Here is a 230686-nt window from a genome sequence, read left to right on the forward strand (position 1 = left end):
TTGCTTTAAAACAATTAATAGTTGCTTGATCAAACGTCTGCAAGATGGACAATCATCCTTCCTGCAGGCGCCTTCACAAGATACCTGCGCATACTTTCAAAGATCTTGGGAAGTGGCCTCAGCGCCATTCCCGTGTGCTGCGAAGTTTCCTTCGTAGCGAGCCGCCCATTATAGCCGGCTTTTCCGCTTCGTCAACACCTTTTTTCAAGGCCGTCTCACCGGAGTGGACGTTGTTGCCGATGCCGCTTCGTCGTTGGACCCGAGAGTCTTTCGTCGTTGCGAGCCGCCTATTATGCCGGACTTTTCGAGTCCGTCAACACCTTCGTTCGATCATCTCGTTCGTCGGTGATGGCGTCGCTGTTTGCGTGCCGTTTCCGAAGAAGCGATGCGCTGCAGCAAGGGAGCGAATTCTAGAGATCCCGCAGATTTCGTCAAGCTCTTTTTTGCATGTTGATGACAGAAGCACCCCGACATCACGCATGACGTACGCTCGACGATCACTGCGGCGTTGCCCGCGCGTTGCGCGGTCAACGCCGCAACCACTATCAATGTAGGGATGCACAGTGGAGAGCGAGCAATGAACATGCAGGTGCGACATGGCTGGTGGCGCGATCTTTCGGTACCGGCAATCGTCGCCGGCTTCATCACCGTGCTGGTTGGTTTCGCCAGTTCTGCGGTGATCGTGTTCCAGGCCGCACAGGCCGTGGGTGCCGACCAGGCGCAGATCGCCTCGTGGATGTGGGCGCTGGGGCTGGGCATGGGCGTAACCTGCATCGGGCTGTCGCTGCGCTATCGGGTGCCGGTGGTGACCGCATGGTCGACCCCGGGCGCGGCCATGCTGGTGGTCGGTGCCGGCGGCGCGTCGCTTGCCGAAGCCACCGGTGCCTTCCTGCTTGCCGCCGTGCTGGGCATGCTGGCCGGGTTCTCCGGCATCTTCGCGCGGCTGATGCAGCGGGTGCCGATGGCGCTGGCGGCCGGGATGCTGGCCGGGGTGCTGCTGCGCTTCGGCCTGGAGGTGTTCGTGGCAATGAACACCCAGCTGTTGCTGGCGCTGGCGATGTTCGCCACCTGGCTGGCCGGACGTCGCCTGTTCCCGCGCTATGCGGTCATCGCCACCCTGCTGGTCGGCATTGCGGTTGCGGCCAGTCGTGGCCTGCTGCACGCACAGCAGGTGCAGCTGCAGCTGGCGGTACCGCAATGGGTGACCCCGTCATTGTCATGGACGGCGGTGGCCGGCATCGCCCTGCCCCTGTTCGTGGTCACCATGGCTTCGCAGAACATACCGGGCGTGGCGGTGATGCGCGCGTCCGGCTACGACGCCCCGGTGTCGCCGCTGATCGGGTGGATCGGTGTGGTCAATACACTGCTGGCGCCCTTCGGTGCCTATGCACTCAACCTGGCGGCGATCACGGCGGCGATCTGCATGGGTCGCGATGCGCATGAGGATCCGGCGCGCCGCTATATCGCCGCGATGGCCGCTGGCGCGTTCTACATCGCCATCGGTCTGTTCGGTGCCACCGTGGCCGCACTGTTCGCTGCCTTTCCGAAGGAACTGGTGGCCTGCGTGGCCGGTATCGCGCTGTTTGGCACCATCGCCAACAGCCTGGCCAGTGCGCTGGCGGTGGAGCGCGACCGCGAGGCCGCACTGGTCACCTTCCTGGTCACCGCCTCCGGCGTCTCCCTGGCCGGCATCGGCTCGGCGTTCTGGGGCCTGGTAGCCGGTGCGCTGTGCCTGCTGGTGCTGCGGGCCAGGACGACGCCCTGAACGATCAGGTCAAACCACGACGACGCCGGCGCAGGTGATCACCACGCCGGCCTCAGCCGGCAAGCCCCTGCGCCACCAGCATCACCGCGACGACGACGATGGCCACCATGGCCGCGGCCGGCGCATGGGTGTCGCCGCGCGCGGCCAGCACACTGTGCAGGCGTGCCTCATCGCCTCCGGCCTGCGCCCTGGCGCGGGCGATCTCGCGCTGACAGTGGGCCAGGTACCAGCGGTTGGCATACAGCGCAGCGGTGGTGTTCAGCCCCAGGGTGATGATCACCGACAGGCCTTCAGGCACCCCCAGCAGCATTTCGGCAATGCTGAAGAACACCAGTGTGCCGGCCCAGATGGCGGCGAGCCGGTACATCCTGCGGTACGCCATCCAGATCACGCCGATCAGGAACGCCGGCCAGTGCCAGGTGCCGCGGCCATCGGCAACCCCCTGGTCCAGCCGCCAGCGCTGACGGTAGATCGGGAAGTTGCCCCCGACCACGGCGGCATACAGCGCCATGTCACCGTCCAGCCCTGCCGCCGGCGTGGCGATGGGCGCCGCCACAGGTGCGCGATAGGGGTCGGCGCGATCTGCGACGGCGACCGCAATGGCGGCAGTGGCAGCAGCAGGCGAAGGCGCGACCGGATCGGCAGCAGCCACCGATGGATCCAGTTCGGCCAGCGGTCGCCACGACGGCATTCCCTCCCGCCACACCAGCGTACGCGCGGTCACGGTTCCGTCCTGCTGCAGGCGGCGCAGCCCGGCCAGGTCCACCGGTCCCTCGCTCTGCCTACTGTTGGCATACCACCACTGCGCATCCTGCATACGGCCCATCCCTGTTGAATCCATCGTCACTGTGAGGCACTGCCCACGGTCTGCGCCATCTGGTGGCGCGCGCCCGGCGCAAGGGTAATCCGCTCCGGTCCGGCATTGGCCACTTCCAGGCACACATAGTCGCGCCAGCCATCGCCGACATCGGCCATTTTCGCTGCGGCATCGGCGCCGGGATTCCAGACCACCAGGGTCTGGCTGCCTTCGCTGCGGATCTCGATCTGCCGCTGCAGCACCGGATCGCGCAGCAGGTAGTGGCCAGCAGCGCCGGTATAGATGCGGTCGCTACGGCCCGGGTCACGCCGGTCACGCAGCGACCATGGTCCCTGCTGCTGCCGCGGCGGTGCGTCCTCCTCGTATTTGTCCAGGTACTGCAGGCCGTCAAGGCCATCGACCTCGACCCGGCTGGCGTCGCCCACCCTGAAATAGCTGTGCAGGGCCTGGGTGAAGGTCAGCGGCGAGGACCCGATGTTGTCGATGGTCAGCTGCTGGCGCAGCTGGTGGCCGATGCGCAACTGCATCTGCAGGCGCAGGCCGGACGCATTGACATCCACAGGCGCCAGCTGCAGTTCCACCGCACCGTCCTCGTCGTGCCGGGCCTGCAGCAGCTGCCAGCGCGCGGTTCGCACCAGGCCGTGTGCCGGCACATCATCGCCCTGGTCCTGGCGGCCGAACCAGGGCCAGCACACCGGCACGCCCCCGCGGATCGGCGTCGGCAGCGCGGCGCGCGCGGGTGACAACCACAGCAGGTCGGGCTGTCCTTCCGGAATGAATGACAGCAGCTGTCCACCGAACACGCTGATGGCGGCAGTGGCGGCGGGAGTCCTTACCAACCACGCCTCAAGCCCGTGGAACAGGCCGGTGCTGATGTCCGGAGTCGATTGCATGCGCTGACGCTCTTTGGTGGCCGCGGCGATGATGTCGCGGCCAGTGTGCGAACGGCAAGACCTAACGTGCGGCGGGGGCGGTGCCGGCCGCCGCTTCCTGTTGCAGCGTGCGCAGGATGCGCTGCCCGGCACGACCGTCCGCCGTGGCCCAGCCGAGGCGCTGCTGTTCGGCCTGGATCGCACGGCGGGTGGCGGCACCGATCATGCCGTCGGCGGCACCGATATCGTGGCCACGCGCCAGCAGCAGGGTCTGCAGCTGGCGGCGCTCGTCGCGGCCAATGCCGGGATCGTCGGTCGGCCAGGCGGTGGCCAGCCCACCGCCGCCGCGCAGCTGGTCGGCCAGCGTGGCGATCGCCAGCGCATAGCTTTCGGCGGCGTTGTAGCTGTAGATGGCGTCGTAGTTGCGGAACACCAGCAATGCCGGGCCGTTGCTGCCGGCGGGCAGCAGCAGGGCCGCGCGCGCGTCGGCCGGCAGATTGGGCGGCACCACTGCGCTTCCATCCAGCGCGGTCACGCCCAGTGTGCGCCAGTCCGCCAGTGCGCGACGCTGGGTGCGACCGGCCTGGCTGGCATTGAAGCCGGCCGGCACGCGTACTTCCATGCCCCACGGCTCGCCAGTGCGCCAGCCCGCACGCTTGAGATAGTTGGCGGTGGACGCCAGCGCATCGGGGATGCTGCCGACCAGGTCGCGGCGGCCATCCCCATCGCCATCGACAGCGATACGCGCATAGGTACTGGGCATGAACTGGGTGTGGCCGAAGGCGCCGGCCCAGGAGCCGGTCAAGCCCTGTGCCTGCAGGTCGCCACGGTCGATCAGCGTGAGCAGGGCCAGCAGTTCACCGCGGAAGAACGGCTGGCGGCGGCCGGCGCAGGACAGCGTGGCCAGCGACTGCAGCAGTGGGCGCTTGCCGAATACGCGCCCGTAGTCGCTTTCCACACCCCAGACCGCAACGATGGTGGCCGGGTCGACACCGTACTGGGCCGACACGCGTTGCAGCAGATCGCGATGCTGTTGCAGCAGGGCGCGCCCGTCGTCCACGCGCTGGCGGTCAACCAGTGCTGCCAGGTAATCCCAGATCGGCGTGGTGAATTCCGGCTGCGCGTCGAGCAGGCCGAGCACGCTGGGGTCCGGGGTGAGGCCGGCGGTGATCTCAGCGAAGCGCCCGGCGCTGATGCCGCGGCTGCCGGCGGTGGCCTGCAGGCCAGCCATGCAGCGGGCAAACGCCGGATCGCCGGCGGTGGCCATTGCTGGCGGCGCTTGTGGTGCCGTTGCCAGAGCGGCCGCCAGGCCGAGCGTGGTCAGGATGGGCATGGCGTCCTCCGTGTTGCCGTTGCAGGGCCATCTTAGGCCGAGCGCCGCGCCTGAACCTGAAGCGGCGCCGGCTGCCGGCCGCTAGGTGACGCGCAGCAGCCGCAGGCCGTAGGCCGGGCTGTCGGCATCCCAACGCTGCATGACCTGCAGGCCGGCCTGCAGCAGCAGCGCATCGAAGCTGTCATCGGTGTACTTGTGGCTGTACTCCACGCGGATCGGTTCGTCGGCGGCGAAATGGAAAGTTCGGCCACCGAGATGGACATCCTGCGCCCAGCGGCTCACCAGGTCGGTCTCGATGCGCAGCCGTGCGGTGCTGTAACGGGCGCGATGGCGGAAGCCGTCGAGGTCGAAATCGCTGCCGATCTCGCGGTTGAGCCGGGCCAGCAGGTTGAGGGTGAACGCGGCGGTGACGCCCTGCGCATCGTTGTAGGCCGCTTCGATCAGCGCCGGGTCCTTGTGCAGATCGATGCCGACCAAGGCCAGGCCATCAGCGCCCATGGTGTGGCGCATCGCGCGCAGCAGGGCAACCGCATCCTCTTCGGCGAAGTTGCCCAGTGTGGAACCGGGGAAGAACAGCAGCCGGCGTGCAGGCCGGCGCTCGGGTGTGGGCACTGCGACAGGCCGGGTGAAGTCGGCGCAGACCGGCAGCATCTCGACCTCGGGCAGCGCCGGCGCCAGATGGTCGATGCTGGACAACAGCGCCGCCCGCGAGATCTCGATGGGGGTGTAGGCCACCGGGTCCTGCAACGCGGCCAGCAGCAGCGCGGTCTTGCGGCCACTGCCGCTGCCCAGTTCCACCACGTGCAGGTGCTGGCCCACGGCGCGTGCGATGTCCGGCAGGACACGATCAAGCAAGGCCAGTTCGGTGCGTGTGGGGTAGTACTCGCGGGTCTGGGTGATCTGCTCGAACAGGCGCGAGCCGCGCGCATCGTAGAAGTACTTGGAGGGCAGCTGGCGCGAGGCCCGCGACAGGCCTGCCACCGCATCGGCCAGGATCTGCTGGCGGCCCGGGGTCAGGTCGGTGAGCGCCTGCAGGGCGTCGTGCACTGTACTCATGTCGGATCCCGGGCCAGGCGCAGGCCGGAGAACTGCCAACGCGCCGGCGGCATGAAGAAGTTGCGGTAGCTGGCACGTACATGGCCGCCGGGGGTGGCGCAGCTGCCGCCGCGCAGTACCCACTGCCCGCACATGAACTTGCCGTTGTATTCACCGAGATTGCCGGCGAACGGACGGAAACCCGGGTAGGCGCCGTAGGCACTGTGGGTCCACTCCCAGACATCGCCGAACAGCTGGCGCAGCCCGTGGCCCTGCGCGGCCTGCGGATGCAGGTGATCGTCATCGGCGAAATGACCACTCACCGGCCGCGATGCAGCGGCCGCCTCCCATTCGAACTCGCTGGGCAGGCGCGCACCGGCCCAGCGGGCACAGGCATCGGCCTCGTAGTAGCTGAGGTGGCAGACCGGCGCATGCGGATCCAGTTCGCGCCAGCCGCCCAAGGTGTACTCGCGCTGCAGGGTGTCGTCCCAGTACAGCGGATGCTGCCAGTCTTCTGTTTCGCGCAGTGCCCAGCCCTCGCTGAGCCACCAGCGCGGTTCGCGGTAGCCACCGGCCTCGATGAAGTCGAGGTACTCGGCATTGCTGAGCGGGCGCTCGGCCAGCGCGTGGGCGGGCAGCAGCACGCGATGCTGCGGTGACTCGTTGTCGTAGGCGAAGGCGACGTGGCGAGGCCAGGCGGCAGCGCCGACGGTGACGATGCGCTCGGGCGATTCGACCCAGCCCTGTGCGCTGGCGATGCTGCTGGCCGGTAGCAGATCCTCGCGATACGGCGGCTGCAACGGATTGCACCAGAAGGCGTGCTTGATGTCGGTCAGCAGCAGTTCCTGGTGCTGTTGTTCATGCTGCAGGCCCAACTGCAGGTGCTGCAGTGCCTGCGGGTCAAGATCGCCGTTGGCCAGCCGTGCCTGCACCTGCGCATCGACCTGCTGGCGATAGTCGTAGACCTGCTGCAGCGAGGGGCGCGACAACAGGCCCCGCTGCGGCCGTGCGTGTGCCGGACCGATGCTCTTGTAGTAGCTGTTGAAGAGGTAATCCCAGGCAGGGTCATGCGCAGCTGCCGCCGGGAGGCCTGCCAGCACGAAGCGTTCGAAGAACCAGGTGGTGTGGGCCAGGTGCCATTTGCCGGGGCTGGCGTCGGCCATGCTCTGCAGCATGGCGTCCTCGGCGCTGAGGGGCGCCGCCAGCTGCACGCTGCGGTTGCGCACACGGGCGAACTGACGGGCGAGATCGCGCTGCGGGGCAGCGACGGCGACGGGTACGCTGTCCATGGCCGCAGGATCGGCGCCCGCGGGTGAGTGCGATGTCATGGTTCGGCGTCACCGCGTTCACATGGATGACCGGCTCGCATTCAAGAAGCGTGCGTCAACGCCGCTAACGGCAGTGCTGCGGCCGCGTTGTCACCGCACTGGACTTCCTGCGTGCCCCTGCATCCGCTCCGCCAGCCTGCGCATTACCTGTTCGTGCTGCCCGCCGTGCTGGTCGTGCTGGTGCTGTGGATGGCGCTGGGCAACGAGGACGTGGCCAGCCCGGCGCAGTGCATCCTGCCCTGGCTGCTGGCCTGTCTCGGTGCGGGCCTGGCCCTGCTCTACCACCAGATGCGCACGCTGTGCCTGCTGCTGGTGGTGGCGCTGGTGTTCGCCCTGCTGCACCAGGATGTCGGCGGCTACCTGCGCCGCGGTCATGTCGACCCGTTGACCCCTCTGCGCTTCCACGCCGTCTCGGCATGGGTGCCGCTGCTGTTCGGCGGGCTGGCGCTATGGCCCGAACGCGGACGCCGTCGTCACGACCTGCTGCTGCGCGGCGTGGTGTGGGGTGTGGCGCTGATGATCTTCCTGCTGCTGGCGGTGCAGCAGCCACGCGGGATGCACGATCTTCTGTCTGATCGTCACTGGGCCTGGATCCCGGCCAGCTGGAACGCGCTGGCGCAGCTGCCGGCCCTGCTGTTCCTGCTGGCCACCGCCGCGCTGGGCTGGCACGCATGGCGATACCCGCGACCATTGCACACGGCCATGCTGCTGGCCCTGCTGTGCCTGTGGTGGATGCTGCCGCGGGTGTTCCTGCAGCCGGTCCTGCTGCCCGCGCTGAGCAGTGCCGCGTTGCTGTTGATGCTGGGCGCGATGCTGCAGGAATTCTTCCACATGGCTTTCCGCGACGAGCTGACCGGCCTGCCTGGACGGCGCGCGTTCAACCAGACCCTGCAGCGGGCACGCGGCACCTTCAGCATCGCGATGGTGGACGTGGACCATTTCAAATCGTTCAACGATACCCATGGCCACGATACCGGTGACGATGTACTGCGCCTGGTGGCCTCGCGGTTGGCGCGGGTGGGCGACGGCGGCCAGGCGTTCCGGTACGGGGGCGAAGAGTTCGCGGTGGTGTTCCTGGACCGCCCGGCGGCGGACTGCGTGGATGCAGTGGAGGCCTTGCGGCAGCGTATTGAGGACACCCGCATGCAGCTGCGTGACCGCAGTACGCGCAGCCGTGACGACGAGGCCGGGCGCCAGCAGCGCGGACGCGGTGGCAGCGGCCAGGTGGTGCAGGTAACGGTGAGCATCGGGCTGGCCGACAGCCGCACCGACCCGCGTCCGTTGGCGGTGGTCAAAGCCGCCGACCAGGCGCTGTATGCGGCCAAGGGCGCCGGCCGCAACCGGGTGCACGCGCCGGCGGACGCTCAGACTGCGTCGAGGTAGTACCAGCGGCCGTCGATCTGCCGGAAGCGGCTGTGCTCGGTCATCTTCACCGCGCTGCCGCCGCCGACCCGATAGCGGGCGGTGAAGCGCACCTCGGCACTGTCGGCACCGGTAACCGTGTGTTCGTGCACGGTCAGGCCCAGCCACTGCGTGCGCTGGCCGGGCGCATCCTGCAGCGACAACTCGGCGGGCCGGGTGTCCGGGTGCCAGGTCTGGCGCAGGTAGTCGGCCAGGCCGCGCACGTAGGCGCTGTAGCGCGAGCGCATCAGCCGCTCGGCATCGGGTGCGGCCGCGCCGGCATGGAAGCGGCCGCAGCAGGCGGCATAGTCGGCGGACAGGCCACAGGGGCAGGGATCGGCAGGCGTTGGGCTCATGTGCGTATTGTCGCGCGGGATGCCGCCGGCATCCATCGGCGATAGGCGTATGCTGTCGCGCCCCCACCTTGATTGATCGCCGTGCTGGAACTGGTTCCCCCTGAGTTGTGGTGGCTGGTGGTGATCGCCTTCATCGCCGGCCTGGTCGATGCCGCCGTCGGCGGCGGCGGGCTGGTGCAGTTGCCGGGGCTGTTCACGGTGCTGCCGCAGCAGACGCCGGCGATGCTGTTCGGTACCAACAAGTTCAGTTCGATGTTCGGCACCGGTGCGGCGGCCTGGCGCTATGCGCGCAACGTGCGCTTCCCGTGGAAGCCGGTGCTGTTCGCCGCAGCTACCGCCTTCGTGTTTTCCTTCGCCGGGGCCACTGCGGTGAGCCTGCTGCCCAAGGACGCGGTGCGGCCGCTGGTGCTGGTGCTGCTGATCGCAATGCTGGCCTACACGCTGTGGAAGAAGGACTTCGGCGCGCTGCACCGGCCGCAGCAGATCGGCCGCCGCGAGCTGGCCATCGCGCTGGCCATCGGTGCGGCGATCGGCTTCTACGACGGCTTCTTCGGGCCGGGTACGGGCAGTTTCCTGATCTTCCTGTTCGTGCGCTTCTTCGGGCTGGATTTCCTGCGCGCCTCGGCAGCGTCGAAGGTGGTGAACCTGGCCACCAACATGGCAGCAATCTCGTTCTTCGTGCCGACCGGCAACATCCTGTGGCTGTTCGCGCTGCCGATGGCGGCGGCCAACATCATCGGTTCGGTGGTGGGCACGCGGTTGGCGCTGAAGGGCGGCACGCCCTTCATCCGCAAGCTGTTCGTGGGCCTGGTGGTGGTGCTGATCGCGCGGATGGCGTGGGATACGTTGCGCGGTTCGTAAGGGGTTGCCGGCCAGCGGCCGGCACTACCGTCATGAACCCACCCAGCGGTAGTGCCGGCCGCTGGCCGGCATTCCCGTTCAACCGGCCGGGTCAGGCCTCGGCTTCTTCCGGTTCGCTGGCCTGCTGGCGGCTGCGCTCGGGCAGCTTCAGGCGCTTGCCTTCTTCGTCGTACTCGATCAGCAACACGCCGGAGTCGTGGCGGCCGCTGATCTCGACGAAGCAGGCGCCGCCGATGAACGGTTCCAGCGTCATCACCGACTTCAGCGGGGTGGCGACCACCATCTGGAAGCCGAAGTTGTCGAAGATGTTCATCGCCAGTGCGGTGAACTCATTGTCGGCCTTGTCGAAGGCTTCATCGAGCACGACCGCGGCATAGCTGGGCAGCTGGCTGTCGGCACCGCCGAGCTGGTAGCGCAGCGCGGCGGCCAGGCAGGTGGTGGCCAGCTTCTGGCGCTGGCCACCGGACTTGCCGGCGCCACTGCGGTAGATCTCGACCTGCTGCCGCGTTTCCGCGTCGAGCTCGACGCCGATGAACTCCACGTGCATGCGCACGTCCAGCACCAGTTCACGCCAGCGCTTGTCCTCGCCCTCCTGCGAACCGAGGCGGTTGACCAGCTGGCGCAGCACGGTGAACTGCGATTCGGCCAGCTCACGCTGTTCGGTCTGCTGCTGCGACAGCACCTCGCGCAGCTGCTGCTGGAACTCGCCGACTTCCGGCAGGCGACGGTCGCTCAGCTCGATGGTCAGCAGCGTGCCACGGTTGAACGGCACCTGTTCCAGGCTGGCGTTCACTTCGTCCAGGCGCTGGCCGATCGACTTGCGGGCCTCGGCACTGTGGCGCTGCAGCGCCAGCAGATTGTTCTTGCTCTGGTTCTGCAGCAGGTCGAAGAAGCGCTCTTCATGCTGCGGCAGGCCGTCGCGTTCCAGGCGCTCGAGGCGGGCCAGGAAGTCCTCGGCCGAGGCCACCGACACGGTGAAGTCGCCCGATTCCTCCGGCCATTGCTGGATGAAGCGACGGAAGCAACCGACCAGCTGGTTCTCGATGCGGTTCAGGTCCTGCTGTGAGGACGACAGCTGCTCGTTCAGCGCATTGCTGACCTGGCGCATGTGCGCCTCCAGCGTTTCCAGGCTGAGCGGGCCCTGCTCCTGCAGGCGCTCGGCCAGGCCGGCTTCCTGCTCCTGGGCCAGGGTCGGCAGCACCAGTGCACGGCTCTGCTGGCGCGCGCGGTCGAGCCGATCGCGTTCCTTGACCAGCTGGCCACGCTCGACGCGGACGTCTTCATAGGTGCGGCGCGACTGTTCGATATCGGCGCGCACCGCGTCGATCTGCTTGGCCAGCTTGGCCAGATCGGCGTTGCCTTCGCGCAGGTCGCGCAGTGTCGCTTCGATATCGCTCAGGCGCTGCTGCGGGGCAGCGATGTCGATCTCGTTCCAGTTGATGCTGACCAGCTCGTGGCAGGCCAGGCGGCGTTCGTTGTCGCGGTCACGCTGGCCACGCAGGCGCGCGATGTCGGTCTCGCAGCCGGCGATGCGCTTGGCCAGTTCCTGCGCTTCGCGCTCGAAGGCGCCGACCTTGTCGTGGTTGTTGAAGCCGAGGATCCAGCGGCGGCGGTCACCCACGGCACTGCGGTCATCCTTCTCGAAGCGGTCACCGGGATGCTTGACCTGGCCTTCGCGGGTGATGCCGCGGTCGACGTTGCGCAGCTGCTTGGCATCCACGCATTCGTAGTCGAAGCGTTTGCCGAGTTCACGGCGCAGCCAGCCTTCGAACACGTGGTCGCGCAGCTCCAGCTTGTGCAGCAGCGACTTGGCCGACGGCTCGCGGGCGAATGCTTCATCGTTGCGGCGTACGCGGTAGTAGGTGAAGCGCATGCCCAGGTGGGTACGGTTCACCCACTCGGCCACCTCGTTGTAGTGCTTGTCATCGACCAGCAGCGACAGCGCGAAGCCACCCAGCACGCGTTCGATGGCGCCCTGCCAGCTCTGTTCTTCCGAGCGGACCTGGATCAGCTCGCCGACGAACGGCAGCGCCGCTTCGGCGATGCCGGTTTCCTCGGCCAGGCGCGCGCGCAGCTTCTGCATCGGCGCAGGAATGTTGGACGGCGTGCGCTGCATCGCCTCCAGCTCAAGGCGCACTTCACCGAAGCGGCGCTCGTCATCGCGCTTGCCGCCCAGCCGGTCGCTGATCGCATCGTCCAGTGCCGCCGAGGCGCGCTGGCGGTCCTGCAGTTCGTTCTGTGCGCGCTCAACCAGTTCGGCGAAGCCATGGGCATCGTCGGGCAGCTCGGCCTGCAGCTGCTGTGCGGCCTCGCGAGCCTGTTCGCGCTTGGCTTGGCGGCGGTCACGCTCGGCCTCGGCACGGCCCTGCTCGCGCTCCAGTTCCTCGATGCGCTCTCCGCCCTGCTGGCGACGCTGCAGTTCCAGTTCGGCCAGGCGTTCGGTGTGATTGTCGAGTGCGGCACGGCGCTGGGCTTCTTCGCCGAGCAGGCCACGGTCGCGCACGTCCATCTCGCGCAGGCGCGCTTCGATCAGCGCCTGGCGACGGCTCTCGCGGAAACTGTCGACGCCGAGCTTCAACGCTTCGTCGTCGCCGCGCTGGCGATGCATGCTCTTCAGGTCGTTGTAGTAGGCGCGTGCCGGCAGCAGGGTCTCCACCTGGCGGCGCGCGGTGACCACGGCCTGGTGCGCGCCATCGAGCTCGGCGAAGTCGCTGACCAGACGCTCGGCGGCGTCAAAGGTCTTCGGCGTGTCGAGCATGAAGTCGCGCAGGAAGACGTTGAGGTCGCCCAGATTCTTGGCCGACTGCGTTTTGTGCAGCAGGCGCAGCGCCATCTCGTTGTCGATGCCGAGCAGGTCGCGGAAGCGCTCGGCGTAACCGGAGAAGGTGTCGAAGTGGTGCAGGTCGGCCAGCTTCTGCTTGAGCTTGCGCAGGTCCAGGTCGAAGCCGCCGAGGTCCTTGGCGATATCGAACGGACGCTCGGCGATCATGTAGTGCTTGCGCACGTCACCGGCCGAGGTGCCGTTGCCGGAGATCCACAGCAGGCGCACCAGGCTGACCACGCGGCCATCGCCCGCACGGTACTCCAGCACCAGTGCGGTCCAGGTGGCGCCCTTGCGCAGGTACTGGGTGGCGATCTCGCCGGTGCCGCTGTCCTGCTGGTCGGCCCAGGCGCCACGCACGTAGGAGACCAGGTTGCGGTCGCGGCCACTGCGCTCGGCTTCACGCGCGGCGGCGTTGAAGTCGACGATGGCCGGCGGCGTCAGCAGCGCGGACATGGCATCGAGCAGGGTCGACTTGCCCGAGCCGGACCGGCCGACAAACAGGAAGCCGCGCTCGGCGATCGGCACTTCGGTCAGGCCGTTGAAGGTGCCCCAGTTGTGCACCTGCAGGCGGCGCATGCGGAACTGCTGCAGGCGCGGGTCCGGCAGGCCTTCGTTGAACAGGGCGGGAGTGTGCTTGGAGATAGCCATGCGATGGTCGGGTCTCTCAGGCCTCGGCGGCCGGGGTTTCGCGCAGCTGGCGGTAGACCGCCGAAAGCTGGGACACGTCTTCAGCGGAGAACAGCAGCTTCAGCGCCGGCGAGACTTCGTGGCGGTCTTCCTGGCCGCTGAGGCGGGTCAGGATGTGGTTGTCCTTCATCTTCTGCACGGCCGAGGCGACGCGGCGGTTGAAGCCGGCGCGGTCGGTGGACAGGTTCTTCTCGTAGATGGCCAGCGCTTCGGCCATCTCGGCGTCGGCGACCACCGCGCGGTTGCCGCGCGCATCGGCCTCGGCCAGCTGCTGGCGCAGGAACAGCAGCAGCACCGAGTCGATGAAGGTCAACGGCGAGGTGCGCAGCAGCACCGGCGCATCGACGTCTTCGGTATCGGCCTGGCGGGTGAAGGCCACGCCACTGTCACGGTCGAGCACCAGTTCCAGGAACAGGTCGGCCAGTGCCGAGCGGATCGCCGCTTCACTGCGGATCAGCGCCGGCCACAGCTTGGCGTGGCGCAGCTGGTCGATGCTGGGGCCGATCAGCAGCTGGCACAGCGCGCGGCGTGCATCCAGCGGCAGGCGCCCGGTATCGCCGAGGTAGTACACGTCGTTGCCACGGCGGGGCTGCGCCACGGTCGCCACCGGCTCGGCCTCGTAGGCGTCTTCCGCCACGTCGGCCTGCGGTGCGTCGATGGGATCTTCATGCCAGCTCATGGCGTCTCTCCTGGGTGAACCAAACCAGCGGGATGCGGGCGCGACGGACCTGTCCGTCGCCACCACGCCATTGCGCAAGCTCCTGCTCGCCGGCGACCACGTTGCCGAAGCGCGTGCCCAGCGACAGGTAGCCGATGACACTGCCGAGCCCCTGCGGCGCTTCGCGCTGCGACAGGGCCTGGGCAATGCTGAGCCGTGGCTGTGCATCGAGCAGGTCGTGCAGGTCGCGGCGCAGAGTGCGGAAGTCGATTTCGGACGAGGCCACCAGATCGCCCACGCTTTCCAGGCTGATCGCGGCCGCGTCGTTGTACTCGACGTTGCCATCGACCTGGGCACTGCGCGGATCGTGCAGCTTCCACTGCGACCACGAACGCAGGCGGCTGGTGGTCAGCTGCAGGTCACGACCAATGCCACGCTGTGCCGGGAACTCATCACGCAGCGCCAGCGCTTCGGACTGCGCCTGCTTCAGCAGCTGGTTGAGGCGGCGCTGTTCCAGGTAGCCACGGCTCTGCACGAAGCCGCGCAGGCTGCGCGCGAAGTTCTGCAGCACATCGTGCACCTGGCCACCGCGCTCGAGCATGGTGCTGGTGAAGCCACGCAGGAAGTTGCGCTCGTTGCGGTCCAGGCGGCGGGCAAAGCCACGCGCCAGCACCGCTTCCAGTGCGGCATCCAGCTGCGCGCTCTGCTCGGCGTCGTTGAGCAGCCGCCAGAACGCCTGGAAGCTGCGGCCAGCGTCGCTTTCACCGATCACGTCCACGCCTTCGAACAGCTGCGACAGCACGTCGCCGCGTTCGCCTTCATCGTCGATGATGCGTTCGCGGAAATCGCGGTTGAGCTGCTCGAAGTCATCGCGCACGCGGCGGAAGTCCTCGGTCAGTTCGTCGGCCAGGCCGATGATCTGGCGTGCACGTTCCAGCGCGCGCTTGCCATCCAGCGCGATCACGCGGCCGGCGCCGACGCGGGCAATCTCGGCGTCGATGCGGTCACGCTCATCGCGCAGCGCCGACAGGCGTGCATCCGGATCAGATTCGGTCTGCGCGGCCAGCTGCGAAAGCTGTTCGATGACCAGCGCCAGGCGGCTCTCGGTGGCGGCCACGCGGGCCTGCTCGAGGCCATCGGCGAAGCGGATCGCCTGCAGTGCGGCGGTGGACAGCTCGTACTGCTCCTGATCGGCACCTTCGGGCAGGCGTCGTTCCAGCCAGCCCTGGGCCAACCAGTGTGCGATATAGGCCTGCGCGGTACGCGGCAGCTCGCGCGACAGTTCGTCGCCGTTGAGCTGGTCCAGCGCGCGCTGCAGGCGCTCGTTGAGCACCGACGACGGCAGCGTGCGCTCGCCGTCCATCAGCAGGCCCTGCAGCAGGCCGATGATTTCCGGGGCGTGGTCGGCGGCGAGCAGCTTCCACTGGGGCTGTTCGCGCAGATGGCGGTAACGGGAGATGCGTTCGCGATGCTTCATGCAGCGAAAGAGGTCTGTAGGGCTGACAGGGACGCGTCGTCACGCACGGCTGCCGTGCGGGCAGCCGTGGGCATGCCGGCCACACCGGGCCGGCGGGGTGCGGGCACGCGGCTCAGCGCTTGCCGCCCACTTCGATGAAGCGCAGGAACTCGGCGCGGGTGCGCGCGTCGTCGCGGAAGCTGCCCAGCATCTTGGAGGTGACCATGCTGACATCGCGCTTGTGGATGCCGCGGGTGGTCATGCATTCGTGGGCGCCTTCGACGACCACGCCGACGCCGATCGGCTGCAGCACATCCTGGATGCACTGGGCGATCTGCGCGGTCATCTTCTCCTGCACCTGGAAACGGCGGGCGTAGGCTTCGACGACGCGGGCCAGCTTGCTGATGCCCACCACCTTGCCGGCCGGCAGGTAGCCGACGTGCACGCGGCCGATGATCGGCGCCATGTGGTGTTCGCAGTGGCTTTCGTACTCGATGTCACGCAGGACGATCAGTTCGTCGTAGCCGGCCACTTCCTCGAAGGTCCGCTCCATGTAGGCGCGCGGGTCGTCGCGGTAACCGCTGAACCAGTCGCCATAGGCTTCGGCGACACGGCGGGGGGTATCCAGCAGGCCTTCGCGGGACGGGTCCTCACCGGCCCAGCGCAGCAGGGTGCGCACGGCATCCTCGGCCTGGTCCTGGGTCACGTCGCCCTGCGGGGCGGCCTTTTCGTTGTTCTTGCTCATTGCGTACAGCGTCCCGAACGGGGGGCGAGCATCGTACCCGACCGGGGGGTGGGTCGTCCTGTTGGGACGGTTCATCGGGGGTCGTTGCTGGCGCGTCGTTGCTATCGGTTTGGAGGAGGAGAGGGGGCTGCGCAGGACACGCCGTGAACCCGTCCCTGGGGGCTCGATGGCGCCATCCATGGCGCCAACGGTCCTGCGCAGCCCCCTCTCCCCCTCCCTGACGGATTCCTGCGGGCGCGGCCGGACCGCCCGAAGGCGAGGTCAAAAGCGGGGGTTCATGGCTTCGGAAGCACCGCGCCGCTGCTGTGGTGTCTTCTGCTTTGGTGGGTGCGGACCGTTGGTCCGCACTGCTTCTGCTCTTGCTTCTAAGAGCCAACCCACCGCGCTCGCGGGGTGATGGGAGGGCAGCGGGGGCCGGGCGGGGCAGGACCGTCCGCGGCATGGATGCCGCGGCCGAGCCTACAGGGACGTACTTGCGGCGTGTCCTGCCCCGTCCGGCCCCCGCCGCCCCACCCGACACCAGGCAGGCGCAACGCTTTCCTCAATACCCCAACACCCATTCAGCAAAAACTATTGATAGGAATGAAATTAGTAGTATCCTATCTATATCTTATGGACCGACCCCTCGACGAGCGCACCGTGCTGCAGATGCAGCTCAGCTCTGGCCTGCTGTACGCAGGGCGGCAGTGGCAGCGCCTGGCCGACAGCCGGCTCGGCAGCTACGGCATCTCCACCGCCTGCACCATGCCGCTGCTGATGATCGGCCGCTCCGGCGGTGGCATCCGCCAGGTGGCGCTGGCCCAGCAGCTGGGCATGGAAGGTCCCTCCTTGGTGCGCCTGCTGGACAAGCTGTGCGCCAGCGACCTGGTCCGCCGCGAGAGCGATGCCAGCGACCGCCGCGCCAACCTGTTGTGGCTGACCGACGCCGGCCAGGCGCTGGTCAGCGAGCTGGAAGACCAGTTGATCGGCCTGCGCCAGGACGTCTTCGGCGAACTGTCCATGGATGAACTGCACGCCGTGCTGAAGGCATGGCGCCTGCTGGCCGAGGCCGCCGACCGCATCACGTAAGCGCACTGCCCCCCAACACCGCCGCTGCCGTGCACACGCCAGCGGCTTTTGCCCGTTGCTGTTGTTTCGTTGTCCCTCCCCTCCCCCACCTCGTCCCCGCCCCTACCGATGCCCGGTGAATTCAGTCTCCACGGAGTGTTCGTCCCGACCCTGCTCGGGTTGATGCTGCTGGCCTACCTGGTCAACAGCGGTCTGCACGCGCTGCTGCAACGTGCCGGTGCCTACCGCCATATATGGCACCCGCCACTGTTCAACCTGGCGCTGTACGGGATCGTGCTTGGCCTGCTGTTCCACCTCCTGCGTTGGATGCAATCGTGAACAAGATCGTGAAGAAAGCCCTTCCCGTACTGCTGACCAGCGCAGCGGTGATCGTCGCCCTGCTGGTGCTGCGCCAGCTGTGGGTCTATTACATGGATGAGCCGTGGACCCGCGACGCGCACGTGGGCGCCGACGTGGTGCAGGTCGCCCCTGACGTGTCCGGGCTGGTGGAAACGGTGGACGTGGCCGACAACCAGGCGGTGAAGAAGGGCGACCTGCTGTTCGTGGTCGACCGCGCGCGCTACCGCATCGCGCTGGAGCAGGCGCGCGCCAGCCTGGCCGAGCGCCAGGCCTCGGTGGCGCAGCTGCGCCGCGAGATCGGCCGCGATCGCAGCCTGCAGGATCTGGTCGCCGCCGAGGACGCCGAAGTGCGCCGCGCCAAGCTGCAGGCCGCACAGGCGGCGCTGGCCACCGCACAGGCCGCGGTCGACCTGGCCGAGCTCAACCTCGGCCGCACCGAAGTGCGCGCGCCGGCCGATGGCCGGGTCAGCGACCGCACGATGCGCGTGGGCGACTACGTGGTGGCCGGCAAGCCGGTGCTGGCACTGCTGGATACCGGTTCGTTCCGCATCGATGGCTACTTCGAGGAAACCCGCCTGCGCGGCGTGGCGCCGGGGCAGCGCGTGGACATCCGCCTGATGGGTGAATCGGCGCCGCTGCGCGGCCACGTGGAAAGCATCGCCGCCGGCATCGAGGACCGCTATCGCAGCAACGGCAGCACCCTGCTGCCGAACGTGACCCCGGCCTTCGACTGGGTGCGGCTGGCGCAGCGCATCCCGGTGCGCATTGCCATCGACGAAGTGCCCAAGGGCGTGGAGCTGATCGCCGGCCGTACCGCCACCGTGACCGTCGAAACCAACAGCACCAAGCACGCAGACAAGGCCGGCACCACGCCGACACAGGCGGGCCTGTGAACGCCGCCCTGCCCCGCCTGGGCCTGATCGTTGCGCTGGCCAGCCTGGCCGCATGCAGGACCGTCGGCCCGGACTATGCCTTGCCGGAACGCTCGGCATTCAAGCGCCCCGAAGCCAATGCCGCCTTCATCGATACGCAGAACCCGCAGGTCGCCGCCAACCAGGCGCTGCCCGACCGCTGGTGGTCGCTGTACAACGACCCGGTGCTGGACGGGCTGATCACCCAGGCGCTGCGTGACAACGTGGAACTGAAGGCCGCCGATGCGCACCTGCGCCGCGCCGCGGCCGTGTACGAGCAGGCGCTGGACGCCGGTGGCTTCGAGTACGAGGCCGAGGCCGGCGTCAGCCGTGCACAGCTGTCGGCCGAGTCGTTCCTGCAGGAGCACGAGCTGCCAGTGATCAACCTGGCCGACGGCAAGTTCGCGGTCAGCTACCAGTTCGACCTGTTCGGCAAGCTCAAGCGCGGCGCCGAAGCGGCGCGTGCCGACGAGCAGTCGGTGGCGGCGGCACGCGATCTGGCCCAGGTCAGCGTTGTCGCCCAGGTGGCCGACAGCTACCTGGAAATCTGCCACGCCAACCACGAACTGCACGTGGCCGAACATTCGCTGCAACTGCAACAGCGCAGCCGCACGGTTACCGAACGCCTGATCGCGGCCGGCCGCGGCACGCCGCCGGAACTGGCCCGCGCCAATGCGCAGGTGGCGCTGCTGGAGGCCGCACTGCCGCCGCTGCGCGCGCAGCGTTCGGCGGCCGCCTATTCGCTGGCCGCGCTGCTGGGCCAGACCCCGGGCCAGCTGCCGGCCGGCGTGATCGACTGCGCGCACGCGCCCGGCCTCGCGCAACCGCTGCCGGTCGGTGATGGCCGCGCCCTGCTGCAGCGCCGCCCGGACGTGCGCCAGGCCGAACGCAAGCTGGCCTCGGCCACCGCGCGGATTGGCGTGGCCACCGCCGAGCTGTACCCGGATATCCGCCTGGGTGCCTCGGTCGGCGCCGCCGGCCTGCTGGAAGACTTCGGCACGCCAATGACCCAGCAGTGGTCGATCGGCCCGCTGATCTCGTGGACGCTGCCGTCGTCGGGCACGCACGCGCGCATCCACGCTGCCGAAGCCGGCGCCGACGCCGCGCTGGCCGAGTTCGACCACACCGTGCTGCAGGCGCTGCGCGAGACCCAGACTGCGCTGGACCGCTATGCGCAGGACCTGCGCCGCCTGCAGTCGCTGCGCATCGCGCAGGAGCAGGCCGCGCTGGCCGCCGAGCAGAACCGCCGGCTGTACCAGGGTGGCCGCACGCCCTACCTGTCCAGCCTGGATGCCGACCGCAGCCTGGCCACCAGTGATGCCACCCTGGCCGCCGCCGAGGCGCAGGTCTCACGCGACCAGATCCACCTGTTCCTGGTGCTGGGTGGCGGCTGGCAGGCAACGGTCGCCCCGGCGGCGCCGGCCACCGCACAGGCCTCGGCGAAGTAAGCCATGAACGCGCTGACCGACCGCCAGGCCTGGCTGTTCTCGATCAAGACCTATCTGGCCGCGGTGGCTGCGCTGTACATCGCCATGGCCGGCAACCTGTCGCGCCCGTACTGGGCGATGGGCACGGTGTACATCGTCAGCCAGCCGCTGCTGGGCCCAACCCGCGCCAAGGGCGTGTACCGCATCGTTGGCACCCTGGTGGCCGGGCTGGCCACCCTGCTGGTGCTGCCGGCGTTGGTGGAAACGCCGCTGGTGCTGAGCGCGGCGATGTCGATCTGGCTGGCCGGCTGCCTGTTCATGGCGCTGCTCAACCGCGGCCCGCGCGGCTACGCATTCCTGCTGGCCGGCTACACCACCGCCTTCATCGGCTTCCCGGCGGTGACCTCGCCGGAAACCATTTTCGACACCGTGGTGGCGCGCAGCGAGGAGATCATCCTCGGCACGGTGGTGGCGGTACTGTTCGCTTCGCTGCTGTTCCCGGCCTCGGTACGACCGATGCTGCGTGCACGCATCGGCAACTGGATGGAGGACGCCGCGCAGTGGTGCCGGCAGATTCTGGAGCGCGGCCGTGCGCATGCGCCGCGCAACCGGCTGGCCGCCGACCTGGTGCAGTTCGAGGCGCTGATCGAGTTCCTGCGCCGTGATGACCCACGCCACGCCGGTTCGGCGGTGTCGATGGAACGGCTGCGCGAGCGCATGCTGCTGCTGTTGCCGGTGCTGTCCTCGATCGCCGACCGCCTGAGTGCGCTGCGCAGCGATGGCCAGGCCCTGCCGGAGGGCTTGCCGGCGCTGATCGATGACATCCACGACTGGCTGGATGGGCCGACCAACGCCAGCGAGTACGCGCGGCTGCGCGCGCGCATCAGTGCGTTGAAGCCGCAGGTGGACCGCGATCTTCAGCACTTGCAGCTGGCCAGCCTGCTGCTGCGCCTGGAGGAACTGGTGGACCTGTGGCAGGACTGCCGCACCCTGCAGCACGCGATCGACCATGGCACCGCGCCGCTGGACCGCGCGCACTACCGCATCCGCACCGAACGGGTGGCCGCCGACAAGCACGTCGACTACGGCATGGCGCTGTTCTCCGCGCTCAGTGCTGGCGTGGCGCTGATGAGCTACTGCGTGCTGTGGATCGCACTCGGTTGGGAAGGTGGTGGCAACGGCGCGATGATGGCCGCGGTGACCGCCGCGTTCTTCGCCGCACAGGACGACCCGGCACCGAGCATGGTGTCGTTCCTGGTGTGGGCGATGGTCGCCTCGGTGGTGGCCGGTGTCTATCTGTTCGGCGTGTTCCCTGCGGTGCATGACTTCGGTCTGCTGGCACTGGTGCTGGCGGTGGTGTTCCTGCCGCTGGGGTTGATGCTGCACCACCCCAAGAGCGCGCTGTTCGCACTGCCGCTGACGGTGAACCTGGCCGCGCTGCTGAGCCTGCAGAACACCTACAGCGCCAACATCCAGACCTTCCTCAACTCGTCCATCGCGATGTTCATTGGCATTGGCTTTGCGGTGGTGATGACCCGCCTGTTCCGTTCGGTGGGTGCCGAATGGACCGCGCGCCGGCTGGTGCGGCAAGGCTGGACCACGCTGGCCGAGGCCGCCGAGGGCCGTGGCCAGCAGGACCGGCAGCGCTTCGCCGCACGCATGCTCGACCTGCTGGGCCTGCTCGCACCGCGCCTGGCGGCGACGCCGGAAGGCAGCGACATCGCCTCGGTGGACATGCTCAACGAGGCACGCATCGGCCTGAACATCCTGCAGTTGCGCCGCGCCCGGCTGGAACTGCCCGAGCGCAGCCGCGAGGCGGTCGAGCACATCCTGGAGGACATCGCCGCGCACTACCGGCGGCAGATTGCCGCGCGCAAGCCGATGGTGGCGGCCGAGGCGCTGCGCGAGCGGCTGGATACCTCGCTGGGCCGGGTTGGCAGCGTGGGCGCCTGCAAGGCCCGCGACGAGGCGCTGATGGGCCTGATCGGCCTGCGCTTTGCGCTGTTCCCGGAGGCGAAGGCGTTGGCGCCGGGTTGGGTGGGCGCCGCACAGGTCTAGCGCGCTACCCTGTGCAGCCGCAGACCCTGCGATGGGGTCAGCGCCCTCTCCTGCGGAGAGGGATCCGGCCCCGGCGCTGCAACAGGACGGTTCAATGAGTTACGACATGATGGTGTTCGAGGCCAGCGTGGCCCCGCGCGAAGCGGCGGCCTTCATCGCCTGGTTCGAGAAGCAGACGCAGTGGAACGAGCGCCACGACTATGACGACCCGGCCGTCAGCAGCCCGGCACTGCAGGCGTGGTTCGCCGAGATGGCGCAGGAATTCCCGCCCATGAACGGGCCGCTGAGCAACGACGAGGACGATCGCGCCGAGGTGACCGAGTACAGCATCGGCCGCGAGGTGATCTACGGCGCGTTCGCCTTCTCCGTCGCCGAGCGCGCGCATGGCCGCGTGCAGGACCTGGCCGAGAAGCACGGCGTGGGCTTCTTCGATGTCGGTGCCGATGAAGCGGCCATCGTCTTCCCCGATGGGCTGGTGCTGATCGCGGAATGATGCCGGGTCGGATCCCTCCCGAAGGGAGGGCTCCGACCCCGGTTCAGAACAACTGGCCCTGCACCGTGGGCTGTTCGATGGGCGTCGGTGCTTCGGCCACATTGTCCGCACCCAGCCGCCAGGCCAGACCACCGAGGCGGCTGGCGTGGCGCTTCAATGCGGCCTGCAGCACCTCGGCGCTGCCGGCCACATGCAGCACCTGGCGGGCGCGGGTCAGGCCGGTGTAGACCAGCTCGCGCGACAGCACACGACTGTCCTGGCGCGGCAGCTGCAGCCACACTTCGTCGAACTCCGAACCCTGCGCCTTGTGCACGGTCATCGCGAACGCGCTTTCGTGCGCAGGCAACGCGGCCGGGTGGAAGGCACGCGGCTGCTCGACGGTCTCGCCGGGGAACCAGGCCACCATCGCGCCGCTGCCATCGCGCAGACAAATGCCGATATCGCCATTGAAAAGGCGATGTCGGTAGCTGTTCTCGGTGACCAGCAGCAGGCGGCCCTGGAAGTAGCCCGGGGTATTGCCGGCCAGCAGCTGTTCGATACGGCTGTTGAGGCCACGTGCCCCCTGCGGGCCTTCGCGCAGTGCGGTCAGCACGCGCAGGCGCCCGGCCTGCTGCAGCGCAAGCACCGGATCGGGCGCCTCGGCCAGCGCGCGCCAATGGCCGAGCAGATGCTCACGCTGGCCGCGCAATGGATCGGCCTCACCTTCGTGGAAGTGCACGCCCGCCAGCGACCCACCACGCAGCAGCTGCAAGGCGGTGCTGCTGTCGCCCTCGCGCACGGCATGCGCCAGCGGCGCCAGGTCCAGCGCATCGCTTTGCCGGTAGCCGCGTTGCAGCTGCACGCGGCGGCCGGCGAAGGCGCGTGGTGCGGCCTGGGGTTGCAGCGTGGCCGGTGCCAGCAGGCCATGCAGCGCCTGCGCGTCGTCGGCGCGGGTGCCGATGCCATCGCCGCTGGCGCGCAGGATCGCGCTGAGCACATCACCGGCCTCGACCGACGGCAGCTGGTCGGGATCGCCGAGCAGGATCAGGCGGGTACCGCTGGCGATCGCATCGACCAGCTTGGCCATCATCGGCAGATCGATCATCGACGCTTCGTCGACCACCACCACATCCACCGGCAGCGGATTGTCGGCGTGGTGGCGGAAGCGTGGCGAATCCGGGATCACGCCGAGCAGGCGATGCAGGGTGGTGCCGGTACTGGGCAGTGCCGCGCACAGCGCCGGATCCACACCGTCTTCCTGCAGGCGCTGCACAGCCAGCCGCAGGCTTTCGGCCATGCGTTCGGCGGCGCGTCCGGTGGGTGCGGCCAAGGCCACCTCGGGCAATGGCTGGCCGGCCTGCCGGGCCTGCGCGGCCAACAGCAGCAGCAGGCGCGCGATGGTGGTGGTCTTGCCGGTGCCGGGACCGCCGGTCACCAGCGCCAGCGGATGACGCAGGGTCACGCCGGCGGCACGCGCCTGGTGATCCTCATGGCCCGCGGCCTGCGGGAACAACCGCGCAAACAGCGGTGCCAATGCGCTCATGTCCGGCGCCGGCAGCGGATGGCGGCCGATGCGCTGCAGGCCGGAGGCCAGCTGGCGTTCGTACTCGCGGTAGCGGCGCAGGTACAGCAGGCCGTTCTCCAGCACCAGCGGTACGTCCTCGGCGATGGCCTCGGCCTGCTCCGGTGTGGCCACCCACGGCGATGCGCGCAACTGTGCCAGCCAGGCCTGCGCATCCGGCCATTCCGGCACGCCTTCCAGCAGACGCTGCGGCTGCGCCGGATCGAAACCGGCGTGGCCCTGCGACACCGCCAGTGAGGCCAACGCAGCGGCAACCGCCACGGCATCGGGGGTATCCTCGCGCAGCCGTTGCAGGCTGGTCGCCAGTGCATGGTCGAGGGTGCGCAGCAGGCCCATCTGGAACAGTTCCTTCAACAGGCTCATGCGCTGGCTCCCCGCGCACGCGCGGCCAGTTCGGCCTGGGCCTGCTCACCACCGGCGAACAGCGCATCCAGCGCATCCACCAGTGCCAGCGGGAAGCGATCCACATGCACGCCGTTGCCCGTGCCATCCAGGCCACGGCAGAACAGGTAGCGGATGCCGCCCATGTCGCGCTCGTAATCGTAGGCCGCGCCGAGGCGGAAACGCAGCCAGCGATGCAGGGCCACGGTGTAGATCAGCGCCTGCAGGTCGTATTCGCTGTGGCGCATGGCGATGGCCAGCAGGTCCGGGCTGTAGCCGGGCAGGCGGTTGGACTTGTAGTCGAGCACGTACCAGCGCCCATCGCGCACGTAGGTCAGGTCGATCATGCCGGTCATCAGCCCTTCCAGCCGACGGCGCTGGCCGAAGCCGCGGCGCGCGCTGGAAACACCATGTGCGTGCAGCACCTGCAGCAGCGCCGGCACGGTGGTGGCCTCGATGGCGAAGTGGAAGTCGATTTCGGCGCGGCGCTCGCCTTCGCCGAGGCTGTGCAGCGCACCGCCCTCGGGCAGCGGCACGGTCAGCGTGTGGCCCACCAGCGGCACCAGCACTGCCACGCCATCGTCCAGATCGGCGTCGGCATAGCCTTCGTCGTGCAGCGCCCTGCGCAGCACCTCGGCCTGCCCCTCGGGCGCTTCCATTCCCGGTTGCCAATCCGCCCAGGCAGTGAAGTCGACGTTCTCCATCGCCTCATGCAGCACGTTGCCGAAACGGCTGCCCATGAAACGCGGGTCGAGCGGCGCGCTGTCTTCGGCGGCTGCGGCCGGCTCCGGCAATGCCGGTTCCAGCGGCAGTTCCGGGCCGGCCGGTTCGTCGGCCGCTGGTGCTGGCAGTTCGGTGGCGGCCGCTTCGATATCGTCGCCGGCGCCAGCATCGGCATGCGCCAGCTGGGTGAAGCTGTACACCCACCAGTCGTGCGGCACGCGCCGGCTCAGCGCGCGCACGGCCGGAAGGTCACCTTCCACCTCGGCGGCCAGCGGCGGCAGGACGGCGGGCACGTCGCTGTCATCGACACTTACATCGGCCTGCGCACGCAGCATCTGCAGGTCGCCCAGCAGGGGGGCCAGGCGCGTCTTTCCCAGCCCGGCCAGGTCGCCCACGGCGATCCACAGCGCATGCTCGGCACGGGTCAGGCCGACATACAGCAGGCGCGCATCCTCGGCGCGTTGTTCGCGTTCGCGCTGCGCGGCGGCGGCCTCCCAGGCCTCGTCCCTGTCCAGCTTCCAGTGCAGCTGGCGCTGGCCATCCACATGTATCGTGCAGTGCGCCGCCGTGTTGGGGGCGCCGCCGTCGATGCCGACGAACGGCAGGAACACCAGCGGGTATTCCAGGCCCTTGCTCTTGTGCAGGGTGATGATCTGCACGCGGCGCGCGTCCGACTCCAGGCGCAGCAGCTGCTGCTCGTCATCCTGGTCGGCGCTGGCCATCTGGCCCTGCAGCCAATCCAGCAGGCCGTGCATGCCCAGCGCCTGCGCCGAGGCCTCCTGCAGCAGTTCACCCAGCTGCAGGTAGTTGGTCAGGCGACGTTCGCCGTCGATCAGCGTCAGCAGGCGTTCGCCCTGTTCGGAACACACATCGGCGATCACCGCGAACGGTCCGCCGCGCTGCCAGCGCTCGCGCCACTGCAGCAATTGCGCCTGGAATTCGCGTTGCAGATCGCCTTCACGCTCCATCGCGGCGATCGCACTGGCGCGTTGGCCGAGCAGTACGGTGGCCAGCGCTGCGCGCAGGCGGCCTTCGTCAGCCGGTTGCAGCAGTGCCAGCAGCAACGCACGAAGATCACGCGCTTCGGGGGTGGCGAACAGGCTCTGCTTGCCGGCCGCCACTGCCGGAATGCCGGCCGCGGCCAGCGCGCGCTGCACCAGGGTGGCCTCGCGGTGCGAACGCACCAGCACGGCGATGTCACCCGGCTGCACCGGTCGCCCTCGCAGCACGGCCCTGCCGGCGCGCGCGTCGACCAGGGTCTGGTGGATGGCGGCGACGCAGGCCCGGGTGGCCGCCTCGCGCGAGGCGTCGGCGCTCATTGCCTTGTCGCCGCCGCTGCGCAGCACACGCAGGGTCAAACCGGGGGCGCAGAGGCCGTCGCGCAGGTAATCATCATCGCCGCGCACGCCGCCAGGGCGTACCGGTTCGAACTGAATGTCGCGTTCGAGGAAGGCGTCCTCGCCGCCGTTGTCATACAGCGCCTGCAGCGCGCGCAGCACGGCCGGGCGCGAACGGAAGTTCTGGTCCAGCACCGGCGCCTGCTGCGCTGCCTGCTTGGCCTTCAGGTAGGTGTGGATGTCACCGCCGCGGAAGCCATAGATGGCCTGCTTCGGGTCACCGATCAGGAACAGCGCCGGCGCCAGGCCCAGCTCGCGCACCTCCGGCGAATCGCCGAACACGGTGTGGAAGATGCCCCACTGGCGGTCGTCGGTGTCCTGGAACTCATCAACCAGCGCGATGCGGTACTGCGCGCGCAGCTGCCGGACCAGTGCCAGCCGCTGCGGGCCCTCCAGGGCCAACGCCACGCCATCGATCAGGTCATCGTAGGTCTGCACCCGGCGCGTGCGCTTCAGTGCCTGCAGGCGTTGCGTGGCTTCGTCGCGCAGCATGTGCAGGAAATTCAGCGCGGTGGCGCGCAGCCAGGTATCACGCTCGGCCAGCAGCGCGACGTAGCGGGCCAGCGCGGCCTGCAGCGGCGACGACGGCGTGCGCTCGGCGAATTTCTTGTTGGTCTTGGCCGTCAGCGCCTCCGGCAGCAGCGCCGGCAGGCGTTCGTTGGTCAGCAGCTCGCGCGGATCGGCGCGCTCGGCCCAGGCCAGCAGCTGCCGGCCCAGGGGATGCAGCCAGCCCAGCTTGTAGGACACGCCGTTGATCCACTTGTTGTCGACTGCATCGCAGAGATCGATGAAGAACTGCTCGCCATGCTCGCGCACGCGTACGGACAGCTCTTTTGCAGCACCCTGCAGGGCGGCATGCGGATCGGCCAGCGCCACCGGCTGCGGCAACGGGTGCAGGGGCGGCGCAGCCAGCAGCGCGCGCAGATCGGCGGCCAGTGCGTCCGGGGTGGACCACAGCCAGGTCAGCGGCTCCAGCGTGGCCGGGTCATTGGCATGCACGCGCCACAGATCCGCTGCCAGTTCCTCCAGCAACTCGCGGTCACTGGCCAGCAGTTCCGGCGGGTCGAAGGTGTGGCCGCTCTCCAGCGCATGCTCGCGCAGCACGCGGGTGCAGAAGCCGTGGATGGTGAAGATCGAAGCGAGGTCGATCTCATCGGCGGCCACCTGCAGGCGGCGCTTCAATGCCGGCGCGCTTTCGCTGCTCCCCTGCAGATGACGCTGCAGCACCTCGCGGGTGAGGCGCACGTCCGGCGCTTCGCCCTCGGCCGGCTCCAGATCGACCAGCCGCGCCGCCAGCGCCAGGCGCTCGCGGATGCGCTTGCGCAGTTCCTGGGTGGCGGCATCGGTGAAGGTCACCGCCAGGATCTGGCCGATGCGCAGGCCCTGCTCCACCACCAGGCGGGTGAACAGCGTGGCCAGGGTGAAGGTCTTGCCGGTACCGGCGCTGGCCTCGATCAGGCGGATGCCATCCAGCGGCAGCGCCAGGTAGGGATCACTGCCGGAGCGGTCGATGCCGTCGTCCACGATGACGTTGTTCATTCGCTGCCCTCCTGGCGTGCATCCGTGCCAAGGGTGCGGCCTTCGCGTACCGCACTGAAGACCACCTGGCTGTTGCGCAGCAGATCGGCATAGCTGGCATCGGTGGCGAACGGATCGGCACCGCGCAGCAGCAGCTGCCAGGCGTCGCTGCTGGATTCACCCCAGCTGCGATCGCTGCCATGCCACTGCTTCCAGCCTTCGCTGCGTTGTTTGTCGCCCGCGGTGCTGTACAGCACCCAGCCGGTATAGGGCGCAAAGCGCAGCGGTTCGCGCAGGCCGCGCTGGCGCAGCTGCAGCAACGCACGCAACGCCGCGCGTGCTGCCGACACGCTCAACGCCGGCTGCACATGCGGGCCCGGCCCGGCATCGCCGCCATCGTGGAACTGCACCAGTGGCAAGGCGTCACCGGCGGCATTGGCCAACAGCCAATCCAGTCCCTGGCGGATCACCGCATTGCCGTTGAGGGTGCCGGCACGCAGTCGCACCAGGCCCTCGGGATGGCGGTCGGCGATCCGGCCGTGCAGGCGCACACCATCGATGTTCACCTCATAGCGGCGGCTTTCCAGTGGTTGGCCCTGCATCCAGCCCAGCAGAGCGCTGGCATACGGACGGGTCTTCAGCTGCTCCACCTCGAACTGGCGCTCGCCCAACGCACCGGAGGGCAGCAGGCCGCGCGCGCGCAGCCGCGGATACAACGGCTCGGTGTCACCATTGAGCGTGGCCCGCACCACCGCGGCCTGCACGCTGCGCTTTTCCGGGCCGCGCGAAGACAGCACCAGCGGCTCCAGGTCATCCACCTCTTCAACCTCATCGGCCAGGCGCAGGCCGAGCGACTGCGCCAGGAACTGCCCGGCCGGGTCGCACAGGAAACGGCGCAGACTATCGAGCGCAACCTCGTCTTCCACCGCGTCCTCCGGCGGTGGCGGCAACGCCGCATCGAACCACGGCGGCAGGCCACCGCGCTGGCCGCTCAACCGGCCCGCCGCCGGATGCCATTGGCGGCGATAGCTGAAGCGACGCGGATCGCCATCACCGAACGCTGCCGGCGAGAACGGCTGCAGCGCGTGGCGCACGGTGAAATCACCCACCGCCGCCGCCGGATCCAGGTGATAGGCGGCGGCGGCATCGATCAGTTCGCTGACCAGCACCGACGGTTCGCGCACGCTGCCATCGCGCGGATCGGCGCCGAGATAGCTGAGATAGAACACCTCCTGCGCGGCGGCGAACAATTGCAGGAACAGGAAGCGATCATCCTCGCGGGTGGAGCGGTCGCCCGGACGGCGGCGCGGTGTATCCAGCTCGGCGGTGAGCTGGTTGAGGCCCGCGGCCGGATCGCGGCGCGGGAAATCACCATCGTTGAGGCCCAGCACGCAGATCACCCGGAACGGCAGCAGGCGCATCGGCACCATGCGGCCAAAGCTGATGCCACCGGTCAACAACGGCGCACGTGTATCGGCCTCGCCCAGTGCACCGGCAAAGTGTGCACGCACCACCTCCGGTGGTACGCCCTCGTCGAAGCCGGCCTTGGCAGCGTCTTCGGCAAACTGGTTGAGCAGCCTGCGCAGGCGCTCCAGCGCACGCTGGCTGTTGGGCGAGCTGGGCGCGACCGGCAGCAGCGCGTCGAGCAGCGACAGCAGCCGCTGCCGCCACTGCGCCGGGGTCAGCAGCTCGCCGAGGCGACGCTGATAGATCGCCAGCACGCGCAGCAGCCGCAGCAGCCGGTCCAGCGCCTCCAGCGCGCCACCTTCCAGCTCGATCCACGGTGCCACCCCGGCCAGGTCGGCCTCGCTGCCGGTGGCATGGCCCAGCAGCAAGCGGTCCAGTGCGAACTGCCAAGTGTAGGCATCATCGGCCGGCGCCTGGTGCTGGTGGCGGTGCCTGGCATCCAGGCCCCAGCGTGCGCCGGCCTGCTGCAGCCAGCCATGCAGACGATCGAAGTCCACCGCTTCCAGCCCGGCCGCTTCGGCCAATGGCGCGCTGGCCAGCAGGTCCAGCACCTCGTTCAGGCCGAAGCGCGAGACCGGCAGGCCCAGCAGGTGCACGAACACGTCGGCCAGCGGCTCGCCGGCCAGCGGGCTGCTGTCGGCCAGCGCATAGGGAATGTGCTCGTCCTCGCCGGCGCGACCACCGAACACCGCTTCCAGGTAGGGCACGTACGGGTCGATATCCGGCGCCAGCACCGCGATCTCACGCGCCTGCAGCGGCGGGTCGAAGCGCGGGTCCTGCAGCAGGCTGCGCAGCTGGTCATGCAGCACCTGCAGCTCGCGCAGGCGGGTGTGGCAGGCGTGTACCTGCAGGCTGGGGTCGTCGCTGCGCAGCCCGTCGCGCAGTGCGCCCGAGGGCAGCGCGCGGCGGTGGAACAGGTCGCGCTGCAGCCGGTGCAACAGGCTGTCGGACAGGCCGCCGTCGTCCAGGCTCGGCCGGGTGTCCTCTTCCGGATCGGAATAGGCGGCGATCTCGCCGGCCGGGTGCACCACCTCGTAGCTGCCCAGCACCGCCATGAAGTCGCGCCCTGCCGCGCTCCAGGCTTCCAGCAGGCGGTTCTCGCCGGCGGCCTCGCCGAAGGGGTCGGGCGCGCCGCTGCGCAGGCGCTCGGCCAGCGTCTGCAGGTCGCCCCAGTACGACTGCACCGGGGTGGGCATGTAGAAATGGAGTTCGCCCACCCGCGCCTGGGTCGCCATCACCCGCAGCACGTCGGGTGAGATGTTGAGCGTTGCGAACGCGGACATGCGCAGCGGCAGGCCCTGCGGCAGGGGTTGCCCGGGCCCTTCAGAGCGGTCCAGGTAGGCCTGGATGCGGCGCGCGCGGTAGTCGCGCCCTTCGGCAATGGTGCGCCAGAGGATCGCCTGCGGATCGGCCGGATCGGCGCCGGCCTCCCAGCGCAGCAGCCAGTCGCGGCGCCAGGCCTGGTACTTCTCGAACACCGAGGCCAGCTCCCCGGCCAGCGCCCAGGGCTTGAGTGCATCGTCGCCGGCAAGGTAGCTCTGCAGCGCGCGCATCGGCGGTTGCGCCAACAGGGACGGATCACGCAGCGCCTGGTACAGCTTCCAGTGCAGGCCGGCGGCATCCAGGTCGTCGTGTTCGCCCGGGACATTGGCGTTGAGCGCACGCGCCACGAACTCACCGGGCGTGAGGAACTCAAGATTGGCGGCCACGCCATACTCGGCGGCCAGTGTCGCCTGCAGCCAGCGCCGCATCGCCACCTGCGGGATCAGCACCACTTCCGGGGCGAGCAGCGGCTGGCCCGGAACCGGCGCGCGCACGTTGCGCGCCAGCAGCGCGGCCAGCACGTCCAGGGAGTTGGAATGGTAGAGGCGGAAGTCGCTGCCCGGGTCACTCATCGTGCACAGTGTGCAGCACCGCAGGCCGTATTCAATGGCCGATACCGTCACCGGTACGGATTGTTCCGGCGCCCCCGCCGATTGTCCCGGGCCGGGCGAGCCCTTGTCGTGCAACAATACTGGACCGTCCAGTCTGCTTTTGTTCAGCCGACTGACCCGATCCTTCGATGTCTAAAAAACGTTAATGGTGCCCATGTCGGCTTCCGCCTCCAGTCTGGTGCAGTTATCCAACGTCCGCATCGACCGGAGCGGGCGCACGATCCTGCGCGATGTCTCGCTGCAGGTGCCCACGGGCAGCATCACCGCCGTGCTCGGTCCGTCCGGCAGCGGCAAGTCGACCCTGCTGGCGGCACTGACCGGCGAGCTGCGCCCGGTCGCCGGCGAGGTCACGCTGTTCGGCAAGCCCATCCCGCACGACAGCGGTGCACTGCTGGAGATGCGCAAGAGCGTGGGCGTGCTGCTGCAGGGCAACGGCCTGCTGACCGACCTTACCGTGGCTGAGAACGTCGAGCTGCCGCTGCGCACGCATACGCGCCTGCCCAGGGCCGTGCTGCGCCGGCTGGTGGAGATGAAGCTGCATGCGGTGGGCCTGCTGGCGGCCGCCGATGCGTGGCCACGCGAGCTGTCCGGCGGCATGGCGCGCCGCGTGGCGCTGGCCCGTGCGCTGGCGCTGGACCCGCCGCTGATGATCTATGACGAGCCGCTGACCGGGCTGGACCCGATCGCCTCCGGGGTGATCATGAGCCTGATCCAGCGCCTCAACCACAGCCTGGGCCTGACCAGCATCATCGTCAGCCACCACGTGCACGAGACCCTGCCGATCTGCGACCAGGTGATCGCGATCGCCAATGGCGGCATCGTGTTCCAGGGCACGCCCGAAGCGCTGCAGTCCAGCCAGGACCCGCTGCTGCGGCAGTTTCTGCATGGCCAGCCCGATGGCCCCATCCCGTTCGATGCCGCGCCGCGCGCGAGGGTTGCCTGATGCCGTTCGTGCAAGCCACCCGTTCGCTGGGCCGCGCCGGCCTGTTCTCGCTGACCGTGCTGCGCGGTTCATTGCCCACGCGCGACTTCCTGGCCGAGCTGACCCGCGAGATCTACAAGATCGGCGCGCGCTCGCTGCCGATCATCGCCGTCGGCGGTGCCTTCGTCGGCCTGGTCCTGACCCTGCAGGGCTACCGCACGCTGACCACCTTCGGGGCGGCCGACGCGCTGTCGACGCTGCTCGGGCTGTCGCTGTACCGCGAGCTGGCGCCGGTGCTGACCGCGCTGTTGTTCATCGGCCGCGCCGGCAGCTCGATCGCCGCCGAACTGGGCCTGATGCGCGCCACCGACCAGATCAAGGCGCTGGAGCTGATGGCGATCGACCCGGTGGCCAAGGCCGTGGCGCCGCGCTTCTGGGCGGCGGTGCTGACCGTGCCACTGCTGACCGGCGTCTTCTGTTCGCTGGCGATCAGTGCCAGCTACTTCGAAGCGGTGCACGTGCTGGGCCTGGACAATGGCGTGTTCTGGTCGGCGCTGCGCAACAGCGTGGACTTCTGGGATGACTTCGGCGTGGCGATGCTGAAATCGGCGATCTTCGGCGGCACCGCCGCGCTGGTTGCCGCCTACGTTGGTTTCCACGCCGAGCCGACCATCGAGGGCACCTCGGTGGCGACCACCCGGGCGGTGGTCAACGCCTCGCTGCTGGTGCTGATGTTCAACTTCGTGCTGTCGGCAATGTTGTTCACCTAACCCCTCCACCGGCGGTGCGCAGGCGCGCGCGGCCACCACGACTCGATCAGGTAATCCACATGGCCATCCGCGGTCCCAGACTCGAATTCTCCGTCGGCGCTTTCCTGCTGCTGGCCCTGGCCTCGCTGATGGTGCTGGCCGTGGCCTCGACCAACCAGCGCTGGAGCTGGGGCAGCGACGGCTATGAGCTGAAGGCACGCTTTTCCCAGGTCGGCCAGCTGCGCAAGCAGGCGCCGGTCAAGATCGGTGGTGTCACCGTCGGCCAGGTCGCGGCGATCGACCTGGACCCGGTGAAGTTCGAATCCATCGTGACCCTGCGCATGGACAGCAAGGTCAAGGACCTGCCGGCGGACACCTCGGCCGGCATCTTCACCAGTGGTTTGCTCGGCGAGAGCTATATCGGTCTGCAGCCGGGCGGTGATCCGGAGGTACTCAAGGCCGGCGACGAGATCGTCTTCACCCAGCCGGCGGTGGACCTGATCCAGCTGGTCGGCAAGTACATGTTCAGTGGCGGCGCCGGTGGCGGCGCTGCTCAGAAGCCCAACGATGGCGCGCAGGCGCCTGCAACGGAACCGCAACCATGAAGATGAAACTGATCCCGGCCCTGCTCGCCTCGGCGCTGCTGGTGGCCACCCCGTTCCTGGCCCAGGCCCAGGCCGCCGCCCCCGCCGCAGCCGCGACCCAGGGCCAGGCCGGCAAGGTGGTGATCGACGCCAGCAGCCGCATCCTGGCCACCCTGCAGCAGCGCAAGAGCGAGTTCACCAGCAACCCGGCCAGCCTGCGCAGCTACATCGACAGCGAACTGACCCGCACCTTCGACCGCGACTACGCTGCGCGCCTGGTGCTGGGCCCGCACGCCCGCGGCGCGTCGGACGCGGACATCAAGCTGTTTGCCGATGCGATGGCCGACAGCCTGATGCAGCGCTACGGCTCGACCCTGCTCAACATCCAGGGCAAGCCCAGCTTCCGCCTGAAGGGTGAGAGCCCGCTGCCGGGCAACCGCGGCGTGCGCGTGAGCACCGAGCTGGTGCGCGCCGGCAACGAGCCGACCCCGGTCGAGTACTGGATGCGCAACGTGAATGGCCAGTGGAAGATCTTCGACGTCAACATCGAAGGCATTTCCTACGTGCAGACCTTCCGCAACCAGTTCGACACCCCGCTGCGCCAGAAGGGCATCAAGCAGGTGGCCAGCGACCTGCGCAGCGGCAGCATGCAGGCCGGGCCCGCGGGCAATGGCAAGTAACGCACTGGCGCTGCTGGAGGGCGATACCCTGCGCCTGCGCGGTCTGCTTGACCGTGCCGCGGTGATCGCGCTGTGGCCACAGCTGCAGGCGCTGCCGGCCAAGCTGGCACGGCTGGAGCTGGGCGAGGTCGAGCGCGTGGACAGCGCCGGCCTGGCCCTGCTCGCCGAGCTTTCGGCGCGCGCACGCAAGGCCGGTCACCCGCTGGCGATTTCCGGCGTTCCGGCAGGCTTCAACGAGCTGAGCGCGGCCTACCGGCTGTCGCCCGACCTGGATTTCACTGCAACTTCTGCTGCGAGCTGACATGAACGTCGTACGCGCTTTTCCCCTGATCGTCCTGGCCACCGCGCTGACCGCCTGTGCCGGCAAGCCCGCACGCAGCGATGCACCGGCCGCCAGCACCGTCGTTCCGGCCAGCTCGACCGTCGAGGCCCCTGCCACCGCCGATACCGGCCTGGCCGAGGCGGCACCGGTGACGCCGGTGGCCGCTCCGCCGGCCGCCGCTGCGGCCTCGCCGGCGCCACCTGTTGCCGGCGCCGATACCGATGCGGCCAGGACCGCAGCGGCCACCGCACCGGGCGGTGATGACGATTTCGATGCCCTGTACGGCGGCGCCAGCAACACCGGCAGTGCGGCCGCCTACGATCCGTGGGAACCGTTCAACCGCAAGGTGCACAGGTTCAACAACGCGGTCGACCGTGGCATCGCCCGTCCGCTGGCCACGGCCTACACCCACGTGGTGCCACGCTTCGCGCGTACCGGCGTGAGCAACTTCTTCAGCAACCTGCGCGCACCGGTGACCATCACCAACCAGCTGCTGCAGGGCCGTGGCGCCGATGCGTGGGACAGCCTCGGCCGCTTCCTGATGAACAGCACGCTGGGCATCGGTGGCCTGTTCGATCCGGCCAGCAAGGCGATGGTGCCGCGTCGCAACGAAGACTTCGGCCAGACCCTGGGCGCCTGGGGCTGGCGTCGTTCGCGGTACGTGGAACTGCCGTTCTTCGGCCCGCGGACCGTGCGCGATGTGTTCGGCCTGGCCGGTGACATCCCGTTGTCGCCGATGCGCCGCATCGAAGAAGACAAGCTGCGCATCGGCCTGCAGGGCCTGCAGCTGGTCGATACGCGCGCACAGCTGCTGGCGATCGACGATCTGCGCGACACTGCCGTGGACGAATACTCGCTGGTCCGCGATGCATGGATGCAGCGCCGCAACTATCAGATCGAGAACGATCTGCGCAGCAAGCGCGACCGCGGCCACGACGATGCCAACTCGCCGATCCCGGTCGATGCGATGCCGATGCCGCAGTGGACCCACTGAGGTCGTTGATCGGTGCATGAAAAACCCCGCCTCGGCGGGGTTTTTCTTTGGCGCTGCGGGTGGGGTCGGAGCCCTTTCCCGTGGAAAGCGATCCGACCCCGGCCCGGTAGGTGCCAACCTTGGTTGGCACGCTTTGCTCAGGCAGCCAGCGCGGCCTCGATGGCTTCGCGCAGGCGCGCGTCATCGGCGGCCACGTCCGGGGCGAAGCGGGCAATGACCTTGCCATCGCGACCGACCAGGAACTTCTCGAAGTTCCACAGCACCGCCGGCGCGGCGTGGATCGGAATCTCCTTGCTGGCCAGGCGCTCGCGCAGCGGGCCTTCACCGATCGACTGCGGCTGCGCGGCGGTCAGCTGCTGGTACAGCGGGTGGGTGTCTTCGCCGGCCACGCTGATCTTGGAGAACATCGGGAAGGTGACATCGTAGGTGAGCTGGCAGAACTGCTGGATCTCCGCCTCGCTGCCCGGTTCCTGGCCCAGGAAGTTGTTGGCGGGGAAGCCCAGCACTTCCAGGCCCTGCGCGTGCTTTTCCGCATACAGCGCCTGCAGGCCTTCGTACTGCGGGGTCAGGCCGCACTTGGAGGCGACGTTGACCAGTAGCAGGACCTTGCCCTGGTAATCGGCAAGCGTGGACGGCTGGCCGTCGATGGTGGTGAGGGAAATGTCCTGGATCGGGGTGCTCACGCGGGGGCTCCGGCTACGGCGGGGAATGGCCCACCAGCATAGCGCTGCGCGCGCTGTTGTAGAGCCGAGCCTACGCTCGGCTCATTGCAGGGCAGCCGAGCATGGGCTCGGCTCTACAGGACATCTTCAATCCACGCAGATCGTGCCCTGCGCTTTGCCTTCATCAATGCGCTGACGGCAGCCGAAGTTCTGGCTGGCATCGCGCTGGCAGGTGCCGGTGGCGGCGGTACCGGCGGCCACTTCGCCGGTGGCCAGGCACTGGCCCGTGCAATCGCTCTTGCGGCTGCAGGCGTTGCCGGCGTCGGCATAGGGAATCACGCACTGCAGCCGCTGCAGGCGGCCGAGCCGTTGCAGCGTGCCGCCGGCGGCCTGGCAGTCGACATCGCGTGCCTCCTGGTAGGCCTCGGCGGCCTGCGGGCTGTCGGCTGCGTCCGCAGCGGGCGGAGCCGGTGGCGCACTGCTGCAGGCGGCGAGCACGGCGGACAGGAGCAGGCTGATACAGAGGCGAGAACGCATGGCGGCACCCGAACGCGGCGGACAGGCCGCCAGCATACGCATGGACGATGCAGGCGGCGTGTCAGCGTGGCTCAGGCTTCTTCACCGTCGCCACTGTCGTCGGCCGGCAGCGCATCGGGCAGCAGCTGCCGGCTCTGCTCGACCGGCAGCGATTCGACATCGCGCAGCTTGCGGGCGATCGCGCGGGTGCGCACGCCGGTCTGGTCGATCTGCTTGCTGGCCTGATCGAGCTTGGCCTTCACATTGTCGAGCACATCGCCGAACTTGCCGAACTCGGTCTTCACCGCGCCCAGCAGGCTCCACACCTCGCTGGACCGCTTCTCGATGGCCAGGGTGCGGAAACCCATCTGCAGGCTGTTGAGCAGTGCGGTGATGGTGGTCGGCCCGGCGACCACCACGCGGTGGTCGCGCTGCAGCAGGTCCACCAGGCCGGGGCGGCGGATCACCTCGGCATACAGCCCTTCGGTCGGCAGGAACATCACCGCGAAATCGGTGGTGTGCGGCGGCACGATGTACTTCTCGCAGATGGACTTGGCCTGCACCTTCACCGCACGCTCCAGCTGCGCGCCCTGCACGCGCACCAGTTCTGCGTCGCCCTGCTCCTGCGCGTCCAGAAGCCGCTCATAGTCTTCGCGCGGGAACTTGGAGTCGATCGGCAGCCACACCGGCGTGTCGTCGCTGCTGCGCCCCGGCAGGCGCACGGCGATGTCGACCATTTCCCCGCTGTCCGGGCGTACCTTCACCGCGCGCGCGTACTGCTCCTGGATCAGGGTCTGCTCGAGGATGTTCTCCAGCTGCACTTCACCCCAGCTGCCGCGCGTCTTGACGTTGGTCAGCACGCGCTTGAGGTCGCCCACGCCGGTGGCCAGCTGCTGCATCTCACCGAGGCCGCGCTGGACCTGTTCCAGGCGCTCGGAGACCAGCTTGAAGGACTGGCCAAGGCGGGTTTCCAGGGTGGACTGCAGCTTCTCGTCCACGGTCACGCGCATCTGTTCCAGCTTCTGTGCGTTGTCGCTCTGCAGTGCGCGCAGCTGTTCTTCCAGCGTCGTGCGCATCTCGGCGATACGCTGTTCGTTGCGCTGGGTCAGCTCCTGCAGCCGCTGGCCCAGGTTCTCGGTCAGGCGCTGCTGCGACTGCGCGCCCTCCTCGCGGCCCTTGCGTGCATCGTCCACCTGGGTCTGGCGCAGGGTACCGAGCTGGCTGTCGGTGCGCGTGGTCAGTTCCTGCAGCTGCTGGCCGAAGGCATGGATGCGCGCCTCCTGCTGCTGGCCAAAGGTATCCAGCTGGCCGCGCAGTTCCTGCAGGCGCTGGCCCATCAATGCAGCGCCGCGCTGCTGGCTTTCGGCGGACTCGGCGCGCGCCTTGCGGGCGTCCTCGCCCAGCGCCTCGCGCAGCAGGTCCAGCCGCTGGTCGGTACGCGTGGACAGATCGGTCAGCGCGCGGGCGAAGGTGTCCAGCTGTTCGCGCAGTTCGCTGCGTCCGGCCCGCGCCTCCTCTCGCACCGCCTGTTCCAGGCGGTCATGGGGCGGGCGCCGCAACAGGGCGACCAGCTGCAGGATGAGCACGGCCAATAGAAGGCCGCCGATGAGCAGGGATTCGGTTTGCATGGGGCAAGTGTAGGCTGGCACCGTCTCAAACGCTGCGCCGGGCCATGCTGGAACTGTACGGAAAGCCGACCTCGATCAACGTGCGCAAGGTGCTGTGGCTATGCGCCGGGCTGGATCAACCGGTGCAGCACGAACCGGCACCGCCAGCGGACCTGCTGGCCGCGCTCAACCCGAACCGGCAGGTGCCGGTGCTGCGCGACGGAGACTTCGTGCTGTGGGAGTCCAACAGCATCTGCCGCTACCTGGCCGCCCGCGCCGGCCGCGACGACCTGCTGCCGGTTGCGCCGCAGGCGCGCGCGCAGGTGGAGCAGTGGATGGATTGGCAGGCCAGCGACCTCAACAGCGCCTGGCGCCAGGTGTTCATGGCCCGGGTACGGCAACACCCGGACTACCCGGATGACGCCCGCGCCGAGGCCAGCTGGGTGCAGTGGAACCGGCTGATGGGCGTGCTCGACGCGCAGTTGGCCGATGGCCGGGCCCATGTCGCCGGCAGTGCGTTCACCCTGGCCGACATCGTGCTGGGCCTGTCGACCCAGCGCTGGCGCAGCACGCCAGGCAGCAAGCCCGCGCTGCCGAACGTGCAGGCCTGGTTCGAGCGCCTGCGCCAGCAGCCCGGCTTCGCCGAATACGTCGACAACGGGGTGGCCTGAGGCAGGGGTCAGATCCCTTTCCCTTTGGGAAAGGGATCTGACCCCAACGACGCAAGAAAAGAACCTGGCCTTACCAGCCTTCCAGCACGATCTTGCCCTTGGCGCGATGGCTCTCCAGCAGCGCATGGGCGCGCCGCAGGTTGGTCGCGTCGATGCGGCCGAAGTGCTCGCCGAGGGTGGTCTGCAGCACACCGGCATCAATCAGCTCGGCCACCCGGTTCAGCAGGTCGTGCTGGCGCTGCATGTCCGCCGTCCTGTACAGCGGGCGGGTGAACATCGACTCCCAGTGCAGCGACAGCGCCTTGCGCTTGAGCGCCATCACATCCACCTGGCCCGGATCATCGATCAGGCCGAACTGGCCCTGCGGTGCCAGCAGCTCGACGATCTGCGCGTAGTGCTGGTCCGAATGGGTCAGGCTGGCCACGTGCTGCACCTCGCTGATGCCCAGCCGTGCCAGGCCCTCGGCCAGTGGCTGGCTGTGGTCGATGACGTGGTGGGCGCCCATCGCGTACACCCAGTCCTGGGTATCCGGACGCGAGGCGGTGCCGATCACGGTCAACTTCGTCAGCTTCCGCGCCAGCTGCACCAGGATCGAACCGACACCACCGGCTGCACCGATCACCAGCAGGGTCTGGCCCTCGCCACCGCCTTCGGGAATGCGCAGGCGGTCGAACAGCAGCTCCCAGGCGGTGATCGCGGTCAGCGGCAAGGCGGCGGCGGCGGCATCGTCGAGGCTGGCCGGCTTGCGGCCGACGCTGCGCTCGTCCACCAGCTGGTACTCGGCGTTGCTGCCCGGGCGGTCGATCACACCGGCGTAGTAGACCGCGTCGCCGGGCTGGAACAGGGTCACCTCGCTGCCGACCGCGTCGACGATGCCGACCGCATCCCAGCCCAGCACGCGCGGGCCATCGGTAGCCACGCCCCGGCGCACCTTGGTGTCGACCGGATTGACCGCCACCGCGCGCACCGCCACGCGCAGGTCGCGCGGGCCAGGCTCGGGCAGTTCCAGTTCGATGTCGATCAGGGCCTGGGCATCTTCGATCGGCAGGCCGGCGTGGGTATAGGCAATGGCGCGCATGGTGGCGGTCCAGTGGGGAAGGAGGCGACAGGTTGCGCCGCGCACGGCCCTTCAGAAAGGCGCAGAATCGGGCATCACTTTCACTCCGGCAATGAAGATGATCCGCTTCGACGACCTGCACCTGTTCGTCCGCACCGCTGCGCTGGGCAGCTTCTCGCAGGCCGCGCGCGAAGCCGATCTGCTGCCCGGGCAGGTCGCGGCGGCGGTGGCGCGGCTGGAGCGCGAGCTGGACCTGCGCCTGTTCGTGCGCACCACCCGCAGCCTGCGCCTGACCGGCGAAGGCGCGCTGTACCTGCCGTATGCGCAGGAGGTGCTGGCCACCCTGCGCGAAGGCCAGGCCCGGGTGCAGGGCGAGGACGCCGAACTGCATGGCACCCTGCAGCTGTCGGCACCCTCGGACTTCGGCCGCAACCTGCTGTTGCCGTGGCTGACCGCGTTCCGTGCCGCGCACCCGCGGTTGCGCCTGCACCTGCGCCTGTCCGATGAAGTGGCCGACGTGTTCCGCGACCCGGTGGACGTGGCGATCCGCATCGGCCACTTCGATGACGCCAGCTATGTCGCCCTGCCGCTGCTGGAGGGCAACCGCCGCGTGCTGGCCGCCTCACCCGAATACCTGCAGCGGCGCGGCATGCCTGCGCGGCTGGATGACCTGCGCGAGCATGATTGCCTGGTCTACCAGCTCAGCGGCCGCGCCTACGATCGCTGGTCGTTCGAGGTCGACGGGCGCCGCGTGGTGGTGCCGGTGCGTGGCCCGCTGGTCTGCGATGACGCCGATGTGGTGCGACGCTGGGCGGTGGCCGGCGAAGGCATCACCTACAAATCCTGGCTGGACCTGCGCGAGGACGTGCTGGCCGGGCGCCTGCAGCTGCTGCTCGATGGCGTTGGCAGCCACATTCCGCTGCAGCTGGTATGCCCGCACCGCAAGCAGTTCTCGCCGGCGGTGCGGCAACTGCACGCACAGCTGCGCCAGCACCTGCAACCGCTGCTGTCTGGCATGCCCGATGGACTCGGCGGCCCCCTGTCGCCCGTCCCGGTGCTGGCCGACAATGGCGGCCCCCCGTAAGAGAGAACACCGCCATGCCGTGGATGGGCATCCAGGACCTGTGGACGTTTCTGGTCGCCGTGCTGGTGTTTCTCGCCCTGCCCGGCCCCGGCACCTTCACCCTGCTGACGGCCACCGGCCGTGGCGGCGTGCGTGGCGGCTACACCGCGCTGGCCGGCCTGCTGGTCGGCGACCAGATCCTGATGTGGCTGGCCCTGGCCGGTGTGGCCGCACTGCTGAAGGCCAATCCGCTGGTGTTCCACGCGGTGCAGTACCTGGGTGCGGCCTACCTGGTGTGGGTCGGCATCAGCCTGCTGCGCACCCCGAAGCACGAAGGCGGTGACGCCGGTCCCATCCGCATGCAGCCCGGCCGCTATTTCCAGCAGGCGATCCTGGTCAGCCTGCTCAACCCGAAGGCGATCCTGTTCTACATGGCGTTCCTGCCGTTGTTCATTGATCCCAAGGCACACCAGGGCATCGCCACCTTTGGCGCGCTGGCCGGCATCATCCTGGTGGTCAGCATTGCGTACTGCTCGATGCTGATCGGGGTCGGCAACCTGGCCCGCCGCCGGTTGATCCAGCATCCACGCATCAGCGATGCGCTGCGCCGCGTGGCCGGCCTGTTCCTGGTCGGCTTCGGCATCCGCCTGGGGTTGAACGGGTGAAGGCCCGGCGGGCCGTGGTCGGCGCGCTGCTGTTGACGGCCGGTGCTGCCTCGGCCGCCACCGTGCAGGACCATCGCTGCCTGAGCGGTGGTCGCGATGACCGCATCCATCTGGAATGGCGCTGGCTGGATGACGGTGGCGCCGATGTGCGCTACGCCGGCCAGGGTGAGCGCCTGACGCTGCGCCGGGTTTCGATGGAGACCACGGTGCTGGCCGAAGATCGCCCCTACCAGTTCGACAGCGTGTGGGAAGAGCGCATCGACGGGCGCCTCAACGGCCGCTATCGGTTGAGCACCCAGGGCGCGCTGGTGCTGGAGTTGAGCTACGAACGCGCCCGCGACGGTCGCACCACCGCCTTCCACGATGCCCCCGAGGCCTGGCAGGAACACGGCTGCCACTGGCCCAGCCCTCCCTGAGCCGGCACCGGGCCTCCGGCCCTTTATGCCGATTCCGGCAGACTGCTCGCGGTACAGCGCGCGACGGGTCGGGCATGACCCCCGTCAGTGGCAATGCTGCGCTGCGTTCGGTCACACTCGGGGACTTGTCGTTCTCAGTCACCCCTTCCGAGGCCTGCATGTCCCTGCTCCGGCGCAAGTCCCTAGATTCCGTCACCGTCCATGAAGCCGGCAGGCGCCTGGTTCCCACGCTCAGCTGGCCGCACCTGATCGCACTGGGCATCGGTGCCATCGTCGGTACCGGCATCTACACGCTGATCGGCGTCGGTGCCAACCTGGCCGGCCCGGCGGTGCTGATCTCCTTTGCCATCGCCGGCGCGGTCTGCGCCTGCGCGGCGCTGTCCTACGCCGAGCTGTCGACGATGATGCCGGCCGCCGGCAGTGCCTATACCTACAGCTACAGCGCACTGGGCGAGGTGTTCGCCTGGGTGGTGGGCTGGAGCCTGATCCTGGAGTACTCGCTGGTGGTGAGTACGGTGGCCGTGGGCTGGTCGGGCTACTTCGTCGGCTTCCTCGAATGGGTGCACACCCAGTTCGGCTGGAACGTGCACCTGCCGGCCTGGCTTGCGGCCGGCCCGCACGTGGAAGGCGGCATGATCAACCTGCCTGCGATCGTCATCACCTGGCTGGTGGCCGGCATGCTGATGGCCGGCACCAAGGAAAGCGCCACCCTCAACGCCATCCTGGTGGTGTTCAAGCTGATCGCGCTGGCGATCTTCGTGGCGGTGGCACTGCCGGCGTTCGACAGCGCCAACCTGCAGCCGTTCATGCCCTATGGCTTCGCCAAGTCGATCGGCCCTGATGGCGTCGAGCACGGCGTGATGGCGGCGGCGGCGATCATCTTCTTCGCCTTCTACGGCTTCGATGCGATTTCGACCGCCGCCGAGGAAACCAAGAACCCGGGCCGCGACCTGTCGATCGGCATCATCGGTTCGATGATCGGCTGCACCATCGTCTACGTGCTGGTGGCGCTGGCCGCCGTGGGTGCGATGAGCTACGCCGTGTTCGGCCACAGCGCAGAGCCGCTGGCGCTGATCATGCGCCAGCTGGGCCATCCGACCGCCGCGATGGTGATCGGCGTGATCGCGATCATCGCGCTGCCCACGGTGCTGCTGGCCTTCCTGTACGGCCAGAGCCGCATCTTCTTCGTGATGAGCCGCGACGGCCTGCTGCCGCGTGGCCTGTCCAAGGTCAACGCACGCACCGGCACGCCGGTGGCGACCACGCTGTTCACCGCAGTGGTGGTGTCGGCGCTGGCCGGTGTGGCGCGCCTGGACGAGATCGCTGCGCTGGCCAACGCCGGCACCCTGGCCGCGTTCACCGCGGTGGGCATCTGCCTGGTGGTCCTGCGCCTGCGCGAGCCCAACCGTGAGCGTACCTTCCGCACGCCGCTGGCCTTCGTGGTCGGCCCGCTGGCCGCGCTGGGCTGCATCTACCTGTTCATCAGCCTGCCGCACAGCACCCAGCTGTACTTCCTGCTGTGGAATCTGGTCGGCCTGGTGCTGTACTTCCTGTACAGCCGCCGCCATGCGCTGATCGCGAAGTAACCGGATCACGGGTAGTGCCGGCCGCTGGCCGGCAATCCGGATCCTGTTGATATGCAAAATGCCGGCCAGCGGCCGGCACTACCGCAGGGCGTTTCACCCGCCCCGTTTTGCCGCGTAGTCCTGCGCCTGGCGCATCACCCGCAGCAGGTTGCCGCCCCAGATGCCGGCAATCTGCTGCTCGGTATAGCCCTTGCGCAGCAGCCAGGCGGTGATCTTCGGCAGCTGGCTGACGTCGGGCAGGTCGCTCAGGCCACCGCCACCATCCCAGTCCAGGCCGATGCCCACGTGTTCGGGGCCGACCACCTTGAGGATGTGCTCGAAGTGGGCGAAGAAGTCGTCCAGGCTGGCGTGGCGCACCGGGTGCTCGTGGTCCAGCGCCTGCTCGGCCTTGAGCAGCGCGACACCCTGCTCGATGCCCATACCTTCCCAGCCGCCCAACTGCTTGCTCAGCGCTTCCTCGGCCTGCTTGCGCTCGGGCGTCTTGGCGGTATCGATCAGGTAACCGCCATAGGCATTGACCTGGATCACGCCACCGGCCTTGGCCAGCTTGCGCAGTCGCGTGTCATCGAGGTTGCGCGGGTGGTCGTAGACCGCCTTGGCCGAGCTGTGCGAGAGCACGAACGGCACCGGCATCATCGCCAGCAGGTCATCGAACACCGCGTCCGAGGCATGCGACTGGTCGATGACGATGCCCAGCTTCACCGCCTGCTGCACCAGCTCCTTGCCGGCCGGGCTCAGGCCTTTCCACTCGGCTCCCTTCGGGTCGGTGGCCGAATCGGCGAACTCGTTGTTGGCGAAGTGCACGGTGCTGAGCAGGCGCAGGCCGGCGCGGTGGTAGAAGGAGAGCAGGCTCGGGTCGGCCACCAGCGGGCTGGCGTTTTCCATGCTGATGTAGACCACGCGCTTGCCGGCCGCCTTGATCCGCGCCGCGTCATCGGCGGTCAGCGCGAGCGCGAATCGCTCGGGATTGGCCGCCAGCATTTCGCGGATCTGCATCAACCGCTGCAGGCCGTGGTCACGTTCGGCCAGATGTGCAGCGGCGCTGCGGTCGCCCTGGTCGGTGTAGATCGCCCAGAAGCCGCCGTCCAGCGCGCCTTCGACCATGCGCGGGTAGTCCACCTGCGAGAGCGCGTTGCGGTCGTGGCGCTGTTCGATGTCAAAGCCGCTGCGGCCGAAGTTGGCCGGCGTATCCAGATGGCTGTCGAGGGTGACCAGGCGCTGCTGCAGGGTCTTGGCACGCGCCAGTTCCTGCGCGCTGAACTCGATGGCCTGGGCCGACAGCGGCGCGCACAGCGCCAGGGCAAGCACGACGGACAGACGACGCAACGAAGGCATGGGCTCTTACCGGCTTTGGGAAGAGCCCGACCATAACGCTGCGGCCCGCTGTTTTGTAGAGCCGAGCCGCGCCCCCTCATCAATGGGGCGCCACTTTCACGAACGTATCGCAATGCGCGGAAAGCTGGCCGCCGGGCAGTGGACATGATTCATGCCCGGCGAACGCAGAAGCCGACGGTCAATCCACCACGCGGCAGAACACGGCCTTCAGGTAGCGCGATTCCTGCACGTGCGCCATGAACGGGTGGTCCGGGCCGGCGCCGGCCACCTTCAGGATCTGGATCGTGCGGCCGGAGAAGTACGCCGCGCGGCGCAGCATGTCCAGGAACTGGTCCTCGGCCACCAGGCCGGTGCAGGAGAACGTGGCGAACAGGCCACCGGGCTTGACCACGCCCAGCGCCAGCTTGTTCATGTCCAGGTATTTCTTCAGCGCGGTGATCACCTGGTCGCGGTCACGGGTCATCTTCGCCGGGTCCAGGATCACCACGTCGTACTGCTCACCGCGGTTGGCGGCGTCGCGCAGCCACGGGAAGATGTCGGACTGGACGAACTTCGGGCGCACGTTGTTGAGGCGCGAATTGCCCTTGGCGATCTGGATGACGTCTTCATCGATATCGATGCCGACCACCTCCGAAGCACCGCGCGCGGCCGCATACACCGCAAAACCGCCGGTGTTGCAGCACAGGTCCAGCACGCTCTTGCCTTCCACCTGCTGGCTCAGCCACTGCCGGTTCTCGCGCTGGTCGGCGAAGAAGCCAGTCTTGTGCGCACCGGCCGGGTCGGCGCGGAACTTGATGCCGTACTCGGTGATCACCGCCGCTTCGGTGGTGGTGTTGCCGTGGAAGTCGAAGCTTTCCTGCTTCTGCACATGTTCGTCGGCGAAGCTGTGGAAACGGCAGCCCGGGAACTGTTCGCGCAGGGCGTCGTAGATCCACTCGCGGTGGCGGAACATGCCGGCGGCGAAGAATTCGACCACCACCAGGTCGCCGTAACGGTCAACCACCAGGCCGGACAGGCCGTCGCCTTCGCTGTGCACCACGCGCCAGGCGTCGGACACCGCGTCGAGCTTGAGCACCTCACGGCGCAGCGACACCGCCTGGGCGATCTTGCGCGAGAACCAGCCGGCATCGACCGGCACGTTCTGGTCGGTTTCAAGGATGCGCACGGCAATGCGCGAATGCCCGTTGTAGAACCCGCGGCCGATGAACTCGCCCTCGATGCCGACCACGTCGACGATGGAACCGGGCTTGGGCCGGACGGTCGGCTTCTCGACCAGTTTCTGGAAGATCCACGGGTGGCTGGAACGCCACGCGTTCTTGAGGCGGACAATCGGAAGGGGGGTATTCATCCGCCTATTGTAGCCGGGGGGCGCTTTCGTAGAGTCGAGCTTGCTCGACTGGCGTTGCTGAACAGTCCCGTTCAGTCGAGCAGGCGCGACTCTACGAGGGCCAGGGCAGCCGGGGTCAGATCCCCGCAGGGGCTCTGACCCGGGCCGGCATGCCAACCAAGGTTGGCATCTACCAGGGCGGGGCATTTGACGGCGGCCCAGGCAGGCGGCAGAATCGGCGCCAGAAGGGGAGTAGCTCCCAGACGTTGTCGCCGTCAATTCGAGCCCGCAGGCTCCGGTGCAACGGCAGTTCCAGCCATTGGAACTGCGAGCGAGACCTTCGCCGTACTGGCGAAGCTCTGTCCCTGGATCCCCTCCCGATCCTCCGTTGCAGATCCTCGCCGTCCGGCCTGGCATTCATCTTTCCAACGGATATTCCCAATGCAGACGATCGGTAACGTGTGGTTGTGGGGCGGCTTCGCAGCGGTGGTGGTCATCGCCCTGCTGGTCGACCTCGTGTTGATGCGCCATGGTGGACCGCACAAGGTCACCTTCAAGGAAGCCCTGTGGTGGTCCATCGGCTGGGTCGCGCTGGCCCTGCTGTTCAACGCCGGCCTCTGGTACTACCTCAATGAGACCGCCGGCCAGGTGGTGGCCAACAAGGTCGGCCTGGAGTTCCTGACCGGCTACCTGGTCGAGAAGGCGCTGGCGGTGGACAACATCTTTGTCTTCCTGATGATCATGAGCTACTTCGCGGTGCCGGAGGAGCAGCGCCAGAAGGTGCTGATCATCGGCATCCTGGGTGCGATCGTGCTGCGTACGATCATGATCTTCGCCGGTAGCGTGCTGATCAGCCAGTTCCATTGGCTGCTCTACGTGTTCGGTGCCTTCCTGCTGTTCACCGGCTGGAAGATGTGGTTCGCCGCCGGCCAGGAGCCGGATCTTGAGAGCAACCCGGCCCTGCGCTGGATGCGCAAGCACCTGCGCCTGCTGCCGAACTATGAAGGCAACGCACTGAGTGTGATGCGCGATGGCGTGCGCTGGTTCACCCCGCTGTTCGCGGTGCTGATCCTGATCGCGGTCACCGACGTGATCTTCGCGGTGGACAGCATCCCGGCGATCTTCGCGATCACCACCGACCCGTTCATCGTGCTCACCTCCAACGTGTTCGCGGTGCTGGGCCTGCGCGCGATGTTCTTCCTGCTGGCCGGCATGGCCGACCGCTTCCACCTGCTGCCGTACGGTCTGGCGCTGGTGCTGGGCTTCATCGGCATCAAGATGATGATCATCGACCTGTTCAAGATCCCGACCCCGGTGTCGCTGGGCGTGGTCGCGGTGATCATCGCCGCCACCGTGGTGCTGAGCCTGAAGTACCCGCCGAAGGAAGGCTCGGGCCACGCCTGAGCCTGACCGGCGGGAAGACGCGGCCGGCGGGATTGTCCCGTCGGCCGCACCCACTCTCCCGCAGCGGTGGCCTTGGTTTCGCGCCGGCCACCGCCATTGCTTGAGGTATGGACAACAACGCGCCCCTGCCCGCCGGCGATGCGCCGGCCGCCCGCAATGACCGCTCGCGCATCCTGCGGGCGTTCAACGTCAGCCTGGCCGCCGTGCTGGTGCTGGTGGTCGTGTTCGCCCTGCAGGGCACGTTCGACTGGCGCCCCTGGGCGGTAGCGCCGCTGGAAGCCAAGGGCCTGCTCGGCCTGATCGGCGGCCCGCTGCTGCATGCCTCGGTCGAGCACATCGCGGCCAACAGCATCGCGATCCTGATCCTGGGCACCCTGGCCGGCAGCGTCTACCCCAAGGCGACCGTGCGCGCCCTGCCCCTGCTGTGGCTGGGTTCGGGCCTCGGCGCTTGGATGCTGGGCGACCCCGGCAGCGTGCACCTGGGCGCCAGTGGCGTGACCCACGGCCTGATGTTCCTGCTGGCCAGCCTGGGCCTGCTGCGCCGCGACCGCGCGGCCATCGCCACCGGCCTGATCGGCATGCTGTTCTACGGCGGCATGTTGATGACCATCCTGCCGCACGCCGATGGCGTGTCCTGGCAGTCGCATATGGGCGGCGCCTTCGCTGGCATCATCGCCGCGCTGCTGTTCCGCAACGCCGACCCGCTGCCGCCGCGCCAGCGCTACAGCTGGGAAGATGAGGAAGAATCAATCGAGCCACTGGCCGACGACGAGCTGGAGCCGCCGTCACCGCAGCGTGTACCGGTGCTGTGGCAGCCGCGCGAGGGCCAGGACTACGTGGTGATTCCGTTCCGCCGCCCGGACGAGCCGCGCGGTTGATCGACGCCGGGGTCAGATCCCCGAAGGGGCTCTGACCCCACCCGCCCGCGTCGTTGCCCGGTAGCGGCCGACCTTGGTCGGCGCGCTTGCCGTGTGCCAACCAAGGTTGGCACCTACCGGAGCACGCGAACCAGCGCGCATCAGTTCCCCGCATTCCCTGCCGCGCCCATCCCATCCACCGCCTGCCGGCCCAGCGCCGGGTCATCGGTGAAGAACGCATCGATGCCCGTGGCCAGATAGGCGCGCATCTCGGCGATCGACCCCTCGGCATTGCGAGCGCTGTCGGCGCCCTTGCGCAGGTTGCTGGCCTGGAAGTGGTTCTCCGGGCGGAACGTGTACGGAATCACCATCAGGCCGGCGGCGTGCGCATCACCCACCAGCGAGGTCGGCGCCCCCAGCGCCCCCTGGGCATCAAGCGGAATGATCGAACGCAGCTCCGGGCCGATGCCATCGGCATAGGTGGCGATGTCCTTCAGGCCAGCCGGGGTCATCATCTGCGCGTAGGTCAGCGTGCCGCCAGCCTTGGCGATGTCGGCGGGCTGGGTATCGCCCTTCCACAGCAGCTGCAGCAGACGGATGTTGCTGCCGCGCCCGATCTTGCCGCGCAGGTAGCGCAGGTTGGCGGTCTCGAACGACTGGATGGTGACTGGGCCGACGTTGGTATAGGCGTTGCCCCTCAGCGCAGCGAGCAGCTTGTCTTCCATCGGCAGGCCGATGGACTGGAAGTAGGTCGGGTGCTTGATCTCCGGCACCAGGCCGATGCCGCGGTTGGCGCGGCCGGCCTGCTGTACCAGGAAGGCCAGGATCTCATCCAGGCTGGCGATGCGGAACTGGCCGTCGTAGGCGGTGCTGCGCAGCTCCGGCAGGCGTTCGCGCGCGTACAGGGTCTTCAGCTCGGCCAGGGTGAAGTCTTCGGTGAACCAGCCGGTTACGCTCTGGCCGTCGATCACCTTGGTGGTCTTCCGCTTGGCGAATTCCTTGTGCTCGGCCACATCGGTGGTGCCGCCGATCTCGTTCTCGTGGCGGGCCACCATCACCCCGTCCTTGGTCATCACCAGGTCCGGTTCGATGTAGTCGGCGCCATCGGCAATCGCCTGCGCGTACGAGGCCAGGGTGTGCTCGGGCAGCAGCGCACTGGCACCGCGGTGCCCATAGACCGACGCCTTGGAGGACGGGGTGGAGGATTCAGCACTCATGGCCACCGATGGTGCCACGGCCAGCGACAACAGCAACGCACAACCCCACGACTTCACTGCGACTTCCCCAAGCGGTATGTGATGGGCGTCAGTATGCGGCGGCAATGTGACAGGTGGGGGAAGCACGGGGTCGGATCCCCGCAGGGGCTCCGACCCCAACCTCCGGCACCCTCGGCCGGGGCCGCATGCCAACCAAGGTTGGCATCTACCAGAGCCAGGGGTTACTTGCCGATGCAGAAACTGGAGAAGATCCGCCCCAGCAGGTCATCGGCACTCATCTGCCCGGTGATCCCGCCCAGCGCGTCGTGCGCCAGCCGCAGCTCTTCGGCGGCCAGTTCCAGATGCTCATGGGCCAGCTCGCCATCGGCGCGCCGCGCATGTTCCTGCGCGCGTTCGATCGCATCGACATGGCGGGTGCGCGCGGAGAACTCGCCATCCACCTGCTCGCCGGCCCCGGCCGAGGCGATGCTGCGCAGGCGCGCGTGCAGGTTCTCCAGGCCGGCGCCGGTGGCGGCCGAGACGAATACGCGGTCCGGGTCGTCCAGCGTCGGCAACGCGTCCAGCAGATCCGACTTGTTATGGATGTAGACCTTGTGCGGTACCGCTGCCACCGCTTCGCCCAGCGCCGCTTCACCAGCAGACGGATCGCGCGCGTCCAGCACGATCAGCGCCAGGTCGGTGCGCTCGATTTCCACATGCGCGCGGCGCATGCCTTCGCGTTCGATGGCATCGCCGCCGTCGCGCAGGCCAGCAGTGTCGACCAGGGTCAGCTCCAACCCGTCCAGGCGGATGGTCTCGCGCAGGGTGTCGCGGGTGGTGCCGGCGATGTCGGTAACGATGGCGCGCTCGCTGCCGGCCAGTGCGTTCAGCAGTGAACTCTTGCCGGCATTGGGCGGGCCGATCAGCACTGCATGCAGGCCATCGCGCAGGCGGCGGCCGCGCTCGGCGTCGCGACGCAGCAGGGCCAGGTCGCCACGCGCCTGCTCCAGCCCGCGCCGCACCTGCGCACCACCGAGGGTATCCAGTGGTTCGTCGGCGAAGTCGATGGCCGCTTCCACGTGGATGCGCAGCAGCACCAGCTGTTCGACCACCGCCTCGATACGGCGCGAGAACACGCCATCCAGCGAACGCCGTGCAGCGCGCGCGGCGCGGTTGTCGCCCGCTGCGATCAGATCGGCGATGGCCTCGGCCTGGGCCAGATCGAGCTTGCCGTTGAGGAAGGCCCGCTCGCTGAACTCACCCGGCCGCGCCTGGCGCGCGCCCAGCGCGATGCAGCGCGCGACCAGCTGCTGCAGCAGCACCGGGCTGCCGTGGCCCTGCAGTTCCACCACTTCCTCGCCGGTGAAGCTGTTCGGTGCCGGGAACCAGAGCACGATGCCGTCGTCGATCACCTCGCCATCGGCATCGCGCAGGCGCGCATAGTGCGCGTGGCGCGGGCGCAGTGCAGGTGCCCCCAGCGCGTTGGCGATGGCGGCAGCGCGCGGGCCGGACAGGCGCAGCAGGCCGACGCCGCCGGCGCCGGGGGCGCTGGCAATGGCGACGATGGTCTCGGTACGGGTCAGATCATTCATGGCTCAGAGCTTCTCCAGCTGTGCGCGCGCCTGCGCGGCACCACTGCCCTGCGGCTGCAGCGCCAGATAGGTGGTGTAGGCCTGCTTCGCCTTGGCCTTGTCGCCGGCATTGAAGTAGGCATCGCCCAGGTTGAGATGGGCCACCGCGCGCGAGGGATCGATCTTCAACGTGTTCTCCAGCCAGCGCGCGGCTTCGGCGTAGCGCTGCTGGCGGTAGTAGACGAAGCCGAGATTGTTCGCCGCCTGGGCGAAGTCCGGGCGCAGCTTCAGCGCTTCGGTGAACTGCGCCGCCGCTTCGTCGTACTGCTTTTCGCGGTACAGCTGCAGGCCACGGTCATTGGCCTGCTGCGCGCGCTGGCGGTCCGACGCCGGGCCGGCGCTGGGCACCACCAGCTTGGCCTTGCCACCCTGCAGGTCGGCCACGGTGACCGGTGCCTGGCTGCCCTTGGCTTCGCTGGCAGCCTCGACCTTGTTGTTCAGCGCGATCGCATCGGCGGTCAGCTGGCGCGTATCGGCGTTGAGGAACTCCTGGCTGTCCGGCACCTGGAACACGAACTCGCCGCCCTGCGAGCCGGGCAGGCTGCCGAACGCCGGGGTCTGGTGCGAAACCGCCGACACCGCCGGCGCCACATAGGCGGCCAGCTCGGTACCGGTGATCAGGCCGTCGCCATTGAGGTCACCCTTGCCGGCCAGCGCCTGCAGCAGCACCCAGGTGAACACCGAATGGCCATTGGGCCCGGCGTCGGCCACCTGCTGGTCGGCACCGCCGGCAGTCAGCATCTGCCGCGCGCTGCGGCGTGCGTTCTCGCGCAGGAACGACGACGACGACGGCCCGCCACGGGTCAGGCCCAGGCCGCTGTAGCAGGCATCCATCACGAACATCACGTGCTTGGCCTGCAGGCTTTCGGCGATGTTCTGGATGTCGGTCATCGCGATGGCGTCGGTGGCGAATTCCTTCGGGTCCGAATCCACCGGGATGATGTAGCCGAGGTCGCGGCCGGAGGCGAGCTGGCGGGTGGCGCCGTGACCGGCGAAGAACACGAACACGCGGTCGTTCTTGCCGGTGCGGTCATCGGCCAGGCGGTCGTGGAAGGCGGCCAGGATGTTGTTGCGGGTGGCCTGCTCGTTCTTCAGCACGATCACCTGCGAAGACGGGAAACCGAACTGCCCGGTGAGCGTATCGGCCACCGCCTGCGCATCGTGGCTGGCGTATTCCAGCTTCGGCCACTTGGAGTAGCTGTCGATGCCGACCACGATCGCCCATGATTTCTCGTAGCCGGTGGTGACGGTGGCGGCACCGGCATCACCCTTGCGCGCGCGGGCCACGGTGAAGTCGCGACCGTTCCAGCCGGCAAACTGGTAACCGTCGGCAATCAGCCGGTCGAGGATCTGCGGCAGCGCCTTCACTGCACGGTCGTGGATGTCGTGGAACAGGATGATGCCGCGCTGTTCCTTGTTCACCTGGTCGAGCACGCGCTGCACGATCGATTCCGGCACCGGGTCGGCCCAGTCCATCGAGTCGATGTTCCACATGATCGACTTCAGCCCGGCCTCGTTGAGCAGCTGCAGGCCTTCGGCGTTGCGCGCGCCGTACGGGAAGCGGAACAGCGGTGCGCGCTTGCTGTCCACGTCCTTCAACAGGGTGTCGGTGCCCAGCACCTGCTGGCGCAGCGCATCGCCGGTGGTACGCGACAACTGCGCATGGGTCAGGCTGTGGTTGCCCACGGCATAGCCGTCTTCCATCAGCTGGCGGCTGATCTTGGCCATCGGGCCGAGGCTGACCTTGCCGTCAGCCTCGACCGTGCCCAGGTTGCGGCCGACCTCGAAGAACACCCCCGGCACGTCGTAGCGCTTGAGGATGGCCACCACTTCATCGGTATAGGCCTTGTGCGGGCCATCGTCGAAGGTCAGCACCACGGTCTTGGGCGGCAGGTCGCGGCCGAAGATCTCGCGGTCGCTGTCCTTCATCGACATCGGGTACGGCTCGATCACCCCGTAGTCGCGCAGGATCGCTTCGCGGCTGTAGTCCTTGTGCAGGTGGGCGATGTAGTCCTCCCACTTCTCGCGCTTCAGGTCGATGGCGCGGGTGCGCTCGAAGCGGCTGAAGATGCGGGTCAGCTCCTGGTTGTAGTTGCGTTCGATCTCGTCCAGTGCGTCCAGATCCTCTCCGATGCGCTGGTGCAGCTTCACCGCCGGCAGCGACGAGTCGGCGCCGACACGCTCATGCAGGTCGCGCAGCACTTCGCGGAACGCCAGGCGGTCGGCATCGAACAGCTCGGGCGCCGATTCGATGTAGTCCAGCACCGTGCCAAGCGTCGCGAAGCGCTGCGGGCTGGTGCCGCGCAGCAGCGTGTCGAACTGCGCGGCGATGGCGGTGCGCTGTTCCAGGCCGTCGTGGAACAGCTGCTGGCCGATGCGCGTGGAGGTGCCACGGTCGGCGGCGCTCTGCTGTGCTTCGTCAGCCAGCAGCACGATGATCCGGCGGTAGCCGTCAAGCTGCTTCTGCAGCGCGGCCAGCAACGGCGCGGCGGCCGGATCGGCAGCGGCGGCGGCCTGCGCGCTGGACTGGGTGACGGTGCTCGCCGGCGCCTTCGCGTCCTTGTCGCCACAGCCGGCAACGGCCAGGGTGAGCAACAGTGAGGGCAGGAACAGGCGGAACGACGACGTGCGCGGCATGGCGGAACCGGAGGTGGGGGAACGGTGTGCGGGGAATTCTAACGCCGCATGCGAAAAGCCCGCCTTGCGGCGGGCTTCTCATCGACCGGGGCGGTAGAGTCGACCTTGGTCGACTCTACGGGTCGGGTTACTTCTTCTTGACCGGGGCTGGGGCGGTGGTGGCCGGCACCGGCTCGCCGCCGTGGCGCTTGGTCATCCACCACTGCTGCAGCAGGCCCAGGCCGCCGTTGACCACCCAGTACAGCACCAGGCCGGACGGCATGAGGGCCATCATGACGCCGAACACCAGCGGCATGAACTGCATCATCTTCTGCTGCATCGGGTCCATGCCCGGTGCCGGGGTCAGCTTCTGGGTGAACCACATCACCGCCATGTTGATCACCGGCAGGATGAAGTACGGGTCGCGTGCGGTCAGATCCTGGATCCAGCCCAGCCACGGCGCCTGGCGCAGCTCGACCGATTCCACCAGCACCCAGTACAGGGCGAAGAAGATCGGCATCTGGATGAGGATCGGCAGGCAGCCGCCCATCGGATTGATCTTTTCCTTCTTGTACAGCTCCATCATTGCGGTCTGGAACTTCTGGCGGTCATCGCCATAGCGTTCCTTCAGCTGCGCGATGCGCGGCTGGAAGCGACGCATCTTGGCGCCACTCTTGTACTGCACGGCCGACAGCGGGTAAAGCAACAGCTTCAGCAGCACCACCAGGCCGACAATCGCCCAGCCCCAGTTGCCGACCAGCTTGTGCACCTGGTTGAGCACCCAGAACAGGCCCTGGCCGATCACCGCCATCATCGAGAAGCGGCTGTAGTCGACCACGCGGTCCAGGCCCGGCACGTCTTCCTTGGCAATCAGGTTCACCAGCTTCGGGCCCACCCACAGACGCGCTTCGGTACTGGTGGACTGACCCGGGGCCACGGTGAAGGCCGGGCCGTTGGCGGTGATCTGATCGCGGCCATCATGCTGGGAGAGCACGTAGTGCGCGGCTTGGTCCTTCTGCGGGATCCAGGCGGTGAAGAAGTGGTGCTGCAGCATCGCCAGCCAGCCGCCGGTGATGTTCTGGTTAAGTGTGCCGTCTTCCAGGTAATCCTTGAACGCACGGCGCTGGTACTTCTTGTCGTTGTCGTACCAGGTGGCGCCGTTGAAGCTGAGCGAATCCGGGTTCATCATGCTCCGCGACAGGATGGTCGGGGTGCGGTCCAGGGTGCGGTAGACGTAGCCGTTCCACGGCGCGGCGCCGGCGTTGCTGACTTCATCCTTGAAGCGCACGGCGTACTCGTTGCGCGAGACGGTCAGGGTGCGCTTGATGGTCACGCCGTTGTCGGCGGTCCACACGAACGGGATCTGCAGTTCGTTCTGGCCCTTGGCCAGCACGAAGTCGCGGGTGTCACCGACCAGCTTGAAGCCGTCAGCACCCGGCACCGGGGTGTTCTTGTCCTCGCTGGCCCAGCCGCTGATCGCGCTGTAGGGGTGCGCGGGGTCTTCGGTCAGCAGGCGCACCGGCGGGCTGCCGTCGTCCTTGGTCTGCGGGAACTGCAGCAGCTCGGCATCGAGCACGCGGCCGCCGTCCAGCACCAGGCGCAGCACGTCGGTGGTGACGGTCACGCGCTGGGCAGCGGGGGTGGCGCTAGCCTGGGCCTGGGCGGCGGCCTGGCCCGGAGCACCCGGCACCTGGGCGTTGGGGATCGCGCCCGGGGCGGCGCCCGGAACACTCTGTGCGGCGGCCGGGGCCGACGTGGTCGTCGGTGCCGGGGTCGGAGCAGCCTTTTCACGGCTCCACTCCATCCACAGCAGCACGGCCACCATCAGCCAGGCAAAAATGAGGAATACGCGGGTCTGGTTCATCAGCGGACAGGCTCGGCGGGGCCGGGACGCGATGCCGGCTCGGTCAAAGAAGGAGTTGCGATGCCATCAGGCGGCGGCATTGTGCCGTCCACGCCCGGCGTGGGCAATGCACGCAGGCGCCGCAGCAGGCGCAGGAAGGCCTGGCGGATCTCGTCGTTGCTGGCAGAACGCGCAGCACTACGGGCCACGACGACGAAGTCGCCTGGCTGGATATCGGTACGTGTCTGACGCAGGATGTCGCGCAGGACGCGCTTGATCCGGTTACGCCCGACGGCGTTCGGATCGACCTTGCGGGAAACCGCCAGACCCAGCCTGGCCGGCCGGTCAGCCGGCAGCCAGTGCAGGGTCATCAGCGGATCGGACACACGGCGGGCGCCGTTGAAGACCGTTGAGTATTCGGCACGCGTGCGAACCCGCGCAGAGCGAGGGAATCGCTTGCGCGGGTCTGCAGTATTCACTGTCGAAGGGATTGCGTCTGCCGCAAGGTGCGGCATGGCAATCAGGCGCTCAGGACTTTGCGGCCCTTGGCGCGGCGACGCGACAGGATCTTGCGGCCGTCAGCGGTCTTCATACGGGCACGGAAGCCGTGGTCGCGCTTACGCTTGAGGTTGCTGGGCTGGTAGGTGCGCTTCGTGGCCATTGGGGGCCTCTCGTATGAATGGGACGGAAAGAACCGGAAATTCTAGAGAGGTACCCTACCCCGCGTCAAGCCCTGGCAGCTACGCGAATTCACTGGGCTGTGCAATAGCTGTGGATGTTTTTGTGAATAAGTAGGGGACAAGCATTCCGAAGGCGGGCGCTCGGTGGTAGTCTGAGCCATCCATTTCCCCCCTTTCCGGCCTGTGTTTGGGCGCCTTGTCGCGTCCATGCCCCGGCCACCGGACGATTATTGCTGATGGATGCCTGGTCCCGTAGTCTCGAGCGCCTCGAAGCGGAGTTCCCGCCGGAAGACGTTCACACCTGGTTGAAGCCGCTGCAGGCCGATCTGCGCGTGGACAGCCTGGTGCTGTATGCACCGAATGCCTTCATCGTCGATCAGGTCCGCGAGCTGTACCTGGCGCGGATCCGCGAGCTGCTGGCCCATTTCGCCGGTTTCAGCGACGTTTTTCTTGAAATCGGCTCGCGCCCGCGGCCCGTGGAGGCGCAGAACGCGCCGGTTTCCACGCCTTCGGCGCAGGTGTCCAGCGAGCCGCAGGTACCGTTTGCCGGCAACCTGGACAACCACTACACCTTCGCCAACTTCGTTGAGGGCCGCAGCAACCAGCTGGGCCTGGCCGCGGCGTTCCAGGCGGCGCAGAAGCCGGGCGACCGCGCGCACAACCCGTTGCTGCTGTACGGCGGCACCGGCCTGGGCAAGACCCACCTGATGTTCGCCGCCGGCAATGCGATGCGCCAGGCCAATCCGGGGGCGAAGGTGCTGTACCTGCGTTCGGAACAGTTCTTCAGCGCGATGATCCGGGCCCTGCAGGAAAAGACCATGGATCAGTTCAAGCGCCAGTTCCAGCAGGTGGACGCGCTGCTGATCGACGACATCCAGTTCTTCGCCGGCAAGGACCGCACCCAGGAAGAGTTCTTCCACACCTTCAACGCGTTGTTCGATGGCAAGCAGCAGATCATCCTGACCTGTGACCGCTATCCGCGCGAAGTCGAGGGCCTGGAAGCGCGCCTGAAGTCGCGGCTTGCCTGGGGCCTGTCGGTCGCGATCGAACCGCCGGACTTTGAAACCCGCGCCGCCATCGTACTGGCCAAGGCACGCGAACGCGGCGCCGAGATTCCCGATGATGTTGCGTTCCTGATCGCCAAGAAGATGCGCTCCAACGTGCGCGACCTCGAGGGCGCGCTCAATACCCTGACCGCCCGCGCCAATTTCACCGGCCGCGCGATCACCACCGAATTCGCCCAGGAAACCCTGCGCGACCTGCTGCGCGCCCAGCAGCAGGCGATCAGCATTCCCAACATCCAGAAAACCGTGGCCGACTACTACGGGCTGCAGATCAAGGATCTGCTGTCCAAGCGCCGGACCCGCTCGCTGGCCCGCCCGCGCCAGGTCGCCATGGCCCTGACCAAGGAACTGACCGAGCACAGCCTGCCCGAGATCGGCGACGCGTTTGCCGGTCGCGATCACACCACGGTGCTGCATGCCTGCCGTCAGATCCGCACCCTGATGGAAACCGACGGCAAGCTCCGCGAGGACTGGGACAAGCTGATCCGGAAGCTGAGCGAATGATGCACGGATGCCGATGAGGCGTCATCGCACAAAACGGTGCAGAATCCGGTAGCAAGCGCGGGACACGTTGTGGATAAAAATGGCGTTTGAAATCGCGCTGATTTTATCCACAGCTTTCCCCACCCCCTGGGGGTCGGTAATACAGAGGGTTTCGAGATCTGAAATTCTTTTATTTACAAAGACTTAGCGTTGTTTTCCAGCGATTCTGTCTCTACCAGCACCACCAAGCTTTTGATTTATTCCACATTTTTTAAAGCATAGGGGCACGGAACCACATGCGTTTCACACTGCAGCGCGAAGCCTTTCTCAAGCCGTTGGCACAGGTCGTCAACGTGGTCGAACGCCGCCAGACCCTTCCGGTTCTGGCCAATTTCCTGGTCCAGGTGCAGAACGGCCAGCTGTCGCTGACCGGTACCGACCTGGAAGTGGAGATGGTGTCGCGGATCGCGGTTGAAGACGCCCAGGACGGCGAAACCACCATTCCCGCCCGCAAGCTGTTCGAGATCATCCGAGCCCTGCCCGACGGCAGCCGGATCACCGTCTCGCAGACCGGTGACAAGATCACCGTGCAGGCCGGTCGCAGCCGCTTCACCCTGGCCACCCTGCCCTCCAACGACTTCCCGTCGGTGGACGAAGTGGAAGCCACCGAGCGCGTGGCCATTGGCGAAGCGACCCTGAAGGAACTGATCGAACGCACCGCGTTCGCGATGGCCCAGCAGGACGTGCGCTACTACCTCAACGGCCTGCTGTTCGATCTGCGCGGCGATGCCCTGCGTACCGTCGCCACCGACGGCCACCGCCTGGCCCTGTGTGAAACCGATCTGGCCAAGCCCAGCGGTTCCAAGCGCCAGATCATCGTGCCGCGCAAGGGCGTGACCGAGCTGCAGCGCCTGCTGGAAAGCGGCGATCGCGAGATCGAGCTGGAAGTCGGTCGCAGCCACGTCCGCGTCAAGCGCGACGATGTCACCTTCACCTCGAAGCTGATCGATGGTCGCTTCCCGGATTACGAAGCGGTGATCCCGATTGGCGCCGACCGCGAAGTGAAGGTGGACCGCGAAGCCCTGCGCGCCTCGCTGCAGCGCGCCGCGATCCTGTCCAACGAGAAGTATCGCGGCATCCGCGTGGAAGTCTCGCCGGGCAACCTGAAGATCAGCGCGCACAACCCGGAGCAGGAAGAAGCCCAGGAAGAAATCGAAGCCGACACCACGGTCAGCGATCTGGCCATCGGCTTCAACGTGAACTACCTGCTGGATGCCCTGTCCGCGCTGCGCGATGAAGAAGTCATCATCCAGCTGCGCGACTCCAACTCCTCGGCGCTGGTGCGTGAATCCAGCAGCGAGAAGTCGCGTCACGTGGTGATGCCGCTGCGCCTCTGACGCCAGCGCTGTTCCACGTGGAACCGAACGACGCCCGGGATCTTCCCGGGCGTTTTTTTTTTGTGTGGTTCCACGTGGAGCATCCATCAGCGCTCTTGGGCTGATCTGATTGTTTGCGGCCGTGTCATCGCGGGTATCGGCTGGGTGTAGGCCAGTGGTGTGGGTGCGGACTTCCTCGCATCTCGTCGGGATCGCGGTTGCGATGTACGGAATGCGCGGTCGGGCTCCACACAGGTCGGTCAGATCGGGCTATCCCGTCAGGGGATCCTCATCTGCAAGCGCGTCTGTCCACAGATCGGTTTCTGGCCGAATCGGGCCGTGCCTAGCTTCTAAATCTGGGTATAAATCTAAAGCATGGTGGTGATGGTAGGGCCAGATCTCGTGGAAAAACGTATTATCTGTTTGATTTAAAATAGATTTCTACAGCTGAAACCCCCTGTATAGAGGCCCCTCAGGCTGGGGGGGAACCTGTGGATAGTTTCACCGGCCACGCAAAAGGGCTTTTTTATCCACAGATTGCCCATACCTTGTGTATAAGTCATACAGCGCCGCTGTGGACAGCGTGGAACGAACGGCCTGAATTCTTTGAAATCTGTGGAACCCTGCAGGAGCTTGGATCGCAGAACTGAAGGAATTCATGGGCTCCTTGGCCGCCACCTGCGCCGGACCGGTTGATGAAGCCACCCAAAGGCCCGTGAAATCGGCGAAATCTGAGGGCCTGGACCCTGATCCCCCGTGCAGATTTGAAGGAATTTCGGGCCCATCCCGGTCCCGCGCGTTCCTCGGCGATCGCTGCATGCCACGTGGAACCTGCGAATGCGCGCCAGCAGGCGGAAGGTCTCCACCTCGACGACGACAGCACCGCGCCCGGCTTGACCGATGCAGTAAGCTGATGGATTCCCTGCCCTTCTACCGCTCCGAGCGGATGGTCCCTCGCGCCCCATGCAGATCCGCCGCCTTGCCTTGCATCACCTGCGTCGTTTCAGTGCGGTGGACCTGTCGCCCCAGCCGGGTTTGAACCTGCTGACCGGCGACAACGGCGCCGGAAAGACCAGCGTGCTCGAGGCCCTGCATCTGATGGCCTATGGCCGCAGCTTCCGCGGACGGGTGCGCGATGGCCTGGTCCGTCAGGGCCAGGAGGCGTTGGAAGTCTTCGTGGAATGGGACGAGCAACGCGCCCATCATCCGCCGCATCGCCGAAAGGCCGGCCTGCGCCACAGCGGCCAGGACTGGAAGGGACGTCTGGATGGCGAAGACGTGGCTCAGCTTGGCAATCTCTGCGCCGCACTGGCCGTGGTGACCTTCGAGCCCGGCAGCCATGCGCTGGTCAGCGGTGGCGGCGAACCCCGTCGCCGCTTCCTCGATTGGGGCTTGTTCCACGTGGAACCTGATTTTCTGTCCCTGTGGCGCCGCTACTCGCGGGCCCTGAAGCAGCGTAACGCCCTGCTCAAGCAAGGCGGGCCCTCGCGGATGCTGGACACGTGGGATCACGAGCTGGCTGAAGCCGGAGAGCCGCTGACCAGTCGACGCCAGCACTATCTGGAACGCCTGCAGCAGCGCACGATCGCGCTGGCCGCCAGCCTGGCGCCGCAACTCGGCATCCAGGGCATGCAACTGAGCCCGGGGTGGCGCCGGCATGAACTGCCGTTGGCCGATGCCCTGCTGCTGGCGCGGGAACGCGACCGTCAGGCCGGCTATACCTCGGTGGGCCCGCACCGGGCGGACTGGAGCGTCGACTTCCACAGCATCCCCGGCCGCGATGCGCTGTCTCGTGGCCAGGCCAAACTGACGGCCCTGGCCTGCCTGCTGGCCCAGGCCGAAGACTATGCAGAGCAACGGGGCGAATGGCCGGTGATCGCGCTGGACGATCTGGCCTCCGAGCTGGATCGCACCCACCAGGGCCGGGTACTGGAGCGCCTGCTCGCTGGCCCGGCGCAGATCTTCATCACTGCCACCGAAACGCCGGCAGCGCTGCAGGAACTGACGCATATCGCCCGGTTCCACGTGGAACATGCACAGATCGTGGCTGTGCCATAGTGGGCACATCAGGGCCGTTCGACCCCGGCTGGTATAATTCGGGTTGGAATCCTTTCATTCTCGGCGCATCGCTCCACGCGGTGGCCGACCTGCGGAGCCTACGGCAAGCGCAATGAGCGACGAACAGAACACCCCGGCAAACAACGGCAATTACGACGCCAACAGCATTACCGCCCTGGAAGGCCTGGAGGCTGTCCGCAAGCGTCCCGGCATGTACATCGGTGACGTGCATGACGGTACCGGTCTGCACCACATGGTGTTCGAGGTCGTCGACAACTCGATCGACGAAGCGCTGGCTGGTCATGCCGATCATGTGGCGGTGACGATCCACGCCGACGGCTCGGTTTCGGTGTCCGACAACGGCCGCGGTATCCCAACCGGCAAGCACGAGCAGATGAGCGCCAAGCTCGGCCGCGAAGTGTCCGCTGCCGAAGTGGTGATGACCGTCCTGCACGCAGGCGGCAAGTTCGACGACAACAGCTACAAGGTTTCCGGCGGCCTGCACGGCGTTGGCGTCAGCGTGGTCAACGCACTGTCGCAGAAGCTGCTGGTGGACGTGTTCCAGAACGGGTTCCACTACCAGCAGGAATTCAGCAACGGCGCCGCAGTGACCGCGCTGGCCAAGCTGGAAACCACCACCAAGCGCGGCACCACCGTGCGCTTCTGGCCGTCCACCGTCGCCTTCCACGACAACGTGGAGTTCCACTACGACATCCTGGCCCGCCGCCTGCGCGAACTGTCGTTCCTGAACTCCGGGGTCAAGATCGTCCTGGCCGACGAGCGCGGCGATGGCCGTCGCGATGACTTCCATTACGAGGGCGGCATCCGCAGCTTCGTGGAGCATCTGGCGCAGCTGAAGACCCCGCTGCACCCGAACGTCATCTCGGTCACCGGCGAGCACAACGGCATCGTGGTCGACGTGGCGCTGCAGTGGACCGACTCCTACCAGGAGACGATGTACTGCTTCACCAACAACATTCCGCAGAAGGACGGCGGCACCCACCTGGCCGGTTTCCGCGGCGCGCTGACCCGCGTGCTCAACAACTACATCGAACAGAACGGCATCGCCAAGCAGGCCAAGATCAACCTGACCGGCGACGACATGCGCGAAGGCATGATCGCGGTGCTGTCGGTGAAGGTGCCGGACCCAAGCTTCTCCAGCCAGACCAAGGAAAAGCTGGTCAGCTCCGACGTGCGCCCGGCCGTGGAAAACGCCTTCGGTGCGCGCCTGGAAGAGTTCCTGCAGGAGAACCCGAACGAAGCCAAGGCCATCGCCGGCAAGATCGTCGATGCCGCGCGTGCGCGTGAAGCGGCGCGCAAGGCCCGCGATCTGACCCGCCGCAAGGGCGCGCTGGATATCGCCGGCCTGCCGGGCAAGCTGGCCGACTGCCAGGAAAAGGATCCGGCGCTGTCCGAACTGTTCATCGTCGAGGGTGACTCGGCAGGTGGCTCGGCCAAGCAGGGCCGCAACCGCAAGAACCAGGCGGTGCTGCCGCTGCGCGGCAAGATCCTCAACGTGGAACGCGCGCGCTTTGACCGCATGCTGTCCTCCGACCAGGTCGGTACGCTGATCACCGCACTGGGTACCGGCATCGGCCGCGACGAGTACAACCCGGACAAGCTGCGCTACCACAAGATCATCATCATGACCGACGCCGACGTCGACGGCGCGCACATCCGCACCCTGCTGCTGACGTTCTTCTACCGTCAGATGCCGGAGCTGATCGAGCGCGGTTACGTCTACATCGGCCTGCCGCCGCTGTACAAGATCAAGCAGGGCAAGCAGGAGCTGTACCTGAAGGACGACCCGGCGCTGGACAGCTACCTGGCCAGCAGCGCAGTGGAAAACGCTGCGCTGGTGCCGGCCACCGGCGAGCCGGGCATCGAAGGCCTGGCCCTGGAGAAGTTGCTGCTGGCCTACGCCGCTGCGCTGGATTCGATCGAACGCAACGCGCACCGCTACGACCGCAACCTGCTCGAAGCGCTGGTCGATTTCGTGCCGATGGACCTGGACAGCCTGCGCACTGCCGGCGAAGGCGAAGGCCTGGATGCGCTGGCCAAGCGTCTGAACCAGGGCAGCCTGGGCAGCCCGCGCTTCAGCCTGGAACTGCAGGAACCCAACGACGAACGCCCGGCCGCTGTGCTGGTGACCCGTCGCCACATGGGCGAACAGCACATCCAGGTGCTGCCGATGTCGGCGTTCGAAAGCGGTGAACTGCGTGCGATCCACCAGGCCTCCAAACTGCTGCACGGCCTGGTGCGCGAAGGCGCCACCATCTCCCGTGGCGCCAAGTCGATCGAAGTCGATACCTTCGCCAAGGCGCAGAACTGGTTGCTGGAAGAAGCCAAGCGTGGACGCCAGATCCAGCGCTTCAAGGGCCTGGGTGAAATGAACCCCGAGCAGCTGTGGGACACCACGGTCAATCCGGAGACCCGCCGCCTGCTGCAGGTGCGCATCGAAGATGCGGTGGCCGCTGATCAGATCTTCAGCACCCTGATGGGCGATGTCGTCGAACCGCGTCGTGATTTCATCGAAGACAATGCGCTGAAGGTTGCCAACCTGGATATCTGACACAATCGGGCATGGCCGGTGCACGGGGAGGTGCGCCGGTCTTCATCCTTGAACACAGGTACCTGATGTCCGCTTCCGCCCCGGTCTCTGCCCCGCCGCCGGTTCCCCCGGCCTCTGCCGCCCCGCGCGCCGTGCCACCGCTGGCAGGCTTCTTCATCGATCTCGGCATCGCCGCCGTGGCGCTGATCGGCCTGAGCATGGTGACCGGCCTGTTCTGGGGCTTCTACCGGGCCATCGTGGTCGGCTATGCCAATGCCGAGGCCAACGGCAGTGCGATGACCGCGGCAGCAGCCACCACGGCCGTCGGCCAGCCCGGCGCGCTGGCGCAGATCCTGATGGCATTGATCGCCACCGGTGGCGCGGCGCTGCTGCTGTACTTCTGGCGCCGTCCGGCCAACGCAGCTGAACGCCTGGCATCGCGACAGGCACTGCGACGGCCGTCGACCTGGGGCTGGACCCTGCTGGTGGCCACCCTGATCGTGCTGGGCAGCAACGGCATCGCCTTCCTGGCCCGGCAGTTCGGCATCGAACCGGTGCCGACCAACGTGGAACTGATGCAGAGCGCGATCGCGCGTTTCCCGCTGTTCCTGGTGCTGTTTGCCGTGGTGCTGGCGCCGGCCTACGAGGAACTGCTGTTCCGCCGCGTCCTGTTCGGGCGCCTGTGGCAGGCCGGCCGGCCGTGGCTGGGGCTCATCCTCAGCAGCCTGGCCTTCGCCCTGGTCCACGAAGTGCCGGGCGTGAGCAAGAATTCCTGGATGGGAATGGCGCAGCTGTGGCTGGTCTACGGCGGCATGGGTGCGGCCTTCTGCTGGCTGTATCGCCGCACCGGTACGCTGTGGGCGGCCATCGTGGCGCATGCACTGAACAATGCCGTCGCGCTTGCCGCGATGGTGTTCCTGGGGTCAACGTAACGCCGTGTCCGCTTGACGAAAGATTAAGCCGCTACGTTGGACACTGCGCACATGAACACGGGGGATCTTTCCATGAAGCAACTGCTGTTGGCCCTTGTCATCACCACGCTGGTCAGCGCCTGCGCAACGACCACGTCCCCCACCGGACGCCGGCAGATGGTGGGCGGCGTATCGCAGGCGCAGCTGGACCAGCTGGGCGCGCAGGCGTTCGCTGAAACCAAGCAGAAGGAAAAGATCAGCACCGATGGCCGCCAGAACGGCTACGTACAGTGCGTGGTCAATGCCCTGGTCGCTCAGTTGCCGCCTCAATACCGGGGCGTACGGTGGGAGACGGCGGTGTTCGTGGACAAGGAACCCAATGCCTTCGCCCTGCCCGGCGGCAAGGTCGGTGTGAACACCGGCATCTTCACTGTGGCGAAGAACCAGGACCAGCTGGCCGCCGTGATCGGCCATGAGATCGGTCACGTCATCGCCCGTCACCACGAAGAGCGCATCACCCGTCAGATGGGCGCACAGACCGGCCTGGCCGTGCTCGGCGCGCTGGCCGGTGCCGCCTACGGCGAGGGTGCCGCCAGCACCGTCAACCAGCTTGGTGGGATGGGCGCGCAGACCGCCTTCCTGCTGCCTGGCTCGCGGACCCAGGAAAGCGAGGCCGACGTGATCGGCCAGCGATTGATGGCCCAGGCCGGCTTCAACCCCGCCCAGGCCGTGGATCTGTGGCAGAACATGATGGCCGCCAGCGGTGGCCGCAGCCCACAATGGCTGTCCACCCACCCCGATCCGGCCAACCGGATCCAGGAACTGCGCCGTGATGCGCCGGGCCTGACCCCGGTCTACCAGCAGGCGCAGGCGGCCGGACTGCGGCCAAAGTGCGGATGAGTGCGCAGTTTCATGCTGTAGTGCAGCACATAAAACGATTTCTCACGCCATCTGTTTCTGATACGTTTGGCGGCTCAGATTTTTCTGACAGTCCGACTTTGCCGCTATCCGGCGGTTCGATCGAGGTGAACGATGATTTTCCGTAACCACAAAGCTGTGCTTTCCGTCCTCGTCGCGACCGCCCTGACCGGCGCCGTGGTCACCGATGCCTTCGCGCAGTCCTCGCGCTCCTCCGACCGCAGCAACCGCGGCGGCAGCAGCAAGCAGGCCAAGGCCGAAGCGCTCTACCCGAACGCGACCCGCCAGGAGCCGACCGTCAAGGCCTCGGCCAAGATGGGCAGCAAGCTGCAGAAAATGATCGACAGCTACAACAACGAAAAGTTCCCGGAGACGCGTACGCAGGCTGACGCGATCCTGGCTGACAGCGCCGCGAACGAGTACGACAAGTCGCTGGCCGCGCAGCTGGCCTCGCAGGCCGCCTACCAGACCGACGACACCCCGGGTGCGGTTGCCTACCTGAAGCAGGTCCTGCAGTTCAACGGCCTGGACAACAATGGCCACTTCCAGTCGATGCTGATGCTGGGCCAGCTGCAGCTGCAGGAAGACCAGACCGCCGAAGGCCTGACCACCCTGGACAAGTACTTCGCCGAGAGCAAGTCGACCAAGCCGGAAGAACTGGTTGCCAAGGGCCAGGCCCTGTACCAGCTGGAGCGCTACCAGGAAGCGGTGCCGGTGCTGCAGCAGGCCATTGCCGGCGCCACCGAGCCGAAGGACAGCTGGAACCAGCTGCTGATGGCGGCGCTGTCCGAATCCGGCCAGACCGGTGAGGCGCTGAAGACCGCCGAAGCACTGGCGGCGAAGAACCCGAACGACAAGAAGGCGCAGCTGAACCTGGCCAACATGTACATGCAGGCCGACCAGATGCCCAAGGCTGCCGCGGTGATGGACAAGCTGCGCAGCAGCGGCCAGCTCACCGAAGAGCGCGAGTACAAGCAGCTGTACTCGATCTATGCCAACACCGAGAACAAGGAAAAGGACGTCATCGCGGTCATCAACGAAGGGTTGCAGAAGGGCATCCTGAAGCCGGATTACCAGGTCTACCTGGCGCTGGCCCAGTCCTACTACTACTCCGACCAGGTGCCGCAGGCGATCGAGGCGTGGCAGAAGGCTGCCCCGCTGTCCAAGGACGGTGAGACCTACCTGAACCTGGCACGCGTCCTGCATGCCGAAGGTCGCGTCCCCGAGGCCAAGCAGGCCGCCCAGCAGGCGCTGGCGAAGGGCGTGAAGAACCAGGCTGATGCCAAAAAAATCATCAACCTGAAGTAAGTAGGAATAACGCCTGAACGCCTGCTCAGTTGATGCGCAGGCGCTCAGGATTGGTATAAGCTTGGAGGTTCCTGCGGTGTCATGCACCGCTGATCAGGGATTCCGCCCCCGGCATCCCGGCCCCACTATTGAGCTCTTGGCGCATGACGGAACAACTAGTCGTTCACCGGTACGAACAACCCGATGACAAGGGGCTGAGCTGGCCTCGCATCGTCGGCATCGCGTTTGTAATTGCCCTGCATCTGGCCGCCTTCATGATGCTCCTCATCCCCGCCGTGGCTCCCAAGGCCGTCGCGGAGAAGGAGCGCAACGTCATGGTGACCATCGTCGATGCACCGCCGCCGCCGCCCCCGCCGCCGCCGCCGCCGCCGCCGACCGATACTCCGCCGCCGCCGGTGAAGAATCTGTCGCCGCCGAAGCCGTCGCCGGTCCCGCCGCCGCCGCAGGCGCCGGTCGTGGACGTGCCGGAACCGCGCCCGAACGATATCGTCACCCCGCCGTCGCCTCCTGCGCCGCCGGCACCGGCGACCTCGATCGAGGCCAGCGTGGACATCTCGTCGAAGGCCATGAATCCGCCGCGCTACCCGCCGGCAGCCTTCCGCGCCGGTATCCAGGGCGAAGTGATCCTGATCATTGATGTCGATGCCAACGGCAACGTCACCAATGTCACGGTGGAAAAGTCCAGCCGTAACCGCGACCTGGACCGTGCTGCCATGGAAGCAGCTCGCAAGTGGCGCTTCAACGCCGCTGAATCTGGCGGTAAGAAGGCGGCAGGTCGCGTTCGCGTCCCGGTCAACTTTGCGCTGAACTGATGCGTCCGGGTGGCCGCCCGGCCACCCCCGCTCCGGTTCGATTGTTTAGCTTAGCTACACCCTTTATCACCACACACAACAAAGGTAAGCGTCATGCTGCAGGAAATTTTCATCGCCGCTGCTGCCGGGGGCAATCCGTCCAACGCCCTGTCGCAGATGGGCTTCGAGCACCTGATCCACGAAATGACCACCAAGCCGGGTGATTTCGCGGTTTCCTGGGTCGTGCTGCTGACCCTGATCGCGATGTCGGCCATGTCCTGGTACTGGACCGTCATCAACATCTTCCGCGCCACCCGCCTGAAGAGTGCCGCTGATCGCGTCGTCAGCCTGTTCTGGGACACCCCGAACGCGCAGGACGCCATCCGTGCGATGGAAGAGCAGCCGGCTTCGGAGCCGTTCTCGAAGATCGCCCTGGACGCTGCGCAGGCTGCCGCCCACCACCAGCGCGCTGAAGGCGGTGCCACCGGCGGTGTCGGTGAAAACCTGAGCCGTTCGGAGTTCGTCGACCGCGCTCTGCGCCAGGCCGTCACCCGCGAAAGCAACAAGCTGCAGTCGGGCATGACCCTGCTGGCCACCGTCGGCGCGACCGCTCCGTTCGTCGGTCTGCTGGGTACCGTGTGGGGCATCTACGGCGCGCTGATCAAGATCGGTGCCACCGGCTCCGCTTCGATCGACGCCGTTGCCGGCCCGGTGGGTGAAGCGCTGATCATGACCGCGATCGGTCTGTTCGTCGCGATCCCGGCCGTGTTCGCCTTCAACTTCTTCAGCAAGATCAACAGCGCGACCATCAGCAAGTTCGATACCTTCGCGCACGACCTGCACGACTTCTTCGCCACCGGCTCGCGCGTCCGCTAATTGCGGCGCGCGTTACCCAGCGACGAACGTAAGTAGTCACCAAGATCTAGACGGAGCCCGTTATGGCTTTCAGTAGTGGTAACAGCGGCGGCCCCATGGCCGACATCAACGTTACGCCCCTCGTGGACGTGATGCTGGTGCTGCTGATCATCTTCATCATCACGGCGCCCCTGATGTCCCACAAGGTCAAGGTGGATCTGCCCGAAGCCAACCTGATCCAGAAGCCGGAAGACGCTGAAAAGCGTTCCGGACCGATCACCCTGGCAGTCAAGGAAGACGGCTCGATCTACTGGAACGACGAAGAAATCAACAAGCAGACTCTCGAGTCGCGCTTGGCGACCGCCGCCCAGCAGACCCCGCAGCCGCCGCTGAACCTGCGTGGTGACCGCACCACCAAGATGCGCGTCATCAACGACCTGACCAAGGTTGCGCAGGAACAGGGCATGTTGGACGTCGGCTTCGTCGCGACCAAAGAAAAGGGGCAATAAGCCATGGCATTCAGTAGTGGTGGTGGCAAGGGCCCCATGGCAGACATCAACGTCACGCCCCTCGTGGACGTGATGCTGGTTCTGCTGATCATCTTCATCGTGACCGCGCCGATCATGACGTACCCGATCGCCGTGGACCTGCCGCAGCGCGTGCTCAACCCACCGCCGCAGCTGGTCGAACCGCCGCCGCCGATCGAACTGAAGATCGACGCCAGCAACCAGGTCTCGTGGAACAACAGCCCGATCAATACCAGCGAGCTGCAGCAGCGGATGGAGCAGGAGGTCCAGCGTGACCCGACCAACCAGCCGGAACTGCGTATCGACGCCAGCCCGGATTCGGAGTACGACGTGATGGCCAAGGTTCTGGCCGCCGCGAAGAACGCTCAGATGAAGAAGATCGGTTTTGTGCAGCAGTAATCGCTACACCGCAACACAACAGTCATGACGCGACTGCAGACGCCCCTGGAAACAGGGGCGTCTTTTTTTGTACCTGGGGTCAGAGCCCTTCCCTGCGCGAAGGGATCTGACCCCACTTCTGCTGTCGGGGTCGGATCCCTTTCCACGGGAAAGGGCTCTGACCCCATCAGCACCCGCCCGCCCGCTATGATCGGCGGATGCTCGCCCTCTTCGATTCCCTGCGGCACTGGCTCGACGGCGTCGCCCATCTGGGCACGATCCTGGCAGTGGCCTATCTGCTGTACCTGCTCGCGCTGACCGGCTGGATCATGCTGCAGAAGCGCGAGCCGGTGGCAACGCTGAGCTGGATCCTGTCGCTGGCACTGCTGCCCTATCTAGGATTGTTCATCTACTACCTGCTGGGCCCGCAGAAGGTGAAGCGGCAGCGCCTGCGCCGCGGACGCGCGCGCTCGGGCATGGAGCACTACAGCGACGTCTGCCCGCCGGATGCGGACTGCACCGAGCTGGCCAAGATCGCCCAGGCCACCACCGGGCTGGCGCCCAGCAGCGCCACCGAAGTGACCTGGCTGGTGGATGGTGCCGCGACCTACGCGGCCCTGCTCGAGGCGATCGCGCAGGCACGCGACCACGTGCATCTGGAGTACTACATCTTCAACCCGGACCACGCCGGCACCGCGTTGCGCGACGCACTGGTCGAGCGCGCCCGTGCCGGCGTGCAGGTGCGCCTGCTGCTGGACGCGGTGGGTTCCTCCGCCCTGCCCCGGCGTTTCCTGCAACCTTTGCTGGACGCCGGCGGCGAGGCCATCTGGTTCCATCCGCGGCAACTGCTCAAGCCTTTCAAGCGGCCCTGGCTGAACCTGCGCACCCATCGCAAGCTGGTGATCGTCGACGGCCGCCTGGCCTTCACCGGTGGCATCAACATCACCGACGACGAAGACGAGAGCCGCAAGCCGGACGCCTACCGGGACCTGCACATGCGCATCCGCGGCCATGTGGTGCGCAGCCTGCAGCTGGTGTTCGCCGAGGATTGGCTGTACGCCAGCGGCCAGGATCATTCGCGCTTCGACATTGCCCGCCTGTGGCCGGCCGAGATGCCGCTGCGCGCCGATGGCCCGATCAACGCACAGGTGCTGGTCTCCGGCCCGGACTCGGGCTGGGAAACCATCCACCGCCTGCACGTGGCGGCCATCCAGGAAGCCCACGAACGGGTCTGGCTGGTCACGCCCTACTTCGTACCGGGCGAGGCGGCGCGGATGGCGCTCACCTCCGCAGCGCTGGGGGGCCTGGACGTGCGCCTGCTGGTGCCGAAGATGAGCGACTCCTGGTTCGTCACCCAGGCCGCCCGCTCCTACTTCGACGAGCTGCTGCATGCCGGAGTGAAGATCTACGAGTACGGCCCGCGCATGCTGCACACCAAGGCCTTCATCGCCGATGACGACGTCTGCATCGTCGGCAGCGCCAACTTCGACCACCGCAGCTTCCGCCTGAACTTCGAACTTTCGATGATGATCAGCGACCGTGACCGGGTGGCCGCCCTGGCCGAGCTGCTGCAGAGCGAATTCGACCGCGCCACGCGTGTGCATGACCAGGCCGGGCGCTCGCTGTGGCTGCACCGCCTGCCCGAGGCATTTGCCCGCCTGGCCTCGCCGCTGCTGTGAGGCAGCGCTACACTTCGCCGATCATCCGGGGAGCCCAACTATGTACTGGTTATACCTGCTGCTGGCGCTGGGCTGCTTCGCCTTTGCGCTGAAAACCCCGAGCGTCGGGCTGATGACCGTGTGCCTGCTGGCCGCCCTGGCCTTCCTGCTGGCCTGGGTGCGTGGCCGCTACGTGGCCCGGTTCGGCGACCTGCAGCGCGACCCGGCCACCCTGATCGATGCCGACGAGCTGCGCCGCCTGCGCGAACAGGCCGAGGCCCGCCGCACCGGCGACAGCACCGACCACGATCACGATCCATCCCCTCTTTCCAAGTAGTTCCGTTCCATGACCCAGCTCAGCGTCAACGTCAACAAGATCGCCGTCCTGCGCAATTCGCGCGGCGGTGCCGAACCGGACGTGGTGCGCGCCGCCCAGGCCTGCCTGGATGCCGGCGCGCACGGCATCACCGTGCACCCGCGGCCGGACCGCCGCCACATCACCGCCGAGGACGTGCTGGCCCTGTCCACGCTGACCCGCGCGCGGGGCGTGGAATTCAACATTGAAGGCAACCCGTTCGCGCCGCCGCGCGAGGGATACCCCGGCCTGCTGCCGTTGTGCGCGCAGACCCGCCCGGCGCAGGCCACCCTGGTGCCCGACGGCGATGGCCAGATCACCTCCGACCACGGTTTCGACTTCGAGCGCGATGGCGAGCGCCTGCGCCCGCTGGTGGCCGAGCTGAAGGCGATGGGCTGCCGGGTCAGCCTGTTCGTCGATGCCGGCAACCCGCTGCTGGAACAGGCGGCCGCCGTGGGTGCCGACCGCGTCGAGCTGTACACCGGCCCGTACGCCGAGGCGCATGCGGCCGGCGATGCCACTGCGATGCTGGCGTTGTTCGCCACCGCAGCGCGGCGCGCGCAGGCGGTGGGGCTGGGAGTGAATGCCGGCCATGACCTGTCGCAGGACAACCTGCGCGAGTTCCTGGCCCACGTACCGGACGTGCTGGAAGTGTCGATCGGCCACGCACTGATCGGCGAGGCGCTGTATGACGGGCTGGACGCTACGGTGCGGGGCTATCTGGCCCTGCTGTGACCGATGGGTGCAGCCGAGCATGGGCTCGGCGCTACAAGGCACCCGCATCCACTGTAGAGCCGAGCCCACGCTCGGCTCAGGCTTGCCCTGAACCCTTCAGGCGGCCGTCGCAGCCATTGAGACAGCCCCGGCGTACGCTGCCGCAATGGGTATTGCGATCAAGGGCCGAGGTTCCACGTCCCACCTTGCCGGGCGCTTTGAAAGCACCGTCAGCGAGGCGGTGGACGACGGCTGGGCGGTCGACGAGAGCGAGGAGTTCCTCGCCCCGCGCCTGCGCACCGAAGTACGCGCCGAGACCGCACGCAGCATCATCAGCCGCAACAACTCGCCGGACGTCGGCTTCAGCCAGTCGGTGAATCCGTACCGCGGCTGCGAGCATGGCTGCTCCTACTGCTTCGCGCGCCCCTCGCACGCCTATCTGAACCTGTCGCCGGGCCTGGACTTCGAGACCAAGCTGTTCGCCAAGACGAACGCGCCGCAGCTGCTGCGCAAGGAACTGTCGAAGCCGGGCTACGTACCGCAGCCGATCGCATTGGGCATCAACACCGATGCGTACCAACCGATCGAACGCAAGTTCAAGCTGACCCGGCAGCTGATCGAAGTGATGCTGGAAACCAAGCATCCGTTTTCGCTGATCACCAAGAACGCACTGGTAGAACGCGATATCGATCTGCTGGCACCGCTGGCGGCGGAGAACCTGGTCAGCGTGCATTTTTCGGTGACCTCGCTGGACCCGCATCTTTCCGCGAAGCTGGAACCGCGCGCCTCGGCACCGCATGCGCGGCTGCGCGCGATGAAGCGTCTGCATGAGGCGGGCATCCCGGTGGGCGTGATGGTGGCGCCGGTGATTCCGTGGATCAACGACAGCGAACTGGAAGCCGTGCTGGAGGCCGCACATGACGCCGGTGCCAGCACCGCCGGCTACGTGCTGCTGCGCCTGCCGCTGGAAGTGGCGCCGCTGTTCCGCGACTGGCTGGATACCCATCATCCCGATCGCGCCGCGCACGTGATGAGCACCATCCAGCAGCTGCGCGGCGGCAAGGATTACGACAGCCAGTTCGGCACACGCATGCGAGGCCAGGGCGTGTATGCGGAGCTGTTGAGCAACCGCTTCAAGCTGGCGCGCAAGCGGTTGGGATTCAATGCGCAGAACAGCCATTGGCCGAAGCTGGATTGCAGCCGGTTCGTGAAGCCGTTGCCGCCGAAGAAGGATTCGCCGCAGGGGTCGTTGTTCTGAGGTCATCTCCGGCAGGAGTGATTTCCGTCGGTGGCGCAGCAGCGTCCACAGCATCTCGCGGGGCCAGTGCGCCCACTTGTCGTTGCCGGCATCTCAGCCATGTCGTTGATGACATCTCCTTCGCGGTATCGGCGATCAACAGCGGCTCGCGCGCATCGCCGCTCTATTCAATGACCTGAACATCAGATTACTATTCACGCCCCTGAGTCGCATGCTCAGGCGCGAGTGGGAACCGATCCAGCAATTCAAGGAATACCAAGAGCATGAAGCTCCGTTCGACAAGCACGTCCGCCGCCGCCCTTCTGCTGATCCCACTGACGATCACCACGGCCTGCTGGGTTCCTGACGCCTCTGCGAGGAAGGCGCCTTGGGTGTACTACCGGAACAAGGATGGCAACTCCGATATCCAGGATATGGACAGAGTCCACGCCATCCGTCCGCCCAGCGTTGCCGCAATCGGATCAGGGGGTGTGATCTCAATCGGCAAGGGCGTCTCCTACCATTCCGACATTTCCAGGCCTGCCAAAACGGCGCTGGAGCAGGAAACGGACGATCGCCGTGGCGACTGCAACGAGCGCAAGGGTAACCCTGTGGTGCTCTACACCGGCAACAAGGTGGAGATCGAACGCGACTTCACTGTCAACGGGGAAATGGGCCTGTACCTCGAACGGACCTACAACCACCACTGGAGCGCCGCAGGCCTGTTCGGCAATCACTGGATCAGCAACTTCGACTACAGCCTGGCGTTCTCCAACGCGCAGAAGACGGCGTGGGCACAACGCCCGGATGGCCGACGCATCAAACTGATCTGGAATGAGGCGCAGGCGCGATGGAACGAAGACCGCGCCAAGCCGGTTGCGTACCTGGTAAAGAACAGCGATGGAAGCTTCACGCTGAACAATGAAGAGCTTGGAAGCGAGCGCTACAACGCAGACGGCTACATAACCGAACTCCGCAACGAGCAAGGGGTCTACTGGAGCTTCGCGTACACCAACAAGTACCTGCAGTCGGTCACTCACTCCTCGGGCCGCAGCATCCAGTTCACGTGGAGCAATGGTCTGCTGACCCAGGTCAAGGACCCGGCCGGCAATGTCTATCAATACGGCTATACCGCCGATGTCTTCGGGGCGGGCCGTGCCCGTCTTGCCAGTGCGACGCTGCCGGGCGCGCCACAGACGACCATTACCTATCACTATGAAGATGCCCGCTATCCGGGGGGATTCACCGGGAAGTCTTACAACGGCGTGCGGTATTCCACCTTTGCCTACGATGCCTACAAGCGGGCGACCCTGTCCGAGCATGCCGGTGGAATCGAGCGACACACCTTCAGCTATGCCGTCGAGAGCAGCGCCCCCGTGGCTGCGCCTCCCGCACCTGTCCGGCCGGGCGGTGTGCGTGGCAGTGAAGAGACCGGATGGTGTGAGTACAACCCACGCCAGGGCCAGATCTGCATCCAGCCCCGTTCGCTGCCGGGTGGTTCGATTCAGCTCGCCGCACGCGACGGGGCGCAGGACACCTTCGAGCTTGCAGCGGCAGACGACCGGACGCGACCTGTCAAGTTGAAAGTCAGCGAGACCAATCCGCTGGGGCGCACCACCACGTATGCCTACGAGGACGGGCGCCAGGTCTCGGTGACCGGAACCCGATCATCAACCTGCCCTGCAAGCTACAAGGAGCAAACGTACGATGCCAACGGAAACCCGGACATCGTTCACGACTTCGTCGACAACATCACTGACTTCGATTACAGCCCGGAAGGCAATCTGCTGAAGAAGGTGGAAGCTGCTGGAAGTTCCGCCGAACAGGCCACGCTCTATCAATGGGACGCGGCAGGACGTCACCTGCTGAAGGAAACACGCGTCGGCGACAGCGAAACCACGTTCACCTATGACGGCAGGGGCAACGTCAGTTCGGCGACCAAGCGCAACCTCACATCGGTGGGTGTCAACGGACAGGCCAGAACTACCCAGTTCACCTACACCTACCATGCCAACGGACTGACGGCTTCTGTGAAGGAAGATGGGCCGTTGGCACAGGACGACGTCACCTCCACCTTCGATGCGAAGGGTGACCTCACAAGCATCACCAACGCGTTGGGACACAAAGTCACGTACTCGGCCTACAACGAGCTGGGGTTGCCGGGCCGCATTACCGGTGCCAACGGTGATGTCCGCGAAACCACCTACGACGCCCGCGGCCGCGTGCTGACGGATCGCATCAATACGGGTTCAGGGTGGGCCACGACCACGACCACCTACACTGCGGCCGGCGACGTTGCCAGCGTCACCACGCCTGTGGGAATCCGGACCCAGTACAGCTACGACGCGGGGCGTCGGTTGCTGAGCGAGGTGTACCCACTCGGAAACGGCAACTGGTCATGGACGCGCTACAGCTATGACGTGGCGTCAAACCGCACCCGCAGCGAAACGGCCGTTGCCGACTACTCCGTTGACAGCGTGGTCAAAGGCGTCGTTGACGAGATCAATCATGACGCACAGTGGAACTGGTTCGTCAGAGGCTGGGCGTGCGCGACAGGCTCGCGCAGCTCGATTCCTGTGGATGCATACGTGCACGGCGGCGCCTTCATCGCGGGCGCTCAGGCAAACCTGGCGAGCGAGCCGGGTGTAGCCACGGAATGCGGTACGAACGGGGCAAGCTATCGGTTCCAGATCCCCTTGACCGTGGCCAACCGGCAGCAGCTCGGCGGACGCACGGTTGCGGTCTACGGCATCTCACCGCTGGGAAGTGCCCACAACCGCCTGCTGTCCAATTCCGGTGTGCACGCAATACCGAGTGCCAACGTCATAGGGGATATCGCCGGCGTCATGCAGGACGCCGGATGGAACTACACGGTCGAAGGTTGGGCCTGCTCGGTCGGCGTGGACGCATCGATCGACGTGCATCTCTACGCGGGTGGAGCGGCGGGTGGTGGCGGTACCTTTGTGGCGGCGGCTCGCGCGAATCGCGCTTCTGATGCGAACGTGGCCAACGCCTGCCAGGCGAAAGGCCGCGCGTACTATTTCAGTATCCCCCTGGATGCGGGCATGCGCGCTGCCCACGGAGGAAAAAGTATCCACATCCATGGCATCTCGCCTGCGGGTGGTCCCAATCTGACCATCAACCGCTCCGGTGCCTTCTCCATTCCAGCCATTGCAAGGACCGCAGATCTCGTCAATGCATCTGCGTCGCCCTCCCACATCTTCAATGGTCAGTCATCGACTGTGACGTTCCAGTTCCGCAACACCGGCAATGTCATCTGGATGCCAGGCGAGACCCACATGGTGCTCAGGACGGTGAGGACCAGCGAAGCGATCGGTCTTTCCACCGCGGTCGCGCCGGGTTCGGTGGCTACGTTCACCGTGAACGTAGCACCGGTCAACAGCGGCAGCGGCGTGGCTGGGTTCGAGTACTTGGGGCAGATGGCCTCCGGCCCGAATGCCTGGGGGCCCCAGGGCCAGGTCATCGTGAGGGCAGAGAACGACAAGGGCAGTTGCAACCCGAAATTCTGTGAAGAACCGCGCTAAGGAAAGCCCAGGAACATGTCGAGCATCGCTTTGGCCCTGATCGGGCTCAATACAGTCGTTTCCGCAGTGAACTACGAGTACGACGAGCTGGGACGGCTCGTCGCAGAACGTACTGATCAAGGGCGGAACATCCGTTACGCCTACGATCTGGAAGACCGTCTGATTCAAAAAACTGATTCACAGAATCGTGTGACGAAGTTCTCCTATGATCCTCTTGGACGCCTTCTTGTCCAGGCCGACGCCACTGGAGGGACGACGCGCCTTACCTATGACAAGGGAGATCGCCTTGCCTCCGTCACCGATCCACGTGGTCTGACGACAACCTATCAGACGGATGGTTTCGGGCAGCTGTGGGCACAGAACGGCCCTGATACTGGGCGAACCGACCATGAGTACAACGCGGCTGGACAGCGCATTGCGACGGTGCGCAGCGATGGCAGCTCAATTGGCTACGGCTACGATGGTCTCGGCCGTTTGATCTCGCAGAATGCGGACGGCCAGCAGCAGACCTATGCCTATGACAACTGCGTCAATGGCAAAGGACGGCTGTGCTCGCACGCAGCGCCAGGTACCAGTGCTCGATTCACCTACACCCCCCAGGGACAACTGGTTACGCGTACGGATCAGACCACGCTGGCAGGCAAGTCCAGCGAGGGTACGGTCAGCTACACGTACGACGGTATCGGAAGGAACAACGCCATCACCTACCCTGATGGCGCTGTTGCCAGGTACGCCTACAGCAGCCTTGGCTACCCGTACTCACTCACGCTGACCAAGGGGGCGGTGACCCAGGAGATCATCGGTGCGAGCGAATACACCGCACTCGGCACGCTTCAACGCATGCCCTACGGCAACGGTCTGGCGCAGAGCCATGCGCTGGATGCATCCGGCAGGCTGGAAGCCAAAGCGGTACGCAATCAGCAGTCCACCGCGCTGAGCCGCACCTCATATCGCTACAACGGTGACAATGAGATCCTCAGCATCAACGATGACGTGACTGCGAATCTCAGCCAGGCATTGGGCTATGACGGCCTGGGGCGGTTGAGCACGCTGGCGCGATCCGGTGTGACCTACACGCTGAGCCACGATGCGGGCGGAAACTACACGGCGCTCGATGCCACGACCGAGGCGACCCGCTACGCCATCGATGCGAAGAGCAACCGCATGCTGTCGTTCAGCAATCAGGATGGAACCCGCACCTATCAATACGATGCGCTTGGCAACCGCATCAGCGAAACGTCCGGTAGCCGTATTTCCACCTTCACCTACGGCCCATTCAATCGCATGGTGCAGAGCAATGTTGGCGGACTTCGCACCGACTACCTGCTCAATGCGCAGGGCCAGCGCGTGGGCAAGAGTGGCGCAAGCTCAGCCAGTCGCTATTTCTATGCTGGACAGAACCAGCTGCTGTCCGAGCAGACCGGAACAACCTGGACGAACTATCTGTGGTTCGGGGGCGAGCTGGTCGGTATCGATCGCAATGGCGCGGTCAGTTTCGTGCACAACGACCACCTTGGTCGGCCTGAGTATGCGACCAACAAAGCGCAGCAGGTTGTGTGGAAGGCCTACAACTATGCGTATGGGCGCAGCGTTCTGAAGGACGACATCGGTGGGCTGAACATCGGTTTCCCGGGGCAGTACTACGATGGCGAGAGCGGGCTCTGGTATAACGGCTTCCGCGACTACGACGCGAGTGCGGGGCGGTATGTGCAGAGTGATCCGATTGGGTTGGCGGGGGGAGTGAATACCTACGCATACGTAGGTGGGAACCCAGTTTCCTTCACGGATCCCTATGGACTCTGTGGAATCAACTACCTTGACCTAGCCATTGGAATCGCTGACGTCAATATCGGAAGAGTTGAAATCGCCAGTGGTGCCGTCACCGCAATCATTGGCGCCGGAATGGGATCAGAAGGAATGATGGCTGCGGGCGCGGCGGCCGGAGGTCTTGGACTGGCGACTATGCATGATGGTGCAGCTGGTATCTGGGGTGCCTTTGACGGAAAGAAGCGTGACCCCGCGTTGCAAGAGGTTGGTGGAGCTCTTTTGGGATACCACGGAGCCAAGGCGGGGAGAGCCATCTCCGACTGGACGACCATGCGCGGTGGGTTCAAAGGCCTTAGGAACATCATGCGAGGCAAAGCGACTCTGCAAGGGGCTTATGACGCCGCAAAGGCCGGGAAAGAGGTAATAGATAGCCAGTCGTCCAGCACTGATCCGTGTGATTGCAACTGAGAGAATGATGAAGATTATACTTTGGACACCTATAGTTATATTTTCCTTACTGTCATTGAGAGCAATTGCTTTTTTAGTCTATCAAAGGCTAAACGGGTATCCCCTTGAGGAGGAGGAGATCGTTGTCGCTGGGGTCGGGTTGGTCTGCGGCTGGATCGCCTGGGTTATGTACAAGGCCCTGGTCAGACTATGGAGGAAGCCGAAATCCTAGTTTTGAGCCGAAGATTGTGAGTCACCCTATCGCCGGATGAACTCTGCGCAGATCCCGTTGCATTGGGCACTGGTACGCGCCAAGGACGCATACGCGACCGATAGCGCGCATCGTAAACAAGAGATCATTGGCCCAATTCTTCCTGTACCTTGTCGTGGCTATTCTGATCGGCGGGACCTACTTTTCAATGCCCGCCTCCATTGGAGGGGCGATTGGACGAGGAAGCCAGCAGAAGCAGAGTTGCGCGCTCTCACTCATGCCTTTGTACCCCTTCAGGTGGGTCATGCAGAAAGCGCGGAGCTCTTACCGGAGGTCATTTTTCTGGAAGACAATTCTTACGGTCGGATGAGCCATCAGTGTAGGAGCGATGACCTACTTCTCCAGCACGGCATCTTCTCTCTACCGCTTAGTCAGATAGTGTCTGGATCATGTGGAAGACGCTTCTTCGTTTGAATATTGCAAGGGTTATCCGGATTCTATCCAGTTCCAGCTCATCGGTATGATTGTCTCGTTCTTCATAATCTTTTTATAAATCAGAATATTGGAGATACAACCACGAACAGGCCCGGGCAACGGCCTGGCGACAGATAGTTTGGGTCCATGAAAAGCCGTCTATCCATACCGCGGGAAGAAGGGTTTGCCGGTCAGTGAACTTCTCGCTGATCGGCATCGGTACTGACGATGGCGATTCACGGGTCAAAGTCCCCATTAGCGATGACGTGACTGCGAATCTCAGCCAGACATTGGGCTATGACGGCCTAGGGAGATTGAGCACGCTGGCACGATCCGGTGTGACCTACACGCTGAGCCATGATGCGGGCGGAAACTACACGGCACTCAATGCCACGACCGAAGCGACCCGCTACGCCATCGATGCGAAGAGCAACCGCATGCTGTCGTTCAGCAATCAGGATGGAACCCGCACCTATCAATACGATGCGCTTGGCAACCGCATCAGCGAAACCTCGGGTAGTCGCATTTCCACATTCACTTACGGCCCCTTCAATCGCATGGTGCAGAGCAATGTTGGCGGACTTCGCACCGACTACCTGCTCAATGCGCAGGGCCAGCGCGTGGGAAAGAGTGGCGCAAGCTCAGCCAGTCGCTATTTCTATGCTGGACAGAACCGGCTGCTGTCCGAGCAGACCGGAGCAACCTGGACGAACTATCTGTGGTTCGGGGGCGAGCTGGTCGGTATCGACCGCAATGGCGCGGTCAGCTTTGTGCACAACGACCACCTTGGTCGGCCTGAGTATGCGACCAACAAAGCGCAGCAGGTTGTGTGGAAGGCCTACAACTACGCGTACGGCCGCAGCGTTCTGAAGGACGACATCGGTGGGCTGAACATCGGTTTCCCGGGGCAGTACTACGATGGCGAGAGCGGGCTCTGGTATAACGGCTTCCGCGACTACGACGCGAGTGCGGGGCGCTATGTGCAGAGTGATCCGATTGGGTTGGGGGGAGGGATGAACACCTATGCCTACGTCGGGGGGAATCCGATCATGGCGGTGGATTCTCTTGGACTTAAAACTTGCTTGTTGACGACAGTTGGCTCGGCTGGTGTTCGAGACCATGCAGCGGTATACACCTCACGCGGAGACGGCTCTGGAGGGCCGGCTCTTTACGATCCCGCCGGTTCGTACGGTGCTGCAAATGGTGGCGGTAGTGGCGGCATAGTGACAGGCGATGCTGCAAGCATTGCGAAGTTCAAAGACTTCCATAAGGGCCAAACGACGGAGTCCACGTGTAAGGAAACCTCTCAGAAGGAAGAAGAGAGGATCATCAACAAGGCTATGGATCTTCCCTCGGCAGCGCCATTCGAGTGCGCAGCAATGTCTTCGACAGCGTTAAGTGGGCAGCTTTCATTCCCTTACGTGGAGGCGGGCACGTTCTGGCCTGGTAATTTGCTGCGCCAAGTGCAGAGGAAAGGCCCGTGAAAGCCATTCTCCTCAGTGCGTTGATTTATTCGCTTGGCTTCATTGGGCTCGCATCCATCGGCTTGCTCCCCCTTCGATCTTGGCAAGTGCTGAGAGGCGTTTTCAAGGGGGGCTGTTCCCAAATGCCGCGGAAACTGCTGGCTGTCTTAGCGGTGCTAGTGACAGCGGCGGCCCTATGGAGCGGTGTGGAAATCACAGCTCGTATTTTTAGGTGCCTTACAGAGACCTACTGCGGCCCCGGCATTGCAAGCGGATGGACTTATCTTGCAATGCTTGGTGCTGTGTACTTAGCTTTTGAGGTCGCTATTTTTGTGATGGAGAAGATTGGTCGGGGTAAGGCCATCAACGTTTTATAGGTCAAAGTACTGGAGATGCAACCATGAGCAGGCCCGCGCAACGACCTGGCGATAGATGGTTGAGGTCCATGAAAAGCCGTCTATCCATATCGAGGGAAGAAAGGCTTGCCGGTCAGTGAACTTTTCCGCTGATCGGCAAAGGTACTGACGATGGCGATTCGCGGGGCAAAGTTCCCGTTAGCGATGACGTGACTGCGGATCTCCGCCAGACATTGGGCTATGACGGCCTTGGGCGATTGAGCACCTTGGCGCGATCCGGTATGACCTACACGCTGAGCCATGATGCGGGCGGAAACTACGCGGCGCTCGATGCCACGACGGAAGCGACCCGCTACGCCGCTGATGCGAAGAGCAACCGCATGCTGTCGTTCAGCAATCAGGATGGAACCCGCACCTATCAATACGATGCGCTTGGGAAGCGCATCAGTGAAACGTCCGGTAGCCGCATTTCCACCTTTACCTACAGCCAATTCAATCGCATCGTGCAGAGCAATGTTGGCGGACTTCGCACCGCCTACCTGCTCAGTTTCGTCGGAGGCAACCAAGCGAGCACGAGAGCAGATCAACAACTATGACAAGGCCCGTAGGGCGGCTTGTGAGTGCGCACAATGAAACTGTCTATCCATGTGGCTTGTTCCTGTCTCCTTCTCGCGCTCGGAGCGCAGCGGGTCCACGCTCGTCAATTGCACGAATGCATCGTCGTTCCGCAAGCCACGGTCGTCACGGACATGCCGGCTGGCCTGGACGAGTTCGAACAGCGCTTGTGGGAGGCAAATACAGGTCAGAGGGTGCGCAAGGGCAGGGATACCCTCCTTCTACTGCGCCTCTTCTCGGAGTCGCCGGGCGTGATCGATTCCCAGCAGTACATCAAGATCACAGGCAGCCTGAAGCGATACACGCCTTCGGCGGAGGGGACGCCGGAGGTAGTTAGTGCAAGCTTGACCAGTGGCAGCGCGGGCTTCGCCTACAAGGGAGACTACTGGTTGTCCGATTCAGCGGAGGTCGAACTACATCGGCCACCCGAGCGCGATGGTCGGATCGAAGTCAAAGTGACGGCTGTCGGATGGAACGGCTATCGAAAAGAGGACCGTTCCTTCTATCTCCAGTTCACCTGTGAACTCAAGGAAATCCCTGTCGAGAAGCTCACTGCCTGGCAAGGAGGCAACGACAATCTCTGGGGATCCTTTGGACCTGCCAGATAACTGAGCGACATCAATCCTTACCCAGCAACCACTGCATGCTGCGGGATGTACATGCGCCAGCTGCGGGAACTGGAGACGGAGGCGTTCAGCTCATGGATGCGGAACAGTCGAGCAAGCTCGACTCTACCTGGCAAGCGATATCGGCCGGGGCCCGACCTCACCCTCCCCCAAACAACTTCTGCGCACTCTGGAACAGGATCCAGCTGGTGGCGATGAACTTGTCACCGCCCTGTGGCCGGTTGCCACGATGGGTATGAGTGAACGCGGTCGGCGCAATCAGCAGGCTGCCGGTGCGCGGTGCGATCTTCCGGCCCTGGAACAGGAACTCGGTTTCGCCCTCCTTGAACCCGTCGTTGAGGTACAGCGTCCACAGCACATGCCGGTGCAGGGTCTCGGCCTGCGCGTCCTTCGGGTACAGCTCGCAGTGCCAGTACGGATAACCGCCCTCGCCCGCCGCATACCACTGCAGGTTGATCGCACCCGGGCGCAGGCAGGTGCGGGCCAGATCGGCCAGCTGCTGCTGCGGCATGTCGGGGAAGTCCTCGGCAGACAGGCGTCGCGGTTGGCCGTCGCTGTCCTGGATCTGCAACATCAACGGCGCGATCAATGCCTGTGGATAACGGCGTAGATAAGTCAGCAGCCCGTTGAACACCGCGATCTGCAGCTGCTGGTCGACATCCTGCCAGCCGTCCAGGCCGCTGATGCGCAGATCCTTGCTGTGCTTGAGTTCCGGGAACACGCCACTGCCTACCGCACCGGGCAGCAGGCCGCGCGTGGCGCGCAGACGCTCGACGATCGCCGCGCAGACTTCGCTGGGGACGGCGTTGTGGATGACTTCGATGAAATCGACCGGGCCCTGCTCGTGCATGCGTGCATTCCTTAGGCGGCAACGGCTTGATGGTGCCGCTTGCCGCCTTCGGTGTCACCCCATGGTCATGTCATCGAAGTGCCATGACCGCGGTCGGGCAACCGTGGATCAGCCCTGCGCCTGGTCGTGCGCGTGGTGGTAACGCACCGCTTCGGCCACTTCCTCACGTGAGCCGAGGAACACCGGCACGCGCTGGTGCAGCTGGTCGGGCTGGATGTCGAGAATGCGCTCGCGGCCGGTCCAGGCGGCGCCGCCGGCCTGCTCAACCAGCAGGCCCATCGGGTTGGCTTCGTACATCAGGCGCAGCTTGCCGGCCTTGGACGGATCCTTCTTGTCCCACGGGTAGATGAAGATGCCGCCGCGGGTCAGGATGCGGTGCACGTCGGCTACCATGCTGGCGATCCAGCGCATGTTGAAGTTCTTGCCGCGCGCGCCTTCCTTGCCGGCCAGCAGGTCGCCCACATAGGCCTGCATCGGCGCTTCCCAGTGGCGCTGGTTGGACATGTTGATGGCAAATTCCTGGGTGGCCGCCGGAATCTGCATGTTCTCGGTGGTCAACACGAACTCGCCCTTCTCGCGGTCCAGGGTGAAGGCGTGAGTGCCGTGGCCGACGGTCAGCACCAGCTGGGTGCTGGGCCCGTAGATGCAGTAGCCGGCGGCAATCTGCTTGCTGCCCGGCTGCAGGAACGCGTCATCGCCCGGCAGCTCGACGTTGGTCGGGCAGCGCAGCACCGAGAAGATGGTGCCCACCGAGACGTTGACGTCGATGTTGGAGCTGCCATCGAGGGGATCGAACAGCAGCAGGAAGTCGCCGCGCGGGTAGATGTCCGGCACCGGCTGGCTGTGGTCCATTTCCTCCGAGGCGCAGGCGGCGAGGTGGCCGCCCCAGGCATTGGCTTCGAGCAGGATCTCGTTGCTGATCACGTCCAGCTTCTTCTGCGCTTCGCCCTGCACGTTGCCGGTACCGGCTTCGCCGAGCACGCCACCGAGGGCGCCCTTGCTGACGGCGATGGAGATGCTGGTGCAGGCGCGGGCGACCACGGCGATCAGCTGGCGCAGGTCGGCGTTGATGCGGCCGGCGTGCTGTTCCTGGATCAGGAAGCGGGTCAACGAAGTACGGGACATGGTCGGGCAGGTCTCGGCAGCGGGAAAACGCCTATTGTCGCCCGTCCGGCGAGCGCGTGCGTGAGCGCGGGGAGTCGTAATCGTTTCCAGATGCGTTGCGCCGTGCGGCCGCCGCAGGGCTTGTGTAGAGCCGAGCCCGCGCTCGGCTGCGCTTCGTCCGTGATGGCGCGCAAGCCAAGCGTGGGCTCGGCTCTACAATTCAGCAACAACCAAGACCCACAAACAAAGGCGCCTTTCGGCGCCTTTGTCTTCAAACCACTGGAGCGTTGCTTCAGCCCTTGGCGACGGTGGCCACGGCCTTGGCGACGTATTCCAGGTTGTTCTGGTTCAGCGCGGCCACGCAGATGCGGCCGGTGCCGACGGCGTAGATGCCGAACTCGTCGCGCAGGCGTTCGACCTGCTCACGGCTCAGGCCGGAGTAGGAGAACATGCCGGCCTGCTCGTTGATGAAACCGAACTGCGGCGCACCGGCCGCGGCCAGCTTCTCGACCAGGCCCTGGCGCAGGGCGTGGATGCGCTCGCGCATCTCGGTCAGCTCCTGCTCCCACATCGCGCGCAGTTCCGGGTTGGTCAGCACGCCGGCCACCAGCGCGGCACCGTGGGTGGACGGGCTGGAGTAGATGGTGCGGATCACGCGCTTGACCTGCGACTGCACGGCCTTGGCGTCTGCGGCGGTCGGCGCCACCATCGACAGCGCACCCACGCGCTCGCCGTAGAGCGAGAACGACTTGGAGTACGAGTTGGCGACGATGAAGCTGTCGATGCCGGCCTCGGCGATGATGCGCACGGCGGCGCCATCCTGCTCGATGCCCTTGTCGAAGCCCTGGTAGGCCATGTCGATGAAGGGGAACAGCTGGCGGTCCTTCAGCAGCTGCGCGACCTGCTTCCACTGGGTGACCGTGAGATCGGCACCGGTGGGGTTGTGGCAGCAGGCGTGCAGCAGCACCACGGTGCCCGCTTCCAGCTTGCCCAGGTCGGCCAGCAGGGCATCGAAGTTGACGCCATGGGTGGTCGGGTCGAAGTAGGTGTACTCCACCACCTCGAAGCCGGCCGCGCTGAACACCGCGCGGTGGTTTTCCCAGCTCGGGTTGCTCAGCGCGACGGTGGCGTGCGGCAGCAGCTTCTTCAGCACGTCGGCGCCGACGCGCAGCGCACCGCTGCCACCGACGGTCTGTGCGGTGGTGACGCGGCCGGCAGCCAGCAGCGGCGAATCCTTGCCGAACACCAGCTCACGCGTGGCCTGCGTGTACGCCGGCAGGCCATCGATCGGCAGGTAGCCGCGCGGTTTGGCTTCAGCGGCGAGCTGCTGCTCGATCTGCTTGACGGCGCGCAGCAGCGGAATGCGGCCGCTCTCGTCGTAGTAGATGCCCACACCCAGGTTGACCTTGGTCGGGCGGCTGTCGGCGTTGTACGCCTCGGTCAGGCCCAGGATCGGGTCGCCTGGGACCAGTTCCACGTTTGCAAAGAAGGACACGGCGGTACTCGTTCGGTAGACGGAAAGGGGGAGGAAGTGCGCTACGCGGTCTGCGGCTTTTCGGCCGGAAACAGCCCATCGTAACAAAGCCTGCCGGGGCTGGCCGCCGCCATCGTCATCGGCGGCCCCGTACCATGGCGTGCGTTGCCGCCCGATCCATCAACCTGAATCATGAATCCTGCCGCGCGCCGTCCCTCCCTGCCGCTGATCGCCGTGCTGCTGTCGCCCTGGCCGGCGCTGGCCGAACCGTCTGCCACGGCGCTGCCCGCCGTGCAGGTGCAGGCGGCGCGGGTACCGGGCATCGACCCGTTCGCGCTGCCGGCCAGCCAGGACACGGTCTGGATCGATGCCGGCCGCGCTGGCGCGGGTGCGCAGTTGTCCGAGGCACTGACCGGGGTGCCGGGGCTGCTGGCGCGCGACCGGCAGAACTTCGCCCAGGACACCCAGCTGTCGATCCGCGGCTTCGGCGCACGCTCCACCTTCGGCGTGCGCGGGGTACGCGTGCTGATCGACGGCGTGCCGGCCACCATGCCTGACGGCCAGGGCCAGCTGTCGCACGCCAGCCTGCTGGGCGCCGAGCGCATCGAGGTGCTGCGCGGGCCGTTCTCCGCGCTGTATGGCAACTCCTCCGGCGGCGTGCTGCAGGTGTGGAGCGCACAGGGCCAGGCCGATGATCCCTGGCGGCTGCGCCTCAACGCCGGTGCCGACAACACGCTCAGTGTGGGCGCGCAGCTGAAGGGCGCCGGCCGTGGACTGGACTACAACATCGCTGCCAGCCATTTCCGCACCGACGGCTGGCGTGATCACAGCCGTGCGCGCCGCGAATCGCTCAATGCGCGCATCGGCGGCGATCTGGGCGGTGGACGGCTGGAGCTGCTGCTCAATGCGCTGGACGCACCCGATGCGCAGGACCCGTTGGGGCTGACCCGCGCGCAGGTGGCGGCCGACCCGCGCCAGGCTACGTCGGTCGCGGACCAGTACAACACCCGCAAATCGGTGCGCCAGCAGCAGGCTGGCCTGCGCTGGACCCGCGAGGCCGGGGCGCAGCGCTGGCAGCTGATGGGCTACGCCGGCCAGCGCGCGGTGAACCAGTATCTGCCGATCCCGCCGACCGCGCAGGCCAACCCGCTGCATGCCGGCGGCGTGATCGATCTGGACGCCGGCTACGGCGGGCTGGACGCGCGCTGGGGCTGGCACGGGGACGTGGGCGGGCGGCCGCTGGACCTGGTGGCCGGGCTCAGCGCCGACCGCCAGCGCCAGCATCGCACCGGCTACGAGAACTTCGTGGGCAGCACGCTGGGCGTGCGTGGACGCCTGCGTCGCGACCAGATCGATACCGTGCAGAACCTGGATCAGTTCGCGCAGGCCTGGTGGCAGTGGCGCCCGCGCTGGTCGCTGCTGGCGGGCGTACGCCACAGCAGCGTGCGATTCGAATCGGATGACCGCTACATCACCGGCCGCAACCCCGACGACAGTGGCCGCCGCCGCTACCAGGCCACCACGCCGGTGGCGGGCATCAGCTTCGAGGCCAGCCCGCAATGGCGGTTGCATGCCGCAGTCGGTCGCGGCTTCGAGACCCCCACCTTCAACGAGCTGGGCTATCGCGCCGACGGGCAAGCCGGGCTGGCACTGGACCTGGCCGCCGCCCGCAGCCGCTCGCTGGAGGTGGGCAGCAAGTGGCACGCGCAGGGCGGAATCCAGCTCGATATCAGCGTGTTCCGTGCAGATACCGACGACGAGCTGGCCGTTGCCAGCAACATCGGCGGTCGCAGCACCTATCGCAACATTGGTCGCACCCGCCGCCAGGGCGTGGAACTGCAGTACCGGCAGCCGCTGGCCGAGCAGCTGGAACTGCAGCTGGCCTGGACCTGGCTGCAGGCGCAGGTGCGCTCGCCCTATCTGACCGCGAACAACACGGTGGCTGCGGGCAGCCGCCTGCCGGGCGTGCCCCGCCAGCAGGCCTTTGCCCGCCTGCAATGGACGCCGGCCGACTGGCAGTGGGCGCTGGAGGCCACCGCCAGCAGCGATACCGTGGTCAACGATGGGGCCAGCGAGCGCGCGCCGGGCTTCGCCCTGCTGCACCTGGAAGGTGGGCGCCGCTGGACGCTGCCGGGCGGAGAACTGCGCGCCTTCGCGCGGCTGGAGAACGTGCTGGACCAGGCCTACATCGGCTCGGTGATCGTCAACGATGGCAATGGCCGCTACTACGAGCCGGGGCCGGGGCGGCGCGCCAGCGTGGGCCTGCAGTGGTCGTGGCGCTGAAGCGGTAGCGCCGGCTGTTGGCCGGGAAGGTTTCCGGTAGTGCCGGCCGCTGGCCGGCATCGCACCGTTTGGGATTTCAGGAGGTTGCCGGCCAGCGGCCGGCACTACCCATCAATCGGGGAGCTGGCCGGCACCACCCGTCAATCGGGGGCCTTGGCCGGCACGAACGGTGAGGTGGGGTCGCTGGCCGGGAAGGTCTCCTCCAGCGCCTCGTCCTGGTTGTCGCTGGCGTGCTGCTTGCGCTCGCGGCGCCTGAGCGGGCTTTCCTGGCCGCCGCGATGGCGGTCACCGCCGTCCTTGCGGTCCTGGGCCGCCTGTTCAGCCTCATGCTTCACCGGCAGGTGCTCGCCGCCTGCGGCGGCCTCGAAGAACGGCGCGCCGGTGCCGCGGTAATCGGCGTTGTCGGCATCGCGCTTGCCACGCTGCTCGCCGGGAATCGGCGGATGGTTCTCGCGCAGCGGGTCGCGGGAGGTCTCTCGGCTCATGGTCTGGCTACCTGCGCTGGGGGCTCCCACTACAGCGCCGGGCAGGTAAAGCGGCTGCGAACCTGGCGTCATGAACATCTCGCTCACCCCCCGGTAACGGCACCGCGCGTATTCCTGCCCACCCGCCCCCACTGCAGGAGCCGGCCATGCCCCGTCTTGAACGACCCGCACCGTCCGTGTTCAACGCCCTGCTCGACCCGCTTGGCCAGCGCACCGCGCAGCGCCGGGCACGTCGCCAGGAAGACCCGCAGGCGGTGGCGCAGGACTACCTGCAGTACATGCTCAGCGATTACGAGGAGCGCCGCGGCCAGAGCCATCGCAACTGGCGCGACCTGTGCCCGGTCTATGCCTTCGCGCTGACCACCCACGCCGCCGACTGGCCACGCGGTGATGCCGCCGATACCTGCGAGGAGCTGGCCGAACACTGGGAACAGATGCGCGGGCAGTCACGGCTGAGCTGGTCGCAGGCGCGACCGGTGGTGGAAGACGCCTGGCGCGCGCTGGACCATATTCCGGCGGCGGCGGTGAGGCCGCTGCTGCAATAACGCCGGGCGCTGGCCGGCAACCCCGGGAAACTTCAGGCCGCGAGCCTCAGCCGGCCAGCGGCCGGCACTACCGGTTCGATACAGACCCGATCAGAAGTCCGCGCGAATGCCGAAGGTGACGCGGCGCCCGGAGAACTCGTACTGGGTCGGGAAGGCCTTGTCGATCGTGTAGCCGCGCGTGGCTTCATCCAGCAGGTTGATCGCTTCCAGGTTCAACTTCCAGGTGTCGTTGAGGCGGAAGCCGATCGAGGCATCCAGCTGCCCATACGCATCGCGGTAGACCGGGTACATGTTGAGGTGGATGTACTCGACGTACTTGTCCTTGTAGTTGTACGAGGCGCGCGCGCTGAAGCGGTCGTTCTCGTAGTACAGGGTGAAGTTGTAGGCCTTCTCGGCCAGGCCTTCCGGCGGGGTCGGGATCGAGAGATCCGAGGCGCCGGTCAGCGAATTGTCCAGCTGCGTGTAGTTGGCATTGATGCCCCACCCTTCCAGCGCCGGATGCAGCATCGACAGCGGCAGCTGCGCGACCAGCTCCACGCCACTGACCTTGTACGAACCGTCGGCATTGACCGGCTGGTACACCTCGAAGTCGTAGTAGCCATCCAGCGAGCCGTTGGCGTTGAGCTTCTCGACATTGCGCTCGATGCCGGTCAGCGACTGCCGCACCACGCCGTCGATCTCTTTGGAGAAGTACGAGGCAGCCAGCAGGCCACCGTTGTGCAGGTACTTTTCCACGCCGATTTCCCACTGCTTTGCCGTGGTCGGCTTCAGCGCCGGATTGCCGTCCATGAAGCGGAAGCTGCTCCAGCTGACGGTGCGACGGTAGGCGATGTCGGTCAGCGACGGACGCATCAGCGTCTCCGAGGCGGAACCGCGCAGCACCAGGCCCTCGGCAATCTCGGCGGTGATGTTGAAGCTGGGCAGGATCTTGCTGTAGTCGCCGCTGCTGGAAATCGGCGTGGCGGTGAAGCCGCTGCTGCCATCGGGCTTCTGCACCGGATGGAAGCCGGAGGAGTCCACGTCGGTATCGATCGAGCGCACGCCGAGATTGGCGTACACCGGCACGTGGCCGATATCGAAGTAGAAGTCGGCCATGGCATACAGCGCCAGGGTCTTCTCCTTCACTTCATAGAACTGACCGGGATCGAGCGACGTGGCATAGCCGGGATAGCGGAAGGTGGCACGCGCGTAGGCGTTGGAGATCTGCTGCCAGTCCAGTTCGCTCGGGCGATAGGCACCGCCCGGCGCCAGCTGGCTGATCCACATCGGGTGGCTGTCGGCCAGCGTGCGCGTGTTCACCCACGCGGTGCTGCCGGCCGAGGGGCCCTGGATCTTGCCGCTGCCGAACTCGCGCTGCTTGGTCTTGTCGGTGTAGCGCGCACCGAACTGCACCGCGCTCAGCGCCGGGAAGAAGGCCAGGTTCATCTGCCGGCGCAGGTCCAGCTGCGCGGCGTACTTGTCATCGCTCACCTTCTCCAGTTCGGTTTCGTACGCTTCGAACAGGTACTTGCTGGCGGCGTTGTACATGTCGAAACCACCGGCGCTGCTCGGCACGGTTTCGCCACCCTTGCCGGTCCAGCGCGTGCGCGACGGCGCGTAGGCGACGTGCTTGAGGTTGGCGTAATCCGAATCCCTGCGCGCACCGGAATAGCCGACCAGCGCATCGATGTCCCAGCCCGCCAGCGTCCAGTCCAGCTTGCTGCTGAACTGGCGATAGTCGGTGTTGGCGTTGCGGTCCTTGCTGAGGATCTCGTGCTGGGTCGCGGTGTAGGCCACATCCTTGAGCACGGTGATGCCATAGGCACCCAGCGTGGTCCTGTCGTAGTCGTAGATGCGGTCCAGCGTGCTGCGGCTGGAGGCCGAGTAGGCCGCCGCATCGTACTCGTCTTCGTGCGTGTCGTAGCCGCCGAGCATCGCGTCGAAGCTCAGCGAGAACGTCGCGCTGGGCTTGAACTGCAGCGAGGCGGTAGCGCCCCACTGGTCCTGCTCGTTGAGGTAGACGCGGTCACCGACCTTGTCCTGGAAGATGATGCGGCTGGTCTCGTCCTTGTCCATGCGGTTCTTCACCGCGATTCCCACATCGCGCGCCAGCACCGCAGCGGCCTGCGACGAGCGCGTACCGGAGGCTTCCAGGAAGCGCCCCATCGGACGGAAGTTGATGCCGGAATTGGAGTCGGTGCGGTTGCTGCGCTTGGCCTTGGAGAACGACACCAGACCGCCCCAGTCGCCCCAGGTGTCGCTGGCCAGGAACGAGATCTTCGGGTCGATCCTGTCGTTGATGGAGTTGTGCGAGGCCTCGGCCGAGGCGCTGAACTTCGGTTCGGCGTAGTCGAACGGCTTGGCGGTTTCGATGTAGACCGAACCGGCGATGCCACCCTCCTCATCCGCAGCGGTCGGCGACTTCTGCACGGTGACGGTCTGCACCACGTCGGCGGTGAAGATGTCGAACTGCACGTCGCGGCCACCGCTGCCCGAGGCGGTGGCCAGGTTGTTGATCGAGACCAGGGTGAACTCGCTGGGCAGGCCGCGCACGCTGACCTTGCTGCCCAGGCCCTTGTTGCGCTCGATGGTGACGCCGGGCATGCGCTGCAGGGCCTCGGCCAGGTTCTGCTCGGGGAAGTCGGCGACGTCGGTGGCCACGATCGAATCGGAGAAGCCGATGTTGGCGCGCTTGAGATCGACCGCGCGCTCCAGGCTCCTGGCGTAGCTGCCGGTGACAGTGACCGTGTCCAGCTGCTGCAGCTGTTGGCGGGTGTCGCCGTCGCTCTCTTCCGCCTCGGCCATGGCATCGACGGGCAGTACGGCCAGGCCGCCGATCAGTACGGCGTGGACGGCACGGGACAAACGCTTCGCAAGAGGAGCTGCGGCGGCAGCCTCCCGGATTGGGTGACGCATCGGATGGATTCCCCGGTTCCCTGTGGTGATCCGCGCCGCGCCTGCCCGATATCCATGGAACAGACCCCTGCGCCGCGTTGCCGACGTTCGGCGGGCACCGAGCCTAGGGAGGAATTATTAAGCCTGTGTTGCGCTGCGCGAAGCGCGGCGGCCGAACCACCAGCCGACCAGCAGCTGCACCGGCAGCGACACCAGCAGCGAAATGACGAACCACAGCGGGAAATCGGCGCCTGCGCTCCACACGGCGTAGGCGCAGCCCAGCGCGATCAGCGACCAGATCGAGAAGCCGTGCGAACGCGGCCAGCATGGCGCGTAGTAGGTGGCGAAGGAAATACCGGCGATGCCACCGAGTACGCTGAAGGCCAGGTCCCAGCCCAGTTGCACGCTGTTGTTGTGAGGCGACATTCCCAGCAGCGGCGGCAGCCAGCTGGCGACGCTGCTGACCAGCGCGAGCGACAGCACGCCGCCGATCAGGGCGACGATGGACAGGAACAGGGTCTTGAGCAGGCCGGGCATGCGCACATTGTACGGCGGTGCGATGCGGTCGTGCCGTCCGGTTGCAACGGGTCAGAGCCCATCGGTCAGGGACCGATGGGATCCGACCCGGTGGATCGGCATGGCCGCCGTGCCCGTGGGAGAGGGGTACGGAACAACGGCGGCCATGCACAGGCGGTCAGGCGGCGAAGTCGAGCACCACGCGGCCTTCAATGGTGCCGGCGTGCATGCGCGCGAACACGTCGTTGATGTTCTCCAGGCGGTCGGTGCTGACCGTGGCGGCAACCTTGCCTTCGGCGGCGAACTGCAGCGATTCCTGCAGGTCCAGCCGGGTGCCGACGATCGAGCCGCGCACGGTGATGCCGTTGAGCACCATGCCGAAGATGTCCAGCGGGAAATTGCCCGGCGGCAGGCCGTTGAGCGACACGGTGCCGCCACGGCGGACCATGCTCAGCGCCTGTTCGAACGCTTTCGGCGATACCGCGGTGACCAGCGCGCCGTGTGCGCCGCCGATTTCCTTCTTCAGGAACGCGGCCGGATCGGTGGTGCGCGCGTTGACGGTGACCTGTGCACCGAGCTGCCGCGCCAGCGCCAGCTTGCTGTCGTCCACGTCCACCGCGGCCACGTTCAGGCCCATCGCGCGGGCGTACTGCACCGCCATGTGGCCCAGGCCGCCGATACCGGAGATCGCCACCCAGTCACCCGGCTTGGTGTCGGTGACCTTCAGCCCCTTGTAGACGGTCACGCCGGCACACAGCACCGGTGCGATCTCAACGAAGCCCACGTCCTTCGGAAGCAGGCCGACATAGTTGGCATCGGCCAGTGCGTACTCGGCGAAGCCGCCGTTGACCGAGTAGCCGGTGTTGCGCTGTGTCTCGCACAGCGTTTCCCAGCCGCCCAGGCAATGTTCGCAATGGCCACAGGCCGAGTACAACCAGGGGATGCCGACCCTGTCGCCTTCCTTGACGTGCCCTACCCCGCCTCCCACGGCCACGACGTGCCCCACGCCCTCGTGGCCGGGGATGAATGGCGGGTTCGGTTTCACCGGCCAGTCGCCCTCGGCGGCGTGCAGGTCGGTGTGGCAGACGCCACAGGCCTCGATCTTGACCAGCACCTCGCCCGCCCCCGGGCGCGGTACCGCGACTTCCTCGATGACCAGTGGCTTGCCGAACTCGCGTACGACGGCGGCCTTCATGGTGGAATGCATGTTCGGATCTCCGTAGTGCGCTTGCCCACAGAATGACGCCGGCTCGAGGCCGGCGCTTTGATCACGATCAAACTATCGACGATCGATGCCGGGATTCAGCTGGCCAGCACCGACGCTTCACGGGCCAGGCGTTCGATGGCGTCCCAGTCGCGGGTCTGCAGCAGCGCCGGCGTGGTCAGCCACGAACCGCCCACGCACAGCACGTTGGGCAGGTGCAGGAACTGCGGTGCGGTCTGTGCGCTGATGCCACCGGTCGGGCAGAAGCGCACGTCGGCGAACGGGCCGTGCCAGGCGGCCAGCAGCGCGGCACCGCCGGCCTGCACCGCCGGGAAGAACTTGAACGTGTCCGTGCCGTGTTCCAGGCCCAGGATCAGGTCCGAAGCGGTAGCGGCACCGGGCAGGTACGGCAGGTCGGCATCGCGCGCGGCGGCATACAGCGTCGGCGTTGCACCGGGCGATACCGCGAAACGCGCGCCGGCCTGCTTCGCTGCCTGCATCTGCGCGGATGTGAGCACGGTGCCGGCGCCGATCACCGCATCGGGCACGGCCTCGACCATGGCCTTGATCGCATCCAGCGCCTGCGGCGTGCGCAGGGTCACTTCGATCACCGGCAGGCCACCGCGGAACAGCGCCTGGGCCACTTCGACCGCTTCATTCACATCTTCGGGGGTGTACACCGGGATCACCGGTGCCAGCTTCAACAGCGCGCGCAGGCGCGGATCAGCGCTGGACATCGTCTTGCTCCTTGCCCGCCAGGGCATCGCGGATGGCTGCCGGGCCCGGCAGCGCAGCGGCGCATGATGCCACGCGCGCTGCGAAGACGCTGCGCGCGCCCTGCCTGGTGCCTGGATCAGGCCGGGTCGGCCTGCAACGATTGGATGCGGCGTTGGTACCAGTCGCCACCGAGCGGGTCGAACACGGCAGAACGCTCCATCGGCGCTTCGTACACGTGCACCGAAATGGCCAGCGCCTGATCGCTGGCATTGCGCAGGGTGTGGTACTCGTGCGGTGGAATCAGGCTGCCGGCGCTGCCACAGCCTCCGCGCAGCGCCGCGTGGCGGCGGAATCGCCAGCGCTCGCCGGCACATTCCAGCAGTTCATAGCGGGTGATCTCCAGCTCGCCCAACCACACGCCCTCCACACACCACATGGCATCGTGGTCGTGCAGCGGCGTGCCCTGCCCCGGGCCCCAGCTCATGGCAATCACGCTGTAGCCGTGTTCGCGGCTGTGGTACAGCGGGCGTCGCGCGTAATGATCACTGACCGGACGGTGCACGCATTCGGGCAACTCGATGCGACTGTCGGTTATGGCTTCCTGCAGCGCCAGCTGCAGGTCGGCGGTGATGCGCTCGGCATCACCGGAGGTCATCGCCGCGTCGACTGCGGCGATCAACCGGTCGCGGCCACGGAACGCCGGAAACGGAGAAGTCTGCAGGTCCATGCCCCGACTGTAGCGGAGCCTGGTTAAGGGAATGTTGGTGTGGATGCGTGTGTCGTGCTGGCCTGCATGACAAGCCCGCGTGAAAAACGGTTCAGATGCGAAGACAGTCGAGCGTCACAATGGAACTCCTTGCAGTAGAAGCGGGTCGAACGGAACGCGATCCCCCTCCACTGCGACATTCCGCAACGTCGCGCCCGCGGGCGCAAGGCTAGAATTTTCCGACTTACCTGGTTCTATACATGTCAGTGCGAATTATTAGCGATGCCGCGTTGCCGGCATCGAAGGGCAAGGCTGCCACGATCAACGACATCGCACGACTGTCGGGAGTGTCCAAGAAAACGGTTTCAAGGATCATCAACAACTCGCCGCTGGTGCGCAAGGACACCCGCGACAAGGTCGAGGCGTTGATGCGCGAGGTCGGTTACGTGCCCGACCCGCTGGCGCGCGGACTCGCCTTCCGCCGCTCCTTCCTGATCGGCCTGGTGTATGACGACCCCGGCGCGCAATGCATCGTCGACCTGCAGCACGGCGCGCTGGAAGCGCTGCGCGGCACCGGCTATGAGCTGGTGGTGCATCCCTGCGACAGCCAGGATCCGGAATGCCCGCAGGGCGTGCGCCGTTTCGTGCAGCAGCAGAAGCTGCACGGCGTGATCCTGGGGCCGCGTGCGTCCGAATCGGCCGCGCTGGCGCAGATGCTCGATGACATCGATTGCCGCTACGTGCGCATCAACGCGCATGCCTCGGAGGATGAAGTGCAGGCGGTGGTCACCCACGACCGCGACGGTGCGGCGGCGGCGGCCGGTTACCTGCTCTCGCTGGGCCACCGCGACATCGCGGTGATTGCCGGGCCGGGCGACCGGCGCGCGGCGCGTGAGCGCACCGATGGTTTCCTCGACCGCCTGGCGCAGACCGGCCTCACCCTGCCTGGCGAGCGCGTGCTCGAGGCCGGTGACACCTTCGAATCGGGCGTGCATGCGGCCGAACGCCTGCTGCTCGGCGAAGGCCGGCCCAGCGCGATCTTCGCCGGCAACGACGAGATGGCCGCCGGCGTGTACCAGGTGGCGCTGCGTGCGGGCATCGCGGTGCCGCAGCAGCTGTCGATCGTCAGCTATGACGACAGCCCGCTGGCCTCGCGGCTGTGGCCACCGCTGACCTCGGTGCGCCGCCACGTGTCCGACATCGGCCGCATGGCCGCGGCGATGCTGGTGCAGACCGATCTGCCGGATGCGCCGACCGCAGCCAGCGTGCATCCGCAGTTGATGGTGCGCGGTTCCTGCCGGGCGGTGGATGCCTGAGTGCCCTGCCCGCGCCTGCGCCACAGGCGCGGTGCACAGACGGCATCAACGAAAACGGCGCACCCGGGTGCGCCGTTTTCCGTGCGAAGCGGTAGTGCTGCGCGCTTACACGTCGCCGCCGTCGGCCCAGCCTTCGCCGGTGCCCTTCTGGAACACGCGGTCGTCGGCCTGCACGTCACCGGCCGGCAGGTGCGCCTGGTCGGCCAGTGCGGCGTAGATCGGGGTGAAGTCCGGCGAGGTCGCCTGCATCAGCTGTTCGAAGCTGTCGATGACGAAGTAGGTCTTCTGGAAGGTGTCGATGCGGTACCGGGTGCGCATGATCCGCTGCAGGTCGAAGCCGATGCGGTTGGGCGCGGCCGATTCCAGCGAGTACAGCGATTCGCCCTTCGACGACACGATGCCGGCACCGTAGATGCGCAGGCCGTCGGGCGTATCGATCAGGCCGAATTCCACGGTGTACCAGTACAGGCGGGTCAGGTTCTGCAGTGCATCCGGACCGATGGCGTGGGCTTTGACGCCGCCACGGCCGTACGCCTCCATGTAGTCGGCGAACACCGGGTTCATCAGCAGCGGCACATGGCCGAACAGGTCGTGGAACAGGTCCGGTTCGGCGATGTAGTCGATCTGGTCCGGGCGACGGATCCACCAGGTCACCGGGAAACGGCGGTTGGCCAGGTGGTCGAAGAAATCCAGTTCCGGCAGCAGGCCTTCGACGCCGACCAGGGTCCAGCCGGTGGCGGCACCGAGCACTTCGTTGAGCTGGTCGAAGCGCGGAATCATGTGCGCGCTCATGCCCATCTCGTCCTGCGCGTCCAGGAACTCCTGGCAGGCGCGGCCGACCAGCAGCTCGCGCTGGCGCTGGTACAGCGTGCTCCAGGTGGCGTGGTCGTCGGCGCTGTAGGTCTCCCACGGCTGCTCGACGAGCGCGGTGGTGTACACCGGCACGTAGCCCTTGTCGGTCTGCTGGTGTTCGACGCGGCGGGGCTGGGCGAGGTCCATGGGAAGCTCCTTGACGGGATACCCACGATGCTAGGGCAGGCGGCGCGCAACAGGGTTGCAAAAGTTGCGTCGATTGGCCTTGTTGGCGCAATATCCTTGCGTACTCACCATGTTGCGGGGCAACAATGGCCGGAGAAGTCCAGTTCGATCGCACGGATATACGCCTGCTGGCCGAAATCCAGCGGGATGGGCGCGCCACCAACGCCGAACTGGCGGCGCGGGTGAATCTTTCGCCCTCGGCCTGCCTGCGCCGCCTGCAACGCCTGGAAAGCGAAGGCGTGATTGTCGGCTACGGCGCGCGGCTGGAGCCACGGCAGCTGCGCCTGGGCCTGCAGGCCTTCGTGCGCGTGCAGCTGGAAAAGCACGACCAGGCCGCCATCGGCCATTTCGTGGACAGCGTGCAGGGCTGGGACGAGGTGGTGGCCTGCCACGCCCTGACCGGCGACATGGACTATCTGCTGCACGTCTACGTGCGCGACCTGGAGCACTTCTCGCACTTCCTGCTGGACCGCCTGCTCAACGCCGGTGGCGTGGCCGATGCCAATTCCAGCTTCGTGCTGCGCACGGTGAAAGGCTTCCAGGCGCTGCCACTGTCGCAGCTGGAGCCCTGAGCGGCCCCCGGCGCTGCCGGGGGCCAGGCATCAACGGTTCAGCACTTGTCCTTGCGGCCCATCAGCTTGCCCAGGCGCGAGGCTTCCTCGCACTTCGGTGCGACCTCCGGAGCCGGAGCGGCGGCGGCGGCGCGTGCCTTCTGCAGCTGCTGGATCTTGGCGCGGATCTGCGGCATCGCCGCCATCGCGGCTTTCTCGCCTTCCAGGATCGCGGTGCCACGCTGGCTGAAATCGGCGGCACCGATGTCCAGCACCTTCGGCCGGATCACGATGTCGGCGCGCGCCAGTTCCTGTTCGCCCAGGCGCTGGCCCATGATCGAGATCGACTGGTTGACGATGCCGAGCATGCCGGTCGGTGCCTTGCCGCTGGCCTTGCTGGAGATGTCCACGGCGATCACGAAGTCGGCGCCGAGCTGGCGCGCGGCATCCACCGGCACCGGGCTGACCACGCCGCCATCGATGTAGTTGCGGCCGCCGATCTTCACCGGTTCGAACACGCCGGGAATGCTGCTCGATGCGCGCACGGCCTGGCCGACGTTGCCACGCACGAAGATCGCGCGCTCGCCGGTTTCCAGCTGGGTGGCGACGGCGGCGAACGGCTTCTTCAGGCGCTCGGCCGGGCGGTTGGCGACCTGCTCGTTGACGTAATCCTGCAGCTTCTGGCCCTGCACCAGGCCGCCGGAGAACAGGCGCACGTCGCGGATGCTGGCTTCATCCAGCGACACTGCTCTGCTCTGCATCTGGAACGCGTCCATGCCGCTGGCATACAGGGCGCCGACCACGCTGCCGGCACTGGTGCCCGATACCACCACCGGTTCAAAGCCGTTGGCCTCGAGCATCTTGATCACGCCGATGTGGGCAAAGCCCTTGGCTGCGCCGCCACCGAGGGCGATGCCGATCTTCACCGGCTTGGCCTGCGGCACGACCGTCGGCGCCGGCGGTGGCGTGGGACGCACCGGATCGCCACCGCACCCGGCCAGCAGGCCGATCAGGGCGACGGACAGCAGCATGCGGGGGCGGAACAGGCTCATCGGCAGTGCGCTCACGGCGCCGGAATCGGGAAAGGGCGCCAGCATACCGAAGCCACGGCGGGCCGGGCAGGGTGGGGGAATTCCCTATTCATAAAGGGAATGCCGGCCGCTGGCCGGCAACCCTTGGGAAACGGGCAACGGTCCATGGGGTTGCCGGCCAGCGGCCGGCACTACCGGGATGCGGTCAGAACCGGTTGTCACCGTCCAGGATGCGGCCGATTCCGCCCAGCACCGAGCCTTCGCCACGGCTCTGGCCGCCGCCCTGCGGTGCGGCCATCCACATGCGGCCGGCCAGGCGCGAGAACGGCAGCGATTGCAGCCAGACCTTGCCGGGCCCGGTCAGTGTGGCCAGGAACACGCCTTCGCCGCCGAACAGCATGCTCTTGATGCCGGCCACCCGGCGCACGTCCATGTCCACGGTCGGGTGGTAGGCCACCACGCAGCCGGTATCCACGTCCAGGCGCTCGCCGGCGGCCAATTCGCGCTCGACCACGCAGCCACCGGCGTGGATGAACACCCAGCCGTCGCCCTCCAGCTTCTGCATGATGAAGCCCTCGCCGCCGAACAGGCCGGTCATGATCTTGCGCTGGAACTGCACGCCGATCTGCACGCCGCGAGCGCCCGCCAGGAAGCTGTCTTTCTGGCAGACCAGGCGGCCGCCATGCTGGTCCAGCTTCATGGCCAGCACGGTGCCGGGGTAGGGCGCGGCGAAGGCGACCTTGGCCTTGCCCTGGCCGGTATGGGTGTACAGCGTGGCAAACAGGCTCTCGCCGGTCAGCACGCGCTTGCCGGCGGCCATCACCTTGCCCATGAAGCCGCCGCCCTGGCCGCTGTGCGAGCCGTCGCCGAACACGGTGTCCATCTGTACCGAAGCGTCCTTGAACATCAGGGCGCCGGCCTCGGCCACCGCACTTTCGCCCGGGTCCAGCTCGATTTCCACGAACTGCATCTCATGGCCGACGATGCGGAATTCGATGTCGTCGGCCCGTCCGCTGCTCGCTGCCGGGACCGGGGGCGGGGTGTTGGGCATGCCCGGGGCGGGCGACTGCAGCTCGGCCACCTCGGCGATCGGTGCCCACCCGCTCATGCCCTGGCACCAGGCCAGGGCGCGCGGATTGGCCTGCGCGTAGCGGCGCGCAGCCTCGTCATCAAGCGGGCCGATGCGTTCGGCCTGGGCGGAGGCATGGAAGTACCACTGGGTCATGGCGGCGGGTCCGTCGCGGTGGAAACCCCGAGTCTAGCGAGCCGCCGGGGGCGCGGGCGACGGCGCCATGAACGGCCGGCATTTGCGGCGCAGGTGCTGTATTGCAACAATTATCTGGTAGCGCCGTTTTACCACCCCTCCAAACACAGCCTACCGCCATGTCTCCGACCCGCACTTCCCGTGGCCGATTTCCGGTCGCGCGCCCTCTCGTTGCCGCTCTTTCCGCCCTGCTGCCGCTGGTAGCAGCCGCCCAGGAAACCCCCGCTGCCAAGGATCCGGTTGCCCTCGATGCCCTGCAGGTGACCGCGCAGCGCCGCGTCGAGAACGCCAAGGACGTACCGGTCGCACTGAGCGCGATCCAGGGCGAGAAGCTGGATGTGCTCGGCTCGGCCGGCGATGACATCCGCTTCCTGGCCGCGCGCGTGCCCAGCCTCAACATCGAGTCGTCCTACGGCCGTGCCTTCCCGCGCTTCTACATCCGCGGCCTGGGCAACACCGATTTCGACCTCAATGCATCGCAGCCGGTGTCGCTGGTGTATGACGACGTGGTGCAGGAAAGCCCGCTGCTGAAGGGCTTCCCGCTGTTCGACCTGGCCAACGTGGAAGTGCTGCGCGGCCCGCAGGGCACGCTGTTCGGCCGCAACACCCCGGCCGGCGTGGTCAAGTTCGATTCGGCGCGCCCGTCGCAGGACGCCGATGGCTACGTGCGCGTGGGCTACGGCAGCTACAACAGCTGGAACGTGCAGGGCGCCTACGGCGGCCCGCTGACCGATCGCTGGTCGGCGCGTGTCTCGGCGATCTACCAGCGCCGCGACGACTGGGTCGACAACACCCGCGTCGGCGCGCCCAACAGTGGCTTCGAAGGCTATGACGAAGCCGCCGGCCGCGTGCAGTTCCTGTACGAAGGCGACGATTTCGAAGCGCTGTTCAACCTGCACAAGCGCAAGCTCAACGGCACCGCGCGCCTGTTCCGCGCCAACATCATCGAGAAGGGTGGCAATTCGCTGGTCGAGAACTTCGACCGCGACAAGGTCGCCAACGACGGCGTCAACTTCTCCGACCTGGAAACCTGGGGCGGCAGCGCGCGCCTGCAGTGGAACCTCGGCTCGGTGACCCTGCACTCGATCACCGGCTATGAGACCGCCGAATCGCTCAACCGTGGTGACATCGACGGTGGCTACGGTGCGGCCTTCCTCGGTGCCGGCAACTACGGCCCGGGCCTGATTCCGTTCTCGTCCGAGTCGGCCGACGGCCTGCCGCACCACCGCCAGTGGACGCAGGAAGTGCGCATCGAGTCCAACGAATGGGGCCGCTTCGATTGGCAGGCCGGCGTCTTCTACTTCGATGAAGACGTGACCATCAACAACTTCAACTACGACTCGCTGACCCCGGGCAACCCGCAGACCGGCCACGTGGTGCAGAACCAGCGCAACAAGGCGTGGGCGGTGTTCGCTTCGGGCGACTTCGATGTCACCGACCGCTTCAAGCTGCGCGCCGGCGTGCGCTACACCCAGGACAAGAAGGACTTCAGCGCCAGCGTGCTGCAGGCTGTTCCGTTCGGCACTCCGGTCAGCGGCCCGTACCTGGCCAACACCGACGTCAACGACGTCAGCTGGGATCTCAGCGGCGTGTACAAGTTGACCGACGACATCAACGCCTACGCCCGTGTTGCCAAGGGCTTCCGCGCGCCGTCGATCCAGGGCCGCCTGGCCTTCGCGCCGGGCCTGTCGCAGGCCGATTCGGAGAAGGTGATCTCGTATGAAGCCGGCATCAAGGCCGACCTGTTCGAGCGTCGCGCACGCCTGGGCCTGAGCGTGTTCCGCTATGACGTCGATGGCCAGCAGCTGATCGCCGTGGGCGGCACCAACAACACCGCCACCCTGCTCAATGCCGACAAGACCATCGGCCAGGGCGTGGAGCTGGACCTGGAAGCCTACCTGGCCGACAACGTGCTGCTGACCTTCGGCAGCAGCTACAACGACACCGAGATCAAGGACAAGAACCTGGCGGTGGCGATCTGCGGCGGTGGCTGCACCATCACCGACCCGACCACGGTGATCAACGGCCAGACCTACGCGCTGGTCAACGGCAACCCGTTGCCGCAGGCACCGAAGTGGATCCACAACGCGACCCTGCGCGTGGGCTTCCCGCTCAGCGATGGCAGCGAGCTGTACGCCTACACCGACTGGGCCTACCGCAGTGCGGTGAACTTCTTCATCTACGAGTCGCCGGAATTCCGCGGCCGTAGTTCGCTGGAAGGCGGCCTGCGCCTGGGCTACAACTGGGATTACGGCCAGTACGACGTGGCCGTGTTCGGCCGCAACCTGACCAACCAGACCCGCGTGGTGGGTGCGATCGACTTCAACAACCTGACCGGCTTCCTCAACGAGCCGCGTACCTGGGGCGTGGAGTTCACCGCGAAGTTCTGATGCGGTTGCTACATTGATGCAATGAAGAAGGGCCGGCGCACTGCCGGCCCTTCTGCTTTATGGGGTCAGAGCCCTTTCCTGCGGAAAGGGATCCGACCCCGATGGCACCGGCATTCCGCGCTGGGGTCAGATCCCTTTCCGAAGGGAAGGGCTCTGACCCCGGACCATCGCTTACAACGCGCTCTGCGGGCGCACCTTCAGCACCGCATTCTCGGTGGTGCAATCGCGGCTGGAATGCAGGCCGGCCTTGCGCGCGGCGGCGATCTCCTTGCGCGCGGCCAGCAGATCCTTGTTGAACGCGGCGTTGTCGTGCAGGCGGGCCACGGCGGCGGCGCCCATGAAGCGGCCTTCCAGGATGTCGCTCTGCCAGTGCACGTTGCACACCAGGCGGCTTTCGCCATAGTTGCGGCCGCGCGCCTGGATCGCATCGGCACGGTCCGGTGCGATCTCCGACAGGATCAGCGCCCAGGCCCAGCCGATCGAGGTGTGGCCGGACGGGTAGGAGCCGTTCTTGCGCAGGCCATCCTCGTCCTTCGGCGAGCAGGTCGGCTCACCGTTGACCATGAACGGGCGCGGCCGCTGGTAGCGGTTCTTGGCGGCCTTGGTGGCGGCACTGGCGTCGATCCGGCTGCGCTCCAGCAGACGGTACAGTGCCGGCGTCTTCACTGCGTCGACGTCGATGTCGGCGGCGCAGGAGAAGTGGTTGGCGCCTTCCGGGAAGCCGAGCTCGGCATCGACGCCGGCCTGAGCGAAGCGCGGGCTGCCGCGCAGCGCGCGGGCTTCACGGCTGACCTGTTCGTCCAGCGCGAGGGCGGCTGAGCCGGCCACCGGCGGCGCCGGCACCAGATCGAGGCTGGCCGGAACCGCGTCCTTGTCCAGGTAGCCGACCGCCTTGGTGGTGATGTTGGCTTCGACGGCGGTCGGCTTGGCGGCGGTGGCCGCACAGCCGGCCAGGGCCACGGCAACGGCCAGGCCGAGCAGCGGACGGGCAGGGGGGAAAATCAGCGACATGGACGGGCTCCAAAGAAAAACATCGCGCCATGATCGCAGCCCGGATACGACACCGCAGTGGCCATCGGTCATACGGCCAGACCCGGCATGGTCCGTGCCGCGATGCAAAAACCGTCATCGAATGGCGTCAATCTCCTGAATCCGGGCGCAGCGCACGGACTTTCACGCGCCTGCGCCGCGAGCATCGGCGCAACGGCGAGCGCCAGCGCCGTCCAGTTCCAGCCGGGTCGGGGGGATCCGCTGACAGAGGGAGAGAAGCGATGCGCAGCACCGCAACAGGAAGTACCGTCCTGGCCCTGCTCCTGGGCCTGGCCGCCGCACCGGCGCAGGCCGCCGATGTGGTCGGCGTGGCCTTCGTGCATGGCACCGGCGCGCAGACCAATGCCACCCAGGACTACTGGCAGCCGACCATCATCGACACCGTGCGCCAGGGCCTGCCGAACAGCAGCAACTACGTGGTCATCAACTGCGACTTCACCCAGTACATGTGGAAGCCGGAGGCCGCCGGCTGCCTGGCCAACCAGCTGACCAGCTTCATCGACAGCCGCGGCATCACCCAGCTGGTGGTGATCACCCATTCCAACGGCGGCAACGTGGTGCGCTGGATCCTGTCCAACCCGACCTACGACAGCCGCTACCCGAAGATCATCCGCACGGTGCGCAAGGTCACCGCGCTGGCACCGTCCTCGGCCGGTACGCCGCTGGCCGATGCGGTGCTCAACGGCAATACCTTTGAAACCTCGCTGGGCTGGCTGCTGGGCTACAAGAACGACGCCGTGCGCCAGCAGCAGGTGGCCAGCATGGCCACCTACAACGCGCAGAACCTGTATGGCACCGCTGGCCGCCCGGCGCTGCCCAAACCGTTCCGCGCGGTGGTCGGCAGCGATGTCGAATCGGCGGTGTGGGACAGCAACAGTTACTGCGGGGGTTATGCCGCCAATGTCGGCCTGGAGTTCACCCAGAACTGGCTGTCGTCCTGCTCCGACGGCTTCCTGGAGTGCAGCAGCCAGAAGGCCGCCGGCACCACCTGGTTCACCGACACGCAGCGCACCCAGGGCGCAGAGCCGCTCAGCCACAACCAGAGCCGTCGCGAGTGCTTCGGCCTCGGCACGATCCTGCGCAACGACCTGACCCAGTGAGGGAGACGACCATGACGATCCATTCCACCTTGCTGGCCAGCGCGGTGCTGGCGGTGCTGTCCCTCTCCACAGCGCAGGCTGCGCAGCCGTTGAATGCCGCACGTGCCGGCGATCAGGTGCCCGCTGCGCTGGTGGCCGCGCCGTTGCCGGCCGATGCAAGCGAACACGCGCCGCTGTCCTTCGCCTGGGCGCTGGACCCGGCTCAGCCATTGCAGACCGCAACACCGTATGCCTCGGTCAGCCGCAGTTATTGGCAGCAGGTTGATGGGGCGCAGCTGCAACGCGGCGTCGATCTGCCGCTGACCGCCGCAGACGCGGTGATCCAGCTGAGCCCGGCCGAAGGCGCGCGTGCATTGCCCGCCAGCGCGCTGCAGGTACGTGATCCGGCCGGGCGCAGCAGCGTGGCGCGCAGTGTCGATGCACGCGCGCTGCAGGACGCCGGCATGCCGGTGAACGATGGCAGCAGCATGCTGCGCACCGGCGCAACCAGCGCGGTCGGTGCGTACACGCTGCAGAGTGCACAGGCGCAGGGCCGCTACGTGGTACAGGTGCTGGAGCCGAACAGCCCGCTGCGGCTGGAGGTGCAGGCCAACCAGGCGCAGGTGCTGGCCGGTGGCAACGTACAGCTGCAGGCGCGCCTGCTGGAAGACGGCGCCAGCGCCGCGCAGCTTGCGTCACGGCGCGGTGGCCTGGGCGGTGAAGCGCTGCTGGTCGCGCCGGATGGCCGCAGTTGGCCGCAGCGCCTGCTGCGCACCACCGATGGCGCCCTGCGCGCGCAGGTGCGGATCCCGGCTGATGCCGGCACCGTGCAGGGCCTGTGGGAACTGCAGGTGTTCGCCCAGGCCGATGGTGTGCTGCGCGATGGCAAGGTGGCCTTCGCGGTGGCACGGCCGACCGCGCGCTTCAGTGGCCAGGCGGCACCGGACCCGGCCAGCCGCCAGGTGGCGCTGCCGGTGCAGGTGGCCGCCGCCGGCCGCTATGAGGCACGCGGCACGCTGTATGCCACGGGCCGCGATGGCCAGCTGAAGCCGGTCGCCCAGGCCCATGCGGCGGCCTGGTTCGATGGTCCGGGCGCGGGCCAGCTGGTGCTGCCGTTCGATCAGGCCACACTGCCGGCCGGCTTCGGTGCGCCGTATGAGCTGCGCGACCTGCAGCTTCAGGACCAGAGCCGGATGGCACCGATCGAATCGCGCGCGCTGGCGTTGCGATTCTGAGGCCGGGTGCAGCGGGCCGGAACATCCGGCCCTCTGCATCGACAACATGACGGGACGGCCTGACGAGGGGGTAGAGTCGACTGTTAGTCGACTGCCTTTCGCCCAGGTCGCAAAAATCCCGCGTTGCGCGCGATAGTCGACTAACAGTCGACTCTACCGCCGCCGGTTTCCCGGCCCATCGGTTTCCCAAGACCGTGGAGTTTCCCGAGGGCGTCGCCTTACCCCGCGTACGCGGTCAGCCGGCCTTCCTGCTCGCAGACGGTGATGGCCCCGCCGAACACGGCCGACAGCGGTTCACTGCGCAACAGCTCGGCGCGGGTGCCATCGGCCAGCACGCGGCCATCGCGCAGCAGCACCACACGCTCGATCTCGGGAATGATCTCTTCGATGTGGTGGGTCACCAGCACCAGGGTGATGCCCTGCTGGGCCAGCACGCGCATGGTCGCCACCAGCTGCTCGCGGGCGACCAGATCCAGGCCGGTGGAGGGCTCGTCCAGCAACAGCGCCTGTGGCCGGTTGACCAGCGCGCGCGCGATCAGCACGCGGCGGGTCTCGCCGGCCGACAGCTCGGCGTAGGCGCGTTCGCGCAGTGCCAGCGCACCGGTCATCGCCAGCGTCTCGACCGCGCGCGCGCGCATGTCGGTGGTCACCTCGCGGAAAGCCGGCACCACGTAGCTGGCGAAGAAGCCGGACAGCACCGCCTGTTCCACGGTCAGCCCCGGCATGTCGGCCAGGTTGCTGCTCAGATCACCGGTGACGATACCCAGCTGCGAGCGCAGCCGGTCCACCTGCCAGCGGTTCTGGCCGAGCACCTTCACCGCCACCGCGCCATCGCCCTGCGCCAGCGGATACAGCTCGCGGGTGATCAGCTTGATGAAGGTCGACTTGCCGCAGCCGTTGGGGCCGAGCAGGGCGGTGTGCTGGCCCTGCGCGATGCGCAGGCTGAGCCCGTGCAGCACCTTCACCTGGCCGCGCACCACGGTGGCGCGGTCCAGTTCGATCAAGGGCGGCAGCCCGGCGAGGGGCGGAGCGGCGGTCATGGCGCTGGCGTGTGGATCAAGGCTCGACAACTCAGGTCCCCAACTGTGAACGGTGCCACGGATGGCGGTGGCAATCACCGCCGCAGGGATGCAGTTTGCAACGCAAGCGCCCATCATGTCTGCCATCGCCGCGTCGATCCGGAGAGCCGCCATGCCTGATGCCCTGATGTCCCTGTTGACCGGTGGTGTGCTCGGCCTGGGCTGGTGGGCCATGCTGGCGGTGCTGCTGGTGTTCACCCAGATCACCATCTTCTCGGTGACCCTGTACCTGCACCGCAGCCAGGCCCATCGCGGCGTCGATTTCCACCCGGCGCTGGCCCATGTGTTCCGCTGCTGGCTGTGGCTGACCACCTCGATGATCACCCGCGAGTGGGTGGCCATCCATCGCAAGCACCACGCCAAGGTGGAGACCGAGGACGACCCGCACAGCCCGGTCACCCGTGGCATCGGCACCGTGTTCTGGCGCGGCGTGGAGCTGTACCGCGAGGCGCGTGGGATGCGCGCGGACATCGAGCAGTACGGGCGCGGCACCCCGGACGATGCGATCGAACGCCACCTGTATACCCCGCACGCCACGCTCGGCCCGGTACTGTTGCTGGCGATCAACAGCGTGTTGTTCGGCCTGCCCGGCGTGGCCCTGTGGGCGATCCAGATGGCGTGGATCCCGTTCTGGGCGGCCGGCGTGGTCAATGGCCTGGGCCACTGGTGGGGCTACCGCAACTACGAATCGGCCGATACCTCCACCAACCTCACGCCGTGGGGGGTCTGGATCGGCGGCGAAGAGCTGCACAACAACCACCATGCCTTCCCCAGCTCGGCACGCTTTGCGATGCGACGCTGGGAGCTGGACATCGGCTGGGGCGCGATCCGCCTGCTGCAGGCGCTGCGCCTGGCCAGGGTGCTGCGCGTGGCACCGGCCATGGACGTGCGCCCGAACATCGCCGTGCCCGACGCCGAAACCCTGAAGGCGCTGCTGTCGCATCGCTTCCAGGCGATGAACGACTACCAGCGCAACGTGTTCATGCCGGCGCTGCGCGAGGAAGCCAGCCACGCCGGCGCCAAGCTGCGCCGCCTGCTGCCGCGCCGGTTGCGCCGTGGCCTGGTCAACGATGGCCGCTGGCTGAAACCGGACAGCCGCGCACAGCTCAGCGAATGGGTGGCGCAACGCCCGCGCATCCGCACCCTGGTCGAATACCGCGGGCGGCTGGCTACGCTGCTGGAGGCGCGCGGCCACGATGCGGCCGAGCGCCTGCGCCAGCTGCAGGCCTGGTGCCATGAAGCCGAGGAAAGCGGTATCGCGGCATTGCAGGCCTATGCGGCGCGTTTGAAGGGCTACCGCCTGGTGGGCGCGTGAGGGCAGGGTACGCCGTGCTGCTGATGGCGCTGCTGCCGGGCGCGGCGCTGGCCCAGGTTACCGACACCGCCAGCTATCTGCAGCGGATGGACAGCGACGGCGACGGCAAGGTCAGCGAGGCCGAGTACGTGCCGTGGATGCTGTATGCCTTCGACCGCATGGACCGCAACGGCGATGGCGTGCTGGACGCCGACGAGCTGCCTGGCGGCAAGGGCAGGGCGATCCGCCGTGAACAGCAGCGGCAGGTGATCGTGCAGCGCTTCCACAAGCAGGATGCCAACCGCGATGGCTTCCTGGATGCACGCGAGCTGGCCGCGCCGCCGCGCTGACGCTGCACTGTCGCCGGGCCATGCCCGGCGTAGAATCGGCGCATGCCTGAACTGCCCGAAGTCGAAACCACCCGTCGCGGCCTGGCGCCGCACCTGCAGGGCCGCCGCGTGCATGGGGTGATCCTGCGCCGGGCCGATCTGCGCTGGCCGATTCCGCCGGAAGTGGCCGAGCTGTTGCCGGGGCAACGCATCGAAACCATCCGCCGCCGCGCCAAGTATCTGCTGCTGGATACCGCCATCGGCAGCGCGGTGCTGCACCTGGGCATGTCCGGCAGCCTGCGCGTGCTGCCCGGCGATACCCCGCTGCGCGCCCACGACCATGTGGATATCAGCCTGGACAACGGTCGCCTGCTGCGCTTCAACGATCCGCGCCGCTTCGGCAGCCTGCTCTGGCAGCCGGTCGGCGAGATCCACCCGTTGCTGCAGGGGCTGGGCCCGGAGCCGCTCGACGCGGCCTTCGACGGCGACTACCTGTTTGCCCGCAGCCGTGGCCGCAGCGCGCCGGTGAAGACCTTCCTGATGGACCAGGCAGTGGTGGTGGGCGTGGGCAACATCTACGCCGCCGAAAGCCTGTTCAAGGCCGGCATCAGCCCGCTGCGCGAGGCCGGGAAGATCTCGCGCGAGCGCTACCAGCGCTTGGCCGATGCAGTGAAGGAGATCCTCGGCTACGCCATCACCCGCGGCGGCACCACCCTGCGCGACTTCATCAGCCCCGATGGCGCACCGGGCTACTTCGAGCAGGAGCTGCTGGTCTATGGCCGCGACGGGCTGCCGTGCCCGAACTGTGGGCGCGCGCTGAAGCACGCCATCATCGGCCAGCGCGCCAGCGTCTGGTGCAGCCACTGCCAGCGTTGAGGCGGGCGGCCAGCGGCAGCTGAACGGGCAAGGCGCGTCTCCGCTGCCCGTTAACGTTTGTCTGCCTATCATGGCCGACCTTCCTTCTGTGCCTGACGCGCCTGCATGCAACGACGCGACTTCATCCGCAATGCCTCCCTCGCCCTGGCTGCATTCGGCCTGCCGTCCCTGCCCGCATGCGCGGCCAGCAAGAGCGGCCAGATGGGCCTGCGCCGCCTCGGCCAGCCGCAGCCGTTCGACTTCGCCACCCTGAAGGGCCAGGCGCGCGCGCTGGCGCAGGCGCCCTACAAGAGCCACAAGCGCGTGCTGCCGGGCCGCCTGGAAGGGCTGGACTGGGACCAGTACCAGTCGATCGGCTACCGCCAGGACCACGCCCTGTGGGCCGACCAGCCAGGCAAGTTCCAGGCCAAGTTCTTCCACCTGGGCCTGTATTTCCATTCGCCGGTGCGCATGTTCGATGTGGTTGACGGCAAGGCGCAGGAGCTGGCCTATGACGGCGCGGCGTTCAACTACGGCAAGAGCGGCATCAAGGATGGCGAGCTGCCGGCCGATCTGGGCTTCGCCGGTTTCCGCCTGAACACCCGCAAGGACACCGACCGCGATTTTGCTGCCTTCCTCGGCGCCAGCTACTTCCGTGCGGTCGGCAAGGAAGGCCAGTACGGCCAGTCGGCGCGCGGCCTGGCGATCGATACCGGCATGGGCAAGCCAGAGGAATTCCCCGATTTCATCGCCTATTACCTGGAGCAGCCGTCGGCCGATTCGGAGACGATCGTGGTCTATGGCCTGCTGGATTCGCCCAGCGTGGCCGGCGCCTATCGCTTTGCGATCACCAACGGCGATGTGCTGCTGATGGATATCGACAGCGCGCTGTACCCGCGCAAGGCGATCGAGCGCCTCGGCATCGCACCGTGCACCAGCATGTACCAGGTGGGCGAGAACGACCGCCGCATGGGCTGGGACTGGCGCCCGGAGATCCACGATACCGATGGCCTGTCGCTGTGGACCGGTGCCGGCGAGTGGATCTGGCGGCCGCTGCTGAACCCGCGCAATCTGCGCTTCAACATGTTCGTGGATCGCAACCCTCGCGGCTTCGGCCTGCTGCAGCGTGACCGCAACTTCGATCATTACCAGGACGACGGCGTGTTCTACGAGAAGCGTCCGTGCCTGTGGGTGGAACCGAAGGGCGAGTGGGGCGAGGGCTCGGTGCAGCTGGTGGAGATTCCCACCGTGGACGAGACCTTCGACAACATCGTCGCCTTCTGGAACCCCAAGGAAAAACCGCAGCCGGGCCAGGAGCTGCTGGTCGGCTATCGCCTGTACTGGGGCGCCGAACCGCCGGCACGCCCGCCGCTGGCGCACTGCGTGGCCAGCCGCACCGGGCTGGGTGGCATCATCGGCAAGAAGCGCGAGTACTTCAGCTGGCGCTTCGCGGTCGATTTCGAAGGCGGCGAACTGGCCGCGCTGATCGACAAGGCCGAGGTGGAGGCGGTGGTGGAAACCAGCCGTGGCCGGGTCGAGATCGTGTCGGCGCGTCCGCTGCGCGAGATCAATGGCTATCGTGCGATGTTCGACCTGGTGCCACCGGAAGGCAGCACCGAGCAGATCGATATCCGACTGTTCCTGCGCAGCGGCGGCAAGACCCTCACCGAGACCTGGCTGTACCAGTACACGCCGCCACCGGCGGGCGCGCCGGAGCGCACGTTGTACTAAGCAGGTTTATCGGCAGGGCTGCGCCCTGCACCCGCAGAGGCTCCAAGCAACGGCAACAGCCGAAGCAGAAGCTGGTTTTCTGTGGGTAGGTGGGGTGGGTCCGGTGGCGGGAGACGCCGTAAACCCATCCATGGGGGCTTGGCCGCGGCATCCATGCCGCGGACACTCCCGCCACCGGACCCACCCCGCCTTCGACAGATTGCCGCGATCTGTTGGAACTGCTCATGGGGTCAGATCCGTTTTCCGAAGGAAAACGGATCTGACCCCGGAATTTCATTCGATATCTGACAGATTTCATCCACGCATGGCGTGGATCTACTGGCCGCCGGCCAATTGTCGAAGGCGGGGCACTGTGGGTTTGCGGGGTGTGAGCCGCATGGATGCGGCGACCAAGGCTACATGGACGTACTTGCGCCGTCCCCGCACACCCACAGTGCCCCGCCATCCCACGGAATGCCAGCTTTCGCTGTTGCTGTTGCCGTTGCCGTTGCCTCTGCAGGTGCAGGGCGCAGCCCTGCCGAACACCCCTTACAGCGGCAGGGGCGCCTGCATCGGCTCGATCCGCCCTTCGCCACGGGTGATCTTCTTGAACTCGGCACGGCTGACCGATACGTAGCGGTCGTTGCCACCGATTTCCACCTGCGGGCCGTCCTGCACCGCGTGGCCATGCTCGTCCACGCGCACGGTCATCGTCGCCTTCTTGCCGCTGTGGCAGATCGTCTTGATCTCCTGCATCTCGTCGGCCCAGGCCAGCAGGTACTGGCTGCCTTCGAACAGTTCGCCGCGGAAGTCGGTGCGCAGCCCGTAGCACAACACCGGAATGCGCAGCTGGTCGACCACCTCGCTGAGCTGCCAGACCTGGGCACGGGTCAGGAACTGCGCCTCGTCCACCAGCACGCAGCCCATCGGCCCGTTCGCGGCCAGGTCCTGTTCCACCCAGTGCTGCAGGTCGGTGTCGCGGTCGAAGGCCATGCCGTCGGCGCGCAGCCCGATGCGCGAGGCGACCACGCCGGCCCCGGCGCGATCATCCAGGCGCGGGGTCAGGATCGCCACCCGCATGCCGCGCTCGCGGTAGTTGTGCGCGCTCTGCAGCAGCGTGGTGGTCTTGCCGGCGTTCATCGCCGAATAGTAGAAATAGAGCTTGGCCATCGGCCAATTCTAGTCGCCCCCCGGCTCGCCGTCGCGGATCACGGCCGGCACCCCGACGTCGACCTGGGGCGTCCGTGCCGGCCGCCAGTAGTTGTCCTGCAGGCACCAGTAGTCGGCGGCGCGCCAGTAGCGGTCGTCGTAGACGATGCTTCCCGGTGTACGGATGCCCGCCTCGCTGCCCCGGCGCTGAATGACGACCAGGCCCGTACTCACATGGCCGACACGGCTGCCGGTGATCTGCCGGCGCCCGTCGCGCAGCGCCCGTTCCATGCGCGGCTTGGCCACGCGGTCGCCGTAGTCGGCATACACCTGCTGCCCGCGCGCGATCGCCTGCGCCTGCTGCGACGGGTCCAGCCGCGCCCAGTAGTGTTCACGCAGTGCCAGGAAGTCGTGGTACATGCGCTCGGCGGCCAGGTCCATCCACACGTAGGCCATCACCGGGTCGGCGGCGGTGCCGCTGCCCTGCTGGTATATGTGCGCCACCATCGCCTGCGAGAACTTGTCGGCATAGCGCGCCGAACGCCGGTAGTACTCCAGTGCCCTGGCCGGCTGCCGGTCGCGCTCGGCGCGCTGTGCCAGGCTGCGCCAGTACAGATCCGGGTGGGCGTCGAAGAAGCCGCCGGTGAGTACCGTGTCCGGGATCGGGCGCGGTTCCTCCAGCGGGCAATCGGACGCGCCGGCGGTGGTGGTGATCGACACGATCAGCAGCAGGACCGATGCAATGCGAAATCCCTTCATGGATTCCCTCCCTGCGGGCCATGGCCCGCAAACGCATGTCAGCGCGCCGGATCTTCGACGGTGTGCAACGGGCCGACCTCGACGCTCTGGCTGCGGCTGCCGTGCTGCCAGATCTGGTCCTGCAGGCACCAGTACGCGACCGGATCCCAATACGCATCGCGGTAATAGTCGTCGCCGCTGACCGGGCGATCGGCCTCCGGCCCTTCGCCAAGGGCCAGCCGCAGCCCCGGATTGACGAAGCCGGTGCGGCTGCCGGTCATGCTGTTGCGCGCCGTGCGCAGCACGGTTTCCATGCGCGGCTTGGCCACCGCATCGCCGTAGCGTGCGTACAGCGCCGGGCCTTCGGCCAATACGCGCTGCTGTTGTGCGGCGTCCAGGCGCTGCCAATAGCGCTCGCGCTCGACCAGCAGGTCGCGGTAGCCACGTTCGGCCGCCAGGTCCATCCAGATGTAGGCCAGTACCGGGTCGGCCGCCGTGCCGGTCCCCTCCTGGTACATCCGTGCCACCAGCGCCTGCGAGGGCTTGTCGGCGTACAGGCTGGCGCGCTGGAAGCGGGCCAGTGCCTGTGCCGGCCTGCCGCGCCGCCAGGCGGTCTGGCCCAGGTCGCGCCAGTACAGATCGGGGTGGGCCTGCAGGAAGCCTTCGGTCAGCAGCGCCGGCGGGATCGACGCGACCGGCTGGGTCTGGCAGGCCTGGCCGGGGGCCGCGACCGCCGCCAGCAACAGCACGACCCAGACGATGGGCCGCCTTGGCCGTGCGAAGAGGATCGGTGACATGGACCACGCTCCTGTGTTCCGGTGCCGATTCAATACCTTACGTTCCCCAAGCACGCAAGTCAGGTGGTGCCACCAGCACCCCGCTACAATCCTGTCCCCATGCACGGTCTGAATCCTCCCCAAGCTGCCGCTGTCCTGCACATCGAAGGACCGCTGCTGGTGCTCGCCGGCGCCGGCAGCGGCAAGACGCGCGTGATCGTGGAAAAGATCGCCCACCTGATCGGCAGTGGCCGCTATCCGGCGCGGCGCATCGCAGCGATCACCTTCACCAACAAGTCGGCCAAGGAAATGCGCGAGCGCGTGGCCAAGCGCCTGCGCGAGCAGGATGCCGACGAGGTGACGATCTGCACCTTCCACGCGCTGGGCCTGAAGTTCCTGCAGATCGAGCACGCCGCGGTGGGCCTGAAGCGGGGCTTCTCGATCTTCGACGCCGACGATGCCGCCGCGCAGATCAAGGACCTGATGTACGGCGCCAAGCCCGATGACATCGAGGACATGAAGAACCTGGTCTCGCGTGCGAAGAATGCCGGCCTGTCGCCCGAACAGGCGATGGCCGCCGCACGCAGCAACCGCGAGAAGGAAGCGGCCAGCGTCTACGAGCGCTACCAGCTGCGCCTGACCGCCTTCAACGCGGTGGATTTCGACGACCTGATCCGCCTGCCGGTGCAGGTGCTGGAAGAAAACCCGGAGATCGCCGTGGCCTGGCGCGAACGCATCGGCTACCTGCTGGTGGACGAATGCCAGGACACCAACGATGCGCAGTATCGGCTGCTCAAGCAGCTGGCTGGCGAAAAGGGCAACTTCACCTGCGTGGGTGACGATGACCAGTCGATCTACGCCTGGCGTGGCGCCAACCCGGAAAACCTGCAGCAGATGGGGCGCGACTACCCGGCACTGGAAATCATCAAGCTGGAGCAGAACTACCGCTGTTCCAACCGCGTGCTGCGCGCGGCCAATGCGCTGATCGCCAACAACCCGCACGAGCACCTGAAGAAGCTGTGGAGCGACCAGGCCGACGGCGAGCGCATCCGTGTGTGGGAATGCCGCAACAGCGAACACGAAGCAGAAAAAGTCGCCGCCGAGATCGCCTTCGTGGCGCAGTCGCGCAACGTGCCGTGGAGCGATTTCTGCATCCTGTTCCGCGGCAACTTCCAGTCGCGCCCGCTGGAAAAGGCCATGCAGCTGCTGCGCATTCCCTACCACCTGACCGGCGGCACCATGTTCCTGGAACGCCAGGAAGTGAAGGACACCCTGGCCTGGCTGCGGCTGCTGGTGAATCCTGACGACGACACTGCGTTCATGCGCGCGGTGCAATCGCCCAAGCGCGACGTCGGCGCAGGCACGCTGGCCAAGCTGGCCGAGCTGGCGCAGGAAAAGGACATGCCGATGGCGCAGGCCGCCGAAGCGATCGGCGCCCTGCAGCAGCTGCCACCGCGCGCGGCCAACAGCCTGGCGCGCTTCACCGACATCCTGCGCGACCTGCGCGCGCAGACGCGGCAGATCAGTTCCGGCGACATGATCCGCAAGGTCGCCAAGGAATCGGGCCTGCTCAGCGAACTGCGCCAGCAGGCCAAGGAAGAAGCCAGCTACCAGCGCCGTGCCAACAACATCGAGGAACTGGCGCAGTGGTTCGAGGGCGGCCCGCGCGGTGCCACTGCCGCCGACCTGGCCGGCCAGCTGGCGCTGCTGTCGCGCAGCGACAAGGACGAAGGTGGCAACCAGGTGCGCATGATGACCATGCACGCCTCCAAGGGCCTGGAATTCCCGTACGTGTTCATCGTCGGCTGCGAGGACGGCGTGCTGCCGCACCAGGTCAGCCTGGATGAGGGCAACCTGCAGGAGGAACGGCGCCTGCTGTATGTGGGCATCACCCGCGCCAAGATCCAGCTTTGGATGAGTTACAGCAAGTTGACCCGCAAGTTTGGCGAGCACGTGCGGTTGAAGCCGAGCCGGTTCTTCGAGGAGATTCCGGCCGAGGAAATCCAGCGCGATGGCGCCGACCCGGTGGCCGACGCGGCGCGCAAGAAGGAGCGTGCCAGCGCGGGGCTGGCCGCGATCGAAGCGCTGTTCGATTGATCGGGGCGAAGCTGTAGAGCCGAGCCTGTGCTCGGCTTGCGTATTGACGGATCAGCCGAGCATGGGCTCGGCTCTACAATCGGCATATCCCAGCAGAGGTCCGTGCATGCATCCCATCGAAAGCGAACGCCTGCGACTGCGCCGCATCGAGCCCGACCGCGACGCGGCGCCGATGCTGGCCCTGCTCAACGATCCCGGCTTCCTGCGCTTCATCGGCGACCGCAACGTGCGCAGCGAGGAGCAGGCGCGTGAGTACATCGCGCTGCGTGTGCTGCACAGCTATGCGCTGAACGGGTTCGGCATGTATGCCATCGAGCGCAGGGCCGATGGCGCCTGGCTGGGCAATGCCGGGCTGGTGCGGCGTGATGGGCTGCCGGGGCCGGATATCGGCTATGCAGTGCTGTCGGAATTCGCAGGGCAGGGCTATGCCGGAGAAGCGGCGCAGGCGGTGTTGGCGCATGCGCGGGCGGAGCTGGGCATCGAGCATCTGTACGGCATCACCGACCTGGGCAACGTGGCGTCCGGGAAAATCCTGCTGGGCCTGGGCATGCACGAGCGCGGGGTGATCCAGTTGCCGGGCATCGAGAGCGCCAGCCGCCTGTATGCGACGCCGGGTGCGGCCGAGGTTTGATTGTGGTGGGTGCCGACCGTTGGTCGGCACGATTCCGATGCAGTGCCGACCAACGGTCGGCACCCACCCTGCAGCCCCTTCAGCCGCGCAGATCGGCCAGCTGTGCCTGCAGCTCGGCCACCGCCGCTTCCAGCTGGGCCACGCGCTCGGCCAGGCCCGCATCGGCCGCGTCACTGCCGCCGCCAGCGCTGGCGTACTTCGCCGCCAGCGCCGCACCATCCACTTCACCGCACAGCAGGTGCATGTAGCGGTCTTCACGCTGGCCGCTGGCACGCGGCAGCACCATCAGCAGCGCGCGCTGCTGCAGGCGCTCGATGGCGTGCCGGGCCTCGTCGGTATCGGCGAAACGGTGCAGGCGCTCGCTGCGCGAGATCAGTTCGCCCAACGTCTGCGGCCCGCGCAGCAGCAGCATCGCCAGCAGCACGGTCTGCTGCCGGGTCAGGTCCAGCGCGGCCTGCAGCCGGTGTTCGTAGCGGTCGGCACGCGAGGAGAAGTGCTGGCGGGCCAGCCCCAGCGTCTCCAGCTGGCGCAGGGCGTGCTGCACGCTGCCGGCATCGACGTTCATCACCGGCTCGCGGGCGGTCTTCTGGTTGGCCGCCGACTGGGCGGCGTTGACCGTCAGCGGGTAGGTGTCCGGGGTGGTCGCCTCCTTTTCCACCAGGCAGCCCAGCAGGCGGGCCTGCACGGCATCGAGCAGGGGGACGTCGGGGGTCTGGACGGAATCGGTCATGGCGGCCTCCGGAGGGGTAACGGGTCAACCACCAAGCATAGCCGTCCCAGGGCCGCCTTTGCCGGTAAAATGCGCCGGTATATCTGATTGCCGGTGAATCCATGCGTCGTCCTGTTTCCCTGTCTGTGACCCTGCTCGCCACTGCGGTGCTGGGCCTGTCCGCCTGCAAGCGCGTGGAGGCGCCTGCCGCTGAAGCCGCGGCCCCGGAGGCTCCGGCCGCTGCCGCCAAGGCCGATGGTGCACCCGATGCGAGCGCCAACGACAACCTCAACGCGGTGCTGTGGATGCAGCGCGCGCAGGAATACAAGGCGATCACCGAACAGACCTACCGCGCCGCCGCCGACCACCTCGATGTGGCGCTGAAGGAAGCCCACTGGGACGCGCTGGTACCGGAAGAGCGCGGCAACGAGGCCAAGGGCCTGAAGCCGGCGGTGGTGCTGGACGTGGACGAGACCGTGCTGGACAACTCGCCCTACCAGGCGCGCCTGGTGCGCGATGGCAAGGAATATGACGAGCTGAGCTGGGACCAGTGGGTGGCCGAGAAGAAGGCCAAGGCCATTCCCGGCGTGGTCGATTTCGCCAAGGCCGCCAATGCCAAGGGCGTGACCCTGCTGTACATCTCCAACCGCGCCGTGCACCTGAAGGATGCCACCCTGGCCAACCTGCGCGAGCAGGGCCTGCCGGTGGCCGATGACAGCGTGTTCCTGGGCCTGGGCACCGTCGTTGAAGGCTGCGAGCAGGCCGGCAGCGAGAAGAACTGCCGCCGCCGCCTGGCCGGGCAGAAGTACCGCGTGCTGATGCAGTTCGGCGACCAGCTGGGCGATTTCGTCGAAGTGACCGCCAACACCAACGAAGGCCGCGACGCGCTGCTGCAGCAGTACCACGACTGGTTCGGCGAACGCTGGTGGATGCTGCCGAACCCGACCTACGGCGGCTTCGAGCCGGCCCAGTTCAACAACGACTACAGCCAGTCGCGCCAGGCCCGTCACGAAGCCAAGCGCGCCGCGCTGGACTACGCACCGTGAGCCGCGCACCGCTGCCGCTGCGCGATGACGAGCGCCTGATCTTCGCGCTGGACGTGCCCGACCGTGTGCAGGCGCTGGAGTGGGTGGACCGTCTGGGCGACAGCGTGGCGTTCTACAAGATCGGCATGGAACTGCTGGCCTCCGGCGAGTACTTCCAGGTGCTGGACGAGCTGGCCCGCCGCGACAAGCGCGTGTTCGTCGACCTGAAGTTCTTCGACATCCCGGCCACCGCTGCAGCGGTGATCAAGCGCCTGTCGCAGTGGCCGGTCAGCTACGCCACCATCCATGGCTGGCACCCGGCGATGATGGAAGCCTGCGCGGCCGCCAACGGCAGCGACATGCGCCTGCTGGCGGTGACCGTGCTGACCTCGATGGGTCGCCCGGACCTGGCGCAGATGGGCATCGACCGCGAGCCGGTGGACGTGGTGGTCGAGCGCGCGCTGGCGGCCAAGGCCGCCGGCATCGACGGGGTGATCGCCTCGGGCCAGGAAGCCGCGCCGATCCGCGCTGCCACCGGTGCCGGCTTCTCGATCGTCTGCCCGGGCATCCGCCCGGGTGGTCCGGTCGGCGATGACCAGAAGCGTACCGTTGGCGTGGCCCAGGCCTTCGCCGATGGCGCGGACGCCATCGTGGTCGGTCGGCCGATCCGCCTGGCCGCCGATCCGCAGGCCGCCGCACGGGCGATCCAGCAGGAAATCGCGACGGCTCTGGCCACGCGCTGATCCTGCCAGCGACGTCGCGCACAGGCTGATCCAGCACGCCATCCCACCTCAGGTGGGATGGCGTTCGCATATGTGTTGCCAGCGCTGACGCAAGCGACACCAGGCGTGGAAACTGTGCGCGCGTTCGCGCTGGCGGGCGTCTTCCTTCCTCCTCAATCGATGCACCGGCGCGGGCCGCGGCCGTGCCGGTTCCAACCATCGACAGAGGAGTACAGGGACATGTATCGCATCACCTCTTTGTTGTTCGGCAGTGTTCTGGCCATCGCCCTCGCATCGCCGGCCACGGCCGCACCACCGCCGCGCCAGGCCCCGCGCATCATCGGCGGTGCCGCCGCCGAAGCCGGCCAGTACCCGTTCATGGTCAGCCTGCAGGGGCTGTTCTACGGCGAGACCGACCATGACCGCCATTTCTGCGGCGGCACGCTGATCTCACCTTCGTGGGTACTCACCGCGGCCCATTGCGTACAGTCCGCGCAGCCGATCTCACTGGCAGTGCTGGGTGGCGCCACCGGACTGTCGACGGATGCGGCGCGCCGCCCCTCCAACGTCAAGGCGATCCACGTGCACCCGGCGTTCAACAGCGGCAATTCGCTGGCGCATGACGTGGCGCTGATCCAGCTCAGCGCACCGCTTGCCGACGCCCAGCCGGTGGCACTGCGGCTGCGTCCGGATGCCAGCTACCTCAAGCCGGGGCGCGCGTTCACGGTAATCGGCTGGGGGACGACGGAAAGCGGGACCGACGACTACCCCACCCAGCTGCAGACGGTGCAGGTGCCGTTTGTGCCCTTTACCGAATGCCAGCAGGCCTATGCCGGCGATCTGGCGCGCGGCAAGGTGATCTGTGCCGGGCGTGAGGGTATGGACAGCTGCCAGGGCGACTCGGGTGGCCCCCTGCTGCTGCGCCTGCGCGATGGCTGGACCCAGTTCGGGATCGTCAGTTGGGGGGAGGGGTGTGCGCTGGCCGGCTATCCCGGCGTTTATGCCCGAATCGCCGAAAAACATGCCGTAGATTTCATCGAGGCGGTCTGGCAACGTGATTGATTCAATAAAATCAACAAGATACATGGTGCTAGATGAAGTGTTGCCTTAACTTGAAGGGCAGCGTAGGATCGCCGCCATCCGGTCCTCGGACCGGACATGTGCCACAACACTGTCCTCCGGCCTCGTGCCGGCTTGAAGAGCCTGCGATCCCCGTGATCCGGGCTCTTTTTTTGCGCACGGGTCCGGTCCGGGGTCAGATTCCTTCTGCCCGTGGCAGAAGGAATCTGACCCCGGGTTGCCCACCCGGCTTGCCGCTGTCACGTCGCAGGCCGCAAGATGCGGACCGGTCCGGGGAGTCCGAGTGCATGAGCGTGGCGGTGCGAGGAAGGTCTGCGCGTGGATGGGGGCTGGCAGCCCTGTTGCTGCTGGCCGTGGTGGCGTGCCGCGAACCGGGCACCGATCCGGCCCAGCCGGCGGCCGAGCCGGTGGCGGCGGTGCAGGCCATGGCCCTGCGCCTGGCCGAAGACGATCTGGTCGGCTACGCGAAGCTGTCGGTACCGCCGGGCCAGTACCAGCGCCTGCAGCAGGCCTGGGCCGACGGCCACAGCCAGTGGCCGCTGACCGAGCTGCCGCTGGGCGACCAGCTGCTGCCGATGCTGGCCGCGCTGCGCAAGCCCGACGCCAGCGCCGAACTGCAGCGCAGCTTCGACCGCCAGCTGGCCGGCCAGGCCAGCGCGGTGCGCCAGGCCGCGCAGTCGATGGGCAACTTCGGTGTGCAGTACCTGCGTCACCAGAAGGGCTACACGCCTGGTCAACAGGCCCACTACATCGCACTGGTGGAGACCCTGGCGGTCTGGGCGCAGGGCGCACCGATCAGCGACCGTGCCCGCGCGCGCAGCACCATCGCTGCACTGGTCGGCGCCGCCGGCAAGGTCGGTTTCGATGATGAGGCCGGCCTGCAGGCGGCCGGCATGGAAGGCAGCCTGCAGCAGCTGGCACCGTTCATCCACACCCTCAAGGCGGTACTGGGCAGCTACGGGCTGGGCGTGGACGATGCGCTGCGCAGCGTACGCGGCGAACTGCTGTCGGTGGAGGGCGACAACGCGCTGGTGCGCCTGCGCTACGACCTGGCCGGGCGCGAGATGACCCTGCAGCTGCCACTGAGCCGACGCGAAGGCCATTGGTACCTGACCCGCACCCTGGCCGACACCGATGCCTTGCTGCGCAAGGCCGATGCAGCCCGTGCCGCAGCGGCGCCCGCGCCGGCCGAAGCCCCCGCCGAGGGTGGGGAAGCGGCAACGCCACCGCCTAAGCCATAATGGCGCCGATGTCGAAACAGAACCCGCTGCCGTTCCCCGGCGAAGAATCCCAGACGACGCCCGCCGATACGGTGCCGGCGTCCCCCTCGACCGGTACCGGCCCCAACCCGGTACCGCCGCCGGTGCACGCGCGGTCGGCCGGGCGCCGCCCGCTGTGGGCAAGGCTGCTTGGCCGCCTGGTCGAACCGTGGCTGTCGCTGAAGATCGAGCCGGAAGACCCGGGCCAGTACAACGATGGCCGCCCGGTCATGTACGTGCTGGAAGACTACGGCCTGTCCAACGCGCTGATCCTGGACAAGGCCTGCCGCCAGGCCGGCCTGCCGTCGCCGCTGGTGCCGCTGGCCGGCGATCCCACCGGCCGCAAGCGCGCCTACCTGGCGCTGTCGCGGCGCAGCTCCAGCAACTCGCTGATTCCCGAGCAGCGCGGTGCCAAGACCCACTCCGATTCGCTGGCCAAGGTCCTGCAGGCGCACCGCGTGCGCGATGACCTGGACGTGCATCTGGTGCCGGTGTCGATCTTCGTCGGCCGCGCGCCGGACAAGCAGAGCGGCTGGTTCGCGGTGCTGTTCTCGGAAAACTGGGCACTGGTGGGCCGCTTCCGCCGTCTGCTGGGGCTGCTGCTGAACGGGCGCAGCACCATCGTCCGTTTCGCTCCGCCGATCTCGCTGCGCAGCACCGTGGACGAAGGCCTGGAGCCGGAGCGTACGGTGCGCAAGCTGCAGCGTGTGCTGCGCACCCACTTCCGCCGCATCCGTGAATCGGTGATCGGCCCGGATCTGTCGACCCGGCGCCTGCTGGTGGACCAGGTGCTGGCCGCCGAGCCGGTGCGCGAGGCGATCGCCGCACAGGCCAAGCGTGACAACTCCAAGCCGGCCGATGCCTGGAAGAAGGCGCACGCCTACGCCTGGGAAATCGCCGCGGACTATTCCAGTCCGGTGGTGCGTTCGGCCAGCTTCATGCTCAGCCATGTGTGGAACCGCATCTACGCCGGCGTGCTGGTGCACCACCTGGACAAGTTCAAGGCCGCCGCGCCGGGCCATGAAGTGGTCTACGTGCCCAGCCACCGCAGCCACATGGACTACCTGCTGCTGTCCTACCTGCTGTACGACCGTGGCATCGTGCCGCCGCACATCGTGGCCGGCATCAACCTGAACCTGCCGGTGGTCGGCACCCTGCTGCGCAAGGGCGGTGCGTTCTTCATCCGCCGCTCGATCCGCGGCAACGCGCTGTACTCGGCCGTGCTCAGCGAATACGTCGCGCAGCTGGTGGCCGGTGGCTACTCGCTGGAGTATTTCGTCGAAGGCGGCCGCTCGCGTACCGGCCGACTGCTGCAGCCCAAGGGCGGCATGATCTCGATGACGCTGCGCGCGTTCCTGCGCCAGCCGCGCAAGCCGGTGCTGTTCCAGCCCATCTACATCGGCTACGAGAAGCTGATGGAGGGCGGCAGCTACCTGGACGAACTGTCCGGCCGGCCGAAGGAAAAGGAATCGATCTGGTCGCTGCTGTGGGGCATCCCCAAGGTGCTCAAGCAGAACTATGGCCAGGTGGTGGTGAACTTCGGCGAGCCGATCGCGCTGAACGACGTACTGGCCGAAAAGGCGCCGGAGTGGAAGGGCGAGGCGGTATCGGAAGACGAGAAGCCGGCCTGGCTGTCGACCACCGTCGATACGCTGGCCGAACGCATCCAGGTGCGCGTCAACGCGGCCGCCGACGTCAACCCGATCAACCTGCTGGCGCTGGCGCTGCTGTCCACGCCGAAGCATGCGATGGGCGAAGCCGACCTGATCGCGCAGATCGAGCTGTGCAAGACGCTGCTGGTCGAGATGCCGTATTCGGACCGGGTGACGGTCACCCCGCACTCGCCGGAGCGGATCATCGCCCACGCCGAGGAGATCAACGTCCTCACCCGCATCAAGCACCCGCTGGGCGACGTGCTGAGTGTGAGCGGCGATACCGCGGTGCTGCTGAGCTACTTCCGCAACAACGTCATCCACCTGTTCACCGCCTCGTCGTGGGTGGCCTGCTGCTTCCAGAACAACCGCCGCATGAGCCGCACCGGCCTGGTCCAGCTGGGCCGCACGGTCTACCCGTTCCTGCAGGCCGAGCTGTTCCTGCCGTGGAGCGAGGACGAGTTCGCCCAGCGCATCGACCAGACCATCAACGTGTTCGTGCGCGAGGGCCTGCTGCAGAACGTCAACGATGACGACGGCGGCATCCTGGCGCGCAACACCGGCCAGACCGACGAGGTGTTCCGCCTGCGTGCGATCGGCCATTCGCTGCAGCAGGCGTTCGAGCGCTACTACATCGCGATCTCGGTGCTGGTTAAGAACGGCCCGGGCGTGCTCGGCGCGGCCGAGCTGGAAAGCCTGTGCCAGCAGGCGGCGCAGCGCCTGAGCCTGCTCTATGCGCCGGCTGCGCCGGAGTTCTTCGACCGCACCCTGTTCCGCGGCTTCATCCAGAAGCTGCGCGAGCTGCGCCTGGTCTGGCCGGACGAGAACAGCAAGCTGCTGTTCGACGAGCGGCTGGATGCCTGGGCCAAGGACGCCAAGTTCATCCTTGGCCGCGAGCTGCGCCACACCATCGAACGGGTCAGCCCGGAAGCGGCCCGCCCGGACGAGGCTGCGCCGCAGGATTGAAGGTAGCGCCGGGCCATGCCCGGCGAACGGCATGCCAACCAAGGTTGGCACCCACCAGAGCAGAGGCCAACCAAGGTTGGCCCCCCGAACCCGGCGTCAGGCCGGTTCGTCGGGAATCTGCAGGCTTTCCAGCTTGGCGATGCAGTCCTTCAACTGCAGCTTGCGCCGCTTCAGGCGCTTGGACTCCAGTTCGTCCTCGCCGTTGGCCGCCATGCCGGTGATCTGCTCATCCAGCAGGCGATGCTCGGCGCGCAGGGCGGCGAGGCGTTGGACGATCTCGGCGGGGCTGTAGGTATCCACAGCCTCCGAGCATACACAGCGATGATGACTGCCGGGAGAGGGGAATCCCGACCCCCGGCCGGGGCGGCTCCGAGCCGTTAGAATGGAACCCATGAGTGCCGTGATTTCCCTTCCCGATCCCCTGCCGCGTTCCCTGCCGCGCGCCGCCCGCGATCCGCGGCTGGCCGAGCGCGAGCAGCACAAGCTGGCCAAGCGTCTGCGCCGCCAGGTCGGCGAGGCGATTGCCGATTTCGGCATGATCGAGGCCGGCGACAAGGTGATGGTCTGCCTGTCCGGCGGCAAGGACAGCTACACCCTGCTGGACGTGCTGCTGCAGCTGCAGAAGAAGGCGCCGGTGCCGTTCGAGCTGGTGGCGGTGAACCTGGACCAGAAGCAGCCGGACTTCCCCGAGCAGGTGCTGCCGCAGTACCTGGCCGGTCTGGGCGTGCCGTACCACATCATCGAGCAGGACACCTATTCGGTGGTCAGCCGGGTCATCCCGGAGGGCAAGACGATGTGTTCGCTGTGCTCGCGCCTGCGTCGCGGCGCGCTGTACAACTACGCCGAAACCCATGGCTTCACCAAGATCGCGCTGGGCCATCATCGCGACGACATGGTGGCCACGTTCTTCATGAACCTGTTCCACCACGCCAAGCTGTCGGGCATGCCGCCGAAGCTGCGCAGCGATGACGGCAAGCACGTGGTGATCCGACCGCTGGCCTACGTGCGCGAGAGCGACATCGTCGAGTACGCGCAGGCACGCCAGTTCCCGATCATTCCCTGCAACCTGTGCGGCAGCCAGGAGAACCTGCAGCGCCGCCAGGTCGGCCTGATGCTCAAGCAGTGGGAAAAGGACCACCCCGGCCGCATCGAGCAGATCGCACGCGCCATGGGCGAGGTCCGCCCCTCGCAGCTGGCCGATACCACCCTGTTCGATTTCATGGCGCTGGGCCGTCGCGACGACGCGCCGCTGCCCGATGCCCATGCCTGGCTGGCCGGTACTCCGGCCGATGCCGACGCAGATCCCGAGACGCCCACCGTTTAAGGTCGGTCGCCCTTCCTCTTTGCCATCCGGAATTCCATGTTCTTTCGCAACCTGACGTTCTTCCGTTTCCCGACCGCCACTGATTTTTCCGAAGTGGACACCCTGCTGCCGCACGCCCTGCTCAAGCCGGTCGGCGCGCTGGAAATGAACTCGCGCGGCTTCATCTCGCCGTTCGGCCGCGAGGAGAAGGAACTGCTGTCCCATCGCATTGCCGAGCACCTGTGGCTGACCGTGGGCGGCGAGGACAAGATCCTGCCGGCGGCGGTGGTCAACGATCTGCTCGAGCGCAAGCTGGAGGAGATCGAGGAGAAGGAAGGCCGCCGTCCCGGTGGCCGCGAACGCAAGCGCATGAAGGACGACCTGCTGCATGAACTGCTGCCGCGTGCCTTCGTGAAGTCCTCGCGCAACGACGCCTTCATCGACCTGCAGCACGGCTACGTGGCGGTGGATACCTCCAGTCGCAAGACCGGTGAGTACTTCATGTCCGACATCCGCGGCCTGCTCGGCAGCTTCCCGGCCATGCCGCTGAATGCCGAAGTCGCGCCGCGCTCGATCCTGACCGGCTGGATCGCCGGCGAGCCGCTGCCGACCGGGCTGAGCCTGGGCGAAGAGTGCGAGATGAAGGACCCGGTGGAAGGCGGCGCGGTGGTCAAGTGCCAGCACCAGGAGCTGCGCTGCGACGAGATCGACAAGCACCTGGACGCCGGCAAGCAGGTGACCAAGCTGGCGCTGATCTTCGAGGACAACCTGTCGTTCGTGATCGGCGACGACCTGATCGTGCGCAAGCTGAAGTTCCTCGACGGCGCCCTGGACCAGCTGGAGCACGCCGACGAAGATGGCCGCCGCGCCGAGTTCGACGCCCGCTTCGCCCTGCAGAGCGCCGAGATCCGCCGCCTGTTCCTGTTGCTGGAAGAGGCCTTCAAGCTCAGCAAGGCTGACTGAACAGGCAGCCCGCCGGCCGCCGGTCATCCGGCGGCCCGAAGCGGCGCTATGCTGGGCGCATGAGCCGTCTGCTGCGCCGCCTGATCAGCCCGACCCCGCCCGCCACCGTGCAGCGCGACACCGTCCGCCTGCGGCTGGAGGATGCAGAGATCGAGGTGCTGCGCGTGCGTGACCCGCGTGCTCGGCGGATCAAGCTGAGCGTGGACGAGCGTGGCGCGCGGTTGACCCTGCCGCCGCGTGCCAGCCTGGTGATGGGCGAACGCTTCCTGGAACAGCACCGCGACTGGCTGGCCGTGCAACTGCGCCAGTACCAGGGCCAGGACCTGCCTGCGGCGCTGCAGCCGGGCGTGGAGGGTGTGCTGCCCCTGCGCGGCGAGCTGCTGCCGCTGCGCTGGCAGGAAGGCCGCTTCGCGCGGCTGGAGATCGACGAACACGGCGGCTGCGTGCAATGGCCGACGCGTGGCGGCGATGCCACCCTGCGCCGCCTGCTGCGCGAGTTCTACGAAGCACAGACCCGCGCCGATGTCGGCCGCTGGTTGCCGAAGTACCTGCCGGGCCTGCCGCGCGCGCCCAGCCGGCTGCGGCTGAAGGTGATGTCTTCGCAATGGGGGTCGCTGGCGCCCGATGGCAGCATGGCGCTGGATCTGGCCCTGGTGCTGGGCAGCCCGCAGGCCTTCGAGTACGTGCTGGTGCATGAACTCTGCCACCTGATCCAGCCCAATCACTCGCCCGCGTTCTGGCACGAAGTGGAACAGCGCTTCCCCGCTTGGCGCGAACAGCGCGACTACTTCCAACGCGAAGGCCGGCGCCTCAAGGCCATGCTGCGTCAGCTGCTGTAGCGTCGAGCTTGCTCGACGGCTGTTGGTTCCGGCATTACGAGTTCGTGCGCTTCGCGGCTGCGGTCGCCCATCGGGCGGCCACCTGGGGTGCGGTGATGCATACCGCCTGGTCGGTCACCGTGGTCACCGCGCGCTCCAGCAGCTGGATATCCGCTTCGTGCTGGCGCGCCACATGCGGATCCTCGAAGAAGATCGCGCGCTGGCAGCGCCCTTCCAGCACGCGGTCGGCGATCTGCGCATCGCCACCCATCGGGCCACTCTGGTAGCGCGTCACCCAGGGCGTATCGCGGGGCCAGCCGCGGCTCCAGGCCAGCTCGTTCAAGCGCTGGCCGGTGGTGCCGGTGGCCACGCGCTCGGCGAACCGCGCCAGCACATCGAAGTGTTCGTCGGCGAAGGCCAGCATCGCCGGCTTCATCGCATCATGGGCGATCAGCGCCAGCGTCTGTGTCTGGAACGCATGCAGGTCGTCGGCGCCGGCATCGGCCGGCAGACCGGCATGGATGCGTTCCACCTCCACCCAGTCGCGCGCGGTGGCCACGGTCGAAATGAACGGCTTGCCGTGGATCACGCACTGCCGCTTGAGGGCGGTCGCTTCCGGGAACACCGACGAGGGATCGACCGGGTCGATCAGGTAGATCGCGCCATCCAGGGTGCGTTCCGGGCCCATGCCCACCACTTCGGCCACCAGCTTCATCAGGCCGCCGTCGCGACCGTAGGGATAGCGCCTCAGACCGGCGTAGCCGTCCAGGAAACCCTGCCGTTGGATCGCGTCATGGGTTCGCCCGACCGCATGCAGGCAGACCCCCAGTTCGCGCAGGCCGGCTTCGCTGGCGTGCAGCCAGCGGAACAACGCCGCGCGCGCATCGTGGTGATGGAGACGGTTGGCGGCCAGGCCGATGCGCATCGAATGCTCCGCAGATACGGGTAGAAGCGGCAGTTTATGTCGCTATCCGCCGATGCGGATGCATTTGCAACGTTTCCCATTGCGGTTGGACGTCACCTCGCTAGCGTGAAGGACAGCGGTAGCGCTGCGCGGCCGTGGTTCCTGCCCGCGAAACGAGGTCATCTACCGTGAATGCCGTCGGCTCCCGCGCCGCCGCTGTCGCTGCCGTCATGGCATTGCTGATGCTGCCGGGCCCGGCGCGGGCGTCCAGCTGTGAGCATCCCCTGCAGGTGGCCTGGCCGTCGGATCGGGCCCCGCTGTCCTCGCGCGAGCAGGGGCAGCCGGTGGGGCTGCTTGCGCATCAGCTGCAGGCGCTGGGTACGCAGGTCGCGCTGCGTTCGGTGCCCTTGCCGGCGGCGGCGCTGGCCGACCGGCAGCTGCCGGCAGGGGTGCAGGCGGTGCTGGGCTGGCCGCGCGCGCAGCTGCCGCCCGGCTGGGTGGCCAGCCAGGCCTACCTGCAGGTGCCACAGGTGATCGTGCGCCGCCAGGGCGCGCCGGTGGTGCTGGGCCTGGAAGACCTGCGCGACCGCACTGTGGCCAGCCCGGACCGGGTGCCGCTGGCAGCACGGCTGACCGAACAGGCCCCCGGCGCGCAGCTGCTGGCGCCGGCGCCGCTGGGCGACGCCCTGTCCCTGCTGCGCACTGGATTGATCGATGCGGTCATCGCCAATCTGGGTGAAGTCGAAGCCGCGTTGCGGGCGATGCCGGGCGATCCGCTGGTGATTGCGGCACCGGCAGGTTTCGATGACGCGCTGGTGCTGGCAGCGGTGCCGGCCTGCGCCGGGGTTGTGGCCGCGTTCGACCAGCAGCTGGAACAGCGGGGCAACGCCCAGCGCGCAGTCATCGGCCAGGCATGGTTGCCGCACCCACCGCGCGCGCGCGGCACCACCTCGACGCTGCGCTGGCTGGTGCCGACCGCGCTGGTGCTGCTTGCGCTGATACTGCTGCACGCCTTCGGCTACTGGCGCGTGCACCGTGAAAGCACCCGCCGCCGCGCAATGGAGCAGCGGCTGCGGGAGGTCACCGCGAATCTGCCCGCAGTGGTCTACCAGGCGCGCCGCACGGCCTGCGGCCACTACAGCGTTACGCAGATCGCAGGCGACGTGCAGGCCCTGTTCGGGGTCAGCGGCGAGGCTGCGCGGATCGACCACAGGCAGCTGCTTGCCGCCATCCATGCCGACGATCGCAGCCGGGTGATGGATTGCATCGAGAACGCGGCGCTGATGCGCGGCCCGATCGATGTGACGTTCCGCACCCGCGTCGCGCAGGACTGGCGTTGGGTACGCTCGCAGGGACGGCCGCTGCGCTGTGACGACGCCAGCGTGGAATGGAGCGGCTACTGGATGGACGTCAGCGAGGCGCAGTCGCGTGCCGTGGCACTGGCCGAAGCGCGTCGTGCCGCCGAGCAGGCGGCCCTGGCCAAGAGTCATTTCCTGGCGACCATGAGCCACCAGATCCGCACGCCGATGAGTACGCTGCTGGGCATGCTCGAACGCCTGGCCGACAGCCGGCTGGACGCAGGCCAGCGGCAGGCCCTGGCCACCGTGGGCGATGCGGCGCAGATGCTGCGCCAGATCCTCGACGATGTGCTGCATGGCCAGCGCTTGCAGGCCGCGCCGCTGCAACTGCGTCCCACCCACCTGGCCGCGCTGGTGCAGGGCGTGCAGCAGCTGCTGATGCCCGTCGCCGCCAGTCGTGGCCTGCACCTGCGCACCCAGCTGGACCCGGCGTTGCAGGCCTGGTCACTGGCCGACGGCCTGCGGCTGCGGCAGATCCTGTTCAACCTGGCCGGCAACGCGCTCAAGTTCACCCTGCACGGCGGTGTGACGTTGCGGATCGAGGTGGTCGCGCCGCGCGACGGTGGCCAGCGGCTGCGCCTGCAGGTGGTGGACAGTGGCGTGGGCATCAGCGCGGAACGCCAGCACGCCGTCTTCGCTGCCTTCGAACAGGCCGAGACCTCGACCAACCGCCGCTTTGGCGGCAGCGGCCTGGGCTTGTCGATCTGCCGCGAACTGGCCACATCGATGGGGGGGCAGCTGCAGCTGCGCAGTGTGCCGGGTGAAGGCACCACCGTCTGGCTGGATCTGGACCTGGCGGCCAGTACGGCACCGCAGCAGACGGTGGCGGCGCCGCCCGTGGCGGCCCCCGCACTTCCGGCGGCACGGGTGCTGGCCGCCGAGGATCATCCCACCAACCTGGGGCTGCTGACCCAGCGGCTACGTGCGCTGGGCCTGCAGGTGCAGGCCTGCGCCGACGGACACCAGGCCTGGGCGGCCTGGCAGGCGCAGCCGTTCGATCTGGTGATCACCGATTGCCACATGCCGGGCATGGATGGCTTCGCGCTGGCACGCGCCATCCGTGCAGATACCGGCGGCAATGGCGCATGTGTACCGATCATCGCGCTGACCGCCAGCGTGCTGGAGAGCACGCGCGAAGCCTGCCGTGTCGCCGGCATTGATCACTTCCTGGCCAAGCCGGCCGAAACCCGGGAGCTGCACGCGCTGCTGGCCGCGCTGCTGCAGCCGGCCTCAGTGCGCCAGTAGCCGCACGATGCTGGCGGCGGCATCGCGGCCTTCGGCGACCGCCGTCACTACCAGATCGGCGCCGCGCACGGCGTCACCGCCGGCGAACAGGCGCGGATGGGCGGTCTGGAACGGCAGCCGGTCCTTGCCGCCGGCCACGATGCGGCCATTGCCCTGGCTTTCCACGCCGTATTCGGCCAGCCACGACGGCAGGGTGGGCGAGAAGCCGAAGGCGATGATCACCACGTCCGCTTCCAGCAGCGATTCGCTGCCGTCGATAGGCACCGCGTTCTGGCGGCCGTTGGCATCGGGTTCGTCCAGGCGCGTTTCGACCACGGTCACGCCGATCACTTCGTCATCGGCGCCGGCCTCGATCGACAGCGGCTGACGGTTGAACAGGAAGCGCACGCCTTCTTCGCGCGCATTGGCCACCTCGCGCGCGCTGCCCGGCATGTTGGCCTCGTCGCGGCGGTAGGCGCAGGTCACCTTGGCCGCGCCCAGCCGCACCGCACTGCGCACGCAGTCCATGCCGGTGTCGCCGCCGCCCAGCACCACCACGCGCTTGCCGTTCAGATCGGGCAGGGCGATGGTGTCTTCCCAGCCGGCAATCGGCCGGCCCTTGGGATCATCGCCGCTGACAATGCGGCTGTTCTGCACCAGGAACGGCAGCGCCGGCAGCACGCCCTTCAGGTCCTGCCCATCCAGGCCGCCGTCGGTGTAGCGGTACGCACCGGTGCCGACGAACACCGCATCATGGGTATCCAGCAGCTGTTGCATGCTGATGTCGCGACCGATTTCCACGCCGAGGCGGAACTGCACGCCCATCCCTTCGAGCACCTCGCGGCGGCGGTGGATCACGTCCTTGTCCAGCTTGAAGCTGGGAATGCCGAACTGCAGCAGACCGCCGATCTGCTCGTAGCGGTCATAGACCACGGCGGCAATGCCGGCACGCGCCAGGCGGTCGGCGCAGGCCAGCCCGGCCGGGCCGGCGCCGATCACCGCCACGCGGTGGCCGGTTGGCTGCACCGCCTGCAGATCGGGGCGCCAGCCGGTGGCCAGCGCGGTATCGACGATGTACTTCTCCACCGCGCCGATGGTGACCGCACCGAATTCCTCCAGCGTGCAGCTGCCTTCGCACAAGCGGTCCTGCGGGCACACGCGGCCACACACCTCCGGCAACGGGTTGGTGCTGTGGCACAGCGTGGCCGCCTCGTGGATGCGGTTTTCCTGCACCAGCTGCAGCCACTGTGGAATGGCGTTGTGCACCGGGCACTTCCAGCTGCAGTAGGGATTGCCGCAGTCCAGGCAGCGGCCAGCCTGGTACTGCGCGTCTTCCTTGCCGAACTTTCCGTACAGCTCACCCCAGTCGCCGGAGGTGCGCAGTTCCACCGGAATGCGCTGCGGCATGGTGCGGGGCAGGTCGAGGAACTGGAAGGCGTGCTTGCGGCTCATGGCGGGCTCTGTGGTGTTTTTTCCGGATGCCGGCCAGCGGCCGGCACTACAGCGGTGGGGAGGCCAGGGCGCCGGTTGCGGGCGCCCCGCCGTGTCACGCGGCGCGGCGCAGGGTTTCGGTCAGCGACTCGATGCTGGCGGCCTTGGGTTTGACCAGCCAGAACTTGCCGATGTAATCGCGGAATTCGTCCAGGATCTGCTGCGCCCAGATGCTGCCGGTCAGCTCGCGGTGGCGGCCGATCAGGCGGTGCAGGTGCTGGCGATAGTTCTCGAAGCCCTCGGCGGAGACGCGATGGATGTCGATCAGTTCGTGGTTGTAGCGGTCGACGAAATCGCGGTCGACGTCCAGTACGTAGGCCAGGCCGCCGGTGAAACCGGCACCGAAGTTCAGGCCGACCTTGCCCAGCACCAGCACCACGCCGTCGGTCATGTATTCGCAGCAGTGATCACCGGCCCCTTCCACCACCGCCAGCGCACCGGAATTGCGTACCGCGAAGCGCTCGCCGGCGCGGCCCGCGGCGAACAGCTCGCCACCGGTGGCGCCATACAGGCAGGTGTTGCCGATGATCGCGGTGCTGCGTGCCTCGAAGCGGGCGCCGCGCGGTGGGCGCACCACCAGGCGGCCGCCGGCCATGCCCTTGCCCACGTAGTCGTTGGCTTCGCCTTCCACTTCCAGATGCAGGCCGCCGACGTTGAACGCACCGAAGCTCTGCCCGGCACTGCCGCGGAAGCGCAGTTCCAGCGGCGATTCGGCCATGCCCTGGTTGCCGTGCACGCGTGCCACCGCGCCCGCCAGGCGGGTGCCGATGCTGCGGTCGGTGTTGTGGATCAGGAAGCGATGCTCGCCGCCGCGCTTGTGTTCGATGGCCGGGGCCAGCAGGCCATCCATCTGCGTGGCCAGGCTGTCCGGTGATTCGTACAGGCGCTGCGCGGCGCAGTGGCTGCCCTCGTAGCGGCTGTCGGCCAGCAGGCGCGACAGGTCCACGCGCACGCCCTCACGCGGCGCCGCCTCGATCTGCCGCAGCAGGTCGGTACGGCCGACGATCTCTTCCAGCGAACGCGCGCCCAGGTAGGACAGCCAGCCACGCACTTCCTCGGCCAGCAGGCGGAAGAAGTTCTCCACGCGCTCGGGCTGGCCGGTGAAGTGGTTCTCGCGCAGGCGTTCGTCCTGGGTAGCCACGCCGGTGGCGCAGTTGTTCAGATGGCAGATGCGCAGGTACTTGCAGCCCAGCACGATCATCGGCGCGGTGCCGAAGCCGAAGCTGTCCGCACCCAGCAGTGCGGCCTTGACCACGTCCAGCCCGGTCTTCAGGCCGCCATCGGTCTGCAGCAGGGTGCGCCCGCGCAGGTCGTTGGCCAGCAGCGCCTGGTGCGCTTCGGCCACGCCCAGTTCCCACGGCACACCGGCATAGCGGATCGAACTGACCGGCGAGGCACCGGTACCGCCGTCATGGCCGGAGATGGTGATCAGGTCGGCACCGGCCTTGACCACGCCGGCGGCGATCGTACCCACGCCGGCATGGCTGACCAGCTTCACCGACACCAGCGCGGTCGGGTTGACCTGCTTGAGGTCGTAGATCAGCTGGGCCAGGTCTTCGATGGAATAGATGTCGTGGTGCGGCGGCGGCGAGATCAGGCCGATGCCCGGCTTGGCATAGCGCAGGCGTGCGATCAGTTCATTGACCTTGTGGCCCGGCAACTGGCCGCCCTCGCCGGGCTTGGCACCCTGGGCGACCTTGATCTGCAGCACTTCGGCGTTGACCAGGTATTCGGCGGTGACGCCGAAGCGGCCGGAGGCCACCTGCTTGATCTTGCTGCGCCGCTGCGTGCCGTAGCGCGCCGGGTCTTCGCCCCCTTCGCCGGAATTGCTGCGGCCGCCGAGGCGGTTCATGGCAATGGCCAGTGCTTCGTGCGCCTCGGGCGAGAGGGCGCCGAGGCTGATCGCCGCGGTATCGAAGCGCGGGAACAGTGCGCTGGCCGGGGCCACTTCATCCAGTGGCGTGGGCGTGGCCGCCGGCACCAGTTCCAGCAGGTCGCGCAGCGCCGACGGAGGACGCGCATGCACGGCATCGCAGTACTGCTGCCACGCACGCGGGTCACCGCTGCGCGCCGCGCGCTGCAGGGTGGTCACCACGTCCGGGTTGTACATGTGGTACTCGCCGCCGTGCACGTACTTCAGCAGGCCGCCGACATCCACGTCCTGCTGCGCGTCCCAGGCCTGCGCGCACAGCTCACGCGCGTCGGCATCCAGGCGCGCAAAACCGGCGCCGCCGATGCGCGAGGCGGTATCCGGGAAGCACAGGTCCACCACTTCCGGTTCCAGGCCGATGATCTCGAACAGCTGCGCGCCGCGGTAGCTGGCCACGGTGCAGATGCCCATCTTCGAGATGATCTTCGACAGGCCCTTGTAGACGCCCTTGCGGTAGCGGCGGCCGATCTGCGACTGCTCGCCGCCCTTGCTGAGCTTGAGGATGCCGCGGCGGCCCAGATCGAACAGGGTCTGGTAGGCCAGGTACGGATACACCGCCGTGGCACCGAAGCCGAGCAGGCAGGCCATGTGGTGCGGGTCGCGCGCGGTGCCGGTCTCGACGATCAGGTTGACGTCGCAGCGCAGGCCCAGCCGCGAGAGGTGGTGATGGATGGCGCTGGTGGCCAGCAGCGCATGCACCATCGGCCGCCCGGCCACCGGGTAGCGGTCGGACAGCAGCAGCATCACCATGCCATCGCGTGCGGCCTGTTCGGCTTCGGCGCAGATGCGCTCGATGCCGGCACGCAGGCCTTCGTCTTCGCTGTAGGACAGGTCGAGCAGGCGGTTGGCCTGCACGTACTGGTCCATCTTCAGCAGCTGGCGCAGCTTGCGCTGGCTCAGCACCGGCGAGTTGAGGATGACGTGGTTCACCGTCTCCGGGCCGGCATGGAAGATGTTGGTCTCCTTGCCGAGCTGGGTGGACAGGGACATCGCGCAGTCTTCGCGCAGCGGGTCGATCGGCGGGTTGGTGACCTGCGCGAAGGCCTGGCGGAAATAGTCGTAGAGCGGGCGGCTGCGCTGGCTGAGGACGGCCATCGGCGTGTCATCGCCCATCGAGCCGGTGGCCTCCTGCTCGGTCTCGGCCAGCGGCCGCAGCACCTGCTCCACCTCTTCGCTGCTGAGCTGGTAGAGCTTGTGGTAGCTGCGCAGGGTGCCTTCGTCGAAGGGTTCTTCCACCAGCGAGGGATCGATCAGTTCGGTCTGCAGGTAGGTCACGCCCTGCTGCAGCCACTGCTTGTACGGCGCGCGGCCACGGTTGATGCGATCCACCGCGTCCGAATCGAGCAGGTCGCCGCGCTTGAGGTCGATGGCCACCATCTCGCCCGGGCCGAGCTTGCCCTTGCGCACAACGCGTTCGGTCGGCACTTCCCACACGCCCGCTTCGGAGGCGACCAGGAAGTGGCGGTCGGCGGTCAGCATCCAGCGCGCCGGGCGCAGGCCGTTACGGTCCAGGGTACACACGGCGTAGCGGCTGTCGCAGGCGACGATGCCGGCCGGGCCGTCCCACGGTTCGCTGTTGAGGCCATGGAATTCGTAGAACGCGGCCAGGTCCGGATCCTTGAACTCCAGCGACTGGGTGGCCGGCGGCACCAGGATGCGCAGCGCCTGGATCAGTTCCATGCCACCGGCGACCATCAGCTCCAGCATGTTGTCCAGGCTCTGCGAGTCCGAACCGTGCATGGAGATCACCGGGTCGAACTCGGCGATGTCAAAGCGCGGCGTCTTCCACACCTTGCTGCGCGCCTGCGCCCAGCGCCGGTTGCCCTCGATGGTGTTGATCTCGCCGTTGTGGGCGAGCATGCGGAACGGGTGCGCCAGCGGCCAGCGCGGCAGCGTGTTGGTGGAAAAACGCTGGTGGAACACGATCGCGCTGGAGGCCAGTTCGCGGCGCTGCAGATCCGGGAAGAAGCGGCTGAGCTTGTCCGGCAGCACCATGCCCTTGTAGCTGATCGCATCCGGGGTGAGGGTGGTGACGTAGAAATCGGCGTGCTCGCGCAGCTCCTGTTCGCTGCGGCGGCGGGCCAGGAACAGGGCCAGCGCGAAGCCGGCGTCGTCCTGGCCGATACCGGCATCGACGAACACCTGTTCGATGCGTGGCAGCGTGTCGCGTGCCAGCTGGCCGCAGACGCTGTCGTCGGTGGGCACCTCGCGCCAGCCGGCGACCTTGCAGCCCACCGCTTCCACCTGTGCCTGCAGCTGCGCACGGCAGGCCTGCGCAGCGTCGGCATCGTGCGGCAGGAACACCAGGCCGGCGGCGAAGCGTGCGGTGATGGTGATGCCGGCCTCGCTGGCCAGCAGTTTCAGGAACGCATCGGGGCGACGCAGCAGCAGGCCGCAGCCATCGCCGGTCAGGCCATCGGCGGCCACGCCACCACGGTGGGTCATGCGCGAAAGCGCGGCAATGGCGGTATCAACCAACAGGCGTGAGGGTTGATCGTCGAGCTGGGCGACCATGCCGAATCCACAGGCATCGCGCTCGGAGCGCGGGTCGTAAAGCCCTTGGCGGTTGCGGGGGGCCATCTCTACCTCGATGCGGGAAGAATTGAACGGGGACACTCAAGCCCGCCCAATCCCTGGAGCGCATCGTGAGGCCACCGGATGCCTCGACTAGATCACAGGTTGCTGCAACGCCGCAATACACGGTTGCAGGTGCAACGGAAAGCGCCGGCAACCCTGTGCCGGCGCGGGGTCGAACTCAGCCGCAGCGCACGCCGCTGACCTGGTCCTTGGCGTCCACTTCGATGTTCAGGCGGTCGCCCAGGAACTCCATCGTGGCCACGTCATTGGGCTTGAGCACGCGCACCTGGCTGGCGCCGGCATCTTCCTGGGCCTGCTTGCCCAGCGCATCGGTGTAGGCCTGGCCGACCAGGCTCTGCACCTGGCTGGCGTCGCAGCTGCCGACCGGCGGTGCCTCGGTGGCCTTGCCCGCTTCGTCGGCGGGGGCCTTGGCGGCCTCGGCGGCCTGCTGCGCATGGGCCGTGGCCGAATCCTGTTCATCCAGCGCCGGCGCCTGGCAGGCGGTCAGGGCCAGCACGGCCGGCAGCAACAGGGCGGGGAGCGAACGGGCGCGAATCGGAAACGACATCATGACTCCGGAAGGGCTGGTGAAAGCCCGAGCATAGCGGCGAACCGACCCTCACGTGTTTGTCTTGCGTTATCGACAGGATCACTGCGCCGCAGCCGCGACACTGGCCGGCATGGCAACGCCCCCCACCCCCGAACAACAGGCCGCGCGCGCCGCCGGCCTGCGCTATGTCGATGACACCCAACCGGGCTTCAGCCGCCGCCGCGCCGGCAAGGGTTTTGCCTACCGCGATGCCGACGGGCATGCCGTGCGCGATGCCGCCACCCTGCAGCGGATCCGTGCGTTGGCCATTCCACCGGCCTACACTGCGGTGTGGATCTGCGCACAGGCCAATGGCCATCTGCAGGCCACCGGCCGCGACGCGCGCGGGCGCAAGCAGTATCGCTACCACGCTGACTGGGCCGCAGAACGCGACGCCGGCAAGTTCGACCGGGTGATCGCCTTTGGCGAAGCGTTGCCCGGGCTGCGGCGCCGGCTCGGCCGCGATCTCAAACGCAGCGGCTTCCCGCGCGAAAAAGTGCTGGCGGTGGTGGTCGCGCTGCTGGCCGACACCCTGGTGCGGGTAGGCAATGAAACCTATGCCAGGGAAAACAAGTCCTTTGGCCTGACCACGCTGCGCAACCGGCACCTGGACCTGCTGCGCGGCGGGCGCGTGCGGATGCGCTTCCGCGGCAAATCCGGGCAGCTGCATGAAGTGACGGTCGGTGACCGCCGGCTGGGCAGGCTGGTGCGCGGCGTGCAGCAGCTGCCTGGCCAGGCCCTGTTCCAGTACCGCGACGACGACGGTGTCATCCAGCCGGTCGATTCCGGTGCGGTCAACGATTACCTGCGCGAGGTGATGGGCGAGGACTTCACCGCCAAGGATTTCCGCACCTGGGGCGGCACCGTGGCCGCGGTGCAGGCGTTGGCCGCCACCGAGCTGCCGGAGCCGGCCAGCCAGCGCGCGTTGGCCCAGGCGCAGCGCGCGGTGGTGTGCGAGGTGGCAGCGCTGCTGGGCAATACCCCGGCGGTGTGCCGCAAGGCCTACATCGACCCCTGTGTATTCACCGGCTGGGAGCGCGGTGAACTGGCGAAGCTGGCGGGCCTGCGCGGGCCGCGCCAGTGGGAACAGGCCACGCTGAAGGTGCTGCGGCGCGCGCGGCGGCTGGCCAAGCGCAGCGCCACGACGTAGCGTCGAGCTTGCTCGACGGCGCTTACCCGCAATAAATGGCCGTGATGTTGTTGGTACGGCCCTTTTCGATGGTCAGGCGGTCGCCGCCTTCGCTGGCCGGCGGCACGCGCGGGCCGTCATGGCGCAGTACCTGCACGTGCAGACTGTCGCTGTCCACGCGCGCGCGTTCAACGGTGGCAGCCGATGCAGCCAGGCCCACCGCACCGCGCACCCTGTCGCTGTGGCACTGGCCGGAAATGACCCCGTCGATGGGTTGAACCTGTGCCATCGGCGTGCTGCTGCAGGCGGCGAGGGCGAGGCAGACGGCGGCGGTGGCGATGGCATGTTTCATTCGGGCGTTCCTCGTGTGGTTGCGTGCAGGGTGCGACGGCGCGCGTGGTGGCGGAATGAATGCCGTACACGCTGTGGACACGGTGCGCTCACTGCCGCCGACAACGAGGGTGGCGACACTGCACGAGCGGCGCACGCCGCCCCCGGTAGTGCCGGCCGCTGGCCGGCAACCCTGTTCCCCCCGAGGAGATCAGCATGGCCACCAGCAAGAAGGTTCCCGCCCGTCGCAAAGCCTCGCCCAAGGTGCGCAAAGGCAGCACCGCGACGAAGCCGGTTGCCGACACCGATCGCCCACGCGTGGTGAAAACCGCAACCCGCAAGGCCGCCGCCGGCGACCCGCGCGCGGCACGCGTGGCTTCGCGGCAGCGGCGCCTGCAGGATCAGGAGAAGGCCAAGGACGCGCGCGCCGCGAAGAAGGCAACGAAGAAGACCGCCACCCAGGCCGGTGCGCGCAGGCAACCTGAGGTCATGCCCGCCCAGCAGCTGACCAAGCCTGGGCATGAACACGAACTTGAGCTGGCGCCACGCTTCCTCGCGCCGGACTACGCTGGAAGCGGCAAGCTGCAGGGCCTGCGCGCGATCATCACCGGGGGCGATTCCGGTATCGGCCGCGCGGTGGCGGTGCTGTTCGCACGCGAGGGTGCGGACGTAGCCGTGCTGCACCTGGATGAAGCCGAGGATGCCGACATCACCCGCCAGCATGTCGAGCGCGAAGGCGGCCGCTGCGTGGTGATTGCCGGCGACGTGCGCGATCCGCGCTTCTGCAACCGGGCGGTGAAGCAGGTGGCCAAGGTGTTCGGTGGCATCGACATCCTGGTCAACAACGCGGCCTTCCAGCTGCATTGCCAGCGCCTGGAAGACCTGGAAGACGCCCACCTGCAGGAAACGTTGCAGACCAACATCGGCGGCTACATCCAGATGGCGCGCGCGGTGCTGCCGCATCTGGGCGAGGGCGCCAGCATCATCAACACCGGCTCGGAAACCGGGCTGTTCGGCAGCAAGGCGCTGATCGACTACTCGGCCACCAAGGGCGCGATCCATGCGTTCACCAAGGCGCTGGCCAGCCAGCTGCTGCCGCGTGGCATCCGGGTCAACTGCGTGGCGCCGGGCCCGGTGTGGACCCCGTTGAACCCCGCCGACAAGCAGGCGCAGGACGTGGCCGGGTTCGGCAAGGACAGCGACATGGGCCGGCCCGCGCAGCCGGAAGAGCTGTCACCGGCCTACGTGTTCCTGGCCTCGCCGGTCTGCGCCAGCTACATCAGCGGGGTGATCCTGCCGGTGATGGGCGGCCCGCGCGGCTAGCGAATCGGAACGTTGAGGCATGGGGTCAGATCCCTTTCGCCTGCGAAAGGGATCTGACCCCGCTCACTGCCCTACCGTTCGTCGGCCCATGACTTCCGGGGGGTTGACTACAGTTGTCGTCACGCTGACAGTGGCGACACGTGTAGTCAAGGGAGTGGTGTCATGCGTGGCAAGACGATCGGGGACCAGGAACTGGCCCTGCTGCAGTACATCGATGAACATGCGCCGGCCAGCGTCGGCGAGGTCGCCAGTGGCTACGGCGAGGCCCGGGGCCTGGCCCGTTCCACCGTGCTGACCATGATGGAGCGCCTGCGGGCGAAGGGGTATCTTCAGCGCAGGCAGCAGGACGGTGTCTACCGCTACCAGGCCACCCGTGGCCCGCAGAGCGTGCTGCAGGGCGCCGTGGCCCAGTTCGTCGACAACACCCTGCAGGGCTCGGTGTCGCCGTTCGTGGCCTACCTGTCACAGCGCCAGCAGGTCAGCGACAACGAACTGGCCGAACTGGAAGCGCTGGTTGCCCAACTCCAATCGCGCCGCCACGAGGGCTGAGCCATGGACACCACGATGCTGATCCCGATGTTGGAGCGGCTGGGCTGGACCAGCCTGCAGACCGTGCTGCTGGTGGCGCTGGTGTATGGCCTGTGCCGCGTGCTGCCGTCGCTGTCGGCGGCCACGCGCTGCCGCCTGTGGTGGCTGGTGTCGCTGCAGGCAGTTGTGGGCCTGTTCTGGAGCCAGCCGTTGCAGCTGGCCTGGCTGCCGGCCCCGCAGTCCGTGGCGATGACCACGACTGAAGTGATGACCGAGACGCTGCATCCGCTGGCCCCGGAAGCCTCGGCGCAGCTGCTGGCCGCGATGCCGATGCCGGCTGCCGACGTGCCGGCGGTGGCGTGGTGGGCAGTTGCCCTGGCCGCGCTGTGGGTATCTGGTGTGCTGCTGATGGCGCTGCGTACCTTCGGTGAGTGGCGCCGCTGCCGCGCGTTGCTCGCTACGGCCTATCCCTGCCAGGACGAGGCGCTGGTGCAGGCGCTGCAGTTGGCCTCCGATGCACATGGCGTGCGCCCGGCACCGCGACTGTGGATGAGCACGCAGGTGGACTCGCCGCAGCTGGTCGGGCCGTTCCGCCCGGTGCTGCTGCTGCCGGCCGGCGACAACGCCCTGCAGGGTGACGCGCTGGACCTGGCACTGACCCACGAACTGCAGCACCTGCAGCGTCGTGACCTGCAGTGGGGCCTGCTGCCCGCACTGGCCCAGCACCTGTTCTTCTTCCACCCGCTGCTGCGCCTGTCGGTGCGTGAATACGCCCAGGCCCGCGAGGAAGCGGTGGATGCGGCGGTGGTCGGCCAGCACGGCGCCAGCCGCCAGGCCTATGGCCGCCTGCTGCTGCAGCTGGGCGTGGCACCGCAGCCGCATCTGGGTGTGGCCAGCGCCGCACCGAGCGCCACCAGCCTCAAGCGCCGCCTGCTTTCGCTGCAGCCGCGCAGGGCCTGCCCGCGCCTGCTGGCAATGGCGTTGACCGCCGCCGTGGTGGTGGTGGGCGTGGCGCCGATGCGGCTGGTGGCCGCGCCGGTGCCGCCGGCACCGCCTGCGCCGCCGGCCGCACCGAAGGTTGCTGTGCCGCGGCCGCCGAAGGCCCCGGAAGCGCCGCCGGCACCGCCTGCATCAGCGGTACCGGCTGCACCGGTTGCCCCGGTGCCCCCCGCCGAGCCGACCGATGCGGAGGCGACGTCGGGCCCTGACGACGCGGATGTGGCGGTCGATGTCGATGCCGATGTGGATGTCGACACCGGCATGGACGCTGGCCGCACGACCTCGCGCATGTCGTCCATCACCACCTACGGCCGCCTGGATCTGGGCCAGTCTCCGTCGCAGGCGTTCGTGCTGGTGGATGGTGATTCGACCTTCGCCAACGGCGGCATCGACGATGTGACGCTGGCACGCAAACAGCTCGGCAAGGGCCCGGCGCTGTGGTTCCGCCAGGGTGACAAGCGCTATATCGTGCGCGACCCGATGCTGATCCAGTCGTTGCAGCGCGCCTATGCCGGTGCGGCGGACCTGGGGCGCCAGCAGAGCGAACTGGGCCGCCAGCAGAGTGCGCTGGGGCGCCAGCAGAGCGAGCTCGGCAAGCAGTTGGGCGAGATGGGCCGGATGCAGGGCGAGGAGGCGCGCCGGATGGCGATGGCCGCGGCTGAGGCTGCGCGCAGTGCGATGAGTGCGCACGACATCAATCGCGAAGCGGCGGCGGAAGCGGCAAAGGCGGCACGCGGCGCGACCAACGATGCGGCCGTTGCACGCGAGGCCGCGCGCGAGGCCGCCGCCGAAGCGCGTCGTGCGATGCAGGAAGCCCGCAGCGAGGCCGCGCAGTCCACCCGTACCCGCGACATGAGCCGGCTGGCCAGCCAGCAGGCCGAACTGTCCAGCCGCCAGGCGGCGCTGGGCAGCCAGCAGGCCGCGCTGGGCGAACGCCAGGCACGCCTGCATACGCAGGCATCGCAGCAGGCGCAGCAGGTGATCGCGCGCGCCCTGGCCAGCGGCAAGGCCGAACGCCTCTGAAACGGCGGTAGCGCCGGCCGCTGGCCGGCAACGAGGGGTGCCGGCCAGCGGCCGGCACGACCCTGGGGCGATCAACCGCAGCTGGCGCGCTCGATCCTGTTCTGCGCGTCCACCTGCACGGTCACCCGGTCCTGGCGGAAGTCCATGGTGACCGCCATGCCCGGCTTGACCACCCGCGCATTGCGCGCGCCGCTGGCGCTCACCAGCTGCTTGACGGTGGCCTCGTCGGCGGTCTTGCCGGTGAAGGCCTCGAGCGTCTCCGGCTTGCATTCGTGCGCAGCGTCGGCCACCGGCGGCGGGGTGGAATCGTGGGCGCCGCTGCTGCCGGCGTGGCTGCACGCGGCCAGTGGCAGGAGGGCGAACAGGACCAGGGGAGTGAGGCGCATCGTCGGGCTCCAGGCATGGATGGTGGCGGCAGTGTCACCGCTGCCACCGTCAGGTCGTGTCAACGCCCTGGGGCTGGACCAGCGCCAACGTCTCGCGCTCGCGCTGCTCCTCGCGTACCAACCGTTGCAGCAGCAGGGCCAGGGTCACTACGTCCTGGTGATTGTGGTCGGCTACACGGCGCAGGTTCACCGCATCGCCGCCGCGCAGGAAACGCAGCCACGCGCCGGGCGCCTCGGAGCCCGGCAGGTCGTCCTCGCGCACCACGCGCAGCAGCTGGCGTTCGATGGTGGACAGCTTGCAGTTGTCCCAGCTGCCGCGATAACGGCGGCGGGTGGGATAGAGCAGGTCCACATGGTCCAGTGCGCTGATCGGGTCCGGCTGGCGGGCCAGCCGGTAGCGTGCCTTCAGCAGTGGCGCATCGTAGCTGCGGCCGTTGTAGCTGCAGAACACGGTGGACGGCTGCAGCCAGCTGGCGAAGGTGGCCAGCATCGCGTCCTCGGCGGCCATCGTGGACATCAGCAGCTGGCGGATGCGCAGGCCTTCGCCGCGTTGCGCGCAGGCATGCCAGTCGGCGGCGCCGATCATGAAGGCACGGGTGCCGGTGCCACCGGCCAGGCCGGTGGTTTCGGTATCGAAGAACAGCAGGTCGCGCGCGGCCACGTGCTGGCCTTCGCGACGGGCGAAATCCAGCGACAGCGGCTGCGCCGGAATCGGCTGCGGCTGCAGCGACTCGATCAGGAACAGGCCCGGTGCGATTTCTTCGCCGGGCAGTTGTCGATCCTGCGCGCTGGCGCGTGCCGGGGCGGTACCACCGCGAGTGCGCAGGCCGAGCAGCCGATGCAGGCTGCCCACCTCGGGCCGACGCAGCGGTGCGGGAGCCGACGGTGCAGCCGCAGCGCCGGTCGGCTTGTGGCGGATCTCCTGCTCGACCCAGGCGAATACCGAACGCTCAGCCGGTGGCTGTCGTGCATCGTTGGCGGCCACCGGGGCCGGTGCTGCGGGCGGCGGCTCGACCGCAGGCGGCGTGCTCGCCTTCGGGTCGCCGGCCTGCTTGCGCAGCAGGCGCAGCTTGTCCAGGCTCAGGCTCACGGTGCCAGCAGCTCCATCGGGTCGCGCGTGGTCATCACCACATCGGGTACGTGCTGGCATGCTTCAGCGTCGAACAGGTCCAGCACGCGCAACGCCAGTGCGCGCGGTGAGGTTTCATCCTCTTCCTGCGCGGCCAGCACCGGGCCGACACAGGCCGGGCACCCGGCCTTGCAGTCGCAGCGCTGCACCAGTTCGCGCGCGCGCTGCACCAGTTCGGCCTGGCGCTGCCACAGCGGCTCGCTGAGGCCGACGCCGCCGGGGAAGTTGTCGTACAGGTACACGGTGGGCACGAATTCCTGCAGCAGCTCGACCACGCCGGGGTCGCCATTGCTGCCACGCAGTTGGCCACGACCGCTCTGGTCGGCGATCGCAAACCACGCGCCATCACCGTTGCCCACCGACTTCTGCAGGTCGCGCGCATCGGCCATCACCGCCACGGTGGCGACGATGTGCAAGGCGTAGGCGGCGCCGAGGAAGCCATCCAGCGCATCCTGCTTGCTGGCGAACGCGCGCAGCAGCAATGCCTGCGGCAACTGCCACCACACCGCGGTGGTGTGCAGTTCCTGGTCGGGCAGGTTCACCGGGCCGTAGCCGATGTTCTCGTGGGTGTAGTAGCGGATCTTCTTGTAGCCGGCCACGCGGCGCACCACGTGCACTTCGCCATGGTGCGAATCGCCACGGCCGGCCACGCCGCCGTCGAAACGGTCCAGCACCTTGAGCTTGGTGAAGTCGATGCTGTCGGTGTAGTAGTCCACGTGGGTGCGGGTGACGTAGGCCTTGCGCCCGTCCCAGTCCAGCGTCTCCACCTGGTACGGGGTGGACTGCACCATGTGGATCGCGCCTTCGTACAGGGTGAGCGCGGCGGCGGAGTAATCCACTTCGGCGATGATCTGCTGGCGGCCATCGCTGCGGTCGACCACCACGAAGTTGCCATCGGCCACCGCGCGCAGGCTGACCGCGTTGGCCGGGTAGCTGTCGGCGATCCATTCCCAGCGTTCGCCCTCGCGGTGGATCACTTCGGTCTCGGCCAGCGCTTCCAGGAACACTTCCGGATCGATCGGGCCGAAGCCATCGCCGACCCGGAACGGCAGCTCGAACGCGGCGCAGCGGATGTGGTCGAACAGGATCAGTGGCTGGTCCGGCGCAATGCGCGCGTGTTCGGGCGAGGCCTCGGCGAAGAAATCCGGATGGCGCACCACGTACTGGTCCAGCGGCTGCGAGCTGGCCACCATGACGCCCAGCGCGGGCTGCTGGCGGCGGCCGGCGCGGCCGAAGCGCTGCCAGGTGGCGGCCACACTGCCGGGATAGCCGTTGAGGATCACCACGTCCAGGCTGCCGATATCCACGCCCAGTTCCAGCGCCGAGGTGCTGACGATGCCGTCGATGTTGCCGGCACGCATCGCACGTTCGGTCTCGCGTCGCTCGGTGGGCAGGTAGCCGCCGCGGTAGGCGCGGATGCGTGGTGGCTTGCGCGGATCGTGGTCGAAGATGTCCTTCAGGTACTTGGTCAGTACCTCCACCATCAGGCGCGTCTGCGCGAACACCAGCGTCTTCAGCCCGGATTTGATCGCGATGCGCGCGATGCGGTTGCTCTGCGAACGTGCCGACGCGCGCAGGCCCAGGTCCGGGTTGATCACCGGCGGGTTCCACAGCAGCACCTGCTTGGGCCCACTGGGCGCGCCGGATTCGGTGATGGCGGTGACCGGCGCCTCGATCAGCGCCTCGGCATGTGCCTGCGGGTTGCCGATGGTGGCCGAGCACAGGATGAACTGCGGTTGCACGCCGTAGAACGCGCAGATGCGCTTGAGCCGGCGCAGCACGTTGGTGACGTGACTGCCGAACACACCGCGGTAGGTATGCACTTCGTCGATGACGATGTAGCGCAGGTTCTCGAAGAACTGCGCCCACTTGGTGTGGTGCGGCAGGATGGCCTGGTGCAGCATGTCCGGGTTGGACACCACGATGTCGCCATGCAGTCGGATGGCCTGGCGCGCATCGCCGGGGGTGTCGCCGTCGAAGGTGAAGGCCTTTACGCCCAGATCGCCGGCGCGGTTGAGTTCCAGCAGTTCGGCCACCTGGTCCTGGGCCAGCGCCTTGGTCGGAAACAGGTACAGCGCCTTGGCCTTGTCCTGCATTGCGGCACTGACCACCGGCAGGGTGTAGCACAGCGACTTGCCGCTGGCGGTGGGGGTGACGATGGCCACATGCTCGCCGCGCTGGCTGGCCTCCCAGGCCTGCGCCTGGTGGCTGTAGAGCTGCTCGATGCCGCGCGCCTTCAGCGCGGCGGCCAGTGCCGGTGGCACCGAGTCGGGAACCGGCGCGTAGCGGCCTTCGCGGCCGGGAATGGCGAAGCTGCCGGTGATGCGGTCCTGGTAGCGGCGCTGCAGGCGCGCACTGAGCAGCGCACCGTCGCGGGCGGGCAGGCCGTCGCGGGTGGCGAGCTTCTGCTCCGCATCGGCGGTGCGCTTGGCGAGTTCGTAGGCCATGGAAAGTGGAGCCGGGACGGTTTGCGAGGGGTCACATGGCACCACATCCACGTCTCAGGATGTGAGACACCGGCGTGGGACGGGGTGAACCGTTCAGTGCGCTGGCGGCGGCCGATCGGCCAGTGCGGCGGTGTAGAGGGCGGTCCGACGCAGCGCATGCCGTGTCCTGCGCACGACGCGGATGGGCTGCCACAGCGTGATGGCCAGGGCCAGCAGCCACCACAGCCGCCACGCGTCCGCACGCGCGGCGCCCGCATCGCCGATCAGGTCCGAGCTTGTCCAGCCGAACAACAGCACCACCAGCATCATCCCCAGCCAGGCCAGTGGCCACAGCGCACCGCTGGGCGGATGGTGGTGGTGGTCCTCCACGCGGGACCAATGCGGTCCAGCGCCCAGTACGACGCCGTCGCTCTCGCGCACGTCCAGCCGTATGCGTCTGCCGCTGACGAAGTGTCCGCTGCCCAGCCACTCCGCCGGCAGTTCAATGCGGCGGTCACTGCCGATCAGCCACAACGGCGGATGCTGTGGGTGCAGCTCGAAGTCGGCGAGCCTGCCGCGGAGCTGCAGGACACGCTGCGGCGCCGCTGGCCCGCGCCGTCGCGGCCGCGCCAGCCAGAGCGCAAGCGTGGCGATCGCAAGCAGCGGACTGCACAGCAGCAGTTGCAGCCAGAACGGCGAGTCGTCATGCAGGCCGGCCGCAGCACCAAGGGCCAGCAATGCCACCAGCAGTCCCGTCCAGCGCGTGGGCCGATGGCGGCGAAGACGGACTTCCGCAGTACTCTCCATTCGCATGCCAAGGACTTCACTGGGTGCCAGCGAATGCACCCGATGTCGCCGGGGCCGCAGGAGCAGGGGTTCGAAAGGAGCCTCTTCGATTGCAGTGGTGCGATCGGCACGCCGCTGTGCGCCGACGATATGGAAGCCGTTCAGGCGCACGACCAGGGCCATGCCATCGGCCAGTACCACCTCGGCGTGATTGTCGGTGGTGATGTGGCGCCAGGCATCGAAGGGCAGCAGGACCGCGATCTCTCCCAGGTCGGCATGATTGATCGCGCGCGCACCGAACAGCGAGGCATTGCCAAATGCCCCGGATACCACGCGGACCTGCTGGTCGTGGGCGTAGCCGGTCAGCGCGCGCACCACGGCCAGGGCCGCGTTCTCGTCGTCGCTGAGTACACGGCAAGGTGGCTGCCGGCGCAGCTCGGCAAAGGCCCGCCTGCGCCGCGACGCCCATTCGGCGTAGGCGATCAGCACCATCGGGGCCAGCAGAAACACCAGGACCAGTGCCAGTGCCGGCGACATCAGCAACGGCCGTGGTGTGGACGACGGGAGGGGAGCGGCATGGGGTTCATCGGCAGCGGATGCAGGGCAGTCCGCAGACTGGGTGTTTCTGCCTGCAAGGGGAATGCAAGTAGTTGCAGATCGCGATCGGGGCCACCACGAAGGGTGCGCCGAGAGAAGCTGAACACCGGCGCAGGCCACAACGAAATCTGAAGCCGGCATCCGTATCCTTGAGTGCTGGACGCAACCAACAGGGTGGATGGCTGTGGCACGACGTGGAACGCAGGGAGCACTCCTGGCCGGCCTGCTGCTGGCAGGCATCGCGCAGGCACAGCAGGCCACGCCGACAGCGGCGCCCGATCCTGCGCCCGCTCCCCCTGCCGATGCGCCGGCCGCACCCACCGCACCGGACTCCACCGCCCTGCCGCAGGACAATGTGACCACCCTCGGCGAAGTGCGTGCGCTCAAGCCCGACGACGAACCGCTGGACCTGTACCGCTTCAAGAACCCGGTGAAGTTCGGCGACAACCGCTTCAGCCGCGACTGGAGCGAGCCGCCGTCGCCCGAACAGGTCAGCCTGGGCGGTGGCTACATCATGATGGGCGTGGTCAAGGGCGTGCTGGCGGCGGGCCGGGGCTTGAACAAGCTCACCGGCGGGCCGGACCAGATCCAGTCGGCCATCGCACGGCCGCCACCGGAACTGAGTGTCGAGCAACAGCGCCGCGCGCTGCAGTTCTGTCAGGCGCAGGAGGGTTGCGCGGCGCCGCCATCCCGATAGCCCGGTTATCCTGCCGGCGTCTCCATGGATGTGACTGCCATGTACCTGCGTACGTTCTGCCTGCTGGCCGCGTTGCTGCCGGCCTCCGCCTTCGCTTCGGACATTGCCGATGACGGCAGCTGCCGCAACGGCGCCTTCCCCTCTGATCAAAGCCGGTTCGCGCTGGCGCGGGTGGTCGATGCACCGCGCCTGTACCTGCTTGGCGACATGGACGGTTGCCCCGCCAAGGGCGAACCGGCCTGCCGCCAGCGCAGCTACGTGGTCAACGGCGATACGGTGGTGACCGGGCGCGATCTGGGCCGCTACCGTTGCGCGTTCTTCCCGAACAAGGTCGGCGGCAGTGCGGGCTGGGTGGACCGCAGCAAGCTGCAGCCGTTGCCTGCGGTGGTGCCGTCGCTGCCGGACTGGGCGGGCAACTGGAAGAACGGCGACAACGGTCTGCGCATCTCGGTGCAGGGTGGGCAGCTGCATGTGGAAGGCGATGCCTACTGGCCGTCCGCCAACCCTACCCCGGAGCAGCGCCCGTATGGGCCGAACATCGGCCAGGTGGAAGCGCGTGCGACGCCGCGTGGCGCCGATGTGGAATTTGCCGAGGACACCTGCAGGGTGCGCGTGCACTCGCTGGGCGAGGTGCTGATCGTGGCCGACAACAGCGAGTGCGGTGGCATGAACGTGCGCTTCAATGGCGTGTACCGGCGGAACAAGTAGAACCACGCCATGCGTGGATGTTGTCTGCGGTCCTACCTGCGGGGTCAGAGCCCTTTCGCGGGCGAAAGGGATCCGACCCCGGAATTACCGCCGCCGCTCCCGCCACCACAACAACGCGGCACACAGCACGAAGGCCAGCCACCAGGGCCAGCGTGAGCCGGTCACCGGCTGCATGACCGAGGTGTCGGCCGAGGTGTGCGACGCCAGCGCCTGCGTGGTCGCATCGATCATCGCCTGCCGATGCAGCGCTGGCGCCTGCTTCGGGTCGAACACATAACGCCAGACCGTGCTGTCGCCGTAGCGCAGGCGCTGCCAGCCCGCTTCGCGTGGCCACCAGCCGGCGCAGCGCAGGGCCGATGTCGCACCATCGACGATCAGCGGCACGCTGTCACCACGCGGGTTGAAGACCTGCAACGGCGCCTGCACCCCACACAGTGCCTGCCGCTCACCTGCCCAGGCGATCGACTGCGGTGACCACAGCGCATCACCGCCGGTCTGCGCACGTGCCAGCGTGGCGACCACGCCGCTCCACAGTTCGCCGTGGCGGTCATCGCGACCGGCCAGCACCCAGCGCCAGCTGTCGGTCAGTGGCAGCAGGCCGATGCGGCCCTTGCCGACCGCGCGCCAGCCGCCGACGGTGTTGCCGCCACGGTCCAGCAGCAGAGGGTTGCTGCCCGGGGCCTGCAGCGCCAGTGCTTCCAGCGCGGGCAGGGGGGCACTGTGCGAGCTGCGGTCGGCGTCCTCGCCGTCGCGGGTGGGCAGCGTGCCGGCGGCCAGCGGGCCACGCCGTGCGGCCAGCATCGCGCTTTCGCCGTCGCCTGCAAGTTCAACGGCGCGGCTGCTGCCGTCACCCCGCAGCGGCAGGCCCAGATCATGCAGGCGTTGGCGCGCCCCGGGCGACGGTGCGCCGGCACTGCGGACCAGCACGCCCAGTCCATCGCGCAGCGCCTGGCGCACGCCAGCCAGCTGGGCTGAACTCAATGCCGCCAGGCTGCGTTCGTCCAACAGCAGCAGGTCAGCGCGGGCCAGTGAGGCCGCATCAAGCGACACCGCGCCATCGCCGACGCTGAGACCGGCGCCGGTATCGGCCTGCACCTGCACGCGGATGCCGGCATCGGCGGCCCAACGGCGCAGGTACTTCAGCTCCGGCCCCGGCGCGCTGGCGCGTACCAGCAGGCGCAGCGGTGCGGCTGGCAGCGTCTGTTGCGGCACCGGCACGGTGTCCACCACGTGCCCGCTGGCATCGAGCAGGCGCAGGCGGAACACACTGCGGCCTTCGGCGCGGGCGACGCCACTGAGCCGCACACCACCGTCACCGGTCAGATCCGCGCGATCAATCACGCTGTCGGCCGGGTCCAGCAGTTCGGCCTTGGCGTTGGCCACGCCGCGCGCCTGCGCCCGTACCTCGAAGCGCGCGCCCGGGGCGACATCGGCCGGGGGCTGCAGCGCGATCCAGCCGTGCGGTGCGGGCGCTGGTTGCCAGCGCACGTCGCCGGGCAGCACCGCGTCGCGATCGCGCGCGCTGAGGCCGCCACCGACCAGGGTCAGCGTGGACGCCGGATGCTGGCGCAGCGCGGTGGCCAGATCGGGCACGCGCTGGCCGCCCGCCACAGGGGCCGCCTCCGGCAACAGCAGCAGCGGGCTGTCGCTGGCCGGCAGTGCGCCGGCGTTGTCGGCCCCGGCGCTGAGCACCACCAGGCCCGCCGCGGGCCGCTGATGGCTTGGTGGCAGCAGACAGAAGTACAGCAACGCTGCAGCAACGACCTGCAATCCCACAATGATCCACGGGCGACCACGATGCGCCGTGCGTGCGCGCAACTGGCGCACGCTGGCGATGGCCACGACCAGGGCCAGTGCCAGCGCGATCCACAGGTTCAAACCGGAGGCGTTCATGGCTGCGCCTCCAGCGCGTCGAGATAGCGCTGCCCCATCGCATCGGCCGCGCTGCGCCGCATCACCTGTGGCAACGGTCGCTGCAGGGCGCGCCACAGCTGCGCGCGCAGGCGTTGACGGCAGTCGCCGCAGCCGGGTTCGATGCGCAGCTGTTCGATGGCGGCGGCCAGATCCAGTGCGTCGGGCAGGTAGGCGGCGTTGCGCTGCTGCCAGCCGGCCAGCGCATCCAGATCAGGGGCGCCGGCGTCGTCGCCGAGACGCTGCCAGGCTTCAACAATGGCCGGATCCGGCGGCGTGCGTGCGGCCAACGGCAGTTCGCGGCTGGCCAGCCCGGCGCGATCACCGCCCAGCCGGCGGCTTTCATCGATCGGCGGCAGCTCCGGCCCGACCCGCGCCAGGTAGATGCGTTCGGCCTGCTGCACCTGCTTGATGAAGCCCAGCGCCTTGTATGCGAACGGCAGTGCCTGCTGCGGGCGGCCCTGGCGCAGCTCGCCTTCGGCCGACCACATCTGGTCCAGCGCCGCCTTCAGTGTGGCGCGGGTCTGCGGGTCGAGCAGGGTGGCTGCCTCGGCGTGGTCGTGGGTGTGGCCGTACTCGGACAGCACATCGGTGGCGCTGCCGAACACCGGCGGCGTATCAGCGTTGCCGGCGCTGCCGCCATGATCGTGGCCATGCTCGTCGTGTGCGCCGGCGTCTGCGCCATGGTCGTGATCGTGATCGTCGTCATGGCGGTCTGCGGTAGGCGCGTCGCTGGTGGGCAAGTCGCTGGTCGGCGGTGGCTTGGGCGCGCCCTCGCTTTCCTCGCCCAGGAACTGGCCGTAGCGCAGGCGCAGGATGCGCTGGTCGACACCGATCGCGTCGCTGCGTTTGACGAAGTCCTCGGCGCCCAGGCTGCGCTGCTGGCGGATCAACGCCTCGGCGTCGATGATGATCTGGCGCTGGCTGCGGAAGTAGGCCGGCAGCGTCTTCTTGATGCGGCCTTCCAGCTCGGCGCCGAGTGCCACTTCGGCACTGGGCAGGCGCAGGATGACGCTGCTGCTGCGCCCCACCTGCGCTACCGGTGCGTGGTTGTCGCGCACCTCCAGCTGGGCGATCACATCGTTGCCGGGCTGCGCACCCAGCGCGGCCAGATCGAGGGTATGCGCGAAGCGTCGTGCGCTCGGCTCGCCACTGCCGGTGAGGCGGACACTGCGCTTGAGGAAGGTGATGTTCTCGCCGCTGCCCTGGGTGGTGGTGATCGACAGGGTCGCCTGTGCGGCCACGCCGTAATCGTCGTTGGCCTCGAAGCGCAGTGCCCATTGCCGTTGCCCGGGCGTGCCCAGTACCAGGCTGGCAGCCGGTTCCAGCACGCGCACGCTGGGCGCGCGATCGGCCACCACGTCCAGCCGATGCAGGCGGGTTTCGGCCAGTGCCGGTTCGCTCACCACGCGATAGAGCACCGGCGCGCGTGCCACGTCCTGCGCCTGCCATTGGCCGTCCTGCTCGTTCAGCGGCAGGCGTCGGCCATCGTGGAACTGCAACCACGCCCTGCTCGGTGCACGGTCGAAGCGCAGCGACCAGGACAGGCGGCTGTCGGCGGCCACCTTGGCATCCAGCGCGTTCTGGGTGAGCGTGGCCTGGCCGGTATAGGCCGGTGCGTCGATGCGCAGGCGGCTCGACTGCAGATGCAACGGGCCGGCGGGCACGGAGCTGCCTGGTACCACCGAGGCAGCGGCGCCGGGGCCGTTGCCCGGGTGTGGCCAACCCAGTGCCAGCAGCGAGATGGCCAGGCCTGCGATCCAGCACACGGCCAGCGCCGTGCGCGGCCAGCGCGGGCGAAGCTCCGGCATTGCACGTTGCAGCAGCGCCAGCACATGCGTGCGCTGGCGCTGCTGCAGTGGATTGAGCGTGGTGGTGTCGGCGAACAGCAGATCGGCACTGTCCTCACTGGCACCGCTGCCATCGAGCTGGCGTTGCAGCCACTGCCGGTCCAGCCGGCGCGCGCGCGCCGTGGCCAGCGCTGCGCAGGCAAGCAGGCCGACCGTGCCGACCACACAGGCGAGGTCGAAGCCGGCCAGGCGCAGGGTCAGCACCGTGGCGGCCAATGCCCAGGGCAGGCCCAGCAGCAGGGTGATGAGCGCGCGTCGTCGTCGTGCGCGCTGCCAGGCGTGCTGCAGGGTACTCATGCAGGCACCCTGCGGCGGGCGCTGCTGGCCATCCAGCGTTCCAGTGCGAACAGCAGCACGATCAGCAGCACCAGCCAGGCGGTGGGTTCACGCAGCGGAGGTGTTGCCGCAGGCAATGCCGCGTGCTGCGGCGTGTGGTCTGCCGGATCGCCCAGGCGCGGTGGCGGCGGGGGTTGCAGCGCCAGCAGCAGCGAACGCGGCAGCCCGGGATCGCGCAGCGCAGGGTTGCTGGCGATGTCCCAGTCACCGGGCAATGACAGCAGGCGGCCCTGGCCGATGCGCTGCTGCCACAGCAGCGGTGTGCCTTCAGGGCTGCGCAGCAGTACCGCAGCCTCGGCGGTGGGCTTGGCGGCGGTCAGTACCGTGCCACCGTCGCGCAGCCACGCCTGCCAGGCCGGTGGCAGCGCATCGTTGCGGCTCCAGGTGCCGATCTGGCCGGGTTCGGGCAGGGCACCGGCCGCCAACGGTGCCGGTTGCGCCTGCACGGCCCAGGCCCGCTGCAGCGCGTCCAGCCAATGCCGGGCGGCACCGGGTGCATCGGCAGGTACGCGCAATCGCGGCGGCGGTGCTGCACCCGCCTCAGTGGTGACCGTAAGCGGGTGCGGTTTCCACTGCACATCGCGCGACAGCTGCAGGCGTGCACCGTCCAGGCCGGGCAGCGGATCGGGCACGTGCACGGTCAATACCGTTCCTGCGGGCAGCTGCGCGTCCACCTCGCGCAGCAGGCTGGGCAGGGAGGCGGATGATGCAGGTGGCGCCTGATCGACAGCGGGGAAGCCAGGTGCCAGCCAGTGCCAGTTGCCATCCTCGCCCGTTCCACGCAGTGCCGTAGCATCCAGGCCCGGGGCCACCACCGTCCACGCAGCGGGGACCGGCGCCGGGCCGGTCAACGCAGGCCGTGCCAGCAGCAGCGCCAGCGCGGCCAGCAGCACCATGCGTACCAGCAGCAACGGCCAATCATCGAAGCGGATGCGCTGGCGCGGCCGTATCTGTGCGCGCAGCCAACGCAGTGCGGCGAAATCCAGCGGCGTATACGGATGGCGACGGGCGAGATGGATCAGCAGCGGCAGCAACCAGGCGGCAAGTGCCGCCAGCCCCAGTGGAAACAGCAGGTTCATGCGCCGCCTCCGCGGCCGAACAGGGCCTGCAGGGGCTGGTCCAACGGCTGGTCGAGCCAGCCGGTGGCGCTGGCGATGCCACTGGCCTGCAGGCGCGCCTGCAGCGCGCTGCGCGCACCGGCGAACCGTTGCAGATAATCGGCGCGGATCGCTGCGCCATCGCCCAGCAGCTCCTCACCGGTCTCCGGGTCGCGGAAGCGGTGGCCGGCGTCGAATGGGAAATCGCGTTCGTCGGCGGTGAGGATCTGCAGCAGTGCCACTTCGCGGCGGGCACTGGCCAGTTGTTCCAGCAGCACGATGCCGGCCTCGTCGAAGCCATCGCCGATGGCCAGCAGCAGGTCGCCCGGGCGCACGCGCTCCCACAGCGGGCGCAGTCGCTCGCTCTGCGGCCAGCCGCCACGTGCCTGCAGCGCCTGTAATTGCAGATACACACGGTCGCGCTGGCGCGCACCGCTCGCGGCCGGCACCAGCTGCAGGCCGTCGCCATTGATCGCCAACAGGCCGAAGCGATCACCCTGTTGCAGGGCCAGCTCGACCAGGCACGCCGCCACGCCACGCATATGGTCCAGTCGTGTGCGCTGTGGTGCCGCGCGATCAACCTGGCCGGCCGAGGCGGTGGCATCGAGCAGAAGCCAGACCGTGATCGGGCTTTCGCGTTCGGATTCGCGCACGAAGAAGCGGTCCGAGCGCGCATACAGCTTCCAGTCGATCTGGCGCAGTTCGTCGCCGGGCTCATAGGCGCGGTACTGGGCGAATTCGAGGCCGGCACCACGGCTGCGGCTGGCGTGCTGGCCGATGCCACTGGCACCGCTGGCCAGGCGTGGCCGCAACCGCAGCAGGCGCAGGCGCGCGCGCAGTTCCGGTGGCAACGTCAGCGGGGCACCTGCGTTCACGCGTGGATCAACCCGGGAACGGCACGGCCTGCAGCAGGGCGGCGACCACGTCGTCGGCACGCTTCTGCTCGGCCTCGGCGGCGAACGACAACAGCAGGCGATGACGCATCACCGGTGCGGCCAGCGCCTGCACATCCTCGCGGGTGGCGGCGAAACGGCCCTGCAGCAGTGCACGTGCCTTCGCCGCCAGTACCAGCGACTGCCCGGCACGCGGGCCGGCGCCCCACTTCACCCACTGGTTGATTGCTGCAGGTGCACCGTCGCCCGGGCGGCTGGCGCGTACCAGGCGGGTGATCCAGGCCAGCACATCGGGGCTGACATGCACCTGGCGCACGGCCGCCTGCAAGGCGATCACCGCCTCGGCATCCATCACCTTCGGTACCGCGTCGGTGGCACCGCCGGTGGTCTGTTCCAGGATCTGCCGCTCTTCGTCCTCGCTGGGGTAATCCACCAGCACGTGCAGCAGGAAACGGTCCAGCTGCGCTTCCGGCAGCGGGTAGGTGCCGGCCTGCTCGATCGGGTTCTGCGTGGCCAGCACGAAGAACGGCGCCGGCAGCGCATAGGTGGTGCCGGCGTAGCTGACCGTGCGTTCCTGCATCGCCTCCAGCAGCGCCGCCTGGGTCTTGGGCGGCGTGCGGTTGAGTTCGTCGGCCAGCAGCAGATTGGTGAAGATCGGGCCCTGCTGGAAGCGGAAATGGCGATGACCGGTGCCGTGGTCTTCTTCCAGCAGTTCGGTGCCGAGGATGTCGCTGGGCATCAGGTCGGGGGTGAACTGCACGCGCCGGAACTGCAGTTCCAGTGCCTGGCCAAGCGAGCGCACCAGCAGGGTCTTGCCCAGGCCCGGCGCACCTTCCAGCAGGCAGTGGCCGCCGGCCAGCAGGCCGATCAGCAGCTGCTCGACCACGGTGTTCTGGCCCACCACGGCACGTGCGAGCGCAGCGCGCAGATCGTGCAGGCGCGGCAGCAGGGAATCGAGGTCGGGGGCGGTCATGGGCGTGCAGGTCCTATCAATTGTTCAACGCGTACATCACGATGTTGACGCCGAAGCGGGTGTTGTCTTCGGCCAGGAAACGCTTGTTGCGCCAGTCGTAGTCCCACTCGCAGCCATAGTCCTTGTTGCTGTAGAGCAGGCCCAGGCGGCCGTCGACCTCGATGCCTTTCAGGTAGTCGTGCACCAGATCGTCGCCCCAGCCGTTGAGTTCGAAGCTGGTGGCAGGCGGGCCGTCGGGGAAGCGGAAGAAGCTGCGGTACAGCGCGTGGCTGTTGGGCAGCTTCTGCAATGCCTTCGGGCCGAACAGGCGGCCCATCTGCGCCTCGAACGAGGTCGCGAACAGGCCGTCGATGTCATGGTTGCAGTCATCGACGAAGACGAAGCCACCGTTGCGCACGTAGCGCACGAAGTTCTGCCGCTCGGCGGTGTTGAACTCCACCAGCGTGTGCCCGGCCAGGTAGCAGAACGGCGCCTCCAGCATGCGCGGATCGGCCAGCGCCACCACATGTTCCTGCGGGTCCACCCGCAGCGAGGTGTAGTCGATCAGCGAGGTGATGAGGTTGGACGGCATGCGCGCGTCCACGTCCCAGTCGCCGGAGTCGTACTGCAGCCGGGTGAACCAGAAGTCGTAGCGCGAACTGCGCGGGCCTGCCTGCGCCCAGGCCGGCAGCGCTGCCGCCGAAGCGGCAGCAGCCAACCAGCGCAGGCAGGCCCGGCGATCCATCAGACCGCGTCGGACAGCGAGGTGAAGGTGAAATCGCGCAGCTTCATCGGCGGGATCATCATCACGTAGCTGGATTCATCACCGGCCACACGCACCGGCTTGCCCAGCTCTTCGATGTTGTTGAGCATGATCACCGGCGATTCGTTGAAGCGGAAGTTCTTCACCGGGTGCTTGATCTGGCCGTTCTCGATGTAGAAGGTGCCGTCGCGGGTCAGGCCGGTCAGCAGCACGGTCTGCGGATCGACCATGCGGATGTACCAGGTGCGGGTGACCAGGATGCCCTTCTGGGTGCCGCGCACCAGCTCGGCGGTGCTCTTCTCGCCACCGCTCATCAGCAGGTTGCCCGGCGAGGCCTTGGCGGTCTTGCCCTGCTTCTGGGCCCAGAAGCGCGAATAGTCCAGGTTGGCGACCTTGCCGTTCTCGATGATGGCCATGCGTTCGCGCGGCAGGCCGTCGTTGTCCCACGGCAGTACCGGCGCATCCGGGTGCCACGGGTCGGCGAACATGGTCACGCGCGGGTCGTAGACCTGCTCGCCCAGCTTGTTGCCGCCGCCCTTCCTGGACAGGAAGCTGCGGCCTTCATCGGCCGAGCGGGCGCTGAAGAAATTCATCATGAAGCTGATCAGGCCAGCGGCCGCGGCCGGCTCCAGGATCACCGTGTACTTGCCCGGTTCCAGTGCCTTGGCTTCGGCCGATTCGGTGGCCTTGCGCATGGCGATGCGGATGTCCTGCTCGGCCTTGAAGTCCGCCGCATCCTTCAGGTTGCGGCCGACCCAGCCCGAGCCGCGGCCATCTTCGGTGCGCACGGTGCAGGTGTAATCGAAGTTGGTGGTGCGCTGGTAGGCGAAGTTGCCGTTGCTGTTGGCGGTGGCCTGGAAGCCCTGGCCGTCTTCGAGGAAGCCGGCGGCAATGAGCCCGTTGCCACGGCACGGCGCGATCGAATCGGCGGCGACCTTGGCGCGGAAGGCCGGATCGATCGCGGCGGTGGATTCGCTGAAGGTCGGGCTGGCGCGGTAGCTCTGCTTGCCGATGGCCGGCATGAACTCCGGGTTTTCCGGTGCCAGGCGGGCCAGATCTTCGGCACGGCGCACCACGCGTTCCAGCGCGGCGTCGTCGAACTCGTTGATCGAGGCGGTGCCTACGCGCTTGCCGAAGGCCACGGTGACGGCCAGTTCGGTGTTGTCGACAATCCCGCTGGTGGAAACATTGTTCAGCGCGAAACGGATGTTGCCGCTGATCGCGCCGGCCAGCACTGCGGTGCACTCGTCGGCCTTGGACAGGGCGATGACCTTGTCGAGGATGGCCTTGGCCTGGGCTTCGGTGAAGATACTCATGGTGTAAGGGCTCCTGACCGGTCAGCCGAGGCTGCGTGCGGTGTTGATGACGTTGATGCCGTTGAAGCGCGCGGTCGACGAACCGTGCGAGACCGCCGAGACCTGGCCCGGCTGGCCCTTGCCGTCGAAGAACGAACCGCCCAGGCGGTAGTCGCGCTCGTCGGCCACGGCGGTGCAGGCGTTCCAGAACTCCGGTGTGCGGATCTGGTAGGCCACGTCTTCCAGCATGCGGGTGATCTGGCCGTTCTTGATCTCGTAGAACAGCTGGCCGCCGAACTGCGCGTTGTAGCGCTGCTGGTCGATCGAGAACGAACCGTCACCGATGATGTAGATGCCGTTCTCCACATCCTTGATCAGGTCCGGCACGCTCAGCGGCTTCTTGCCCGGCGCCATCGACACGTTGGCCATGCGCTGGAACTGCACGCTGGACCACGAATCGGCGTAGCAGCAGCCATCGGACTCGGTCTTGCCGAGGATGTGGGCCTGGTCGCGGATGGTCTGGTAATCGACCAGCTTGCCGTCGCTGATCAGGTCCCAGCGCTTGCACTTCACGCCTTCGTCGTCGTAGGCGACCGCGCCGAGGCTGCCCGGCTGGGTCTTGTCGGCGAAGATGTTGACCAGCTCGCTGCCGTACTGGAAATGCTGCTCGCGCTTGTCCAGGGTGGCGAAGCTGGTGCCGGCGTAGTTGGCCTCGTAGCCGAGCACGCGGTCCAGCTCCAGCGGGTGGCCGATCGACTCGTGGATGGTCAGCCAGGTATGCGACGGGTCGAGCACCAGGTCGTACTTGCCGGGCTTGACCGACGGCGCCTTCAGCTTCTCCTGCGCCTGCTTGGCCGCCGCGATGGCGTCTTCCTTCATGTCGTAGGACGAACCGTAGTTCACCACGCCGTTGGGCGTGAGCACCTTGCCGCTGGCCGCACCGTCCAGGTATTCGTAGCCCAGGCCCATCGGCGCGGACAATCCTTCGCGCGTGCGGAACTTGCCGCTGGCCTTGTCGATGGCAGTGACCGTCATCGGCGCCCAGATGCGGTGCACGTCCTGGTCGATGTAGGAACCGTCGGTGGAGGCGAAGTACTTCTGTTCGTTGACCAGGAACAGCATCGAGTTGACGAAGCTGGCACCGGCGCCCATCGCCGCGGCGTTGACGTCCAGCAGCAGGCCGACCTTGTCCTTGATCGGCACCTCCATCGCATTCTTGCGGATCGGCGTGCGCCAGCTCACCTCGCCCACCCCCGGCGCCTTGGCCAGCTGCACCGGCGCGGTCTGCACGCCGGCATTGGCCTTGGCAATCGCTGCGGCCTGCTGCGCGGCGCGGGCCACGTCGGCGGTGCTCAGCGCGTTGGTGGCAGCAAAGCCCCACGCACCATTGACGATCACGCGGATGCCCACACCGGTCGACTCGGTGTTCACCACGTTCTGCACCTTGTCTTCGCGGGTGATCACGAACTGGCGCAGGTAGCGGCCGATGCGCACATCGCAGTAGGTGGCGCCGGCGCTGCGTGCGGCCTGCAGCGCGGCGTCGGCCAGGCGCTTCTTCAGCGCCGGGTCGAGGCTGGACTGCAGCTGCTCGGCGGCGATCGCCTTGCCGAAGAAGGAGGGCACGATCAGCCCGCCCGCGGTAAGCCCGGTCAGGGCCAGGAAGTCACGTCTTTGCAAGGCTGCTCTCCATGTCGAAGGATGGGTGGCTCATGCGCCGAGACTGCGCGCGGTGTTGATGATGTTGATGCCGTTGAAGCGGGTGGTGGACGAACCGTGCGACACCGCCGAGACCTGGCCCGGCTGGCCCTTGCCGTCGAAGAACGAACCGCCGAGGCGGAAATCGCGCTCGTCGCAGATGGCGGTACAGGCGTTCCAGAACTCCGGCGTGCGGATCTGATAGGCCGCATCCTCGACCATGCCGGCGATCTTTCCGTCCTTGATCTGGTAGTACAGCTGGCCGCCGAACTGCGCGTTGTAGCGCTGCTGGTCGATCGAGTACGAACCGCGGCCGTGGATGTAGATGCCGTTCTCCACGTCCTTGATCATGTCCTCCACGCTGAGCGGCGTCCGGCCCGGTGCCAGCGAAACGTTGGCCATGCGCTGGAACTGCACGCTGGACCACGAATCGGCATAGCTGCAGCCGTGCGATGCATCGCGGCCGAGGATATGGGCCTCATCGCGGGTGGCCTGGTAGTCGACCAGGATGCCGTCGCGCACCAGGTCCCAACGCTGCGTCTTCACCCCTTCGTCGTCGTAGCCGACCGCGCCGAGGCTGCCCGGCTGGGTCTTGTCGGCGAAGAAGGTGACGATGTCGCTGCCCCAGCGGAAGCCGGCATCGCGCTTGTCCAGCGTGGCGAAGCTGGTGCCGGCGTAGTTGGCTTCGTAGCCGAGCACGCGGTCCAGCTCCAGCGGGTGGCCGACGTTCTCGTGGATGGTCAGGAACAGGTTGGACGGGTCCAGCACCAGGTCGTACTTGCCGGGCTTCACCGAGGGTGCCTTCAGTTTCTCGCGCGCGTGGCGGGCGGCGGCGATGGCGTCCTCCACCGGATCATAGGAATCGCGGTACGCGGTAATGCCACCGGGCAGCTGCACCTTGCCGCGCGCATCGCCGTCGAGGAATTCGTAGCCCATGCCCATCGGCGAGGACAGGCCGGCGCGGGTGCGGAACCTGCCGCTGGCCTTGTCGATGGCGGTGGCGGTGAACGGCAGCCAGATGCGGTGAATGTCCTGGTCGATGAACGAGCCGTCGCTGGAGGCGAAGTACTTCTGCTCGTTGACCAGGAACAGGGTGGAATTGATGTAGTCGGCGCCCGCATTCAGCGCGGCGGCATTGAGTGCCAGCAGCAGCTCGACCTTGTCGTGGATCGGCACCGCCATGGCGTTCCTGCGCACCGGCGTCTGCCAGCGCACCTCACCCACCGCAGGCGTCGGTGCCAGTTGCACGGGGCGGGTCTGGATGGACGCGTTGGCACGCGCGATGGCGGCCGCCTGTTCGACTGCGGCGCGCACGGCGGCTTCGCTCTGCTGGTGGGTGGCGGCGAAGCCCCAGGCCCCGTTGACGATCACCCGCACGCCCACGCCGGACGATTCGCGGTTGGTCACATTGCCGACCTGGTGCTCGCGGGTGATGACCGACTGGTTGAGGTAGCGGCCGATGCGCACATCGCAGTAGCTGGCCTTGGCGCTGCGCGCGGCAGCCAGGGCGACCTCGGCCAGGCGCCGGCGCTGGGCGCTGTCGACCGGGGCCAGCAGCTGTTCGGCAGCGATGGCACGGGAATGCGGCAGCAGCAGGCCCGCCAGGCCCAGACCGGATACAGCCAGGAACTCACGTCGTTGCACAGCGTTTCTCTCTCTCTCGCTTGCGTGCGGTTGGCAACGCGCCGGACCGATCACGTCAACTGCTCGACTTTCGCCAGCGCGGGGCGTCCGGGCAAGTGACTGCAGTCATGGGTGGGGCGGGTTTCGCCAGGGCTGCGCCCTGCACCTGCTCACTGCAACGGCAACGGCCAGAGCCAGAGCCAGAGCCAGAGCGGCATTCCGTGGGTGGGCGGGGCGGTGTCGGATTGCGGGGACGCCGCAAGTACGTCCGTGTAGGCTTGGCAGCCGCTTGCTCGTGTGCGCGGTCCTGCGCACACGGCAAGACCGGGGTTGGGCGTCCTGCCCAACCCGCCCGAGGCATGCCTCGGGCCCATGCGGCTGACACCCCGCAATCCGACACCGCCCCACCTCTGACAGATTCCTGCAGCTGTTGGGAACTGCGATGGTTGTCCGCGCGGCTGTTGGTAGGTGTCGACCTTGGTCGACACAATCTGTCAGATATCGAAATATTTCTGGGGTCAGATCCGTTTTCCTGCGGAAAACGGATCTGACCCCAAGAGCCGTTCCAACAGACCACGTAAAACTGTCGAAGGCGGGGTGGGTCCGGTTGCGGGGGCGTGAGCGCCATGGATGGCGCGACCGAGCCTACAGGGACGTATTCACGGCGTCCCCCGCAACCGGACCCATCCCGCCATCCCGCAGGAAGCCGGCTTTTGCAGTTGCTGTTGCTGTTGCCGGCCAGCGGCCGGCACTACCGCAGGTGCAGGGCGCAGCCCTGCTCAGCAAAACCCCCCTCGTGCACAATGGGGCCGACCCCGCCTGGACCCCGTCCTGATGTCGAGCAAGCCGTATTCAGAAGCCTGCGAGCGCAACCGCGAGCCGATCGCCGCCGCACTCGACCCGTGGATGGGCGACCGGCATCGGGTGCTGGAGATCGGCAGTGGCACCGGCCAGCATGCGGCCTTCTTCGCCGAGCGTTGGCCGTGGCTGCGCTGGCAGCCCAGCGATCACCCGGACCACCTGTCCGGCATCGAGGCGTGGCGTGCCGAAGCGGCATTGCTGAACCTGCTGCCGCCGCTGGCGCTGCAGGTGGAACTGCCGCCGGCGCCCGGCCTGTCGCTGCCCGAGGGCAGCACGTTCGACGGCGCGTTCAGCGCCAACACGCTGCACATCATGAGCTGGGACCACGTACAGGCGCTGTTCGCCGCGCTGCCGTCGGTGCTGCGCCACGGGACACTGCTGGCGGTGTACGGCCCGTTCAACTACGGCGGCCGCTACACCAGCGACAGCAACGCGCAGTTCGATGGCTGGCTGAAGGCGCGCGACCCGCGCAGCGGCATCCGAGACAGCGAGGCCGTGCAGACGCTGGCCGCGGACAACGGCTTCACCCGCCTGCGCGATGTGGCGATGCCGGCCAACAACCGGCTGCTGCTGTGGCGGCTGGGCTGAACCGTCGGTAGTGCCGGCCGCTGGCCGGCACGCCCTGTTCCGTGGCCTTACGCCACCTGCACGATATGCAGCGCCTTAGGGTTGCGCCACTGCGCCAGCAGCGCCGCTTCCCGCGCCTTGGCCTGGGCGAAATGCGCTTCCTTGACGTGACCGAAGCCGCGGATGTGCTCGGGCACGCTGGCGATCTCCACCGCCAGCGACAGACGATCATCCTCCAGGCCGTCCAGCAGCACCTGCACCGTCGCCTCGTAGTCGGCAATCAGCTGGCGCTCCATGCGGCGCTCCTCGGTACGGCCGAACACATCCAGGCGCCCGCCACGCAGGAACTTCAGCTTCGCCAGCACGCCGAAGGCCTTGAACATCCACGGGCCGTACTCCTTCTTCAGCAGCCGGCCCTGCTCGTCCTTCTTCGCAAACAGCGGCGGCGCCAGGTGGAAGCGCAGCTGGTAGTCGCCCTCGAACTGCTGCTGCAGGCGGCGCTGGAAGTCGCCGCTGGTGTACAGGCGGGCTACTTCGTACTCGTCCTTGTACGCCATCAGCTTGAACAGGTAGCGCGCCACGGTCTCGGTCAGCGCGGTGGAGCCGCCGATGCGTTCGGCTTCGGCGGCGCGCACGCGCTCGACCAGGCTGCGGTAACGGTTGGCGTAGGCAGCGTCCTGGTACTCCACCAGGAACGCCGCACGGCGCTCGATCATTTCATCCAGCGAGCGCGACAGGCGTGCATCGTCCAGCGGCAGGAACGCGACGTCGCCGCCGTGCGAGGGCAGGCCACGCAGTTCGCGTTCGTCGCCGGTGTTGCGCGGCGCTGCAGTGGCGCCCCACTCGTTGCCTTCCCACTCGCCCGGCGGCAGCGGGTGCAGCGGGCCCGGGGTGGATTCGGTATCGGTGTGACGGTTGCGCACCAGGCCGGCGGCCTGCTGCACGGCCTGCGGATCGACCACGGCCAGGCGGCCCCAGGCGAAGGCCTGCTGGTTCATGGCCACGGCGGCGCCATTGAGTTCGATGGCACGCATCAGCGATTCGAACGACAGCGGCACCAGGCCCTGCTGCCACGCGTAGCCGAGGATGAACAGGTTGGCGGCGATGGCGTCGCCCAGCAGCGCGGTGGCCAGTTGGGTAGCATCGAGCAGCAACGGCTGTTGGCCGCCCAGCGCCACGCGTACGCCGGCAATGATGTCGGCCGCCGGGAACTGCATGTCCGGGCGCGTGGTGAAGGTACCGGGCATCGCTTCGTAGGTGTTCAGCACGACCTGCGAACGACCGGCGCGCACCTTCGACAGTGCCCAGTAGTCATTCACCACCACCATGTCGCAGCCCAGCACCAGGTCGGCCTCGCCAGCGGCAATGCGCACGGCATGGATGTCATCGGGGCGCCGTGCGATGCGGATATGGGTGGTCACCGCGCCGCCCTTCTGCGCCAGGCCGGTCTGGTCCAGCACCGAAGCGCCCTTGCCTTCCAGGTGGCCGGCCATGCCCAGCAGCGCGCCGATGGTCACCACGCCGGTGCCGCCCACGCCGGTGATCAGGATGTTCCAGGGCTGTTCCAGCGTGCCGCGCACGGTCGGCGCCGGCAGGTTGTCCAGCAGCGTGGAAGCATCGCGCTTGCTGCCCTTGCGCGGCTGGCCACCGTGCACGGTGACGAAGCTGGGGCAGAAGCCGTTCACGCACGAATAGTCCTTGTTGCAGTTGGACTGGTCGATCTCGCGCTTGCGCCCGAACTCGGTGTCCTTCGGCAGCACCGACACGCAGAAACTCTTCTTGCCGCAGTCGCCGCAGCCTTCGCACACCAGCGAGTTGATCAGCATCCGCTTCTGCGGGTCTTCCAGCTTGCCGCGCTTGCGACGGCGGCGCTTCTCGGTGGCACAGGTCTGTTCGTAGATCAGGATCGAGACGCCCTTCACTTCGCGCAGACGCTTCTGCACCGCGTCCAGCTCGCTGCGGTCGTGGAACTCCACGTCGCTGGGGAAGTGCTCACGCTGGCCGGTCCATTTGCCGATGTTGTCCGACAGCACCACGATGGTGTGGATGCCTTCGGCGCGCATCTGCCGTGCGATGTCGGGCACGCTCAGCGGGCCGTCCACCGGCTGGCCGCCGGTCATCGCCACCGCATCGTTGTAGAGGATCTTGTAGGTGATGTTCACCCCGGCGGCCACCGCCTGGCGGATCGCCAGCGAGCCGCTGTGGAAGTAGGTGCCGTCGCCCAGGTTCTGGAACACGTGCGGTGTGTCGGTGAACGGCGCCTGCCCGGCCCAGGTCACGCCTTCGCCGCCCATGTGGGTGAAGGTGTCGGTGCTGCGGTCCATCCAGGTCACCATGTAGTGGCAACCGATGCCGGCCAGCGCACGCGAGCCTTCCGGCACGGTGGTGGAGGTGTTGTGCGGGCAGCCTGAGCAGTAGTGCGGCACGCGCGGGAAGCTGGCGCGCGGCAGCGCAAGTTCGGCTTCCTTTTCCTGCATCCACTGCAGGCGCTGCTCGATCGATTCGTTGTTGAAGAACTTCTGGATGCGGCGGCCGATCACGCCGGCGATGGTGGCCGGGGTCAGTTCGCCGGTGGACGGCAGGATCCATTCACCGCTCTCGTCGTACTTGCCGACGATGGACGGGCGCTGGCCCCAGCTGGCCGGCCAGTTGAAGAACTGTTCCTTCATCTGGCGCTCGATGAAGGCACGCTTTTCCTCCACCACGATGATGTCTTCCAGGCCCTGCGCGAAGCGCGCGATGCCTTCCGGCTCCAGCGGCCAGGTCATGCCGACCTTGTACACGCGGATGCCGATGTCGGCGCAGGCCGCTTCATCCAGGCCCAGGTATTCCAGCGCCTGCAGCACGTCCAGATAGCTCTTGCCGGTGGTGACGATGCCCAGCCGCGCGCGCGGTGCGTCCATCACCACCTTGTCGATGCCGTTGGCGCGGGCAAAGGCCTGTGCAGCCTTCACCGCATAGCGGTGCAGGCGCATCTCCTGGTCCATCGGCGGGTCCGGCCAGCGGATGTTGAGGCCGCCGCCGGGCATCTCGAAGTCTTCCGGCAGCACGATGCGGCGCGCCAGCGGATCGACCTGCACCGAGGCCGACGATTCCACCGTTTCGGCAATGGTCTTGAAGCCGACCCAGCGCCCGGTATAGCGGCTCATCGCCCAGCCCAGCAGGCCCATGTCGAGGATGTCCTGCACGCCGGCCGGGTTCAGCACCGGCATCATCGCACTGACGAATTCGTCTTCGCTGCCGTGCGGCAGGGTCGAGCTGCGGCAGGCATGGTCATCGGCGGCCAGCGCCAGTACGCCGCCGTAACGCGACGTGCCGGCCGCATTGGCGTGCTTGAACACGTCGCCGCAGCGGTCCACGCCCGGGCCCTTGCCGTACCACATGCCGAACACGCCCTGCACGTTGGCGCCGGGGAACAGGTTGGTCTGCTGCGTGCCCCACACCATGGTGGCGCCCAGGTCCTCGTTCAGGCCGGGGGTGAACTTCACCTTGGCCGCGTCCAGGTGCTTGCGTGCGCGCCACAGTTCCAGGTCGAAGCCGCCCAGCGGGCTGCCACGGTAGCCACTGACGAAGCCGGCGCTGTCGATGCCTTCGTGCTCATCGCGCAGGCGCTGCATCAGTGGCAGCCGCACCAGCGCCTGCACACCACTCAGGTAGATCCGCCCCTCATTGCGGGTGTACTTGTGGTCGAGCGAATACTCGCGGTCGATCAGGTCGGCGGAAGAGGGCGAAGTGAGTTGCGCGGTACTGGTCATGGCTGGCCCGGTAGGATCGGCTGGCACCGGCCGCGTGCGGCACGCGGCGGGAAAGGCGCGAATTGTAGCAGCGAGGCCCTGCAGCCCCCGGCACTCGCGCCGGCGGCCGTGCTGCGGTTAGGATCGGGGAGAGAGAGGGAGGCTGCGGTTGCAGCCTGGGGAGAAGGGATGTCAGTTTCAGCAAAGATCCTGGCCAGCGTGCTGCTGGTCTCGGGAACGGCCACTGCCTGGGCCGCGCCGGCGCTGCCGGCACCACAGGAGTTCTATTTCGACAGCGATGCGGCCGCGGTGCCGATGGTCGTGGTCCAGTCCGAGGGCGATACGCTGGTGGCGCAGCTGCTGAAGCAGCGCGAGCGTGGCCGCCGTGTGGTGGAGGCGACCGTACAGCTGGCGTCGGTGGCGATCGCCCAGGGCCGTACCGAACTGGGCGAACAGCTGTACCGCGAGGCGCTGAAGGACGCGCCGGTACAGGGCAGCCTGGGCCGTGGCGTGCGCTGGAACTACGGCTGGGACCTGCTGCGCCAGGGCCAGGCCGAGGCCGCGCTGGAACAATGGCAGGCCGCCGCCGGGGGCTCGTTGAGCAAACCGGCCTGGTTGCCGCCCACCTACGCCCTGGCGTTGTGGCGGGCCGGCCAGAAGCAGGAGGCGGTGCAGTGGTATGCCGCGGCGGTGCGTACCGAGCCGGCGCAGTGGAGCGACAGCAGCCGCTATGCGCAGTTGCTGCCGCTGTGGCGTGATGACGAGCGCGCCTCGCTGGCGGAGGTGCAGCAGGCCTGGGCCGCAGCACCGCCTGCCTGGCCCTGAGCGGGGCGGTTGCGCCGGGTTGCACCCGGCACCGGCAGAGGCAACGGCCGGAGCAACTGCAACTGCAACAGCAGATTTACTGAAGGGGGCGGGGCGGTGTGGGTTGGCAGGACACGCCGTAAACCCCGCTCCGCGGTCCGGCCCAGCCGCTAGCGGCTGGGCGTTCGGGCGCTTGCGAAGCAGTGCTTCGCAAGCAAAGCGCCCTCACCCCTGGGGGCTCGATGGCGCCATCCATGGCGCCAACGGTCCTGCCAACCCACACCGCCCCGCCTTCGACAGGTTCCGGCAGCTGTTGGTAGGTGTCGACCTTGGTCGACACGGTAGATCCACGCCATGCGTGGATGAATCCGCATCGGAACCGATTATTCGATATCTGATCGAAATGCAGCCGAGCGTGGGCTCGGCTCTACAAAGAGCGGCCAGCCAAGCGGCTTTTGCTCTTGCTTTTGCTCTTCTCTTTTCTTTTCCGTGGCTGATCGCCAACGGAAACTGTCAGAGGCCGGGCGGGTAGGCTGCGCAGGGGCGTGAGCCGCATGGATGCGGCGACCGAGCTTACAGGGACGTACTTGCAGCGTCCCCTGCGCGGCCTACCCGCCCGGCCAACTGCGGATGTCGCTTTCAGCGACCCACCACGAGGGGCTGCGTCGTTCGCAGGAACCTCAATCGTCGGCGGAAACCGTCCGCCCCGACGCCCACTCCCGCAATGTCGCCACCTGCTCGGCCATCAGCACTGACAGCGGCCGCGTCGCGCGGATCTCGTTCATCAGCAGCTCGGTATCCAGCGGCCGTCCCTCGGCGTGCGCCGCATACAGGCCGGCCACGATCGCCTGTTCGATCTCGGCACCGGAAAAGCCGTTGGCGGCAGCGGCCAGTGCCGGCAGTGCGAAGTCGTCGGCGTTGAGCTGGCGACGCCCCAGGTGCAGGCGCAACAGCTCCACCCGTACCTCCGGCGAGGGCAGGTCGACGAAGAAGATCTCGTCGAAGCGGCCCTTGCGCAGCAGTTCGGCGGGCAGTTCATGTACCTGGTTGGCGGTGGCCACGATGAAGACCGGTGCCTTGCGCTCGGCCATCCAGGTCAGCAGGTAGCCCAGCACGCGGCGCGAGACGCCGCCGTCCTCGCCGCCCGTTGCCAGGCCCTTCTCGATCTCGTCCATCCACAGCACGCAGGGCGCCAGCTGCTCGGCCGAGGCCAGCGCCTGGCGCAGGTTGGCCTCGGTCTCGCCGTGGTACTTGTTGTACAGCGCGCCCACGTCCAGGCGCAGCAGCGGCACGCCGAAGCCGGCGGCCGTGGCCTTGGCCAGCATCGACTTGCCGCAGCCCTGCACGCCCAGCAGCAGCATGCCGCGCGGCGGGTCCAGCCCGGCCGGTGCCGAGCCGGCGATGAAGGCCACCCGGCGCTGGTTGATCCAGCGCTTGAGCCGGTTGGCGCCGGCCACATCGCCAAAACGCGCGCTGTCATGCTCGAAGAACAGGTGGCCACTGCGGTTGAGCAGCTCGAACTTCAGCCGTGCCAGCTGCGGCAGGTCGTCGTCGCGCAGCGCGCCGTCGGCGTAGATCAGCTGGCGCGCGATGCGGCGCGCATCGACCAGGCTCAGGCCCTGCAGGTTCTTCAGGATCTTCTTCACTGCCTCGCTGTCCACTTCCACCCGGCGCCCGCCGTGTTCACGGGCGTAGGCGTCGGCCTCTTCGCGCAGCATCTTCAGCAGCGCGTTGGCATCGGGCAGGCGCGGGTTGAAGCGCACCGCCAGCGCTTCCAGCTCGGCCGGCAGCTCGACCTTGGCGCCGATCAGCACCAGCACGTGCGGCTCGCTGTGGCGGCGCTGGATCAGGTCGCGCAGGGCGCGCTGGTGGCTGGCGTAACCCAGATAGGGGTGGAAATCGAGCAGCAGGTAGACCCCGCGCTGCTCGGCCTGGCGGATCATCTGCAGCGCCGCGCTGGCATCAGGTGGCCCGACCGGCGGGTCCTCGCTGTCCAGGTCGATGCGGCGCAGGCCCTCGGTGATCGACCAGCGGTGCAGGGCCCGCCACACATGCATCAGCGTCTGCCGGAACAGTTCGACGATACGACCCTCGTCCTGGGTTTCAATCACGATCAGGGGGGTATTGGCGCGGATCAGTGCGCTCAGGTCCTGCAGTTCGCTCATGCTGGTTCGATCCTTCGGGGGCGCCACGATAGCAAAGGCGGCGGCCACGGGTTCAGCACGGCGCTACCTTCCGTCACCACCGCCGGTGTACGCTCGGGGCACGTACCCGGAAGCGAGGCTGGCATGAAGACGATCCTGGTGGCCGGTTCCAAGGGCGGGGTGGGCAAGACCACCGTCGCCACCCACCTGGCCGCGTACGCGGCATTGCAGGGCAAGGCCACGGTGATCGCCGATGCCGACCCGCAGGGCTCCAGCACCCGCTGGGCACAGCGCCGTGCCGGGCTGGAAAGCGCGGTGCTGCCGATCGATGTGTATCGGAAGAAGCAGTGGGCACGGAAGCTGCCCGACGGCACCGATACCGTCATCATCGATGCACCGGCCGGCGCGCTGGCCGACGATATCCCCCATTTCCTCGACGCAGCCGACGCGGTGGTGGTGCCGGTGCTGCCCTCGGCGCTGGACATCGAGGCCATCGTCGGCTTCCTCAACAGCCTGGCGCAGAACCCGCGCGTGCACAGCCGCAAGCTGCCGGTCGGGCTGGTCCTCAACCGCACCAAGCCCTGGACCCAGACCTCGCAGCAGGCGTTGCAGATGCTGGCCGAATGGCCCTACCCGGTGGTGGCGCAGCTGCGCGACAGCCAGAGCTATGTGGTCATGACCGGCCTGGGCCGCAGCCTGTTCGATTACCGTTCGGCACAGGTGCGTGAACACCAGGCTGACTGGGAACCCCTGCTGTCCTGGTTGAAGCTGTGACGCGTGCGTCACTCCTGTTGCTGCACCCTCATTCCCATGGAAACCCGCGATGCGTGAACTGATCCTGCTGCGCCATGCCCATGCCGAACCGGCCACGCCCGGTCAGGCCGACCTCGACCGGCCGTTGTCGCCGGTGGGGCTGGCCGAAGCCGAAGCCGCCGGCAAGTGGCTGAAGGAAAACAACCTGCTGCCGGACTGCGTGCTGTGTTCGCCGGCGCGGCGCACCCGCGAGACCCTGGAAGCCGTGCTGGCCACCATCGGCTACGTGGAAAAGCGACTGGAAGACCGTATCTACGAGGCCACGCCCGGCACGCTGGTTGCGCTGGTAGATGACCGCCGCGATCTCGACCGCGTGCTGATCGTCGGCCACAACCCGGGCCTGGAGCGCCTGGTGGCGTTGATGACCGAAGGCAGCAGCAGCGACTACCGCGGCATGCCGCCGGCCGGCATCGCCGTGCTCGGCTTCCCGCGTGAGGCCTCGATCGAACCGGGCGTGGCCAGCCTGAACGCGTTCTGGTGGCCGTGATCCGATGAGCCTGGCGCGGCGCGGCCGCTTCCTGCTGCCCGCGCTGCTGGCCTGGGGGCCGGCCTGGGCGGCGGCGCCCCCGCCAACCCCGTTGCCGCCGGTGGTGGCCGAGGCGCAGCGCGTGCTGCGCCTGGATACCGAGCGTTCGCGGATCGGGTTCGAGGTGCGCACCCGCTTCGGCCAGCGCATCGAGGGGGTGTTCCCGCACTTCGAGGGGCGCATCGAGATCCTGTCCGATGGCCGCCACCAGGTGCATCTGAAGATGTTCACCCGTTCGGTGGAGATCCCAGGCAAAGCACGCTACACCGGCTGGATGCGCGGTGAGGAGTTCTTCGATGCCGGGCGCCACCCGGTGGTCGAGTTCGACTCGTTGCCGTACTGGCCCGAGACCGTGGAACAGGGCGGCGACATCAATGGCCGGCTGACCCTGCGCGGCATCAGCCACCCCGAGGCGCTGAGGGTGGAGAAGGCGGACTGCGCCCGGCCGGGCTATGATTGCGACGTCGTCAGCCGCGGTACCGTGCAGCGAGGCCGGTATGGAATGGACAGCTGGCAGCTTGCCTTGAGTGACCGAGTGACCTTCGTATTGCGAGCGCGCCTGAGCGAGGCGCCGAAACCGTGAACCTGCTGCTGCGTGTACTGGCGCTGGCAACCGTGTTGCTGGGCAGCGGCTGCGCATCGCTGTCGCATGCCGAGCGTGACCGTGCCGAAGCGATCGCCGTGCAGGCGCGTTCGAGCGTGGTCGATTGCACGCGGGCCGACCGCTGCGCGCAGGACTCGCCGCTGCGGGCGCTGGCCGGCCGCGCGTTCACCGAATCCACCCCTGAACATCCACGCCACTACGCCACCCTGCTCGACGAAGGCGAGGGTGCGCTGGTGGCGCGCCTGAACCTGCTGCGCAGCGCCACCCGCAGCATCGACCTGCAGACCTACATCTTCGACAAGGACGACAGCGCCCGGCTGGTCATCGACGAACTGCTGGCCGCTTCGCGCCGGGGGGTGAAGGTACGCGTGCTGATCGACCAGCTCTCGGCGATCTCCGACCTGCAGATCCTCGGCGCGTTGTCCGGCGCCCACCAGAATTTCCAGCTGCGGGTCTACAACCCGACCTTCGGCAAGGCCCGGCTGAACTACTTCGACTATGCCGGCAGCGTGCTGTGCTGCTTCCGCCGCTTCAACCAGCGCATGCACAACAAGCTGCTGGTGATCGATGATGCGATCGGCGTGGTCGGTGGCCGCAATTACCAGGACGACTATTACGACTGGGACCGCGAGTACAACTTCCGCGACCGCGACGTGATGATCGCCGGGCCGGAGGCGCGTGCCATGGCCGCCAACTTCGATGCGTTCTGGCGTGCCCAGCGCAGCGTGCCGGCCGAACGCCTGAACGATGTCGGCCGCACCCTGCTGCGCGAGGGCGTGCCGACGCTGCCGCCGGCCACCTTCCGCCGCCCGGAACGGGTACAGCGGGTCAGTGCCGAAGCCAATGACATGGACTTCGTCACCCGTTCCTTCGTCGATACCGCGCTGCCGGTCGCCTCGGTGCGCTACGTCGCCGACCTGCCGCGCAAGCACCGCCGCGAGCAGGCCGATGCGCCGCTGGCCGGGCAGCATGTGACCGAGCCGCAGCTGGATGCGCTGATTGCCGGTGCGCAGCACGAAGTGATCCTGCAGACGCCCTACCTGGTGCTGTCCAAGCCGGCCCAGGCGCTGTTCCGCGAGCTGCGCAAGCGGCCCGAGCCACCGCGTGTGGTGGTATCCAGCAACAGCCTGGCGGCCACCGACAACCCGATCGTGTACGCGCTGTCCTACAAGTACAAGCGGCGCAACCTGCGCGAACTGGGCTTCAACATCTTCGAATACAAGCCGTTCCCGCTGGATGCGCCGGTCGACTACCGCAACCTGCTGCCCGATCCGATCGCCGCGCCCGAGGCCGACCACGAGGACGGTCGCAATCCGCTGATCGGCGGCAGTGCGGCCGGCAGCAATGCCGGCGGCGGCGGTGGCTCCGCGACGGAGGCCAGCGCCAAGGGCCCGGTGAACCCGCGCACCGGCAGTGCCTACCAGAATGCCCGCGAGCGCCGCCGTGCCGCCGGCAGCGAGGTTGAAACGCGCCTGCTGCGCACCGAGACGCGGCCCTCGTTCCTGGGCAGCAAGGCGGTCAACAAGCCATTGCCGGTCACCCGCAAGGGCGCGCGCATGGGCCTGCATGCCAAGTCGCTGGTGGTCGATCGCCGCATCGGCGTGGTCGGCACGCACAACTTCGATCCGCGCAGCGAGAACTACAACACCGAAGGCGCGGTGATCATCGACGACCCGGTGTTTGCCGAGCAGCTGGCGCAGAGCATCCTGCGCGACACCCATCCGCAGAACGCGTGGACGGTGGCGCCGCGGGCCAAGCCGCCGGTGCTGTCGGGCTTGAACTACAGCGTCGGCAAAGCCTCCGAAGCCCTGCCGATTCTCGATTTCTGGCCGTGGCGCTATGCCACCGACTACGAATTCAAGCCGGGCCCGGACTGCCCGCAGCCGCTGCCGCGGCAGAGCCCGGATTTCCACCGCTGCTACGTCGCCGTCGGTGACTTCCCCGAGGTCAACGTCGGCCCGAAGTGGCTGCTGGTACGCATGCTGACCGCATTCGGTGCCGGCCTCGTTCCCATTCTCTGAAGGTGCCCGCATGACCCAGGTGTTCCGCGAAGCCGTATCCGTCGAGCAGCTCAACGCGCTCAGCCACAACACCGCGATCCAGTCGCTGGGCATCGTCTTCAGCGCCGCCGGCGAGGACTGGCTGCAGGCCACCATGCCGGTGGACGAACGCACCCGTCAGCCGTACGGCATCCTGCACGGCGGCGCCTCGGTGGTGCTGGCCGAGACCCTGGGCAGCAGCGCCGGCAACCTGTGCGTGGATACCGCCAAGCAGATCTGCGTGGGCCTGGAAATCAACGCCAACCACGTGCGTGCGGTGCGCTCGGGCACGGTCACCGGCACCGCCCGCGCCCTGCATGTGGGCCGCAGCACCCAGCTGTGGGAAATCCGCATCGAGGACGAGCAGGGCCGCCTGGTGTGCATCTCGCGGCTGACCCTGGCAGTGGTGGCCGCTGGCCACGGCTGAGCCCGGGCCGGGCCGGTGACGGCGGCAGAACCCAGCGTTCCCCGCCGATTGCCCCGGTCGATCACGCTTATGGCCTAAATCGGCTGGCAGCGATGACGGCCCTCCGGTATCGTGCGCGGATGACTTCCCCCACTCCGGCCCCCCGCGGCGGCGTGGCGCGTGTGTGCCGTTACCTGTACCGCGTACCGCTGCTGTTGGTCCACATCATCGTGTTCCTGCCGCTGACCCTGATCGGCATGCTTGCGCCGTGGGCGAACCTGCGCGTGGGCCAGGACCGGCTCGGTGCCAAGGTGGTGAACTGGTGGCAGGGCGGCCTGATGTGGGTGTTCGGCTTCCGCCTGGCGCGCGTCGGCCAGCCGCTGCCGGGCGCCGTGCTGTTCGTCGCCAACCATGTCAGCTGGGTCGATATCTGCATCCTGCACAGCCAGCGCATGATGGGCTTCGTCGCCAAGCGCGAGATCGCCAGCTGGCCGCTGGTGGGCTGGCTGGCCGCACGCGGGCAGACCATCTTCCATCAGCGCGGCAATACCGAATCGCTGGGTGGCGTGATGCAGGTGATGGCCGATCGCCTGCGCGAAGGCAAGGCCGTGGGCGTGTTCCCGGAAGGCCGCACCCGCGGTGGCCATGAGGTCGGCCCGTTCCATGCGCGCATCTTCCAGGCCGCGGTGGAAACCGGCGTGCCGGTGCAGCCGGTGGCGCTGGTGTATGGCGTGCAGGGCGATGCGCAGACGATTGTCGCTTTCGGCCCGAGCGAGAGTTTCTTCGCCAATTTCCTGCGCCTGCTCGGTGAGCCGGCGCGTCGTGCAGAAGTGCACTTCCTGGCGCCGATCGGCGCCCAGGACCTGGAAGGCCGTCGGCGTATCGCGGAAACCTCGCGCGCGCGCATCGTGGCGGCCATGAGCACCGGGTGAGGACGCGGTGGCCCTGATTCCGCCACCTGTCCTGGACGCCGGCACGCCGACGCTGCATGCGGCCGATTACCAGCCGCCGCGCTGGCTGCGCAATCCGCATCTGCAGTCGATGCTCAGCTCCAGCCGCATGCGCCTGCAGCGCGGGCTGCTGCTGCTGGCCGCCACCGGTGCGGTCAGCGAGGAACTGATTCTCGACGGTGGCGAAGGGGTGCGCCTGCAGGGCTGGCACAGCCACATCGAAGGCCGCGAACCCAAGGGCATGGCGCTGCTGCTGCACGGCTGGGAAGGCAGTGCCGAATCCAGCTACATGCGCATGGCGGCTGCGCGCATGGTCGAGCAGGGCTTCGACGTGGTGCGGCTGAACTTCCGCGATCACGGCAATACCCACCATCTCAACCGCGGCATCTTCCACTCCAACCTGATCGACGAAGTGGTGCATGCCGCCGGCGATATCGCCCAGCGCTGGCCGCAGCTGCCGCTGGTGGCGGCCGGCTACTCGCTGGGCGGCAACTTCGTGCTGCGCCTGGCCCTGCGTGCGCCGGCCGCCGGTGTGCCGCTGCTGCGCGTGGCCTCGGTGTGCCCGGTGCTGGATCCGGCGCTGACCATGCAGAGCATCGAGAACGGCCCGGCGATGTACGACTGGTACTTCCGCCGCAAGTGGGCCGGCTCGCTGCGCCGCAAGCGCGACCTGTTCCCCGAGCTCAGCGACTGCGACGACCGCGTCCTGAAGCTGGACATCCGCGCGCTGACCGCCTGGCTGGTCGAACGGCACACCACCTTCGGTTCGCTGCAGGCCTATTTCGACGGCTACTCGATTGCCGGAGACCGCCTGTCCGGCCTGCAGGTGCCGGCCGACATCCTGATGGCCCAGGACGACCCGGTGATTCCGTACTCGACCTTCAACGATTGGCAGCTGCCGCGCCATGCGCACCTGGAGACCGCCTGCTGGGGCGGGCACTGCGGCTTCCTGGAAAACTGGCGTGGCGACGGCTTCTCCGAGCGCTGGGTGGCACAGCGCCTGCAACGGGTGCTGCCCGGCTGAACCGGCACGGGCGCGCAGGCCGCTACAATGCGGGTTTGCCCTTGAACCGGACCGCCATGCAAGACCAGATCATCCAAGCGTTGCGCCAGAACGAGACCGGCCAGGCCGTGCAGCTGGCCCAGGCGTGGACCCGTGATGAACCCGGCCAGGCCGAGGCCCACCGCTGGCTGGCGCTTGCGCTGCAGCAGCAGGGCAATGCCGCCGAGGCGATGGACGCCCTGCAGCAGGCCCTGCAGCTGGCCCCCGACAATGCGCAGCTGCACCTGCAGCATGCCGGCCTGCTGCTGGCGCTGCACCAGATCGAAGGAGCCGGCGAGGCGTTGTCGCGCACCACCGGGCTCGACCCGAACGCCTTCACCGCCTACCTGATGCAGGCCCACCTGGCGATCGGCCGCAACGATTTCGACGAAGCCCAGCGCCTTTCCACGCTGGCTGCGCGGGTTGAACCGGAACATCCGGAACTGCTGATCATCGATGGCATGATCGCGCTGCGCCGCGATGATGCCGACCGCGCGCTGGCGCTGCTTGCCGCCGCCAACAAGGCGCTGCCCAACGACATCCGCGTGCTGTACGCGCTGGGCTTCGCCTACCTGGGCAAGGACATGCTGGCCTTTGCCGAGCAGGCCTTCCGGCGTGTGCTGGAGTTGAACCCGGCCATCGGTTCACTGCATGGCCTGGTGGTGCAGCTGGCATTGCGCCAGGGCAATCTGGATGCGGCCGCCGACGCCATGCAGGTCGCCCTGCAGCAGCCCGGCCAGGACACGCCGTCGATGCGGCGCCTGGCCGGCGAACTGGCGCTGGCCAGCGGCCAGCCGTTGCAGGCGCTGGAGCACCTGCTGCCGCTGCTGGAACTGCTGCCTGGCGACCGCCAGGTGCTGCAGCTGCTGCTGATGTCCTGGCAGCGCCTGGGCCGCGATGACGAGGCGCGCGCGCGCCTGGACGCCGCGCTGGAACAGCAGCCGCAGCTGCACGACCTGTGGCTGGCCCGGCTGGCGGTGGAAGACGTGGGCAGCCCGACGGCCGCAGCGACCGTCGAGCGCTGGATGGACGCGATGCCGGGTCATCTGCCGGCGCTGGAAGCACGCCTGCGCCTGCATGACATGGTGGGTGAGCACGAACAGGCCGAAGCGATCGCCGAGCGCATCGTCAACCTCGAGCCGGGCCGCGTCAGCGGTGAAACCCGTCTGGTGGAAGGCCTGCTGCAACGCGATCCGGCCGCAGCCGTGGCGCGCGTGCAGGCGTTGATCGACAGCGCGCCGGAAGCGCATCGCGCCGACCTGCGTACCTGGCTGGGCGAGATCCAGGATCGCGCCGGACAGCCCGAGCAGGCCTTGCAGACGTGGCTGGCACTGCAGGCCGAGCAGGCACCGCAGCGCCTGCCGCTGCCGCCGCAGGCCAAGGCGCCGCCGAGCTGGCCGGACAAGGGCGAGATCGACGCTGAGGCCAGCTCCGCGCCGATCTTCCTGTGGGGCGCGCCGGGTTCGGGCGTGGAGCGTGTGGCGACCGGCCTGGCCGCCGCCAGCCCGGTGCTGCGCAGCGACCGTTACACCAACACGCCGCCGGACGATGCTTTCCAGAACTACCACACGCTGCAGGACCTCGCTTCGGGCGTGCTGACTCCGGAGCGGCTGGTGCAGCGCTGGCGCGAGCAGCTGCCCGCGCGCGGCGTGCAGGGCGATGCGGTCATCGACTGGCTGCTGTGGTGGGACAACGCCCTGCTGTGGGCGCTGCGCCCGCAGCTGCCGCAGGGCCGCCTGCTGGTGGTGCTGCGTGACCCGCGCGACATGCTGCTGGACTGGGTGGCCTACGGTGCCGCCGCACCGCTGGCGATGACCTCGCTGGCCGAAGCCAGTGAATGGCTGGCGCGTGCGCTGGCCCAGGTCGCCACCCTGCACGAGGAAGACCTGTACCCGCAGGTGCTGCTGCGCATCGACCAGATCGGCAACGATCCGCATGCCATGGCCGACCTGCTGGGCCGCCTGTTCGAGTGCCCGATGCCGCCGGCCGCACAGCTGGGCGCACCGCGCTTCCCGCCGGGCCACTGGCGCAACTACCGCGACGTGATGAGCGCCGCCTTTGCCAAGCTCACCCCGATCGCGGTGCGCCTGGGTTATCCGGAGGAGTGAACCGATGACGATGCAACTGAGCAGCCAGAGCCTGACCAACGGCGCACCGATCGACCGCGCGTTCGCCGCCGGCGATGCCGCAGGCTTCGCTCCGGACCGCAATCCGCACCTGGCCTGGAGCGGCGCGCCGGACGGTACCCGTTCGTTCCTGCTGGTGTGCGTGGACCCGGACGTGCCGACCGTGCCGGAGACGGTGGGCCGCAGTGACATCAGCGTGCCGCGCGACCAGCCGCGCTGCGACTTCGTGCACTGGGTGATGGCCGACATCCCGGCCTCGGTGCAGGAGATTGCCGCCGGCAGCTGCAGCGACGGCTTCGTGGTGAAGGGCAAGACCGCCCCGGCCGGCCCGGCCGGCAGCCGCCAGGGCCTGAACGACTTCACCGGCTGGTTCGCCGGCAACCCGGACATGGCCGGTGATTACCTGGGCTACGATGGCCCGTACCCGCCGTTCAACGACGAGCGTCTGCACCGCTATTTCTTCCGGGTGTTCGCGCTGGATGTGGCGTCGCTGCAGCTGCCGGCGCGCTTCACCGCCGCCGACGCCTACCGTGCCATGCACGGCCACGTGCTGACCGAAGCGGCGCTGCACGGCACCTACACGTTGAACCCGGCGCTGGGCTGACGCTGCCTACCGGGTAGTGCCGGCCGCTGGCCGGCACTACCGCCAACGAAGAAGGGCGGCCTCTCGGCCGCCCTTCCATCGTTTTACTTCTTCTCGATGGCCGACTCGACCACCATGTCCAGCACGTACGCCTGCGACGGCGCATCGGCCGGCGGGTTCTTCACTTCGTAGCGCTTCACGCGCACCACGTTGCGCACGCCGTCTTCGTGGGTGTAACCCTCGATGTTGCCGTAGAAGTTCTCGAACTTGCCCGGCTCGCCCTGCTTCAGGCCCTTGTCGTCGAACTTCACTTCACGCACCTGCAGGCACTGGTAGTCCGGGATCAGCGGGTGCGAGCACTTCTCGGTCTTGGCCGCCACTTCCAGGAACACGGTTTCGCCGGCACCGCCGTAGCGGGTTTCAGCGGTCGGCTCCGGGTTGAACACCAGCACCTCGCCCTTGGCGGTGGTGAGGGTCAGCTTGCCATCGGCATCCTGCTCGGCCTTCAGCGCGCCCTGCAGGCGGCTCGACACGGCCTCGTCCAGCGCCATCAGCGCCTTGTCGGTGCAGGCCATCATGGTCGACGCCATCGCGCCCACGGTCAGCGTGCCGTCGGCCAGGGTGTAGCTGCCGCCCATGCGATTGCAGGTGTTGCTGACCGACAGGCGGCCATCAACGAAGTCCAGGGTGACCGGCTTGTCTTCGCGGGCGAACAGCGCGTCGATGCGCTTGCCGTCGGCGCCGGTGGCCTGCTGCAGCAGCCAGTGCTGGCTCTGCAGGCGCTGCGCATCCAGGTGCGCCAGCGTCTGCTGGTCTGCTGCCTTGGTCGCGGCCGGGGCCAGATCGTCGCCGCCGTTGCCGGCCGGGGCCGGGGTCTGGCTGCAGGCGGCCATCAGGGCCAGCGGGAGGAGCAGGGTGAGCTTGCGGTTCATGGTGATTCTCCTTGGGGAACCGTGGGGGAAACGGGGTGGGGCCGGCAATGGGGTTGCCGTGCCCTGGCGCGGTTCAGCTGCCGGACGGCAGCCACAGCAGCAGCGCCACGCCCAGCGCGATGCGGTAGAGCGCGAAGGCAGTGAACTTGTGCGACTTGATGTAGCCCATCAGCCACTTCACTACGACGAAGCCGGTGACGGCTGCGGCAAGGAAGGCCACGCCCACCTCGGTCCAGTTCTCGCTGCCCAGCTGCCCGGCCTTGGCCATTTCCAGGAAGGTGTAGGCACTGGCGGCGAACATGGTGGGAATGCCGACCAGGAACACGAACTCGGCGGCGGCCGCGCGGCGGCTCAGGCCCAGCAGCATGGCCAGGAAGATCGCCGAGGCCGAGCGCGAGGTGCCGGGGAACACACCGGCTACCACCTGTGCCAGGCCCACGCCGATCGCTACCGTCCAGGTCACCTGGTCACGGTCGGGCAGGCGCGCGGTGTAGGCCTCCACCAGCAGCATCCAGACGCCACCGATGATCAATGCCCAGGCGACCGGGCTGACCGTTTCCGGCAGCGACCAGCCCGCCTTGCGCACCACCAGGCCCACCACGGCGGTGACCAGGAACGCGGCGCCCAGCTTGAACACGTAGTCGCGGTTCTCGCGCTGGCCGAAGCCGGTGGCCAGCTGCAGCAGGCGCTGGCGGAACACCAGCACCACGGCCACGATCGCGCCGGCCTGGATGACGATGTTGAAGAAGTCCGAACGGGCACCCAGCCAGTGCTGGGCGATGAGCAGGTGGCCGGTGCTGGAGATCGGCAGGAACTCGGTGAGGCCTTCGAGGATGCCCAGCAGCAGGGCGGAGAGCAGGTCGGACATGGACGGTGCGTGCACGCGCGGCGGAAGGAAGAAGGTCGAGAGGATAGACGATCCCTGCTGCACCAAACGGGTGCGTCTGGTGATCGGCGCACCCGTTTGGTGCGCACTGTTCTGCACCCGCACGGGGCGGCCTTTTTGAAATCAATGACTTGCAGCCTGCGAAAAGTTGGCACGGTCGTTGCTGTACCTCAGCAGGCATTCATCCCCATCCGAGGTCGTACCGATGTCCGTGGAAAACGTTGAGAAGCTGATCAAGGACAACCAGATCGAATTCGTCGATCTGCGCTTTGTCGACATGCGTGGTGTCGAGCAGCACGTGACCTTCCCGGTCAGCATCATCGAGCCGTCGCTGTTCGAAGAAGGCAAGATGTTCGATGGCAGCTCGATCGCCGGCTGGAAGGGCATCAACGAGTCGGACATGGTGTTGCTGCCGGACCCGGCCAGTGCTTACGTCGATCCGTTCTACGCCGATCCGACCATCGTGATCAGCTGCGACATCCTCGACCCGGCCACCATGCAGCCGTACGGCCGCTGCCCGCGCGGCATCGCCAAGCGCGCCGAGGCGTACCTGAAGTCCTCCGGCATCGCCGAAACCGCGTTCTTCGGCCCGGAACCGGAATTTTTCATCTTCGATTCGGTCCGTTTCGCCAATGAAATGGGCAACACCTTCTTCAAGGTCGACTCCGAAGAAGCCGCCTGGAACAGCGGCGCCAAGTACGACGGCGCCAACAGCGGCTACCGCCCGGGCGTGAAGGGCGGCTACTTCCCGGTGCCGCCGACCGACACCCTGCACGACCTGCGCGCTGAAATGTGCAAGACCCTGGAACAGGTCGGCATCGAAGTGGAAGTGCAGCACCACGAAGTGGCCACCGCCGGCCAGTGCGAAATCGGCACCAAGTTCAGCACCCTGGTGCAGAAGGCCGACGAACTGCTGCGGATGAAGTACGTCATCAAGAACGTCGCCCACCGCAACGGCAAGACCGTCACCTTCATGCCCAAGCCGATCGTCGGCGACAACGGCAGCGGCATGCACGTGCACCAGTCGCTGTCCAAGGGCGGCACCAACCTGTTCTCCGGTGACGGCTACGGCGGCCTGAGCCAGCTGGCGCTGTGGTACATCGGCGGCATCTTCAAGCACGCCAAGGCCATCAACGCCTTCGCCAACTCGGGCACCAACAGCTACAAGCGCCTGGTGCCGGGCTTCGAAGCGCCGGTGATGCTGGCCTATTCGGCGCGCAACCGTTCGGCCTCGTGCCGCATTCCGTGGGTGTCCAACCCGAAGGCGCGCCGCATCGAAATGCGCTTCCCGGACCCGATCCAGTCCGGCTACCTGACCTTCACCGCGCTGATGATGGCCGGCCTGGACGGCATCAAGAACCAGATCGACCCGGGCGCACCGAGCGACAAGGACCTGTACGACCTGCCGCCGGAAGAAGAGAAGCTGATCCCGCAGGTCTGCTCCTCGCTGGACCAGGCACTGGAAGCGCTGGACAAGGACCGCGAGTTCCTGAAGGCCGGTGGCGTGATGAGCGATGACTTCATCGACGGCTACATCGCGCTGAAGATGCAGGAAGTGACCAAGTTCCGCGCGGCCACCCACCCGCTGGAATACCAGCTGTACTACGCCAGCTGACCGGACGCGGTGGCGGTGGGCTTCCCCCTCCCACCCGCCGCCATCGCTTCCGCTTTCGCGGCTGGGGAGCCGCGGTTGTACGGGGTCGTTGCTCGGGGTCGGATCCCTTTCATGCGTGAAGGGGCTCTGACCCACGTCAGGGACCCCACCCAGGGGCAAGAGAGAGACCGGATACGCGACCAGGGCCGCCCTCCCTCCCGCGTCGGTCGTGCAAGGAGAGAGGCACGGCCGTCCCGGCCCAGTACGTGTCCGGTGCAACAGCCACGGCCATCACCGTGATGGCCCGTGGTTGCCTGAAGCCAACGCGCGCTGGCGCGCTGGCCCCATCCACCATCGGGACATGCGCATGAAACTGATCTCCGCCATCATCCGACCGTTCAAGCTCGACGAGGTCCGCGAGGCCCTGTCCGATGCCGGCGTGTCGGGCATCACCGTGACCGAAGTGAAAGGCTTCGGCCGCCAGAAGGGCCACACCGAGCTGTATCGCGGCGCCGAGTACGTCGTCGACTTCCTGCCCAAGATCAAGATCGAAACCGTGGTCACCGACGAGCGCGCCGACGCGGTGATCGAAGCGATCCAGTCGTCGGCAGGCACCGGCAAGATCGGTGACGGCAAGATCTTCGTCACCGCCGTCGAGCAGGTCATCCGCATCCGCACCGGCGAAATCGGCGCCGACGCGCTGTAAGCCCCCTTCCGGAGACTCCCCCATGAAGATGCGCCTTCTCACCGGGTGGCAAGCCCGGTTCCACCTGGTGTGCCTGTTGATGCTGCTCAGCGCGCTGGCCGCCGGTGCCTGGCCGGGCAGTGCCCGCGCCCAGGCCCAGGTCTCGCCGCTGCCGAGCGAAAGCGTGGCCGTTGAACCGCTGCAGGCCCCGGCCGCAGCCGCACCGGCGGCCGTTGAAGCAGCTGCGCCTGCGTTCGACCACGGTGACGTGGCCTGGATGCTCACCTCCACCCTGCTGGTGCTGCTGATGGTGGTGCCGGGCCTGGCGCTGTTCTACGGCGGCCTGGTGCGCTCGAAGAACGTGCTGTCGGTGCTCAGCCAGATCCTGGTGGTGTTCTCGCTGGTGCTGCTGCTGTGGGTGGCCTACGGCTACAGCGCCGTGTTCAGTGCCGGCAATCCGTTCTTCGGCTCGTTCACCGAATTCGCCTTCCTCAAGGGCTTCACCCCCGAGTCGGTAGGCAACACGCCGATCAAGGGCCTGCCGGACTATCTGTTCGTCGCCTTCCAGTCGACCTTCGCCGGCATCACCACCGCGCTGATCGTCGGTGCCTTCGCCGAACGCATCAAGTTCCGCGCCGTGCTGCTGTTCTCGGCGCTGTGGTTCACCCTCAGCTACATCCCGATGGCGCACATCGTCTGGGGTGGCGGTTACCTGGGTGAGCTGGGCGCGATCGACTTCGCCGGTGGCACGGTGGTCCACATCAACGCCGGCGTCGCCGGCCTGGTCGCCGCATGGTTCGTCGGCAAGCGCCTGGGTTATGGCCAGACCGCACTGAAGCCGCACAACGTGCCGTTCACCTATATCGGCGCGATGCTGTTGTGGGTGGGCTGGTTCGGCTTCAATGCCGGTTCTGCCGCCGCGGCCGATACCGTGGCCTCGCTGGCCTTCCTCAACACCGTGCTGGCCACGGCCGCAGCGGTGCTGGGCTGGACGCTGGTGGAAGCGATCAGCAAGGGCAAGCCGTCGGCACTGGGCGCGGCCTCGGGCGCGGTGGCCGGCCTGGTCGGCATCACCCCGGCATGTGGCACGGTCGGCCCGCTCGGCGCGATCGTGATCGGTTTCGTGGCCGGCGTGGTCTGCGTGTGGGGCGTCACCGGCCTCAAGCGCCTGCTGAAGGTGGACGACACCGCCGACGTGTTCGGTGTGCACGGTGTCGGCGGCATCGTCGGCGCGATTCTCACCGGCGTGTTCAGCGCGCAGTCGCTGGGCGGTACCAAGGCCGATCTGGATATCGCGCATCAGGTCTGGGTGCAGGTGGTCAGTGTTGGCCTGACTGTGCTGTGGTCGGCGGTGGTGACCGCAGTCATCCTGTTGCTGGTGAAGGTAGTGGTCGGCCTGCGCGTGACCGAAGAGGCCGAACGTACCGGCCTGGATGTCACCTCGCACGGCGAATCGGCCTACGAGGCCTGAGGTGGCGGCGGGCGGCCCTGCGGGGCCGCCCCTGCTTGCTGGACATTGCTGCAGAGGCCTTGATGCCTTGATGGGTGCCAAGCTTGCGTGGCACAGCCGACAGCTCATCCACGCATGGCGTGGATCTACCGCAACCCTTCTGGTGGGTGCCAAGCTTGCTTGGCACAGGGTCTGGGCCTGCTCTGGTGGGTGCCGACCGTTGGTCGGCACAGCCGATGGCCCATCCACGCATGGCGTGGATCTACCGCATCCTTTCTGGTGGGTGCCAAGCTTGCATGGCAAAGGGTCTGGGCCTGCTCTGGTGGGTGCCGACCGTTGGTCGGCACAGCCGATAACCCATCCACGCATGGCGTGGATCTACCGCAACCTTTCTGGTGGGTGCCAAGCTTGCTTGGCACAGGGTCTGGGCCTGCTCTGGTGGGTGCCGACCGTTGGTCGGCACAGCCGATAATCCATCCACGCATGGCGTGGATCTACAGAATTTTCCTTGTGGCATGCACCTTTGTGCCCGATCGCGCACAATCAGGCCATGCACCCGATCCGTACGTCCCTGATGCTCTCGGCCTGCCTGCTGCTGGCCGCCTGCGCGTCCACGCCGCCGGAAGCCCGCAACCCGCTTGCCACCTGGGTGCCATCGCCCAACCAGAACGCGCGCACGCCGGTCATCATCGTCCTGCATCACACCGAGCAGACCTCGGTGCAGCAGAGCCTGCACACGCTGCGCACCGCCAACAGCGGCGGTCGGGTCAGCGCGCACTACCTGATCGGTGCCGATGGCCATCGTTACCAGCTGGTCAGCGACGAGCGCCGCGCCTGGCATGCCGGCGCCGGGCGCTGGGGCACCATCACCGACCTCAACTCGGCCTCGATCGGCATCGAGCTGGACAACGATGGGCGCAGCCCGTTCGCTCCGGCACAGATCGCAGCGCTGATCGTGCTGCTGGGTGATCTCAGCGAGCGGTTGAACATCCCGCCGCGCCAGGTGATCGGCCATGCCGACCTGGCGCCAACACGCAAGCAGGACCCGAGCCGGTTCTTCCCATGGCAGCAGTTGGCCGAGGCCGGGTTTGGCGTGTGGCCGCGCGCCGCCGACGGAGCCGCGCCGGAAGGCTTCGATACCTGGGCAGCGCTGGCCCGCTTCGGCTATCCGCTGGACAACCGCGACGCCACTGTGGCCGCGTTCCATCGCCGCTTCCGTGGCCGCGACGATCTGCCGAAGACGCTGGATGCCGAGGACGCCCGCATCCTGCATTCGCTGTTGCTGCAGACCCCGTGAGCCGGCGCATGAACGCTTGACCAGGCGCTGGGTTGCCGCCCAGCGGTCGGCGCTCCACCATGGCGGCATGATCGATTCCGCCACCTTCTTCAAGCGCAAGCACTGGACCCTGTTGGCAGCGGCCGTGCTCGCCGGCTGCTCCACCACCGCTCCCCGCACCGGATCCGAAGTGCCGACGGCAGCCACACCGCCGGCGGCGACCTACGCCAAGGTCGCATGGAGCGCACTGCCGCCGGTCTCCGACAGCGACCTGCAGGCCGGCTTTGTAGCCTGGCGCAGCAGCTGCACCCGGTTGAACAACGATGCGGTCTGGGCCCGGCCTTGCGCCACCGCCGCGACCGTGTCCGACAAGGACCCGGCCGCGATCCGCCAGTTCCTGCAGCGCGACCTCGAGGTCTACGCACTGCGCGCCGGTGGCCACCAGGCCGATGGGCTGATCACCGGCTACTACGAGCCGATCTACCCCGGCAGTCTTACCCGCACGGACAAGGCCACGGTGCCGGTGTATGGCACGCCGGATGACCTGGTCGTGGTGCAGCTGGACAGCGTGTACCCGGAACTGAAGGGCAAGCGCCTGCGTGGACGTGTCGAGGGCAAGGTGCTCAAGCCCTATGACGATGCCGGCACCATCGCGGCCAAGGGCGCCAAGGCACCGGTGCTGGCCTGGCTGACCGACCCGATGGACCTGCAGCTGCTGCAGATCCAGGGCTCGGGCCGGGTGCGCCTGGGCGACGGCACGCAGATTCGACTGGCCTATGCCGAGCAGAACGGACACCCCTACCGCGCCATCGGCCGCTGGCTGGTCGACCAGGGCCAGCTGAAGAAGGAAGACGTCACCATGGACGCGATCCGCGGCTGGGCCCGGGCCAATCCTGCGCGGGTGCCGGAGCTGCTGCGCAGCAACCCCAGCTACGTGTTCTTCGTGCGCAACCCGGACAGCGCGGAGGGCCCGCGCGGCTCGCTGAACGTGCCGCTCACCGCCGGCTACAGCGTGGCGGTGGACCGCACCGTGGTGCCGCTGGGCAGCCTGCTGTGGTTGTCCACCACGCGCCCGGACGGCAGCCCGGTGGTGCGCCCGGTGGCCGCGCAGGACACCGGCGGCGCCATTGCCGGCGAAGTGCGCGCGGATCTGTACTGGGGCAGCGGCGATGCCGCCGGCAAGCTGGCCGGTGACATGAAGCAGAAGGGCAACCTCTGGATGCTGTGGCCGAAGGGCAGCCCGCTGCCGAACTAGCCCGGCTAGGGTCGGATCGCTTTCCGAAGGAAAGGGCTCTGGCTCCGGATACCTGCCCCGAATGCCTGATAATGGCGCCATGAAGAACGTCAAAAGCAGCAACACCAAGAAGTACTACAAGCACTGGGCCGAATCGGGCCTGGGCAAGGGCAACGTGCTGATGGAAGCCCGTGGCGACAAGATCGTGCGCCAGGTGGAGATCTATGGCATGACCGCCGCCTGGGCCGACGAGCACGGCCACAGCGATGACCGCTTCCCGCTGGCCGAGCAGCCGGTGTCGTTCCTGGATTTCGATGAAGACGACGAGATCAGCGCGCGCGAATTTGAAAGCGCCTGGAAGAAGGCACGTCTGGCCACCGGCTATCCGGTCTGACCCTGCCGGCCCCGGGGGCGGATCCCGTTCCGGACGGAAAGGGCGCTGACCCCATGCCGGGGCTCAGGCAGCCGCGTCGTACGGCTGGATCCGAGCCAGCACATCGGCCAGCTTTTCCTTGGTCATCGCCGCGTCGAAGTCGGCCTGCAGGCCAATCCAGAATTTGTCGGAAACGCCGAAATAGCGGGACAGGCAAAGCCCCGTGTCCGCGGTCACCGCATGGTGGCCCGAGATAGTCTCGCCGTGTCTGGCTAGAGGGCTCAAAGCCCTTCCCTGGCGGAAAGGGATCTGACCCCAGGCTCGGCTTTTTGCACTACATTGGTGCAATGTCCGACCTCGCTCCCCCGCCGTCCCTCGATGCTCTCGGCACGCCGCTGGCCTGGGCCGGGGCCGACGGCCGCATCATCGGCTGCAACCCGGCCTTTGGGCGCTGGCTGGGCGTCAGTGGTCGCCGTCTGCTTGGCCAGCCGCTGGCCGCGTTGGAGGTGCAGGGGGAAGCGTTGGCGCATTTCCTGGCCCGCGATGAGCGCGACAGCCTGCGCCTGAACCGGCTGGCGCTGGCGGTGCCCGGCGAGGCGCCGCGCTTCGCCGAGGGCTGGATGAGCCGCCGCGACGACGGTGGCTGGCTGCTGGAGGCACACCCGGTCGATGAATTCCCCGGGCTCGACCCGACCCAGGCACTGCCCAGCGCCCTCAGCGCGGCGCTGAAGGGGCTGGCCCACGAACTGCGCAATCCGCTGGCCGGGCTGAAGGGCGCGGCGCAGCTGCTGGCGCGGCGTGCCGCCCAGCGCGACGCCAGCGAACGCGAGCTGATCGAGCTGATCGGTTCGGAAATCGAGCGCCTCAACGGCCTGCTCGACCAGCTGCTGTCGCCGGCCCCGGCCGCGCCGCACGCCGAGCTGAACATCCATGCCGCGCTGGAGCGCGTGCTGCGCCTGGCCGAGAACGAGGCGGGCTGGGCGGTGCGCCTGCAGCGCGACTACGACCCCAGCATTCCCGAATTCCATGGCGATGCCGACCGCCTCACCCAGGCGGTGTGGAACCTGGTGCGCAATGCGATCCAGGCCGGCGCCGGCAGCATCACCCTGCGTACCCGCGTGGAGCATGGCGTGCGCATCGCCGAGCAGCTGCACACGCTGGCCCTGCGCCTGGAGATTGCCGACGACGGCCGCGGCGTGCCCGAAGAACTGGCCGAACACCTGTTCCTGCCATTGGTGAGTGGCCGTGCCGAAGGCACCGGCCTGGGCCTGGCGCTGGCCCAGCAGGTCGCGCGCGAGCATCGCGGCACGCTGACCTATCGTTCGCGCCCGGGCCATACCGTGTTTACCCTGCTGCTGCCGATCGGCAACGGCGCCGCACCGGCCGAGGAGACCCCGCGCGATGTCTGAATCTTCCATCGCCGCGCAGCGCATCTGGGTGGTCGACGACGACCGCGCGGTGCGCTTCGTGCTGTGCACCGCGCTGCGCGAGGCGGGCTACCAGGTCGTTGATTTCGACAGTGCCGCGCCCGCGCTGCAGGCCCTGAATGAAGGTCCGCCACCGGCGCTGCTGTTCACCGATGTACGCATGCCCGGCGACGACGGTCTGGTGCTGCTGGACAAGCTCAAGGCCGCGCTGCCGCAGCTGCCGGTGGTGGTGATGTCGGCCTATACCGATGTGGCCAGCACCGCCGGTGCGTTCCGTGGCGGCGCGCATGAATTCCTGTCCAAGCCGTTCGATCTGGACGATGCGGTGGCGTTGGCGCAACGCGTGCTGCCCACAGTGGCACCGGCCATGGCAGCGCCCACGCCCGCGCTCGAAACCGGCAGCGACCAGCCGCCGCAGCTGGTCGGTGATACACCGCCGATGCGCGCGCTGTTCCGCGCCATCGGCCGCCTGGCGCAGGCGCCGCTGGCGGTGCTGATCACCGGTGAAACCGGCACCGGCAAGGAGCTGGTGGCCAATGCGCTGCATCGCGAATCACCGCGCGCGCACGGGCCGTTTGTCGCGCTCAATACCGCCGCCATTCCGGCCGAGCTGCTGGAAAGCGAGCTGTTCGGCCACGAGGCCGGCGCCTTCACCGGTGCGCAGCGTCGCCATATCGGCCGCTTCGAACAGGCCAACGGCGGCACGCTGTTCCTGGATGAAATCGGCGACATGCCGCTGCCGCTGCAGACGCGCCTGCTGCGCGTGCTCGCGCAGGGCGAGTTCTTCCGCGTCGGCGGCCGCGAGCTGATCCGCGTCGATGTGCGCGTGGTCGCCGCCACCCACCAGGATCTGGAAGGGCTGGCCGCACAGGGAAAATTCCGCGCCGACCTGCTGCACCGCCTGGACGTGGTGCGCCTGCAGCTGCCACCGCTGCGCGAGCGCCGCGAGGACATCGCGCAGCTGGCCAGCGCCTTCCTGGCCGCCGCTGCACGCAAGCTGGACACGCCGCCGAAGCGGCTGACCGCTGCGGCCCTGCAGGCGCTGCGCGAGCACGACTGGCCGGGCAACGTGCGCGAACTGGAGAACGTGTGCTGGCGGATGTCCGCGCTGGCCGCTGCCGACACCATCGGCGTGGCCGATGTCGATACCGCGCTCAACCGCAAGCGCGGCCGCCGCAGCCACGCGCACGCGGCCGACCCGGGGCAGTGGGAAACGCTGCTGGCCGAATGGGCGCGCCGGCAGCTGGCCGAAGGTGCCGAAGGGCTGCACGCGCAGGTGCGCGAGCGGGTCGACCATGCGCTGCTGGAGGCCGCACTGCAGATTACCCACGGCCGCCGCGCCGAAGCCGCTGCCCGCCTCGGCCTGGGTCGCAACACGCTCACCCGCAAGCTGGGCGCCGGGCGCCGTCGCGGGGGCCATTGAACGGTCCCTGCACACCATCCTCGCGCCCGCTTGCCGAACCGTTGATCGTTCATGGACGATGCCGTCCTTAGTGTTGCCTGCAAGGAGTCCTTGATGCGCCTGTCCTTTGCCATCCTGCCGTTGTCCGCCGCCGTGCTGCTGTCTGCCTGTGGCAGCGCGCCGAAGAAGACCGAACCCACCCCACCGCCGCCGACCGTAGTCAGCGCGGCCAAGCAGGCCGAGGCCAATCTGTCGCCGGCCTCGGCCAGCATCGTCAGCGGCCGCCTGGCGCTGATGGCCGAACCCGGTGGCATCCATATCACCGGCCTGATCGGTGGCCTGCAGCCGATGCAGCAGGCCGGCTTCCACATCCATGAGCGCGGTGACTGCAGCGCGGTGGACGCCAGCAGCGCCGGCAACCATTTCAACCCCGGTGGCGCCGCGCATGGCCGCGCCGGCACCGGCAAGCATCACCTGGGCGACATGGACAACCTGCGTGCCGATGCCCAGGGCCGCGCCAACGTCGATATCCACCTCAAGGGCGTTACCCTTGGCGGAGGCGCCGCCACCGATATCGCCGGACGTGCACTGGTCGTGCATGCCAACGCCGACGACTATCGCAGCCAGCCCGCCGGCAATGCCGGCGTCCGCATTGCCTGTGGCGTGATCCGGGTTGTCCGCTGATCACTGCAGGCTTCATCCAGGGAGAGAATCCATGCGTCTGACCCACACTTCGCTGTTCGCCGCCATCACCGCGCTGGGCCTGGCGGCCTGCGGCCAGCAGCCCGCCGCTCCGCAGGCGGAAACCACCCCGGCCGCCCCGGCCGCAGAGGCCCCCACCGAACCGGCGGCCACACCGGCACCGGCTGCTGCGCCGGCCGCCGATGCTTCGGCCACTGCTGAGCTGGCACCGACCCAGGGCAACGAAGCCAAGGGCAGCGTCACCTTCAAGGTGGTCGACGGCAAGGTCCACGTGACCGGCCAGATCAGCGGCCTGAAGCCGGGCAGCGAGCACGGCTTCCACATCCACGAGAAGGGCGACTGCAGCGCGCCGGACGGCATGAGTGCCGGCGGCCACTTCAACCCGGGCAAGCAGGATCACGGCAACGTCGCCACCGATCCGCACCACGGCGGCGACATGCCCAACATCAAGGCCGACGACAAGGGCGTGGCCACCATCGATGGCCCGGTGTCGAGCAACGTCAACATCGGCAAGGGCGATGACTTCGACATCATCGGCCGCGGTCTGATCGTCCACGCCGATGCGGACGACTACAAGACCCAGCCGACCGGCAACGCCGGCGCGCGTCTGGCCTGCGCGGTGATCCAGAAGGCTCCGTAAGAAACAGCAAACGCCGGCGCAAGCCGGCGTTTTCCTTTGTCGGTAGTGCCGGCCGCTGGCCGGCAATCGCAGATCCGGAGGTTGCCGGCCAGCGGCCGGCACTACCCACGGATCACCCAGATCAGCGCGCCAGCAGCTCGCGCGCGTCCTGCCCGGCCTCGCAGTGCACGAACAGCACCGGCACGCCGTGCGCTTCCAGCACCGCGGCCATCTGCCGTTGGCGCATCAGGAACTGCTCGTAGATGCCCTTCAGGCGGTCACAGTCGTTCTTGCCGTGGTTGTAGTGCGCACACCAGCTGGCCGGATCGAACAAGGCCATGCGCGCCTCGCCATGGGTGTAGCGCAGCAGCGGCTCGGGTGCGGCATTGAGCCACTCGTCCTGGCCCGGCGCCATGATCGCGGTCTCGATCAGCGGCCACAGCGCGGCCAGGCCCTGGTTGTCGTACTGCATCGACATCATCGCGGCCAGATCGTTCACAGTGAAATAGCGCGCGTGCTCGATGCGGGCACCGAAGGTGTTCTGCGCCATCAGCGCGGTGTCGGCATGAGCCATGCCGTTGGCCAGCAGCGTGTCTTCCAGTGCATCGGCCACCGCCTGGGTGGTGGCCACGTCGCTGCCGGTCAGCAGGAACGGCACCACGCGCAGGCCGCCGCCCACCAGGCTGGCATCGGCCTGGAACGGCAGCGGTACATCGCCATTGGCATCGGCACCAAAGGCCAGCAGGCGCGGGCCCTGGCTGCGGCCCGGCGCGCGCATCTGCAGTTCTTCCAGGCGGCGATGGATCGGCCAGCCCGGGCGCAGGACTTCGGCCGGGTCGAAATGCGCGGCGGCGAACACCAGGTCCAGCTCGGCGACCTGCGGCACCAGCTTGGACAGGTCACGGCCGACGCGTTCGGCCAGTTCACCGGCCTGTTCGGCGCTGAGTACCGCCTGGCGGGGGATTTCGCCGCCGGCCAACTCCAGGGCCAGCACGCCAAGGGCATTCATCGCGGGGTCGGGTTTGCTCATGGTTCCACGGTTGGCCCATCACAGGGCGGCAGCTACACTTGGCTCCATTATGCCTGCTCCGTCGTGCAGGCCATGTTGCAGACACCCTCATCCATGCCAGGTATCTCCATGCCCAACGCTCGTCCCGTCGCCATCCTCGGTGGCGTCCGCATTCCGTTCTGCCGCCAGAACACCGCGTACTCGGATGTCGGCAACCTCGGCATGTCGGTCCGTACGCTGGGCGCGCTGGTCGAACGGTTCGGCCTGCATGGCCAGCAGCTCGGTGAAGTGGCGATGGGTGCGGTGATCAAGCACTCCAGCGACTGGAACCTGGGCCGCGAGGCCACGCTATCCTCGGGCCTGTCGCCGCTGACCCCGGGCATCACCCTGCAGCGCGCCTGCGGCACCTCGCTGGACAGCATCATCACCGTGGCCAACAAGATCGCGCTGGGCCAGATCGAATCGGGCATCGGCGGTGGTTCGGATACCACCTCCGACGTGCCGATCGTGTACGGCAAGAAGCTGCGCGCGCGACTGCTGGCGGCCAACCGCGCCAAGAGCACCGGCGACAAGATCCGCGCACTCACCTCCGGCTTCAAGTTCTCCGAGCTCAAGCCCGAGTTCCCCGGCGTGGCCGAGCCGCGCACCGGCAAGAGCATGGGCGACCACTGCGAGGACATGGCCAAGGAATGGAACATCTCGCGCGATTCGCAGGACGAGTGGGCCGTCTCTTCGCACAAGAAGCTGGCCGCCGCCTATGAGCGTGGCTTCTTCAACGACCTGATCGCGCCGTTCCGCGGCGTCGAGCGTGACAACATCCTGCGCCCGGATACCTCGCTGGAAAAGCTGGCCACGCTGAAGCCGGCGTTCGACAAGGTCTCCGGTCGCGGCACGCTGACTGCCGCCAACTCGACCCCGCTCACCGACGGTGCTGCGGCGGTGCTGCTGGCCAGCGAGGAATGGGCGCGCGCGCACGGTCACGAACCGCAGGCCTACCTGCGCGACGCGCACGTGTCGGCGGTGGACTTCGTGCATGGCGAAGGCCTGCTGATGGCGCCGACCGTGGCCGTGCCGGAGATGCTCAAGCGCAATGGCCTGACCCTGCAGGACTTCGACATCTACGAGATCCACGAAGCCTTCGCCGCGCAGGTGCTGTGCACCCTGCGTGCGTGGGAGAGCGAGGATTACTGCCGCAACCGCCTGGGCCTGGACGCACCGATGGGCCGCATCGACCCGGACAAGATCAACCTGCTGGGTTCGTCGCTGGCCACCGGCCACCCGTTCGCCGCCACCGGCGCACGCGTGATCGCCACGGCGGCCAAGCAGCTGGCCGAACGCGGCGGTGGCCGCGCGCTGGTGTCGATCTGCACTGCCGGCGGCATGGGCGTGGTGGCGATCGTCGAACGCTGATCGCATCCATCGAACAACAAAAAACGCCGCCCATCGGGCGGCGTTTTTTTTTCTCCGGTGGGTGCCGACCGTTGGTCGGCACACTCCAGCCGGCAATCACGGCAACCGCGGGTTGCCGAATTCGTCGCGCTCTTCGTTGGCGTCATACACCGGCGGCTGCGCGGCAATCGGCTGCTCTTCCACCGTCGCACGTGCCGGCGCTTCGGTGCCGCGCACCAGTTCCACACTGTGCTCGCCGCGCTGCAGGCGCAGTGCATTGGCCAGGCACTGTGCGGCCAGCGCATGTTCGCCACGCTGTGCGAACAGCTCGCCCAGCGCTTCCCACGCCGGTGCACCGGCGCCGGCGGCGATCGCCTCGTGCAGGAACGCATCGGCGGCCTCCCACTGCTGCTGGGCCAGCGCCACCCGGCCCTGGGCCAGGCGCAGCGCCGCCGAGCCGTCGTGCACGTTGCGCCAGCGCGCCAGGTTGGCCTGGCGGGTGGCCAGGCGCTCGGCCGGCAGGCGTCCGTACAACGCCACCAGTTCGTCGTCCCAGCGCTGATCCAGCGCGTGTTCCAGCGCCAGCAGCGCCGGCTCATCCCAGTTCAGGGCCACCGCGCGGCTGGCATAGGCGCCCACCACGTCCACCGTCGGCCGCAGTGCCTTCGGTGTGGCCTCCCACTGTGCGGCCAGCGCGTTGACGTCGGCCGCTTCCAGCAGGGCCTGTGCGGCCAGGCGCGCTTCCAGCTCGCCGTTGGCGTCGGCCGGCAGCACCTTGCTCTGGCGCAGTGCGCCCAGTTGCCCATAGGCCTCGTGGGCACGGCCGGCGCGGGCCAGCGCTTCGGTGCGCAGCCACAGCCCACGCGGCGGCAACGGCTGGATGGCCGCCACGTCCAGGGCGTTGATCGCATCCACCGGCAGATCGCGCGCCAGCAGCTGTTCGGCCCGCAGCAGCGCCTGCAGCGTGGCATCGCTTTCGCCCAGGCGCTGCAGCAATGCGTCGCCCGCGGCACCGTCGGCACGCGCCTGCGCACTGCGCACCGCATTGGCCAATGCCACCGCACTCACTTCCGGGTCCTTGGCGGCGCCGTCCAGCAGCTTTTCCGCACGCTGCCACTGGCCATGCTCATAGGCCTGCAGGCCGTCGATCAGGCGCACCCGGCCCTGCTTGCGGCGGTAGCGGCCCCAGGCACGGAACGGCGCGGCGATCAGGCTCCACAGCAGCCACAGCACCAGCACGCCGATCACGCTCAGCAGCGCCACCTTCGGCAGGTTGCTGTGGTAGTCATAGCCGCCATAGCGCAGGGTCACTTCGCCGTAGCGGTTCAGGTCATCGGTGCCGAGCCATTGCGCGGCCACCACGCCGATGGCCACGGCCAGCAACAGCACGACCAGGGATTGCAGGGGTTTCATGCTGGATTACCTCCGGTCGGTCTGGGTACGCAGTTGCTGCAGAGTGCTGCCAAGAACGGTGTTGCTGGCCTGCAACGGCAGCTCGCGCAAGGCCTTCAGTTCAGCACGTTGCGCGCGCAGGGCCGGTGAATCCGGCCAGCGCCGTTGTGCCCAGTGGTCCACACGCTGCAATGCGGTATCGCGGCCACTGCGGTCGCCGCGTTCGATCGCCGCACGCGCCAGGGTCAGTTCCAGCTGCAGCGCATCATCGGCATTGCGTCGCTCGGCCGCCGTCAACGGGCCGTTCTGGCGGCTCGGGGTGATGTCCACGAACGGCGCCAGCGTGGCCTGCCACCACAGCTTGCCCGCGCGCGGCGCGGCATCGCCGCTGATCTGCGAAGGCAGGCCCTGCAACGCCTTGGCCAACGTATCCAGGCGCTGCAGCGACTGCACCCGCGGGCCGGCACCGAGTGCATCCAGCGCGTCGCGTTCCTGCACCAGTGCCTGGCGCAGGTTCAGGCCCTCGCTGTCGGGCAGATCGGCCAGCACGCTGGCGGCCTGCGCATACAGGCGGCGCGCGCCCTCCACATCGTCGGCGTAGTTCAGGCGCTGCGCGGCCTGGGTCAGCAGCAGCTCGGCCTCATCGCGCTGCACCGCTTGCCGGCCCTGGTTGGCACTGTCAGCCAGCTTGGCCAGGTTTTCTTCCAGCAACGCGCTGCGCTGCGACAGCCCCAGCATCTCGTCGCGCAGCACCCGGTTGGTGGCCGCCGCATCCTGCAGGCGCTGGCTGGTGGCGCGCTGGTCGCGGCGCAGCGCATCCAGCGTGGCCTCCAGGCCCTGCAGCTGTACGGCGGTGGTCTGTGCCTGCGCGTGCTGGGCGTCCTGTTGCGCCTGCCAGAGGTACCAGCCGGCATAGCCGCCCGCGCCAAGCACAACCACGCCGGCCAGCGGCAGCAGCCAGCGCAGGGGTCGACGGGGTGGGGTAACGGGCGGTGTGTCGTTCATCGGGCTTCCTTGTCGGCTGTGTTGCCAGTCGGTTCCGGCAGGCCGCGTTGTGCACAGCATCACCGCTGCCGACGACAGCGGCAAGCGTGACGCCCGTCCCTGTTCAGGTCGCTGCCGGGCCGGTGAGCGTGGCGTGTGCAGCGGCCACCAACTGTTCAGCAGTGGGCCCGGCGCTGCGCACGACGTGCTGCAGGCCGAGGCCGCGCGCCTGCTCGCCCAAGCGATCGCTGGCCACCACCACGCGGGCGGAGGCCTGCAGGCGCTGGCGCAACGCCGGCGAAAGCTGCCGCCAGACGTGATCCAGCGCGTCACCACTGCTTACCGCCAGCACCCACGGTGTGGCTGAATGCGTCAATCGCGCCCGCGCGCGCGGCGACAGGCGCAGCAGGCGCCGCTGGTAGACATCGGCGCGCTCGATGGTGGCACCGGCGGCCTGCAAACGGGCGGCAATCAGGCCACGTCCGCCGGGCGCGGTCACCAGCCCGATGCGCAGGCCCTGCACCTCGGCCAGTACCGGCAGCGCCAGCAGGCCTTCGCTGTCCATCCGCTGCGGCGCATGCACCTCGGCCACGCCCTGCGCCTGCAGCGCGCGCGCCGTGCCCTCGCCCACGGTCAGCCACGGGCTGCGCTGGGCATCGGCCAGGGGCAGCAGCGCGGCGGCGGCGGCCACCGCCGCCGGACTGGTGAACACCACCCGATCGCAGTTCAGCGCGCGTTGCAGCTGGCGCAGCACCGGCGTGCCGTGCAGGCGCTGCAGCCGCCAGGGCGACAGCGCCAGCAGCTGCCCGCCCAGCCCAGCAACAGCGCGGCGCAGCGCCGCATGCTGCCCTTGCGGGCGCAGTGAAATGAAGGTCCAGCCCGCATCGGAACCGGCGGCGCCAGTGGGTATCGTATGGTCGGCCATTGCCTGCATTATGCGGGCCCTTCGTTGTCGTGGTCGCTGCTCCGATGTCCGTTGATGCCCTGACTTCCTCGTTGGCTTCCCTGCAGGACGTGCTGGACTGCATGCCGGCGGTGCGTGCCATGCAGATCCGCCTGGACGGCTACGCCGATGGCGTGCTGCGCATCACCGCGCCGCTGGCCGCCAACGTCAACGACAAGGGCAACGCCTTCGGCGGCAGCCTGGCCTCGGTGCTCACCCTGTCCGGCTGGGCGCTGGTCAGCCTGCGTCTGCGCCTGGCCGGCCATGACGCCGAGGTCTACGTGGCCGACAGCAACCTGCGCTACCTGGCGCCGGTATACGAAGACCTGCATGCGCATGCCGAAGCGGCCGAAGCCAGTGGCTGGGACGCCTTCCTGAACACCTTCCGCCAGCGCCGCAAGGCCCGCATCAGCATCATCGCCACCCAACCCGGTGCCGACGGACGGGCCGCTGCCGAGTTCAGCGGTCGCTTCGTTGCCTTCGCCAAAGGTTAGGATGGCAGGCTGACGCCCTGCGGAAACCACCGATGCGCCGCCTCATCCAGTTCCTGTTGTGCTCCCTGCTGCTGGCCAGCGCCGTGGCCTCGGCCGATGACCTCAGCCGCAAGCAGCGCAAGCTGCTGGAAGAGACCCAGATCGCCTATGGCGCGACCATCCGCTGGGGCAGCATGGACGATGCCATCGGCTACCTGGACCCGAAGCTGCGCAAGGAGCGGCCGCCGACCGAGTTCGAGCTCAACCGCTATGCGCAGCTGCGCGTGTCGTCCTACCGCGAGCGCAGCAGTGCCTCGCTGGATGGCGGCGTGGTCGAGCGCCGGGTCGAAATCGGGGTGATCAACCAGAACACCCAGGCCGAGCGCACCGTGGTGGTGGTCGAGCGCTGGCGCTGGGACCCGGAAGCCAAGCGCTGGTGGCAGACCGCCGGCCTGCCGGACCTGTGGAAGGGGCAGTGACGGGCCGCGTCCGGCTTGTGCGACAATCGGCGCCCGCTTAATCGACCCGTGACCTGAGTGAATTACGAAGAGTTGCTGGCCTTTGCAGGCCGAAACCCGATGCTGTCCGCGGCCCTGGTCGGCCTGACCGTGGCCATCATCGTCACCGAAATCCGCCGCCTGTTCCGGGGCTTCAAGGGCATCAAGCCCGCCGAACTGACCCAGCTGATGAACGCGGGCGGCACGGTGGTGGTCGACCTGTCGGCCAGCGGTGACTTCGAAAAGGGCCACATTGCCGGCAGCCGCAACGCCCAGGCCAGCGCCTTCGGCCCGGACAACAAGCTGGTGGCCAACGCCAAACAGTCGCCGGTGGTGCTGGTGTGCCGCAGCGGCAACGCCTCGGAAACCGCCGCCAAGGCGCTGAAGAAGGCCGGCTTCGAGAAGGTCTATGTGCTCGACGGCGGCATCCCCGCCTGGCAGCAGGCCGAGCTGCCGCTGGTCAAGGGCCGCAACTGATCGTCGCAGGTGGCGGATCTGGCCTTGTATGGGCCTGATACCGCCCCCATCGCAGTAGTTCGACCCTCGTTTTCATTGCATTCATTGGAGTTACTGGAAATGTCCGAAGAGATCACCAACGGCGCCGCTGCGCCGGTCGATGCCGCCACCGGCCCCGCTTTCACCGTCGAGAAGATCTACGTCAAGGACGTCTCCTTCGAGTCGCCGAACGCTCCGACCATCTTCAATGACCAGGTGCAGCCGGAGCTGCAGCTGAACCTGAACCAGCAGGTGCAGCGCCTGGGTGAGAACGCCTTCGAAGTGGTGCTGGCCGTGACCCTGACCTGCCAGGCCGGTGAGCGCACCGCCTACGTGGCCGAAGTGAAGCAGGCCGGCGTGTTCGGTCTGGTCGGCCTGGACCCGCAGTCGATCGACGTGCTGCTCGGCACCCAGTGCCCGAACATCCTGTTCCCGTACGTGCGCCAGCTGATCAGCGACCTGATCCAGGCCGGCGGCTTCCCGCCGTTCTTCCTGCAGCCGATCAACTTCGAAGGCCTGTACGCCGAAACCCTGCGCCAGCGCCAGGAGCAGGGCGACGCACCGTCGCTGGCTGACTCCGAGCCGGCCGGCAACGCCTGATCCCTGCTGCGACGTCACGGATGAGCACTACCGCTGACAAGATCGCCGTGCTGGGCGCCGGTTCCTGGGGAACCGCGCTGGCCAGCCTGCTCGCACGGCACGGTCACCCGACCGTGCTGTGGGGGCGCGATGCCGCCGTGGTCGAAGCCATCGACCAGCGCCACGAGAACCCGCGTTACCTGCCGGGCATCCCGCTGCCGGACAGCCTGCGTGCCACCACCGACCTGGCGTCGGCGGTGCAGGGCGCGGCCTGGATCCTGGTGGTGACCCCGTCGCACGCGTTCGGTGAAACCGTGCGCGCGCTGGCGCCGCTGCGTCCGGCCGGTGCCGGCGTGGCCTGGGCCACCAAGGGCTTCGAACCTGGCTCGGGCCGCTTCCTGCATGAGGTGGCGCGCGAAGTGCTGGGCGAGGACGTGCCGCTGGCCGTGGTCACCGGCCCATCGTTCGCCAAGGAGGTGACCCAGGGCCTGCCGACCGCGATCACCGTGCACGGCGACGTGCCCGAGTTCGCGCAGACGGTGGCCGAGGCCATGCACGGCCCGGCGTTCCGCGCCTATACCGGCGACGACATGGTCGGTGCCGAGCTGGGCGGTGCGATGAAGAACGTGCTGGCGGTGGCCACCGGCGTGGCCGATGGCATGCAGCTGGGCCTCAACGCCCGTGCCGGCCTGATCACCCGTGGCCTCAACGAGATGCTGCGCCTGGCCGCTGCGATCGGCGCCAAGCCGGAAACGCTGATGGGCCTGGCTGGCCTGGGCGATCTGGTGCTGACCTGCACCGGCGATCTGTCGCGCAACCGCCGCCTGGGCCTGGCCCTGGGCCGTGGCCAGACGCTGCAGGATGCCGTGCGCGAAATCGGCCAGGTGGTCGAGTCGGTGCAGACTGCCGACGAAGTGATGCGACAGGCCCGCCGGCATGGCATCGACCTGCCGATCTCCGACCGCGTGCGTGCCGTGCTGCACGGCGAGCAGACGCCGGAAGAAGGCCTGCGCGCATTGCTGGCGCGGGAACAGAAACCGGAATATCCGGATACGCTGTTCAAGTAAATCGAAAACCCCGGCCACGCGCCGGGGTTTTTTCATGTGCGCGGCCCATCCACGCATGGCGTGGATCTACGACGGAGCCCGCTTCCGGTAGCTGCCAACCTTGGTTGGCGCCCGGCGGAAACCATCATCGCGCGCGCGGCGGCGCATTGCCGTTGTCCATGTCCGAGAAAATCAACCACGGCCCCTCACCCACGCGTTTCAGTGTGAGCGTGAACTTGCCGGTATCGCCCGCGTTGTTGCCATACGCATAGGCACCGATGATGTAGCCGGTGTGCCCCTCCACCGAGTATGCCAACGCACGCAACCGCAGCGGGCTGCCGCCCTGGCCGGCATACGCGGCCTCGATCGCACTGCGCCCGCGCACGGGTGGCTGGTTGCTCTGCAGTACGAAGCCATCCTCTGCAAACAACGTGGCCAGTGCCTTGGCATCACCCGCGCGCCACGCCTGCTCGTAATCGCGCAGCACGCGCTCCAGCGGCGCGGGCAGGGCGGCATCGGGCAGCCGGGTGGCGGCCGGCGTGGAGGGCGGACTCGCGCTCGCCAGCATGGGGCCGCACAGGGCGAACAGCAGCAGGCAGATACGCATGGGCTCGGTCCTTTGGTGTGCCGGGCAAGGGAAGCGCGAGTATCCCCCAATCACGCCCGCGTGGCCTTCGCGCCGCCCCCATTGAAAGCGTGCGACGGCTTGGGCATGCTCGCTGACAACCGGGGGAGGGGACGCATGCACTTTTTCCAGCTGGACCAGTTCGCAGGTCATCTCAACGAAACCTTCAGTGCCGATATCGAAAACACCGGCGTACCGTTCGTGCTCGTCGAGGCCGCACCGCTGCCCGATCAGCGCTTGACCGGCCAGATGCGCGCGCCGTTCTCGCTGCTGTTCCGCAATGAATCGGCGGTGCTGTTTCCGCAGCGCACCTACACCATGCGCCATCACGGCCTGGGCGAGTTCGGTATTTTCCTGGTGCCGATCGCACGTGACCGCACCGGCTTCATCTACCAGGCGCTGTTCAACTGACGGCGGTGGCCAGCCAGCGCATCCGCAGGTGGCTGCCGGTATCGCCTTCGGTGTGGAACGCGAGGCGTTCGTAGAGCCGGCGCGCGGCCAGATTCTCCCAGGCCACATGCAGCACCACACTGTGCAGCTGCACACCGTGTGCCGCGCGCTGCACCCAGCGCACCAGGGTCGAGCCGATGCCACGGCCGCGTGCAGTCTGCAGCAGGGCGATGTCGATCAGGGTCGCCTCATGCTCGTCGCAGTGCAGGTAGAGGCGCCCGATCGGTTCGCCGGCCTGCTCGACCAGCAGATAGTGCGCCGGCTGGTAATGCCGTGTGTAGTGCAGGTGCTGTAGTGCGAACTGGTTGTCCAGGAACGCCTGCCGCAACGTATCCGGCCACGGCACGTTGGCCAGCTCGGCGGCACGTGATTCGGCATAGAGCTGCTGCAGAAAGGGCAGGTCGCTGTCCTGCGCTTCGCGCACGCTGAGCCCTGCAGGAAGACCGTCCCCCGCCACCGGCAGCCAGGCGGCCCGCAGCGGGGGAAAGGCCAGCGTTGCGTTCGCAGTCACGGCCGTTGCGGGAAGACGCCGGACAGGCTGATGCAGAAGTTCAAGGTGAGATAGGGTTGGCGGTTCTCGTGCGGCAGGCCACCTCCCGCAGCGCCCACCGTGGTCAGCGGGAAGGTGCTGGTGACCGTCGGCGTGGCGGCCAGGATCGGGCTCGACTCCGGTGTGATCAATGCATTGCCGCTGGCCGGAATGCCACTGCGGTGCGCGGTATCGGGCTGGTTGTAGATGCGTGCGCCGTGGGTGTGGTTGGGCATCTCGTTGATCAGCAGCGTGACGCTGTCGCTGCCGAAGGTTTCGCCCATCACGCGCGGGCTCAGGCCGGGGCCCACGCCCTGGCCACATGCGATGTTGTTGGTGTAGTTCGGCAGCTGGTAGTTGCTGGTGCCGTTGCCGCCGAAGGTGGTTCCCAGCAGCGAGAACAACGCGGTGTTCTGCTGGATCGGCATCAGTTGGCCCTGGCACATCGCCCAGTTGTAAGGGGCGTAGTTGAAGCCGTAGATCTGGATTTCGCCGAGGAAGGGATCGCTCATGATGTGGGTCCTGGTAGGCGTTCGATGATCGTCAGCCTTGCGACGGGAAGACGCCGGCCCATGCAATGCAGTAGCGGGCGACCAGCGAGGGCATGGTGTTGTCGTGTGGCTGGCTGCCACCGACCGCGCTCACCGAGGCGGGCGCCAGGTTGCCACTGCCCAGGCCGGTGACGCTGTCGGTATACAGCGTGTCGCCGCTGACCGCGCCGAGCTGCAACGCCGGTCCGGGTGACGGCGAACTGGCCGCCGAATTCACCGCGTTGAACGCATGGGTGTGTGCGGGCAGCTGGGCGGTGGTCAGGGTGACCGATTCGCTGCCGGCCGCCTGGCCCAATATGTAGGTGCCCAGACCACTGCCAGTGCCCTGGTGCACCGGCACGCGTCCACACAGATTGGGCAGGCCGAAGGTGGAAACACCATCGCCGCCGTAGGTGGTGCCGATCAGGGTGAACAATACTTCGTACTCTGAAATGGGCAGCAGCCGGCCATCACAGTCGAACCACCCCACCGGCGCGAAGTTGTAGGGAAACAGACGGACTTCGCCAACAAAGGGTTGAGACATGGCAGAAACTCCGGTCAGTTGCGCGAGGGGTAGATTCCGTTGAGTGCGATGCAGAAATTGATGACAAGATATGGCTGCAGGTTTGCATGGGGCTGCGTCTGGCCGCTGTTGTCGAGCACGTTCAGCGGTATCTGGGCGCCGCCGGACGCGCCGTAGACATTCTGCGTCCCGGTTTTGCCGAGCAGCACATTGCCCTGCGGAATGCGCGTTGTACCGTCGGCGGTGGTGCCACCGAAAACGTGTGCGTGCTGGGGAATCTGCGTGGCCAGCAGGGTTACGTTCTCCACGCCCTGGCGTTCACCGGTGTTGGTGCCGCTGGTGGATCCGCGGGGCGTACGGCTGCGCAGATCGGGCAGCTGGAAGTTGGTCGTGCCGTTGCCACCGTAGGAAACGCCCAGCAGCGAAAAGAGCGCCTGGTTCTGCGCGATGGGCAGCACCTGGCCATTGCAGAAAGCGAAAAATCTGGGCGCGAAGTTGAACGCCACGGGCATTATCTGCCCGAGAAAGGGTTCCGACATACGATATTCCCCCTGGGATAGGCGCCGGCACTCAGCCCCCGGCCGGCGACATAACTCTGGCGCATTATCCCGGGTGTTGACAAGTGCCAGTATCCATGAGCAAGAATATCGCGCTGCCAGCCCAAGGGATGCAGGGATTCAAGGGGGGCAGGACCGCCAGGCAGGGCCAGGGAGTCTGCAGGGTGGGGAGGTCAGGAACCGCGGCGCCCGTCCGGGGGCCACGGCGGTTTTCTCACTCGCGCCACACGGCGCAGCGCCCGTCGGGAAGGCGGGCAAGCAGGGGGCACAACATGTGGCACGCAGAGTCGATGCATCGCGACGCGATGCGCCATGGGCTCGGCCGTCGTTTCTGGGGCCACCTGGGAGGCATCCTGCTGCTGGGCGCTACCCTCGCCCTGCCCGATATCGCACGCGCGGCGTGCGCAACCTTCACGCCGCCCAATGCCAGCGCCGGTTCGCCGATGGCTGCCGGCAGTACGATCGTCATTGATGCCTCCAGCTGCCAGGGCGTTGCAGGCTTCGGCATCGGCAACGTGACCACGCCGGCCGGCAACGGTACGGCCACCGTCACCAGCCATGCCGCCTCGAAGATCTCCTACGCCCACAGCGGCAACGGATCGACCTCCGACACCTTTGCCTTCGACGACGGTACCGGCTCGCACAATGTGCTGGTTACCGTGTACATCCAGGCCGCCGCATCGCCGATCACGATTTCGCCGGCCACCGTGCCCGGCGGAACGGTGGGCACGCCCTATGCCGGTGTCACGCTCAGTTCCAGTGGCGGCACCCTGCCTTACAGCTATGCCGTCACATCCGGTGCACTGCCGGCTGGATTGACGTTGAGCAGCGGTGGCGTGCTGTCCGGCACGCCCACCACGCAGGGCACCTTCGCGTTCTCGGTCACCGCCACCGACAGCACGGCAGGCACGCCGCTCACCGGCACGGCCAGCTACTCGGTCACCATCGCCGCGCCGACCATCAGCGTGACCAACGCACCTGGCCCTGCGGTGATCGGTACGCCGTACTCGTTCACCTTGACCGGTGCCGGCGGCACGGCGCCCTACAGCTACCTCCTGGATGGTGGCACCACCCTGCCCGCCGGGCTGGTACTGGCCAGCAACGGCACCATCAGCGGCACGCCGACGGCATTGGGCCTGAAGAACTTCACCGTGCGCATCACCGACAGCAGCACGCCGACGCCGTTCTTCGCGGCAGCCAACCTGTCGATCAACGTGCAGAACGTCATCCCGCCGGTGGCCGGCGCGGCCAGCGCCACCGTGGCCCATGGCAGCAGCAACAACCCGATCACGCTGAACATCACCGGCGGCACCGCCACCTCGGTCGCGGTCGGCACCCAGGCCACGCACGGCACCGCCACCGCCAGCGGCACCACCATCACCTACACACCCACTGCCAGCTATTCCGGTCCGGACAGCTTCACCTACACCGCCACCAATGCCGGCGGCACCTCGGCGCCGGCCACCGTCACCATCACCGTGTCGCCGGCCACCATCAGCTACGCACCGTCCAGCCCGGCAGCCGGCACGGTCGGGGTGGCCTACAGCCAGTCGCTGGCCGGCGCCAGCGGCGGCACCGCGCCGTACACCTATGTGATCACCAGCGGCAGCCTGCCGCCGGGCATCACCCTGGCCAGCAATGGCACGTTGTCCGGCACGGCCAGCGCCAATGGCACCTTCAACTTCACCGTGCGCGCCACCGACAGCAGCACCGGCACCGGGCCGTTCAACGCCACCAGCGGCACGCTGACGTTGACCATTGCCGCGGCAACGCTCACCTATGCACCGGCCAATCCGCCGGCGGCGACGGTCGGCGTGGCCTACAGCCAGTCGCTGGCCAGCGTCAGCGGCGGCGTTGCGCCGTACACCTACACGATTGCGTCGGGCAGTCTGCCGGCGGGCATCACCCTGGCCAGCAACGGCACCCTGTCCGGCACGCCGAACGCAGGCGGCAGCTTCAACTTCACGGTCAGCGTGACCGACAGCAGTGGTGGCAGCGGACCGGTCAGCGTCACCAGTGGCCCGCTGCTGCTGACGGTGAATGCACCAACGATCACGATCACCCCGCCCACGCTGCCAACGGCGAGTGCCGGCGTCGCCTACAACCAGAACCTGACCGCTGCCGGCGGTAGCGGCACCTACACCTATGCGGTTACCGCAGGTGCGTTGCCGCCGGGCGTGACCCTGTCCACTGCCGGCGTAATCAGCGGTACGCCGACGGCTGCGGGCAGCTTCCCGCTGACGATCACCGCCACCGACAGCAGTGGCGGCAGCGGCCCTTACACCGGCAGCCAGCCCTACACCCTCAACGTGACTGCGCCGTCGCTGACGTTGACACCGCCGGCAGGCAGCCTCTCCGGCACGGCGGGTGCTCCGTTGAACGTGCCTTTCAGCGCGGGCAATGGCACCGCGCCGTATACGTTCGACATCAGCGCTGGTGCGTTGCCCAACGGAGTGACTCTGTCGCCCTCCGGTACGCTGTCCGGCTCGCCGACGGAGTCCGGTCTTTTCACCTTCTCGGTGCGCGTCACCGACAGCACCACCGGTACCGGCGCGCCCTTCAGGCGAACCCAGAACTACGTCCTGTCCATCACCGCGCCCACCATCACGGTGTCGCCGGCGAGTCTGCCGCCGCCGGCGGCGGGCGTTGCCTACAACCAGATCATCACCGCCAGCTCCGGCCAGCCGACTACCTTCACCTATGCCATCACGACGGGGCAGGTGCCGGTCGGTCTCAGCCTCGACGCTGCAACGGGTGAACTGAGCGGCACACCGACCCAGGCCGGTCCGTTCAGCTTCACCGTGACCGCCACCGATGGCGGTGGCTTCACCGGCAACCGCAGCTATGGAGGCACGGTCAGCGCGCCGGTGCTGTCGCTGTCGCCGAGTTCATTGGCGGGCACCGCCGCGGGTACGGCTTACACCGCGACCTTCGTTGCCAGTGGTGGCAACCCGGGCTATAGCTACCAGCTCACCGGCACCCTGCCCAACGGCCTGTCGTTCTCGTCGTCGACCGGCGTGCTCAGCGGCACGCCCACGCAGGCCGGCACCTTCAGCTTCAGTGTGAGAGCGACCGACAGCACCACCGGCACCGGCGCACCGTTCTTCATCGTCAACAACTACACCCTGGCGGTGTCGGCACCAACCGTTGTGGTCGATCCGACCACGCTGCCGGCGGCGACCGGTGGCGCGGCCTACTCGCAGACGATCACGGCCAGCGGTGGCAACGGCACCTACAGCTTCAGCCTGGTCAGCGGCGCGCTGCCGGCCGGTATGACACTGAGCAGCGCGGGCGCGCTGTCGGGCACGCCGACCGTGGCCGGCACCTTCAACATCACCGTGCAGGCCACCGACGGCAACGGCTTCACCGGCAGCCGGGCCTATTCCCTGGTGGTGAACGCACCGACCATCACGCTGGCCCCGTCCACGCTGCCGGGCGGCTTCGGCGGCGTGGCCTACAGCCAGGCACTTGCCGCCAGCGGCGGTGTCGGCAGCTACTCCTTCAGTCTGTCGGCGGGTGCACTGCCGCCGGGCATCGCGTTGAGCAGTGCCGGCGCCCTCAGTGGCACCCCCACCACCACCGGCAGCTTCAACTTCACCGTCACCGCTACCGACAGCGTCGGCTTCACCGGCAGCCAGGCCTACACCTTCAGCGTGGCTGCGCCGACGATCACCATCACGCCGGCGACGTTGCCAGCGGCGACCGGCAGCATCGCCTACAGCCAGCCGCTCAGCGCCAGCGGCGGCAATGGCGGCTACACCTACAGCCTGACCGCCGGCACGTTGCCGCCGGGCATTGCCCTGAGCAGTGCCGGCCTGATCAGCGGTACGCCGACCACCGTCGGCAGCTACAGCTTCACCGTGCGCGCCACCGATGGCTTCGGCTTCAACGGCAGCCAGGCCTACACCGTGGCCGTGAACGCGCCGGCCATCGTGTTCGTGCAGACCACCTTGCCCGGCGGGCAGGTGGGGGTGGCCTACAGCCAGACCGTCAGCGCGGGCGGCGGTAGCGGCAGCTTCACCTACAGCCTCAGCGCCGGCGCATTGCCGCCGGGCATCGCGCTCAGCAGCGCCGGCGCCATCAGCGGTACGCCCACCGCCGCCGGCAGCTACAGCTTCACCCTCACCGCCACCGACAGCTTCGGCTTCAGCGGCAGCCAGCCGTTCACCGTGGGCATCAACCAGCCGGTACCGGTGGTGGTGAACGATGCCGCCACTACGCCGGCCAATGCAGCGGCCAGCATCGACGTCACCGCCAACGACACCGGCCCGATCACCAGCATTGCCATCGCGCAGGCACCCTCGCACGGCACCGCCACGGTGAACGGGCTCAATGTGGCGTACACGCCGGCCAGCAACTTCTTCGGCAATGACAGCTTCACCTACACCGCCACCGGTCCGGGTGGCACCTCGGCGGCGGCCACGGTCAGCGTCAGCGTGACGCCGCTGGCGGTGCCGGTGGCGGCAGCACAGAGTGCGACGGTGCTGGCCGGCCAGTCTGTGACCGTGCAGGCCGAGGCCGGGGCGATCAATGGCCCGTTCACTGCGGTCACCATCAGCCGCGCGCCGTCGTCCGGCACGGCGGTGGTGCAGGGCGCCAGCATCGTCTACAGCGCCGATGCCGATGCCTCCGGCGTGGTGGACTTCGAGTACACGCTCAGCAATCCGTTCGGCGCCTCCGCGCCGGCGCGGATCAGCGTGACGGTCAACCCACGGCCGGTGGCCCCCGCGCTCACCGCCACTGCCATTGCCGGGCGCGTGGTCACTGTGGATCTCACCTCCGGCGCGCGCGGCGGACCGTTCACCGCCGCGGCGGTGGTCTCGGTGTCGCCGGCCGATGCTGGCAGCGCCACCATCACCGCCAGCGGTGCCGGCTACACGCTGGCGTTCACCTCGGCGGCGACCTTCGGTGGTGCGGTGCGCATCACCTATACGCTCAGCAACGCGTTCGCCACCTCGGCGCCGGGCACGGTTGATGTGATGGTCAAGCCCCGCAGCGATCCCTCGCGTGATGCCGAAGTGCTGGGCGTGCTGGAAGCCCAGGCCGAAGGTGCGCGGCGCATGGCCATCGGCCAGATCAACAACTTCCAGCGCCGCCTGGAAAGCCTGCGCGCGGGCGGTGCTGCGGCCGGCTTCAGCAACGGCATCACCTTCAGTTCGGCCAGCAGCCAGCGGCGCACGCCGCAGGACGATCTGCTGCGCAAGGGCATCGGCGCCAGCGGCGAAGCGCTGTCGATGATCGACGAACCGGTGTTGCAGGGCGGTGCCGCACCTGCTGCCGGCGCCGCCGACGGCTTCGCGTTCTGGACCGGCGGTGCGGTCAACTTCGGCACGCTCAAGCCCAGTGCCGGCAGCAACGGCATCGACTTCACCACCTCCGGCGTCAGTCTGGGTGCCGACCGCCAGATCAGTCCGTCGCTGAGCCTGGGCGCCGGCCTGGGCTATGGCCACGATGCCTCGGATATCGGCCGCAATGGCAGCCGCAGCACCGTGGATGGCTACAGCGTGGCCACCTACGGCAGCTTCCATCCCGAAGGCGGGTTCTACGTGGATGGCCTGCTCGGCTACCAGTGGCTGAAGTTCGACGCGCGCCGCTTCATCACCGACAACGGCAACACCGCCTACGGCAGCCGCGACGGTACGCAGTGGTTCGCTTCGTTCTCCACCGGTTACCAGCATCGCAGCGATGCCCTGCTGCTGACCCCGTATGGCCGCCTGGATCTGGCACGCGCCACGCTGGATGGCTACCGCGAACATGGTGACGAGGTGTACGCACTCGACTACCAGCGGCAGACGGTCAACACCAGCACCGCCACCGCCGGCGTGCTGGCGCAGTGGCTGGTGAAGCGCGACTACGGCATGTGGACGCCGCAGCTGCGCGCCGAGTTCGGCCACGACATGCAGGGCTCCAGCCAGGCCTTCATGCGCTATGTGGACCTGATGTCCGGGCCGGTGTACCGCGCCACGCTCGATCGCCAGTCGCGCAACCACACGCTGCTGGGCGCTGGCATCGGCCTGCAGACGCTGAAGGGCTGGACGCTGCGCGCCGAGTACCAGAACCAGCTCGACAGCAGCAGCCGCGACAACCAGGGCATCCAGATAAGCGTGCAGAAGACGCTGCCGCCGTGATCGATGCAGCGGCGGCGGCCGGGTGGTCGCCGCCGCACGTGGCCTGTATCCGTACAATCGTGTCTCCGGCAGGAGCGCAACCTGCATCTGCGCCGGGCATCGAATGGAAGGAACAGGACAGGGAATGAAGATTCGAACGATTGCGATGTCATCGATGGTCGCGCTGTTGGCGGCCTGCGGGCAGGCACCCGAAAAAGCCGCCGAAACGACGCCTGCGGCGGCCGCCGCCGCACCCGTTGAAACACCGGTGGCCAGCGCCAGCGTGGTCGGGAACGATGCGTCCGTCGAACAGGGCGTGGACCCGTCGGTGTGGGACCACGAAGGCGAGCCGGACGACCCCGGCGCCGGCGGCGAACTCACCTGCAAGGACAACCCGCTGGCGACCCATTTCTTCACCCTGGTCGGCGGCAACACGGTGGACGACTGCGGCCGCAAGGACCCGAAGGTGCTGGCCGCGTTCGATGCGTTGATGAAGGGCACGCAGGATGCCGAATCGACCGACCAGGACATCCCGCCGCTGCGCGAACGCCTGTTGAGCGGGCCCAGTGGGCCGGGCGAGCTGACGGTGCTGCAGGGCGAACCCTGGTGGTTCTACACCGCCTGCCAGGCCCACGACTGCCCTGGCACGGCGTTGGCGATGCTGTACTCGCCCACGCAGACGAAGATGGTCGGGCGCCTCACCGCGCGCTGCAAGGTGTGGTGGCTGGGTGAGCCGAGCGCCGAACAGCGCGCGCTGATTGAACGCGAACGGCCGCTGGACGAAGCGTTGCTGAAGAACGAAGGCGATGCCTGCGAGTAATGCGGGGCTCGCGGTGGCGCCGGGCCATGCCCGGCGGGACCGCAGGCAATCGTGCCCGTCTCACTCGTCCGGACGCATCCGCGTGCCGATCTGCGCGTTCAACGCCAGCGATGCCATCGCCAATCCTTCCAGCACGCGGTCGCCCACGTATTCGCTGTCTGCGCCATTCTGGCGCACGCGTTCGGCGGCCAACAGCAGTTCCAGGGTGACGCGCTGGCCTGCCACGGCGCAGTCCGCGTCACCCAGCGCGATGCGGCGGCCCGGCATCGGATGGCGCTCAGGCCAGGGCTGGCCGTCGGCGGCGGCCCCCTTACCGATGCGGTCGAGGGTGGCGAGGAAGCCGAGCGGGTCGCGCTTGCGTGGGGGTTCCGAGACTGCATCCGCGTTGGCGGGCGCGTGATGCGCGTGCGTGCGGGGGAATTCCGGTGTGCTCATGGCAAAGGCTCCGTGCAGGACAGACGGTAGCCGCCACACAAAGGTGGCGGGCGGAGACGTGGCTCGAAAACCGGGCGCTTGTTGAAACCGGCAGGCACAGGGCCTCCACGCTCCGCCCGCCATGACCGGCAGACGGATTGCCCGCCGGCGCCACGAGGAGTGGCGCCGGCGGACAAGCGTTGTCAAACAAGCGCACGGGTTTTCGAGGCCCGGCCACCCTCTCCGGTGGCCCGCCATCTGTACCGCTGTCGCCGCGCAACGCCAATGAGAACAGTTGCAAACAGCGCCTGACCGAAGACGCTTTCGGCATTCTTGCATGCTGTTAAGTAGCTGCAGACCGAGGCGGCGCAATGGCCTCCACCGTTCGGGGAATATGCGACACGGTTGGTGATTGACGCGGGTCCGCCACCGCGCCCAGAGGCCAATGGCGACATGACCTCACGCGTTCGAAGGCTCAGGTCAGATACCGGACGACGCGCCCATGACCGACCACGCGCGCACCTTCGCGTACCTCAACAGAGGCACCCGGCTGCAGCGCCGCGTACGAAACGGCAGGCGCGTAAACCAGCCTGGCCACGGCAGTCAGCGGGCGCCCAACCGGGAAAACAGTGTCGGCGCCCACGAACGCAACGCCGAGCAGCGTGTCATCGGGTGGCACGCGCAGGTGCGGCCGATAGCCGTTCGCCGAGGCCGGTTGAGAGCGCCCGCCCTGTTCCGGTGTGAGGAAGGTGAGCTCGAGTTCTACGCGTGCATCCTGCGTCACGCTACTTGCCTGCGCTGCGCTCGTCCTTGCCATCTTCACCCTGTCCCTCTCCACGGCTCTGCGCGAACTCCGGGAAGGTCTTCGCGATCGAATCCTTGTCCGGCAGGATATAGAACACGCCGCCCTTCTGGAACGTGGACGCCACGATCTGCTCGTAGAACGCGGCGGAAACATTGATGCAGCCGTGGGTGACGCGGTTGTCATCGGGCGAGGGCGAGGCCAGTCGTTCGGCGCGCTTCTCTTTCGGCGTGCCCGGCGGCAGCGGATGCAGCGAGACGGCCGAATCGTAGTCCACCCACAGCACGCGTCCGGCATCGTCGGAGGGGCCGTAGCCGCCGATGAAGCGGCCAGCTGGTGTGGTGCGGTCGCGGCCGGGAATCGCGCTCAGTGCGAGCTTGGCCACGCCCGGTGCGGAATGATCGCCTACCGCCGAACCAAACAATGCCGGGGCGGCGCCGCGCAGTTTGCCGTCACCGCCGAACACGAGTACCTGTGCTGCGGCCTTGTCCATCACGGCGAACGGATAGCCCTGGTTGTCCTTGCTGGCGACAACCCAGCCAGCCAGTTCAATCACCGTCTCGGACACGTGCTGGTCCGGCGGCAGTTCATCGGCAGCCGACACCGGTTGTGCGGGTGCGTCGTCCTTCGCGTCCTTTGCGTGGGCTACGCCACTGCACGCGACGGCCAGCGCCAGGGCCAGTGCGGCGTGCAGGGCGCGGCGTGCAGGGGGAGAGGAGGTACGAATGGGACGGCTCCTTGCAATGCAGTCATCGGTGGAAGGAGGCCAGTGGCCGGCGAAGGCCACTGGTTCCCGGTACAGATGTGGATCAATTCAAACAGTGAGGGAGCGGTTACCCGCGCGGCTTGCGGCCGGCCGGTGCCCGTTCAAGCTGCTGCACGCGGCCTTCAATCTGATCCAGACGCTGGTTGGCCTGCTGTGCGGACTGGTTGGCCGATTCAGCGCTCTGTGCGGCGCCCTGCACCTTTACATCGAGCTGGTCGAGGCGCGAGTTGATGGTGGCAAACTCGTTCTTGTAGGACGCACAAGCGCCAAGGCTGACGGTTGCGATGAGCGCTACAGCAAGTGCGCGGGCCGTCTTCATGTGTTGCGGGTTCAGGTTCATTGCACTCCCTCCTTCGTCTGGGGAAGCTGGAATATAGCGGCGTTTGTTCCCCACGCTGACAAGCGCTTTCAGCTGAAATTGGAAGACGTGGAAGCGTTGTGAAATATGTTCGTCAGCAAAGCTTAACGAGTGAGATCAGGCGAGCTGATGCGCACACAGGGGATGGCCTTGCGGTTGCTCGAATCGTCCAATTCATCAGCCTGAAGGCGGCGTCATTTCTACCTGTTTCCCACCGGCCCACACGCCGGGCGCCATTCACTTGCAACCAGCAGCGCCGGCGCACTGTCCGGACGCACGTTCAGCAGCGTGGCAATCGCGCTGCGTTGGTCGGGCGCGTGTGCAGCGTAGTCAGCAGCAATGCGGTAACCGATCCAGTAGCCAAGATCGCCGCGACGCGTTTCATCGCCGGGTCCGTTGTACAGCCATTGCGACAGATCGGTGCCGGCGCTGTCCTGGGCGAACTGGCGCTCCAGCGCGCACTCGCGGCCCTGGGTCCAGCGGCGCAGATGCGCGTTGGCCGGTTGCCCGGAGATCAGTTCGGCCACGTACTCGGCGCCTCCTTCCAGCAGCGTCTGATAGAGCAGGGTCGGTTGCGCAACGTCCGCGTCTGCGCCGGGCTGCTGGATGTGCACATACTCATGGGCGATCAGGTGCACGAAGCGGTCGCTCACATCGGCCTGCATCCAGTCGGCGTTGCACAGCGCTTCCAGCCCGATCACCACACCGTCGGGCGTGGTGACACCGCCGCTGTTGCCCCGGCCCACCAGCACCGTCACCGGGGGGAAGCGTGCCTCCGGCAGCAGCGCGCCCAGCCGGCCGAGCGCGGCGGCGACGCGGGTGCGGATGGTGGGCAGGGCGGTCGCGCAGCGGCGCGCCTTCTCGAACAGCGCCGGCTTGTCCTGGATCGCGCGCGCCAGCCGTTCCATCGAACCGATGCGGCTTGCGGTGAAACCGTGCAATGCCTTGCTGCCCGGATCCAGGTAGTGGCGCTGCAGATCCTGCGCGCTCGGCCGCCCTTGGTTGGCATCAAGCACCTGGAAGAAGCGCGCGACATCCCCGGTCTGGATGACCACGTGTTGGGCGGCAGGCGCGCGAGTGGCGGCCGGCGCGGGCAGCGCAGCAGCAAGCAGGACCCAGGGCAGCAATACCTGCAGCACTCCGAAGAGGCGGCGCGGCACAACGTGCGATGCAACGGATGACGGCTTCATCAGGTTCCCCAACCCCACGCAGAGGCCGCTACGATAGCGCGGCGGTGGCGCGTGGGTGTGCCGTGGGGCTCAAAGGGTATAGGTCATCGATTCGAGCATCAGGCGCATCCCCGCCTCAGCCGCTTCGCGATTGGCCTCGACCGCGCAGCACGCAGCGTTCAGTCCGTGAACGTGACGGTTTCCATGATCTTTCGCATGCCCGCTTCCGCGGCCTTGCGATTTGCATCCAGCGTCCAGGTGGACGCGTAGCAGTTCCACTGCTGGCCGCACCGCTTGACGGCCAGTACGTGCAGGCGCTGCGCATACGGTTGGTCGTCTTCGAAAAGGGTGTGCTGGAACTGCGTGGCATGGGCCTTCACGCCTGGCGCCAACTGGAAGGACGTGTACCTGGGCGGTCCGTAGTGCCCGCTCTCGCCCACATCCAGCGAGTACGAATAGGCCGCCCAATCCGGCAGCGACGTGGTGTCGCTGGTGTGGGCGACATAGATCTGGACATCCAGGTTCAAGACCTCGAAACGGCTCTTGTCGGCTTCGATGAGTACACGCCGCTGGTTCTCTCCCTCGCTGGGATGGTCTTCCACGACCGTCCAGTTCCCGGGCACCTGCATCTTCAACCCGTCCTTGGCGTAGCTCTTGGGCGATGCAACGTCTGGTGCGGCAGCGGGCTCGACGACGAGGTTCTGCGCAACGGCTGCGACCGGGGCAACACAGGCGATACAGAGGAGGCTTCGGAGCAGCACAGGGTTCACGGGCAATCCTCGGATGGGGGAGTGGCCGCGCATGGTAGAGAGGGCGCGTGTGGCCGGCCATGCAAGAAGTTGCAGATTCGAAGCTTCAGCCAGCTACTAGCCATGTCCCCATAGTTTAGACGCCCATTTGTCCCATAGTTGAGTACGTTCCGGGGTGTTTACACACAGACTATGGGGCAATCTGCCCCATAGTCTGTTGTAGCAAGTCGCAAGATTATGATTTCACGGGGGATTTCCCCATAGTCTGTGCAATCGACGGAAGATGCACAAACTATGAGCACAACAGATTTGGCTATCTATCGGCGCTTAACAGCGGGAACAGCAGGGGGTTCATTGCGAAGTACACGCTGCAGTCGCGATGACCGACTGGGTGGGCTCTTACAAAGAGCAGAGTCCAGGGCATACACTGACAATGATGTGATCGCGGTTGATCGGAGGTCATGCCGTTTCGATATCATCAGCCAGTCAAAAATTTTCCAGAAAACGGTGGCATGGGCATGAACGCAACTGATCGAGATATCCTGATCGTCGGCTTGTTTATAGCCTCTTTTGCCGTATCTTTTACCGGGTGGGCCTGCTGGCTTGCTGCGCGTCGAAGGCCTTATCGGTCTCCCAATCGAAAGGTCTGAGTGATCCTCTCGGTCTGGCTTAAAGGCCATAGGCGTATCAATGGAACTTTTCTGGGGACTGGGGGCTTGTGCACAGTCGGCCCCCAGAGCGGCTGCCCAAGTTGCTCAATTGCCAACTCTGCGGCCACGTCGGCGATATCTAAGCCGCACATAGAGGACGTATCCAAGCCACCTGGCTAAGAAGTCGGACTGGCCCTACCGTTAGCGCACCTGCTCGCTTGCGCAGTTCAAGGAGCAAGCGATCTAAACTAACTTTACTCCTCTTCACAAACTAGCGCAGAAGGCTGCATCAAGTCTTTGAAGATACAAGGCTCGTAACCATTTATGAGTCATCAACGCGCGCGAAATGACCGACGCTTGCAACGAGCGTTGATTTGCGTATGTTCGCGGAATGAACGCACTTTTCCTGCAAAAGGCCGCTATCCAAGCATCCTCTGAGGATGAGCTGCTCAACAAGGTCGTGGACGAGTTCGGACTCTATGTGCGCGTCGCTGACCTGTGGCAGCTCTTGGGATTCCGCAGCCTTGACGCAGCAAGGCGAGCTGCAGTCCAAGGGCGCTTGGGCGTTGAGGCGGTGAATCTTCCAGGCCGGCGGGGACATGTTGTTAGATCACATGCGCTCGCCCGCTGGCTGTTTGATGCAGCAAGAGAGAAGCCCAATTTCTGACTGACTTGCAATCGTTGCAGACGCATAGGAGATCAATCTATGGACTGAGCAACATCAACTGCGATGGGTAGAAACAACAAACCCCGACTGGCAGGTCGGGGCGTTGTGCGCAGCTAGCGTTCAGATCCGCAGAGCCGAATCTACCCCTGACCCGTATTTCTTTCAAGTACCCGTTACTTCGGGAGGGTGAGGTCATGTCCTCTCGCTTCCGTCAGGGAGACGACAGTGACACCAGACGAGCTCAGAAACAGGCTTAGGACTCTTGACCTCAATGATGAAGATAGGGCCTTCATCCTTGAACTGTTCTTCGAGGGCGCCGGCCGCAAAGTCGGCGCCTATGCGCTCGATAATGTGATCGTGGCGCACTACTCGAAGAAGTGTCGAGACGTGCGCCACCTAGAGAGTCACACCGTTGAACAGACCTTCGCATTTCAGCTTGAGCTGGATCCGGACGTCGTCGCCTACATCTGTCAAGTCACATGCCGTGGCGTCCGAAGAGGCCGACATGTGTCAAATGCCCACGCGGACTTCCTCGTCATCCGTCGTCAATCAGTGGAGGTGGTGGAATGCAAGCCGGCCTCCAAGCTGGAAAAGCTCGTTCAGGCAAAGCCCAACGAATGGATTGTGGAAGATGGCCTGTATCGAAACCTAGCCTACGAGGCTTGGGCAGAAGCACATGGCGTGACCTACAGGGTATGGACATCACCAAGGGTCAACGGCACGCATCATCGAAATCTCCAGTTCATGGTTCATCACTGGGACGAGGAACTTAGCCTCATCCGTCGTGAAGGATTCAATGACGTGCAGAAGCAACTGCTCACTGGGCCAAAGAGCATCGCCTTCTTGATGGAGCGCATTGCCTGGTTCAATGCAGGAGTTGCAGCGGGGCTGATGGCGGATAGGCTCGTATACGGTCCAGTTGAGTATGTGCCCATCACAGACACACACCACTTCCTCCTCACCCTCAGTGAAGAGCAGGCGGACGAAATTGCTGCTGAGGTAGCCGGAGGCGTCTCAAGTCTATTCCTGGACGCGACTGGCCCGGTATCGCTCGCGAGCGCGTCTGATGTCGCACGGGGGACTGCGCTGCTCGCACGGCTTGATGGCATCGAAAAGAACGGCGAACAGGTACCGCGTTGGCTACGTGATGTGGCAAAAAGGGTGAAAAAGGCCCGAGCGGAGGGGCGAAATCCTCTGAACGAGACAGTCACGAACTTCGCCAGATGCGGCAATAGGCAGAGCCGACTAACTGTGGAGCAAACGGAGCTAGTTACCGTTGTCATACAGACGTTCTGGTTGAAGGGCCTGGCCAAGTCAATTGCCGATTTGCACAGAGAGCTGGCAAAGAGATGCGAAAAGGCCGGGGTGCAAACACCGGGTAGAAGAGCGCTGGAGAGTCGCGTCAAGAACACATCCAAGGCTACCCGAGACCTCTCAGTGGGCGGCAAGCGCCTCTACCAAGCCAACAGACCTCGATCCGATCCCCGCTTCAGGGCAGGTACGGCACTCGCCGTGCACTCGGTTCTACACCTGGATGCGACTAAGGTGGACCACAGGTCATTCATACAGGGAACAGAGGGCCTGGATAAGGACTGTCCTCTTCTCTACACAGGTCGCGACGAGGCGTCTGGCTCCGTCATGGCCCACGCGTTTGTGTTTGGCCCCGCTCGGCGCGATGGGCCCATGATTCTGATCAGAAACTATGTCCGCAAGTACGGCTGCGCTCCGCACTCGATTGTTACGGACCGAGGATCAGACTTGAAGGCGGGATTGAGCGAGATCGCGCTCGCCTACGGAATATCTATCCTGACTGTGCCGACCGGAGGAGGTCGCTTCAACTCGGAAGTGGAGACCATTCAAGGTCAGATCAATGCGATGGTAAGTCACAGGATGGATGGCAGCACTAAGCCGGATCAGGCTGGGCGGTCTGTAGATGGAAGGATGAAGAGTCGCTCGACAGCACGAATGGAGTTCTCTACCACAGAGGCTGAAATTGACGAACTCCTTTACACCAACCTTCCAGACAATCCCATCCGCAGCTCCTTCAGCGCGAAGGAGCGCATGGAGCACCTTCTCGAAGTGGCGCCAACCTCGGGAATTCCCGTTGCTTTCGACGATGATTTCAGGTTTCGAACTTCGGTGAAGCTGGACTCTAGGAAGTACGAGGCGACGCGCGGACTCCGCTTCTGCCAGAGGAACTATACGAACGCCGATCTCTCTGCGAACCTCCAGTACGAAACCATCTTGGAAGCACGTAGAGATCCTGAGGACACTACCTTCATTTGGATTCAGACAGATCGTCGTCGGTACAAAGCATGGTGTTCTCTGCTCTCAGAGATCGGTCACTACTCTTCCGAAGAAAGGTACTTCGAGACGATGTGGGACCAGCTGACTAGGCCGGAAGTCAAAATTCGAAAGGAGAAGGCGCAAAGGAATGCCTATGAGCGAACGAGCGCGGCGAACGAAGCGCAGCGCACCCGTGGCTCGATCTCAGCGAAGAACGAACCCAACGTCCGTTCAAAGAAGAGATGTACTGAGTCCATAAAGCAGGCCATGACCCTCAACGTAGACTTCAGCAAGATCCCTGATTTGCTCGCAAGAGAGGGCGCTGATGACCGCTAAAGCAAGGGGCAGAAGCGACCTGCGGAAGATTGAGTATCCGTTCATTCCGCACGCACGTTTCATGAGCACGCAAAGTGACTTGATGCGTTCAGTAGCTAGGGCTCAACCAGGCGACTTCATCTGGGTGATCGCTCCATCCTGGTCAGGCAAGAGCGAGCTGCGTCGGCAATTGCTTCCAGCGCTTGCAGGAAAGCCAGCTCACTGGCGCATCGGCAGCATCCCGCTCATCTCCGTACGGGCGGTTCTCAACCAAGGAGACAAGTTCAATCCGAAGGACTTCGCGCTGCGACTGCACCAGGAGATCACCGAGCCCGAGTTCGGATGGCTCAGGGTTGATGCCCACACCGGTAGCCCTGATCGATTTCATGAAGCTGCGGAACTTCGCGCTGCCTCGAAGTTCTGGCAGGAGATTCGACTACGCAACCCAGAAAGGGAGCTGCGATTGTCCTTTGAAAGGATGGCAAAGACTCGAGGGCTCAGGTACATCATCATCGATGAAGTCGCAAATATCTGCAGAGTTCAGAAGACCCAGAGTGCTCGAAACTACATGTTGGGGATCATGGCTCTAATCGAGGAGATAGGTTGCACGGCGATCATGTTCGGAACCCATGAGGCGGCACCACTGTATGAGCATGCGCAAGAAATATTCAATCGATCAGACATCCTCTACATGCGGCCGTACAACCTGGGCGCTAGTTCAGAGCTGGCGGATTACGCCGCGTTGATCAAAGCAATCGGCAGCAGCCTTCCCTTGGCGCGCGTGTCACTCCTTCAGGACAACCTGGAACTGATTGCCCTGAACGGCGGTGGTGTCTTTGGTCCAACCCTGCGATACCTCCGTCGCGCCAATGAGGAACGTAGTCGCGCTGGTAGCAGTACTCTGAACGAAGATCATCTGCGCGCCGCCTCTGGAACATCGAAGAATCACAGCTTGTTCTGGGCAGACATCGATAACTTCAATCTCCTCGCGAATGCCAAGCGTTCCCATATGCTCTCCGAATTCATGAGGGTCGCAGCCGATGTCTCGTAGCGAGAGAGCCACGGATCCAGCTCTGCCGAGATGGACGGTGCTCCCACCAATGAAGGCCCTGGCGGTGGGAACATCGGGAACCGAATCACTCACTAGCTACTGCTTGCGGCTATCAAAGTTGTGTGGGATTCCATGGACACGCTTCATCTCCATGATCGACTCTGAGAGTAGCTCTCAGGCTGTTAGATACACTGACTGCGCTCGGCTCTCTGGCCCTGGTCCAGTTTCGCTTAGAAGAGCCCGCACACTTGAGCGCTTGACTGGTCAGCGGCTCGTTGGCACCACTCTGTATGGCATTGGAGAGATCATCTCTGGGCGATCTGAAGCGCTTCACAGAGTCGCAGCGTGGTGTCCAATCTGCCTGTGCCAGGCAGCCGAAGAAGGGCTTCCGAACTTCTCGCGACTGATCTGGCGGTTCACTTCCTACTCTCACTGTTCAGTTCACGGTGCTCGAATTGAGCAATGCTGCCCACATTGTGACTTCGCAAGTATCAGAAACAGCGGCTCATTCCTTTGCCCAAAGTGCAATGGATCGCTGGAAGTCCAAGCCCGCTATGACCGTCCAAGTCGCGCGGAGGCCTGGACAAATCACTGCATTGAGGAGCTTATTGAGTGGACCTCGAATCACCCTAGGCAGCCACTTAGGAAGGCTAGTCTCATCAGATTTCTGACTGCCGTTGATTCAGTGAACGAGGCGAAAGCGCTCTCCTACATTGCGCCGAAGAAGGCCCGTGACGACTTTGTGCGGTACGTTCGTTGGAGAGATGCGAGCGTCCCAACTCTTGGCCTTCGGCCTGATACAAGCCGGGTGGATCTTGGAGATCTTCTGAGGGCATCAGCAAAGCAGTGTGTGTCGGTGCTAGACATGCTTCTAAGACCGGAGGAGTCCGCGTCGGCACTGCTTCCAGGCGTCCAGTACCACTTCGAACTTCCCGCGCTTCACGGCAAAGCAGCCAATGACTGCGCCAGACTTGCACGAATCGTCGAAGCGCTGACTGACGACGCCGACTGTGTGCTGCCTGCAATGCAAGTTATCTTATGCTGCGCCGGAATCAGGAAGGCCTACAAATGCCGTATGCCGGGTCACTACTCCAGGTATGCAGTGCAGCTCCGAATTCAGCGCTCGCTCTTCCTGGTGATCTCACCCGGTCGCATCAACTTAGCCTTCCGTGCTGCTGTGAAGATGATTGAGGAGGGCATTGAGGAATCCGATCTAGTGAAGCGTGTTGCTAGACAGTTCTGCATACCAGTGGAGACCTCCGCGGGTCTAGTTCGCTCTGCCTTCACTGTACTGGCCACTGATACTTGTAGCAGTGATCAGGATTGCTTCTGAGTTCCGGTGCACGTTCAGTCTGGAGCATCGGCACGAGAGGCACTCTCATAGCCTGCGGTGCGCCGAAATAAAGCCAGTCCTACCGTGACTGGGGCACGCTCATGTCCGAAAGATACTAGTAGTCTTTGTGTTGTAGGTGACTCAAATCCGTTAAGCGGTATAGATAGTTTTAGGTGCGTCACTGCCTGTGCTCCCTTGCATGCGATGTGGACTCTTCTTCCGAGTACTCCGCAACTCACGCGGAGGGCTTCAACCAATTCGGATGCAGTCGTGCTGGGCGCAGCGATGCGAGCAGCGGCAAGTAGGTTGCCGATTGATACGCGGACTTTCGCGGCAGCCTCGGTTGCTTCCGCCACCAGCGCATCAAATGGGTTGATCGGCGCGTTGAGTTTGATTGCGCTGTCTGTCGACTCGGGAGGTGTCGACTGCGCTGCACGAGTATGAAGATGAAGGTGTTCCCATAGCGCACCTACATCCGTCACGATAACGGCATTGCTGATCTGCGCCATGAAGAGCGCAACCTCCAAATTCACGCAGCGAACCACGAAAGTCTGTGATAGCGCTTTCGGATCTTCCACGATTTGGAGCAGTGCCAGCGGATCGTCCTCCGCCTTACGCCGCATCTGTGCCAGGACTCCTAGGTAATGATCCTCTTCGCGATTCGGCGCAGCGGCCCTGATCAAGGGCAGCAGGGCGCGATCAGGTAGCTGCAGTAGCGAGCGTTCAAGGTCATCGCGCAGCATCCAGCTAAACTCTTCGAGTTGCTGCGGGTCCAAGCGCCATTTGGCGGTGCGCTCCGCTGCCATCGTCCGCATGGCGTACTCGAACTCAGGGTTAAGGTCGCCTGGGTCGGGGAACACCAGTACCTTTCCGGCGAGGATCAATGGCTGGAGCATCAACCAGAACATGATGTTCTTGAGGAATTGTTGCTTGTGCTGCGCAGGCGAACTGATCGGGCTGTATTCAGGCCGCAGGTTCCGGGAGGCGAGAACGGGATCCATTACCAGCACCTGATCAAACATTGGCACCAGGCTTACTATGCTCTCGCCAGCGGTTCGGGGGTCAGACGGACCCATGTAGATCGCCCTTGGGCCGCCGCCGCTAGGTCGTGACAGCAGTGAGGCCAGGTCCGTCCCCTCTGGCCAGAGGCTGCGAGAGATGCGATGTAGCGTCGAGACTTGATCGTCGGAGAGCGTACGCTGGACGTTATGCCATGAATCATCCTCCGTCAGCTTCAGCACACCGCCAATGGCCCGAAGAAAACTGAGATTTCGTTCGCGCAGACTCAACACATCCCACGGTGGACGCTCCCAAGGATGAACTCTTGCGCAGCATTCGCCAAACATGGCTTCTGCGCCACACGGGCACCGGTCCGTGGGAGCCGATACAGCGGCCGGCGGCGCTTTTGCGACAAACTCGTGGTCTCGTGACGTGCGGCCATAGGAGTCGCGATAGCCGGAACTGCCATCCTTGTAGCCGATGTAGATCTCGCCGCCGTAGCGCCACAGTTCCTGCTTCGGGGGAAGCAGTAGCCGAGCGAGGGTTGCCGTGTCCACCTGGGCGGAGTGTTCCGGGTACAGCCAGTCTTGCTCTCCTGCCGCAATGTACCGGTGGGCACGTGCCTTGAGCCAGGTATTCACCGCGATTACCGCATCGGCATCGAAGCGTCGCCCCCTTATCAGCGCGTCGGTACGTAGCAGCGTGTGTCCGAAGTAGCGGGCATTGATGCGCTTCGCCGTCAGCTCAGCGCTGTCTGGATCCTTGGCGTAAGGAAAGTGCGTCAGGATTAGAAGATTATTGGCGTCCAGCGGAAACAGTGTCTGCGTCCCGTTCCACGTGACCGGCGCTTCATTCGGCAGGTTGAGCAACGATGCGTCGAGCGGAAGACCGGCATTGAAGGTCGTGACTGGATGGTCGGTGACCAAGAATTTCACTTCAGAGTCCTCAGCCGATACAACCTCATGCACGCACTCGGCCCAAAGGGTGCCGAACATTTGGCGAAGGTGCTGCATCTCCCGCATTAGCTCGATCTGGGACAGCGCCGGGTATCGGCTGCGGATCCACTCCAAGCCCTTTGGTGTGCGCAACTTCTGCGCTCCTAGGTATGCCAGCATCGGCTGGTACTGGTCGTGGACCTGCGCGGCGTCGCCGCCTATGAATGCTCGAACTGCCTTCGCGCCAGAGTCGTCGATACCCTGGAACAACACTGTTTCGATCTGGTCGTTGAGGTGCTCCCCAAAGCGTGTGATGTATAGGTCGTTCTGCCAGAAGCAGGCCTTGGGGGGGCGCTGTCGCGGTCTCGCCAGAATCGCTGTACCGTTGGGCCTGAGGCGCGGGGGAGCAATGTCGAGAAACCAATTGTCGGCATCAGCAACGCTGAACCCGCGCTGGTACCATTCGGGAACGTAGTGATTCTCACGGGACGGTTTTTGCGCCTTGCTAGGACTGGGGAGGCTCGTCATGGTGCTGGTTCGTCCTCGTGCTGGTCGTACACGAGTCCAATGAAGTGGCGTCTAAACCATTGCGTCGCTTCAGCGTCAATCACTCCATCTATGTACACATCAGCACGGCACACGCGACTGGCAGGAATGTTGAACACCAAATGCACTCCCACTGAGTAAGCGTAGGGGCCGCCTTGGTCGGTCAGCCCACGCAGCTTCCAGATGTCCTTGGCGAAGTCACGATTGATGTGGCGCTTGGCCTCGACGACCAACAGGTTTTGGTCCTGTGCGCCGACACGATGGACGATAAGGTCCGGCACGATATTGGCATCATGCATGTTGCCGGCCGCGTCGGCGTAGATCAGTTCCTTGACAGCGCGGCCGCGGCGATCGTATTCGTTGCTGACTCGATACTCCGGAAATCGCTCCCGGAGACGCACATACAGCTCCGCCACGACTGCGCGTTCTCCTGGGGCTGCATACCTCAGGTGCTCGTCTTGGAGCAGATTGACGATCGCATCGGCCAGGTGCTGCAGGGCGTCAATTACGATTGGCGTCATGCCGTCGCACTCCCATGTAGGTGTACCGCAGTGATGCCACAGCGCAGGACCGATTCGGCCGCGATGAACTACTAGATGCAGCCACGAAGAACACTTGCGTAAGAGTTGACCTCAGTGTTGCCACTTGATGTTCGTAGAGATCCAACGATCGTCCCTAGCACCTGAAGATCCCCACCATCGTTAAGAGCCTGCCCGCAGACTATCCCGCGGATGATGGCCTTTCCGCCCTCTTGAACACTCAGGTTTCGAGCGCACATACCGTACAAGTGCAGGTCGCCACCAGCTGCGACCACAATATCTCACGTCACCTGCCCGTAGAGAGTGAGACTGTCGCCGAGCGTCAGGCCTCCTTCTATCTGTCCTCTCTCGGTTTGCACTTCATCTGGTCATCGCCGCCAGTTGTGCTCCAGTGTCGCCTAACTGGGCTGATGCTGCAGCTGCAGCCGGAGCCGCGTCCAGCCGCTCGGCCTGCTGCTGGTTGCTCGCGGGTACCCATTGGAGTGAGGCTGAAGTTCTCAACGGGTGCGACCAGGAAAGAGCCTTGTCTATCGCACTATGAGTGACATCACATATTGCCCGTCTCGTTGGTCAGCGAGATTTTGAGTGGTTCTGGCATTGAATCGGAGGCCTACATCTGTAAGTGCTTGCCATAGATAGAGATTTCCAATTTCATTTCCTGAGGAATGCTGAATGAATGATGAATTAAGGTGGGTGGTGTCTCGGGCAACGAAACCACAATATGTAGGCGGTCACCCACCGCGACCACAAGATGTTGACGATTTCTGTGGGTAAGCCTGTGGATATCCTGTTCGTAGCGTGCTGGCAAGCAGACTTGCGGAGCCTGATTTGGATAGGAATAATTCGCCCACGGAAGAGCCTAAGGCTCCATCCAAAGAAAACACGGCCGTTTGCAGGTGACATATAAGAGAGGCTCGACCTCCACCTGCAACCGGCTTTTTTTTGCCCAAAGGAAGGGGATGCCGTGGGTAAGAGGTACGCGCTGCTTTTGGATGCTGGATTCGTGAAGCGCAAGATCAAGCGAGATCTTGGCGATGTGACTCCCTCAAACATTGAGCGTTTGGTAGCCTCGATCCGTAAGCATGAGGCGGTGTCAGGCTTTGAGCTTCACCGAATCTACTACTACGATGCCGCTCCCTTAGGAAGGTCAGTTGACCACCCACTCACGGGTGAGTCCATCGAGTACGGCAGCACCGAGGTGTTCAATGAGAATGCGGCGCTACTGAAAGAAGTGGCGAAGCTTCCGCATTTCGCTCTCCGCAAAGGAGAGTGCACCCACGATGGCTGGAGCGCTCAATTCAAGAAGTTGAAGCGCTCCTCAGCAAGATTCGACGCCGACACCAACACGCTCCAGGTTCGCCCCGTAGACCTGAAACCGGTGATCCGCCAGAAGGGCGTGGACATGCGAATTGGCATGGACATCGCTGCCTTGACGTTGAAGAAGCACGTCGACGTGATTGCCATGGTCACGGCGGACAGCGATTTTGTGCCTGCTATGAAATTTGCCAGACGAGAGGGTGCTCAACTCCACCTCTTCACCCTCGCGCACGGGGTGAAAGAAGAGATGTCCGAGAACTGCGACCTTTTGATCTCTGCGAGTGCAAGATCACTGGTAGATCTTCTGCCAGCCGATCCGTTGGCGACTTCTCAGCCAACTTGCTGACCCCGCATCCTCGAGCAAAACCGTAACCGCATCTAGCGAGTCACCGCAAGCAAGAGCCAGTGACTAATGGGCAACCAGTCCATCCTGCAGGACCAAGGCTGCTCGGTGTTTTGACACCTACGGCGCTGCCCCTAGGTCGTGCACAACTGCCTGTCCAAGCTTGAGGCCCGCCGCGAACAGCCGGCCACCTTCTTACCGATCTGGCCGTTGAGCCAAACTGCCTACGCCCGTGCCCAGGAACACACTGCCATGCCTGGTAGGTCGGTGCCTGTCGTTCCACACTGTGGACCGCGGCGCCCATCGGTTGACGTTGGTGGCGCCGGGGATGCTCTGTCACGGCTGTTGGCAACTTCATTGATGGTGACGTGGTGAGCGAGCGCTGCGCGGAGCTCGCGCCAGAGTGAGAACACTCACCCCGGCGCGGGTCCGCTCGGATCTGGGCGCTCTTACATGCCCAGATCGGACAGCCCTGGGTGATCATCTGGGCGACGTCCTAACGGCCAATGGAACTTGCGTTGATGCACGAGAAGCGTCGCTCCATCAAGCCATCGGCGCCAAATTCCCAGTGCTCGTTCCATACGAGCGGTACCAGTTGCCTGAATCTTCATGCCATTCATAGGCATAGTGCACAGCAATACGATTCTCGTTAAAGGCCCACGGCTCCTTGATCAAGCGGTACTCAAGTTCTTTCTTCCACTTGCGGGCCAGGAACTGCCGGGCCTCTTCACGGCCTTGCGTAAATTCGGCGCGGTTCCGCCACTGGGTCTCGAGCGACTAGACATGGTCCGACCTTGACTGCATAGACCTAAACCATACGATGACTGGTGTTGCCCGTACGTGGCAGAAAAACCTGAATACGCATAATTTATAGGCTCTGGTCGCAGAATGCAGAAGCCGTCAGCTAGTGCAGTACGGCAGCGGACCAGCACCCAAGCTGCTCATTCAAATGCCACCGAGGTCTTGGATGGACGCTTGCCTTTGGCGAAGTGCGGCGACCAAGAGCCTGCCTCCTGCAACCCGCCGCCCGCTCGCCCTATTCAACCACTGAGCCTGAAGGCGACCCGCCTCCAGTACATCTTCTGGATCAAAGCTGTCCTTTCTACCGTGCAACGGATCTCCCGGCGAAGCCAGACCGCCAATCAAAGGTTGTACTCGCGCGGGCTCCCCGCTGACGCTTTTGGCATAAGCGGTGGCCACCATACGACTCGCTTGGGGGGACCACCCGCCAAGGACAAGCTCAGTTCCTATCGCCTCTGCAGCCATCCCTGCTTCACGGGCTGCCTTTTCGTAGGCCGGCCAAAGCTGGTCAACTACCAAGCCCAGCTCCCTGCCCAGTTGTTCCATGGTGAAGTCCGCTCGGAAGCTGGCCTGAAGCGCCAACTCATAGATGCGCAGGAAAAACTGTGCGCTCCCGCGAGTCGCTAGTACCAGGTTGTGCTGGGGGATCAGTAGCAGCTTCGCCCCGGCTGAGGGCGCTCCGGTCAGGGCGTCCTCGGCCAAAGTGTCGACCGCAACAAGAAGCTGGTCAGCGCGCAGCAGAACATTGAGGATGCTCAAGGCTCGGGTCCATATGGGGCCAGCTCACTATTGCCGTTATTCCACTCACTGTCGATGGAGGCTCATATGGACATCCCCAGCGTTGACCGCGCCCATGCCGGCGTTGAAGCAGAACTTGCCGCCCATCTGGGGTACATCAAGGCACTTGAGTACGGCCTTCGGGCGGCAATTGCCGCACACCCCGCCGCAGGAACAATGTCACTTCTGTGGGCGCAGATGCTGCCGGAGATCTCGGATCGTTATGCCTCTACCGGCCACGTTGACTTCAATGTGGCTCTGCAACGTGGCCTAAGGATGGTTGGTGCGCAGATCAACGAAGCAGCAGGGATCGTGCCCTCCGGTCCTGTGACCTAGTTCGAGCAAATATTGTTCCGGAGAACCGGCTCAACCGATGAACGAGCATGTAGTGTCCGAATCCCGCCAGAAGTGGGGCGACGTTTGGAGGACAGGCATAGGTGTCGCCTGGAACAGCCTGTGGAGTCATTGGCCATCAACTTCGCAAGTAGCTCCGTGTACGCCCCGTTCGGCAGCGCCTGACAGGAGATTGGCGTCAATCTGAAGGTGGAGGCGGGTAGCGACGTCATGTGGCGCCAACGGCAGCAACATTTCAGTCGAGCGCGGCCTGACTGCTTCTTTGAGATGACGGACCTGTGGTGGTTCTTTCAGGTATGGGGCCAGTTTGGCGGAAGCATCTGCCGATGAGCTATAGAATCTTTCCGAGATGCTCGACTCAATTGCCCCTGTTGGTGATATATCCGCCATCCACATCATGGATCCTTCGAAGAACATCTCCAAAATGCGCAGGTCCACAACGGGTACGCCACCGATGGTCTCCCCGGCCCCGATAGCATGGTTCAACACGACTACAGGCAAAATTTCGGCGTTGGCCGGGATAATCACGCCCAGCTCTTTTGCTCTTCGCCTCAGCTCGTCTGGCGCTGAGCGGGCTGCATCAGCTTTCCGGGCTACTTGCGTTACCGCGTCCAGTACCTTTTCTCGATGATTGCGCCGATCCACCGGTGAGACCGGCTGAAGAAAACACTTGGCCTCCCCAATCAGAAGTGAGTTCCCAACCACAATAAGCAGATCGACTTCCTCTTTTCGACCATGAGGCGGCGAGAAATCGAAAGAAGAGCTGCAGATGGCGGACACCTCCGCGAGCGTGGATGCCTCGATCTTCGCGTGGATGGATGACCTAGCAAATTCTTCGAACGCTGTTCCCCGGACATCCAGCGGGAAGCCGATGTTCCTAAGCCAAACGTCCATAAGCCACCGGTAGTTCGGATGGATCAAAGTGTGGTAGCAGATGGCAACACTGTTGCTATCAATTTTGACCAACGGCGCAGCCCAGAGGCCTCCTGATAGTGAGTCGGGCGAATTACCCTTGGGACGCCGATAGGTCAGGAACTCAATGAGCTCATCTGCTTCATCGCCCGATATCGCAAGCCCTTCCTGTACCGCAAGGACAAGGTCAACTCTGGAAACAGGCGGAGCCATGGCGGCCCAATCGGCACGGAACACACCGTCATTCCGCTCCTTCTGCAGCTGCTGCTTCGCAGATCGCGCAGTGGACTCTGCCAGTGTTCCCAATAGAAGATAGGCCTCCAGAACGCGATTCACGTTCAACTTCAGACCCTGCGGTCCCTGCTCCACAACGATCTTCTGATAGTACTTAGGCACAATCGATCGCACCGCCCTGAAGTGCGCAGCTGTTTCTGAGCCACCCGAAGAAAAAGCCAGCTGGACGCGACCGTCAGGGCCAATGCTGCCCTCCAGTTGGCGAGTGCTCGGTAGAGCGATGTTCCCGGAAGCGATCAGGTCTTTGAACGCGAGATAGTTGATGTTGTGAGCTTGCGTGGTCGTCATGAAGTGGCGGTGATCAGCAACAACTTTCGACGCCTCCCTATCCATATCGGTCGGGCCAAAGGCGTATGTGGGTTGCGATCTAAGCTGTCGAGTGTCATTCCAGATGACGTCTAACCAGAGGTCTTCAACACAAACGTAGGCGTTGGCAATCCTGAAGTCCCGCACGATGTCATTCCACGGCAGTTCTGCTATAGGTTGAAGTGCCTCGGCGTTCAATCCGGGGCACATCCGGAGCAGTGCTTCAGCCACGTCGACCGCTACTTCGCAGACCTCATCTGCGGTGTAGGAGCCTCCTGGCAGCTCCATCTTCTGAGTGGCAATTTGATCGGTCGACAGGCCTGTGTCAGTAGTCAACTGAATCGTACTTTCTAGAGCGATCACATCCGCGAGAA

At 66.9% G+C, this 230686-nt stretch carries 192 protein-coding genes and 1 pseudogene (1 of these 193 cut by a window edge); 106 read left to right on the plus strand and 87 right to left on the minus strand.

Annotated elements, in window-relative coordinates; genetic code table 11:
• Positions 1 to 577 precede the first annotated feature (577 nt).
• A complete protein-coding gene (locus tag C9412_RS08745) occupies positions 578 to 1765 on the plus strand; it encodes a benzoate/H(+) symporter BenE family transporter (RefSeq protein ID WP_107231272.1) in 1188 nt (395 codons plus the stop codon).
• A 52-nt stretch (positions 1766 to 1817) separates the two neighbouring features.
• On the opposite strand, the gene C9412_RS08750 is transcribed toward C9412_RS08745, so the two are convergent.
• From C9412_RS08750 to egtB, 5 genes are all read right to left on the minus strand, one after another.
• Positions 1818 to 2582, minus strand: a complete 765-nt coding sequence (locus tag C9412_RS08750) for a GYF domain-containing protein (protein ID WP_107231554.1) — start codon at positions 2580 to 2582, stop codon at positions 1818 to 1820.
• Positions 2583 to 2608: 26 nt separating this feature from the next.
• Entirely contained in the window at positions 2609 to 3475 is an 867-nt protein-coding gene (locus tag C9412_RS08755) for a D-hexose-6-phosphate mutarotase (RefSeq protein WP_107231273.1), read from the minus strand.
• A gap of 61 nt (positions 3476 to 3536) precedes the next feature.
• The gene (locus C9412_RS08760) at positions 3537 to 4787 is read right to left on the minus strand and encodes a lytic murein transglycosylase (protein WP_107231274.1); all 1251 of its coding nucleotides are present in this window, start codon (positions 4785 to 4787) and stop codon (positions 3537 to 3539) included.
• Positions 4788 to 4868: 81 nt separating this feature from the next.
• Positions 4869 to 5843, minus strand: a complete 975-nt coding sequence (gene egtD / locus C9412_RS08765; RefSeq protein ID WP_107231275.1) for an L-histidine N(alpha)-methyltransferase — start codon at positions 5841 to 5843, stop codon at positions 4869 to 4871.
• Complete coding sequence (gene egtB, locus C9412_RS08770; protein WP_107231276.1) at positions 5840 to 7111, minus strand: ergothioneine biosynthesis protein EgtB; 1272 nt, start codon at positions 7109 to 7111, stop codon at positions 5840 to 5842. The genes egtD and egtB overlap by 4 nt, the downstream gene beginning before the upstream one ends.
• Before the next feature lie 150 nt (positions 7112 to 7261).
• Between egtB and C9412_RS08775 the strand changes: the two genes are divergently transcribed.
• The gene (locus C9412_RS08775) at positions 7262 to 8533 is read left to right on the plus strand and encodes a GGDEF domain-containing protein (protein WP_107231277.1); all 1272 of its coding nucleotides are present in this window, start codon (positions 7262 to 7264) and stop codon (positions 8531 to 8533) included.
• Here the strand turns inward: C9412_RS08775 and C9412_RS08780 are convergent.
• Positions 8515 to 8907: a YchJ family protein gene (locus C9412_RS08780; protein WP_107231555.1), complete on the minus strand. Its 393-nt coding sequence runs from the start codon at positions 8905 to 8907 to the stop codon at positions 8515 to 8517. The two genes, C9412_RS08775 and C9412_RS08780, sit on opposite strands and share 19 nt — an antisense overlap.
• A gap of 81 nt (positions 8908 to 8988) precedes the next feature.
• On the opposite strand from C9412_RS08780, the gene C9412_RS08785 reads away from it, so the two are divergent.
• On the plus strand, positions 8989 to 9768 hold the full coding sequence (locus C9412_RS08785; RefSeq protein WP_107231278.1) for a sulfite exporter TauE/SafE family protein: 780 nt from the start codon (positions 8989 to 8991) through the stop codon (positions 9766 to 9768).
• A gap of 91 nt (positions 9769 to 9859) precedes the next feature.
• Here C9412_RS08785 and C9412_RS08790 read toward each other — a convergent pair whose 3' ends face one another.
• The 4 genes from C9412_RS08790 to folE all read right to left on the minus strand — a co-directional run bounded on the left by C9412_RS08790 (position 9860) and on the right by folE (position 16138).
• Positions 9860 to 13240, minus strand: coding sequence for an SbcC/MukB-like Walker B domain-containing protein (locus C9412_RS08790; RefSeq protein ID WP_107231279.1), 3381 nt, complete (start codon positions 13238 to 13240; stop codon positions 9860 to 9862).
• 16 nt (positions 13241 to 13256) lie between these two features.
• Positions 13257 to 13958, minus strand: a complete 702-nt coding sequence (locus C9412_RS08795; RefSeq protein ID WP_107231280.1) for a DUF4194 domain-containing protein — start codon at positions 13956 to 13958, stop codon at positions 13257 to 13259.
• The gene (locus C9412_RS08800; RefSeq protein WP_107231281.1) at positions 13945 to 15414 is read right to left on the minus strand and encodes a DUF3375 domain-containing protein; all 1470 of its coding nucleotides are present in this window, start codon (positions 15412 to 15414) and stop codon (positions 13945 to 13947) included. Before C9412_RS08800 ends, C9412_RS08795 begins: the two co-directional genes overlap by 14 nt.
• Positions 15415 to 15526: 112 nt before the next feature.
• The gene (gene folE, locus C9412_RS08805) at positions 15527 to 16138 is read right to left on the minus strand and encodes a GTP cyclohydrolase I FolE (RefSeq protein ID WP_107231282.1); all 612 of its coding nucleotides are present in this window, start codon (positions 16136 to 16138) and stop codon (positions 15527 to 15529) included.
• Between the two features lie 612 nt (positions 16139 to 16750).
• Between folE and C9412_RS08810 the strand changes: the two genes are divergently transcribed.
• The 6 genes from C9412_RS08810 to C9412_RS08835 all read left to right on the plus strand — a co-directional run bounded on the left by C9412_RS08810 (position 16751) and on the right by C9412_RS08835 (position 22434).
• Positions 16751 to 17206, plus strand: a complete 456-nt coding sequence (locus C9412_RS08810; RefSeq protein ID WP_008265191.1) for a MarR family transcriptional regulator — start codon at positions 16751 to 16753, stop codon at positions 17204 to 17206.
• A 108-nt stretch (positions 17207 to 17314) separates the two neighbouring features.
• Complete coding sequence (locus C9412_RS08815) at positions 17315 to 17524, plus strand: DUF1656 domain-containing protein (protein WP_005411696.1); 210 nt, start codon at positions 17315 to 17317, stop codon at positions 17522 to 17524.
• Positions 17521 to 18438: an HlyD family secretion protein gene (locus C9412_RS08820; RefSeq protein ID WP_181358745.1), complete on the plus strand. Its 918-nt coding sequence runs from the start codon at positions 17521 to 17523 to the stop codon at positions 18436 to 18438. The genes C9412_RS08815 and C9412_RS08820 overlap by 4 nt, the downstream gene beginning before the upstream one ends.
• Positions 18435 to 19904 carry an efflux transporter outer membrane subunit gene (locus tag C9412_RS08825; protein WP_107231284.1) on the plus strand — a complete coding sequence of 490 codons (1470 nt, stop codon included), beginning with the start codon at positions 18435 to 18437 and terminating at the stop codon, positions 19902 to 19904. Before C9412_RS08820 ends, C9412_RS08825 begins: the two co-directional genes overlap by 4 nt.
• 3 nt (positions 19905 to 19907) lie before the next feature.
• Positions 19908 to 21941 carry an FUSC family protein gene (locus tag C9412_RS08830; RefSeq protein ID WP_107231285.1) on the plus strand — a complete coding sequence of 678 codons (2034 nt, stop codon included), beginning with the start codon at positions 19908 to 19910 and terminating at the stop codon, positions 21939 to 21941.
• 94 nt (positions 21942 to 22035) lie between these two features.
• A complete protein-coding gene (locus C9412_RS08835; RefSeq protein WP_107231286.1) occupies positions 22036 to 22434 on the plus strand; it encodes a hypothetical protein in 399 nt (132 codons plus the stop codon).
• A gap of 43 nt (positions 22435 to 22477) precedes the next feature.
• Here the strand turns inward: C9412_RS08835 and recD are convergent, their stop codons facing one another.
• Genes recD through recC form a run of 3 tightly spaced genes read right to left on the minus strand, consistent with a single transcriptional unit; the run spans position 22478 to position 31376 of the window.
• Positions 22478 to 24358, minus strand: a complete 1881-nt coding sequence (gene recD / locus C9412_RS08840) for an exodeoxyribonuclease V subunit alpha (RefSeq protein ID WP_107231287.1) — start codon at positions 24356 to 24358, stop codon at positions 22478 to 22480.
• Positions 24355 to 28035 carry an exodeoxyribonuclease V subunit beta gene (gene recB, locus C9412_RS08845; protein ID WP_107231288.1) on the minus strand — a complete coding sequence of 1227 codons (3681 nt, stop codon included), beginning with the start codon at positions 28033 to 28035 and terminating at the stop codon, positions 24355 to 24357. Before recB ends, recD begins: the two co-directional genes overlap by 4 nt.
• Positions 28032 to 31376 (minus strand): exodeoxyribonuclease V subunit gamma, encoded by a 3345-nt coding sequence (gene recC, locus C9412_RS08850; protein ID WP_107231289.1) that lies wholly within the window; start codon positions 31374 to 31376, stop codon positions 28032 to 28034. The genes recB and recC overlap by 4 nt, the downstream gene beginning before the upstream one ends.
• Before the next feature lie 193 nt (positions 31377 to 31569).
• Between recC and C9412_RS08855 the strand changes: the two genes are divergently transcribed.
• From C9412_RS08855 to C9412_RS08880, 6 genes are read left to right on the plus strand one after another with little or no spacing between them, the layout of a single operon-like run.
• Complete coding sequence (locus C9412_RS08855) at positions 31570 to 32358, plus strand: ATP-binding cassette domain-containing protein (RefSeq protein ID WP_107231556.1); 789 nt, start codon at positions 31570 to 31572, stop codon at positions 32356 to 32358.
• On the plus strand, positions 32358 to 33107 hold the full coding sequence (locus tag C9412_RS08860; protein ID WP_107231290.1) for an MlaE family lipid ABC transporter permease subunit: 750 nt from the start codon (positions 32358 to 32360) through the stop codon (positions 33105 to 33107). The genes C9412_RS08855 and C9412_RS08860 overlap by 1 nt, the downstream gene beginning before the upstream one ends.
• A 59-nt stretch (positions 33108 to 33166) precedes the next feature.
• Positions 33167 to 33691, plus strand: a complete 525-nt coding sequence (mlaD, locus tag C9412_RS08865) for an outer membrane lipid asymmetry maintenance protein MlaD (RefSeq protein WP_057495957.1) — start codon at positions 33167 to 33169, stop codon at positions 33689 to 33691.
• The gene (locus C9412_RS08870; RefSeq protein WP_107231291.1) at positions 33688 to 34350 is read left to right on the plus strand and encodes an ABC transporter substrate-binding protein; all 663 of its coding nucleotides are present in this window, start codon (positions 33688 to 33690) and stop codon (positions 34348 to 34350) included. The genes mlaD and C9412_RS08870 overlap by 4 nt, the downstream gene beginning before the upstream one ends.
• On the plus strand, positions 34340 to 34651 hold the full coding sequence (locus C9412_RS08875) for an STAS domain-containing protein (RefSeq protein ID WP_107231292.1): 312 nt from the start codon (positions 34340 to 34342) through the stop codon (positions 34649 to 34651). The genes C9412_RS08870 and C9412_RS08875 overlap by 11 nt, the downstream gene beginning before the upstream one ends.
• A gap of 1 nt (position 34652) precedes the next feature.
• The gene (locus C9412_RS08880; RefSeq protein ID WP_107231293.1) at positions 34653 to 35666 is read left to right on the plus strand and encodes a VacJ family lipoprotein; all 1014 of its coding nucleotides are present in this window, start codon (positions 34653 to 34655) and stop codon (positions 35664 to 35666) included.
• A gap of 137 nt (positions 35667 to 35803) precedes the next feature.
• Here C9412_RS08880 and C9412_RS08885 read toward each other — a convergent pair whose 3' ends face one another.
• The 3 genes from C9412_RS08885 to rmuC all read right to left on the minus strand — a co-directional run bounded on the left by C9412_RS08885 (position 35804) and on the right by rmuC (position 38472).
• On the minus strand, positions 35804 to 36349 hold the full coding sequence (locus tag C9412_RS08885) for a glutathione peroxidase (protein WP_107231294.1): 546 nt from the start codon (positions 36347 to 36349) through the stop codon (positions 35804 to 35806).
• Positions 36350 to 36475: 126 nt separating this feature from the next.
• Positions 36476 to 36865 carry a hypothetical protein gene (locus tag C9412_RS08890; protein WP_107231557.1) on the minus strand — a complete coding sequence of 130 codons (390 nt, stop codon included), beginning with the start codon at positions 36863 to 36865 and terminating at the stop codon, positions 36476 to 36478.
• 71 nt (positions 36866 to 36936) lie between these two features.
• Positions 36937 to 38472, minus strand: a complete 1536-nt coding sequence (gene rmuC, locus C9412_RS08895; protein ID WP_107231295.1) for a DNA recombination protein RmuC — start codon at positions 38470 to 38472, stop codon at positions 36937 to 36939.
• Between the two features lie 44 nt (positions 38473 to 38516).
• Between rmuC and C9412_RS08900 the strand changes: the two genes are divergently transcribed.
• Positions 38517 to 39122 carry a glutathione S-transferase N-terminal domain-containing protein gene (locus tag C9412_RS08900; RefSeq protein WP_107231296.1) on the plus strand — a complete coding sequence of 202 codons (606 nt, stop codon included), beginning with the start codon at positions 38517 to 38519 and terminating at the stop codon, positions 39120 to 39122.
• Between the two features lie 70 nt (positions 39123 to 39192).
• Here the strand turns inward: C9412_RS08900 and C9412_RS08905 are convergent, their stop codons facing one another.
• Entirely contained in the window at positions 39193 to 40200 is a 1008-nt protein-coding gene (locus C9412_RS08905) for a zinc-binding alcohol dehydrogenase family protein (RefSeq protein ID WP_107231297.1), read from the minus strand.
• 91 nt (positions 40201 to 40291) lie between these two features.
• Here C9412_RS08905 and C9412_RS08910 point away from each other — a divergent pair, with 91 nt between their 5' ends.
• From C9412_RS08910 to C9412_RS08925, 4 genes are all read left to right on the plus strand, one after another.
• Positions 40292 to 41263 (plus strand): LysR family transcriptional regulator, encoded by a 972-nt coding sequence (locus C9412_RS08910; protein WP_107231298.1) that lies wholly within the window; start codon positions 40292 to 40294, stop codon positions 41261 to 41263.
• A gap of 14 nt (positions 41264 to 41277) precedes the next feature.
• Positions 41278 to 41907: a leucine efflux protein LeuE gene (leuE, locus tag C9412_RS08915; protein ID WP_107231299.1), complete on the plus strand. Its 630-nt coding sequence runs from the start codon at positions 41278 to 41280 to the stop codon at positions 41905 to 41907.
• Positions 41904 to 42323: a hypothetical protein gene (locus tag C9412_RS08920; RefSeq protein WP_107231300.1), complete on the plus strand. Its 420-nt coding sequence runs from the start codon at positions 41904 to 41906 to the stop codon at positions 42321 to 42323. Before leuE ends, C9412_RS08920 begins: the two co-directional genes overlap by 4 nt.
• Positions 42324 to 42481: 158 nt before the next feature.
• Positions 42482 to 43909 carry an amino acid permease gene (locus C9412_RS08925; protein ID WP_107231301.1) on the plus strand — a complete coding sequence of 476 codons (1428 nt, stop codon included), beginning with the start codon at positions 42482 to 42484 and terminating at the stop codon, positions 43907 to 43909.
• 93 nt (positions 43910 to 44002) lie between these two features.
• Here the strand turns inward: C9412_RS08925 and C9412_RS08930 are convergent, their stop codons facing one another.
• Both C9412_RS08930 and C9412_RS08935 read right to left on the minus strand, forming a co-directional pair.
• Positions 44003 to 45244, minus strand: a complete 1242-nt coding sequence (locus C9412_RS08930; protein WP_107231302.1) for a dipeptidase — start codon at positions 45242 to 45244, stop codon at positions 44003 to 44005.
• 178 nt (positions 45245 to 45422) lie between these two features.
• On the minus strand, positions 45423 to 46592 hold the full coding sequence (locus C9412_RS08935; protein WP_107231303.1) for a class I SAM-dependent rRNA methyltransferase: 1170 nt from the start codon (positions 46590 to 46592) through the stop codon (positions 45423 to 45425).
• Positions 46593 to 47012: 420 nt separating this feature from the next.
• Here C9412_RS08935 and C9412_RS08940 point away from each other — a divergent pair, with 420 nt between their 5' ends.
• Positions 47013 to 47975: a TerC family protein gene (locus tag C9412_RS08940; protein ID WP_107231304.1), complete on the plus strand. Its 963-nt coding sequence runs from the start codon at positions 47013 to 47015 to the stop codon at positions 47973 to 47975.
• A 107-nt stretch (positions 47976 to 48082) separates the two neighbouring features.
• Positions 48083 to 48853, plus strand: a complete 771-nt coding sequence (locus C9412_RS08945) for a rhomboid family intramembrane serine protease (RefSeq protein WP_107231305.1) — start codon at positions 48083 to 48085, stop codon at positions 48851 to 48853.
• Positions 48854 to 48993: 140 nt separating this feature from the next.
• Here C9412_RS08945 and C9412_RS08950 read toward each other — a convergent pair whose 3' ends face one another.
• The 6 genes from C9412_RS08950 to rpmH all read right to left on the minus strand — a co-directional run bounded on the left by C9412_RS08950 (position 48994) and on the right by rpmH (position 56779).
• Entirely contained in the window at positions 48994 to 50106 is a 1113-nt protein-coding gene (locus tag C9412_RS08950; protein WP_107231306.1) for a glycerophosphodiester phosphodiesterase, read from the minus strand.
• Positions 50107 to 50270: 164 nt separating this feature from the next.
• Entirely contained in the window at positions 50271 to 51620 is a 1350-nt protein-coding gene (gene mnmE / locus C9412_RS08960; protein WP_107231307.1) for a tRNA uridine-5-carboxymethylaminomethyl(34) synthesis GTPase MnmE, read from the minus strand.
• 3 nt (positions 51621 to 51623) lie between these two features.
• Positions 51624 to 54296, minus strand: a complete 2673-nt coding sequence (locus C9412_RS08965) for a polysaccharide deacetylase family protein (protein WP_107231308.1) — start codon at positions 54294 to 54296, stop codon at positions 51624 to 51626.
• A 127-nt stretch (positions 54297 to 54423) separates the two neighbouring features.
• Positions 54424 to 56139: a membrane protein insertase YidC gene (gene yidC / locus C9412_RS08970; protein ID WP_107231309.1), complete on the minus strand. Its 1716-nt coding sequence runs from the start codon at positions 56137 to 56139 to the stop codon at positions 54424 to 54426.
• Positions 56139 to 56633 carry a ribonuclease P protein component gene (gene rnpA / locus C9412_RS08975; protein ID WP_080355007.1) on the minus strand — a complete coding sequence of 165 codons (495 nt, stop codon included), beginning with the start codon at positions 56631 to 56633 and terminating at the stop codon, positions 56139 to 56141. The genes yidC and rnpA overlap by 1 nt, the downstream gene beginning before the upstream one ends.
• A gap of 5 nt (positions 56634 to 56638) precedes the next feature.
• Complete coding sequence (rpmH, locus tag C9412_RS08980; RefSeq protein ID WP_005411729.1) at positions 56639 to 56779, minus strand: 50S ribosomal protein L34; 141 nt, start codon at positions 56777 to 56779, stop codon at positions 56639 to 56641.
• Between the two features lie 255 nt (positions 56780 to 57034).
• On the opposite strand from rpmH, the gene dnaA reads away from it, so the two are divergent.
• The 21 genes from dnaA to C9412_RS09090 all read left to right on the plus strand — a co-directional run bounded on the left by dnaA (position 57035) and on the right by C9412_RS09090 (position 83468).
• Positions 57035 to 58366, plus strand: coding sequence for a chromosomal replication initiator protein DnaA (gene dnaA, locus C9412_RS08985; protein ID WP_057495961.1), 1332 nt, complete (start codon positions 57035 to 57037; stop codon positions 58364 to 58366).
• 275 nt (positions 58367 to 58641) lie between these two features.
• Entirely contained in the window at positions 58642 to 59742 is a 1101-nt protein-coding gene (dnaN, locus tag C9412_RS08990; protein WP_005411731.1) for a DNA polymerase III subunit beta, read from the plus strand.
• Positions 59743 to 60684: 942 nt separating this feature from the next.
• On the plus strand, positions 60685 to 61779 hold the full coding sequence (recF, locus tag C9412_RS08995) for a DNA replication/repair protein RecF (protein ID WP_107231310.1): 1095 nt from the start codon (positions 60685 to 60687) through the stop codon (positions 61777 to 61779).
• Between the two features lie 112 nt (positions 61780 to 61891).
• Positions 61892 to 64351, plus strand: a complete 2460-nt coding sequence (gene gyrB, locus C9412_RS09000; RefSeq protein WP_107231311.1) for a DNA topoisomerase (ATP-hydrolyzing) subunit B — start codon at positions 61892 to 61894, stop codon at positions 64349 to 64351.
• A 65-nt stretch (positions 64352 to 64416) separates the two neighbouring features.
• A complete protein-coding gene (locus C9412_RS09005; protein ID WP_107231312.1) occupies positions 64417 to 65262 on the plus strand; it encodes a CPBP family intramembrane glutamic endopeptidase in 846 nt (281 codons plus the stop codon).
• 72 nt (positions 65263 to 65334) lie between these two features.
• Complete coding sequence (locus C9412_RS09010) at positions 65335 to 66141, plus strand: M48 family metallopeptidase (protein WP_032128510.1); 807 nt, start codon at positions 65335 to 65337, stop codon at positions 66139 to 66141.
• Between the two features lie 132 nt (positions 66142 to 66273).
• Positions 66274 to 67467, plus strand: coding sequence for a DUF4032 domain-containing protein (locus tag C9412_RS09015; protein WP_107231313.1), 1194 nt, complete (start codon positions 66274 to 66276; stop codon positions 67465 to 67467).
• Between the two features lie 254 nt (positions 67468 to 67721).
• Positions 67722 to 68279 carry an energy transducer TonB gene (locus C9412_RS09020; protein WP_176510643.1) on the plus strand — a complete coding sequence of 186 codons (558 nt, stop codon included), beginning with the start codon at positions 67722 to 67724 and terminating at the stop codon, positions 68277 to 68279.
• 93 nt (positions 68280 to 68372) lie between these two features.
• A complete protein-coding gene (gene exbB, locus C9412_RS09025) occupies positions 68373 to 69134 on the plus strand; it encodes a TonB-system energizer ExbB (RefSeq protein ID WP_005411738.1) in 762 nt (253 codons plus the stop codon).
• Positions 69135 to 69196: 62 nt separating this feature from the next.
• Positions 69197 to 69622: a biopolymer transporter ExbD gene (locus C9412_RS09030; protein ID WP_005411739.1), complete on the plus strand. Its 426-nt coding sequence runs from the start codon at positions 69197 to 69199 to the stop codon at positions 69620 to 69622.
• A gap of 3 nt (positions 69623 to 69625) precedes the next feature.
• Positions 69626 to 70039 (plus strand): biopolymer transporter ExbD, encoded by a 414-nt coding sequence (locus C9412_RS09035; RefSeq protein WP_005411740.1) that lies wholly within the window; start codon positions 69626 to 69628, stop codon positions 70037 to 70039.
• Positions 70040 to 70236: 197 nt separating this feature from the next.
• Positions 70237 to 71697: a cardiolipin synthase gene (cls, locus tag C9412_RS09040; RefSeq protein ID WP_107231314.1), complete on the plus strand. Its 1461-nt coding sequence runs from the start codon at positions 70237 to 70239 to the stop codon at positions 71695 to 71697.
• 40 nt (positions 71698 to 71737) lie between these two features.
• Entirely contained in the window at positions 71738 to 72013 is a 276-nt protein-coding gene (locus C9412_RS09045; protein WP_107231315.1) for a hypothetical protein, read from the plus strand.
• 9 nt (positions 72014 to 72022) lie between these two features.
• Positions 72023 to 72766, plus strand: coding sequence for a pyridoxine 5'-phosphate synthase (locus C9412_RS09050; protein ID WP_107231316.1), 744 nt, complete (start codon positions 72023 to 72025; stop codon positions 72764 to 72766).
• A 145-nt stretch (positions 72767 to 72911) separates the two neighbouring features.
• The gene (locus C9412_RS09055; protein ID WP_107231317.1) at positions 72912 to 74003 is read left to right on the plus strand and encodes a PA0069 family radical SAM protein; all 1092 of its coding nucleotides are present in this window, start codon (positions 72912 to 72914) and stop codon (positions 74001 to 74003) included.
• 263 nt (positions 74004 to 74266) lie between these two features.
• Positions 74267 to 77527 (plus strand): DUF6531 domain-containing protein, encoded by a 3261-nt coding sequence (locus C9412_RS09060; RefSeq protein ID WP_258190119.1) that lies wholly within the window; start codon positions 74267 to 74269, stop codon positions 77525 to 77527.
• A 15-nt stretch (positions 77528 to 77542) separates the two neighbouring features.
• Positions 77543 to 79762: an RHS repeat-associated core domain-containing protein gene (locus C9412_RS20990; RefSeq protein ID WP_107231318.1), complete on the plus strand. Its 2220-nt coding sequence runs from the start codon at positions 77543 to 77545 to the stop codon at positions 79760 to 79762.
• An 858-nt stretch (positions 79763 to 80620) separates the two neighbouring features.
• Positions 80621 to 81910 (plus strand): RHS repeat-associated core domain-containing protein, encoded by a 1290-nt coding sequence (locus C9412_RS20995; RefSeq protein WP_308811179.1) that lies wholly within the window; start codon positions 80621 to 80623, stop codon positions 81908 to 81910.
• Positions 81907 to 82266 carry a hypothetical protein gene (locus tag C9412_RS09080; protein WP_107231321.1) on the plus strand — a complete coding sequence of 120 codons (360 nt, stop codon included), beginning with the start codon at positions 81907 to 81909 and terminating at the stop codon, positions 82264 to 82266. Before C9412_RS20995 ends, C9412_RS09080 begins: the two co-directional genes overlap by 4 nt.
• A 260-nt stretch (positions 82267 to 82526) precedes the next feature.
• Positions 82527 to 82841 carry a hypothetical protein gene (locus tag C9412_RS09085; protein WP_107231322.1) on the plus strand — a complete coding sequence of 105 codons (315 nt, stop codon included), beginning with the start codon at positions 82527 to 82529 and terminating at the stop codon, positions 82839 to 82841.
• A 33-nt stretch (positions 82842 to 82874) separates the two neighbouring features.
• On the plus strand, positions 82875 to 83468 hold the full coding sequence (locus tag C9412_RS09090; protein ID WP_107231323.1) for a hypothetical protein: 594 nt from the start codon (positions 82875 to 82877) through the stop codon (positions 83466 to 83468).
• Positions 83469 to 83625: 157 nt separating this feature from the next.
• Here the strand turns inward: C9412_RS09090 and C9412_RS09095 are convergent, their stop codons facing one another.
• The 3 genes from C9412_RS09095 to C9412_RS09105 all read right to left on the minus strand — a co-directional run bounded on the left by C9412_RS09095 (position 83626) and on the right by C9412_RS09105 (position 86935).
• Positions 83626 to 84336 carry a 2OG-Fe(II) oxygenase gene (locus C9412_RS09095; protein ID WP_107231324.1) on the minus strand — a complete coding sequence of 237 codons (711 nt, stop codon included), beginning with the start codon at positions 84334 to 84336 and terminating at the stop codon, positions 83626 to 83628.
• Positions 84337 to 84444: 108 nt separating this feature from the next.
• On the minus strand, positions 84445 to 85461 hold the full coding sequence (locus C9412_RS09100; RefSeq protein ID WP_107231325.1) for a class 1 fructose-bisphosphatase: 1017 nt from the start codon (positions 85459 to 85461) through the stop codon (positions 84445 to 84447).
• A gap of 271 nt (positions 85462 to 85732) precedes the next feature.
• Positions 85733 to 86935 carry an amino acid aminotransferase gene (locus C9412_RS09105; RefSeq protein WP_107231326.1) on the minus strand — a complete coding sequence of 401 codons (1203 nt, stop codon included), beginning with the start codon at positions 86933 to 86935 and terminating at the stop codon, positions 85733 to 85735.
• A gap of 171 nt (positions 86936 to 87106) precedes the next feature.
• Here C9412_RS09105 and C9412_RS09110 point away from each other — a divergent pair, with 171 nt between their 5' ends.
• On the plus strand, positions 87107 to 89197 hold the full coding sequence (locus C9412_RS09110; protein WP_107231327.1) for a TonB-dependent receptor: 2091 nt from the start codon (positions 87107 to 87109) through the stop codon (positions 89195 to 89197).
• Between the two features lie 140 nt (positions 89198 to 89337).
• On the opposite strand, the gene C9412_RS09115 is transcribed toward C9412_RS09110, so the two are convergent.
• A complete protein-coding gene (locus C9412_RS09115; protein WP_107231328.1) occupies positions 89338 to 89682 on the minus strand; it encodes a hypothetical protein in 345 nt (114 codons plus the stop codon).
• A 146-nt stretch (positions 89683 to 89828) separates the two neighbouring features.
• Between C9412_RS09115 and C9412_RS09120 the strand changes: the two genes are divergently transcribed.
• A complete protein-coding gene (locus tag C9412_RS09120; protein WP_107231329.1) occupies positions 89829 to 90227 on the plus strand; it encodes a hypothetical protein in 399 nt (132 codons plus the stop codon).
• 90 nt (positions 90228 to 90317) lie between these two features.
• Here the strand turns inward: C9412_RS09120 and C9412_RS09125 are convergent, their stop codons facing one another.
• The 5 genes from C9412_RS09125 to C9412_RS09145 all read right to left on the minus strand — a co-directional run bounded on the left by C9412_RS09125 (position 90318) and on the right by C9412_RS09145 (position 96265).
• Entirely contained in the window at positions 90318 to 93071 is a 2754-nt protein-coding gene (locus C9412_RS09125; RefSeq protein ID WP_258190120.1) for a TonB-dependent receptor, read from the minus strand.
• Between the two features lie 168 nt (positions 93072 to 93239).
• Positions 93240 to 93638 (minus strand): hypothetical protein, encoded by a 399-nt coding sequence (locus tag C9412_RS09130; protein ID WP_107231331.1) that lies wholly within the window; start codon positions 93636 to 93638, stop codon positions 93240 to 93242.
• Positions 93639 to 93795: 157 nt separating this feature from the next.
• The gene (adhP, locus tag C9412_RS09135; protein ID WP_107231332.1) at positions 93796 to 94824 is read right to left on the minus strand and encodes an alcohol dehydrogenase AdhP; all 1029 of its coding nucleotides are present in this window, start codon (positions 94822 to 94824) and stop codon (positions 93796 to 93798) included.
• Positions 94825 to 94919: 95 nt separating this feature from the next.
• A complete protein-coding gene (gene eda / locus C9412_RS09140; protein ID WP_107231333.1) occupies positions 94920 to 95558 on the minus strand; it encodes a bifunctional 4-hydroxy-2-oxoglutarate aldolase/2-dehydro-3-deoxy-phosphogluconate aldolase in 639 nt (212 codons plus the stop codon).
• A 116-nt stretch (positions 95559 to 95674) separates the two neighbouring features.
• Positions 95675 to 96265, minus strand: coding sequence for a cysteine dioxygenase family protein (locus tag C9412_RS09145; RefSeq protein ID WP_107231334.1), 591 nt, complete (start codon positions 96263 to 96265; stop codon positions 95675 to 95677).
• Positions 96266 to 96504: 239 nt separating this feature from the next.
• Between C9412_RS09145 and C9412_RS09150 the strand changes: the two genes are divergently transcribed.
• Positions 96505 to 97560 (plus strand): LacI family DNA-binding transcriptional regulator, encoded by a 1056-nt coding sequence (locus C9412_RS09150; protein WP_107231335.1) that lies wholly within the window; start codon positions 96505 to 96507, stop codon positions 97558 to 97560.
• 105 nt (positions 97561 to 97665) lie between these two features.
• Here the strand turns inward: C9412_RS09150 and phhA are convergent, their stop codons facing one another.
• Positions 97666 to 98559, minus strand: coding sequence for a phenylalanine 4-monooxygenase (gene phhA, locus C9412_RS09155; RefSeq protein ID WP_107231336.1), 894 nt, complete (start codon positions 98557 to 98559; stop codon positions 97666 to 97668).
• Positions 98560 to 98684: 125 nt separating this feature from the next.
• On the opposite strand from phhA, the gene C9412_RS09160 reads away from it, so the two are divergent.
• Positions 98685 to 99170, plus strand: a complete 486-nt coding sequence (locus tag C9412_RS09160) for an Lrp/AsnC family transcriptional regulator (RefSeq protein WP_014035441.1) — start codon at positions 98685 to 98687, stop codon at positions 99168 to 99170.
• Positions 99171 to 99208: 38 nt separating this feature from the next.
• On the opposite strand, the gene C9412_RS09165 is transcribed toward C9412_RS09160, so the two are convergent.
• Together C9412_RS09165 and C9412_RS09170 are read right to left on the minus strand one after the other, a co-directional pair.
• The gene (locus C9412_RS09165) at positions 99209 to 100201 is read right to left on the minus strand and encodes a patatin-like phospholipase family protein (RefSeq protein WP_107231559.1); all 993 of its coding nucleotides are present in this window, start codon (positions 100199 to 100201) and stop codon (positions 99209 to 99211) included.
• 184 nt (positions 100202 to 100385) lie between these two features.
• A complete protein-coding gene (locus C9412_RS09170; RefSeq protein WP_107231337.1) occupies positions 100386 to 101405 on the minus strand; it encodes a TIGR00266 family protein in 1020 nt (339 codons plus the stop codon).
• A gap of 158 nt (positions 101406 to 101563) precedes the next feature.
• Between C9412_RS09170 and C9412_RS09175 the strand changes: the two genes are divergently transcribed.
• On the plus strand, positions 101564 to 103834 hold the full coding sequence (locus C9412_RS09175; protein ID WP_107231338.1) for a TonB-dependent receptor: 2271 nt from the start codon (positions 101564 to 101566) through the stop codon (positions 103832 to 103834).
• A gap of 171 nt (positions 103835 to 104005) precedes the next feature.
• Here the strand turns inward: C9412_RS09175 and C9412_RS09180 are convergent, their stop codons facing one another.
• The gene (locus C9412_RS09180; RefSeq protein WP_107231339.1) at positions 104006 to 104845 is read right to left on the minus strand and encodes a phosphatase PAP2 family protein; all 840 of its coding nucleotides are present in this window, start codon (positions 104843 to 104845) and stop codon (positions 104006 to 104008) included.
• Between the two features lie 260 nt (positions 104846 to 105105).
• On the opposite strand from C9412_RS09180, the gene C9412_RS09185 reads away from it, so the two are divergent.
• Positions 105106 to 105984 carry a hypothetical protein gene (locus tag C9412_RS09185; protein ID WP_107231340.1) on the plus strand — a complete coding sequence of 293 codons (879 nt, stop codon included), beginning with the start codon at positions 105106 to 105108 and terminating at the stop codon, positions 105982 to 105984.
• Positions 105985 to 105995: 11 nt separating this feature from the next.
• Positions 105996 to 107198 carry a DUF4785 domain-containing protein gene (locus tag C9412_RS09190; RefSeq protein WP_107231341.1) on the plus strand — a complete coding sequence of 401 codons (1203 nt, stop codon included), beginning with the start codon at positions 105996 to 105998 and terminating at the stop codon, positions 107196 to 107198.
• Positions 107199 to 107416: 218 nt separating this feature from the next.
• Here the strand turns inward: C9412_RS09190 and C9412_RS09195 are convergent, their stop codons facing one another.
• Positions 107417 to 108238 carry an ATP-binding cassette domain-containing protein gene (locus C9412_RS09195; RefSeq protein ID WP_107231342.1) on the minus strand — a complete coding sequence of 274 codons (822 nt, stop codon included), beginning with the start codon at positions 108236 to 108238 and terminating at the stop codon, positions 107417 to 107419.
• Between the two features lie 151 nt (positions 108239 to 108389).
• Between C9412_RS09195 and C9412_RS09200 the strand changes: the two genes are divergently transcribed.
• The 4 genes from C9412_RS09200 (at position 108390) to C9412_RS09215 (ending at position 112486) form a co-directional block, all read left to right on the plus strand.
• The gene (locus C9412_RS09200) at positions 108390 to 109592 is read left to right on the plus strand and encodes a fatty acid desaturase (protein ID WP_107231343.1); all 1203 of its coding nucleotides are present in this window, start codon (positions 108390 to 108392) and stop codon (positions 109590 to 109592) included.
• Positions 109589 to 109921, plus strand: coding sequence for a hypothetical protein (locus tag C9412_RS09205; RefSeq protein WP_107231344.1), 333 nt, complete (start codon positions 109589 to 109591; stop codon positions 109919 to 109921). The genes C9412_RS09200 and C9412_RS09205 overlap by 4 nt, the downstream gene beginning before the upstream one ends.
• Positions 109922 to 109963: 42 nt before the next feature.
• The gene (gene mutM, locus C9412_RS09210) at positions 109964 to 110776 is read left to right on the plus strand and encodes a bifunctional DNA-formamidopyrimidine glycosylase/DNA-(apurinic or apyrimidinic site) lyase (protein ID WP_107231345.1); all 813 of its coding nucleotides are present in this window, start codon (positions 109964 to 109966) and stop codon (positions 110774 to 110776) included.
• Between the two features lie 105 nt (positions 110777 to 110881).
• Positions 110882 to 112486, plus strand: coding sequence for a glucan biosynthesis protein D (locus C9412_RS09215; RefSeq protein WP_107231346.1), 1605 nt, complete (start codon positions 110882 to 110884; stop codon positions 112484 to 112486).
• Positions 112487 to 113014: 528 nt separating this feature from the next.
• Here C9412_RS09215 and C9412_RS09220 read toward each other — a convergent pair.
• The 3 genes from C9412_RS09220 to C9412_RS09230 are packed head-to-tail and all read right to left on the minus strand — an operon-like array spanning position 113015 to position 115149.
• On the minus strand, positions 113015 to 113635 hold the full coding sequence (locus C9412_RS09220) for a thymidine kinase (RefSeq protein WP_057498056.1): 621 nt from the start codon (positions 113633 to 113635) through the stop codon (positions 113015 to 113017).
• 9 nt (positions 113636 to 113644) lie between these two features.
• Positions 113645 to 114373 (minus strand): sel1 repeat family protein, encoded by a 729-nt coding sequence (locus C9412_RS09225; protein ID WP_258190121.1) that lies wholly within the window; start codon positions 114371 to 114373, stop codon positions 113645 to 113647.
• 38 nt (positions 114374 to 114411) lie between these two features.
• Positions 114412 to 115149: a hypothetical protein gene (locus tag C9412_RS09230; RefSeq protein ID WP_107231347.1), complete on the minus strand. Its 738-nt coding sequence runs from the start codon at positions 115147 to 115149 to the stop codon at positions 114412 to 114414.
• A 99-nt stretch (positions 115150 to 115248) separates the two neighbouring features.
• Between C9412_RS09230 and C9412_RS09235 the strand changes: the two genes are divergently transcribed.
• A complete protein-coding gene (locus C9412_RS09235) occupies positions 115249 to 117225 on the plus strand; it encodes a UvrD-helicase domain-containing protein (protein WP_107231348.1) in 1977 nt (658 codons plus the stop codon).
• Positions 117226 to 117331: 106 nt separating this feature from the next.
• The gene (locus C9412_RS09240) at positions 117332 to 117856 is read left to right on the plus strand and encodes a GNAT family N-acetyltransferase (protein WP_107231349.1); all 525 of its coding nucleotides are present in this window, start codon (positions 117332 to 117334) and stop codon (positions 117854 to 117856) included.
• Positions 117857 to 117935: 79 nt separating this feature from the next.
• On the opposite strand, the gene C9412_RS09245 is transcribed toward C9412_RS09240, so the two are convergent.
• The gene (locus C9412_RS09245) at positions 117936 to 118586 is read right to left on the minus strand and encodes a YceH family protein (protein WP_107231350.1); all 651 of its coding nucleotides are present in this window, start codon (positions 118584 to 118586) and stop codon (positions 117936 to 117938) included.
• Between the two features lie 101 nt (positions 118587 to 118687).
• Here C9412_RS09245 and C9412_RS09250 point away from each other — a divergent pair, with 101 nt between their 5' ends.
• The 5 genes from C9412_RS09250 (at position 118688) to plsB (ending at position 125269) form a co-directional block, all read left to right on the plus strand.
• On the plus strand, positions 118688 to 119611 hold the full coding sequence (locus tag C9412_RS09250; protein ID WP_107231351.1) for a 5'-nucleotidase, lipoprotein e(P4) family: 924 nt from the start codon (positions 118688 to 118690) through the stop codon (positions 119609 to 119611).
• Positions 119608 to 120333: an orotidine-5'-phosphate decarboxylase gene (gene pyrF / locus C9412_RS09255; protein WP_107231352.1), complete on the plus strand. Its 726-nt coding sequence runs from the start codon at positions 119608 to 119610 to the stop codon at positions 120331 to 120333. Before C9412_RS09250 ends, pyrF begins: the two co-directional genes overlap by 4 nt.
• A gap of 57 nt (positions 120334 to 120390) precedes the next feature.
• Positions 120391 to 121374 carry a serine protease gene (locus C9412_RS09260; protein WP_258190122.1) on the plus strand — a complete coding sequence of 328 codons (984 nt, stop codon included), beginning with the start codon at positions 120391 to 120393 and terminating at the stop codon, positions 121372 to 121374.
• A 305-nt stretch (positions 121375 to 121679) separates the two neighbouring features.
• Positions 121680 to 122633 carry a hypothetical protein gene (locus C9412_RS09265; protein ID WP_107231354.1) on the plus strand — a complete coding sequence of 318 codons (954 nt, stop codon included), beginning with the start codon at positions 121680 to 121682 and terminating at the stop codon, positions 122631 to 122633.
• On the plus strand, positions 122633 to 125269 hold the full coding sequence (plsB, locus tag C9412_RS09270; protein ID WP_107231355.1) for a glycerol-3-phosphate 1-O-acyltransferase PlsB: 2637 nt from the start codon (positions 122633 to 122635) through the stop codon (positions 125267 to 125269). Before C9412_RS09265 ends, plsB begins: the two co-directional genes overlap by 1 nt.
• 96 nt (positions 125270 to 125365) lie before the next feature.
• Here plsB and C9412_RS09275 read toward each other — a convergent pair whose 3' ends face one another.
• Positions 125366 to 125569: a DUF465 domain-containing protein gene (locus C9412_RS09275; RefSeq protein ID WP_107231356.1), complete on the minus strand. Its 204-nt coding sequence runs from the start codon at positions 125567 to 125569 to the stop codon at positions 125366 to 125368.
• A gap of 91 nt (positions 125570 to 125660) precedes the next feature.
• Here C9412_RS09275 and ttcA point away from each other — a divergent pair, with 91 nt between their 5' ends.
• Genes ttcA through C9412_RS09290 form a run of 3 tightly spaced genes read left to right on the plus strand, consistent with a single transcriptional unit; the run spans position 125661 to position 128374 of the window.
• A complete protein-coding gene (ttcA, locus tag C9412_RS09280) occupies positions 125661 to 126593 on the plus strand; it encodes a tRNA 2-thiocytidine(32) synthetase TtcA (protein WP_181358738.1) in 933 nt (310 codons plus the stop codon).
• Positions 126594 to 126629: 36 nt separating this feature from the next.
• A complete protein-coding gene (locus C9412_RS09285; RefSeq protein ID WP_004153441.1) occupies positions 126630 to 127535 on the plus strand; it encodes a recombination-associated protein RdgC in 906 nt (301 codons plus the stop codon).
• A 59-nt stretch (positions 127536 to 127594) separates the two neighbouring features.
• The gene (locus tag C9412_RS09290) at positions 127595 to 128374 is read left to right on the plus strand and encodes a SprT family zinc-dependent metalloprotease (RefSeq protein ID WP_107231358.1); all 780 of its coding nucleotides are present in this window, start codon (positions 127595 to 127597) and stop codon (positions 128372 to 128374) included.
• Between the two features lie 34 nt (positions 128375 to 128408).
• On the opposite strand, the gene C9412_RS09295 is transcribed toward C9412_RS09290, so the two are convergent.
• The gene (locus C9412_RS09295; protein WP_107231359.1) at positions 128409 to 129278 is read right to left on the minus strand and encodes a methylglyoxal synthase; all 870 of its coding nucleotides are present in this window, start codon (positions 129276 to 129278) and stop codon (positions 128409 to 128411) included.
• A 209-nt stretch (positions 129279 to 129487) separates the two neighbouring features.
• Here C9412_RS09295 and C9412_RS09300 point away from each other — a divergent pair, with 209 nt between their 5' ends.
• Complete coding sequence (locus C9412_RS09300; RefSeq protein WP_107231360.1) at positions 129488 to 131860, plus strand: ATP-binding protein; 2373 nt, start codon at positions 129488 to 129490, stop codon at positions 131858 to 131860.
• Here C9412_RS09300 and C9412_RS09305 read toward each other — a convergent pair.
• The 3 genes from C9412_RS09305 to C9412_RS09315 all read right to left on the minus strand — a co-directional run bounded on the left by C9412_RS09305 (position 131846) and on the right by C9412_RS09315 (position 138405).
• The gene (locus C9412_RS09305; protein ID WP_107231361.1) at positions 131846 to 133291 is read right to left on the minus strand and encodes an FAD-dependent oxidoreductase; all 1446 of its coding nucleotides are present in this window, start codon (positions 133289 to 133291) and stop codon (positions 131846 to 131848) included. The genes C9412_RS09300 and C9412_RS09305 overlap by 15 nt on opposite strands.
• Positions 133292 to 133385: 94 nt before the next feature.
• Positions 133386 to 137840, minus strand: coding sequence for a glutamate synthase large subunit (gene gltB, locus C9412_RS09310; RefSeq protein WP_107231362.1), 4455 nt, complete (start codon positions 137838 to 137840; stop codon positions 133386 to 133388).
• Positions 137841 to 138015: 175 nt separating this feature from the next.
• A complete protein-coding gene (locus C9412_RS09315) occupies positions 138016 to 138405 on the minus strand; it encodes an I78 family peptidase inhibitor (protein WP_107231363.1) in 390 nt (129 codons plus the stop codon).
• Positions 138406 to 138517: 112 nt separating this feature from the next.
• On the opposite strand from C9412_RS09315, the gene C9412_RS09320 reads away from it, so the two are divergent.
• Positions 138518 to 139576: a DNA topoisomerase IB gene (locus tag C9412_RS09320; protein ID WP_107231364.1), complete on the plus strand. Its 1059-nt coding sequence runs from the start codon at positions 138518 to 138520 to the stop codon at positions 139574 to 139576.
• 22 nt (positions 139577 to 139598) lie between these two features.
• Here C9412_RS09320 and C9412_RS09325 read toward each other — a convergent pair whose 3' ends face one another.
• On the minus strand, positions 139599 to 139907 hold the full coding sequence (locus C9412_RS09325) for a hypothetical protein (protein ID WP_057498391.1): 309 nt from the start codon (positions 139905 to 139907) through the stop codon (positions 139599 to 139601).
• A gap of 194 nt (positions 139908 to 140101) precedes the next feature.
• Between C9412_RS09325 and C9412_RS09330 the strand changes: the two genes are divergently transcribed.
• The 3 genes from C9412_RS09330 (at position 140102) to C9412_RS09340 (ending at position 143758) form a co-directional block, all read left to right on the plus strand.
• Positions 140102 to 141208 (plus strand): SDR family oxidoreductase, encoded by a 1107-nt coding sequence (locus C9412_RS09330; RefSeq protein WP_107231365.1) that lies wholly within the window; start codon positions 140102 to 140104, stop codon positions 141206 to 141208.
• 162 nt (positions 141209 to 141370) lie between these two features.
• Positions 141371 to 141757, plus strand: coding sequence for a BlaI/MecI/CopY family transcriptional regulator (locus C9412_RS09335; RefSeq protein WP_019661969.1), 387 nt, complete (start codon positions 141371 to 141373; stop codon positions 141755 to 141757).
• A gap of 3 nt (positions 141758 to 141760) precedes the next feature.
• On the plus strand, positions 141761 to 143758 hold the full coding sequence (locus tag C9412_RS09340) for a M56 family metallopeptidase (RefSeq protein WP_107231366.1): 1998 nt from the start codon (positions 141761 to 141763) through the stop codon (positions 143756 to 143758).
• 71 nt (positions 143759 to 143829) lie between these two features.
• Here C9412_RS09340 and C9412_RS09345 read toward each other — a convergent pair whose 3' ends face one another.
• The 4 genes from C9412_RS09345 to C9412_RS09360 form a co-directional block, all read right to left on the minus strand.
• The gene (locus tag C9412_RS09345; RefSeq protein ID WP_107231367.1) at positions 143830 to 144144 is read right to left on the minus strand and encodes an I78 family peptidase inhibitor; all 315 of its coding nucleotides are present in this window, start codon (positions 144142 to 144144) and stop codon (positions 143830 to 143832) included.
• Between the two features lie 49 nt (positions 144145 to 144193).
• Positions 144194 to 145234, minus strand: a complete 1041-nt coding sequence (locus tag C9412_RS09350; protein WP_107231368.1) for a ribonuclease H-like domain-containing protein — start codon at positions 145232 to 145234, stop codon at positions 144194 to 144196.
• Positions 145231 to 147720, minus strand: coding sequence for a DEAD/DEAH box helicase (locus tag C9412_RS09355; RefSeq protein ID WP_107231369.1), 2490 nt, complete (start codon positions 147718 to 147720; stop codon positions 145231 to 145233). The genes C9412_RS09350 and C9412_RS09355 overlap by 4 nt, the downstream gene beginning before the upstream one ends.
• Before the next feature lie 93 nt (positions 147721 to 147813).
• A complete protein-coding gene (locus tag C9412_RS09360) occupies positions 147814 to 148977 on the minus strand; it encodes an intracellular growth attenuator family protein (protein WP_146160168.1) in 1164 nt (387 codons plus the stop codon).
• A gap of 283 nt (positions 148978 to 149260) precedes the next feature.
• Here C9412_RS09360 and C9412_RS09365 point away from each other — a divergent pair, with 283 nt between their 5' ends.
• Both C9412_RS09365 and C9412_RS09370 read left to right on the plus strand, forming a co-directional pair.
• The gene (locus tag C9412_RS09365; RefSeq protein WP_107231371.1) at positions 149261 to 149779 is read left to right on the plus strand and encodes a hypothetical protein; all 519 of its coding nucleotides are present in this window, start codon (positions 149261 to 149263) and stop codon (positions 149777 to 149779) included.
• A gap of 39 nt (positions 149780 to 149818) precedes the next feature.
• Positions 149819 to 150487: a hypothetical protein gene (locus C9412_RS09370; RefSeq protein ID WP_107231372.1), complete on the plus strand. Its 669-nt coding sequence runs from the start codon at positions 149819 to 149821 to the stop codon at positions 150485 to 150487.
• Between the two features lie 84 nt (positions 150488 to 150571).
• Here C9412_RS09370 and C9412_RS09375 read toward each other — a convergent pair whose 3' ends face one another.
• Genes C9412_RS09375 through C9412_RS09415 form a run of 9 tightly spaced genes read right to left on the minus strand, consistent with a single transcriptional unit; the run spans position 150572 to position 162923 of the window.
• Positions 150572 to 152380, minus strand: coding sequence for a hypothetical protein (locus tag C9412_RS09375; RefSeq protein WP_107231373.1), 1809 nt, complete (start codon positions 152378 to 152380; stop codon positions 150572 to 150574).
• On the minus strand, positions 152377 to 154545 hold the full coding sequence (locus tag C9412_RS09380) for a hypothetical protein (protein WP_107231374.1): 2169 nt from the start codon (positions 154543 to 154545) through the stop codon (positions 152377 to 152379). The genes C9412_RS09375 and C9412_RS09380 overlap by 4 nt, the downstream gene beginning before the upstream one ends.
• A complete protein-coding gene (locus C9412_RS09385) occupies positions 154542 to 155663 on the minus strand; it encodes a BatA domain-containing protein (protein ID WP_107231375.1) in 1122 nt (373 codons plus the stop codon). The genes C9412_RS09380 and C9412_RS09385 overlap by 4 nt, the downstream gene beginning before the upstream one ends.
• Positions 155660 to 156556: a DUF58 domain-containing protein gene (locus C9412_RS09390; RefSeq protein WP_107231376.1), complete on the minus strand. Its 897-nt coding sequence runs from the start codon at positions 156554 to 156556 to the stop codon at positions 155660 to 155662. Before C9412_RS09390 ends, C9412_RS09385 begins: the two co-directional genes overlap by 4 nt.
• A 7-nt stretch (positions 156557 to 156563) precedes the next feature.
• Positions 156564 to 157547 carry a MoxR family ATPase gene (locus C9412_RS09395; protein ID WP_107231377.1) on the minus strand — a complete coding sequence of 328 codons (984 nt, stop codon included), beginning with the start codon at positions 157545 to 157547 and terminating at the stop codon, positions 156564 to 156566.
• Positions 157548 to 157563: 16 nt separating this feature from the next.
• On the minus strand, positions 157564 to 158271 hold the full coding sequence (locus C9412_RS09400; RefSeq protein WP_107231378.1) for a DUF4159 domain-containing protein: 708 nt from the start codon (positions 158269 to 158271) through the stop codon (positions 157564 to 157566).
• Positions 158271 to 159605: a TldD/PmbA family protein gene (locus C9412_RS09405; RefSeq protein ID WP_107231379.1), complete on the minus strand. Its 1335-nt coding sequence runs from the start codon at positions 159603 to 159605 to the stop codon at positions 158271 to 158273. The genes C9412_RS09400 and C9412_RS09405 overlap by 1 nt, the downstream gene beginning before the upstream one ends.
• Positions 159606 to 159626: 21 nt before the next feature.
• Entirely contained in the window at positions 159627 to 161261 is a 1635-nt protein-coding gene (locus tag C9412_RS09410; RefSeq protein WP_107231380.1) for a TldD/PmbA family protein, read from the minus strand.
• Between the two features lie 30 nt (positions 161262 to 161291).
• A complete protein-coding gene (locus C9412_RS09415; protein WP_181358737.1) occupies positions 161292 to 162923 on the minus strand; it encodes a TldD/PmbA family protein in 1632 nt (543 codons plus the stop codon).
• An 813-nt stretch (positions 162924 to 163736) separates the two neighbouring features.
• Between C9412_RS09415 and C9412_RS09420 the strand changes: the two genes are divergently transcribed.
• Positions 163737 to 164351: a DUF938 domain-containing protein gene (locus tag C9412_RS09420; protein ID WP_107231381.1), complete on the plus strand. Its 615-nt coding sequence runs from the start codon at positions 163737 to 163739 to the stop codon at positions 164349 to 164351.
• A 47-nt stretch (positions 164352 to 164398) separates the two neighbouring features.
• Here C9412_RS09420 and C9412_RS09425 read toward each other — a convergent pair whose 3' ends face one another.
• Complete coding sequence (locus C9412_RS09425; protein ID WP_107231382.1) at positions 164399 to 168085, minus strand: indolepyruvate ferredoxin oxidoreductase family protein; 3687 nt, start codon at positions 168083 to 168085, stop codon at positions 164399 to 164401.
• A 168-nt stretch (positions 168086 to 168253) separates the two neighbouring features.
• Here C9412_RS09425 and C9412_RS09430 point away from each other — a divergent pair, with 168 nt between their 5' ends.
• On the plus strand, positions 168254 to 168889 hold the full coding sequence (locus C9412_RS09430; protein ID WP_107231383.1) for a hypothetical protein: 636 nt from the start codon (positions 168254 to 168256) through the stop codon (positions 168887 to 168889).
• Between the two features lie 659 nt (positions 168890 to 169548).
• Here the strand turns inward: C9412_RS09430 and C9412_RS09435 are convergent.
• A complete protein-coding gene (locus tag C9412_RS09435) occupies positions 169549 to 171033 on the minus strand; it encodes an AAA family ATPase (protein ID WP_107231384.1) in 1485 nt (494 codons plus the stop codon).
• Positions 171034 to 171156: 123 nt separating this feature from the next.
• Here C9412_RS09435 and C9412_RS09440 point away from each other — a divergent pair, with 123 nt between their 5' ends.
• From C9412_RS09440 to C9412_RS09480, 9 genes are all read left to right on the plus strand, one after another.
• Positions 171157 to 171786, plus strand: a complete 630-nt coding sequence (locus C9412_RS09440) for a ParA family protein (protein WP_107231385.1) — start codon at positions 171157 to 171159, stop codon at positions 171784 to 171786.
• Positions 171787 to 171835: 49 nt separating this feature from the next.
• Positions 171836 to 172312, plus strand: coding sequence for a histidine phosphatase family protein (locus C9412_RS09445; RefSeq protein WP_107231386.1), 477 nt, complete (start codon positions 171836 to 171838; stop codon positions 172310 to 172312).
• Positions 172313 to 172316: 4 nt separating this feature from the next.
• Entirely contained in the window at positions 172317 to 172934 is a 618-nt protein-coding gene (locus C9412_RS09450) for a YceI family protein (protein WP_107231387.1), read from the plus strand.
• Complete coding sequence (locus tag C9412_RS09455; RefSeq protein WP_107231388.1) at positions 172931 to 174976, plus strand: phospholipase D family protein; 2046 nt, start codon at positions 172931 to 172933, stop codon at positions 174974 to 174976. The genes C9412_RS09450 and C9412_RS09455 overlap by 4 nt, the downstream gene beginning before the upstream one ends.
• Before the next feature lie 10 nt (positions 174977 to 174986).
• A complete protein-coding gene (locus C9412_RS09460) occupies positions 174987 to 175421 on the plus strand; it encodes a hotdog fold thioesterase (RefSeq protein ID WP_107231389.1) in 435 nt (144 codons plus the stop codon).
• Positions 175422 to 175540: 119 nt separating this feature from the next.
• Entirely contained in the window at positions 175541 to 176332 is a 792-nt protein-coding gene (locus tag C9412_RS09465) for a lysophospholipid acyltransferase family protein (protein WP_107231390.1), read from the plus strand.
• A 7-nt stretch (positions 176333 to 176339) separates the two neighbouring features.
• On the plus strand, positions 176340 to 177374 hold the full coding sequence (locus C9412_RS09470) for an alpha/beta fold hydrolase (protein ID WP_080393100.1): 1035 nt from the start codon (positions 176340 to 176342) through the stop codon (positions 177372 to 177374).
• Positions 177375 to 177430: 56 nt separating this feature from the next.
• Entirely contained in the window at positions 177431 to 179500 is a 2070-nt protein-coding gene (locus C9412_RS09475; RefSeq protein WP_107231391.1) for a tetratricopeptide repeat protein, read from the plus strand.
• Between the two features lie 10 nt (positions 179501 to 179510).
• Complete coding sequence (locus tag C9412_RS09480; RefSeq protein WP_107231562.1) at positions 179511 to 180122, plus strand: YbhB/YbcL family Raf kinase inhibitor-like protein; 612 nt, start codon at positions 179511 to 179513, stop codon at positions 180120 to 180122.
• Positions 180123 to 180205: 83 nt separating this feature from the next.
• Here C9412_RS09480 and C9412_RS09485 read toward each other — a convergent pair whose 3' ends face one another.
• Positions 180206 to 181033, minus strand: a complete 828-nt coding sequence (locus C9412_RS09485; RefSeq protein ID WP_107231392.1) for an META and DUF4377 domain-containing protein — start codon at positions 181031 to 181033, stop codon at positions 180206 to 180208.
• 73 nt (positions 181034 to 181106) lie between these two features.
• Complete coding sequence (locus C9412_RS09490) at positions 181107 to 181901, minus strand: undecaprenyl-diphosphate phosphatase (protein ID WP_107231563.1); 795 nt, start codon at positions 181899 to 181901, stop codon at positions 181107 to 181109.
• 223 nt (positions 181902 to 182124) lie between these two features.
• Between C9412_RS09490 and glnA the strand changes: the two genes are divergently transcribed.
• From glnA to C9412_RS09520, 6 genes are all read left to right on the plus strand, one after another.
• Positions 182125 to 183534, plus strand: a complete 1410-nt coding sequence (gene glnA / locus C9412_RS09495) for a type I glutamate--ammonia ligase (protein WP_057498133.1) — start codon at positions 182125 to 182127, stop codon at positions 183532 to 183534.
• A 346-nt stretch (positions 183535 to 183880) separates the two neighbouring features.
• Positions 183881 to 184219, plus strand: coding sequence for a P-II family nitrogen regulator (locus C9412_RS09500; protein ID WP_004134334.1), 339 nt, complete (start codon positions 183881 to 183883; stop codon positions 184217 to 184219).
• 22 nt (positions 184220 to 184241) lie between these two features.
• Positions 184242 to 185669: an ammonium transporter gene (gene amt / locus C9412_RS09505; protein WP_107231393.1), complete on the plus strand. Its 1428-nt coding sequence runs from the start codon at positions 184242 to 184244 to the stop codon at positions 185667 to 185669.
• Between the two features lie 529 nt (positions 185670 to 186198).
• Positions 186199 to 186945 (plus strand): N-acetylmuramoyl-L-alanine amidase, encoded by a 747-nt coding sequence (locus tag C9412_RS09510; RefSeq protein ID WP_107231394.1) that lies wholly within the window; start codon positions 186199 to 186201, stop codon positions 186943 to 186945.
• A gap of 67 nt (positions 186946 to 187012) precedes the next feature.
• Positions 187013 to 188179, plus strand: coding sequence for an MltA domain-containing protein (locus C9412_RS09515; protein ID WP_107231564.1), 1167 nt, complete (start codon positions 187013 to 187015; stop codon positions 188177 to 188179).
• Between the two features lie 79 nt (positions 188180 to 188258).
• Entirely contained in the window at positions 188259 to 188552 is a 294-nt protein-coding gene (locus C9412_RS09520) for a hypothetical protein (protein ID WP_181358692.1), read from the plus strand.
• Positions 188553 to 188615: 63 nt separating this feature from the next.
• Here C9412_RS09520 and C9412_RS09525 read toward each other — a convergent pair whose 3' ends face one another.
• Complete coding sequence (locus C9412_RS09525) at positions 188616 to 188816, minus strand: hypothetical protein (protein WP_181358693.1); 201 nt, start codon at positions 188814 to 188816, stop codon at positions 188616 to 188618.
• A gap of 62 nt (positions 188817 to 188878) precedes the next feature.
• Between C9412_RS09525 and C9412_RS09530 the strand changes: the two genes are divergently transcribed.
• The 4 genes from C9412_RS09530 (at position 188879) to C9412_RS09545 (ending at position 192702) form a co-directional block, all read left to right on the plus strand.
• Positions 188879 to 189940, plus strand: a complete 1062-nt coding sequence (locus C9412_RS09530) for an ATP-binding protein (RefSeq protein ID WP_107231396.1) — start codon at positions 188879 to 188881, stop codon at positions 189938 to 189940.
• Positions 189933 to 191381 (plus strand): nitrogen regulation protein NR(I), encoded by a 1449-nt coding sequence (gene ntrC / locus C9412_RS09535; protein WP_107231397.1) that lies wholly within the window; start codon positions 189933 to 189935, stop codon positions 191379 to 191381. Before C9412_RS09530 ends, ntrC begins: the two co-directional genes overlap by 8 nt.
• 93 nt (positions 191382 to 191474) lie before the next feature.
• Positions 191475 to 192044 (plus strand): superoxide dismutase family protein, encoded by a 570-nt coding sequence (locus C9412_RS09540; RefSeq protein WP_107231398.1) that lies wholly within the window; start codon positions 191475 to 191477, stop codon positions 192042 to 192044.
• 31 nt (positions 192045 to 192075) lie between these two features.
• Positions 192076 to 192702, plus strand: coding sequence for a superoxide dismutase family protein (locus C9412_RS09545; protein WP_107231399.1), 627 nt, complete (start codon positions 192076 to 192078; stop codon positions 192700 to 192702).
• Between the two features lie 121 nt (positions 192703 to 192823).
• Here the strand turns inward: C9412_RS09545 and C9412_RS09550 are convergent, their stop codons facing one another.
• Positions 192824 to 193711, minus strand: coding sequence for a hypothetical protein (locus C9412_RS09550; protein ID WP_107231400.1), 888 nt, complete (start codon positions 193709 to 193711; stop codon positions 192824 to 192826).
• A gap of 93 nt (positions 193712 to 193804) precedes the next feature.
• On the opposite strand from C9412_RS09550, the gene C9412_RS09555 reads away from it, so the two are divergent.
• On the plus strand, positions 193805 to 195100 hold the full coding sequence (locus tag C9412_RS09555; protein ID WP_012478738.1) for an acetyl-CoA C-acetyltransferase: 1296 nt from the start codon (positions 193805 to 193807) through the stop codon (positions 195098 to 195100).
• 96 nt (positions 195101 to 195196) lie between these two features.
• On the opposite strand, the gene C9412_RS09560 is transcribed toward C9412_RS09555, so the two are convergent.
• From C9412_RS09560 to C9412_RS09570, 3 genes are all read right to left on the minus strand, one after another.
• Positions 195197 to 196492, minus strand: a complete 1296-nt coding sequence (locus C9412_RS09560) for a heme biosynthesis HemY N-terminal domain-containing protein (protein WP_107231401.1) — start codon at positions 196490 to 196492, stop codon at positions 195197 to 195199.
• Between the two features lie 6 nt (positions 196493 to 196498).
• Positions 196499 to 197476, minus strand: coding sequence for a uroporphyrinogen-III C-methyltransferase (locus C9412_RS09565; RefSeq protein ID WP_107231402.1), 978 nt, complete (start codon positions 197474 to 197476; stop codon positions 196499 to 196501).
• A gap of 103 nt (positions 197477 to 197579) precedes the next feature.
• Positions 197580 to 198389, minus strand: a complete 810-nt coding sequence (locus C9412_RS09570) for a uroporphyrinogen-III synthase (protein ID WP_107231403.1) — start codon at positions 198387 to 198389, stop codon at positions 197580 to 197582.
• A gap of 35 nt (positions 198390 to 198424) precedes the next feature.
• Between C9412_RS09570 and C9412_RS09575 the strand changes: the two genes are divergently transcribed.
• The 5 genes from C9412_RS09575 to C9412_RS09595 all read left to right on the plus strand — a co-directional run bounded on the left by C9412_RS09575 (position 198425) and on the right by C9412_RS09595 (position 201509).
• Positions 198425 to 198892 (plus strand): YiiD C-terminal domain-containing protein, encoded by a 468-nt coding sequence (locus C9412_RS09575; RefSeq protein ID WP_107231404.1) that lies wholly within the window; start codon positions 198425 to 198427, stop codon positions 198890 to 198892.
• A 32-nt stretch (positions 198893 to 198924) separates the two neighbouring features.
• Positions 198925 to 199350, plus strand: coding sequence for a hypothetical protein (locus C9412_RS09580; protein ID WP_057498558.1), 426 nt, complete (start codon positions 198925 to 198927; stop codon positions 199348 to 199350).
• A gap of 57 nt (positions 199351 to 199407) precedes the next feature.
• Positions 199408 to 199845 (plus strand): rhodanese-like domain-containing protein, encoded by a 438-nt coding sequence (locus C9412_RS09585; protein ID WP_004153552.1) that lies wholly within the window; start codon positions 199408 to 199410, stop codon positions 199843 to 199845.
• A 99-nt stretch (positions 199846 to 199944) separates the two neighbouring features.
• Entirely contained in the window at positions 199945 to 200463 is a 519-nt protein-coding gene (gene secB / locus C9412_RS09590; protein WP_005407596.1) for a protein-export chaperone SecB, read from the plus strand.
• A 20-nt stretch (positions 200464 to 200483) separates the two neighbouring features.
• Positions 200484 to 201509 carry an NAD(P)H-dependent glycerol-3-phosphate dehydrogenase gene (locus tag C9412_RS09595; protein ID WP_107231405.1) on the plus strand — a complete coding sequence of 342 codons (1026 nt, stop codon included), beginning with the start codon at positions 200484 to 200486 and terminating at the stop codon, positions 201507 to 201509.
• A 124-nt stretch (positions 201510 to 201633) separates the two neighbouring features.
• Here the strand turns inward: C9412_RS09595 and C9412_RS09600 are convergent, their stop codons facing one another.
• Entirely contained in the window at positions 201634 to 202056 is a 423-nt protein-coding gene (locus C9412_RS09600; RefSeq protein ID WP_258190134.1) for a nuclear transport factor 2 family protein, read from the minus strand.
• A 174-nt stretch (positions 202057 to 202230) separates the two neighbouring features.
• Here C9412_RS09600 and C9412_RS09605 point away from each other — a divergent pair, with 174 nt between their 5' ends.
• Entirely contained in the window at positions 202231 to 202524 is a 294-nt protein-coding gene (locus C9412_RS09605) for a hypothetical protein (RefSeq protein WP_057498556.1), read from the plus strand.
• On the opposite strand, the gene C9412_RS09610 is transcribed toward C9412_RS09605, so the two are convergent.
• Genes C9412_RS09610 through C9412_RS09625 form a run of 4 tightly spaced genes read right to left on the minus strand, consistent with a single transcriptional unit; the run spans position 202517 to position 204684 of the window.
• Entirely contained in the window at positions 202517 to 203074 is a 558-nt protein-coding gene (locus C9412_RS09610) for a GNAT family N-acetyltransferase (RefSeq protein WP_107231407.1), read from the minus strand. The genes C9412_RS09605 and C9412_RS09610 overlap by 8 nt on opposite strands.
• Positions 203071 to 203604 (minus strand): tail fiber protein, encoded by a 534-nt coding sequence (locus C9412_RS09615; protein ID WP_107231408.1) that lies wholly within the window; start codon positions 203602 to 203604, stop codon positions 203071 to 203073. The genes C9412_RS09610 and C9412_RS09615 overlap by 4 nt, the downstream gene beginning before the upstream one ends.
• A 31-nt stretch (positions 203605 to 203635) precedes the next feature.
• Positions 203636 to 204166: a tail fiber protein gene (locus C9412_RS09620; protein WP_107231409.1), complete on the minus strand. Its 531-nt coding sequence runs from the start codon at positions 204164 to 204166 to the stop codon at positions 203636 to 203638.
• 14 nt (positions 204167 to 204180) lie between these two features.
• Positions 204181 to 204684, minus strand: a complete 504-nt coding sequence (locus tag C9412_RS09625) for a tail fiber protein (protein WP_107231410.1) — start codon at positions 204682 to 204684, stop codon at positions 204181 to 204183.
• Between the two features lie 290 nt (positions 204685 to 204974).
• On the opposite strand from C9412_RS09625, the gene C9412_RS09630 reads away from it, so the two are divergent.
• On the plus strand, positions 204975 to 210830 hold the full coding sequence (locus tag C9412_RS09630) for a putative Ig domain-containing protein (RefSeq protein WP_107231411.1): 5856 nt from the start codon (positions 204975 to 204977) through the stop codon (positions 210828 to 210830).
• Between the two features lie 124 nt (positions 210831 to 210954).
• Positions 210955 to 211629, plus strand: coding sequence for an Ivy family c-type lysozyme inhibitor (locus tag C9412_RS09635; RefSeq protein WP_107231412.1), 675 nt, complete (start codon positions 210955 to 210957; stop codon positions 211627 to 211629).
• Positions 211630 to 211689: 60 nt separating this feature from the next.
• On the opposite strand, the gene C9412_RS09640 is transcribed toward C9412_RS09635, so the two are convergent.
• From C9412_RS09640 to C9412_RS09665, 6 genes are all read right to left on the minus strand, one after another.
• Complete coding sequence (locus C9412_RS09640) at positions 211690 to 212064, minus strand: hypothetical protein (RefSeq protein WP_107231413.1); 375 nt, start codon at positions 212062 to 212064, stop codon at positions 211690 to 211692.
• Between the two features lie 454 nt (positions 212065 to 212518).
• Positions 212519 to 212827, minus strand: a complete 309-nt coding sequence (locus C9412_RS09645) for a hypothetical protein (protein ID WP_107231414.1) — start codon at positions 212825 to 212827, stop codon at positions 212519 to 212521.
• A gap of 1 nt (position 212828) precedes the next feature.
• Complete coding sequence (locus C9412_RS09650; RefSeq protein WP_107231565.1) at positions 212829 to 213521, minus strand: hypothetical protein; 693 nt, start codon at positions 213519 to 213521, stop codon at positions 212829 to 212831.
• A 157-nt stretch (positions 213522 to 213678) separates the two neighbouring features.
• On the minus strand, positions 213679 to 213951 hold the full coding sequence (locus C9412_RS09655; protein WP_010487149.1) for a hypothetical protein: 273 nt from the start codon (positions 213949 to 213951) through the stop codon (positions 213679 to 213681).
• 218 nt (positions 213952 to 214169) lie between these two features.
• Entirely contained in the window at positions 214170 to 215081 is a 912-nt protein-coding gene (locus C9412_RS09660; protein ID WP_258190136.1) for a DUF2268 domain-containing putative Zn-dependent protease, read from the minus strand.
• A 236-nt stretch (positions 215082 to 215317) separates the two neighbouring features.
• Positions 215318 to 215908, minus strand: a complete 591-nt coding sequence (locus C9412_RS09665; RefSeq protein WP_146160144.1) for a hypothetical protein — start codon at positions 215906 to 215908, stop codon at positions 215318 to 215320.
• A gap of 1020 nt (positions 215909 to 216928) precedes the next feature.
• On the opposite strand from C9412_RS09665, the gene C9412_RS20520 reads away from it, so the two are divergent.
• The 3 genes from C9412_RS20520 to C9412_RS09680 all read left to right on the plus strand — a co-directional run bounded on the left by C9412_RS20520 (position 216929) and on the right by C9412_RS09680 (position 220856).
• Complete coding sequence (locus C9412_RS20520; protein WP_146160145.1) at positions 216929 to 217204, plus strand: hypothetical protein; 276 nt, start codon at positions 216929 to 216931, stop codon at positions 217202 to 217204.
• 225 nt (positions 217205 to 217429) lie between these two features.
• Positions 217430 to 219826 (plus strand): transposase, encoded by a 2397-nt coding sequence (locus tag C9412_RS09675; RefSeq protein WP_107231417.1) that lies wholly within the window; start codon positions 217430 to 217432, stop codon positions 219824 to 219826.
• Positions 219816 to 220856, plus strand: a complete 1041-nt coding sequence (locus tag C9412_RS09680; RefSeq protein WP_107231418.1) for a TniB family NTP-binding protein — start codon at positions 219816 to 219818, stop codon at positions 220854 to 220856. Before C9412_RS09675 ends, C9412_RS09680 begins: the two co-directional genes overlap by 11 nt.
• 1347 nt (positions 220857 to 222203) lie before the next feature.
• Here the strand turns inward: C9412_RS09680 and C9412_RS09690 are convergent.
• Together C9412_RS09690 and C9412_RS20525 are read right to left on the minus strand one after the other, a co-directional pair.
• Positions 222204 to 224651, minus strand: coding sequence for a DUF4238 domain-containing protein (locus C9412_RS09690; protein WP_107231420.1), 2448 nt, complete (start codon positions 224649 to 224651; stop codon positions 222204 to 222206).
• Complete coding sequence (locus tag C9412_RS20525) at positions 224648 to 225190, minus strand: hypothetical protein (RefSeq protein ID WP_146160146.1); 543 nt, start codon at positions 225188 to 225190, stop codon at positions 224648 to 224650. The genes C9412_RS09690 and C9412_RS20525 overlap by 4 nt, the downstream gene beginning before the upstream one ends.
• Before the next feature lie 1021 nt (positions 225191 to 226211).
• Between C9412_RS20525 and C9412_RS09700 the strand changes: the two genes are divergently transcribed.
• A complete protein-coding gene (locus tag C9412_RS09700) occupies positions 226212 to 226871 on the plus strand; it encodes an NYN domain-containing protein (protein WP_181358695.1) in 660 nt (219 codons plus the stop codon).
• Between the two features lie 446 nt (positions 226872 to 227317).
• Here C9412_RS09700 and C9412_RS09705 read toward each other — a convergent pair.
• Positions 227318 to 227645: pseudogene (locus C9412_RS09705) on the minus strand (DUF1348 family protein); the annotation flags it as partial.
• 168 nt (positions 227646 to 227813) lie between these two features.
• The gene (locus C9412_RS09710) at positions 227814 to 228428 is read right to left on the minus strand and encodes a hypothetical protein (protein WP_107231423.1); all 615 of its coding nucleotides are present in this window, start codon (positions 228426 to 228428) and stop codon (positions 227814 to 227816) included.
• A 66-nt stretch (positions 228429 to 228494) separates the two neighbouring features.
• On the opposite strand from C9412_RS09710, the gene C9412_RS09715 reads away from it, so the two are divergent.
• On the plus strand, positions 228495 to 228782 hold the full coding sequence (locus C9412_RS09715; RefSeq protein ID WP_107231424.1) for a hypothetical protein: 288 nt from the start codon (positions 228495 to 228497) through the stop codon (positions 228780 to 228782).
• A gap of 126 nt (positions 228783 to 228908) precedes the next feature.
• Here C9412_RS09715 and C9412_RS09720 read toward each other — a convergent pair whose 3' ends face one another.
• On the minus strand, positions 228909 to 230686 hold the 3' portion of the coding sequence (locus tag C9412_RS09720; RefSeq protein ID WP_107231425.1) for a hypothetical protein. The gene runs 253 nt beyond the window's last position; 1778 of the gene's 2031 nt are visible here — the last part of the coding sequence; its start codon lies beyond the right edge, outside the window; it ends in the stop codon at positions 228909 to 228911.

The sequence above is a fragment of the Stenotrophomonas sp. Nf1 genome (assembly GCF_003028475.1).
Lineage (GTDB): Bacteria > Pseudomonadota > Gammaproteobacteria > Xanthomonadales > Xanthomonadaceae > Stenotrophomonas.

Bases quoted from the DNA above. Each gene is read 5' to 3' on its own strand.
- C9412_RS08745 (WP_107231272.1), top strand. From the start codon at position 578: ATGAACATGCAGGTGCGACATGGCTGGTGGCGCGATCTTTCGGTACCG.
- C9412_RS08750 (WP_107231554.1), bottom strand. From the start codon at position 2,582: ATGCAGGATGCGCAGTGGTGGTATGCCAACAGTAGGCAGAGCGAGGGA.
- C9412_RS08755 (WP_107231273.1), bottom strand. From the start codon at position 3,475: ATGCAATCGACTCCGGACATCAGCACCGGCCTGTTCCACGGGCTTGAG.
- C9412_RS08760 (WP_107231274.1), bottom strand. From the start codon at position 4,787: ATGCCCATCCTGACCACGCTCGGCCTGGCGGCCGCTCTGGCAACGGCA.
- egtD (WP_107231275.1), bottom strand. From the start codon at position 5,843: ATGAGTACAGTGCACGACGCCCTGCAGGCGCTCACCGACCTGACCCCG.
- egtB (WP_107231276.1), bottom strand. From the start codon at position 7,111: ATGGACAGCGTACCCGTCGCCGTCGCTGCCCCGCAGCGCGATCTCGCC.
- C9412_RS08780 (WP_107231555.1), bottom strand. From the start codon at position 8,907: ATGAGCCCAACGCCTGCCGATCCCTGCCCCTGTGGCCTGTCCGCCGAC.
- C9412_RS08790 (WP_107231279.1), bottom strand. From the start codon at position 13,240: ATGGCTATCTCCAAGCACACTCCCGCCCTGTTCAACGAAGGCCTGCCG.
- C9412_RS08795 (WP_107231280.1), bottom strand. From the start codon at position 13,958: ATGAGCTGGCATGAAGATCCCATCGACGCACCGCAGGCCGACGTGGCG.
- C9412_RS08800 (WP_107231281.1), bottom strand. From the start codon at position 15,414: ATGAAGCATCGCGAACGCATCTCCCGTTACCGCCATCTGCGCGAACAG.
- folE (WP_107231282.1), bottom strand. From the start codon at position 16,138: ATGAGCAAGAACAACGAAAAGGCCGCCCCGCAGGGCGACGTGACCCAG.
- C9412_RS08810 (WP_008265191.1), top strand. From the start codon at position 16,751: ATGGACCGACCCCTCGACGAGCGCACCGTGCTGCAGATGCAGCTCAGC.
- C9412_RS08815 (WP_005411696.1), top strand. From the start codon at position 17,315: ATGCCCGGTGAATTCAGTCTCCACGGAGTGTTCGTCCCGACCCTGCTC.
- C9412_RS08830 (WP_107231285.1), top strand. From the start codon at position 19,908: ATGAACGCGCTGACCGACCGCCAGGCCTGGCTGTTCTCGATCAAGACC.
- C9412_RS08835 (WP_107231286.1), top strand. From the start codon at position 22,036: ATGAGTTACGACATGATGGTGTTCGAGGCCAGCGTGGCCCCGCGCGAA.
- recD (WP_107231287.1), bottom strand. From the start codon at position 24,358: ATGAGCCTGTTGAAGGAACTGTTCCAGATGGGCCTGCTGCGCACCCTC.
- recB (WP_107231288.1), bottom strand. From the start codon at position 28,035: ATGAACAACGTCATCGTGGACGACGGCATCGACCGCTCCGGCAGTGAT.
- recC (WP_107231289.1), bottom strand. From the start codon at position 31,376: ATGAGTGACCCGGGCAGCGACTTCCGCCTCTACCATTCCAACTCCCTG.
- C9412_RS08855 (WP_107231556.1), top strand. From the start codon at position 31,570: ATGTCGGCTTCCGCCTCCAGTCTGGTGCAGTTATCCAACGTCCGCATC.
- C9412_RS08860 (WP_107231290.1), top strand. From the start codon at position 32,358: ATGCCGTTCGTGCAAGCCACCCGTTCGCTGGGCCGCGCCGGCCTGTTC.
- mlaD (WP_057495957.1), top strand. From the start codon at position 33,167: ATGGCCATCCGCGGTCCCAGACTCGAATTCTCCGTCGGCGCTTTCCTG.
- C9412_RS08870 (WP_107231291.1), top strand. From the start codon at position 33,688: ATGAAGATGAAACTGATCCCGGCCCTGCTCGCCTCGGCGCTGCTGGTG.
- C9412_RS08875 (WP_107231292.1), top strand. From the start codon at position 34,340: ATGGCAAGTAACGCACTGGCGCTGCTGGAGGGCGATACCCTGCGCCTG.
- C9412_RS08880 (WP_107231293.1), top strand. From the start codon at position 34,653: ATGAACGTCGTACGCGCTTTTCCCCTGATCGTCCTGGCCACCGCGCTG.
- C9412_RS08890 (WP_107231557.1), bottom strand. From the start codon at position 36,865: ATGCGTTCTCGCCTCTGTATCAGCCTGCTCCTGTCCGCCGTGCTCGCC.
- rmuC (WP_107231295.1), bottom strand. From the start codon at position 38,472: ATGCAAACCGAATCCCTGCTCATCGGCGGCCTTCTATTGGCCGTGCTC.
- C9412_RS08900 (WP_107231296.1), top strand. From the start codon at position 38,517: ATGCTGGAACTGTACGGAAAGCCGACCTCGATCAACGTGCGCAAGGTG.
- C9412_RS08905 (WP_107231297.1), bottom strand. From the start codon at position 40,200: ATGCGCGCCATTGCCTATACCCACGCCGGCCTGCCGATCGAAGATGCC.
- C9412_RS08910 (WP_107231298.1), top strand. From the start codon at position 40,292: ATGAAGATGATCCGCTTCGACGACCTGCACCTGTTCGTCCGCACCGCT.
- leuE (WP_107231299.1), top strand. From the start codon at position 41,278: ATGCCGTGGATGGGCATCCAGGACCTGTGGACGTTTCTGGTCGCCGTG.
- C9412_RS08925 (WP_107231301.1), top strand. From the start codon at position 42,482: ATGTCCCTGCTCCGGCGCAAGTCCCTAGATTCCGTCACCGTCCATGAA.
- C9412_RS08930 (WP_107231302.1), bottom strand. From the start codon at position 45,244: ATGCCTTCGTTGCGTCGTCTGTCCGTCGTGCTTGCCCTGGCGCTGTGC.
- C9412_RS08935 (WP_107231303.1), bottom strand. From the start codon at position 46,592: ATGAATACCCCCCTTCCGATTGTCCGCCTCAAGAACGCGTGGCGTTCC.
- C9412_RS08940 (WP_107231304.1), top strand. From the start codon at position 47,013: ATGCAGACGATCGGTAACGTGTGGTTGTGGGGCGGCTTCGCAGCGGTG.
- C9412_RS08945 (WP_107231305.1), top strand. From the start codon at position 48,083: ATGGACAACAACGCGCCCCTGCCCGCCGGCGATGCGCCGGCCGCCCGC.
- mnmE (WP_107231307.1), bottom strand. From the start codon at position 51,620: ATGAATGATCTGACCCGTACCGAGACCATCGTCGCCATTGCCAGCGCC.
- C9412_RS08965 (WP_107231308.1), bottom strand. From the start codon at position 54,296: ATGCCGCGCACGTCGTCGTTCCGCCTGTTCCTGCCCTCACTGTTGCTC.
- yidC (WP_107231309.1), bottom strand. From the start codon at position 56,139: ATGAACCAGACCCGCGTATTCCTCATTTTTGCCTGGCTGATGGTGGCC.
- rnpA (WP_080355007.1), bottom strand. From the start codon at position 56,633: ATGCCGCACCTTGCGGCAGACGCAATCCCTTCGACAGTGAATACTGCA.
- rpmH (WP_005411729.1), bottom strand. From the start codon at position 56,779: ATGGCCACGAAGCGCACCTACCAGCCCAGCAACCTCAAGCGTAAGCGC.
- dnaA (WP_057495961.1), top strand. From the start codon at position 57,035: ATGGATGCCTGGTCCCGTAGTCTCGAGCGCCTCGAAGCGGAGTTCCCG.
- dnaN (WP_005411731.1), top strand. From the start codon at position 58,642: ATGCGTTTCACACTGCAGCGCGAAGCCTTTCTCAAGCCGTTGGCACAG.
- recF (WP_107231310.1), top strand. From the start codon at position 60,685: ATGCAGATCCGCCGCCTTGCCTTGCATCACCTGCGTCGTTTCAGTGCG.
- gyrB (WP_107231311.1), top strand. From the start codon at position 61,892: ATGAGCGACGAACAGAACACCCCGGCAAACAACGGCAATTACGACGCC.
- C9412_RS09005 (WP_107231312.1), top strand. From the start codon at position 64,417: ATGTCCGCTTCCGCCCCGGTCTCTGCCCCGCCGCCGGTTCCCCCGGCC.
- C9412_RS09010 (WP_032128510.1), top strand. From the start codon at position 65,335: ATGAAGCAACTGCTGTTGGCCCTTGTCATCACCACGCTGGTCAGCGCC.
- C9412_RS09015 (WP_107231313.1), top strand. From the start codon at position 66,274: ATGATTTTCCGTAACCACAAAGCTGTGCTTTCCGTCCTCGTCGCGACC.
- C9412_RS09020 (WP_176510643.1), top strand. From the start codon at position 67,722: ATGATGCTCCTCATCCCCGCCGTGGCTCCCAAGGCCGTCGCGGAGAAG.
- exbB (WP_005411738.1), top strand. From the start codon at position 68,373: ATGCTGCAGGAAATTTTCATCGCCGCTGCTGCCGGGGGCAATCCGTCC.
- C9412_RS09030 (WP_005411739.1), top strand. From the start codon at position 69,197: ATGGCTTTCAGTAGTGGTAACAGCGGCGGCCCCATGGCCGACATCAAC.
- C9412_RS09035 (WP_005411740.1), top strand. From the start codon at position 69,626: ATGGCATTCAGTAGTGGTGGTGGCAAGGGCCCCATGGCAGACATCAAC.
- cls (WP_107231314.1), top strand. From the start codon at position 70,237: ATGCTCGCCCTCTTCGATTCCCTGCGGCACTGGCTCGACGGCGTCGCC.
- C9412_RS09045 (WP_107231315.1), top strand. From the start codon at position 71,738: ATGTACTGGTTATACCTGCTGCTGGCGCTGGGCTGCTTCGCCTTTGCG.
- C9412_RS09050 (WP_107231316.1), top strand. From the start codon at position 72,023: ATGACCCAGCTCAGCGTCAACGTCAACAAGATCGCCGTCCTGCGCAAT.
- C9412_RS09055 (WP_107231317.1), top strand. From the start codon at position 72,912: ATGGGTATTGCGATCAAGGGCCGAGGTTCCACGTCCCACCTTGCCGGG.
- C9412_RS09060 (WP_258190119.1), top strand. From the start codon at position 74,267: ATGAAGCTCCGTTCGACAAGCACGTCCGCCGCCGCCCTTCTGCTGATC.
- C9412_RS20990 (WP_107231318.1), top strand. From the start codon at position 77,543: ATGTCGAGCATCGCTTTGGCCCTGATCGGGCTCAATACAGTCGTTTCC.
- C9412_RS09085 (WP_107231322.1), top strand. From the start codon at position 82,527: ATGACCTACACGCTGAGCCATGATGCGGGCGGAAACTACGCGGCGCTC.
- C9412_RS09090 (WP_107231323.1), top strand. From the start codon at position 82,875: ATGAAACTGTCTATCCATGTGGCTTGTTCCTGTCTCCTTCTCGCGCTC.
- C9412_RS09095 (WP_107231324.1), bottom strand. From the start codon at position 84,336: ATGCACGAGCAGGGCCCGGTCGATTTCATCGAAGTCATCCACAACGCC.
- C9412_RS09100 (WP_107231325.1), bottom strand. From the start codon at position 85,461: ATGTCCCGTACTTCGTTGACCCGCTTCCTGATCCAGGAACAGCACGCC.
- C9412_RS09110 (WP_107231327.1), top strand. From the start codon at position 87,107: ATGAATCCTGCCGCGCGCCGTCCCTCCCTGCCGCTGATCGCCGTGCTG.
- C9412_RS09115 (WP_107231328.1), bottom strand. From the start codon at position 89,682: ATGAGCCGAGAGACCTCCCGCGACCCGCTGCGCGAGAACCATCCGCCG.
- C9412_RS09120 (WP_107231329.1), top strand. From the start codon at position 89,829: ATGCCCCGTCTTGAACGACCCGCACCGTCCGTGTTCAACGCCCTGCTC.
- C9412_RS09130 (WP_107231331.1), bottom strand. From the start codon at position 93,638: ATGCCCGGCCTGCTCAAGACCCTGTTCCTGTCCATCGTCGCCCTGATC.
- adhP (WP_107231332.1), bottom strand. From the start codon at position 94,824: ATGCATTCCACCATGAAGGCCGCCGTCGTACGCGAGTTCGGCAAGCCA.
- eda (WP_107231333.1), bottom strand. From the start codon at position 95,558: ATGTCCAGCGCTGATCCGCGCCTGCGCGCGCTGTTGAAGCTGGCACCG.
- C9412_RS09145 (WP_107231334.1), bottom strand. From the start codon at position 96,265: ATGGACCTGCAGACTTCTCCGTTTCCGGCGTTCCGTGGCCGCGACCGG.
- C9412_RS09150 (WP_107231335.1), top strand. From the start codon at position 96,505: ATGTCAGTGCGAATTATTAGCGATGCCGCGTTGCCGGCATCGAAGGGC.
- phhA (WP_107231336.1), bottom strand. From the start codon at position 98,559: ATGGACCTCGCCCAGCCCCGCCGCGTCGAACACCAGCAGACCGACAAG.
- C9412_RS09160 (WP_014035441.1), top strand. From the start codon at position 98,685: ATGGCCGGAGAAGTCCAGTTCGATCGCACGGATATACGCCTGCTGGCC.
- C9412_RS09165 (WP_107231559.1), bottom strand. From the start codon at position 100,201: ATGAGCCTGTTCCGCCCCCGCATGCTGCTGTCCGTCGCCCTGATCGGC.
- C9412_RS09170 (WP_107231337.1), bottom strand. From the start codon at position 101,405: ATGACCCAGTGGTACTTCCATGCCTCCGCCCAGGCCGAACGCATCGGC.
- C9412_RS09175 (WP_107231338.1), top strand. From the start codon at position 101,564: ATGTCTCCGACCCGCACTTCCCGTGGCCGATTTCCGGTCGCGCGCCCT.
- C9412_RS09180 (WP_107231339.1), bottom strand. From the start codon at position 104,845: ATGTCGCTGATTTTCCCCCCTGCCCGTCCGCTGCTCGGCCTGGCCGTT.
- C9412_RS09185 (WP_107231340.1), top strand. From the start codon at position 105,106: ATGCGCAGCACCGCAACAGGAAGTACCGTCCTGGCCCTGCTCCTGGGC.
- C9412_RS09190 (WP_107231341.1), top strand. From the start codon at position 105,996: ATGACGATCCATTCCACCTTGCTGGCCAGCGCGGTGCTGGCGGTGCTG.
- C9412_RS09195 (WP_107231342.1), bottom strand. From the start codon at position 108,238: ATGACCGCCGCTCCGCCCCTCGCCGGGCTGCCGCCCTTGATCGAACTG.
- C9412_RS09200 (WP_107231343.1), top strand. From the start codon at position 108,390: ATGCCTGATGCCCTGATGTCCCTGTTGACCGGTGGTGTGCTCGGCCTG.
- mutM (WP_107231345.1), top strand. From the start codon at position 109,964: ATGCCTGAACTGCCCGAAGTCGAAACCACCCGTCGCGGCCTGGCGCCG.
- C9412_RS09215 (WP_107231346.1), top strand. From the start codon at position 110,882: ATGCAACGACGCGACTTCATCCGCAATGCCTCCCTCGCCCTGGCTGCA.
- C9412_RS09220 (WP_057498056.1), bottom strand. From the start codon at position 113,635: ATGGCCAAGCTCTATTTCTACTATTCGGCGATGAACGCCGGCAAGACC.
- C9412_RS09225 (WP_258190121.1), bottom strand. From the start codon at position 114,373: ATGAAGGGATTTCGCATTGCATCGGTCCTGCTGCTGATCGTGTCGATC.
- C9412_RS09230 (WP_107231347.1), bottom strand. From the start codon at position 115,149: ATGTCACCGATCCTCTTCGCACGGCCAAGGCGGCCCATCGTCTGGGTC.
- C9412_RS09235 (WP_107231348.1), top strand. From the start codon at position 115,249: ATGCACGGTCTGAATCCTCCCCAAGCTGCCGCTGTCCTGCACATCGAA.
- C9412_RS09240 (WP_107231349.1), top strand. From the start codon at position 117,332: ATGCATCCCATCGAAAGCGAACGCCTGCGACTGCGCCGCATCGAGCCC.
- C9412_RS09245 (WP_107231350.1), bottom strand. From the start codon at position 118,586: ATGACCGATTCCGTCCAGACCCCCGACGTCCCCCTGCTCGATGCCGTG.
- C9412_RS09250 (WP_107231351.1), top strand. From the start codon at position 118,688: ATGCGTCGTCCTGTTTCCCTGTCTGTGACCCTGCTCGCCACTGCGGTG.
- C9412_RS09260 (WP_258190122.1), top strand. From the start codon at position 120,391: ATGGCGTTCGCATATGTGTTGCCAGCGCTGACGCAAGCGACACCAGGC.
- C9412_RS09265 (WP_107231354.1), top strand. From the start codon at position 121,680: ATGAGCGTGGCGGTGCGAGGAAGGTCTGCGCGTGGATGGGGGCTGGCA.
- plsB (WP_107231355.1), top strand. From the start codon at position 122,633: ATGGCGCCGATGTCGAAACAGAACCCGCTGCCGTTCCCCGGCGAAGAA.
- ttcA (WP_181358738.1), top strand. From the start codon at position 125,661: ATGAGTGCCGTGATTTCCCTTCCCGATCCCCTGCCGCGTTCCCTGCCG.
- C9412_RS09285 (WP_004153441.1), top strand. From the start codon at position 126,630: ATGTTCTTTCGCAACCTGACGTTCTTCCGTTTCCCGACCGCCACTGAT.
- C9412_RS09290 (WP_107231358.1), top strand. From the start codon at position 127,595: ATGAGCCGTCTGCTGCGCCGCCTGATCAGCCCGACCCCGCCCGCCACC.
- C9412_RS09295 (WP_107231359.1), bottom strand. From the start codon at position 129,278: ATGCGCATCGGCCTGGCCGCCAACCGTCTCCATCACCACGATGCGCGC.
- C9412_RS09300 (WP_107231360.1), top strand. From the start codon at position 129,488: ATGGCATTGCTGATGCTGCCGGGCCCGGCGCGGGCGTCCAGCTGTGAG.
- C9412_RS09305 (WP_107231361.1), bottom strand. From the start codon at position 133,291: ATGAGCCGCAAGCACGCCTTCCAGTTCCTCGACCTGCCCCGCACCATG.
- gltB (WP_107231362.1), bottom strand. From the start codon at position 137,840: ATGGCCCCCCGCAACCGCCAAGGGCTTTACGACCCGCGCTCCGAGCGC.
- C9412_RS09315 (WP_107231363.1), bottom strand. From the start codon at position 138,405: ATGTCGTTTCCGATTCGCGCCCGTTCGCTCCCCGCCCTGTTGCTGCCG.
- C9412_RS09320 (WP_107231364.1), top strand. From the start codon at position 138,518: ATGGCAACGCCCCCCACCCCCGAACAACAGGCCGCGCGCGCCGCCGGC.
- C9412_RS09325 (WP_057498391.1), bottom strand. From the start codon at position 139,907: ATGAAACATGCCATCGCCACCGCCGCCGTCTGCCTCGCCCTCGCCGCC.
- C9412_RS09330 (WP_107231365.1), top strand. From the start codon at position 140,102: ATGGCCACCAGCAAGAAGGTTCCCGCCCGTCGCAAAGCCTCGCCCAAG.
- C9412_RS09335 (WP_019661969.1), top strand. From the start codon at position 141,371: ATGCGTGGCAAGACGATCGGGGACCAGGAACTGGCCCTGCTGCAGTAC.
- C9412_RS09340 (WP_107231366.1), top strand. From the start codon at position 141,761: ATGGACACCACGATGCTGATCCCGATGTTGGAGCGGCTGGGCTGGACC.
- C9412_RS09345 (WP_107231367.1), bottom strand. From the start codon at position 144,144: ATGCGCCTCACTCCCCTGGTCCTGTTCGCCCTCCTGCCACTGGCCGCG.
- C9412_RS09355 (WP_107231369.1), bottom strand. From the start codon at position 147,720: ATGGCCTACGAACTCGCCAAGCGCACCGCCGATGCGGAGCAGAAGCTC.
- C9412_RS09360 (WP_146160168.1), bottom strand. From the start codon at position 148,977: ATGGTGCTGATCGCCTACGCCGAATGGGCGTCGCGGCGCAGGCGGGCC.
- C9412_RS09365 (WP_107231371.1), top strand. From the start codon at position 149,261: ATGGCTGTGGCACGACGTGGAACGCAGGGAGCACTCCTGGCCGGCCTG.
- C9412_RS09370 (WP_107231372.1), top strand. From the start codon at position 149,819: ATGTACCTGCGTACGTTCTGCCTGCTGGCCGCGTTGCTGCCGGCCTCC.
- C9412_RS09375 (WP_107231373.1), bottom strand. From the start codon at position 152,380: ATGAACGCCTCCGGTTTGAACCTGTGGATCGCGCTGGCACTGGCCCTG.
- C9412_RS09380 (WP_107231374.1), bottom strand. From the start codon at position 154,545: ATGAGTACCCTGCAGCACGCCTGGCAGCGCGCACGACGACGACGCGCG.
- C9412_RS09385 (WP_107231375.1), bottom strand. From the start codon at position 155,663: ATGAACCTGCTGTTTCCACTGGGGCTGGCGGCACTTGCCGCCTGGTTG.
- C9412_RS09395 (WP_107231377.1), bottom strand. From the start codon at position 157,547: ATGACCGCCCCCGACCTCGATTCCCTGCTGCCGCGCCTGCACGATCTG.
- C9412_RS09400 (WP_107231378.1), bottom strand. From the start codon at position 158,271: ATGGATCGCCGGGCCTGCCTGCGCTGGTTGGCTGCTGCCGCTTCGGCG.
- C9412_RS09405 (WP_107231379.1), bottom strand. From the start codon at position 159,605: ATGAGTATCTTCACCGAAGCCCAGGCCAAGGCCATCCTCGACAAGGTC.
- C9412_RS09420 (WP_107231381.1), top strand. From the start codon at position 163,737: ATGTCGAGCAAGCCGTATTCAGAAGCCTGCGAGCGCAACCGCGAGCCG.
- C9412_RS09425 (WP_107231382.1), bottom strand. From the start codon at position 168,085: ATGACCAGTACCGCGCAACTCACTTCGCCCTCTTCCGCCGACCTGATC.
- C9412_RS09430 (WP_107231383.1), top strand. From the start codon at position 168,254: ATGTCAGTTTCAGCAAAGATCCTGGCCAGCGTGCTGCTGGTCTCGGGA.
- C9412_RS09435 (WP_107231384.1), bottom strand. From the start codon at position 171,033: ATGAGCGAACTGCAGGACCTGAGCGCACTGATCCGCGCCAATACCCCC.
- C9412_RS09440 (WP_107231385.1), top strand. From the start codon at position 171,157: ATGAAGACGATCCTGGTGGCCGGTTCCAAGGGCGGGGTGGGCAAGACC.
- C9412_RS09445 (WP_107231386.1), top strand. From the start codon at position 171,836: ATGCGTGAACTGATCCTGCTGCGCCATGCCCATGCCGAACCGGCCACG.
- C9412_RS09450 (WP_107231387.1), top strand. From the start codon at position 172,317: ATGAGCCTGGCGCGGCGCGGCCGCTTCCTGCTGCCCGCGCTGCTGGCC.
- C9412_RS09460 (WP_107231389.1), top strand. From the start codon at position 174,987: ATGACCCAGGTGTTCCGCGAAGCCGTATCCGTCGAGCAGCTCAACGCG.
- C9412_RS09465 (WP_107231390.1), top strand. From the start codon at position 175,541: ATGACTTCCCCCACTCCGGCCCCCCGCGGCGGCGTGGCGCGTGTGTGC.
- C9412_RS09475 (WP_107231391.1), top strand. From the start codon at position 177,431: ATGCAAGACCAGATCATCCAAGCGTTGCGCCAGAACGAGACCGGCCAG.
- C9412_RS09480 (WP_107231562.1), top strand. From the start codon at position 179,511: ATGCAACTGAGCAGCCAGAGCCTGACCAACGGCGCACCGATCGACCGC.
- C9412_RS09485 (WP_107231392.1), bottom strand. From the start codon at position 181,033: ATGAACCGCAAGCTCACCCTGCTCCTCCCGCTGGCCCTGATGGCCGCC.
- C9412_RS09490 (WP_107231563.1), bottom strand. From the start codon at position 181,901: ATGTCCGACCTGCTCTCCGCCCTGCTGCTGGGCATCCTCGAAGGCCTC.
- glnA (WP_057498133.1), top strand. From the start codon at position 182,125: ATGTCCGTGGAAAACGTTGAGAAGCTGATCAAGGACAACCAGATCGAA.
- C9412_RS09500 (WP_004134334.1), top strand. From the start codon at position 183,881: ATGAAACTGATCTCCGCCATCATCCGACCGTTCAAGCTCGACGAGGTC.
- amt (WP_107231393.1), top strand. From the start codon at position 184,242: ATGAAGATGCGCCTTCTCACCGGGTGGCAAGCCCGGTTCCACCTGGTG.
- C9412_RS09510 (WP_107231394.1), top strand. From the start codon at position 186,199: ATGCACCCGATCCGTACGTCCCTGATGCTCTCGGCCTGCCTGCTGCTG.
- C9412_RS09515 (WP_107231564.1), top strand. From the start codon at position 187,013: ATGATCGATTCCGCCACCTTCTTCAAGCGCAAGCACTGGACCCTGTTG.
- C9412_RS09520 (WP_181358692.1), top strand. From the start codon at position 188,259: ATGAAGAACGTCAAAAGCAGCAACACCAAGAAGTACTACAAGCACTGG.
- C9412_RS09530 (WP_107231396.1), top strand. From the start codon at position 188,879: ATGTCCGACCTCGCTCCCCCGCCGTCCCTCGATGCTCTCGGCACGCCG.
- ntrC (WP_107231397.1), top strand. From the start codon at position 189,933: ATGTCTGAATCTTCCATCGCCGCGCAGCGCATCTGGGTGGTCGACGAC.
- C9412_RS09540 (WP_107231398.1), top strand. From the start codon at position 191,475: ATGCGCCTGTCCTTTGCCATCCTGCCGTTGTCCGCCGCCGTGCTGCTG.
- C9412_RS09545 (WP_107231399.1), top strand. From the start codon at position 192,076: ATGCGTCTGACCCACACTTCGCTGTTCGCCGCCATCACCGCGCTGGGC.
- C9412_RS09550 (WP_107231400.1), bottom strand. From the start codon at position 193,711: ATGAGCAAACCCGACCCCGCGATGAATGCCCTTGGCGTGCTGGCCCTG.
- C9412_RS09555 (WP_012478738.1), top strand. From the start codon at position 193,805: ATGCCAGGTATCTCCATGCCCAACGCTCGTCCCGTCGCCATCCTCGGT.
- C9412_RS09560 (WP_107231401.1), bottom strand. From the start codon at position 196,492: ATGAAACCCCTGCAATCCCTGGTCGTGCTGTTGCTGGCCGTGGCCATC.
- C9412_RS09565 (WP_107231402.1), bottom strand. From the start codon at position 197,476: ATGAACGACACACCGCCCGTTACCCCACCCCGTCGACCCCTGCGCTGG.
- C9412_RS09570 (WP_107231403.1), bottom strand. From the start codon at position 198,389: ATGCAGGCAATGGCCGACCATACGATACCCACTGGCGCCGCCGGTTCC.
- C9412_RS09575 (WP_107231404.1), top strand. From the start codon at position 198,425: ATGTCCGTTGATGCCCTGACTTCCTCGTTGGCTTCCCTGCAGGACGTG.
- C9412_RS09580 (WP_057498558.1), top strand. From the start codon at position 198,925: ATGCGCCGCCTCATCCAGTTCCTGTTGTGCTCCCTGCTGCTGGCCAGC.
- secB (WP_005407596.1), top strand. From the start codon at position 199,945: ATGTCCGAAGAGATCACCAACGGCGCCGCTGCGCCGGTCGATGCCGCC.
- C9412_RS09595 (WP_107231405.1), top strand. From the start codon at position 200,484: ATGAGCACTACCGCTGACAAGATCGCCGTGCTGGGCGCCGGTTCCTGG.
- C9412_RS09600 (WP_258190134.1), bottom strand. From the start codon at position 202,056: ATGCTGGCGAGCGCGAGTCCGCCCTCCACGCCGGCCGCCACCCGGCTG.
- C9412_RS09605 (WP_057498556.1), top strand. From the start codon at position 202,231: ATGCACTTTTTCCAGCTGGACCAGTTCGCAGGTCATCTCAACGAAACC.
- C9412_RS09615 (WP_107231408.1), bottom strand. From the start codon at position 203,604: ATGAGCGATCCCTTCCTCGGCGAAATCCAGATCTACGGCTTCAACTAC.
- C9412_RS09620 (WP_107231409.1), bottom strand. From the start codon at position 204,166: ATGTCTCAACCCTTTGTTGGCGAAGTCCGTCTGTTTCCCTACAACTTC.
- C9412_RS09625 (WP_107231410.1), bottom strand. From the start codon at position 204,684: ATGTCGGAACCCTTTCTCGGGCAGATAATGCCCGTGGCGTTCAACTTC.
- C9412_RS09630 (WP_107231411.1), top strand. From the start codon at position 204,975: ATGTGGCACGCAGAGTCGATGCATCGCGACGCGATGCGCCATGGGCTC.
- C9412_RS09635 (WP_107231412.1), top strand. From the start codon at position 210,955: ATGAAGATTCGAACGATTGCGATGTCATCGATGGTCGCGCTGTTGGCG.
- C9412_RS09640 (WP_107231413.1), bottom strand. From the start codon at position 212,064: ATGAGCACACCGGAATTCCCCCGCACGCACGCGCATCACGCGCCCGCC.
- C9412_RS09655 (WP_010487149.1), bottom strand. From the start codon at position 213,951: ATGAACCTGAACCCGCAACACATGAAGACGGCCCGCGCACTTGCTGTA.
- C9412_RS20520 (WP_146160145.1), top strand. From the start codon at position 216,929: ATGAACGCACTTTTCCTGCAAAAGGCCGCTATCCAAGCATCCTCTGAG.
- C9412_RS09680 (WP_107231418.1), top strand. From the start codon at position 219,816: ATGACCGCTAAAGCAAGGGGCAGAAGCGACCTGCGGAAGATTGAGTAT.
- C9412_RS09690 (WP_107231420.1), bottom strand. From the start codon at position 224,651: ATGACGAGCCTCCCCAGTCCTAGCAAGGCGCAAAAACCGTCCCGTGAG.
- C9412_RS20525 (WP_146160146.1), bottom strand. From the start codon at position 225,190: ATGACGCCAATCGTAATTGACGCCCTGCAGCACCTGGCCGATGCGATC.
- C9412_RS09715 (WP_107231424.1), top strand. From the start codon at position 228,495: ATGGACATCCCCAGCGTTGACCGCGCCCATGCCGGCGTTGAAGCAGAA.